This window comes from Veillonella sp. CHU594, assembly GCF_003992265.1.
Classification (GTDB): domain Bacteria; phylum Bacillota; class Negativicutes; order Veillonellales; family Veillonellaceae; genus F0422.
Genome location: NZ_RQVB01000004.1, coordinates 1 through 202,243, shown reverse-complemented (window position 1 = coordinate 202,243; position 202,243 = coordinate 1). Strand labels below are relative to the sequence as shown.

Sequence of the window (202,243 nt, the reverse complement as noted above, 5' to 3'; positions counted from 1 at the left end):
TATGGTGACCCGTGGGGGAATCGAACCCCCGATACCGCCGTGAAAGGGCGGTGTCTTAACCGCTTGACCAACGGGCCATGTTGTAAATGGTGACCCACCCGCGACTCGAACGCGGGACACCCTGATTAAAAGTCAGGTGCTCTGCCAACTGAGCTAGTGGGTCATAAAATGGCAGGGGTGGATGGGATCGAACCATCGCATGTCGGAGTCAAAGTCCGATGCCTTACCGCTTGGCTACACCCCTGTGTTGTGGGGTGAGTAATGGGGATCGAACCCATGCATAACGGAGCCACAATCCGCCGTGTTAACCGCTTCACCATACCCACCACAGGATATTTATTCTGTTTAGCACTGTCGTGCCTTAGAACGATATTTAGTATATCAGTTAATTTTTTTTGTGTCAACCACTTTTTAAAAAACTTTTTTAACTGCTATCATATCTCATCCTCGATACTAAGCAATAAAATTATTGCTCTATCGCTGATGTTTTTAAAGTATATCAAAAAACTTTTTACATGTAAACCCCTTTTTTCATTTTTCTTTCATTTTATAACTAAATAGAGAAAGTTAAGGGTTTCCTAACTTTCTCTATTCTCTACATTCTTTTAAGGTATCATTATCTCTATTAATAGTTTACATCACATATCAGTTGACCTTATTGTGTATACACTATCTGTCTTTTTAAATTAACTTAGCTAGATCATTTAAGTTTTCAGCCATTGTAGGATGTGTAAAGATTTGGTCACGTAAGTATGTATACTTAATATCGTTGTCCATGGCCATTTTAATAATGTTAATTAACTCTTCAGAGTTTTTACCAAATAAGGTAGCTCCCAGGATTAAACCAGTGTCTTTGTTAACTGTTAACTTAAATACACCGCGTGGATCTTGGTTTACTGCATGACGCGGCATATTATTTACTGGTAATGCCACTGTCACCGCACTTGGATATTGTGCTTTCGCTTCTTCTTCATGTAAACCTACATGAGATAGAGCAGGTGTAATAAAAGTAGAATATGGCACGTGTGCACGATTGCCTAACTTATAACTTTCATCTCCGTGCAATACACGATTCACAATGCGGAAGTCATCAAGGGATACATACGTAAATTGTTGTCCTCCGTTCACATCACCTACGGCAAACACATTAGGAATAGATGTCATCAATGTATCATCCGTTACGATGGAGCCATTAGGACGAACTTGAATATCTGTATTCTCTAGGCCAAGCCCTTCTGTATTTGCTTTGCGACCTGTAGCATGTAACAATGCATCGAAGACGAACTCTTCTCCACTTTCAGTCACTACAACTACAGTATCACCAACGTTTTTAATTTCTTTTGTGACAGCGTTAAAGTGGAATCGAACGCCATCTTCTTCTAAATATTGTTGCGCCAACGCAGCTACATCTGCATCTTCACGTTTTAAGATTCTATCGCCACTTTCAAAAGCAGTCACCTCAGCACCTAAACGTGCGTATAAATTAGCGAACTCAATGCCAATGTTACCGCAACCAATGATACCTAATCGTTTTGGCAATGTAGGCAAAGCTTGTAGTTCAGTGCTGTTGTACACAAATTTAGATGTAGATAGACCTGAAATTGGAAGTACTACATTAGTAGCCCCTGTGTTGATGATGATAATTTCAGCTGTCAATGTTTCCACGCCATCTGCTGTTGTTACTTCTACTTCTTTATTGGAAGTAAATTTACCATGACCAGTATACACTGTTACATTTGGATTGGATGTTAACATGTTTAAGTTCTTCGCATTTAACTTTCCTACTACTGTATCACGAGTTGCCTTTGCAGCTTCATAGCTTTTGCCTTTATCCGCACCAACAATCATCGTTTTTGTTGGGATACATCCGATGTTGATACATGTACCACCGTACATAGCTGGATCTTGTTCAATTAAAGCGACTTGTTTTCCTTCTTTGCCAAATGTGGCAGCTAATGTTTTACCTGCTTTCCCAAAGCCGATAACGAGTAAGTCATATTGTTTCATTATAGTCTCCCCTTTTGTTAATTCACATGAATAAAAATATATTATATGTTTCATTGTAAATACAATATTGCTTTTATTGTATACCTATTCACTAGGAATTTCAATACTATATATCACAAATATTTTTCCAGCTCCATAGTTTCAGCAAGTTTTTTAACTAGCTGCACTTAGATACAGTATTTTAATATATCTACTTAGTGACAAAAATATCATGCGTTTACCTATTATTTATGAACTTGCCATGTTCGGTTGTATAACCCATACAAAAAACTAGCACTTTCACAAAGAAAGTGCTAGTTCGTCACTCACTATAGCACTCCTAGGTAAAGAGTTTATTCTGCAATTCGAGCTTGTAAATATTGTTTTACAAATGTTGGCAATACGAATGCAGATTTTTGGATGCCATAGTTATAGTATTTAGTTGTAAAATCTTGGGCACGATTTGGATCCCATTCTAATGGGTCATGTTTCTTAGATCCCATAGTAAAGCAATGCATACCTGTTGGATATAACGGAATGAATGCTGTATATAGGCGAGTCACAGGGAAATGTTTATTTACATAGTAAAATACATCAGATACTAGTTGTTGATGCATTACTGGAGATTCTGTTTGTTGTACAAATAAACCATCTTCCTTCAAGGCACGATATGTATTTTTATAGAATTCTTCTGTAAATAAACCTTCGCCAGGTCCGATTGGGTCAGAGCAATCTACGATAATCACATCATAGAAGTTTTCTTTTTCCGCTACATGACCAATACCGTCACCAATGGTTACCGTCAATTTTGGATCTTGGCGAATCATAGCGTCAGCAATAGATGGCAAATATTGTTTTGCCAATTCCACTACTTTACCATCGATTTCTACCATTGTCACTGTTTCTACACAGCTATGGCGTACACATTCTCTAGCCACGCCACCATCACCGCCACCGATGATCAATACATGCTTAGGATTTGGATGCAGGAATAACGGAATGTGGCTCATCATTTCATGATACACAAATTCTTCTCGTTCCGATGTTTGAAACACTCCATCTAACACAAGCATATTACCGTATTCTAAGCTATGAGCGACTTCTATGGTTTGAAAGTCGGATTTTCCAGAATATAAAATTTCATCCACTTCTGCGCATAACGCAAGATGAGGGGATTGCAGTTCTTTAATCCATTGTGTCATATCTTACTCCTCACATTGTGACTGGATGTATAAAAAGGCTCCACCCAGCAAATTATCTCGTAACCAACGGCGTAGTGAAAACGTTCGTTCCATGCCTTCATCATAGACAACACACCGTGTATCATCGTTGTTGACCTGCATAGACACGATAGGAACCCAATGCCATGTAGATAGGCCTTCTTCCTGTCCACGATGACGATTTAAAAAAGCAACAGGACAGTTCTGTTCCAAACCACGTTGGATAAAGGCTGTAACTTCTTCCACGCTATAAGGGCTTCCTTTCAAAGGGAAAATAGGTAGACGTTGCACCGCATAGGATAGATTGTGATCCTCCATATATTGGTTGACACCTTGTTCCCACCAAGTACTTTTATAGAGTCCACCACCATAGCGAGGGCGCACGTATTCCCATACTTGATTCATGCGTTCCAAGGCTTGATCACCGTCTGCAACAGTCTCAACAGGTAAATATCCATCGCGGAAAAGGACATAGGAAATCACTTGTGTCGCCGTTGTAGGACCACAACCAGCTAAGCGTTTCCACGCATCTTCGTACCACTCTTGGTCATACCCATAGGAAAAATTCCCATCCTTTTTCACTTGTAACCATTCAGGATGTTCTAACCGATAGCGTTTAATGCCTGCCATTAGTCTTCTACTACCTCAACAGTTTGCATGCGGTCACCTTGTTGGATTTTATCTACTACATCCATACCTTCGATAACTTGACCGAACACAGTGTGAACGCCGTCTAAATGAGGTTGTGGTTCGTACACGATAAAAAATTGGCTGCCCCCTGTGTTAGGTCCACGATGTGCCATGGATAAAGCACCACGAACATGTTTATGTGGGTTACCTTTAGTTTCGCATGGAATTGTGTAACCAGGGCCACCTACGCCTGTACCCATTGGGCAACCACCTTGAGCCACAAAACCAGGGATAACACGATGGAATTTCAAAGTATCATAAAATCCTTCTTTGATTAATTTTTCAAAGTTAGCTACTGTACCAGGAGCTTCGTTTTCAAATAATTCGATAACAATGTCACCGTATTCCATATGAATAATTGCTTTTTTCATTACTGTACCTCCAAAAAAGTTCTAATGACATGACCCGCTAAATGCAATCCTGCTACAGAAGGAACAAATCCACAGGAACCTGGACTTCTAGAGTCATCATCACGGTTCGGTGTCATCGGTTGTTCTGTAGAGAATAATACGGTTTGCTTTTTAATGCCACGACGACGCAATTCTTTACGCATAACTTTCGCCAATGGGCATGTATGGGTCTTACTAATATCTGTAATCTTCAATTGATCAGGCCACATTTTATTTCCTGTTCCCATAGAAGATATACAAGGTATATTTCTATTATAACACGTTTCGATGATAGATAGTTTAGCACTTACCATATCAATGGCATCAATGACAAAATCCGGATTAATATCGGCAATGAAAGTAGGATGACTTTCACCAGTATATACCATATCATAAGCCTCAATATGTAGATTAGGATTGATTGCTAAGGCTCTCTCTTTTGCGACCTCTACTTTACGTTGACCTACCGTGCTAGGCAAAGCAATAAGCTGACGATTAATATTGCTCACCGTCACTTTGTCACCATCGACAATAATTATATGCCCTACGCCAGAACGAACCAACGCTTCTAGGGCAAAGGAGCCTACACCACCGCATCCAAAAAGAAGGACTTTTTTACCTTGTAGGGTTTTAATTTTTTCTTCCCCTACCAACCATTGTAAGCGCGTTAACATATGTTCCATATTAATAGGCTCCTGCTGGGATAATTTCAGTCCAATATCCATCTGGATCAGCAATAAAATAAATGCCCATTGCTTCATTCTCATAGACAACGCAGTTCATAGCCTTATGTTTTGCTAACGCTCCTGCATAATCATCTACATAAAATGCCACATGGAATTCATTATCCCCTAAATTATAAGGACGCTCCCAATCACGTAGCCATGTCAATTCTAATCGATGCGGATTGGTACCATCCCCTAAATAGACGATTTTAAAAGATCCATCTTCTCCATCGATATGACCGACTTCTTCTAACCCTAATGCGTCTTTATAAAAGGATAAACTTGTATCCAAATCTTTCACGTTAATATTATTATGAGCAAAGCTAAATTTCATACTTCCTCCTTAATTCCTAGTAAATAACAGTATTATTCTAACATAGGTACTACGGGAATACAATCACTGCACTTGAAAGTAGGCCCTGCTTCCCTCATCCGTTTTTGTCACCACCAAGTGTGCACCAATTTGTTGTTGTAATTCTGGCACATGAGATATGATGCCTACCAATCGTCCTTGGGATTGCAATGCTACTAGTGTTTCCATTGCCACATCTAAGGTATCTGGATCCAAAGTTCCAAACCCTTCATCAATAAACATGGTATCCAAATGAATACCTCCCGCATAAGATTGAATGACATCCGCCAATCCCATAGCTAAACCTAAGGACGCTAAAAAGGTTTCTCCTCCAGACAACGTATTGGCAGGGCGGCTTGCCCCTGTATAGGCATCAAAGACAGCAATATCCAACCCCCGTGCGCCACGACCTCCTTCTTCTACCGATCGTTCCAATCGATAGCGACCACGACTCATATCATGAAGTCGTAGGTTCGCCGCACACAACACTTCTTCCAGGATAGCACCTAGTACATAGCGTTCAAAGCTGACCCCTTTCATACCTGAATCACCGCCATTGGCTAAATCGGCTAAGCCGAAGATAAATGCCCGACGATCCGACAATACTTTAGTGGACTCTTCCAACCCAGTAATTTCTTGTATTGTCTTTTCTTTAGCTAGAACTTGAGATTTCAGGGTACCAATAGTTTCCCCCAATTCTTTTAATTCCTGTTCTATTGTTTCCACAGCACCCTTGGCTATTTCCTCTGGCACTGTAGTATAGTTGGCTAAATCACTTCGCACTTCTTCTAACAGAGAGCTTAGTCGCAATGTTTCGTTGTTATAGACACTAAAGGTTTCTTTCCATGCTGGCAATTTATCAAATGCATGAGATTCCTGTTTAAATGCATCAATGGTAAGAGATTCCGCTGCTAACACTTGCTCGATTTCCTTGTCCAAGAATTCTATATCCTGCGCCATGCGATCCTGTTGTTCTTTAATAGTCCCTATTTCTGTGATGAGCGCCACCTTTTGTTCTTGGCTAGCTTGACGCGCGGCTTCTACCTCTTTACGGTCCGCTTCATACCGTTTCAGAGAATCTGCGAGATCTTTCACCTCAGCCGTATACGTTTCCACCGTAAAAGGAGCTATACTCTTTTCAATACGATGCATTTCTGTTGTCATGTGGTGAACATCTTGTTTAATCGTCTCTATCTGACCAGCTAAAGTAGTCAATTCCAGTTGTTTTGTATGAAAGTTAGCTTCTTCTACTTGTATTGCCTTATGTAATGTTTCTAATCTTTCTTCCAATTCTACTTTAGTGGTTTCAGCAACAACTAACTCATTTTGTATCGTTTTAAACGCTTGGTCTATGGTTTCTATATCTGCAGATACCTTCCACCATTGGAGGCGTTCAGCTACCCTATCTATGTCCTTGACTTGTATAGCCGATTCCAACATATTCCCCAAGTGAATAATAGCTTTTCTTTGCACACCTTCTGTTACATTTGGATAGCTTTCACATAAACGATTCCATTCTTTACTATATCGTTCTACTTCTTCTTCACTGTGGCTTAGCTTGGTTTCTATCGTTGCCACCTGTGTTTGACTAGCTTGGAACTCTCTGCGGAATCTATCTACCGTTTCTCTAACAATGTTTTCCGACGGGGCTTGTGCTAGTTGTGGATGTTCTAAGGAACCACAAACAGGACACGGCGAATCATCTTCCACTTGCAAACTCACTTCATAGGCTTGGTGTTGTCGTAATAATTGCTCATTATGATGATATAGACCTTCACGCGTCTTGCAGACCTGTCGTTCTTCCTCCAACTGTTGACTATGAAGATTTCTAGCATCCCAAGCAGTTTGGAGTTTGTTAACAACCCCCTTTAAGGAATCCCACCAACTCCGCAGTTCACTGGTACATAATTTTTCCTCACCTAAGGAAGCATAATTTTGTAACTCTGTCTTTATACCTTCTAATGTTTTACGATGCAACTCCAGCTCTGCCTGACTTGTAGTTACCTCCTGTTGTAGAGCCTGTTGTTGCTCCACTTGCTGTGCTTTCGAAGCCTCTATATCATTCCTTTTTGTCACAAGTTCGCCATACCACTCCACCTCTTGTTGCAAGGCCTGTAATTGGTGGTATTGCTCTTGTTGCTTTGCATACGTTTCCTCTTGAGCTATTAGCTGTTTCCACTTAGACTCTAAGGTTTGTAAACTTCCTTCCACGGACTGCAACGATGTTTTCAAGGCTTCTAATTTTTCTTTATCCGTTCTGAAAATATCTTGCAATTTCTCATAGTCTTTCATAGACCTCCGAACTTCTTGCAACCGTTCCCAACGTCTAATAGCCTCCCCTAATGCAAGATGCGCCGACTCTCCTTCTTGATGAGTAGCCAAGGCTTGACTGTATTGATCTTTGCGCGATACTAGGTTGGCATAGGTTTCGTACTTAGCATAGGCTGTTTGCAAAACATCGCACTGCTCCTGTTTCTCCTTACGTTCTTTTTCACGAATCCCTAATACAGCACGTTCTTCTTCCGTCAATGCCACTAAGTCCTGTAACGTATCTACTGTGTAGGTACTCAATAAAAACTCAACCTTTTGCAATGTATCTTGAATCCCTACGGTAGATTTAGTCAATTCTTCCTTCAATACATCTTGCATGCGTTTATACACAGAGGTTTTAAAAATCGTATGTAGCAATACTTCCCGTTCTGATGTGGGGGCTACTAACAATTTTCTAAAATCACCTTGCGGTAATAGGACAACTTGCAAAAATTGATCTACACGAAATCCAATGATCTGTTGTACATAGTCACGAATTTCTTGGGCTTTTGTAGCGAGTAATTTCCATTCTTCATCAATCCATTCACTGATAGAAGCAGTTGCTAATACCGTTCTTGTACCAGTGCCTCGTTTTTTCTGTAATTCTTGTTTTGGAGTTCGCTCCATCCTATATCGATGATCACCTACTTGAAACTCAAACACCACTGATGTAGGTGTAGTAGCATCTGCATAATCGCTACGCATATCAGATCCATCACGAAGGCCACCACTGGTTTGACCATATAGGGCATATACAATGGCATCTAATATACTTGTTTTTCCTGCCCCTGTAGGACCTGTAATCAAAAACATGGATTGATTTGCCAATACGGCAAAATCAAGGATTACTTTCTTAGGATACGGGCCAAAGGCAGTCATTTCTAATCGTAAGGGTCTCATGCTTCTTCCTCCCTTAATACACGATGCCACAAACCTTCCATATACTCTAATTCTTCTTGTGAAAGTTCTTCATTACGAGCTTCCTTAGCAAATTGGGCAAATAAATCTTTCTCATTTAATTCCTTGAATCGTTTAGCACCTGTTGTATCTCGCACCACTTCCATACGACCTACTAATTCTAATCGCATACAATATGGAAATACCTTTCGCAAGCGGCGCATTCCGTCCACTACAGGTGCCGTATCTAACAATCGTACTTCCACATAATCATTATGATGCCGTGTATGAAGACTTTCATCTGCTAGCAAATCGTCAAAATATCCCGTCAGGCTCACAAATTGGCGGCGTCCTACAATAGGAATCTCACTGATTGTTGTAGCTCCTTTGCCGTCTATATCAACAATAGTGAAACTTTTACTATACCCTACCTCGTCAAAGGAATAGGTCAACAAAGATCCACTGTAGCGAATATGGTCCACCCCAATCCGTTGTGGTCTATGCAAGTGACCTAAGGCAGTATATGTAAAATCTTTGAATACCGTTGTTGGAACTTGCCCAGAACCTCCTACTAACAGAGGCCGTTCCGACTCACTTTCAGCACCACCTGCCACAAAAGCATGAGCCATACAAAGACTGCGGTGTCCTTTAGAGCAACGCTTCGCATAATATGACCAATGTTCATAGGCATCTGCGATAGTCCAATTATATTTATTTGTATCAACACCTAACGCACATTCCGCAGTACCGACAACAGAAATCTCATCATTACCTTTATACGAAGAGTTGTCTAAATTTACAATATCTTCATTACTTAAAGAGGCAAATAAATCTGCTGATTCGCATTGCGTTCTATGTTTTTTAGATGCCTTAACAGATTCGATATGCTCTGTTATTTCTATCTTTTCATTTCCAACACCTTGCCGATTCAGAGCACTTTGCATATCACGCACCTCTCCGTAGGGCAATGCCCATACATCGAGTTGACCATACGCATCTTGGAAAGAGATGGGATTTATCCCTTGGTGAGCATGGCCTAACAAATGGATACCATGAGTTTCCCAAGCACTGTGACCCATCGCTAAGCGTGGTCCACTATCGTGATTACCTGAAATAGCCACCATAGGAATATTCTCGCTAAAAGCCAATCGATGGAGCACGGAATCCCATAATTCAATGGCCTCAATAGGTGGCACTGAGCGATCAAAGACGTCCCCACTGAGGACCACCAGATCAATCTGTTCTTCTTTCAGTAAAGGGAAAAATTGATGATCCAATATATGGGCTTGGTCCGTTGTTAAATGTTCGTTATAAAATAGTCGTCCTAAATGCCAGTCTGCTGTATGTAGTATGCGCATACTTACACCTCGTTTGCGTAAATCTCCCGTAAGATAGAAATTTCTTTCGCATATCCATCTAGTTCATTTGGCGTTTCTAGATAAAATGGTAAATGACGTAATTTTGGATGGGTAATGAAATTAGCAATGGCCTCAATGCCAATATGGCCTTCCCCAATTTTCTCATGTCGATCTTTATGGGCTCCCCTCGGATTTTTGGAATCGTTCAAATGCACCGCATGGATTCTGTCTAAGCCTACGAAATGGTCAAACTCCTCCAAAACGCCATCTAAATTTTCAATGATGTCGTAACCACCTTCGTGGATATGGCACGTATCTACACAAACTCCGATATATTCTTTATATTTTACGCCGTCAATGATGCGCGCTAGTTCTTCAAAATTACGACCTACTTCTGTTCCTTTTCCCGCCATGGCTTCTAATAAAACTGTCGTCTTCATACCTGGAAAAATCACTTCATTCAACATATCTACGATGTATTCAATGCCTTGGTCTACGCCTTGTTTCACATGGCTACCAGGGTGAAAGTTATATAAATGTCCTGGTAAATATTCTAGTCGCTCCAAATCTTCTCTCATAGAATTTTTCGCAAACTCACGCAAGCCTGGATCCGCCGCACATGCATTCAATGTATACGGTGCATGGCCTAGCAATTTGCCAAATTGATGTTCTTTCAGGAACGCATCTAAGGCTTTCATATCTGCTTCATCAAAGGCACGTGCCTTTCCACCACGTGGATTTCTCGTAAAATATTGAAATGTATTGGCACCAATGGATAATGCTTCCTTTCCCATATGTAAATAGCCTTTGCTGATGGATAAATGACATCCGATTGTTAATTGACTCATGTATAACTCCTTCTCTTGATGATTCACTATCTTACTTGTAAGTATATCATGTTATGACTATCTCTTTACAGGCATAAAAATAGAGGACAATTGTTTATATAAGCAATTATCCTCTATTTCTTTTACATGACTAATTAATGTGAGCTTTTACGCAAACATTCTGGACAAATGCCCTCAAAAGACACATGAAGTCCTGTAATTTCATATTCACTGTGGCGTGCCACTTCTTCTCTTAGACAGTTTACTTGTACATCATGTAAATCATTAATACGATTACACATTGTACAGCGTACATGCGGATGATTTCTTGTATCCCAGTCATAACGGCTACAATCATCGCCCAAGTCTAAGACGCGAACTAAACCAATGCGTTCAAAAATCTCCATCGTTTTATATACAGTCGCCAAGCTCATACTTGGATGGTCTTCCCGCAAACTTTGGTAGATCATTTCCGCAGTGGGATGGTTGTTTTCTGCGTAAAGAACATTATAAATGGCAATACGCTGTGGTGTCACTTTATAACCTTCTTCTCGCAATTTTTGTGCAATATCCATAAAGCACATCCTTTCCACTTGGAAGCTTAACTGTGAGATTAAAATACTATTACTCTATCTATATTATATCAGAAAGTTCATTCCCAAACAATAATCAGAATTGTTTAATTTTAAATATCGTTACTTAACGAAATTATTCTTTAAAATACGGCTTGAAACCGCTACCTTGATGCTTTTGTTGTTTTTGTCCATCACGAGAACGGCGCTCTCCACTATTGGAACGTTGACTACGATCGCGAGAGGAACGTCTTCTATCTGCGTCACGACGATCATCACGACGACGACCATCTCTACGACGATCATCACGGCGACGGCCATCTCGACGTCCACTGTCACGGCGACGACGTATGCGAAGTGGCGCTTCTTCTGTAATGCTAACAGGAGTTGTATCTGGCTCTTTTGTCAACAATTTCAAAGCAGCTGCTAATAATGTAACAGAATCGATATCATTCAATAATTCTTCTGCACTAGAACGATAACTTGCTAATTCTTCACGATTATCTGCTAAAGCAATCAATTTCTCTACGGCAATTTTTTGTTGTCCTTCTAATACTTCTCCCAAGGATGGAGCCTTACGGCGAGCAATTTTGCGTTTTGTCAAACGTTCAATGGCATGTAAATGCTCAATTTCACGTGGAATAACGAATGTCATCGCCACGCCTGCTTTACCAGCACGACCTGTACGACCGACACGGTGTACATAGCTTTCAGGATCTTGTGGCAAATCGTAGTTATACACATGCGTAACGCCACTAATATCTAAACCACGAGCCGCTACGTCTGTAGCTACTAAGATATCGATAGTACCTTCACGGAATTGACGGATGACAGAGTCACGTTTTTGTTGAGACAAGTCACCATGAATACCTTCTGCCATGTAACCACGTTTTTTCAATGCTTCTGTTACTTCGTCTACACGACGTTTTGTACGACCGAACACGATAGCCAATTCTGGCGCTTGGATATCTAGTAAACGGCACAATACATCAAATTTTTGACGATCTTGTACTTCGATATAATATTGTTCGATTAAATCCATTGTTACTTGTGTTGGTTTCATACGGATTAATGTTGGCTCTGTTAAGTATGTTTCTGCCAACTCTTGGATTGCTTTTGGCATTGTAGCAGAGAACAATAATGTTTGACGCTCTTTTGGAACAGCTGTCAAAATTTTATTGATATCATCTACGAAGCCCATGTTTAACATTTCATCCGCTTCATCCAAAATGACAACTTTTACATGGTCAAAAGAAATAGATTTTCGCTCCATGTGATCCATTAAACGACCAGGTGTCGCTACAATCACTTGTGGATGTTTTTTCAACATACGGAATTGACGTCCAATATCTTGTCCACCATAGATTGGTAAGGCTTGAATGTTAGTATGTTGCGCCATTTTATTTAACTCTTCCGCCACTTGAATTGCTAATTCGCGTGTGGGTGAAAGAATCAATACTTGTGGATCTTGGATTGTTGGATCCACTTGCTCTAACGCTGGGATACCGAAGGCAGCTGTTTTACCAGTACCAGTTTGTGCTTGACCAATCATGTCTTGACCGGACTTCGCCGCTGGAATGGCTTCACGTTGAATCGGTGTTGGCTCTTCAAATCCCATGTCGTTTAAAGCTCGTAAAATGGGTTCGCTAATTTGTAAATCTTCAAATTTAATTTGCATATATGAAAGGGTCCTCCTTTAAAATCTTGTTATGTATTATGCGAATTAGTATATTATATCACACTGGGCATCGGTTTGTATATCAAAGTATGATAGAGCACTATATGTTTCAATCCTTCACCATGAGGTTCCCTATTGTACTGACCATTATTTCATGGTATACTTTAACGGTATACATGCGCCTATAGCTCAGGGGATAGAGCGCCGGTCTCCGGAACCGGGTGCGCAGGTTCGATTCCTGCTAGGCGCACCATTGATATAACTGGATTCTCACTATTCTTGAGAATCCATTTTTTGTATTTGAGCCCAATTTTGAGCCCAATTTGAGCCCAATTTGAATTGAGTTTTGAGCCCAATTTTGATTTCCAGCTTCATTTCTTTGGATGCATAATTTTCCAGAATTAAAAGTAGAAAAAATAAGAACAAGTCGAAATATAACTCATCTGAAATTTACATATAATAAAAAGGCTTCTGATTAGAATCCTTTTTATGTATCTTATTTGCTTTTTGCTAATTCTTGTAACTCTTCTTTAGAAAGTGCTTTATCTTTGACTTTATTGTAAATATTACCATCAGATTCTACAATTTTACTTTCTTTAATTTTGTAAAATCCATAGTCAACTTCTAAAACTTCTTCTTTTAATTCGCCTGTATTACTTTTAAATAAATCTGTTTTATTTTTTTTATCATAAAAATATCTATTAACAATAAACGTTTTATTTCCTTTTCTTTCTACAGAAATATATGTATAACCATTATCACTAGCCCACGTTCCAACAAATTCATCAGCTACACTAGATGAACCACAGCCAGTAATAAGTGCGGTAACTGCTAAAATGACAGCTGCTAGTAAAATAGATAATTTTTTCATATCCTTTCTCCTTTTTAAAATGATATTGGATTGATTGTATTAGTAGGCCTTTTTATTTATTCTTTTCATGCAGTTGAAATATCTCTTCCTTAGAAAATACTTTTTTGTCTATTTTTTTAAAATAGGAATTATGTTCATCTATCAGTTTACTATCTTTTAAGTTATAAAATCCATTATTAATGGTTAATGTATTATCCTTTAGCTCTCCAAAATATTTTTTATTTGAATTTACATTGTTATCAAAAAAGAAATAATGATTCATTGTAAATGTTTTATCACCTGTCTTTTCTATGGTAATAAAAAATCCATTGCTATCTTTTTCGGAAGCCCATGTTCCCACAAATTCATCAGCAACACTTGATCCACATCCAGAAATAATTGCTGCCACAACTAAAATAACAGCTGCTAGTAAAATAGATAACTTTTTCATATCCTCTCTCCTTTTTAATAGATAACTCATAATCTCATTATATTAAACACCCTAGATAAAATCAAGGTTTCTAATACGTTAGAGAGCTTATCTAGGGTGTTTTTAAATTCGTTCTTCTTTATGTAAATTTCTTAAAGAGTACATATTTCTGATCTACGTTCATAGACTGTTAGATGTCTTTAGAGTTATCCATCATAGTATCAAGCGCCTGAACTGCACTTCCTTGGTTAGCTAATGTCAAATGTGAATACGTATCTAGTGTCATATCTATACTTGCGTGTCCTAATCGTTCTTGGACTACTTTTGGATTAATGCCAGATAAAAGTAACAATGTGGCATGTGTATGCCTCAAGTCATGAAAACGAATATGTCTTACAATCTGTGCCTTTTTTATTAGTCGTTGGAATTTTCTAGAGCTATAATGTCGTTTGTTATAACCATCACCAAACAAACCACCTATAATCCATCCATAATCTTGGTAAAGATTACCTAGTATCTTTTTATATTCTTGCTGTAATCTTTTATGTTCCAATAATGCTTCTAGTAATGCACTTCCGATTTGTACTTTTCTGCCTTTTCCTGTTTTAGGGCTTGTAACCGCTTGCCCTTTCACATCAGATTTAGAACGTTGAACCGATAAAAATGATGTAGAAACACTTAAATCACTCCACTTCAAAGCCATAATCTCACCCAATCGCATTCCTGTAAATACAGCAATCATAACACCTATGTAAAGATCCTGTGCAGACATGGTTTCTCCGATATTCCCTTTTTCTTTCGCCACTTCTACATCGTTCAATGCAAGCTCTAATACTGCCTTTACCTCTGTCTCAGATAAAGGATAAATTTCCTTTTTTTCAACTTTGGGTGGTAGAGTTAGTTTGACTGGATTTTTATTGGTTAGCCCTAAACGTATAGCCATATCAAAGCATGAAGATAAATATCTACGTTGATTCCTCACAGTGAGTGTCGATAATCCTTGTCCCTGTTGTCCACCATTAAACAACTGTTGTTGAAAAAACTGCTGTAGTGCAATTGGTTCTATTTTGCTAAGCCTAATCCCTGAAAAAGCATTACAGACAGGCGTTAGACAGCTCGTATACTTTTCTAGTGTTGATGGTCTTACAGTGTTTCTCATATACAAGTTTAACCATGTATAAATCCATTCATCAAGAGGTGGATTTATATCCTCACCTTTATTAGTATCTTCATAAAAGTCCAACCATTCACGTGCTTTTTTCTTTGCCTGAGATGCTTTCGGTGCATAAAATGATTTCCTACATGTCTTACCATCTTTATTTTTGTAGGAAACTCTATATTGATACCGATCACTATCTTCTAAATACCGAAGTGATCCTTCGCCATTTCCTTTTGCCATATTATCATTCCTATTATTTACAAAAATAGTTATTTTTTATTTCTTTCCTGATGAGACTTAACAGATTCAACATAAGTAATCTGATCATTGGCATCAAACCAATATTTGCTTTCACCTTTGTAAACACTATGAATTAAGCCCACTTGCTCATTAAGATTTTCTAATTTTGCTGTCATTTTATAATTGTAATAAATCTGAAATGAAAGCATTCCCAAAAGGATACATAAAATAATTTTCTTCCCTAATGACCAAAACTCAAGCGCCTCTTCACCTTTATAAATCGTAGCTTGAACCTCTTTAATACTTTTATCTAGTCGTTCACACAGCCCTTGTCCATATCTCCTACCAAGTTCCTCAGCATTATTAAAAAGGCGTTTAACCTCATACATTATTTGTCCTTCAACTTTATCAGGTATGTCAGATACCGATTCTCCTAATGTACTAATATTTTTATCTACGCTTTGTCTCCACTTCTGTTCAGCACTAGCGTCTGCCTCTAGCCTTTTATTAATTTTATTAACGTCAGTATCAACTTCATGAATATGACTAGCAGCATTTTTTATTCTACCGTCAATATCCCATAATACTTTATATAAATTGAAAGCATCATCCATGTTATTGTTGATACTTTTAGGCATTTTCACTTCATCTACATTCTGTGCCATAGGCGCAGGAGTTTCAACTGGTTTATTCTCTTCACGTTTTTCTTCCATTTGATACTTCCTAGTATATTTTCTTTCATTGCTAGGTTTTTGGTCGATATTATTTATATTCATAATTTACCTCATCATTCCTTTTGTTTTATTGCGTTTAAATCTACTATGAGGAACCTCCCTATCAACATTTATTTGCTTATCTTCTCTTGGCATTCCTCTATATTCATCTAGTAGTGCATTGTTACGATCTCTATTTTTAAAAAAAATCTTTTCCATACTTTCTTTCGATTCTAAATCCGATAGCGTGAAAGTTTTTGCTAAATTACTACCACGAGCTTTCTTTTTAGAATCATTTATATATGAAAATGTCACATGTTTTCTAGTATCTTCCCAACTACATTGAATCCCCCTCTCATTACATCCCGTGATAAAATCGTCCCTCCCTGTAGATTCATGTAACGTCTCAAGAATATCTTTTGCTATTTCTAACTTCCACGATTCTCCTCGCTCTATCAGTTTATACTCTGCAATATTATGTGTAACTACACGTCCTTCTTCTTGAATATGCTCTCCAACTGGTAACACCTGATCAAGGCCTAATTCTTTGCATCTGTTTTGTACTTTTTCCATAATTTCATGCATTCCTTTCCGACCAGCAATCTGCATTTTCTTTCCATCTTCCAGATTTACTGAATTGATTACCATGTGCACATGCAAATGGTCAGTATCATCATGCATACCTAACCACACCTGATAATTAGGAAATGTATTTTTAGCAATATCAACTGCTTTTAAAAATAGCTCTTCTTCCGTATACCTTTGCTCCTCATTCTCTGAAAAAGATAGCACCATATGATGTGCTTCACGTCCATTATGTTTCTGAAATGTCTCTCTTACACATTTAAAATCTTGTATGGCATCTTTATAATATGGACTACATTCAATGCCCTCTGAAAAAACAATTCTTGGCTTAGTGCTTTTCTTTTCAAATTGTACATATTTTATAGATCCCGCTGCGCTATGGGAACCTTTGCCTGCGCTAATAACTGCCATAAGGTTTCTAACTCCTGTTTGTAGGAATCACTCAATATAGGATTAGAATAATTATGTTCAATCATCCAATGACGGATCGTATTATAATGCCTTTGTAAACCTAACAAAGGTTTCAAAAGTGCTTGCGTATCCATTTCATTGATTGTAATTTTACTCTCTAATACCGACTTAATTACATAGGCTGATATTGTCATTCCTGCTCTATAGGCTAGTTCATTGATGATGTACCATTCATCTTCTGTCAGCCTAATATTTAGTCGGTAATTTTTTCTTTGTTTATCCATAGTTAGTTTGCTTCAAGGGGTGCAGGGTTCTCCCGCCCGTCGGAGACGAACCATCCTACTTTACTTACAATGTGGCAGCTTTGTACGTACAAGTAGTATGGTTCGTACCGTAGAAGCTACTCCTCCCATCGTTTCATAGTTTCGTATAACAACGATTCCAATTCTTGAATCGTTGTTATACCATAACGTTCCTCAAGATAAGCACCGATTTTGCTTCTACGGGCTTGGATTCGCTCCTTCTCCATAGAGAGGAGGGAATCCAATTCTTCTTTCCGTTTCTGAATCCTTTCCTGTAATTCTTCATCCGTTAGTCTCTTCATCACTACCTCCGTATAACTCTTTTAATCCACCCAAACAGTCCTCTAAAATAAAGCGATGATTTACTAAATAATCATTAATATCTTTACAAGATATATCAATAGGCTGTACCATACAGTCCCATAAGTTAATGGGCTTTCTCCACCCAATTGTTACGCAGGTATCAATTAAATCCTGCTTCCATTTTTGACCAGCATCATCCAGATCAACGGCTATGATAACATCTAAATCTGTAGTTGCTACTATCCCTTCATAAACGTTTATTAAATTCACAATAGAGCCCAATGAAATCACATTAGGGTATCCAGCTTCTATAATAGATAAAGCATCTATTTCACCTTCTGTAAGAATAATAGGAAACTTTCTATTCATATTATGTGATCTGAAGTAGTCTCGTAATCCTAAAGATTTAATATAGCGGTATGAACTATGCTGTAAATATCTTTGAACATATCCTTCTTTTCCAAATGGAATCACAAGAGCCTTCTTCCCTTCATCATATGTCAATCCATATTCTAAAATAGTTTTTTCTGTTATACCTCGTTCCTTCCAAAACGGAATCCCAGTCATCTGATTGCACTTTGAAAGATATTCTTCCACTTCGTCTACAGTTAATTTTTGTTTACTTTTATTTGCTTCCTTTTCTCTCTCCTCTTCAGTAGTAATATTTTCACCCAATACTTCACATAGTCGATAGTATTGTTCTTTTAATCCCTTCACACCTTCTAATGCAGCTACTAAATCATAAACATCAAATGAAGCTCCACAAGAAAAACATTTAGCTTTTCTAACTCCAGTATTTGGATCATTGTTAAGCCAATACGATTTCAATGATGGGCGTTTTTCATCATGTAGTACACAAAAATATGTATTCTTTTCACGTAATGCTCTACCTTTAATTCTCATATAATCATCAAGATATTTTTTCATTTCTTTAATTTTGCTTGGATGCACTGTTCCATTATTATTTTTCATTCTATAGCTCCTTACCTAATACCTTGTACTTGTACCTGTACTCCTACCTATACCCTTTCCTCTACCGGTCATATAAACCGGTACCTATACCGGTGGGTCAAACTAAGAAAGTAATTAAAAAAGGGTACACCTATCCCATGGACTTTGGCATACCCTAAAAAAGGTATGCAAGAAATTTCTCCTTGCATACCTACATAGCTAGCATATATAATGAATTATGCAAGGAGTTATTATTGTCGGGCAGACAATTATTTCTTGTTAAGCCTATTTCAGCGCCAACTGAAATGGGCTCTTTTTTTATTATAAGGCATACATGGCCTCCATTTTATGAGCATCAATTAAGATCCTACGACCTACTTTAATCGTTGGTAATTGTCCCTCACGTGCTAACCGATATAAGGCAGCTTCTGTAATACGTCCACAGAAAAACTTTTCAGCAGCTTCAGCTACTGTGATATACAAGTTTTCCGTAGAATAATCTGTTTTCTTCATAAAACCATCCTTTCTGTAAAATACATTTAAGTGATATAATATAATAGAATATTTTATTATTAAGACAATATATCTAACAAAGACATTGATCATCAATATGTCGATATTATTCCTTTATAGTAGGAAAGTTAAATTAAATTGTCTAAGACAATTATATACGATATTAAAAATTATTTCAAGAGGAATACAATGAGAGATACAAAATTTTCTATAAACCTGAAAAAATTACGGAAAGACTACAATCTAACTCAAGTAGAGTTAGGTAAAATACTTAACTTAACAAAATCACAAATCTCATTCTATGAAAAAGGTGCCTCCTATCCTAGAATTGATTTAGTGACGAGACTTGCCCAATATTTTAATGTTCCATTAACACAGTTAATCGAATCTTCAGTTCGTGATTACTTTTATTTTAGAGAGGTTGTCACTGGTGAAGAAGTACATATAGAAAACATTCCAACTACTAGTGGTACAGAAAACTTTTTAGGTATTGCTGGACTTATTAAAAACCCTATTTTTCTAAAAAATAAGAAAATAGCAGTAAATAGTAATGAACATCGTGAGTATTCCAACTTTATGTTACTTATTCCTGAAAAAAATAGCGAATTAACAACATTCTTTTACAAACATTTAAATGATTTGCCCATTCAATCTTTAGAAGATATATATAACTATAACACTTGGTGTTTTCCTAAAAATACTGACCAATATTACGATGGTTATCCTTTGTTATATCAATTATTGAAATCTAGCCATAAAGGCGCATGGCTTAACGCCCCTATCGCTAAACCAGCTACTGATCATAATATTCTAGCTTTGGTACTACCAGAGTGTGATGAAATCATTCGTTTATATATCTTGCCTGAAAAAAAAGGCTGTAAGCTGCATGCAGTTCGTAATCCAGATTTACAAAAAGAAATCGAAGAATGGCTTCAAAAAGATCCCAAGGAGCGAAAAAAAATAGGTTGTAGTTATTGTTTAAGTACTAACGATGAAGAAACTGCGTTTGAGGATATGATTGACGATAATTGTACAAACACTGATGAGTACGATTCTAAGTATAATCTAAAACGCTTCCTAAAAAATCGCGGCATTGAAATGGATGAGGATTAATTTTTTACTCAACATTGTTTTTAATATCCTGAAATGAGGTATGTATCATGAACACTCTAAAATCCCCTGTAAAACGTTTTTCAGTAGCCTGTATGGCATTATGTATCACACTACTCTCTTATGCGCAAATTGATGCCTTTGATGCAGTTAAAGAGGCAAAAGCTATTAGCTCTAATCCTGAAAATATCTATACCATGTATGTTGGTATGCCAAAAAGCGAATTAGAACAAAACTTTTCCAATATTAAAGGTTGGGAAATTATGAATGAACCTGAAATTTTTAATATTCAAAGAGAATATTCAGGCTGGGATACTATAAAGGCCGGTTCAACTTTGACTCAAATGGCATTTGTTACATATGATAAAACTCATCATGTTAATGAAGTAACTAGTAGATTTAATGTAGATAGTCTCCGCTACGCAACGGAAATCTACGATACCATGTATAAAACATTAGAAACTAAATATGGAATGCCAGAAAGTTCCCTCTATCAAGCTGCAAACACAAAATCTGCCTCATGGGTATATGGAAATCATGAATACTATTTAAGTTTAGGTACCGTTTTTCATTACAATCATAAAGTCAACTACTATTCAGTGGATTTAATAGTTCATCCTTATAGATCGTTTAAGAATTAATATTTTTTCTTGTAAAATGAGCCCAATTTTAATTCAAAACTACATCAAAAATTATATATCGAAGGATAAGAACCTACTGTAGATTCACTCCATTCAATGGTGCACGCCTAGTAATTATGCGATTTTTATATCTTAATTAACTCTATTAAGACAATAAAAAACGTTTCTAAAACTCCGGAACCGGGTGCGCAGGTTCGATTCCTGCTAGGCGCACCATTGATATAACTGGATTCTCACCGTTGTTGAGAGTCCATTTTTTGCATTTGAGCCCAATTTTGAGCCCAATTTAAGTTTTCATAAAAGTACCACCCCCATGTTATATCTACTTCAGATAACACTGGGGGCTTATTACATTATACTTTTACTTATAATAATTGTTCTTTGATCAACTCTAATAGGGCATCACAGCTACGACTTATATCGTCATAGGTTTCGTCAAAATTTCCCGTATACCAAGGGTCTTTTACATCTCGACTTTCTCCAACAAACATCATAGCCTTATACACCTTATGGTCAACGTCATCATCAATAATGAGGCGCAAGTTTCTTGCATTATTTTCATCCATGATGATGAGGTAATCAAAGTTACGGTAATCATCCATCGTTACTTGGCGGGCCTTGCGACGAGTATAAGGAATATCCATTTCATCTAATTTTTGTTTAGTTCCATAATGGGTATCATTTCCTATCTCCTCACGAGATGTAGCTGCGGACTCAATATAAATAGAATCAGTTAAACCCGCCTTGTTAACGATATGCTTCATATAAAACTCTGCCATCGTAGAGCGACAAATGTTACCGTGACAGATGAATAAGACTTTTACCATACTATCCTCCTTAAATACTAATAGTCCTTACAGCATACGCTATAAGGACTATTAGTACAAGATTTAATTAGAAGTTATACCGTACTCCCGCATCAATACGCCATGTAGTGTCTATAGTAGCACCAAAGTTTTTAGTGAATGTACCATATACATATGTACTTGGACGAACGCTCCAGGAGCCTCCAATTTCAGCATCAAGCCATGTATCTTTCAAATCAAGTTCTGTATGTACTGTTGGATTACCTGGCGCGGAATATGTCGTATTGACCTTACTAGAGAATTCATGAGCCAATGCGAGTTTTGCAAAGATGTTGGATGTTTCTGTTTCTCTACCAATGCCAAGGCCCAATCGACCTACAGCAGAGTTAACAGCGTCAGCTTTCACATGCATAGAGCCACCATTAACAACATTAGCATCATAGGATACGCCGTTCAAACGGCCTACAACAAATTCTACACTAGGATCCATGTAGAAACCATTTTGTTGTTTAATACGTTTACCGTATTCAGCACTTAAAGAGGTACCAAATGTGTGATACTCCCCATTCAATTGATGTCCCCCTAGTGAATGAAGTTTGTAAGTATTGGATAAGCGGTTTCCACGAGCGATGATATCTAAGTAACGTCCATCATCATGTTGTTTTGTACCATATAACCCAATACCAACGGTTTTGCTGTCTCCGTTGCCAACGGCATAGGAGTTACTAGACGTACTGTAATCTAGAGCGCCACCAAAAGTCCAACCATTGGATACCTTATGATCATAACCAACTTGTACACCATTATATGTCATATGAGCATCGGCATCATTTGTCATTTTAGATTTGCCACCAATGTATTTAGCCCATACACCTTGGTTCGTATTAGTCAAACGAAGGTCCCCTAAACGACGTTGTAAATCGTTCGTAGTATTATGCCAAGCTATCGCTGTAGATGTGAGAGCAGATTTCGCACCACTTACCAAGGAAGATTCACTAGCATGTGTTACCGTCGCGGTATCAGCAACAACAAGATTACCTTGTGCATCAAATGCATTTGTACCAAGTTCCGTCATAGCAGCCGGTCTTGTAATACCTTCATTAACTTGAACAGCAGCAGCTAGTTTCTTATCATTCCCAGTATATTGCAATTTAGTGGCTAACGATTTCATTTCTGCACGATAACTTGCATCATCAGTCAAATTCTTAGCACTATCACCTTGTACAGTGATATGACTATAATCAGCAGCATGTTGGATAATAATTTGGCCATTGCCAGCTTCACTCGCTGGCACACCTGTTTTATAATCAGCATCTACAAAACCACTATAGTTTTGAATCGTAATAGGACGAGCATCAATAGGGTGAATTATACCTGCTGCAATTGGATTTGCACCACCTACAAGATTACGAACTTTACTTCCTTTATATAAGTATGCTGCATCATCTCCTGATGGACGTGGTTTTCTTGGTGTAGGTCGTTCCTTACCAATCCATTCATTATTCCAAGTAGCGCCATTTTGTAAATATATATCGGCACCAGAATTATGCGGATTTTTATTACTTTCAGCATATTCATTTAACACAGCGCCAGTAAGATTAGAGCTAGAGGTTGTAAAAGCTAGTCCTATATTTGTTGGCGCTTCATTATGATTTGGATCACGACCATAATCTTTATTAATTAATCCTACATTACCAACAGCTACTAAATCCTTCGTACCTGGGTGTTTACCATCGACACCTGCATTAACATATACATCGCCCTCTTCTGCCACAACAGAATAGGTATCTGACGTTTTGAGAGGATACGTTATAATACGACCACCGCCATCAACAATAATATGACCTCGTTGATTCGCTTGCAATCCTACCCCCACAGCATCAATATCTACATTACCTTTCACACGAATATTGGTATCACCATAATCTCTCTCAGGATTATCCTTACTAAGACGTGGCACCTTACCGCCATAACCAGCATATACAGCACTCATATAATAATGCCCCAATTCTTTTTTATCTGCTGGTGCATCATTTTTTAAGCGTACAATAAGATCTTTATCTATAGTCAATTGAGATCCAAACCCATTATAAATCCCTGTTACATTTTTACTTTTACCGTTCTCCATCAAGCTTTTACCATGTACATTCACGGACAAAGTATCTTCTATATGTTTAACCACAGGCTCCGTTTGAACTGGAGAACCCATCGTTAAACCAGTTAATTCTTCTGCTTTATCACTGGATACAGTAATCTCTGTCGCCATTGCAGAATAAGACATTCCTGTTACTACTAATGCAGCCATTACAGCTGATACATGACGTGTAATTTTCATAAAAGCCTCCATAATCAATAATAGGTATCAATAAACTACCGTCATTATACATTGTTATTTGTACTTCGTACATACTTATATACCTATAATTATGCTATTATGCATACTTTATATATTAAAGCATTATTATACCAATTAGTTATAATTGATAAAATTATCATATGTCTTTTATGCAGATATTATAGGAATATTTAATTCTCACTGCTGTTGATAATCCTTTTTTGCATTTGAGCCTAATTTTGAGCCCAATTTGAATTTTTTCTTGCCAAACTTAAATGAATGGAGTATACTAAACGCAATTATTGAAAGAAAGGAGTCACTACAATGATGAAGCAAACCAATTTAGCTACAACAAATGCAAATACATTTTTTTGGTTCTTTATCCAAACTACGGGTAAAGAACTATTTGAGCTACGCTAATTTAGGTATCATCACTGAGTGGCTTTAAATAGTGGTAAGGGCTACCCGTACTAGGTATAGGCGGGTAGCCCTTTTTATATATCTTCCTATACCACCACTCACAAATACCTATACATATTAAGATTTTAGGAGGACCTTATGATTATTCGATTACACACTACAGCAACAGAAGCACAAATTACAGAACTACGTCAACAGTTAGAAGCCACTGGCGTTTCATTACATCCAGTACATGGAGAACAACAAGATATCATCGGTTTGATCGGCGATACATCCCGTGTCGATTTACGCACCATTGAATCCCTTCCATACGTTGAAAAGGTTATGCGTATCCAAGAGCCTTTCAAAAAGGCAAATCGTAAATTCCATCCTCAAGATACGGTGGTTACTGTAGGAAATGCAAAAATCGGTGGAGGTCACTTTGCTATCATCGCAGGCCCTTGCTCTGTAGAAACACCAGAACAAGTCATCGAAGTAGCAAAGGCTGTGAAAGCAGCTGGTGCTGGCATTCTTCGTGGTGGCGCTTTCAAACCTCGTACTTCTCCATACTCTTTCCAAGGCATGGGCCCAAGTGGTTTAGCCTTATTAGAAGAAGCTAAAAAAGAAACTGGTCTACCTATTGTGTCAGAAGTCATGGATATTTCTCAATTAGAATATTTCGACAATGTAGATATGTTGCAAATCGGTGCCCGCAATATGCAAAACTTCAACCTTTTAAAAGAAGTCGGCAAATTAAGAAAACCAATTTTATTAAAACGTGGGCTATGTGCTACCTACGAAGAATGGTTAATGGCTGCGGAATACATCATGAGCGAAGGTAACGAACAAATCGTTCTTTGCGAACGTGGTATTCGTACATTCGAAACACGCACTCGTAATACTTTAGATGTCACTGCTATTCCGATGATGCACGAGTTATCCCACTTGCCAATCATTATGGACCCAAGCCATGCGGCTGGTATGAGCCGTGTGGTTCCCTCCTTGTCCTTAGCCTCCGTTGGTGGCGGTGCTGATGGTTTAATGATTGAAGTTCACAACAATCCAGAAAAAGCATTATGCGATGGTCCTCAATCCTTACGCCCAGAGCAATTCGCTACTTTGGCAAACCAAGTGTTCACACTTCGTGACGCATTAGGTCATAAATAGGTCACTCCTATGGATACAATTCATATTCAGGCATCCACTTCTTACGATGTGATTATCGAGCGGAATAGCTTGCCTCGCATTGGTAAGTACTTACACGCTATCAAGCCTCCTTGTTCCGTCATGATTGTTACTGATGATAATGTGGGCCCCCTCTATGCTTCCACTGTTTCAGATTCCCTACAACAGGCAGGTTACACCGTTCATACCTATATGTTTCCTCATGGTGAAAGTGAAAAGAACGGCTATCGTCTCATAGATCTAGTAGAAACATTAGGAAATGCAAAATTGACTCGGAAAGACCTCATTATTGCTTTAGGTGGTGGCGTCGTCGGAGACCTAGCTGGATTTGCTGCTGCCACCTACTTACGGGGTATCAATTATGTACAAGTACCTACGTCACTGTTGGCTGCTGTCGATTCCTCCGTAGGCGGTAAAACAGCTGTTAACCTAGAGTGTGGTAAAAATTTATGGGGTGCTTTTAAACAACCTATCCTCGTTCTCTGTGATCCAGAAACACTTTCTACCTTACCTAAAGAGGAATGGATTAATGGATGTGGGGAAATCATCAAATATGGTTTCTTAGACCATCCAGAGTTACTAGATCAACTTCGAGAACGACCGATCTTACAACATCCAGAAGATGTAGATACTATCATCACTCAATGTGTACGTATCAAAGCCCATGTGGTGGAAGTAGATGAAAAGGAAAGCGGCCTTCGTACGACATTGAACTTAGGTCATACCTTTGGACATGGTATCGAGCACGGTAGTGCTTTCGCTATCCCGCACGGCAATTCCGTTGCTTTGGGACTCCTCATCATGGCAAAAGGTGCAGTAGCCAACGAAGAGCTAGATCCTACCATTGTTTCTAGTATTGAACAGTTGCTAATAGCCCATGAATTACCCACCACAACGACGATATCAAAAGATGTAATCTTAGAAGAAGCTAGTCACGATAAAAAAGCCTCTGGCTCTTCCATTACCATCGTAGTTCCTACAGGGTATGGCACGTCGGTGCTAAAAAAAGTTACCTTCTCTGAATTGGCTACCTACTGTAGAATATAACTACCATTTCTATTCTGTATATCTATTACGTATAACAATATTATTTACATGTAAACTAAACAGATTCTATATTTACCTTTTATCAGTATCCTTATACGACTTCCCAGTGGTTATGGTAATGATACCAGAAAGGATTTCTATGCAACATGTTTCCAATGTGCTCTTACGTGGCACAATCCCAGCCATACCGGCTAAGGCCCATGCTCATCGGGCACTTATCTCAGCGGCCCTTGCCACGAGTCCTAGCTCGATTTTAATTTCCCACTCTTCCAAGGACATTGATGCTACCATGGATTCCTTGCGAGCCCTTGGTGCAACGATTACCCATGAAAATGGTGTGGCTCATATTACTCCTGGCCCTTCCCCTTCTATAGGACAGGTATTACCCCACGAATCAGGTACAACCTTACGCTTACTCTTACCTGTGTCCGCCTCGATTTGTGACACTGTGAAAGTAGATGCCAAAGGACGTCTACCAGAACGACCACTAGAACCATTGTTGAGCGAAATGAAAGACCACGGCGTATCGTTTTCACAAGACGCACCGCCTTTCACTATGACAGGTCGTCTGCAAGGTGGTACCTTCACCATGACGGGGACCATAAGTTCTCAATTTTTCTCAGGTCTTCTTCTGGCAGCTCCACAACTGGGGCATACCACCGTTAATTGCACAAGTCCCTTACAATCGAAAGACTATGTGACATTAACCATAGAAACGATGAAAGACTTTGGTGTGCAAGTAATAGAAGGCACTACCGAAGAAGGATATCCAAGTTTTATTATCGAAGAGAACCAACACTTCCACGGTAATGAGAAATATCTGATTGAGGGAGATTGGTCTAATGGTGCCATTTGGCTAGTAGCAGCCGCTATGACAGGACAATCTATTTCTGTCACAGGTTTACGTCCTGATTCTGTACAAGCAGATAAACGGATTCTTTCCATTTTAGAAAGCGCTGGTGTCACTTGTACGTGGAATGGATCTACTATCACGATCACTGGCAAAGCACATAAGCCAATCCATGTAAATTTAGAACAAATGCCAGATTTGTTACCTATTTTATCTAGCTTAGCTTGCTCCATAGAAGGAGAATCTACTTTCATCAATGGAGCTCGCCTTCGATTGAAAGAGTCAGATCGTTTAGCAGCGGTGGCACAACTTGTTCGTGATTCTGGTGGTATCGTGCGCATGGAAAGGGATAACCTGTATATTACAGGAACAGGTACGCTTGATGGTGGCACTGTAGACTGTGTGAATGACCATCGCCTCGTCATGGCTGGTGCCTTAAACGCACTCATCGCTACCTCCCCTATAATCTTGCAAGACAGTGAAGCCATCAGTAAGTCGTATCCTCACTTTTTTGAAGACTGGAAACGATTAGGTGGGCAGACACATACTATATAAATGTATTTAACAAGTAAGGAGTAATTATGGCATCCTATTTCGGTCGCACTGTGAAAGTCTCCACCTTTGGAGCTTCTCACGGTCAAGCTATTGGCGGAGTTGTAGACGGACTTCCTTGTGGGTTTCCAGTTAATCTAGAAACCTTGCAAGCCTTCCTAAAACGACGAGCTCCAGGGCATCATCAATTACAAACACAAAGAAAAGAAGCAGATATCCCTGAGTTTCAATCAGGCCTCGTACAAGGAAGACTGAGCGGTTCTCCTTTGGCTTTCACTATTCAAAATACATCACAACGAAGTGGGGATTATGATAACCTACGAGATGTACCACGCCCATCTCATGCAGATTACACCGCTCGCATGCGCTATGGTGAGTATGTGGATATGCGTGGGGGCGGTCATTTCTCTGCTCGCCTAACAGCCCCTGTTTGCGTAGCTGGTGGCATTGCTATACAACTATTAGAATCTATCGGCATTCATGTGCGTGCACACTTAGCACAAGTTGGCACTGTCCCAGATACATCTATCGATTATACTAACCCACCTATGGACAAGCTCGCTAGTATCAGCACTGAAGCGATTCCTATGTTAGACCCTGTGCAACGTCATACAGCAGAGCAACTTGTATTGGAGTTAAAAACATCTGGCGATTCCACTGGTGGTATCGTAGAAGTCTTCGCCACTGGTTTACCTATTGGCATGGGAAATCCCAATTATGATGGTATTGAAAATCGCTTAGGCGCTACTCTATTCGGCATGCCTGCAGTGAAAGGTATTTCCTTTGGGTCTGGTTTCCCTGGCTGTGCGTCCCGTGGAAGTGAGCAAAACGATCCTTTCATCATCACTGAGGAAAGTGTTCGCACAGAAAAGAATAACAGCGGTGGCATCCAAGGTGGTATTACCAACGGTATGCCCCTTGTCATGCAAGTAGGGATTAAGCCCACACCGTCCATTTATCATGAGCAAAACTCAGTATCCCTCAGTAACCATAGTGCTGAAGTATTACAAATTCAAGGTCGCCATGACCCTTGCGTAGCGCTACGTGCCGTTCCTGTAGTAGAAGCTCTAACGGCTCTTGTCCTCTTAGATTTTGTACTAGAACATGATCCACATGTATTCCGTCATTTCAGTCATCCTGCGTTGGAGGTGTAAATGTTTGGATTATTAGGCCGCACCTTGGGCCACACCTACTCCCCCATGATTCATCAAGCCTTAGGAAATACATCCTATGACATATTTGAAATGGAACCAGACCAACTACAAGATTTTTTTAATCGTTCTGAATTACAAGGCTTAAATATTACCATTCCCTATAAAATCAATGCCTTACAGGCTTGTCATCACATCAGTGATATTGCAAAAGCAATTGGTTGTGTCAACACTATGGTTCGCCAAGCAGATGGTTCTTGGTATGGGACCAATACGGACTATGATGGCTTCCTAGCCACCTTGGATTGGTCTAGCATAGAAGTGACAAATAAGCATTGTTTAATTTTAGGTGATGGAGCCTCGTCCAATACAGTGCATGTGGCATTAGAAAGATTAGGCGCCGCCTCTATTACCCATATCAGCCGTCATCACTTTCCTACATATGAACACATTGCACAATTTTATGAACAGGCACAGGTAATTATCAACTGTACTCCAGTTGGTATGTATCCTCATTGTCCTGACCAAAGCATCCGATTAGCCCCTTTTACTCACTTAGAAGGTGTTATCGACTTGGTGTACAATCCACATCGCACTGCCATTCTAATAGAAGCGGAATCCTTAAATATACTCCATGTGAATGGCCTTGTATTTCTATTAGCCCAAGCCATGGCAGCTAGCGCTTTGTTTTTACATCGCACCTATGATGAAAGTATCCTGTCAGGCCTATACAAACAATTCCGACGAAACCAAGAAAATATTGTTCTCATCGGTATGCCCGGATCTGGTAAAAGTACCATTGGTGAAGCTTTAGCAAAGTTAACGGGACGAACACTAATAGATATAGACAATCGTATTACAGAGGAAGTTGGTGCTATTAGCGATTATATCTTAATCCACGGTGAACCTGCATTCCGCGCCATAGAATCTAGGATTATCACCGATGTGGGTAAACAGACAGGCCTTATCATCTCCACTGGTGGCGGTGCTGTCACCACGCCAGAGAACTTTGCTCCCCTAAGACAAAATGGACGAATCTATGAAATTTATCGTCCCTTAGAAAAGCTAGATACAACGGGACGTGTTCTCTCCTCTGGTGGCATAGAACGATTGCAAGAATTGTACACAGTACGGGCTCCCCTATATGCACGATTCCGTCAAGCACAAGTTCTAAACACTGGTACTCCTGAAAGCGTGGCTCAACGCATCCTAACGGACTTATATAGCAATCTAGTATAACTTGCTATTAAGATATATACTATATCAGTCTTTCTTTTCTTATATCTACTCATCACTATTGGGATTCAAAGTTGCATGTATCAGGTAATTTTCTTATAGATGGATATATGCTACTACAATATATATACAAGCTATTGTCTACATCCTCTAGAAAAAATATATAAAATCATGAAATTATATAAAAGAATGTAATCCATTTTTAAGCATACGCTAAGATATTAAATACACGTAATCGGCTTTCAAAGGTGTTTCTTAGAAACACATGAAAGCCTTTTTACTGTCTAACCATAGTAATTCACTAGCATTAATTGACATTCTATAGAAAATAGTTTACTATTATCAAATATAAAAGTTTATATTGTTTAAGGAGGTTTTACTATGACGGACTCGCAACAAGAGTTAAAGCGTGGTCTTAAAAATCGCCACGTTCAATTATTAGCCATCGGTGGTGCTATCGGTACAGGTTTATTCCTCGGCTCTGGGCGATCTATTAGTTTAGCGGGCCCCTCTATCCTCCTCACGTATCTAATTACAGGTATTATCTGTTTCTTTATGATGCGTGCTTTAGGAGAGTTATTGCTTTCCAATTTGAATCACCATTCTTTCATTGACTTTGTAGAAGAATATTTAGGTGACCGAGCGGCCTTCATTACTGGTTGGACCTATTGGTTCTGTTGGCTTTCACTGGCCATGGCGGACTTAACTGCGGTCGGCTTGTACATGCAGTACTGGATACCGTGGATGCCACAGTGGATACCAGCCCTCATCGTACTAGGCATATTACTAGTTATGAATCTGACAGCGGTCAAACACTTTGGTGAAATGGAGTTTTGGTTCGCTTTAATTAAAGTAATCGCCATCGTATCACTCATCATTATCGGGCTTATCATGATCCTCACTGGATTCACTACCAATGCAGGAGCGGCTGCCTTTGAAAATCTATGGAATTACGGCGGTTGGTTCCCAAATGGAACGATGGGCTTTATCTTATCTTTCCAGATGGTAGTATTTGCTTTCACAGGCATTGAACTAGTTGGCCTCACAGCTGGGGAAACGGAAAATCCAAAAAAAGTGATTCCTATGGCCATCAATAACATTCCATTGCGAATTATTCTATTCTATATTGGATCTCTGGCGATTATCATGAGTATTTACCCATGGATTGCAGTAGACCCAAATTCTAGTCCCTTCGTGGCTGTGTTTAATGCAGTGGGCATCCTGGCTGCTGCGAGCATCGTAAACTTCGTTGTTCTAACATCGGCAGCATCTGCTACCAACTCCGGTATCTTTTCCACTAGCCGTATGATCTACGCATTATCAAAACGTGGCCATGCGCCGAGTCGAATGAAACGATTGACGAACCATGCTGTACCCTATCAGGCAACACTATTCTCCGCTGCGGCCTTACTATTTACCGTAGTCTTGAACTACGTCATGCCTGAAAGCGTATTCATCATGATTACATCTATCTCTACATTCTGCTTTATCTATATTTGGGCCATCATCGTCATATGCCACCTCAAATATCGCAAGCAAAGACCAGAATTAGTGAAGCAATCTACTTTCAAAATGCCACTGTACCCATTCATGAATTACCTGATCCTAGCGTTCTTCCTATTTATCTTGGTGGTACTAGCATTACAAAGTGACACACGCATCGCCCTCATGTTTACACCATTCTGGTTCATCCTACTATGGGCCTTCTACTCCATGTTGGCACCTAGCGATGACGATGAAAGCAATAATAACTAATACAAAAACATAAAAGAAGATCACGATGTACTCCAAATACTATGACTTATCATTTGTGAGGAGAATACCGTGATCTTTTTGATTGTACTATGCTTTGACAAATTCATTTATGTGTATACCATAACAATATCATATGTCGTTCATAGCAACAGAGAGTTATACATAACAATTTTTGTAATTTCTATAAAAATATGGTATACTATATGTAATAAAAAGAAGGGCCACCAACGTGTCGAAGGCGTTAGGCTCATCTCAAAAGTGCTAAAGTAGATACGCCTAACGTATTAAGGTCTAGGAAACCTTATGTCGTTAGGCGTTATCATTAATTATTTGAACAAATCAATGATTTGTACTAGTAAGTCTAAAATTAAAATCATTAAATAGATCTTTTCATACTTCGTCATAGTACCACCTCCTCCTATAGTTAGGAAGAGATGAGCCCAACTCACGTCGGTGACCCTTCTGTATTTTCATTATAGCATAAACTATGCAAAACGTTATCTTTTGAAAGATATTTTTTTAGAAAATAGATAATCTATCCATAAGGAACGCAGCACTAGCGTAGAAGATCCTGCGGCGCCCTTATTGACTAAATCAAACAACACCAAAAACGAGCAACATGTTCCGGAGCAAACCTAACCACTGTATCAGTTTGTGGAGGAATATGTTGCTCGTTTCCTTTGCTATATAAACAAGCACCACAAGATTTCATAACAAAACAAGTGACGCCCACCTGTGGATGAGTTCATTCCGTGTGGTATCAAAATTAATCCACGTAAGAAACGAGCAACAATTCCTTAAGATACACTACCAATGATAGCGTCTCTGTGGCGTTTCTTTATTACCTAAATACAACAAACACAAGAAGAGCACGGTGTGCCCCGAACAAACATTATGAAATACCGTTTGTGAGGGGTATACCGTGCTCTTCCCTTTGCTAGCTTAAATCCCGTACGCCACAGACTTCATAGAGAAACAAGTATCCATTCTCTCCTCGGCGCCCCACCTGTGGATGAGTTCTTTCCATAGGGCATCAAAATCAATCTATGCAAGAAACGAGCAACATATTCCGGAGCAAACCTACCGTAGGATCAGTTTGTGGAGGAATGTGTTGCTCGTTTCCATTATTTCAAACGCCGAAAGAACTCATACACAGCCAAAGCCGCTTTTTTGTTCATTCCCTCAACGCTTTCCAGTTCTTCCAACTCCGCCACTCGCATAGCATCTAAATTCCCAAAGTGCTTATACAGCGCTTTTCTTCGTTTCGGTCCTATCCCCTCGATATGGTCGAGAACGGATTCTAAGTTCCGCTTTCCACGCAATCTACGATGGTAGGTAATAGCAAAGCGATGGGCTTCGTCACGTATTTGTTGGAGCAATTGTAATTCTGGCGTATGGTGTTCTAGAATAATACTTTCTGATTCCCCTTCTACGAATACTTCTTCGATTCGTTTTGCCAAAGATATGACAGGTACATCGGTAACTCCCATAGCACGGATGACTGGTAATGCTGCATTTAACTGACCTTTACCACCATCAATTATAATCAAATCTGGCATAGGCCAATCTTTTTCATTACCGTAGCGCCGTTCCATAATCTCCGCCATGGACGCAAAATCGTCAGGCTTCCCTTGTACTGTTTTTAGCTTGAATCGACGATACTCTCGTTTTGCCGGCTTTCCACCTTCAAAGACCACCATGGATGCCACCGTTTCTGCCCCTTGCATATGAGAAATATCGTAACATTCCATACGCTCTGGCAATCGTGGCAAGTCGAGTACTTCTGCTAATTTTTTCACGGCCCCACCGGATTTATCTATCGTGTATTGCCACTGACGACGACGTTCTGCCAAGAAGTTCTGAGCATTTTCCTCCGCCATCTTGATAAGGTCTTTTTTATAGCCCCGTTGAGGTACAGATACGTCCACTTGTTGACCTTTCATAGAGGAGAACCATTCACTAAACAGTTCACGGTCCACACTATCCATCGGCAATAGCAATTCTTTAGGTATGAACGTAGATCCTCCATAATACTGTTTAATGAACTCCGTCATCACTAAATCTGGACTATCCCCTTCATGTTGGACAAAGTAATTTTCTCGTCCCAATAAACGACCACTACGAATAAAAAACAATTGAATACATGCCATAGGACCATCTATGGCCATACCTAGTACATCCATATCGCCTCGCTGTGTGACCATACGTTGCTTTTCTTGTACCTTTTGGATGCTCAAGAGGTCATCTCGATACTTAGCAGCGAGTTCAAACTCTAAGTCCTCCGAGGCTTGCTCCATCTTGGATGTAATCTCTTGGATGATCTGTACTTGTTTGCCTTCGAAGAGAGCTACAATATCATCGATATATCTTCGATAGGATTCTACCGTCACATAGTTCATGCAAGGTCCTTCGCAATAATGCATATGATATTGCAAACAAGGTCGTTCTACTTTCATACTTTTACAAGTACGCAATGGATAATAGGAACGCAAAATACGCAGTACATGATGTACCGCTGTGACATCTGTGAAAGGTCCAAAATACTTCGCTCCGTCGCGTTCTAAACGACGAGTCATAAAGAGACGTGGAAAGTCCTCTTGCACAGTGATCTTTACATAGGGATATGTCTTGTCATCACGAAGCATAATATTATATTTCGGATGGTGCTCCTTGATTAAAGTCGCCTCGAGAATAAGAGCTTCCATTTCTGTTTTTGTTTGAATCGTTTCCACATCCCAAGCACGGCGCATCATAGCGGTTACTTTCACAGAGCGATTTACATCTTGTTGCACATAGGACCGCACTCGATTGCGCAAGTTGATGGCCTTTCCCACATAGATGATGCGCTGGTACTTATCACGCCATAAGTAAACCCCTGGCGTGGTAGGTAGATGACTGACCTTTTCCAGTATATACGCTTGCTGTTCTAAATCTCCCATCATCATATCTTTCTGACTAGAGGGATTAAAATTCACTTCTTCTGCTTGCAACTGTGGATCTATGGGATTCATAGTATTTCCTCATCAACCAAAGGATGTTGTTCCATATAGTTCCTAGTTTTATCTAACACAGGACCTAAGAATTTACCCGTGTAACTTTCAGGCAAAGCAGCAATCTCCTCAGGTGTACCAGTACCCACAATGGACCCCCCACGGAAACCACCTTCTGGACCTAAATCAATAATATGGTCTGCTGTTTTGATCACATCTAAATTATGCTCGATAACCACCACAGTATCCCCACCATCTGTGAGCTTTTGCAATACCTCTAAAAGCTTGCGGATATCTTCTACATGTAATCCAGTAGTCGGCTCATCCAGAATATATAAGGTTTTCCCTGTACTGCGCCGAGCCAGTTCAGTGGCTAGTTTAACCCGTTGTGCTTCCCCACCAGACAAGGTAGTCGCCGCTTGACCTAAGCGAATATAGCCTAAGCCCACCTCTTGTAAAGTTACCAATTTACGGTGAATTTTTGGGATAGCGCTAAAGAAATCTACCGCTTCATCCACGACCATATCCAATACATCGGCAATACTTTTACCTTTGTACTTCACTTCCATAGTCTCTCGATTATATCGAGCCCCTTTACATACCTCACACGGTACATACACATCTGGCAAGAAATGCATTTCGATTTTGATGATACCATCTCCACGACACGCTTCACAGCGACCGCCTTTGACGTTAAAGCTGAATCGCCCTGCTTTATAGCCACGAATCTTCGCTTCATTAGTTTGGCTGTATAACTCACGGATCGCATCGAAGACCCCTGTATAGGTGGCAGGATTAGAACGTGGTGTTCGACCGATTGGACTTTGGTCAATATTGATGATTTTATCAACATATTCTAAACCACGAATCTCCTTATGGGCTCCTACCTTATGATGACTTCTATAGAGTGCATTGGCGACCCCTTTATATAGAATTTCGTTGATCAATGTAGATTTACCGGATCCACTCACACCAGTCACAACAGTAAATAAACCGATAGGGAATTTCACATTCACTTGTTGTAGGTTGTTCTCTTTGGCTCCACGAATCTCTAAATAAGCTTTTGTTGGTTTTCTCCGTTCTTTTGGTAATGGAATATACTTTTGACCACTTAAATATTGACCAGTAATGGATTCTTTCACAGCCATTACCTCTGGTACTGTACCTTGCGCCACGATTTGACCACCATGTTCACCTGCCGCAGGCCCAATATCTACCAAATAGTCCGCTGCTAGCATCGTATCTTCATCGTGCTCTACCACTAATAAGGTATTCCCTAAATCTCGCAAGCCTTTCAGTGTTTCAATTAAGCGGTCATTATCTCGTTGATGCAAGCCAATGGATGGTTCATCTAGAATGTATAAAACCCCAACAAGTCCCGAACCAATTTGTGTGGCCAAACGAATTCGCTGTGCTTCCCCACCAGATAAGGTGCCGGCACTGCGGTTCATCGTCAAATAATCTAAGCCCACATTGTTCAGAAATCCTAGGCGAGCATTGATTTCTTTCAAAATTTGAGCCCCGATAAAAGCTTCTCGTTCCGTTAACTGTAGATTGCCAAAATAGTCCACCGCTTCACTAATGGTTAGCTGTGTCACTTCATCTATATTTTTATCCCCTACACGGATGGCAAGGGATTCTGGTTTCAAACGAGCACCCTTACAAGCTGTACATGGTTTAATAGACATATAGGATTCGAACTCTTCCCGCATGCTATCCGTAGTAGCCTCTGCATGACGGCGTTTCACCATTGGCAAAATACCTTCATATTCGGTATGGAATGTTTTTACCTCTCCACGCATATTTTCGTAGTCGAAAGTCACTTTCTCAGTACTACCATACATGATTTCTTTTTGTAAGGCTGTAGGTAGTTCTGAAAAACTTGCTTCTAGTGTATATCCATGCGCTTTCAACAAGCCCTCTAATTGACGCATGAACCACGCATTAGGATTCGAACTCAATGGGGCTACTCCCCCATCTATAAAAGGAACCGTTGGATCTGGAATGACACGATCTTCATCTACCTCCATGGTACTGCCTAATCCCAAACAGGATGGACAGGCACCAAAAGGACTGTTGAAAGAAAACATACGAGGTTCAATTTCTGGCAATGAAATGTGACCATTAGGACAGGTGAAATGAACACTGAATTGGTGGGCTGGGCCGTCTACCTCTTGAATGATAACAAAGCCTTCCCCATGATGAATGGCCGTTTCCAAAGAATCCGTTAAGCGGCTTTCTAAGCCTTCCTTAATAACAAGACGGTCCACAACAATTTCAATATTGTGTTTCTTATTTTTATCTAAATTAATTTCGTCCTCAAAGGTATGAATCTCTCCATTGATGCGAACGCGAGCAAATCCATTTTTACGAATTTGTTCCAACACTTTTTCATGGCGACCTTTTTTACCTCGCACCACTGGTGCCATCACCATAATCTTAGTACGTTCCGGCAATTTCATGACTAAGTCTGTTATTTGCTCAATAGTCTGTTGGGCAATCTCTTCTCCACAAGTAGGGCAGTAAGCTCGACCAATGCGAGCAAATAATAATCGCAAATAGTCATAAATTTCTGTCACCGTTCCCACCGTAGATCGAGGATTACGGCTCGTCGTTTTTTGGTCGATGGATATAGCCGGTGAAAGCCCCTCAATGTAATCTACATCAGGTTTATCCATTTGCCCTAAGAACTGGCGAGCATAAGCAGATAAGGACTCTACATATCTCCGTTGGCCTTCTGCATAAATCGTATCAAAGGCTAGGGATGATTTACCAGATCCACTTAATCCTGTTAATACGATGAATTGATTTCTTGGTAGAGCCACGTCAATATTCTTCAAATTATGTTGACGGGCTCCTTTAATAATTAATTGATCTTTCAAAATAACTCCTATTCTTCATTCATGTCTGACCAAATTTGGCGCAATCTGCCCAATTCATCACGCAACTCTGCAGCTCGTTCAAACTCTAATTGTTTCGCCGCTGCTTTCATGAGGCGTGTAGTCTCTTCAATGGCATTGAATACATCTTCTTTCGTTTCGTACTGTATTTTCTGTGAAAGTGGCTCAACCGTTTCTGCCACCACTTCTGTCGGCGCTGTGCTGTCATACACCACAGGCGTTTCTACTTTAGGCTTGCGACCTTTTTTAGGTGCAGCAACTTCACCTTCTACTTTGGTCAACTCAATTAAATCTTTCACTTCCTTGCGCACTGTGCGTGGTGTAATACCATGTTCTGTATTGTAGGACTCTTGCAAGGCACGACGACGTTCTGTTTCATCCATGGCGCGTTGCATAGAGCCTGTAATACGGTCAGCATACATAATAACTTTCCCTTTTTCATTACGAGCCGCACGGCCTATGGTCTGAATCAAGGACGTATCACTGCGCAAGAATCCTTCCTTATCTGCATCTAAAATAGCCACTAAGGATACTTCTGGCATATCTAAGCCTTCCCGAAGTAAGTTAATTCCTACGAGGACATCAAAGACACCGGCTCGCAAATCACGAATAATATCAGCCCGCTCAATGGTGGCAATGTCGGAGTGTAAATAGCGCACTCGAATACCCATTTCTTTTAGATAATTTGTTAAATCCTCTGCCATTTTCTTCGTTAACGTCGTTACCAACACCCGTTCATCCGACTTCGCACGGTCTTTAATTTCTCCTAATAGATCATCCATCTGCCCCTTAATAGGTCGGATTTCAATAATAGGATCTAGCAAACCTGTTGGACGAATAATTTGTTCTGCTACATTGGTCTGTACTTCCATTTCATAGGGCCCTGGTGTAGCAGATACATAGACAATTTGATTGATTCTCTCTACAAACTCTTCAAATTTTAACGGTCGATTATCCGCCGCCGATGGCAAGCGGAATCCGTAGTCGATCAAATTATGTTTCCTAGCTTGGTCACCATTATACATAGCACGAATTTGTGGCAAGGTCACATGGGATTCATCAATGATGATAAGGAAATCATCTGTAAAATAGTCGATAAGGGTCATTGGCGCTTCTCCAGGTTGACGGTTAGACAACAGACGGGAGTAGTTTTCAATCCCCGAGCAATAGCCCATTTCCTGCATCATTTCAATATCATATCGTGTTCGTTGCTCCAATCGTTGCGCTTCTAAGAGACGGCCATTTTCATTAAAGTATGCCAAACGTTCAGCCAATTCTGTCTCGATGCGCCCAATGGCAAGGTCTAACTTTTCCTTCGTCGTTACATAGTGAGAAGCTGGATAGATAGCCACGTGTTTACGCTCTACGATAACATCACCTGTAAGCACATCAATTTCCACTAAACGATCGATTTCATCACCGAACATTTCTACACGAATGGCTCTTTCACTGGTGCCAGCTGGGAAAATTTCCAACGTATCCCCTTGTACTCGGAAAGTACCTCGCACAAAGTTCATATCATTTCGGGTATATTGGATGGATACTAATTTACGAAGAATATCATCCCGGCTATATTCCTGACCTTGTCGCAGGGATACACAAAGCGTGCTATAGTCCTCTGGGTCTCCTAGGCCGTAGATGCAGCTGACAGATGCGACGATAATGACATCTTTCCGCTCAAATAAGTTCATTGTCGCCGAGTGGCGCAATTTATCGATTTCTTCATTGATGGACGCATCTTTTTCAATGTATGTATCTGTAGAGGCAATGTACGCCTCTGGTTGGTAATAATCGTAATAGGATACGAAGTATTCCACTGCATTCTTAGGGAAAAAGCTTTTGAACTCACTGGCCAATTGGGCTGCTAATGTCTTATTGTGGGCAATGATCAAAGTCGGCTTTTGTACGGCTTCGATGAGTTTAGCCATGGTATATGTTTTTCCCGTACCTGTAGCACCTAGTAATACCTGTGCCCATTCCCCTCGTTCAATTCCCTCTGCCAAGGACTGAATGGCCTTTGGTTGGTCACCCATCGGTGAATAGGGGGCCTCTACTTGAAAAGGTATGCCTTCCTCAGGAAAATGATGCAATCCGCTCATAGTCCCTCCTTATATATCTATCTCTATAATCCTGAAAGTTCATTGTTAATTCTATATCTAGTAACTTCTATATTATATCACGAATGGTTATTTTATTGTACTGTATGTTCGATACAAATCAGACACAACGAGTAGACTGTACGCATCCCCTATATACAAAAAGAAAAGCTGAATCTAAGATCCAACTTTTCTCCATTGCTTATATAGTTTATCCTTTGCCACGAATCCGACGCAGTTCTTCTTCTGTGATAGGTGTATCCCCTTGTAAGGTTTGTGTCGCGGTGTCATCCCCCTCTAACATTTCAATGAAGATGGCAATACCACAATCAGATAAATGATGAGTTTCATCACCATGATCATGTTCTAGAGAGTCCTTCATGTTCTCAGCAATACGATGGACAAAATTCCATTGCTCATCCGTATAACTTTCAATACGGCTAGCAATTTCTTTCCAATTACTTAAGAGTAAGCGTGTGAGAGGTCTGTACAAATCACCGCCTACAAATTCCATAATATCTACAGCACATTCAATACTGTCTCTATCGATACCATAACCATTCATCTCATTTTGGTCCACAACGTATTCATATAATTTATTTCTAGTCATGGTCCACTATTCTCCTTTGTCAAAAAGAGCATTAGCAAATTCTTTTGCATTGAAAGGACGCAAGTCATCCATTTGCTCACCCACGCCAATCCAACGCACAGGAACGCCCAACTCTTCTTTGATAGAGATAACTACACCACCTTTTGCGGTACCATCTAATTTGGTTACCACAATCCCTGTGACAGGTACTGCTTCACCGAATAGTTTTGCTTGGCTTACCGCATTTTGACCTGTAGTGCCATCTAATACTAATAAGGTTTGATGCGGTGCACCTGGAATTTGTTTGTCTGCTACACGGCCGATTTTTTTCAATTCTTCCATAAGGTTCACTTTGGTGTGCAAGCGCCCTGCTGTATCTACAATGACTAAGTCTGCTTCTTTAGCAACTGCTGAGGCACAGGCATCAAATACCACTGCTGCTGGATCCGCACCTTCCTTATGTTTTACAATGGATACACCTACGCGATCGGCCCAAATAGATAATTGTTCAGATGCAGCTGCCCGGAATGTATCTCCTGCTGCAATGATTACTTTTTTACCTTGCTCTGCATAGTAATGCGCTAATTTCGCAATAGTTGTCGTTTTACCAACACCATTGACACCCACCACCAAGATCACTTCTGGTTTGTGAAGCTCCAACACTTCCTCTTGAGCTCCTAGCATTTCTGTAATGCGTTCTTCCATAAAAGGCATCACTTCACCAGTATTATTAATAATCCCTTCCGTAACACCTCGGCGGATTTCTTTCATTAAATAGGCCGTTGTTTTAGGTCCTAAATCACCTACTAGCATAGTAGCTTCTAAATCATCTAAAAAATCATCATCAATTTCTGCATAACCGATAACGATGGTTTCTACTTTTTTTACAAAATTATTTTTTGTCTTTTCTAAGCCCGCTTTCACACGGTCAAAAAAACTAAATGCCATAATCACTATTCTCCTTTACTTCATCAAAGGCTACTGTTAATAAACGTGACACCCCTCGTTCCACCATAGTCACCCCTTGTAAGACATGAGCTGATTCCATAGTCCGTTTACGATGGGTCACCACGATAAATTGTGTGGCATCCCCCAAGTTATGCAAATATTGGCTAAATCGTTCCACATTGGCATCATCTAAAGCCGCATCTACTTCGTCAAGTACACAGAATGGAGCTGGTCGATAATCCAGCAATGCAAACAATAATGCAATGACCGTCAACGCTCGCTCCCCACCAGATAATAAGCTCAATTGTTGGCGCTTCTTTCCTGGCGGTTGAATATAAAAATCAATGCCACTTTCTAAAATTGATTCTGGGTTCGATGCCACGATTTGTGCAGTACCGCCTCCAAATAATTGAGCAAATACATGTTGGAATTTCTCTCGAATGTCACTTAAAACACCTTGCAACTGTTCAGACATAGCCCCATCAATTTCAGCAATGACTCCTTCGAGTTGCTCTTTCGCTATCACTAAATCCTCTTTTTGTGCATGATAGAATGCTAGCTTTTCTTCCGCTTCTTCATATTCCGCAATGGCATTAGGATTGATAGCTCCTAAGCTTTCAATCTGCCTTACTAAGTTCGCCTGTTGTTGTTTCCACTCATGTACGGAGCCACCTAACTGTATATTCTGTGCCTCTTGTTTAGTATACCCTAAAGCGCCCAATTGTTCCAATGCTTGTTCGCCTTGTAGTTGATATTTTGTTAACCCTTCTTGTAGGTCCACTAGTTTTTTCTGCACAATTCGTTGACGCTGTTCTTGTTGATTTCGTTCTTCTTGCAATTGACTTAATTGCAATTCCCAAGTGCGTACTTTTTCTTGTCCACCTTTACGAGCTTCTCCAATTGCTGCTACCCGTTTTTCTATTGCTTGTTTTTCTGATTCTAATGCTAAAGCTGGTTCACAACCTAAGCGTATGACATCCTCACCTAATTGGCTTAACCGTCTATCTAAGCTTGCAATATTTATTTCCTTATCTTTGATATATTGTTCTAATTGAGCTAATTCTTTTTTGCTTTGTTCTAACAACAATCTAGATTGTTCCCATCGTAAGCGTACTCCTTGCAATTCTTCATTTTGCTCACGTTCTCGGTCTTGTAAAGTTTGCTCTTGAGCAACTAAGCTAGTGACTTGCTCTTGATGTCCTTCTCGATTCTCTAACTGTAAAAGTTCATCTGCTAGCCTTTTAATGTTCTCCCCTAAAGTTATTTGCTTATCTTGAACCTTTTGTACTTCCTCATGATAGGTCTGCACCATTCCACTTAAGTTAATTTGCTCTCCTTGGGAGCGTTGCTGCTCTTGCTGCAAGCTACGTAACTGCAATTCTTCTTGTTCATAGGTTTGACGTAATCCCTTACCAGACTGTGTTAAAGCTTCTATTTCTTTGTCTAGTCCTTGTAAAGTCTGTTGTAACACCTGTGCTGTATCTCGTAATACATGAATATCTTGCTGTAATGTGTCTTGCTCTTCTTTACGGGACAAGATAGACACTTTTTTTCGTTTTGTAGCACCACCTGTTAGAGCACCACCTGGTTGCAATTGCTCTCCTGTTAAGGTAACAATCCGCAATTGTTGATGATATTCTTTTTGCAATGCTAATCCATGGTCCAAGGTATCTACAATAAGAGTACGCCCTAATAGCTGATTAAATACGCCTGTATATTGTGTATCAAATTGAATGCAGTCTACACCCAGTCCCAATACATAAGGCGAAGTTAAGGCTTTATGATCGAGTCGTTTTCCTCGTACCATATCCATCGGTAAAAACGTAACACGACCACCTTGTGTGCGTTTTAAGTATTGTACTGCTTCAGAAGCAATCTTTGCAGTCTCTGTGATAACTTGATGAATAGCACCACCTAAAGCAGTTTCAATGGCCACTAAGAATTTTTCTTCTACAGTGAATACATCACCAATAGCTCCACGAATATGAGAAGACCAAGTTTCTTTCGCTTGTAATACATGTTTTGTGCCTTCCAAATAACCTTCGTGTAACTCTTCCCAGCTATGTAACAGTTCTAAACGACCTTCTTTAGCTTGCAGTGTTCTTTGTACTTCTACTAATTCCTGATTTTTTTGTCGTCGTGTATCCTCTAACTGTTGTAATAATTTACGTGCTGTAGTCAACGCTTCCTGTGCTTCACTAACAACCTGTTGTTGCGCCTCTAATTGCGCTTGTGTTTCTTCTACAGATTGTTTTATATCTTGTAAAGTAGCCTTCAAACGTTGCGCATCATCTTTCTTTTGTGTTTCTAACTCTTCCGCTCTTGCTAATTGATGGCGAGCTTCTTCCAACTCACGAACAACACGAATATGACGCTCATGAGCATGTTGCTCCGCTATGCGCATACCATCTAAATTAGCCTTCACTTGACTAAGAGAGTCTCGAGTGCTTTGCAAATTAGATTCCGCTTGTTTTACATCTTGTCCAATGGATGTTAAGTTACTTTCTTGGTCTTTCAAAGATGTCAAGTCACAATCATATTGTTGTGCTTTAACTTTCAGTTCTTCCTTCCAAGTTCTTAACTGTTCTTCTCCACCTTTTAACTCTTCTACCATATTGGCTTCTTTTAAGCGAGCTACTTCAATTTGTCCAGTCAGTTCCCCTAATTTACCTTGTAAAGTGGCATATTCATCTTCCATACTTCGGTGGGTTTCACGAAATGATTGAAGCTCATTTTGTGTGGTTTTATAAGTCTCTTGAATTGTATCTAAGCTAGTTTCTAATTCTTCTTGCTCACGAAGGTAGGATAAGTTTTCATTTTCTTGGCGTGTAAATAAACGATCCGCCGTTTTATATTCATGAAAAGCAATAGCTCCATCATAGCTACGCTTATCCTGTGATAATGTATTGTACTCACGTGTTACATTAGCTTTCGCCTCTAATTCTACTAATTGATCTCTTAGCGTACTCATCACATCATCTAATCGTTCCATATTACGATCTGTACTATTGATACGCCGAATAGCATCTTCTTTATTCATTTTAAAGCGAGAGATACCTGCCACATCTTCAAATATTAAGCGACGTTCTTCTGGTTTACTATTCAAGATAGCATCGATACGATTCTGCCCGATGATGGCCATAGAATCTTTACCTAAGCCTGTATCAGCCAATAATAGATGAATATCTTTTAACCGGCAATTTCTCTTATTGATTTGGAATTCACTTTCACCATTGCGATACATACGGCGTGTGATAACAACTTCTGCTAATTCTTTGCCCAAAGTGCCATCACTGTTATCAAAAATTAAGTTTACCTCTGCCGTATTGTGAGGGCGACGAGCTTCTGTGCCAGAAAAAATAATATCTTCTGCTTTTTGTCCACGCAAATGGCGTACATTCGATTCCCCTAAAACCCAGCGAATCGCATCAGTAATATTACTTTTACCACTACCATTAGGGCCTACAATCCCAGTCATGCCTGGAGAAAAAGACACTACCGTTTTATCAGCAAAGGACTTGAATCCTTTCATTTCTAGTCGCAATAATTGCATGACTGCTTCCTTTCTATGTATACATAGGTATGTTTCAAATTTACACAATATAATATATTGTTCATACTATATCCTAACCTGACACCTATTTCCAACCTCTCATCACATACTCTCTCTACAGAATATTAGTTAATCCATTGTTGTATAACCATAACCCACTATTTAAAGAGGCAAGCTATATAGTATATAATCTATCATGACATGCAATACTCCAGTATTATTATTTTCCTGTTTTTCTTGCCAAGTCCATTCTATCTGCTTGTATTCCTGTCCAAAATACTCTATATTTCTGTTCTTCAATCCACGTATCTTTGATGTGAAAGGTCTTGGATATTCTACAATGACCTTATGAATCACACCAAATACTTCTAGGTGTTCTTCTATGGTTTGCTGGATAGCTTGAAGCCATTCATAATTGACTACCAATTCTCCAAAGGCAGGAGCATAGGGTCCTCCTACAATACCACGACCAGCATCAAAATCTTCTGTACTTTGTAATCCTACACGTATGATCTGTGTACCTTTGCCTTCTAAATAGGATTTTAAAAAAGCACTATAGGCTACCGCTTGTTCTATTGTTAATGGTACATAACTACCTTCATGAACACGATCAGCTAGTTCTGTATCTTCAATGACAATCACAGGATAAATGCGACATAAGTCAGCCTGCAATTGACCGGCTTTCACCGCCGTTTTTACTAAAGTAGTCCAGGTTTCGCCAGGTAACCCAGGGAGTAATTGTATACCTAAAGTTATTCCTTCTTCACGTATCATCTTACACGCCTGTTCTACATCTTCTACTGTATGCCCTCGTTTAGCTTCTACTAGCATGGACTCTTCTAATGTTTGTACCCCTAATTCAATGGTTCTTACACCACTAGTAAAGAGCTCTTTCAATCGATCTTCTCTGATAGCATCAGGACGAGTAGACAAACGAATTCCTTGAACTATTCCTTGTTGAAATGCTTCTTTAGCTGGTTCCAATAATGTATCTTGCATTTCTTGTGGTATCGCCGTAAAGCTACCACCAAAGTAAGCTACTTCCCATTGTCCACTATAGCCTTGTTCTGATACGGCTCTTTGTATGGAAGAACGAATGATTTCTGGACTGACCATCTCTTGTTGTCCTGATATACGTGGCTGATTACAAAATACACAAATATATGGGCAGCCAATATGAGGAATAAAAAATGGAAGTAATCTAGTTTTCTCTTTTTTGCTGTTCCTCATAACTGCCTCCTATGTATCATATAGAAAAAGGAGTGGTTCCCCACCCCTCAATCCTTACTATTGTATAAGCTTTTCATAAGCCTCTTTAGCTGCTGCTTGGGCTGCCACTTTTTTATTTCGCCCAGAACCTACACCTGATGGGACTCCATCGATGACTACTTCCATAGTAAAGAATTTATCATGATCCGGTCCCTCTTCATCGATAACATGATACCGTATCACACATTCCCCTTTTTGTTGTACTAACTCTTGGAGCAATGTTTTAAAATCCTTTCCTACTTTCCCGGAAAGTGCCATATTCATATATCCATGCAAATGACTCAAAACAAACTGTTTTCCCACATCATAACCACACTCTAGGTAGATAGCCCCTAAGACAGCCTCAAAAGTATCTGCCAAAATGGAGTTTCTATTGGCTCCACCACAATGCCGCTCGCCTCTACCTAAGCGTAAATATTTTCCTAAGTCTAGAGTACGACTACATTCTGCTAAAGAACCTTCACAGACGGTACATGCTTTTAAACGGGTCAGTTCACCCTCAGTCATTTCTGGATATGTAGTAAATAAATATTCTCCTATAATAAGGTCTAACACTGCATCCCCTAAAAACTCTAATCGTTCATTATGATATTCATGGGATAATTTATGTTCATTCGCATAGGAAGAATGTGTCAAAGCACGATTTAATGTACTTATATTGCGTAAAGGCAAATGTAAATTCGCAATAAGCTCGTGAAGTAATGCTTCACGAGCCTTGCTAGTTACTTTGCTACTTTTAGGAGCATTCACAATTACGCCTCGTAACGACGAACAACGATAGTACCGTTGTGTCCACCAAAACCGAAGGAGTTGGAAAGAGCTACATCAACTTTCATGTCACGAGCTCCATCAGATACATAATCTAAATCCAATTCTGGATCTGGATTATCAAGGTTAATTGTTGGATGCACTTTGCCAGTCTCAATAGCCATTGCCATAACAATTGCTTCAATAGCACCAGCAGCACCTAATAAGTGACCTGTCATAGATTTTGTGGAGTTTACTGCTAATTTACTAGCATGATCTCCAAATAATTGTTTGATTGCCAATGTTTCATTTGCATCATTGATGGATGTAGATGTACCATGGGCATTAATATAATCAACTTCTTCAGGTTTGATACCTGCATCATTCAATGCTAATTCCATGCATTTGCGAGCTTGTGTACCACCTGGTGCTGGAGAAGAAATATGATATGCATCACCATTTGTACCATATCCCACTACTTCTGCGTAGATATGAGCACCACGTGCTTTTGCATGTTCTAATTCTTCTAATACAACGATACCAGAACCTTCGCCCATTACGAATCCATCGCGATCGGCTGCAAATGGACGAGATGCTTTTGTAGGTTCATCATTACGTGTAGACATAGCTTTCATAGATGCGAAACCAGCTACTGCTGCTGGAGAAACTGCCGCCTCTGTACCACCAGCAAACATTACGTCTGCTTGACCATGTGCAATCATGTGGAATGCTTCACCAATCGCATTTGTACCAGAAGTACACGCTGTAACAACAGTTTCTACTGGTCCTTTTAAGCCTAATTGAATAGATACACGACCAGATACCATGTTTGCAATCATCATAGGTACTGCAAATGGACTTACACGACCTGGACCTTTTTCAAATAAAGTCACATATACATCATGGATAGAATCAATACCACCAATACCAGTACCAACTACAGTACCACAACGATCTGCTTCTTCTTTGTCTAAATCTAAATCAGCATCTTTTTGCGCAAGCACTGCCGCTGCAATGGCAAATGCTGCAGAGCGGTCCATACGGCGCGCTTCTTTTTTATCAATTCCAAATTGTGTTGGATCGAAATCTTTAATTTCACCTGCAATACGAGTTGCATAATCACTTGCATCAAATCGAGTAATTGGACCGATACCAGATTCGCCACGTAGCAATGCATTGTAAAAGTCATCTTTACCGATTCCCACTGGTGTCACAGCACCTAAACCAGTAATAACAACACGTCTTTCCATTATTCCACCTCTTTATAATCTCATTTAATCAATGGCTGCTGCCTCTGAAACTAGGCGAGCAAAAATCTCTTTCACAGGTAATATGGAGTCTACTTTACGCATATTATTACCCGAGAACACTAATCCCGTTTCCACGTCACCTTGTTGAGCACGTGAAAGGGCTTTAATAATACAGAATTTGTGAGAACAATGCTTTAAGCATCGATGACACTCTGTAGGTGGCGGTACTGTACCGTCTAATACTGTTTCTGCAAACTTATTACGCAACGCTTGTCCTAGAAGTCCTACTGGACTTTGAATCAAGACAATATCATCTGGAGCATCTGCACGAACGTACATTTTTTTCAATTCATCAGAGGCATTACACTCCACACTAGCAGCAAAACGGCTTCCCATTTGCACTCCACTAGCACCGAGCTTAATCATCTCCACAATATCTGCTCCATCAAGAACCCCACCAGCACCGATGACTGGAATATTTTTCACAGCTACCACTACTTCAGGTACTAATTCACGAGAGGAGCGATCTGTACCTAAGTGACCACCTGCTTCACAACCTTCCACGATCACAGCGGAGGCTCCTAATCCTTCAGAAATACGAGCTAATTTAGGAGTGGATACGATTGGTACAATAGGTGTACCAGATTCACGACCTAAGGCAAACATATCTCTGGAAAATCCAGCGCCAGCTACTACGAGGTCAATACCCTCATCAATGGCCGTTTTTACAAGACCTAAAAATTCTGTAGCGGCTACCATTGCATTTATACCGATAATGCCCGTAGGCGATAATTTTCTTGCTAATTGTATTTCGTATCGTAATTCATCAAAAGGCATGCCAGATGCTGCAATCAGGCCGATACCACCTTCATTTGCAACTGCTGCAGCCAACCGAGCTGTAGACAATCGGATTGCCATTCCACCTTGAATTACCGGTACTTTGGCTACCAATTTCCCTATTTTAAGTTCAGGGAGTTTCACTATTATTCCTCCTATGTGCAAATCCACTCAGGGAGCCGAGGCCCCCTTTGTGGTGCATAAGTGCTTAGACTTATTTTGTAGAATCGATGTAATCAACTGTATCTTTTACAGTTTTGATTTTTTCAGCAACATCATCAGGGATTTCAATATTGAATTCCTCTTCAAATGCCATGATCAATTCAACGATGTCAAGAGAGTCAGCGCCCAAATCATCGATGAAAGTGGAATCGATAGCCACTTCAGATTCGTCAACGCCCAATTGTTCAACAACAATAGCTTTTACTTTGTCAAATGTGCTCATTACGTACACCTCCTTTCATGTAGTCTATGTATAGAATCTTGCGTTTACATCACCATTCCGCCGTCTACATTGAGAACTTGGCCAGTAATATAACTTGCAAAGTCAGACGCTAAAAACGTTACTACACTAGCAATTTCTTCCGGTTGACCCATGCGACCAAACGGCACAGTAGCTGCAATACCTTCTTTAATTTTTTCAGGTAACACATCTGTCATTGCTGTTTCAATAAATCCTGGTGCTACTGCATTTACAGTAATACCACGAGCTGCTAATTCTTTGGCACAAGTTTTGGTAAAGCCAATTACCCCTGCTTTAGCAGCAGCATAATTGGCCTGACCCACATTACCAGTAACACCAGATACAGATGTCATATTGATAATGCGACCAGCACGTTGTTTTACCATAAGCTTAGCAACTGCTTTAGTCACAAGGTATACACCTTTTAAGTTAATGTTTAATACTTCATCCCAATCGGAATCTTTCATGCGAATCAATAATCCGTCACGAGTGATGCCTGCATTATTTACAAGAATATCGATATGACCAAATGTCGCAATTGCTTCATCTACCATGGCTTGTACATCGTCTGCATCGCCTACATTAGCTTTAATTTTGATAGCCTTACGGCCCAATGCTTCAATTTTTTCAACAGTTTCTTGTGCTACTGCTTCATTACCAATAAAGTTTACAACTACATCTGCTCCAGCTTTTGCTAATTCAATAGCAGTGGCTTGTCCGATACCACGGGAAGCACCTGTAACTAAAGCTACTTTACCTGTTAAATTCATTTTATTCTCCTTGTAAGAATGCAATCGCTGCTGCTAAGGATGCTTCATCTTCAACATTGGCTAATTCCATTGCTTTGTTAATTTTTTTAGTGAATCCTGTTAACACTTTACCAGGACCTACTTCTACAAATCTTGTAGCACCAAAGTCTACCATTGTAGCTACACAATCTTCCCAAAGTACTGGTGCTGCCGCTTGTTTTACTAAGGCCGCTTTAATAGCAGCTCCATCTTTTAAGATTTCCCCAGTAATATTCGCTACAACTGGAATTTGAGCATCTTTCACTTCGATATTGTCTAATTCTTCTTGTAAACGTTTTGCTGCTGGTTCCATTAAACGACTGTGGAAAGGAGCGCTTACTGGCAACATAACAGCACGTTTAGCACCAGCTTCTTTCATTTTTTCAGCTGCTACTTCTACGGCTTTTGTAGCACCAGCAATCACGATTTGTCCTGGACAGTTGAAGTTAACCGCTTGCACAGAGCCTACAGTATCGTTTACTTCTCCACAGATGCGAACTACGTCTTCACGAGGTAATGCTAAGATCGCAGCCATTGCGCCTTCACCCAATGGTACAGCTTCTTGCATATATTCTCCACGTTTATGCACTACGTATACAGCATCTTTAAAATCAAGAACACCTGCTGCTACTAAGGCACTATATTCACCAAGGCTATGACCACCTACGATATCAGGTGTAAAGCCTTTTTCTTTTAAAATTTCATAGCACGCCACACTAGCTGTTAAAATCGCAGGTTGTGTGTTTGCTGTTTTTACTAATTCCGTATCTGGACCTTCAAAACATAATTGTGAAATAGAATATCCCAATGCTTCATCTGCTTGTGCAAAACGCTCTCTTACGATAGGATACGCTTCGTACAAGTCTTTCAACATACCCACTTTTTGAGACCCTTGACCAGGGAATACAAATGCTGTTTTCATAAGGTTTCCTCCTGCTTATCGGATAACAGATTTTAAGTTCAACATTACTTCTTCTGCTTCACGAACAATATCTTGAATGATTGTTGCGCAAGGTTTAATGTCAGTCAACATACCTGCAATTTGTCCAATCATAACGGAACCGTTTTTAGTTTCCCCTTCAATGGCAGCTTTTCTAAGTGTACCAGCACCTAGATTTTCAAGAGCTTCTTTTGGTGCGCCACTGAACTCAAGGGATTGATATTTACGAGCTAATAAATTCTCAATGATACGAACTGGATGACCTGTTGTCAAGCCTGTCATCACTGTGGAACGATCTTTTGCTTTCAATACAGCTTCTTTATAGTTTTCATGGGCAATACATTCTTCAGATACTACGAAACGAGAACCCATTTGAACTGCACTAGCGCCCAATGCTAAGGCTGCTGCCATACCGCGACCATCTGCAATACCACCAGCTGCAATAACAGGTACGTCCACAGCATCTACGATTTGAGGGATTAAGCACATAGTTGTAATATCTCCTACGTGACCGCCAGACTCAGTACCTTCTGCAATGACTGCATCGATACCGCCACGAAGTAAACGTTTCGCTAATAATACAGAAGCTACTACAGGAATTACTTTTGTACCGATTTCTTTGAAAGCTGGTACCCATGCGGATGGATTACCTGCTCCAGTTGTGATGACTGGTACGCGTTCTTCTAAAGCAACTTCCATAACTTCATTCACAAATGGAGACATTAACATAATGTTACAACCATATGGCTTGCTTGTGCGTTCTTTTAATTTATGAATTTCTGCACGGAATACATCAGGAGGCATATGTCCTGCACCAATAATTCCCAAACCACCTGCTTCAGATACAGCAGCTGCTAATTCAGCTGTACCTAACCAAGCCATACCACCTTGAAGAACGGGATACTCTATCCCTAACAAATCACAAATATCAGTCTTAATCATCTTTTCCTCCTTAGCACCATTTCATTACTAGACTTGCCCAAGTTAATCCTGCACCAAATCCAGCAACGGCAAGATTATCACCTTTTTGCAATTTTCCTGCACGCACTGCTTCATCTAAAGCAATCGCAATGGATGCTGCTGATGTGTTTCCATACTTAGGTAAATTAATAAATACTTTATCTTCTGTCAGATGCAAACGATCTGCTGCAGATTTGATAATGCGAGTATTCGCTTGATGTGGAATGAAGAAATCTAATTCTTCCACTTTCATATTTGCCATTTCTAGCGCTTTCAATACAGTTTTGCCCATTGTTTTTACAGCAAATTTATATACTTCTTGTCCATTCATATGAATGAAGGTAAGCCCCTCTTCACGACGCTCTGTGGTCGGTGGCAATGCCGTACCTCCAGATGGAATACATAGATGCATTCCGCCACTTCCGTCAGCCCCCATATCCATACCGAGCATACCATAGCCTTCTTCTACTGAAGATACTACAGCGGCTCCAGCACCGTCACCGAAAAGAACACATGTATTGCGATCTTCCCAGTTTACTACACGAGATAATACTTCAACACCTACTACAAGCACATTTTTAAACAATCCAGCATTGATATAAGAACTAGCTGTAATCAAAGAGTATACATATCCTGAGCAAGCTGCAGATAAATCAAAGGCTGCTGCTTTTGTAGCGCCTAAATTAGCTTGGACTAAGCATGCTGTAGATGGAATTGCCATATCGCCTGTTAATGTGGCAACAATGATACAATCGATATCTTCTGCTGTTAACTTAGCAGCTTCTAAGGCTTTTTTTGCCGCTTCTGTAGCCATATCTGAAGCATTTACACCTTCTGGTGCAATTCTACGTTCTTTAATGCCTGTTCTTTCTTGAATCCAAGCATCGCTAGTATCTACCATTTTTTCTAAGTCTGCATTTGTAAGAACTTTTTCTGGCACATAGCTACCGGTACCAATAATTCCGACTGGCTTATTCAGCATTGTCATATGTTAGGGTCCCTTCTTCTTCAATACTTGAGGAAATATGTTCAATCAATTTCCGTTCTACTAGATCTCCAGCAATTTTAATTGCTGTCATAATTTCCTTAGATTTGGAGCTACCATGGCAAATAATAAATACACCATTTACCCCTAATAGAGGTGCTCCGCCATTTTCTGTGTGATCTAGTCGTTTTTTTATTTTCTTAAACACAGGAACAATCAATAAGGCTCCTAGTTTAGAGATAATGCTACTTTGTTTGATGCCTTCTTTTAGAATATCTTGTACCACAGATACAAGACCTTCTGCAAATTTTAGCACCACATTACCTACAAATCCATCACATACTACTACATCTACCGTTCCTTTTGGAATATCACGGCCTTCCACATTTCCTTTAAAAGGGATTGTTTTCAGTTTTTGTAGTAACGGATAGGTTTCTAAGACAACTTCATTTCCTTTAGTGGATTCTTCACCAATATTTAACAAGCCCACAGTTGGGTTAGGTTTACCAAGTAATAACTGCGCATAGTTATATCCCATGATAGCCCCTTGCACTAGATGTTTTGGCTTACTATTCGCATTAGCACCAGAATCTAGCATAATTGTCACGCCATTCGCTGTTGGTAATGGTGTCGCAATACAAGGGCGCTCAATCCCTTTGATTCTTCCCAAACCTAATAGAGCCGATGCTACAGCTGCTCCAGTACTACCTGGTGCAATCACCGCATCACATACCTTTTCACGAACTAAACGTGTAGCCACTGCAATGGACGCATCTTTCTTCTTGCGCAAGGCAATACTGGGATGCTCATGCATTTCTATGACTTCACTAGCATGATGAATGGAGATTCTTGAATTCTCCAGTTCACCTTCTGCTTCCAAAATTTCTTTTATTTTACTTTCATCACCGACAAGCACGATATCCATAGTATCGTATTCGTGCACAGCGGCAATAGAGCCTAAGACTATTTCGAGGGGGGCAAAATCGCCACCCATAGCATCTACTGCAATCTTCATAATTCACCCTTATTCTATCACAGATTCCATAATAAATTTAGCGCGAAACACTTCTTTTATGGTATCTTTGATTGTTACTTTTATAAAGAATTTTTCTCCTCGTTGTCGCACTAATTCAGCTTTTGCTGCTAAATTAACATCGCTTTTAACGAGACTCTTATATTTAATATTTCCAACTCCAGCAATCATTGTAGGAACCCCTACAATAGCTCTTGCCAACGAGTTAGCCTGGGCGTATAAATATTGTGCCTCCACATAGCCTGATCGATCTAGCATCTCTTTTGTAGTGCGAAGAACACTGATGCCGTATTGTCCTACTGCTAAATCAATGACATCTCCTACTACATCTGCCCGATCAATATGCTGTCTGTCATCAGAATGCTCCTGTGCCATTGCCTTAATCCGTTCACGTAATTCAGGAATGCCTAATGCCAAACGATCCAATCGAATGGTCGGAACACTAACTCCAAAATATGTGGCCAATTCCTCATCCGTCGTGAAGGGACTTATATTCAGTTTTTCGCGCAATAACTGTTGTCGTTCTTCCTTCTTTATACGACTCATATAACCACCTTTTATGACCAAGTAATAATACTTCCATACAATTATACTCTAAAATGATAATAGTATGCAAGCTTTTCTTGATTCCTATGCAAAATATGCATACTTATTTGAGAATGGTAAGTTGTCCTCTATTGCTTATCACTCGAATGGGCGCAGTTGTATTTGTTGCATTAGGCCTACGATCTACTATTTTTACATACCCCTGCAATACATCTACTACAATAGGTTCTGTATCTTCTTGGTAAATAATACCTGCCGTTTCTGGCGTATCACCGCCGATTAATGTTTGAATATGACTACCTGTAAAAGTATATCCTTTGCCAGTTGCTAGCAGTAATTCTTCATGTCCACTGCGATGTCGCTTAGCTCCTATCCATCGATTATGCCACGTTGCCTGATTTTTCAATTCTAGTGTAACGCCAGACTGGTGAGGGTTATTTCCACTTTCAGCAAATTCATTTAATGCCGCCCCAGTCCACACGGAGTCCTTCGTCCCTAAATTCATCACAATATACGAACCATGACGTCCAGGATTAGGATTCAATCCATAGTTTTTATTCAATATCCCTACATTGCCTGTTACTTGTACCGTTGCATACTGGGATGGTTTCGGAGTAGATGCAGGGGCTGTACCCGTATAGGTATCAGCCAACCGACTAGTGCCAATACCAATGCTACCTTCTTCGACAATAGCAGCATACACATCTGCTTGCTCAAATGGCACAGTTTCAATTTTCACAGGACCGTCTAACGTAATATAACTATCTTTATTAGCTTGTACCCCATTGCCAACGGCTTGAATCACCGTGGGCCCATGAACGACCACCTTTGTATCATATTTCGGGTCATCAACATGTTTTCGACCAAAGCCGGCATAGATACCGCTCATGTAATAATGTGCCATTTCATCGGCTTGGTCATAAGGGTGAGCATTACTTAGATCTACTTGCAAGCCCTTGTGGACAGTTAACTTAGTACCATCCAATACATAAATACCAGTTACATTATGGTGCTTCTGCTGCACCGTGTCATACCCTACACCATTTACCTTAATATGCAGTCCCTCTGGATAGTTGAGTACCTCGTGGTATTTGCGCATCGCCACAGCTCGCCCCGCTGTGCTTACCTCAATGAGCTCTGGTTGCGTCACAACCTGTTGAAAGCCTACCTCTGCCGACGCTCCATACACAAATGGTACAGTGCTCAAACATGCCATAACAAGTCCTGCTAGTACATTTCGCTTATAATTCATACATACTCCCCTTACGAATCACTTGGACCTCTACTATGAATATCTTTATATCCTCTTTAGTATACCATTGGTAAGAGCCATTGCCTATGGTAGTGCTATTCCAATTGGTCATACAACATCTAGTAGGTAACAAAATGAGACGCCCCTCGTCGGAACGTCTCATTTTACAGATTTCTATATTAGAATTTAAATTTCATGCCTACATTATACGTACGGCCGCCTGTTGCTTCTCTCGCATAGTATTCACGATTAAAGATATTTTGTACTCCGAATTGCAATGTCGCTTCTTTGGATACTTTATAATTTACGGACGCATTAGTCAAGAAGTACGCATCTTCTGACTCTGGCTCGCCACCTGCGGTATCTTTGCTGTTGCGGGAGCTTACGTATTGCATATCCCACAACACATTCCACTTGCCACTATTGTATTCCAAACCACCATGGAATAGGTGCCTTGGAATTTCAAAGTTTTGTTCTTTTCCATCACTTTGATCTGTATTGTCCAAAGCTTTACTTTCTATATATCCCATTTGCCATGTATAGTTTCCAAAGACAGACCATTTGTTAGACAACTTGTGACGAAGTTCTAATTCTACACCACGACGTGTTTCTGATCCTATATTGATATACTTTTTGTAATCCTCAGTACCATCTGTCTTTTTAAATGTAACATATTGAATTTTATCCTTTGTATTCACATAAAAGGCTGCTACGTTTAATTTTGTACTTTCATTCCAAGATTTTTTCAAACCAAGTTCAAAGGTATCGGAATGTTCTGGATCTAACTCTGGATTTGCATGAATAGGAGTTTTAGATGTTTGACCGAAGCGGTACACTTGGTACAAGGTTGGCGGTGCAAAGGAGTGACCATAGGATGCATAGACGTTGGTAGAATCATCAAGGTATCTTTCTACGGACAACTTAGGACTCAACTCTGTGTAAGATCCATCATTATGATGTGCAACATCGTAGGACTTTGTTTTCTTATTGTACTCCCCGTGGGACCCATCGTACTTTTTAAAATGATCTAAACGAAGTCCGGCATAAATAGCCCAATCATCGTTAGGGCGATACGTATCTTGTACAAAAACTGCCATCGTGCGAGATGCCCCTGTATTCGTTTCACTCACACCGTTAGGGAATACCTTAGTATCTTTAGAGTTTTTATCTCGCCAATGTTGCAAAGAAATCTTTTCTTGATCAAACCGCTCTTGTTTCCAATTCAATCCCCCTACAATTTGATGTTTTCCTTCAGGTTTCCATGCTTTTTGCACATCTAGATTGTACGCTTTGCCTGGATAGAAGGAGTGCGTCCCTGGACCTTCATAATCTCCTGAAGTTGCTTTTGTTGGCACAGAATAGCCATCTTTCTTTTTATCTAAATAACCCAAGGAAATCTGTAATTTGTTCGCTTCATTTTTATATTGCAAACTATGAGAATGATATTCTCGCTCTGCATCATGACCTAAGAAACTATTGCCATTAAGAGATACATATTTTTTATCACTAACCTTGATATCCCCTGTAAAAACGGTCTTTCCATTTACTGTAACCGCACTAATTGGATTGTGGTAAGAGTACTTATGGTTCGCATATACATAGCGATAAGTTAGCGTTTCTTTGTCGCCTAGGTTCATCGTAATATAAGCAGACAAATTCTTATTATGCAAAGATTTATCCCCACGATTCCCTACCACATATTTACCACTTGTCAACTGTTTTAATGGCGTGTCAGGAGATACAGCTTTTACATCTTCTTTGATAGCCTTGCTTTTTTCCGTCACAAAAAATCCTGGGAATCCATTTGTGCGACGTTCTTCTGCAGATACACCAATGGCTACCATATCAGACACTCGAGCATCAAATCCTAGTTCGTTGTTCCAAGTACCATAAGTCCCGCCATTGACCTTGCCATGCCAACGAATCCCTTGACGATTTGCCTTCGGTGCGATTTGTTTCGTTGTAATACTCAATACGCCCGCTACCCCTTTACCACCATACAAGGAGGAACTAGCACCACGCACTAATTCAATACGATCGATGGAATGAACAGGAATCGCTTCCCAATCTACTTTATTATTGAAAGAATTATTCATCGGCACACCATCAACGAGTACAGATATATTTTTGGAATCAAACCCACGGATTTGAATGTCCCCCGCAGAGGCTTGGCTCTTATACACCCCTGGCAACAATTGTATAGCATCCGCCACCGTATCCACCTTGCGATTTTCAATATCCTTCGCTGTCACCACAGACACTGAACTAGGCGTTTTGGCAATATCCTGCAACGTTCTCGTAGCCGTTACCGTCACATCCGGCAAGGTCACCGTTTCTTCTATCGTTTGCGCATCATGAGCATACCCTGTATAACTGCCCAACGCTACCGTAACCATAGATAATAATAGTAACCGCGTTGCATTTCGTTTCACTTGTTTCATTCGCACTTCCCTTCTTACTGTAAAACAAACATTAAGTTTTCTATTAGTATAGCATTCATTTTCAACTTTGCAAATCACTTTGTGAAAATATCTTCATATATAACAAAAAAGCGGCCGAAGCCGCTTTTTGTAAATACGTAAAATTATTTACGTAAGCCTAATTTTTCTAAGATCGCACGGTAACGTTCGATGTCTTTACGACGAAGATAGTCAAGCATGTTACGACGTTGACCAACTAATTTTAAAAGACCACGACGGGAATGATGATCTTTTTTGTGCTCTTTTAAATGCTCAGTTAAGTATACAATGCGGTTAGTTAAAATCGCGATTTGTACTTCTGGGGATCCAGTGTCACCTTCGTGAACAGCAAATTCTTTAATAATAGCTGCTTTAGCTTCTGTAGTTAACATATTTCATGTCCTCCTAAAAATTACAATTCCATAGGCCAAAGTAATGGGCGGAGACTCAATTACCTCGCCTAGGTTAATACATCGGTATCTATAATACTATACTTTCATATAAATGTAAAGTATTTACCCCAACATCATGCGGTCACTGAGGGTATTTTCGCTAGCTACTTCAAAGCGCTCTAATAAATCTTGTACCGTTAAGCTAGCCTTCTCTTCTCCTCGTACATCATAGATAACTTTACCATTATCCATCATGATCAAGCGATTGCCGAATCGTAAGGCATCACGCATGTTATGGGTAATCATCAAGGTAGTCAAATGATGTTCTTTTACTAGTTCATCTGTGAGCTGCAATACTTTTTCTGCCGTTTTAGGATCTAAGGCTGCCGTATGTTCATCTAGCAACAACACTTCTGGTTTCAACATAGTGGCCATCAACAAGGTTATGGATTGACGCTGACCACCACTTAATAATCCCATACTGGATGACAAACGATTTTCTAAGCCCAAATCCAAACGAGCTAATTGCTGTTTAAATAATTCTCTTTCATTTTCTTTGAATGCCCAAGACAATCCCATTTGTTTTCCGCGACGCAAGGCAAGAAGCATGTTTTCCTCAATTTGCATATTTCCTGCTGTGCCCAACATAGGATCTTGGAAGACACGACCAATGTATTTGGCCCGTTTGTATTCCGCCATATGAGTGACGTCTACATCATTAATATGCAATGTACCTTCATCGACGGAGAATACCCCAGCGATGGAGTTCAACAACGTACTTTTACCAGCTCCATTACCACCGATAACAGTCACAAAATCTCCATCTTCTAATCGTAAGTCAATACCACGAAGAGCTATTTTTTCATTCACAGTGCCTTTATGGAAGGCTTTCACAATTCCTTTTAATTCCAACATGTGTATACCCTCCTCTTAACTACGACGAAATTTACCTTGCCACGTTGGTAAGGATAGAGCTAAGGCTACTAAGATAGCAGTAAATAATTTTAAATCATTTGGAGGCATACCTAGGTATAGCACAGTAGCAATAACAATACGGTAAATAATGGAACCGAATACGACTGCCACGAGGCTCAATACAAAGGATGAGTTACCGAACAGTTTGCGCACTACCGAGGAAGAAGCAAATAATACTTCTCCAATAATAACTGATGCGAGGCCGATAACGATGGTTCCTACGCCCATACCGATATCCGCAAAGCCTTGAGATTGAGCAATTAACGCACCCGACACAGCTACAAAACCATTTGATAATAGTAATCCAAGAACAATCATGGAATCTGTGTTTACCCCTTGGGCACGAATCATTTGTGGATTTACCCCAGTAGCGCGGATAGATGTGCCTAGTTCAGTACCGAAGAACCAGAATAAGAATAATCCTACTACCACCGTTACCACTACACCAATGATAGTCAATGCTACCGCATTGGAAATACCCATGCTATGAATGGCGGAGTACACCGTATCCATGCGCAATAAGGAGATATTTGCTTTCCCCATAATATGTAAGTTCACAGAATACAAGGCAATCATGGTTAAGATACCAGCTAGTAATGCAGGAATTTTTAATTTGGTGTGTATCCACCCTGTTACAGCTCCGGCAATCATACCACCAATACCTGCAACTATCACTGTGATCCAAGGGTTCACACCCATGGTAATCAATACTGCAGAAATAGCAGCTCCCATAGGGAAACTACCTTCTACTGTTAAATCAGCTACATCTAAAATTCTGAAAGTAATAAACACACCCAATGCCAACAATGCCCACAATAGGCCCTGTGCAATGGTACTAATAATTAAGTTTGTCATATATCCTCCTACTCGGGGTTGCCCCCACTACTATACTACTGTTGTCGCAATGACTCTGGAATCTGGATATGCAAGCGATCCGCTTCGTCTTGATTGAATACAAATTTAATAGGCTCTTGCATCTCGATTGGCATGCTATCCGGTGTGCTTTCACCACGAAGCACACGGGCCGCCATATGTCCAGTTTGAACTCCTAATCTATAAAAGTCTACAGAATAGGCTGCTAGTCCACCTGTTTTTAACCATGTCTCATCAGAGGGAAACACTGGTACGTTAGCGCTACTAAATATAGTGACGATGTTTGCATAGGATGAAGCAATGATATTATCTGTTGGAAAATATACTGCATCAATACCCATAATAGCTAATTGATTCGCCGCTTGCGGCACATCATTCACGTTGGAGACGGTTATTTCTACTAATTCCATACCGTATTTTTGCGCTTCTTTTCGAAAACTCTCTGCTTGTAATTGTGAATTCACTTCACTGGATGAATAAATAGTACCGATTTTTTTCGCATTCGGTAATAATTGATGCACTAATTCCACTCGTTTTTCCATAGGCACCATATCTGTGGTACCCGATACATTACCACCCGGATGTTCATCACTATCCACAAGTCGTGCTGTGGTAAAGCTCGTGACCGCAGTGCCTAATACAGGAATATCCTTCGTAGCATTCGCCATAGCCTGTACCGCTGGGGTCGCAATGGCCACTACTAAATCGGAATTACGCGCCACAAATCGTTGGGCAATGGTGTTTAGATTAGATTGGTCTCCTTGAGCATTTTGGTGGTCAAGAACCACATTATCTACAAATCCCTCTTCCCGTAATCCATCTACGAAACCTTTATTTGCTGCATCTAGTGCGGGATGCTCCGCTAATTGCAAGATACCCACTCGGTACATCTTGCCTCCTCCTGGTGCTTCTAGTGAAGATTCATGCCATAGTAAGAATCCCACCAGACAGACCACCAACAGGGCCAGTCCTTTTTTCCACATAAAAATCTCCTTTCTACTATACTACATGGTAGCCACGCGCCACCGCCTACAGTCTTTCTATGGGAAAGATATAGAGATTATACCACATGTGAAAGTAATAGAAAATATATAAATTAAAATTTCTATAGAATCTAATGTCGTCATGAGACATTATCTTCACAGATAAACAAAACGACTAGATTATTACAATCTAGTCGTTTATCTTTAATTCTACTATTTACGTACTAATGTGATATGCACCATACCGATAAGGAAACCGATAATGGACGGCACAATCCAGCCCATACCGATAGAAGCAAATGGAAGCATTCCGTAATATGGCAACGCCCATTGTACAAATCCAGATTGATTGATAAATGCTGGTGCTGTTGCCATAGCATCACCTAATGCCGCAAATAGGGCAAAGGCTGTTGTCCACGCATACACAGCTTGTCTGCCTTTGAAAATAGGTGCTGCAAAGGATAACAAGATGATTGTAATAGACAATGGATACAAGAACATCAACACAGGGATAGCTAATTCGATGATTTTTGTTAAGCCTACGTTAGCAATTAAGAAACCCACTGCTGTTGTTAAGTATGCATAACCACGGTAACCCAATGTGTTTGGGAACATTTCATCAAAAGTTTCACCACAAGCACCAATCAAACCTACGCAAGTTTTTAAACATGCTAGTGTAACAATGATGGCCAACAAGATAGCCCCTACATTGCCGAAGTAAAATGCATTCATTTGCGCCATGGTAATACCACCATTTTTAGCAAGGCCTAATGTTGTGACACTTGTAGCACCACTGTAGGCTAGGAAACCGTAGATAACAGCCATAATAGAGCATGCCACAAAGCCTGCTTTCACAAGTCCCATAGCAATGTCCTTAGGTTCTGTGACCCCCACACCTTGTAAGGCACGGATAACGATGATACCAAAGGCTAACGATGCCAATACGTCAAGTGTATTATAGCCTTCTGTAAAACCTTTGAAGAACGCATGGGTAGCATATTCCCCTTGTGGCGCTACTGATGTGTAATCTCCCATTGGCATAACCACTACAGTGATTAATAAAATGCTTAGGAATACTAAGAATAATGGCGTTAACACTTTACCAATGTATGTCATCAATTTTCCTGGATTCAAGGAGAACAAGATGGCAATAATAAAGAACACTGCAGAAAATACACCTAAGGCAAGATCAGGATTGACACTGCCAAGGAATGGTTCAAATCCGATTGTATAGGATACTGTACTCGTTCTTGGGATAGCAAATGCTGGCCCAATCGTGATGTACAATAACAAGGTGAAAATTTTACCATAGGTCGGGTGTACACGACTTACCAAGTCTTGTAAGCCATTACTACGAGATACACCCATAGCGACAATACCCAAGAATGGTAGTCCAATAGCTGTCGCTAAAAAGCCCAAAATAGCTGGCCACAACGCTTGACCTGCTTCTTGTCCTAAGTGAACAGGGAAAATTAAGTTTCCTGCTCCGAAGAACATCCCGAATAACATAGTTCCAATAAAGGCTACAGAACCCCAAGATAATGTTTGATTCATCACTATTCCCCCTTACATAATGATTTTTAATACATCTAGTACTTCATTTGGCAACTCATCTTTTGTTCCTTTTAATTTTTCAATGTAATCGTAGCGGAACTCAAATGCTTTGTGCAAAATATGATGGTACTCACGAACTGTAAAATCTGGTTCAAAACCTTCAACTTTTACATATTCTAAGTTTTCATATTTATAGAACGGTTCAAAGTTAAGGCTACCCTCAACCAAACCTTCTAACAAGCCTAATGTTACTTCTTTTGGAATTTTTTTGTCCAAGAAGAAGCCCGTATTCATAATGTAGCAATCTACACCAGATTGAGTGAATAGTTTTTTGTAACTTTCATAATCGGTACGTAAAGAATAGGTACGGAATGGATTAGCATAGGGTTCAATCACCAATGCATTAGGATCTACATTAGCATCCAATTTTTCTGCTGTAGAACGACGTGTTGCCAAAGTAGCTCCCATAGTAGCCGCTAAAATTGGATCATCAACTTTTAAAATTGGTGGCAATGTTTTATCTTTCATCAACCACACGATAGCATTCACAGGGTCTTTTACAAAGTTCACACGATTATCTGTCCAGAATTGTGATTTAATAGCACGACCATTGTTATTACGCACATCTTCTGCTAACACAACTTTGTTACCATCTTCATCTAAAGTAACACCCACATTTTGCAATGTTAATAGGTATTTATTAGCAGGATGTTCCATTGGATAGTCTTGCATTTTATCAAAATATGTTGGTTCTAAGGCAATGGAAGACAAATCGTCTGTATGAATGATATAGGCATCATCATGTAATACAGAAATATCATATCGTCCACCATGCTGTTCATGAGTCAATGTAGATTTACCAGATCCTGATAACCCAAATACGCCAATCGTATAAGAAGAACCATCTTTTAAATTGTATCGTTTCATACCACCATGGCATGCCACATAACCATAACGATTTGCCAAGGACCATCCTAATGTAAGAGTACCTTTTTTATGTTCCCCAAAATAACGCATACCTAAAATCATAGCACAGTTATGAGCAGGGTCAAAAATAGCCAGTCCACCTGGATGTCCTTCTACCACATAATCTGGATCAGAGTAAATAAAAATATCCCCTTCTGGAATCTCTTTACTACCTCTATAGAAGGCTTTTACTTCCTCATTGAAAAATTGGAAATTAATAGCCCAAGAATATAGGATCGATGCATGCTCTTTAGGAATCATCAAGTGCGCACGAGCAGTAAAAGCTTCATCCAAACCTACGATAGCTTGCGCTGAAATCCATTCTTTATGACGGCTATCATATACTGCATCCCGCGCAATATCACATAATTCTACTTCATTAATACCTTCATCGCCAATAATACGGCGAGCTTTTGCATAACGACCTGTTGTTTTACCATTATTTGTAACTAATACTTTGGCATCTTGCGGTAAACCTTGCTCTTCCGCACGGTATACGGGCATATCTAATACAACGACCCCAGGTTCTTTCGTGGCTAACTCATAAGCCTGTGCAATAGACTTCACCGGTGTTACATTATTTCCATAAAAAGCAGTTTCTATGGTACTTCTTAATTTGGAAAAGAGCGGATTCTCTTTAATTTCGGAATGTTTCCATTTTAATCTTGTTGCCATATGTTCCTCATTAATTCTAACTTACTATACTTATGCATATTCTTATATTCTAACATTTAATTAAGTATTTCACAATATGAGACCAATTATATATACTGCATCAGTCTAGCAAATACAGGCCTCTGTGATATGTATCACAATGTATTTTTACTATGCGATGAATAGTTATGAAAAAACGGATATCACAAGGCATTCACCTCACAATATCCGTTGATTCTATACAACTAAGATCTATGATTCATAATATAATCAATATCTAAGTCTTGCAAATACAATTTAAATGCCTCAGCCAACTGTGGATTTCGTAAGCCGTATTCTACAGTCGCTTTTAAATATCCTAATCGATCGCCTATATCATAGCGCACCCCTTCATAAGAGTAAGCTAAAATTCTTGAGGAAAGTCTAGCAATCGCGTCGGTCAATTGAATTTCATTGCCCGCCCCTTGGGGAGTTTTTTCTAATTCATCAAATATATCTGGCGTCAAAATATAACGACCTAATACCGCCAAGTTCGATGGAGCATACTCAAGTGGTGGCTTCTCCACCAAACCTGCTACTTCATACACATTCGGTTCGATTTCACTACCGGACACAATACCATAGGAGCTAACTTTTTCTGGAGCTACAAATTGAGTTCCTAAAATTGTTACACCATCATGGGCATAATGACAATCAATTAATTGCTTCAAGCACGGTCTTTGTGGGTTATAGACCACATCATCCCCTAATAGAACAGCAAATGGCTCATCCCCTATAAAAGACTTCGCACAATAGATAGCATCACCCAATCCACGGGCTGTTTTCTGACGAATGTAATGAACTTTAATATTCGCCAAATTTCTCACCATATCAAGATGTTGTTGCTTACCTTGTTGTTGCAATAATTGCTCTAACTCCACACTAGTATCAAAATGATCTTCAATCGCACGCTTATTGCGTCCCGTAATAATTAGAATATCTTCAATACCTGAATCGATAGCCTCTTGCACAATATATTGTATTGTTGGTGTATCCACAATAGGCAACATCTCTTTCGGCTGTGCCTTAGTGGCTGGTAAAAAGCGTGTACCAAAGCCTGCCGCTGGAATCACTGCTTTTCTAACTTTTTTCATGGTTTCCCCTTAGATTAAAAATCTTTCGCTACCAATGTATATTCCCATTTCTTTTGTTTTGTACGATATGTCAAGGATCCTTCAAAGGAATGTAAATCACGATGCCATGTAAGATCTACATACCGTAACTCATGAGTCTGCATATCTCGTTGTATCTGTACACTAAAGCGATCTAATCGAGTAGCTTGTACACTTAGCCCATAGTATAAATTATACTTCACATCAATTTGATCAAATGGATATGGAGAGTCGGCTGAGACAGATACATTACTTTGACGATATCCAGCCCAAGCTTTCACACGAGGTCCTAGGTTGGTGTTGGCAGCTACACCCCAATATGGCATAGAACGAACCGACGAATTATATCCGTAGTAATCACGTTGGTAACCACCATAGAAGGTAACCTCTGTATTAGGCCCTATATGAACTGGGTCATGAGATACTTCACCATACATCTTAGCATGAGTTCCCTTGATATGACCTTCATACCATTTACCATAGCTAACACCACCACGAATAGTCACAGGAGTGCTACCAAGATGATACGCATGCGTATCCACCGATAATTCAGGCTTCTTCTCGACCCATACTTTTTTCGCATTTAATGTAGCTGACTCGCGACTATACGCTATCTTTGCTTCTCCCCAAGGCAAGAAATGAACATACCCAAAGGATGGTTTAAACCCAATATGAGTTCCCCAAGTATAATGCAAGAAAAGTTCCCCATGTTTAGATACTGGATAGTCAATTTTACCATTTAAACTCAATCCATCAGAAGAATTATATTTCGGTCTTGGTACAAAGGAAAATACGCTCACTTGTCCTTGTTTATCTTGACGCAAAGACACCGTATATTTATTTACAGAAATAATCCGTTTATTTTTAATATAAAAGCTTGCATTATGAATGACTGCTTTATCTCCAGGGAATACCTCTATATAGTCCCCTTCCACACGATAATCAGGTGCCCCTTTAAAAGCAATGGCATGTTTTGTCGTTAACCAACCTTTTTCAATGCGCCCTGTTTTACCATCAAAGTCACCTACTTCTGCTTTTACCCAATAGGGATCGGCATAGCCAAATACATTTTTTGTGTGAGCTGCTCCAGTAGTAGCATTGTAGGTAATGTGAGAACCTTTTAAGTCCTTTGTATCCCCTTTATCTTCTAAAAAATGATAGTCCGATACACTTTCATATTGCTGGGTCTTCGTATTACCTTCTAGTCTTTCTGACAATAGTTGTTGATTGCCCCGTTCTACTTCTACAGCGCCATTGGCCCATACACGACCAGTAGTATCGTTATAATACATTTTATCTGCATCAATACGAACTGGTACAGCCGGTTTTTCTACCACTTGTTTGCCTTTTTTTTCAATTGCTTTAACCTGCAAATTTGGCGCATACTGCGTATCTGTAGATACTGTGGAAATCTTAGGCATTTGCACATACTGAATGTCGGCAACCTTTGGAGTAGCTTCGAATACTGGGGTCGTAGCATCTACTGTTTGGGCATGACCTTGTGTACATGCCAATGCCGTCAAAATAGCAGCGGCTGTTACAGAATATCTTTTCATGCTCATCTCCTAGTCTTTCTCACGTTTTACAATGATGACAGGTTTTTCAGTTAAAGAATCATCTGGTACCACTTGTACAGGTTCTTCTTTTGCTTTTACAGCCGGAGCTGGCGTTGATTCAGCTACTACTTTTGATGCTGCTACTGGTTCAGCTGCTGCTTTTGGTGCGACCACTGGCTCCACAGGAGCTTTTTGCACAGCTCCCGTATCTACACCATGTACTTCCACCCCAGAAATAGTAACAGAGGATTCAGGCTGTACATACACAAGAGTTCCTACTGGTAAATCAATAGATTTACCTTTTACAAAGAAGCCCCCTACAAGGCCTACAGGTCCTAATAAAACAGCCCCTGCTACAGACGCACCAGCCGCTTTTAGTTCTCCTTTTGTTTTAGACTTAGCTTCTTCACCTTGGATGGCTGTGAAAACTGTACCATCAATACCTTGTAATTTATCAAATACAATGTTTAATTTTGCATTACGTCCAAAAGATCTTGCTTTTGTAATTTCCGTAATATGGCCAGTACCTACTGTTCCTTTAGGAATCAACAGAGTTTCCCCATCCATTACATCTTCTGCTACTTTGACATGAACTACATCATCTTTCACATTTTTTTGAGATGTTACTGGTTCTGTTAATTCTAGAGTAAATACTTGATCAGCCCCAATAGTTCCTAGTTTTGTTCGCAATGCTACTTGTGTTCCAAAAATAGATTGCTTTAATTTTTGTACACGACTTTGTAAAGAACCTTTTGCTTCTAGTCCATTCACACTGCGTTCCATTTCGCCAATGCGTTCTACGAGAGAGCCACTATGAACTTCATCATAATACATCCATTCCAAAGCATTGACTTCTTGATGCAATGTTACCTTTGTTCCTTGACCTTCCACAGATGTATACAAAGATTCCACTTGCCCTGTAATACTACCTTGTTGTTTTGTACCATAAATAGTATCTTGTAATTGATGTACTCGATCTGTTAATGCACCTACTTGTACTTTACCATACACAGTACTTTCCAAAGCTTCTGTTTTTTCTAATACTGTGTCTGGTGCAGCCCATACACTTGTTGCTAAAAGAGCAAATACAGCTCCTAATACAGCAGAACGTTTCATAGTATCTCCTCATCTCTACTAACACATAGATAGCACGGGCAAGCCCGTGCTAATCCATTAAATCTTCAAATCTATAATTGCGGATACGCCAACCCCTTGAATGCGATTTGCAGTCGTTGGGTTCGTACTGTCAATCGGTACTAGTCCTTTTACGCGAGCTACGGAATTAAAACTAGCCTCAATTTGTGCTACCGCTTCCACACGTTCCACTTCACTACTAGGTCCTGTTATCTGTGCTGCACCAATATGGCCACCTTTACCAAGACTGACAATAGGAACTACTTTTGTTGAATAGGTAGTACTCAAATTATTTTGCTTTAATAAATTGTTCAAGAAATTATTAATGGAGTCTCCATATTTATCTACTAGAAAGCCCACGCCTCCCACTTTCAAGGCGCCTCCTAATAAACTTCCTAAATTGAACGCCTGAGCTTGTTGCACTCCAACAACACCCACAGTGGCTACTGAGAATGCTACCATAGCAGCTACGATTTGTTTTTTCATCGTAATATCCTCCTTTTCCTTTCCATTGTATCAAAAAATAAATTTTTATTCTATACAAAGTATATGAGATATCCATGATTTTTTCGTGAAATCTTACATTTTTTAGCAAATCCGTGGAACTTGGTCTTCTCCGAGCATATCTAACAAACGAATTCCGCCTACTGCCGTTTGTAAACCTACTTTACCAGCATTACCATTCACTATATCACCAATGATGACAGCATCACAACCTTCTGTAAAAGTCCGCATCATCTGCACTACATCATCTGCCACATCAGCACGTACAATGACAATCATTTTACCTTCATTGGCTAAATACAATGGGTCATACCCTAATACTTGGCATACGGCTTGCACTTCCTCACGGACAGGAATGGCAGACTCTTGCAATCGAATCCCTTTTTGAGCAGAATTTGCAATTTCTTGTAATGTGGTAGCCAATCCACCGCGAGTAGGATCTCTAAAAAAAGCAATATTTTTTCCAAATGTTTCCAATAAGGCATGGGACATAGTATGTAAGGGAGCACAATCTGTCTGAATTGTGTCTGGCAAATCTAATCCATACCGAGTTCCCATAACAGCAATGGCATGGTCACCCAAGGTGCCGGATACAATAACTTTCATACCACTTTCAATATAGGGAGTGCCTAACTGTACATAGTCCGGTACAATACCTACACCGGCTGTATTGATATAGATTCCGTCAACAGAACCCTTTTCTACCACCTTCGTGTCTCCTGTAATGATAGAAACACCTGCTTGTTGTGCCATATCAGACATGGTTTGTAGCACCACTTCTAACGTAGGGATAGGCAAACCTTCCTCTAAAATGAGTCCACAAGACAAATACTGAGGAATAGCACCCATCATGGCTAAGTCATTCACTGTACCACATACAGCTAACTTACCAATGTTACCACCAGGAAATATATGCGGCGTCACTACATAGGAATCTGTGCTCATAGCCATACGCCCATTAGTAACGGGAAATACAGCCCCATCATGTAATTCATTTAATATTGGATTAGAAAAATATTTCACAATATATTTGTCCACTAGTTCGTGGCTAAATTTACCACCATTACCATGGACTAACCGAATCCGTTCCATTTATTCCTCCCAGGTCATTCCACCGCTGGAAAAACCGTATTTATACCAAGCTGAACAACTACCTTCTACGGATACCATACAAGCTCCTACTGGATGCTCTGGCGTACAAAGTTTGCCAAATAAAGGGCATGCATCAGGATGAATCATCCCTTGGATAACAGACCCACATTGGCAACCTTTCGGTCCATCACTAGTGGTAAACGGAGGCAATGGTAATTGTACTAATGCATCATAAGCAGACCATTCACCTCGCAACTTTAATCCTGATGCAGGTAAGGTACCAATACCACGCCAACCATCATCAGACGGCTCATACAAGGTATCCATTAATTGTTGTGCTACTGGATTTCCCGTTTTTGCCACCACAGACCGATATGTATTTCCTACATAAAATTTCTTTTCTTTACGTTGTTCTAAGAGATTTACAATGGCTGCTAAAATTTCCACACCATCAAAGCCAGCAATACAACTTGGCATATGATATTCATCAGCTAAGAATTGATACGGCTGTTCTCCAATGATAACGCTTACATGACCTGGCAATAAGAATCCATCAATTTGATGATCTGGATTACTTAATAAAGCGCGTAATGCAGGAGGCACCAATTTATGAGAAATCAGGAAAAATACATTTTTTAGTCCCTTTGCATGAACCGCCTGTATTGTAGCTGCTATGACAGCTATAGTTGTTTCAAAGCCAATGCCTAAAAAGATAATCTTCTTATCTGGATATTGTTCACTTAAGGAAAGCACTTCCATTGGGCTATAGATAATCTCAATGTGGGCACCCTCTTCTTTAGATTGCCATAAATTACCTGTCGTACCAGGTACTTTTAGCATATCTCCAAAGGTGGCAATCACTACGTCATCTTGAGCTGCATACGCCAAAGCTTGGTCCATGTATTGTTGATCTGTCACACACACAGGACATCCAGGACCACTAATCAGCTCGATGCCTTTTGGTAGCATTTGACGGATGCCTTCACGGAAGATAGCCACGGTATGGGTCCCGCAGACTTCCATAAACCGCACCCTTTCTTCCGGATTATGTAATTCACGAATGCGCTCTAGTAGACTAGCAGCGACCTTCGATTTTTCTGTTAAAGTAATCTTGTTCAAGTTCTTCTAACTCGCGGAATGCCTCAAGGGTCAAACGAGCTTCCTCCTCATCTACAATTTGTACGGCACAGCCCGCATGGACTAATAGCCAATCTCCAATTTTTGCTTCCGGCACCAATAACAGGCTACACTCCCGTTGCACTCCTGTTAATTCTACGGTACCGATGGATTCATTAATATGCACCAACTGTGCAGGTACTGCTAAACACATAGTATCTCCTATCTATTCATATAATTTCCCAACCATAATTGTCCTAAAGCGATACCACCATCATTCAAAGGGCTTTGGTTAGGAATGTGGATATGGTACTCTTCTAATTCCCGTATCACTCCTTCTAGGAGAATGCGATTTTGGAATACTCCTCCACACAAGACAATATGCGAAATTTGTCGCTCCTTACAACATTGTTTCGCCATCTGTCCTATATAATATATCAAAGTTCTGTGAAAGTTTGCTGAGATTTTTGCTACACTTTCACCACATTCTAATTGTTCTATCACAGATCGTACTAAACTCATTGTATCTAATACCGTTCCGTCCAGCTTCATGTCTAGGATAGTGCCCCTCTCTGAAAGCGCCAGTTGTTCTAACTCGATAGCAAGTTGCGCATCATAGAGATGCTCATGGCCTACACCTAACAAAGACGCTACTGTATCGAATAAGCGTCCACCGCTCGAAGATCGTATCATCTGCATATGAGGCATCATTTTCTCTAATAGTTCCCATCCCTTTGGCAGTGTTTTCTTCCACTCTTCTATAACTGTGGGTCCCCCTGATGGATAGGTCTGATTCACATACCATAATGCTTGACGCCACGGTTCTCGTACTGCCACTTCACCACCTGGCAAAGGGGCATAACTCAAATGTGCCATACGTTCCATATGCTCTTGATGACAATATAAAAACTCACCGCCCCATAGAGTGCCATCTGTGCCATATCCTGTCCCATCAAAGCAAATACCTAACACTGGTTCCTGAATATTATACTCTGCCAGTACCGCTGCCACATGGGCATGATGATGCTGCACTTCTATGACAGGTAATTGATATTTCTCTGCATAGATTCTACCACACTGTGATGTGTAGTAATTCGGGTGGGCATCCACGATGACCTCTGTTGGTTGTAATTGAAATAAGTCTTCATAGCGCTTCGTTGTGGACCATAGCAAATCCTGTACTCGCTGATGCTCCATATCTCCCATGTAGGGGCTAAGGATAGCATGAGAACCTCGATTCATCGCAAATGCTGCCTTCATATCTGCACCCATAGCTAGCATAGTTGACCTCTTCTCTAATGCTACTACAGGAATGGATACAGGTACGTATCCTCGGCTACGGCGAATCATGATTGATGTATCATGCACCACTTGTACCACAGAATCGTCTACAGGAGAGATAATCTCCCGATTGTGAGTCAATATATAGTCTGCTATCCCCTGTAATTCTTCCAATGCCTGGGCATCATTATATAATACAGGATCACCACTTCGATTCGCACTAGTCATGACCCATAGAGCATTAAACGGTACTAAACTGTAGTGATACGGAGCATAGGGCAGCAAAATGCCTAAGGTTTCCATACCAGGAGCTACACTTGGTGCCACCGTATTATGCTCTGTTACCTTTCGCAACAACACAATAGGCCTTGCTGGGCTCAACAATAGTTCTTCTTCCTTTTCAGATATGTATACATACTGTTTTGCCGTTTCCAAGGATCCTGCCATGACCGCTAAGGGTTTTCTAGGCCGTCCTTTACGCTGACGCAAGGTTTGTACTGCATTTTCTTGTAACGCATCACAGACCAAATGATAGCCGCCTACACCTTTTAATGCCACAATGGCACCTTGTTGTATGTACTCTTTGGCTTGCTCTATGGCATCCTGTCCAGTAGCCAACACCATCCCATCTGTACCTTGTAATGTAAACATCGGTCCACACTGCTCGCAAGCATTAGGCTCTGCATGATACCGTCGCCCTTCTAGATCCTCATATTCCCCTTGGCACTCCTCGCACATAGGGAATGCTTTCATCGATGTTTTATGACGGTCGTAAGGAGTACTTTCAATAATCGTATACCGAGGACCACAGTTCGTACAATTTGTAAACCCATAGTGAAAGCGTCGATTCTCAGGGTCTTGTATATCTTGCAAGCATGCCTCGCAAGGTGCCATATCGGCGCCAATAAAGGCATTGCCCTTAGCACCTTGGGAAAGGATTATCGTAAACGAGTGCAATGATTGTACTGTGCTTGGTTCTACACGCAAAGTATCAATGCGTCCATGCATAGGTAACTCAGATTGCAATCGTTCTACAAATAGTTGGCAATCTGCATCTACACCTTGTATGTGTATTTCCACACCGCTCGTGTCATTTCTCACTGTCCCCACTAGTCTTAATTCATGGGCTAGTTTAGACACAAAGGGGCGGAATCCTATGCCCTGTACAATGCCTGTTACATGTATGGTGTATGCTTTCATAGAACCCGCCTCCCTTCAGTTATAAAATTTTAGTGATTTTCTTGTCGGATCCCCGCTGCATCCAGTTCAGCTTGGATCATAATAGCACATTCAATACGTTTTTTCTGTAATTTACATCCCATTTCGTATGGTGTGCTAAGATCTCCACCTAATGTTTCATTGTTCGCATGGCAACCGCCGGAGCAGAAGAATTTTGCCCAACAGTTGGCACATGTTTCTTTCGTAAATACGTGAGTATTTCTAAATTGTGTCGGTATGTCATAATTTTTCAAACCATCAAAGACCGTACCAATCACATAGCCATCCTTACCTACGTATTGGTGACATGGGTAAATATCTCCATTTGGTACAACAGCCATATACTCATGACCAGCTCCGCAACCACGTAAGCGTTTCGCCATACATGGTCCACGGTATAAATCCATACGGAAGTGGAAGAAGTTAAATTTCTCACCCCAACCTGCTAGTTGACGTTCTAAATATAAGTCTGCCAATTTTTCATATTCTTTTTCGATGATCGGCATATCCTCAGGACGTAACACATAAGCTCCATCTTCGCCAACCACTGGTTCCATAGACAAATGTTCAAACCCTAAATCTGACATAGCTTCTACATCTTTGCAGAAGTCCAAGTTATTATGTGTATAGGTACCACGTACATAATATTCACGGCCCTCACGCTGTTTAACAGCATTCACTAAGTTCTTCGCTACTGTATTGTAAGTGTCTTTGCCACCAGAACTTGGGCGCATACTATTATGCACATCTTCACGACCATCTAGGGACAGCACCAAACTCATGTTATGCTCATTCACATAATCGATTTTATCCTGTGTCAATAACATGCCGTTAGTGGTCAATGTCAATTTAAAGATTTTTCCATGTTTTTCTTGAATGGATTCAATGTATTCTACGGTTTGTTTCACTACATCCCAGTTCAACAATGGCTCACCACCAAAGAAATCGATTTCACAATGCTGGCGTGGACCACTCATAGAAATCAAGAAATCTACAGCACGTTTCGCCACGTCAAAACTCATTAATTCTCGTTTTACTCCGCCGTAATCACCTTGACTAGCGAAACAATACTTACAAGCTAAGTTGCAATCATGAGCAATGTTTAAGCAAAGAGCTTTTACAATTGGTTTTTCATCTACCACTAGTTTGAACTCTGCAGACATAGGAGCAAAGAGCATTTCCTCTTTGATGAGTTCATCTAACTCATCCATAATTTCATCTAACTCCGCTGCATCCTCTGTAGCATCTAACGCACTATGTACAGCATCACGGTTGGTACCGTTATAGATATCTAATACACGATCAATGAGCTCATCGATCACATGGATAATTCCACTATTTACATCCAATAGAAAGAACTTATCTTTCATTTTAAATTTATGAATCATCGGTTGTAATTCTAACATTCATACCTCCATTAACTTACTAAAGTCTACCGTATATTATATCACTTTATACTCGTAACGTATAGAAAGCTATCAATATAGAGTATACTTTTTCTAAAATTATAGTATGCAAAAAATTGTACTTTTGAAGTACAGATATTATAATTTAGCAAGCTAAAGACATAAAAGGGTTAGCATACAGAATCCCCCTAGATCTGGTACATCTAGGGGGATTTTTGTATGTTTTATAGTAACACTTTTAGTATAATCCTAGAAGTAATATAAAGCAAATAAGCTGCCCACCATATGGTGAACAGCTTATTGCTAATCGAATGATTATTTTTGTTTGCACACTTGGTTACCTACTGTACAGCTAGTTTTGCAAGCAGATTGGCAAGATGTTTGACATTCGCCGCAGCCGCCTGTTTTAGCAGTTTTTTGTAGGGATTCAGTGTTAATTGTACGAATACGTTTAGACATCTTCATTCCTCCTAAGCACAAACTTACTCTATTATATTATCATCTAATACCGTTTCAAGCAAGCAAAAGGCATAGGAATTAGTGAGCTAACGCTTCTTTCAATGTTTTAAGGTTTTCTTCCATGATGTCAAGGTATGTCACATTTTTTTGTGCTTGTTCTTCTGTTAAACCTTCTGCCGGGTTTAATACATACACTTTTACGCCAGTTTCAGCAGCGATAGCATTAGCCAATTTAGGGCTTACCAATTCTTCACTGAAGATTGCTTTTACATTATGTTCTTTGATGAAAGCCACGATATCTGCCATGCGTTCTGGTGTTGGTTCAGCATCTGGAGATACTCCCATAATACCCAATTGTTCAAAACCGTATGCGTTTGCTAAGTAACCAAATGCCATATGGCTAACTACTAAATGTTTGTCGTGTTGTGTTTTACCAAATTCTTCATATTTAGCATGCAAAGCTTGTAATTTTTCTTTGTATGCTTTGCCGTTAGCTTCATAGTATTTTGCATTCGTAGGGTCTGCTTTAGAGAAGGCTTCTACAACAGCATCTACTTCTTTAGCAACATTCATTGGATCTAACCATACATGTGGATCAAACTCGCCATGTTCATGTTCGTGCTCATGTTTATCTTCTTTTTGAGCTTTATTATGGTCATCTTTGTCGTCTTTATGATCTTTGTCATCTTTATGTTCTTTGTCATGGTCATGATCATGTTCGTCTTCATCTTCATCTGGAGCTGGCAACAAAGTAACAGATTTAGACAATTCTACAGGTTGCGCTTTTTGTAGCACATCTTTTTCTAAAATCTTTTCTGTTGGTTCCAAACCTGCACCACTATATAAGAACACTTTAGCAGTACCAATTTCTTTTAAATCTTTTGCAGTTGGATCCCAATCATGTGGTTCTGCTCCTGGAGGCACTAATAAAGTCACATCAACTTTGTCTCCCCCTACTTGTTTCGCTACATCATATACAGGGAACACGGTAGTAACGACCTTCATTTTTTCAGCTGGTGCTGCTTGTTTTGTATCACTGCCACACCCAGCAATACCTACTGCAGTAGCCACCATAGTAGCTCCTAGTACAAAATAGGTTAATCGTTTTTTCCAATTCATGAGTATACTCCTCCTAACACATAAAAAACAAGAAGTGATTAGTTTTTGCTAATTCACTTCTTGATTATATCCGATTTAAAAAATCCGTGCTTGAATGCATGAGCAGTCTATACACTCAATTTCATTATCATTTAAATTTCTTAATCACCGCAATTGCCACTGGTGTTACTACAGCTACCGCTAATAATGCTTCTGGAATACCATGAGACCATACAATACCCATCACCACATTAAATACGGCCTCTTGTGAAATATGTGTAGCTTTTGCAAATTCTACACCATAAATTGTGTAAATACCAGTCATCACAAGGATTGTATTAGTAGCTGTTCCCAAGAATGCAGCTAAGCCGATACGAATGGCTTTCACCTTAATTGGTACATACATATATACCAACGCTGCCACTAAACCGATCAACATTCTTGGCAATACAGAAATAATAGGATTCATAAATGCAAAGGATAAAATATTAGGCGCCATGTAAGCTTGTACCATACTGTACGCACCGAATAAGAAACCTACTGACATACCTACTTTAGGCCCTTCCACAACACCACCTAAGATAGTTGGGATGTGCAAGATAGTAGCACTAATTGGTGGAATTGGCACAAAGCCCCAACCTGTCATACCAAGTACAATGGTAATCCCTGCCAATAAACCAATAATCGTTAATTGACGTACCGTAAATTTTTGCGATGGCTGTGTTTGCAACGCTGTTTCTTTTTCCATGTTTTCCTCCGTTCTTATTCCCTTAGGATATAAGTCGAACCAATAATAAAAAAATGGAACTCAGTTCTGCTCTTCCTGATACAGACTATACAGTTAGTTCCTCGTATAGAGTAGTACAAAACAGCGCTTCTGTCAATCAAAAAATGTAACTTTTCTTACACTACAAGAAAACGAACACCTTATGAGGTGCCTCATACAAGTGTTCGTTCTACCATTACAGCCCCAACAATTTTCTGCCTTCTTCCCAAGCAAAGATAGGTGTTAAGAATGTCATTAAATTTTCTTCTTCAAATGGATAGGCACGCATGCCAATCGCTTCAGCAGCCTGTACATCAGAAGGTTTATCACCCACAAAGTAGATTAATCGTTTTTCCAATTCATGAGTATACTCCTCCTAACACATAAAAAAACAAGAAGTGATCAGTCTTTGCTAATTCACTTCTTGATTATATCCGATTTAAAAAATCCGTACTTGAATGCATGAGCAGTCTATACACTCAATTTCATTATCATTTAAATTTTTTGATGACAGCTAGTGCCACAGGTGTTACAACGGCTACTCCTAATAGTGCTTCTGGAATACCATGAGACCATGCAATACCCATCACCACATCAAATACAGCTTCTTGTGAAATGTGTGTTGCCTTTGCAAATTCTACACCATAGATTGTATAAATACCAGTCAATACAAGGATAGTACTTGTGACTTTTCCTAAGAAAGCGGCTACACCAATACGGATAGCTCTTACCTTAACTGGCAAGTACATATATACCAACGCTGCTACTAAACCAATCAACATTCTTGGTAATATAGAAATGATTGGATTCATAAACACGAAAGATAAAACATTCGGTGACATATACGCTCGTACCATACTGTAAGCACCAAATAAGAACCCTACTGACATCCCCACTTTAGGACCTTCTACGATACCACCTAAAAGGGTTGGAATATGCAAGATGGTCCCACTAATTGGTGGGATTGGCACAAAGCCCCATCCTGTCATGCCAAGTACAATCGTAATCCCTGCCAATAAGCCAATAATCGTTAATTGACGTACCGTAAATTTTTGCGATGGTTGTGTTTGCAACGCTGTTTCTTTTTCCATGTTTTCCTCCGTTCTTATTCCCTTAGGATATAAGTCGAACCAATACTAAAAAATGGAACTCAGTTCTGTTCTTCTTGATACAGACTATACAGTTAGTTCCTCGTATAGAGTAGTACAAATCAGCTATTCCGTCAATCATAAAATGTAACTTTTCTTACACTACAAGAAAACGAACACCTTATGAGGTGCCTCATACAAGTGTTCGTTCTACCATTACAGCCCCAATAGCTTTCTGCCTTCTTCCCAGGCAAAAATAGGCTCTAAGAATGTCATTAAGTTGTCTTCTTCAAATGGGTACGCACGCATGCCAATGGACTCAGCAGCCTGCGCATCAGATGGTTTATCACCGACTAGGAAGCTACCATCCACATCTACATTCCAGTCCTGAATTGCTTTCGTCAACATACCAGGATTTGGTTTGCGGCAATCACAGTCTTTCGTGTACTCTGCCACAGATCCTTCTGGATGATGTGGGCAGTAATAGTAGGCCAATACTTTCACACCTTCTGCCTCTAATCGGCGAGACATTTCTTCGTGTAACTGATGCACATCGTCTTCTGTGTAGTATCCGCGAGCCACTCCGCTTTGGTTTGTCACTACAATGATGTCATACCCACGGCGTTGTGCCTCTTGCATAGCCTCAATAGCACCTGGAATAAATTCCAATTTCGCAGGATCACTTAAATATCCTACATCTACATTAATAACTCCATCACGATCTAAAAATAATACCTGTCTAGTTTCCATTATTTTACATATCCTTCATTAGTCGCTAATAACTCACAATATTCATGAACTGCTTGTTTTAATGGTGTAAATCCTTTGTCATAGCCAGTTGCCAACAACTTCGTTGTATCAGCTTGGGTGTAGCATTGGTATTTACCTTTCAACACCTCTGGGAAGTCAATATAGCGAATAGAGCCTTTTCCCGCATAGGAAATAACTGCTTTCATAAATTCGTTGAACGTATGAGCATGACCCGTACCGCAGTTGAATACACCGCTAATTTCAGGATGTTCCCAGAAATAGAAGTTCACATTCACCACGTCATTCACATAGATGAAATCCCGGGTTTGCTCACCGTCACCATATCCATCGATGCCTTTAAAGAGTGTAATTTCACCAGTTTCCATCAATTTATAATACATTTGACGCACCAAAGATGCCATCTTATCTTTATGTGTTTCATTCGGTCCAAAGACATTAAAATAGCGCAAGCCTACACATTGAGATTGTAATTGGTTTCTAAATTTTGCTACATAGCGGTCAAATAGTAGTTTAGAATACGCATATGGATTTAAAGCTTGTTCGCAAGATGGGTCTTCGCGGAATCCATTAGTCCCATGTCCATAGGTGGATGCAGAAGATGCATAGATGAAAGGAACTCGACGTTCTTGGCAATAATGAAAGAGATTTTTAGATCCTTCATAGTTATTTTTCATCATATATCTACCATCATAATTCATAGTGTCTGCACAAGCACCTTCGTGGAATACCACTTCGATAGGTCCACAATCAAAGATATTTTGTTCTACCGCAGTATCAAAATCTTCATAATCGATATAATCTGCAAAATCCAACATTTCAATGTTGCGGATTTTACGACCATCCGTTAAATCATCAACAATCAAAATATCATTGCGACCTTTATTATTCAACTGTTTTACAATATTGGAGCCGATAAAGCCAGCACCACCAGTAACAATAATCATAGTTTTCCTTCCTCTATTAATCCTTGAATACGTTCAATGATTCCTGTTGTGGAATATCCCTCTTGGAACGGCAAGATTTGTACTTCCTCTACAAACTCCTTGCCAATGACGTCTTCTGGCTTATAATCTCCACCTTTAACCAATATATTTGGTCGCAACTGTGAAAGCACCTCTGCTGGCGTATCTTCTTCAAATAGAACCACACCATCTACAAAGCCTAAAGAGCTCATCAATAAGGCTCTATCTAGTTCATGATTGATAGGACGACTATCCCCTTTTAAACGACGCACAGAGCTATCTGAATTGAGGGCCACCACCAAATGATCACCCAGTGTTGCTGCCTCTTTTAAATAGGTCAAATGACCACGATGTAAAATATCAAAACAACCATTCGTAAAGACAACCACTTCACCACGATCTTGCCACAACCGTATCTTTTGGGCTAATGCATCTACAGAATAGACACTTTCTTTATCTTCTTTTTTTGCTTTCATAGAAGACAATAAATCTAATAATTCCTGACGGTGAATTGGATAGGTACCTACTTTGGATACCACCACACCTGCTGCTGCATTGGCTGCTACTAAAGCGGCTCGGATAGATAAGCCCGCAATTAATGTAGTGAGCATCATGGCCACTACCGTATCGCCGGCACCGCTCACATCGAATACATCTTGCTGTTTCGTTTCTGCATTGTGCCACACATTGCCATCTTTACGAACTAAGGTAATCCCTTTAGCAGAACGCGTAACAATGATAAAGTCTAGCTCCATGTTATCCAAAATATGACGTGCTGCTTTCACAACCGCTTCATCTGTGTTGGGCACTTCATAGCCTACAGCTTCACTGAGTTCCTTCACATTAGGAGTAATACAAGTAGCACCGTTATATTTTGACCAGTCAGAACCTTTCGGATCCACAATAGTCATAATGCCAGCAGCACGAGTTTTACTGAATACTTGACTTAACAAGGATGGTTGGCAAATACCTTTACCATAGTCAGAAATCACAAGGCCTTGCAATCCTTTGTGCAACAACTCATCTAGCCAAGTAAGGATAGCTGTTTCACTGGCACTGGACACAGGCTGATTCACTTCATAATCTAAGCGAATCATTTGCTGTTGTCCACCTAAGATGCGTGTTTTCGTGGTAGTCGGAATAGAATCTTCAGTAAAGACGCCAGTACTTTGGATACCATTATCTTCTAATAATTGGCGTACAATCTTACCATGTGCATCATCGCCAATACGAGATGCCATATGCACTTGGCAATCTAATTGAGCTAAATTATTTGCTACATTGGCAGCACCGCCTAACACTTCCGTTTCACGTTGCACTAAATTCACAGGCACTGGAGATTCTGGAGAGATACGACTTACATCGCCAAAAATATAGCGATCTAACATGCAGTCACCAATAACCCCTACTTGTAATTGTGGTAAATCACGAAGCAAAAACGATTGTAATGTACGATTAGGCATAGTCTTCTTCCACCAATTCACATAAAATATGACCAGCTAAAATATGCATTTCTTGAATACGGGCTGTCACTTTAGATGGCACTGCAAAAGTTAAATCGCATAACTCTGCCATCTTTCCGCCACCTTCACCAGTAAAAGCAAAGGTATGCATACCAATATTACGAGCAGATTCTACGGCTTTTACCACATTTTTACTATTTCCAGATGTAGAAATACCAATCAAAATATCTCCAGACCGGCCTAAGCCATCTACTTGTCGGGCAAATACTTCATCATACCCATAATCATTGCCTACAGCTGTCAAAATAGACGTATCTGTAGTCAATGCAATAGAAGCCAAAGAACGGCGTTCTTTTTGAAACCGTCCCACTAATTCTGCTGCTAAGTGCTGAGAATCTGCGGCGGAACCACCATTACCGCAAAATAAAATTTTATTGCCTGCTGCCAGCGCTGCCTTACAACGCTCCGCCATAGCTTCAATAACACCCATCACTTCATAGGTAGCACTCAATGTGTCTACATGATCTGAAAAGCGGGCACTAATAACTGGATGTAACTCACTCATGTGTTGTATCCTTTCCATGATTGTCCAATAATTCGTGTAATTCTTTTAAAAAACTTTCTACATTATTAAATTGTCGGTAGACAGAGGCAAATCGCACATAGGCAACTTGGTCTACATCTTTCAACAAGGACAATACAATTTCACCAATTCGCTCCGTAGTCACTTCTTGCTCTACTTCCATGCGAATTTGTTTTTCTGTTTCATTTACAATCGATTCCAATTGATCTGTGGAAATGCCTCGTTTACTACAAGATCTCCACAAGCCATTCATCAATTTAGATCGATCAAATAATTCTTTTTTCTGATCTCGTTTAATCACCATGATCGGTAAATCTTCAATGACTTCATAGGTCGTAAAGCGTTTTCCGCAGCTCATACATTCCCGACGGCGACGAATATTATTATCATCCGTAGACCGTGAATCTGTCACTTTAATTTCATCATGATGACAATAAGGACATTTCATACCGTATCCTCCTATTGGTTGCGCAAGAAGGTCTTTCCTTGCTGTTGAACTTCTTCTATAAAAGTATCTAACATTTCATAGCGTTTGCGATACATATTTCGTTTATGTGTTTTCGCTGTTTCGTAGGTTTTCCGTTCCTCTTCTAAAGGAATCACAAAGAATCGAGAGTCTTGTTCCCATACGTGACCGCCTAATTCTTCCCAAAAGTCATCAAATTTCACTAATTTATGACGATTGAAACGAATCAAATGCGTATTCGTATAGAACCCTTCATCGGACACTGCATACAAGGTCTCAATACCTAAGCAAGTGGCTAATTGGCGTAATAGAAAAAACATAAAATTTTTAGGACGATAGCCATGCATTGTTTTCGTTAGCTTCTTCGCCTTATCTAAGCCCTCTTTATATCCTTGTATAGTACCAACCCAAATACATGGTTGTCCCGATGGATCCACACCTAATCGGAAGTTGATATGATAAATTCCATCCCCTTCGTAGGTTAAGAGCAAACTAAGTAAGCCTTCTTTCCGTTGACCAGTCATAAAACGTAAGGTCGCCTCTAAAGCTAATTCTTCAGAATGCCATAATCGAATGCCGCTTTCAGAGGGACTGTACAAGGATCGAATCGCATCGTCTGTCACATATTTCGGTAGCATATCAAAATGTTGTGTAATACAGGTTAATCGTTCTTGGGCTGTAGATTCTTTGTAGAAGAATACACGATTAATAATCTCCCAAATACCCTCTTGATCTTGTAACAAATTTGGATAGCTATGATAGTGTTCAAAATAGGCTTCCAATTGTTTCAACTGAGATTTATTTTTATAGGAACGGGCAGTGAATAAAAAAATACGTCGTTTTTCACGCCAGCTATGGTATCCATATATTCTTTTACCTAATTCCCATTGTTGCTTTGCATATGTAAACACGGTACATCCTCCTTAGGATAGACTATATCAAACTATATTATACTCCATTTCAACAATGAAATTCAATGATATGCAAAAAACTAGAGAGTTCTAAGACTAAGCCTTAAAACTCTCTAGTGAAAGAAATGTGGTTACATTCCTTAGTATATGTTGTTATTTACTGCCTGTGCTACCAATACCACCAGTACGAATACCGCGCGCATCGTCATCATTAGTCAGTAAGTATTTGGAGAAGATACCTTGTGCTACTCGTTCTCCTTTTTCTAAGGCAACGGGAGCGTCTGTAATGTTATACACAGCAATCATAATATGACCTTCGTTATCTTCATTGTTATAGTAATCAGAGTCAATAATCCCTGTACTATTGGTAAGCATCAAACCTCGTTTGATAGCCATGCTTGAGCGAACGTGGATCGCTAAATATTCATCATAATGCATGAACGCTTTCAATCCTGTAGGAATCAATACTGTTTCCTTAGGGCCTACTACAACAGATTCTGCACATTCAATATCATAGCCTGCACTTTCAGAAGTCTTACGCTTCGGTAAATTGATACCTTGTCCTTCAAAGGCAGAAACTACTTCAAATCCACGAATATCCATAGTGCACCTCAATTATTTTAATAGCTCTTTGCGGGACAAATTGATACGACCTTTGTCATCGATTTCGATAACTTTAACCATAATTTCATCGCCTACATTGACTACATCTTCTACTTTTTCTACACGTTCTCTTGCTAATTGAGAAATATGAACTAAGCCTTCTTTACCTGGCAATACTTCTACAAAAGCACCAAAATTCATCAAACGAGTGACTTTACCCATGTACACTTCGCCTGCTTCTACTTCTTTTGTCAAGTTCGTAATGATTTGGATTGCTTTTTCAGCCGCTTCTGCTTCTACTGCAGCAATGGAGATAGTGCCATCATCTTCGATGTCAATTTTAGCACCAGTTTCTTCAATAATGCCACGGATAACTTTGCCACCTGTACCGATAACGTCACGGATTTTGTCTGGATCAATTTTCATCGTTACGATGCGAGGAGCCCATTTAGACATTTCTTCACGTGGTGCTTGGATAGCTTCCATCATTTTACCCATGATGTGCATACGACCTTTGTGAGCTTGCGCTAATGCTTCTTCTAAGATTTCACGAGATAAACCGGAAATTTTAATATCCATTTGGATGGCAGTCACACCTTTTGTAGTACCTGCTACTTTAAAGTCCATATCACCTAAAGCATCTTCCATACCTTGGATATCTGTTAGGATTGTATAATGTTCATCTTGTGTTACAAGACCCATTGCTACCCCAGCTACTGGCGCTGTAATAGGCACCCCTGCATCCATCAAGGATAAAGTGGAACCACATACGCTGGCCATGGAGCTAGAACCATTGGATTCTAATACTTCAGATACTAAACGCATAGCATATGGGAATTCTGCTTCTGTTGGAAGAACTGCTAATAATGCTCTTTCAGCCAACGCACCATGACCAATTTCACGACGTCCAGGACCACGAGAGGAACGAGTTTCCCCTACGGAGAAAGATGGGAAATTGTAATGGTGAATATATCGTTTTTCTGTATCTAAACCAATGCCATCGATGGTTTGTTTTTCAGACAATGGAGCCAAGGTACAAATGTTTAATACTTGTGTTTGACCACGTGTGAACAAGCCAGAACCATGCGTACGTGGCAATGCGTTAACGCGACAAGAAATAGGGCGAACTTCATCTAATTGACGGCCATCTGGACGGATTTTTTCTACCGTAATCATATGACGTACAATTTCTTTCACCATTTTTTCTAATGTAGCGTAAATATCGCCTGCTTGTTCTGGGAATTGTTCCGCAAAATGAGCCAATACTTCTTCAAATACAGCTTGTTGTTGCTCTTCACGTTGCACTTTATCAGCACAGCGTACAGCTGCATCTAATTTGTCATGTGCATAGACACGAACTGCTTCTGCCACTACTGGATCTACTTCTTTAATTGGGAATGTGCGTTTCGCATGTCCAATTTCAGATACCATAGTTTCTTGGAAAGCTACGATGTTTTTGATTTCTTCGTGAGCCGTCATGATCACTTCTAAGATGATATCTTCAGGAATTTCATTCGCTTCCCCTTCTACCATCAAGATCGCATCCTTCGTACCAGCTACTACCATATTTAATGTAGTTGCTTCTAATTGTGCTTTAGTTGGGTTCACCACAATATTGCCATCTACAAGACCCATGCGCACACCAGCGATAGGACCTGCCCATGGAATATCGGAAATAGATAATGCCGCAGAAGCACCAATCAATGCACAGATTTCAGGTGCATGGTCATGATCAACAGATAATACAGTAGCTACTACATGTACTTCATTACGGCTACCCTTATCGAATAAAGGACGGATTGGACGGTCAATCAAACGGCTATTCAAAATAGCAGACTCTGGTGGACGTGCTTCACGTTTAATAAAACCACCTGGGAATCTACCAACAGCATACATTTTTTCTTCGTAATCTACTGTTAATGGGAAAAAGTCAATATCTTTTGCCTCTTTAGATGCCGTTGCTGTAACCAATACAACCGTATCGCCATATTGTACTAATGCAGAACCACTTGCTTGTTTTGCTAACTCGCCAGTTTCGATTGATAACGTGCGACCAGCAAGTTCCATTTGGAATCGATTCATTCCATGCCTCCTGTTTAATTCTTTATCCTTAAAAATCTTTATAGTTGTTATTATACACGAGTGGAGAGGGAAATACAATTTACTGATAATGGTTCGTGAAAGTTTATAAAAAAAAGATTAGACTGTGTAATCCCAGTCTAATCTAGCCTCTCAAATATTCAAACGTATCATTTTCATAAAAAGCATGTTTGGCATTCTTCATACTATAAACATACTATTAATTTAACCTTTATACATGCACAAGTTACATGTGGTTACTCACATAATTAAAAGATTGAGATATTTACAGAATCACACTACTCTCAAACCACACTTTCAGCTAAAGTTTAGAAGCTTACTATATAGCAAAACACGTAAACTTTATATGTATTTAGTTGATACCTTTTGGAAATATATATCAGCTACTGATAGTATATCATATTTTTGAAAAATATTTGATAGTTATTATTAACATTTAATTACTTATAAGTAAAGAGTATGGCTATACCCTAGAGAGTTTAGTTTAAAATATTTACAGAATCACACTACTCTCAAACTTTTTGCGATGCCTACAGGGATGCATTGTTGTTTGAGACATTTACAGAATCACACTACTCTCAAACATGTACACGGTGTACCATATGCACCTCTGCGTTTGAGACATTTACAGAATCATACTACTCTCAAACAACTATGCCAACTCGTGCCAACTCTTCCTCGTTTGAGACATTTACAGAATCACACTACTCTCAAACTAAGGATCCACCAGCATTACCTTTCATCATGTTTGAGACATTTACAGAATCACACTACTCTCAAACTAGCTCTGGCGTGACAATTGGATTATATGAGTTTGAGGCATTTACAGAATCACACTACTCTCAAACCGTCCCTACCGCCAATTTTGATTGCGATGCGTTTGAGGCATTTACAGAATCACACTACTCTCAAACAATATCTTGTAACCCATATGAACCTGAAGATATACATAGAATACATAGCTGTTTCGCTAATATAGTACTAAAAAACAACTGCACCTCCTCTAGGTCTAAATACAAATCTATATTCATAATTACGAATACATCTGGATCTAATAATTCATGAACAATATCGATAGTTGAATCCTGATAAAATAGTTTCACAGGACTATCACTCTTTCTGTTGTATCTAGCACTTCATCAAGTTTTGATTGCTTAGTGATAACTACCGTGCGCCAACTCATAGTGTCTCCTATTTTATTTTAATTTCTTGTTCATATAAGCCTGTGATAGATGTTGTAATAACGCTAAATTGTTCCGTATTAGATATATTAATCCCCAGTGTAGAACGAGAACTAGTCATGCCAATTTTTGTAATATCTCGTTTTGTTTTAAAGTTCGTTAACACATTCAACACTTCCAATAGCACACTAGCTTGGTCCTCTAAAGATAATGCTATGAATGTATCAAAGCCAACTGTTCGAAACTCTTCTAATTTATTTCCTTTCATCTTAGAAAATAGAGGCGTATCAAGTTTTTTTAACAACTCTTGATATAAGGCAATATTTTGTTCTTTACTAACTGTAACTTCTTTATGGTTATAAGATGTTTTTATATTCTCAATACGGAATGTTTTTGAGTTTTCTATCTTTTTAATAGCTACTTTTTCTAGCAATTTAATATATACACTCGATGTTATATCCATTACCACATCAACCGCACTATCGACAGAAACATTAGATCCTGTTTTACCACCCATATAATAAGTAAAACCATTAATATTTACTTTACTACCAATATATAGTCCTCGATATAGTATTTGGATATCTACCACTGATGCAGGTTTTTTACAAGTAGATAAATATGCCTCTTCTATTGCCTTATGAATATCTTTCTTACCTGCTATATAAAGTGGTAAGGAAAATATTTCAATTCGATCTTGGTCCGAAGTATCCCTGATATTCAAAATAATATATTCAGAAATGGTAATCGATGTTCTTCCGCCATATTTTTCCACATCTCTTACACGTTCATCAGATGATTTCAATGGCAGATATACACCACGTTTAGCGATTCCTTTTTTATATATAGTTTCATCAGATAGACCACCTTTTTGAGGTACCGCCCGTTGTGTAACACGTACATCATTACTTTTCATCATCTTTTTCACTATTTCCATATGAATATTAGGATCCCAGATCACCTTCTTAGATTCTTCTGTTAATTTAATTTCATATTCAAACATTTTTGTTAAATTATAGGTACGATGTGTCCCTTTTTGTTTAGCAAAGGATAAAAAGTTTTTTGTAAACTTTTCATGATACACATTGCCTACTACGATATTTAGGTATGCATCTTTTGCATGATGATGGTGATTAATAGAGCGCACTTTTACAAAGCCATAATCACGTCTAAAATCAGATACATTTTCTGCTTTAGAAAATACTACTTCTGTCTCTGGATACAGTTGATGTAATAAAGTAGTAACCGTCTTAACAGACTGATTCGTAGATACCATCTGACGATTTATAAACTGATTGAGTTCCTCATCGGTTAAGTCTGTTGTACGAACTAAACGATCATATTTCTTTTCGGAAATAAATCCCCTATCCCATAATAATTTCCAAAATCCTTTTTGCTTAGATTGAATAGCCGATAAAATGGGAAACCGGTCTGTTTTCTCTGCATTTAATTGTTTTTCCACTAACACAATATTATGCCAACTGTCATCCTTTGTTAAGCTACGCGGATATATATGGTCGATATCATACTTATCTGTAAACAATTCATGAATATCGATTCTACGGCCAGAATACATACAACGTCCCATTTGTATAAAGTATAAGTATAGCTTTTTACTATTCAGAGCAGAATCTTCTTTAGATTCCAATTCTTGTTGCAAAACATGTACATCTTCATCTTTAATTTGTTTATATAACTCTTCCAACAGTGCTTTTCTAGACTGAGTCCGTTTTTTATCCGCTTTATTTGTGCGAGCTACTTCTACAAATATTTTCTTTGGTAGTTCTTTACGTATAGATACGATCTCATCAAGGATGCGCAATGTTTGCCATACGCTACGTTTTACCATCGGCGATAAGGATAAATCTTCTAACATTTCAAATGCTGTCTTTTCTTTCGCCCCCAATACGTTTGTCACATATTCTTGGACCACATCAATGAAAGAATAAGAAGAGCTCAATAGTTGCATCAAATTTTCCTGCCCCTCACGCATATGCTCAATGATAGTACCTGCTTCTGCATCGTCATCATTCTTTTTCATACCCCAAATATCGGACAAGAATTTTTTAGACAATCTACCCCAACCTGTATAGGTAAGTTTCCCTAATTTTTTAATTTGTTCTGTAGTAAGACGATCTCCATAATAGTTTTTCAACACTTGTCGCAACATATCTTTACTTTCACCAAAGATAGTGATATATCGAATGATATCTTCTGCCATGGCATAGTCAAAATGTTCCCCTAGGATACGAGTCATGTCTCTGTGGGATGTTAACTTCGTAGCAATCTGTTGGTCCATGCCTGTGATGATAGGCGGTTGTGACACATAGTTATTATCTACTAAATATTTTGCCACCACTTTTTTCGTAGCTGTTTTACTATCTTGCAAGGATATAAAATGGTCTCGGATAAATGCTTGTTTCACATCTGCAGGTAATGGTTTATCGTTGACACGAATATTGTTCAATTCATTCAGCAACGAAAACTCCGCATAGAGCAAGGAATATTTAGGTAACACATCTTGGTCGATTAAATAGGTACATTTGTTAGTTAAGTTTTCAATGAATTTAACCGCCGATGCTTGGACGTCAACTTTTTGTTCAAAGTTCCATGGCAATACTTGTCCTGCTTCTTTACGGACAACCCAAGCAAAACCACCATTTTCAATGGAGTGTGTTGGATTCAATGGCCCCACATAATACGGGATTTTAAATTCTAAGATAGATATAATTTTATCCGCTACCGTCAATCCATCTTCTACTTCATTTAAAAATGGGAAGTTTAGCTTTGCTTTTTCTAGAATGCGTACTAATTCTTCTTTATGCAGTTGATAAGGTACTACTCCATTTTTACTGATTCGTTGAAGTGGTAAAAATGTTCCTTCTTCTAGTTTCTGCACTATACGCCTTGTATGTTCTGTTTCTGGTAATACGGAGAGTACTTTTCTAACATACTTATAAAACGCTTCTTGTGTTGTAGAGGTATTACCATTCACACCTTGCTTAATATATTTAACGTAATTTGTACCTTTATCTATATCTACAACAAACATGTCATCATATAATTTTTTATCCTCTTTCAGCACAGATTTTAAGAGCCCTAGATCATCTTTATGTTGATCATAGGATTCTATTTTTGCCTCTGACAAAGATTGTCCAGGCTTTATAATAGAGCTAATCACAATGATATCGTGTAAAACCTTACATTGATCAACAATTACAAATCGGTCTCCCCAGGCATCTTCATAAGCATCCCGTACATCCTCATAGATACCTTCATGTAAATTAATAGTCTTAAATTCTTTTTCTTCTGGAAGTATTACTTCTATATCCTCATCTGTAAATAGATTGACCAAATTAGCTTTCAAGCCCATGATGAGATAAGCCCAAGCTTTTAACCTGTTTTTTTCTACACTGGATAATTTTTTTCCTTGTGCAATCAACGGCTCTATCTGCTTTACCTTTTCACTTCGTGCAATACCTCTATCTAGCACTAAATTGGCTATAGACTGGAGCACACTTGCATCCTCCACATAGCTTCCAAAACCTAGTTCTTCTAAAGTAGATCTAAGAACTGAATAAATCTCTCCATCTACAGAAAATTCTTTTTTCCCATACAAAAAGTTTCCCCGATATTTTAAGATATGATGAATCGCCAAAAATAACAAACGAATATCTTTCGTGCCTTCTGTCATCAAATGATGGCGCAAATGATAGATGGTTGGAAATTCCTTGTAGTAATCCACATCTGTGTAATTCTTGTCTATGAATAATGTATATTTTACTAGATTTGTTTTATCTTCTACATGGTATTTTGATTCATGAAGACGCATGAAAAATGTTTCATCTACAGCATTTATTTCTTTAGAAAACAAAGACTCTAGTAAAATCAATCGAAACTTTCGACGTTGCAGGCGACGACGAGCAGACCGTTTCATACGTGTATCAACAGCTGTTTGTGCCTCTGCAAACAGTCTAGATCCCCACATTTTATGAGATTTAAATTTCAATAACTCATACTTCTCATTTGTTACAGCCCAACCAACAGAGTTTGTACCAATATCGAAACCAATAAAATAATTTCCTCTTTTGAAACCTTTATGCGTGCAAATCTGATCCTTGTATTTGTCAAAATCACTCATTGTACTTCTCCTTTTCCATACAACATAACCGGCCTCACACAATACAACTGTAAGTATTCTTTACCATACCTTAAAATGAATATTGCCATATATTATTTAACTTCATTATACTACTAAAAAATCCTTGACTCCATATCTTTTTCTGTATACAATAAAGGTGTCTCAAGGAGTTGAGACATTTACAGAATCACACTACAAGTTCAAATACGAATTTATTTTCATCGCCCTTGGGGCACCCTCTGTGGGTACTTAACTCAATTCATTAAGAATTGAGTTTTTTATTATCCTTCTTTTAAAGCACGATACCATACATAGATTATATTACGTTATACTAACGACTAAACAAAGTATCATAAGACCGAAAAAAGGAACGTTGATCAAACAGTATCAACGTTCCTTTTTATATATTTACTCGTATATTAAGATCATAGATTGTCCTAGTAAATACCTCACTGTCTCAAACAGTGAGATACGCCAATCCTACAAATAGAAGGAGGCATCATTTTATATTACCGCTGTTTAGCCCACCGTTGGTATCCTTTCCACAACAGGAAATAGATAACCGTAGCAACGAGCACCACTACTGCCAATCGTCCTAGATTATCTTGTAACAGCACCGTATCGTGACCCACAACCACTTCTAGCGCGGTAGATGGAAACTTACCAATCAAGTTCGCAATGATGTAATCCCGTAAGGAGATTTGACTAATGGCTCCTAAGGCTGTGATGATTCCACTTGGAAAATATGGAATAGATCTAGCAAAGAGCATCATAACTAAACCATTTTTACCACTAAAGTCATCTACTTTCAGTAAAAACTCGCTCTTTTCAATGACCTTATGTGCCGTATCTCGCAAAATGTAGCGCATAATCATAAAACTAAGCACCACACCTACAGTCTCTGCTAACCAAGAAATAATAATCCCCGGCACCACACCAAATAACAAGCCATTGGCTGTAGAAAAGAAGATGGATGGTAAAAATCCCAATGCATTGATGAGCACATCCAGAGCAAAGCTTATCACCATGGCCCATGGCCCATAGGATTGTAATACCTCTGCCATGCGTTGTACATCACCAGAAAGGATTAATTCCCACATATCATCATAGAAACCTGGAACAAGGACGTACACTAGAAGACCCAGTGCTACTAATCCGCTTAACAACCCTAGTTGTATATACCGTTCCTTTTTCTTATCATTCATTCCTATACCTTCTTTTCTAATTGTTACTTAACCTCTGCCGTCTAAAATTAATTTATCGTGAATAGCTCGTACAGCTGTTTTAATATGTTCCTCTCCGATAAGGCAGGAAATACTGATTTCAGATGTACTGATAATCTCGATATTCACACCTTCATCAGATAAAATACCAAACATTTTTGCTGCTACACCTGGTTGTCCCAACATACCAGCACCGATGATGGAAACTTTTGCCATATTTTCATTAATTACACATTCTTCGATAGACATGGATTGACCAAGCTCTTCAAGTACTTGCTTCGCTAAATTCACATCATCACGTATAATGGTAAACACGATATCCGTGCGCTTGTCATCTGTAGTGCGAATACTTTGTACGATCATGTCTACATCAATGCTCTTATTTGCCAACGCTTGGAATACTTGATGCGCCACACCCGGTACATTTTCTACACCTACAAGACTTACTTTTGCTACATTTGTATCATCTGCAACGCCTGTAATAGCGTATTGATTTGCTTTCATTGTATACTCCTCTCGAATTATCGTGCCTTCTTCATCACTGAAAGTAGATCGTACATGAATTGGCACCCCATACCGATGTCCCATTTCGACCGCTCTTGGTTGCATAACCCCTGCTCCTAAGCGGGCCATTTCTAGCATTTCACCATAGGTGATTTCTTTCAATTTCACGGCTCCTGGTGCCACTCGTGGATCTGTGGAGTATACCCCATCTACATCTGTAAAGATTTCACATACATCGGCTTTCATAGCGCCTGCTAATGCTACGGCTGTTGTATCAGAACCGCCACGACCCAATGTAGTAATGTCCCCAGCTTCCGTCATGCCTTGGAAACCCGCCACAACCACAATGTTACCGGCTTCTAAAGCATCTAGCACACGTTTCGGTTCAATATCTAAAATACGTGCTTTACCAAAGGTATCGCTAGTCGCAATCCCAGCTTGCTCACCTGTCATAGACACCGCTGCATGACCTTTTGCTTGGAATGCTAATGCCATCAATGCAATCGTCACTTGCTCACCGGTGGACAAAAGACGGTCCATTTCACGGCCATACGGCATAGATGTGACTTCTTTCGCCAAGCTCACCAAGTCATCTGTTGTATCGCCCATAGCTGAAACAACAACCACAACACGATCATCTGGTTGTTTGTCGCGCAACACGCGATTTACAATGTTAAATATTTTTTCAGGTGTCGCTACAGAGCTACCACCAAATTTTTTCACAATTAATGCCACTGCAATCCCTCATTTATAAGATACAAAGTATAAAATAATATCTATATTAATCTACCATACTACGCTACTAAAGTAAAGGATTTTTGTAATATTTTACTATTTTTATCATACATTTGTCTTTTTAAGGTAGATATTTCTATATATATTTTTACTATATTATACAACAGTCTATGCCTATACAAATTCTATACGTAATAATAAAGGACTGTCATCCCTTACTAGGGGTAACAGTCCTTATCATAATCAATTCAGTTAGATGTCTAATCCAAAATTAGCCTTCTACTACGATATCTTTTTCAGATTCCCATAAGCCGTGGATGTTGCAGTAAGAAGTTGCAATCAAACGACCAGATTTTTTGAAAGATGCAGTAACAACACCTGCTGCTTCCGCATGTACAGGACCTTCGTTAGCACCTGTAGGAGCTTCACCATGTACATTGAACTCAAGACGAGCTACTTCGTAAGGAAGTTGTGTACCTTCTTCTACATAGTACAATTTGATCCAAGAAATATGATGTTCTACAGTGTTAGGATGAGCAATTTCTTTACCCACTTCTAATTCGATTACAACGCGTTCGCCAACTTTAACAGTGTCAGGTGCTGTGATTACTGGAACGTGTTTTTCTGTTGCAAATTCAGCTGTTTTTACATAATTTGTGATAGCCATAGGTATAACCCCCTTGAATTAATATCATATCCAAACATGGAAACCTTTCCATGTAAAGCACTAAATTAGTACACTATTATTGTACTTGTTTTTCTTCACTTACGCAAGAACTATTTTTAAGATTTTCGATGTGGTTTTTGCATACCCCTTTTATTTTATGCAACATCCAGTAGTCAATCATACACTTAGATTACCAAAGTTAAAATTCTATGCCACGCTTTGCTTTAATCCCTTGTTGATAGGCATGTTTGATAACTTTCATTTCCGTTACCGTATGCGCCAATTCAATAATCTCTGGGCGTGCATTTCGACCTGTTAAAATCATGTCTAAGTTCTCTGGTTTTGTTTTGAGTAAATTCACTACTGTCTCTACATCTACTAAGCCATAATGAATAGCATAATTGATTTCATCAAGGATAATCAAATCCCATTGACCAGACTTCACTTCTGTTTCCACCATAGCCCACGCTTCTTTTGCTGCTTGTTGATGTTCCTTCATTTTTTCTTCTGATTCATCTTGCTTATGAAAGATGAACCCTTTTCCCATGGATCGAATCTCTACAGTTGGTAGTAATGCAATGCCTGCTAATTCACCATAATTAGCACCACTTTTGATAAATTGTAAAATAAGTACCCTTCTGCCACATCCAGCTGAGCGTAGTGCTACACCTAAAGCTGCTGTTGTCTTGCCTTTTCCATCTCCTGTATTGACTAAGATTAAACCTTCACCCATCTGTCTCTCCACCTTTCTTAGGATATATGGAAATCCCATGCCAAAGCACAGGATTCCTAATGATTGTATTGTATTATTGTTAGAATGGATTACGTATATGATACGCTAGTTTGCCAAGTACATGGTCCACTGGTACGAATCCGATGAACCGACTATCTGAAGAATGATTACGATTGTCTCCCATGACAAATACATGTCCTTCGGGAACAGTAATTGGTAAGGAGCGTTCAAACTTCATAGTCTCTTTTTTAGTATACGGCTCATTTAGCTTGGTACCATTTCTCCAAACATGTCCTTCTTTAAATTCTAATGTATCACCAGGGCGACCAATTACTCGTTTTACCCATACATCATGACCTTGCAAAGATGGTACTACCACACTGGCGTAATTCATCAAAGGTTCCATCACATCATCTTTCCAAGAACGCTCTCGTTGCACGCGACTATCAATGATAACGATATCTTCATAGTTTGGTACATCTCGCATTACATGAGACCATTTACTAATTAATAGGAAATCCCCATTATGTAAAGTATCCTCCATGGATTCGCCGGACACTCTCGTGGGCTGCACAATAAAGATATGCGTTAACATGGCTACAATAAGAGCTACAACAATGGCTTGTAACCACTCACGAACTTCTTTCAAAATTTGACTTCCTATGGCTGTATCTTTTTCCATAGACCCTCCTATTCTAAGGATACGCAATGATACGTATCTTACAATTATCTATTAATGAATTGATTTTTTACCAAATTGACCACCAAATACATCATGTACATCATTGATGGTGATAAAAGCATTCTCATCCACTTCGTAAATAATATCTTTCAATTTTGTTAATTCCAATCGCGTCACAACACAATAAATAATACGCTTTGGAGTCTTAGTATAGGCCCCTTCACCGTACAATAAAGTAACACCACGACCTAAGCGATGCATCACTACATCAGCGACTTCTTCCGATTTATCAGTAATGACCATAACTCCTTTAGATTCTTCCACCCCAGTAATAACTAGGTCCATCATTTTGTAAGCTACAAAATAGGCAATCAAGGAATACATGGCACTATTCCAATCATATACAAATCCCGCTGCTCCTAAAATAAAGAAGTTCAGGAACATAACGATTTCACCTACGGAAAAGGAACTCTTTTTATCAAAAATGATAGCTACAATTTCAGAGCCATCTAAGGACCCACCATTTCGTATAATAATACCTACTCCAAGCCCCAGAATAATACCGCCGAAGACTGAGGCCAACAAGGGATCATGTACAATAGGAGGTACTTGATGCATGAAAGCAGAAAATACGGAAATACACGCTATAGCAAATAGGGTTGATATGGTAAAACTTTTACCAATTTGCATATACCCTACATATAAAAATGGTAGATTAATTAACATCACAAGCACACTAAATGATATACCAGATAACTTACTAGCCATCAAGGCAATACCTACAACGCCACCATCGATAAGGTGATTTGGCACTAAAAATACATCTAGTCCATAGGTATAAATGGCCGCTCCAATAATCATCATAAAGTATCGCATAACCATATCGATTATCTTTCGTTTTCTGCTTTTATGTTCTTTCATCCTTTGGATACTCACTCCTCATTAACTAATAACCAACGTTCTCCAATAATCCATGCCGTAATATCATCGACCGGAACTGGAGGATATAACATGCCTTTAGGCACTAATTTTTTCCACCCTGTCGGTGGATGCACCTCAAAATAACGGCGCCTTGCCTCTTCTGTGGTATGCTTTTCATTCATGAATGCAAATGCTCTTTCTTGTGATATTGCAAGTGTTTTAACTATGGATCCCACCACTTTGTGATTCGTTCCATTACCACAAACCATATAGGTTATTGTTGGATACATAGCCAGCAAAGTTTCTAATTCCTTTTGAACTGATGCAGTAGACACAATATCCATCATCACTAATTGAGCTGTTTTTGTTAGAATGGCAACGCCTGTTTTATCACGCCCTGGATCAACTGCCAATACGTAGGGTTCCAATACCATAGTCCACTCCTCACTGATTCACTGGAATGACGCGTAACATAATTTGTACAGGTCCACTAGTGAAAGTATCTTCTCTTGTGACTGCCTCTAATCGTACGGGGCCACGTTGATTTTCTATTTTACGAATAGTAATAAATAACTCATTTCCCGGTAAAGAACCGACTTCACCTGTAATAGGATCTGGTAATATACCGTGTTTTTTCGCTTCCCCATTGACTTCTTTTAAAAATGCCAACACTTGGTCTTGCGCACTTTTACCACCATCTATCAGAGATGACCAAAGGACTGTATCTTTTTTGAAAACCATATCATGAGGATATGCATGAATTTCTGCTAGCGCCGGTTCTCCATAAATAATATTTGCTGAAGCAGTAACGCGAATCATCAATGGTTTATCCGTAGAGGCTACTACTTTTGCTACTTCATTTAAGTTATCCCGGCTCACATAAATGACTGTCTTTTCTTCTTCCATTTGGAATCGATTTAAAATAAGACGATTCGTGTCTTTCAAGAAGCTTGTTAAAGCAGCCATGCTTTCTACTTCTCCTAAGCCAGGTCGAATCACAGCTTGAGATAAAACTTCTCCATTACGGAATACCACGTTCCCTTCACGCACATGATTGATACCATCTTCTAATTGTTTCGTAGTTAATTGTAGATCTTGTACATGGCTTTCCAATTGTGTACGTACCTGTTCTAACCGTCCTACTTCTGCATTTGAGTTAACAAGTTTTTGTTCCGCTTCTGCATAGGCATCTTGAATCGATACTAATTGGTCTCCCATGCTAGATAAAGCGCTGCGAGTTTCTTCTAACTCTTGCTCCGTTGCTTGTACATCACTTTGTACCTTTTGCAATTGTTTATTTTTTTGATTCAATTCATCATTACTTTGTTGTAATGCCTTCGTTTTTTGATCTATATCTGCTGAAAGTTGCGCCATTTCAGCTTTCAATTTATCCATACCAAATAAAGCGGTCCGTACATTGTTTGAAGCAATACTCAACACGCCTATCGTAGCAGCAGAAATGAATATCCCCGTTACAATAGTCACAATAATAGATGTATGTTTAGGACGCAACCCAAACAAACTCATCCTCCGTTTCCCTACTTTAGTGCCGATTTTATCGCCTAAAAATGCAATTAATCCCCCCATAATGGTAATAATAAGGAGAATCCGTAGTCCTACTAACATGGTCATATACCTCAATGTAAAATACTAGTCCTATATCTTTACTTAGTATATCAAAATCCCTAGTACACTACAATGGTTATACAATAAAAGGTCTCCATATACTCATCTGCAATCAAGATATAAAAGAGTAGCATTACTTACTAGATTAGTAATGCTACCCTTGTTAAATCTTATTATTTAGATACTCTCCAGTTTAAATATAAACCAGCTAATACACCTAACGTATTAGGAATCCACGCTGCCAATACTGGTGGTAACGCCCCTCCTTTACCTAGGGCTCCAGACAATGTCATTACCCCATAATAAATAAAGATAACTAACACAGAAATGCCAAATCCAATAGAAGAGCTAGACCGTTGTTTTTGTAAACCTAATGGTGCTCCTACCAAGGCAAAAATAAAGCTTGCTACAGGAATAGTAAAGCGTTGATACATTTCCATTTGCCATTCTGTAATTTTACCACCAGTAGCCTCCATCGCTTTGATTTGCTGTCTAATCTCTTTGATGGTCATCTCTTCTGGCTTACGTTGAGATCGACTAATTTTATCTGGATCTTGCGTAATTGGCAATACTTGTTCTTCAAACTTCATAGTTCGATCGATACCCTCACCAGATGCATTAATATCATAAATAGTACCATCGTGCATAATCCAGTATTGACCGTTCCAATTCGCAGTTTTAGCACGTTCAATTTGTGTCACTTGTCCATCCGTAAATTGTTGCACTGTAATATCGGACAACAGTTTAGTAGAGCTATCATATTTACCTGCATACATTAAAGTGTTAATCTTTTTGTCCGCTAATGTTTTTAATACAATATGTTCCTGTGTTTGTGGGGTAGCACGTTTCATAATCTCCTCACGGATAATCGTTTGATACGCGTGGTTTGCTGCTGGCACTACATATTCATTAAAAGCAATAGAGCAAAGAGAAATAAGAAATGCCATGATATATACAGGTGTGGCCAAACGTAAAAAGTTTTGTCCCCCCGCACGCATCACGATAATTTCACTACTACCACTTAATCGACCAAATGTCATAAGCGATCCTAGTAGGACAGACATAGGAAAGGTTAATATTACAATATTCGGTAATGCCAATAAAAAGGCTCTAGTCACAGACCATAAACTAGCCCCATATTCTGTAATATACTGGGCAATACGAAATAGCGTGCCTGTACCAATAAAAATACTAGTAAAGGCAAAAATCCCAAACAGAAATGGCCCTATGAAAGCTTTCAATATATATTTATCTAAAATTCTCATACCCACTCCTACATTCGGAAATCATCACCTAAATAAAACTTACGAGCCACATCGCTCGTAGCTACTTCATCGGCTGTACCTTCTAATAAAATCGTACCACTATTTAAAATGTAAGCTTTATCTACAATCCCTAATGTTTCACGTACATTATGGTCTGTAATCAGCACTCCAATCCCTCGGTCTTTCAAATGACGAATAATAGATTGAATATCTGCTACCGCAATAGGGTCAACCCCTGCAAAAGGTTCATCCAGTAATATAAACTTAGGATTTAAAGCAATAGCTCTAGCAATTTCTACACGACGTCGCTCACCACCGGACAACTGAATGCCCAAGCGGTCACGTACATGGGTAATATGAAATTCTTCTAATAAAGACTCCATGGTTGCCTTTTGTTCTACTTTAGAAAGATCAGTAGTTTCTAACATAGCTAAAATATTATCTTCAACGGTTAGATTACGAAAAATAGAGGCTTCCTGTGGCAAATATCCAATACCATAGGCAGATCGTTTATACATCGGCATATGGGTCACATCCACATCACCGATGCAGATACTTCCTGAACTAGGTTTTTCTACACCTACAATCATATAAAAAGTAGTTGTCTTGCCTGCTCCATTGGGGCCTAACAATCCCACAATTTCGCCTTCTTCCACACGAACACTCACTTTATCCACTACATTTCTTGATTTATAGGTTTTTACTAAATCCTTGGTTTGTATAAACATAAATTCTCCTTACTTTGGAGTAATGATTAAGGTACTGCGCCCACCAAGCGTTTCTGCACTATTATCACTAAGTTGAATTTTTAATTCTGGCGCTTCTAAGACATTACCATTTTGTACAGCTCTTGCATTACCTTTTAAATAAGCCACTCCATCATTTTGATTTGGAGTCTGCGTATATACAGCTTCATCTGCTGTGGCATTTACATTACGACTTGTACTAGATACGGTTACATTCCCTTTTGCTGTGGCAGAGATTTCATTTGTAAATGCTGTAATATGTTCTCCAGTCAAGATGTTATCAGCCACCATTAACTGTCCATTACCAATAATTTCACCATAACCAGTTTCCGTATTATAGTTTACATGATCACCGTATAATTGACGATCATCTTTTTGTAAATGCACATTACCTGTAGCATCAAATTGATGATTATGTAATACATGCACTTCTGATGCTGCCATTGACATATTAGTGCCTATCATACTCACTCCACCAGTTAAATATCCTTCTTGTGTATTCGTATTATACCAACCTATAGCACCAGTCATAGTCTTATCATCTTTGGTAATAACTACACTACCTTTTACCTCAGCACGACCACTAACTCCATCATATGTCAACTGATCAGCAGTAATCATGATACTGCCATTGCCTGCCGGAGTGGTATCTGTTGTTGCTGCCCATACGGGAATCATCATGACACCACCCATAAGAGCTGCCATGAGTAAACGTTGTAGTTTCATGAATTTCCTTCCTACTTGCGAATCAACTTAGCATGACCTTTTGCAGTCACTTGTTGCAAAATCATATCGCCTTCTAGCACATCACCTTCTAATGTTGTGTCAACATCGGTGTAAATAAATTTAGAAGTTGATTTAAATAACTGTTCTTTACTTGTATACTCTAGCCCTTCTGTGCGAAGCGTTGCACCCGTACTAGAGGTAGCCTCAATGCCACCAGATAATGTAATCTGTCCATGGTCTTTAGATACCACGCCTTTTGGTGCTTTCACTGTAAGTATTTTTCCATCCTTATGAAACGCCCCTGTTACATTTTCTAAGGTAACTACTTTTGTGACCTGATCAACACTTATCTTTTCTGCTTTCACAGACCAAATCAGTTGTCCATTTTTTTCTTCTTTTAATTCTGTTCCATTAAAGCTAATCGAGTTACCCAATGGGCCCGTAGTCGTGGTATCCACACCACCATACAAGAAATACCCTACGCCAATAAGAATTAAAATACCTACTACCACAGTAAGGAGTAGTTTTTTATTGTTCTTCATGGACAGCCTCCCGCACTTGTAGTTTATGTTCGATATCTGTGATTTCATGAATTTTTGTGTTCCAACGATGCTGGAACCACAACCATTCATCAGGATGTTCTCTAATAAACGCTTCTGTTATCTTCACAGTTTCTTCCGTAAGACGGAACATATCTTTCTCCACATCACCAGTATCTTTATAATGAAGTGCTGGCAATATATGGACAATGTGACCATTCTCTTTACGAGATGCAAAGACTGGCACAACAGGAGCTTTAAACTTTTTCGCAAAGGATGCTGGTCCCGTCACCGCTGATGAATCTTGTCCTAAGAACATCACTGGCAAACCAGTGTACCATCCATCTTGATCCGCTAAGAAACCCAATAATTTCTTTGCTTTCATCGCTTGTGCAGCGCCTCTCATTTCAGAACCACCGCGAGCAAATACTTCTAATCCTACCATTTCTCGGTATTCATTTAGCAATCTTGTGAATTGAGCATTCGGTTGTTTTTTGACAATCGTTGTGGACGGATACCCATGAGCCGCCAAGGCTGCGCCCATCCACTCCCAATTGCCTACATGGGCCGTCAAGATAACAACACCTTTATCTTCTGCCATGGCTGCATCTAGATGCTCTAACCCACGCATTTCGATATGTTCTTTAATGAACTCCGGTGTCAAATTCGGCATATATAATGTTTCCATCACAGAACGTCCCAAGTTTTGAAAGAGTCGTCCTAATATGGCATCTGCTTCTTTTTCATCTATGGAAAGGCCAATCATTAGATTATGTAATCCTCGTTTGACCTGTTTTTTTCCTACTAATCTATATAAAGGTCCTAGAGTTGCTCCAATGGATAAGATTGTAGAATAAGGTAATGTACAAACTAACTTACTAAGCGTTTTTAAGGCTGTATATTGCCATTCTCCTGCCATGAAAGCCTCCTTTCTACTGACCTGCTTGGTAGGATTCCTCACGATATGACCGTACTGCATCCTCCCAAAGTCCTGCTTGTTTCAAAATATACTCCACTGCTTCACGCACCGCTCCTTGTCCACCGTTAGCTTGGCAGATATAGTGAGCTACTTGTTTCACTTCTGGTACACCATCTTGTGGTGTCATCGCTAATCCCACCTTAGACATAATGCCTAAGTCATTGAGGTCATCGCCCATATAGGCAACTTCGTGAGCCTCTAACTCTAATGTTTTCAAGAGTTCCTGTAATCCAGCGCTCTTATTATGGCTCCCCATTTGAATATGAGAAATTTTTAATTCTTTCGCTCGTCGCTCTACAATAGGGGATGTACGGCCCGTAATGATTGCCGTTTGTAATCCCATACGCTGTGCTAGAGCCAATCCTAATCCATCTTTTGCATGAAAAGCTTTAATTTCTTCTCCACTAGATGTATACGTAATCTCACCCTTTGTCAGCACTCCATCCACATCTAAGATTAAACAACGTATTGCCATTATACAATACCCCTTCGTAACAAATCTGTAATATGTACTAACCCAAGGCTAGTTCCATCATGACCAACAACAGGAAGTACTGTAATTGGCCGTGGCTGATTCTTCTCCATCATGTGAAGTGCTTCCGCCGCTAGTTTATCTTTAGTAATCGTACGCGGTGATTTCGTCATCATATCTTCCACAGACCATACTAGGAAATTGCATCCAGAATCTAGACCACGTCGAATATCTCCATCTGTTACTAAACCAATTAATTTACCTTCTTCATCTACTACATTAGCTGCTCCCAGGCCTTTGTTGGTCATCACAAATAATGCATCTTGCACAGTGGCGCCTTTATAAATAATAGGATTGTCATCTCCACTATGCATAATATTTTCTACTGTGAGCAATAATTTACGACCTAGGGAACCACCTGGATGGAATACTGCAAAATTTTCTGGTGTAAATTGATGTTGATCTAATAAACACACCGCCAATGCATCACCTAAGGCTAATGCAGCTGTGGTACTACTAGTGGGAGCTAGCCCTAAAGGACATGCTTCTTTATCTACACAAACGACCAAAACTATATCAGAATTTTTTCCTAATGTAGAGCTTGGATTCCCTACTACAGAAATTAATTTAGCCCCTATGCGACGTAAGGATGGTAATAAACTGATAACCTCCCCAGTTTCTCCACTATTAGAAAAGGCCAATACTACATCATCAGAGGTAACCATACCTAAATCGCCATGTACCCCTTCACCAGGGTGTAAAAATAATGCAGGTGTACCTGTACTCGCTAATGTAGCCGAAATTTTTCGTGCAATATGTCCAGATTTTCCCATACCTGTACAGACCACACGTCCTTTAGAGGCTAAGATTAACTCTACTGCTGCTTCAAACCGATGGTCTAATGTTTCAATTAAGTCTAACACTGCTTTTGATTCTTCTTGGAGCACCTGTGCTGCTCGTTCAAGTATCTTCATAGTTCACCTGCATCCTTTACATCTGTACTATTTTTTTACGATTTTGTCGATAGCTACTAAATCAGTTAATAATTCTTCTAGAGAATCTAAATATAACATATTTGGCCCATCTGAAAGTGCTTCTTCTGGATTATCATGAACTTCAAAGAACAATCCATCCACACCACTGGCAACAGCGCCACGTGCTAAGTTAGCCACAAATTCACGTTGGCCAGAAGATGCTGTGCCTGCTCCACCTGGTAATTGTACAGAATGTGTGGCATCGAAGATAACTGGATATTCAAAAGAACGCATAATTGGGAAGGATCTCATGTCTACCACTAAATTATTATAGCCAAAACTAAATCCACGTTCCGTCAACATTAAGTTCTGATTGCCAGATTCTTCCATTTTTTTCAACACATTGCTCATATCTTTAGGAGCCATGAATTGACCTTTTTTCACATTCACGCATTTTCCAGTGGCCGCAGCTCCGTATACCAAATCAGTTTGACGGCACAAGAATGCTGGAATTTGAAGGATATCCAACACTTCAGCAGCTGGTTCAATTTGAGTAATATCATGAATATCACTTACCACTGGTACCTGCAACTCTTCTTTAATAGCTTTCAAAATTTCTAAACCTTCTACGAGGCCTGGGCCACGGAAGGAAGAATAGCTAGAGCGATTGGCTTTATCAAAGGAAGCTTTGAATACGTAAGGAATACCCACTTTATCACAAATTGCTTTCGCACGACGACCAATCTCCAATGTACGTTCATAGCCCTCAATCACGCATGGGCCCGCTAATAAAAATAAGCCTTTACCTCCACCAAGTGTAAGGTTGCCTACTTGTACTGTTTTCATAGTATCTCCTTTCTAAACGAAATTGTTTATGCTTCTAATTGGTGAAATATTTCATTCACTCGTTCTAAATCTTCTGGTGTATCTACGCCCACAAAGCGTTGGTCCGTAGTAATGACCCGAATGGTATATCCATTTTCTAAGGCCCGTAACTGCTCTAAGGATTCAGTTAATTCTGCCGGTGTTGGTTCCATCTTTGCATAGGCTAGTAGGAATTGACGATTATATCCATACATGCCTACATGCTTGAAAGGGGGAACCACGAATGCATGTCTAGGATGGGGAATTAAAGACCGAGAAAAATACATAGCGTTCCCCAATCGATTCACAATCACTTTCACAGCACTAGGCTCATTGTATTCTGATTCTAACAAAGGACAGCCTACTGTACCCATTTGTAAGGTTGAATCTTCTTTGAACTGACGAGCTAATTCATCAATGACAGACGCATCAATGAGTGGCTCATCCCCTTGTACATTAATAATTACATCAATATCTGTTCTTGTAGCTGCTACTTCTGCCAATCGGTCAGTGCCAGTCAAATGGTCGGCTCTCGTCATCATCACTTGCCCACCAAATGCAGTAACCGCATCATACACACGTTCATCATCTGTAGCCACGATGACCTCATGAATTTCAGTGGCTTTTGATACTTGTTCATAGACCCGTTGAATCATTGGTTTATTACCAATCATCGCTAAGGGTTTACCCGGCAATCGTGTCGATCCATAGCGCGCTGGAATAATACAAGCTATACGCATATTACTTCCCCTTTGCTATTTGCAAAACATAGGATTTAAAATCTTCTTCACCTTTGGTAAATGCAATACCAATTACTAATACATAGACAGGAATCTGTAAGTCTCGTATGGCTCGTACTTGTGATAACTTGACCGCATCCTTTTCTGTGGTGATGATCCCTTGGATACCAGTTTTAAAACAACGTTCCCATAATTTCACAACATCTTCCTCAGAATAATCATGATGGTCTCCAAAACTCATCATATCCTGTACAGTGAATCCATAACTTTTTAAATTAGAAATGAACGAACTCGGTTGACCGATTCCACTAATAGCTAGTAAAGGAGTCCCGTCATAGTCACTTATACCATGAATCGATCCATTATGACTCCATTCTTCCATCGTTTGAAAGCCCACCGTTTGATGAATCGTTTCAGCTACCGGAACAAGTGGTGCCAACGCATGAATGTCTTCGCGCAATATCTTCAATTGTTCTGGATCGATTTGATTCGTTTTCGTTAACACAATGTACGTGGCACGTTTCAAATTCTCCAAAGGCTCACGTAAGAGACCTCTCGGCAATACTGCGCCATAGCCAAATGGGTGACTGGCATCAATTAAGACGATATCCGCCTCACGACCTAATGCTCGATGTTGAAATCCATCATCTAACACAAGTACATCAGATTGTAGTTCATCCACTGCAATCTTAGCAGACTCTACTCGTTTTGACCCAATGATGACATTCGCATTCGGCAATGTTTTGGCTAATAACCACGCCTCATCACCACTAATGAAAGAGGACACATCCACCGTACCTTGTCTAGAAACAATGATAGGCTTTTTATTATTGTCCGCTTTGTAGCCACGGCTCAACACGCTTACGTTGTGATGTGCTGTATCCAATGTTTCACATACATAGCGTACCATAGGAGTTTTACCAGTACCACCCACTGTAATATTTCCTATGCTAATAACTGGCACTGCTACCCATTGTACATGCTTGGGATGATTGTAGCGCTCATTACGATATTCTATGACTCTTTCATAGACCTTACTAGCCTTTTCCAAACCATTGCGCAGAGCATCTCCCAAGGAGCCTTCCATCTGTCCACTAATGATATGCTTAAAGAGTTGTTCTCCTTTCATGAGTAAACCTCCTCCATATCCCTCTAGTATAGCCTAGGATATTAAAACTAATATGAACCAATTACGGTACAATGTGAAAGCGTTCAAAGAGTCGACGCAGTTCCTCTGTATTCCGTTGTGTAGCCCCACGATTTTCACGGACTACTTCCAAACAATGGCAACTCATCTCATCTCGCATCTCTTGGTTCGCACACAAGGTTTGTAACACTTCTAACAATTCTCTTTCATCATGTACCATTGTACAAGCACCACGGGATCTCAACAAACTATAGATTTCCTTAAAGTTAAACATATGTGGTCCTACAATAATTGGCTTACCATGAGCAGCTGGTTCCAATATATTATGACCTCCAGTTTTTACTAAAGATCCACCTACAAAAATAATATCCCCCAAACTATATAGCCGACCTAATTCACCGATGGTATCTAAAATCACCACTGGAATTTCTTCATGTACAGGTTCTGTCATAGCACTACGACAAATCGCTTTCAACCCATATTTTTGAGATAATGCTTTTACATCATTACCACGCATAATTTCGCGAGGTGCAATCAGTAATCGCGCATTGGGATAAGATTGTAAAATTTCTTTAAACGCTTGAAACAACTTATCCTCTTCCCCTTTATGGGTACTACCTGCCACGATAATAGGATGATTGTGTCCAAATCCAAACTCATGTTGCAATTGTTCTTTTTCTTCATCTGTTACCGTTGCATAGGTTTGATCATATTTCGTATTCCCTGTAACGGTTACCTCTTGTACATTTGCCCCTAATACAGTGATATATTCCGCATCTAATTTAGATTGCATACAGAATCGATCTATGGACCCCAACATATCATGCATAAAAGATTTAATATGCATATACCGTGACATAGAACGATCACTGATACGACCATTGACCATCATAACTGGAATCTGTTCAGCTTTGGCAATACGAAGAAAGTTTGGCCAAATTTCAGTTTCAACCAATAAAATTGCAATGGGCTTAATCGTTGTCAAAATTCTTCGTGTCAAAAATGGCAAGTCTAAGGGGAAGAAAATAATCCCTTCTGCTTCCGGAATGATGCGGCGTGCCATGGCATGTCCAGTAGCGGTTACCACAGATACAACTACAACTGCATCAGGAAAGCTTTTTTTGATGTCTTTCACCAATGGGCTGGTAGCTACAATTTCGCCTACAGAAGCCGCATGCAACCAAATAGCCCGTTTACCTTCAATTTTTTTCATCAATGTGCTAGGCATGAATCCTGCACTTTGTTTGATCCGCTCGTAGAATCCTTCTTCAAAGGCCAAACGGTAGAGAATCACCGGTATCAAGCCAATCCAATAGATAATGAGAAGTATATTGTATATCCAATACATAGTTTATCCTTTTCTGGCAAATTGAACAGAATATAAATGGCTATATAAGCCATTCAACGCTAATAATTCATCATGTGTGCCTTCTTCTACAACACAACCTTGCTGTAAGACCACAATATGATCGGCATGTTTAATAGTACTCAATCTATGAGCAATGACTAGAGCCGTTCTATTTTTCATTAGTCGTTCTAACGCTTCCTGTACAATCTTTTCACTTTCAGTATCTAAGGCTGAGGTAGCCTCATCAAGAATTAAAATGCTCGGATTTTTCAAGATAGCTCGTGCAATAGCAATACGTTGACGCTGACCACCCGATAAAGAGTTACCTCGCTCTCCCACAATCGTATCAAATCCATTCGGTAATTTTTCAATAAACTCATAGGCATTCGCTGCTTTAGCCGCCTCAATGATTTCTTGTTCAGTAGCATCTAAGCGACCATATAAAATATTTTCACGTACTGATGCATTGAATAACATCGTATCTTGTGGCACTAAACCAATATTTTCTCGTAAGGATGTAAATGTGACATCTCGCACATCTACACCATCAATGCGAATAGCGCCACCTGTTACATCATAAAAACGTGGTAACAAGTTCGCTATCGTTGATTTACCAGCTCCAGAAGGACCAACAATCGCCACGGTTTGCCCTTGTTTCACCGTTAAGTTGACGCCTTTTAAAGCTAAATTATCTTCATCATAAGCAAATTGTACATTGTCGAATTCTACAGTTCCTTGTACATCTGTTAACGCTTTTGCCGTTGGTGATTCTTTCACATGTGGTTCTGTTTCTAAAATGTCGATAACACGATCTCCTGCTGCCATTGCTTTTTGTAAGTTACCATAGACTTGAGTTAAGCGTTTCACAGGGTTAGATAAGTTAATAGCATAAATTAAGAATGCAATCAAGGAACCTGCTGTAATATAACCTTGCACTACAGAATATCCGCCATACCATAAAATAATCACCACTGCAATGGCAGCTGCAAATTCCACCATAGGCCCCATGACAGCTGTTAATTTTGTAGCTTTCATAGCTGCATCAAAGTTATTTTGGTTCTCTTGTTCAAATCGCTTAAATTCATATGTTTCACGAGCAAAAGAACGAATCACGCGCACCCCTGAAATAACTTCTTGTAAAAACGCCGTAATATCCGCTGTTCTACCTTGTACCTCATGACCTGCAGAGCGCAATTTTTTACCAAATATATTCGTTAATCCTAATACAACAGGCACAATAATCAACGTTAAAAGGGATAGTTTCCAATCCAAGTAAAACATGAAGACTAAGGACCCTACTAAGGTAACTCCTTCTGTCATAAACGATATAAGGTTATCTACAATAGCTTGTTGTAACGCCCCTACATCACTAGTCACATTACTCATGATAACCCCTGTTTTACGACGGTCAAAATAAGCTTGATCTAACTTTTGTAAATGCTTAAATAAGGTTTCACGAATATCTATAACCACGCGCTGTCCTACATAAGCCATCATATAGTTTTGCCCATAGGTAGCAAATCCACGAAGCAAGAAAATTACTAAAATAGCAATCACAATTAATGTTAATAAGCCTAAATCTTTATCTTGCAATACTCCATCCACTACATTTCGGATTAACCATGGTACCACTAAATACCCCATGGCAGCTGCAATCATACAAAATATCCCTAATATGAGTCGCATCCTATATGGCACAATAAATGCCAATAGTTGTTTATAACGATTCATTTACGCCTCCTTCATTGCGACTGATGCAATGACATCAGCTACACGTTGCACCGCTCCCGGTGCCCCTAATTCTACTTTCACTTGCGCTAAATCGGCTTTCATCTGCGTATATACCGCTTCATGATCTAAGATATTAGCTAGTTCTCGTTCTACATTTTCTGGCGTTACATCCCCCTGTAATAACTCAGGAATAATGCGACGCTTCGCCATAATATTAGGCAATCCAATATGATCTATTTTTACCAGTAACTTACCAATTCCATACGTAACAGGTGCCACTTTATAAATCAATACAGTAGGTACATTCATCAAGGCTGTTTCTAAGGTAGCTGTCCCTGAAGCCGCAATACATGCGGTACAAATCTGCATTAAATCATAGTTATGACCTTCTGTGACAGTTACTGGTACAGAATAACTTTGTAAAATTCTGTCAATATCTTCTCTAGGTATTGTATGTGCCCGTGGTAAGAAGAACTTCAAATCTGTATGATTTTTATATAACCGTTCTGCTGCTGCCAGCATTGTTGGTAATAACCCTTCTACTTCTTGTTTACGACTACCTGGCATCAAAAGAATATTGCGACTCCTTGTATCTGCACCGAAATGAGAAAGTGCTGCTTCGACGGACATGGTAGGATGTACAATATCTACCAAAGGATTCCCTACAAATTCCACATCTACACCAAATTCACGGTATGCCTCTGCTTCAAAAGGAAAAATAGAAGCTACTTTTGTCACCGTTTTAGCGATATCCTTGCCTCGTCCTTTATTCCAAGCCCAAATGGTAGGGGCAATGTAATACACCACAGGTATATGTAATTCTTTTGCCACCTTCGCTAACTTCATATTAAAACCTGGATAGTCAATACACACCAACACATCTGGCTTTTCTCGTAGCATAGCTTCTTTTAAGAAGCTGCGAAGTTTAAAAAATGTGGGCAAATGTTTTATTATTTCAACAATACCGATGAACCCTAGTTGCTGAATATCGTAGATAATATTCACACCAGCTTGTTTCATCAAGTCTCCGCCCATGCCAAATAGTTGTGCTTCTGGATATGCATCCAATAAAGCCTTTGCCACACTGGCACCATGCGTATCTCCTGATGCTTCACCAGCAGAAAACATAATCTTCATGCTTACTCCTCATCCGGCCCTTCTACGGCACAGATTACGATACCTAATTCGTTTGCTTTTTGCAAAACTGCTTCTTGCTCAACAAAAATCGTCCGCTTCGCCTCCATAGCTAGGACCTTGCAGTTACCGGTAATCATAGATTCTAACGTCTTCATACCTACCGCTGGAACATCAAAACGTACGTCCTGATTAGGTTTTGCAGTTTTTACCACCACAGCCCCTTCACGCCCCAAGGCACCACCTCGCTTGATACACTCATCGGTTCCTTCAATGGCTTCTATAGCCATCGCCGCTTGTTCTTTCACTACTACGGTTTGTCCAATGTCAAGTGCACCCATTTGTTTCGCTAAGGTAAAACCAAACTCAATATCTAATTGCTCCACCTCTGTTGGTTTTCTCATTGTCATGACACCTACTGGTGGCATAAGAGGTCTCATATATTTTGTTTGATCCGCTACCGCTAGTCCTTCTTTTTCTAATTCCTCTACGATAGCTAGCATGATCGTATCATCTTTACGATTGCGCAAACGATTCAACAATTTGATCGTACGCATATCTGGTATGGTTGTTATCTTTTTATACAGATGTTCTTTTGTTACTTTTCCTAACATAGTCACATCTGTGACGCCCTCTTTAAGGAACGTTTTAATCACTGTATCTGATTTAAAGACGCTGATTTGGTAGTATGCATCGGCCTCTGCTTGTAATTCAGGAGCTCCCTCTGTTACAACAGAAATGACCACAACTTCATAGCCTTCATGTTGAGCAGCTCGCATAAATTCAACTGGCAGATTACCAATTCCTGCAATCAATCCTACTTTCGCCATAACGCCTCCCACTAACTTTTAATTATAAAAATTCTAATCTATATTATACCATATAAAGGGCATAAATGGCATGAAAGTTCACAATAAAAAATACATGGAAAAGCATACATTGTATGCTCTTCCATGTATTATAATTCCATTATTAATCTCTGCGTACGCGCATGATACCACGATCTGCATTGCGTAAGAAACGTAGCATGTGTTCAATCTCAACAGAAGATATTAAATTCAATTCCATTTCTTCAATTGCTTTAGACAGACTATAGCCACTGCGATATAGAATACGAAATGCCTTCTTCAACTCACGACGCACTTCTTCAGATACTCCAGCGCGAGCTAACCCTACAGAGTTCAACCCAATTACATGCGCTGGCTGTCCATCCGCAATGACATAGGGAGGGATGTCTTGTACGACTTTCGCCATACCACCAACCATAGCATTACGGCCAATTTTTACAAACTGATGGACCCCTGCAATACCTCCAATAACCACGCGATCTTCTACAATTACGTGACCTGCAAGGCCTGCACAGTTACTCATGATAACATTATTGCCTACGATACAGTTATGCGCCACATGTGTGCACGCTTGGAACAAACAATTGTTACCAACTCGTGTCTCTTCCCCTTCACCAGTAGCACGACTGATAGTTACGAATTCACGAACTACTGTATTATCGCCAATAATGCAATAACTTTTTTCACCTTTAAATTTTAAATCTTGTGGTTCCAAACCGATAGCACAACCCGGAAAAAATTCATTATTTTTACCAATCGTTGTCCAGCCACCAATAACTACATTAGCGCCAATTTTAGTACCATCTCCGATTTCAACATGTTCTCCAATGACTGCACCAGGACCAATAATAACATTTTTACCAATTTTTGCATCTGGATGTATGACTGCAGTACTATGAATTTCAGATGTTGCATTTTCCATGCCAACTACGATCATCTGTGTCACTCCTTACATTTTGAAAGTTATTCTGGCTTCACTAAGGCGAACATGTACTCACCACTTGCCACCAATTTATCACCTACATACGCACGACCTTCTACTTTACCCATACGACCTTTGATTTTTACTACATCAGCCTCGATGCGTACTTGATCACCAGGTTTAACTGGATGACGGAAACGTACTTTATCTATACCTGTAAACATTGGTGTTAAGCCACGATTTTCTTCAGGATACAAGAGTGCAATACCACCTACTTGAGCAATTGCTTCTGTAATCAATACACCTGGCATCACAGGGTTACCTGGAAAGTGACCCATGAAATGTGGTTCATTGAAAGTACAATTTTTAAGACCTACCGCACGTTTCATTGGTTCCATTTCAATAATACGATCTACCAATAAGAATGGATAACGGTGTGGTAGAATTTCCATAATTTCTTCAATTGTAAGAATCATGTTATGCCTCCTCTTGCATTTCTTTTAAAATTTCTCGACTTAATCGCGAGTTTAAATTATGACTCGATTTCACAGCAATAATATGGCCTTTTAGATGGCCCACCAAGAATAAATCGCCTAATATATCTAAAATTTTATGACGCACCAATTCATCTGGAAAATTAAGTTCCGATAAACAAGTTGTATCATCATAGACAATCACGTTTTCCGTGGATCCGCCTTTAGCTAATCCCATCGCTTGCAATTGTTCGATTTCTTTTGTAAAACCAATCGTTCTTGCTGGTGCAATTTCTGTAGCAAATACATCGGGATTAATCTCATAATCTGCATGTTGCGTACCTAGCATAGGATGACTATTAATACTTGTAAAAGTGACACGGAATCCATCGTAAGGACGAATAATGATAAATTTATCTTCTTCATAGATACCATGAGATTTTTTCACCACATAAACTTGACGGTCTGCCTCTTGTTCGATAATTCCTGCCTCTTTGATAAGCTGCACAAATGTGGCTGATCCACCATCAGCTATAGGAGGTTCCGGTGAGTTCAATTCAATAATACAGTTATCAATCGCCATACCATAAAAAGCTGCTAAAATATGTTCAACTGTAAATACTTTTGCCTCACCCTCTTCTAATGTGGTAGCACGCATCGTATTTGTTACATTACGAATATCCGCTTTCACAGAAGGAGTGCCCGGCAAATCTGTACGTACAAAGGTAATCCCTGTATTGGGCTCACTAGGAAGGATACGCATTTGCACAGGTAAACCGCTGTGTAATCCAGCCCCTTCATAGCTTATTGCTTTACTAATTGTTTGTTGTTTCATAAGGGCCTCCTTTCTACAGTTTTTGGTTCATCACATCTGGTGGTACTTCTATGGTATCACCATAAAAGCGACGTGTCCATTTCCATCTATTATGAAGCCAGAACCAATCTTCTGGATATCTTCGAATATAATCTTCCACCCATTCATTGAGCATCGTCAATGTAAGGGCAATATCACGTTTCCGCTCTTCTGTTTTTTCAGCGTATACAGGTGGATGTACAGTAATTTCGTATTTCTCAGTATATTCATTAAAACGTATTGTTATAGGAATAATCGGCACATCCTGCATACGAGCCATTGCCGCAGGTCCTACGGGAGTCAATGTTTCATAGCCAAAAAACGGAACCAACTGACCTTTATCTCCTGGATCCTGGTCCATAATAAGACCTATAAAAGAACCTTGTTGCAGTTCTTTTACCATTTCACGAACACCTGTTTTATAAGTGACGTGTTGTTTCATAAGCGCACGATATTCATTGATAAATTTGTCCGCATCACCTTGTTGCTGCATCGCTACTGAAATCAAAGGATATCCTTCAGATGCTAAAATACCTCCTAGTAATTCCCAGTTTCCACTATGGAGAGCAATAATAATAGCACCTTTTCCATCTTCTTTGGCATCTTCTAGATATTCTCTACCTTCCATAGTGAACATCTCTTTGTATTTGCCATCTTTAATTTCAGGATATCGAAGCACATCCACAATCATACGACCAAATCTTGTCACACTGGCTTTGGCAATTCGTTTTGCCTCTACAGGATCATCTGTAATGCGACAAAATAATATTTGTCCAATGGCCAATCGTTTTCGATTGCTTGGTGTAAAAATCCATCCTAATTGCCCTAATAGATACCCAATAGCATATTGCATTCGATACGGCAAAGCACATAGGATAGCACTTAACACTTTCATACAGGTATATAACATATCTACACCTATTTATCTTCTAATTTAGCTTGTAATACAGCTACTTCTTTTTCTAATGCTTTTAACTGTTTTACCATATCTGGCAAACGGCTTTCGTAGGCAGCTAATTTTAACCATTCTTTATGTGGTCGCATTGGGAACCCTGCATAAAGTCCATTCGATGGCACATTACCTGTAATGCCTGTTTTTCCTGCAAAAGTAACATTATCACCAATTGTAATATGTCCTGTGCAACCAGTTTGCCCAGCAAAGATAACATGGTTACCACATTTTGTACTACCTGCGATACCGACTTGGGCAATTAAGAAACAATCTTCTCCAATTTCTACATTATGGCCTAGGTGAACTAAATTATCTATTTTAGTGCCACGACGAACTAAGGTAGATCCCATAGTAGCATTGTCTATACAAGAACAGGAGCCTACTTCCACATCATCTTCTAAGATAACATTACCTACTTGTGGAATATGTGTGTGCTTACCATTTTCAGTAGCAAAGCCGAAACCTTCTCCACCTACAACAGCATTCGCACGTAAGACAACTCGTTTTCCTAAAATACAGTTCTCATGCACAATGGAACTTGCATAAATCGTTGTACCTTCACCAATGCGCACATTATGTCCAATATATACATAGGCGTGTAATGTAACATTATCTCCAATAATAGCATTATCATAAACTACACAATAAGGTCCAATTTTTACATTGTTTCCGATTGTTACATTCTTGCCAATAATTGCTGTTTCATGAATCCCCTCTGGGAATACCACCGGAGGGTGAAATACTTCTAGCAATTTGGCAAAAGCTGCTTTAGCATTAGACACCACAATTTGAGGAGTTTCACACCCTTCAATTTTAGTATCTACTAACAAAGCTCCTGCTTTACTATCTTTAGCAAACTCTCTATAATCACCGATAGCAAAACTGATAGCATGAGCTGCACCTTGATCTAAACTACGGGCTTCTTCAATATTAATGGAACCATCGCCATATACAGTGCCCTCAACCAATTTGGCTAGGTCTTCTACTGAAAACTTCACTATGAAGCCTCCTTACTTTTTACTCTCTTATTATTTACTAGTTTCTCCGGAGGAAGCACTTTCATTCATTTTTTTAAGCACATCTTCTGTAATATCAACTCCACCACTTACAACGGCTTGATCATTTGCTACTACAGTCAATTCTTTTTCTTTTGCTACAGCTTGGATATTGGATTCCACATAGGCTTTAAACTCTTTACCTTTTGCTTGTCCATAAATTTGCAATTCCTGTTGTGCATTTAATTGTGTTTGTTGGAATTGCTCTTCAGTTTGTGTACCTTGCACTTGAGCTAAACGGTCTGTAACTTCCTTTTGTTTAGCTTCCATTTCTTTATTAATATCCTTAGCTTTTTGGCTTTCTTGCACTAACTTTTCAGTGTTTACCACACCTACTTTTTCACTTGATCCACAACCAGCTACTAAGCCTAATGCACATACCATCATGGCACCTGTAGCCATACGTTTCCACATTGATTTCATCACTTTACTCCTTTATTGTCCATACGATTGAATGATTTCTTCTGTTAAATCCATACCCGTACGATCTGTAATATGATCTACCAGCACTAAATCTAACTGTTTAGCTCTAGCCAACACTCCTACACGAACTCGAATATCTTCTAAAATGGCATCATGTAGGGCTTGTACTTCATCCCGTTTTTGTGCCAATCGTTGTTCCCATTCTGCATCCCACAAAGTGGTGCCCTCACGGTGAACCTTAGCCAACACTTCTTGTTGCGAATCCACCAGACCTTTCATAGATTGATCTCGCTGTGCCCCTAAGGCTTTTGCCTGCTCAGTAGCATAGGCACTTAACTTCTGCTGTGCTTCTGTCTGGGCAGGTACCATCGCCTCAGCCACTTTGGCTTCTAGATCTTTCCATTGTTGAGATCCGTTGATACGATGACTCCGTTGTGCTAACAAATCAGATAATCGTTGTTCCTTCTCAGCTTTTAGAGTGTCCCAACGTTTTCGTTGCTCTTCATCAATCGGCTTTACTTTCATTTCAGTTGTTAACCACAATTGTAAATTTACAATTTCTATATCTGCTTCACTAGGTTCTACTTTGTAATTTTTACGATATTGTTCAATCAATTCACGTTGCTTAGCCGCTAACTCTTGATTTAACTCAGCTTCACGTAATGCAATTTTTGTTTGTAGCTCCTGATTCAAACTTTCAGTTAAATTTGATTCTAACTGTTTTAGATGTTCTTCAGATTTTCCCACTTCAGTACCCAATTTAGATTTGAGAAGTTCATCCTCTCTGTCCCGTTGAGCCTCCAGTCGTAACAATTCTTTCTTTTGTTCATCATAACTATGAAAGTTTGGATGCTTTTCTACTACCTCTTGCAAACGTACAACCCCAATCCGTGGTCCTTGCAAAGCCACAGGCTGATGATGTACATAATAACTACCAATACTAGCAGCACATACAAGTATACCTAATAAAGCGAAGATAGGTCCTTTTCCCATTTGGATGTTACCTTATTTAGTTTCTGCTAGCTTCTTGCTCACTTGGTCTGTAATATCAGTACCACCAAACAATACAGATTCACGGCTCAATACCACGCTAAGGCCTTTGCCATCAGCTACTGTTTTAGAAGCTTCATCTACACGTTTTTTTAGATTTTCTTGAATTGTTTGTTGTTTTTCTTGCATCTTTTGACGAAGTTCATTAGATAATTTAGCCTTACCTTCTTCATCTAAATTAGCAGATTTTTCATTAAATTCTTTTTGTAGTTCTTCATTATAGGCAGCATATTCTTGTTGTGCATCTTGCACTAAGTTTGGATTGCTTTCTACAATTCGCTGCATATCAATAACACCGATATTGCTCACTGCATTGGAACCACCATGTCCCGCCATCTGTGTATAGGCCAAAGCCCCCACACTGATGACAAAAAGAATGCCTACAATGATAGACACTGTTTTTACATTCTTTTTATTATTCAATAAACGCATCATAGTGTATCTACCTTCTTTCCTTATATTCGTCCTATTAGGCGTAACCAACGATCCTGGTCACCCCAGACATATTCTAATCGTAAATATTCATGTACATCATAGGAAAGAGCAAATTCATTAGCTTTCGCAGTTATATCTCTTTCATATCTTGCATTCCAACGTGTACCAATATTTTGGTATACAAAACCATGATGGTGATGATTCGGCAGGCTGTATTGATAACCTACCTTTGTATCTTTACTGAATTGATACCCATACGATGGCGCAAAAGACCATTTCAAACGATTGGGTAAAAACTCTGTTTCTAAATACCAATCATGGGGACCTCGATGAACCCCCGTATACACTCGTAATCCTACAGAATCCACACCACGCCCCATATCCAAATACCCTTCGCCTCGAAGGATATACTTAGAGGAATCCACGTGAATGTCTAATCTTGTGTCCGTACCTACCTGAAGTTCTGGAGTCATGGTCACACCAAATTGCGTAACACCCCGACTTGTATTAAGTTCTTCTTGTATCTCCGATTCTATCATCAACTGATGACGTCGCACAAACGACACAGGTAGTCCCTCTAATTGTTGTAACTTTTTTTCATAATATTGACGCATATTATAAAAAAGAGCACTCGGTAAAGTATTAGAGTGAATAGCCACATCTGTACGATGTACGCTATTACCATGAGGTACTAAATATACGGTAGCCTTTGCTAATTCTCCACCTACAATATCAATTTGTGGTGTAAATTCAGGAAGAGTTCCTTCTAATTCACTTCGAATTGATTTTTGTGCTAATGGTGTAATCCAACCTAAGGACTCCAGGGATGCTCCCAAAAGAATTTGCTCTAACCGGGGCTTTACATTTCCTATATCTCTATGTATGAGAGATTGTCCATAAGGAGATATATTCCCATAGTTAAACTTAGTTTCTATAGATTGTACCACATTTCCATAGGGTTCTAATGTAAGGCGCATATACATAGATTCACCAATATCCATAGATATAGATTTTACCGTATATCCATATAGAATGCGATCCACTACATCTATTGTAGCCTTTTCATAGGCCTGCATAGATTCCTTGATATAAGAATCCTCTTTACCTTTGTATATATAGGAAGCTGCACCTTGAATACTAGCTACCATACGTGTTTTTAAGGCTGCTGGAATCGTTCCTGTTGTACTGTGTAGGTCCACATCCACAGTCTGAACAGGCGCTCCATAGACGGAGGGAATCCCTAATGTAACCATTAGGAAAGCCCCTCCTATCCATTGTTGTATAGTCATCAATTAGAATTGTCCACCAAAGCTAAAGTGGAATTTCTTTTGATCTTTACTAATACCATAGTCGATACGTACTGGACCAATTGGTGTTGTCACACGCACGCCGGCACCTACAGAAACATTAAATGTTTTAGAATGTTTGAACCAAGGTACATTTGGTGCATCCCATGCATCACCTAAATCTGTAAATAATGCACCGCTTACTTTATTCCAAATTGGGAAGCGATATTCTGCCGTAAAGTTGTACATTTTTTTACCACGGTATTGATCATCCTCATAAGCACGAAGAGAATCAGAACCACCGATTGTATATAATTGACTATATGGTAAATCACCCATTGCCCAACCTAATCGTGCACGGAAGGCAAGCACTTGTTTATTACCTACTTTTTTATACGTTCTAGCTTCGCCAGTGAATTTATAGAAGTTAAAGTCACCACCTAAGCCATGACCACCCCATTGTAATGTACTGGATAAACGTTTACCACGTGTTGGTTCGTATACATTATCACGGGAGTCAAATACTTTTTGCCAGCTAATGCTGTTTGTTGTGCCAAAGTTATGTTTAATATATCCTGTGCTAGCAAACTTATAGCCCTCATTATTCCAACGATATCCTGATCCAGGACCGCCATTTACATCTGTATCATACCGGAAACCACTGGAATCTTTATTATCCCAAACATAAGTATCTTTACGATGCTCTAATGTGACATAATCACGAGTAAACTCACCCGTTTGACGTCCTAAAGAAATATTAAAGCCATTAGATTTTCTGTCATAGGTAGCTTTCGATTGTCCTTTTTCGTTGTAATCTGTATATTCGTTTAATTGATTGTAGTAGGTTACCCCTAAAGATGTGCCTTTTCTATCAATCCATGGACGCAAGTAGGAAACAGAGTAGTTTTTATAACCTGCTGTGCCTCCAAACTCCCAGTGAACTTTCACTTTATCACCAGTACCGCGTAAGTTTTCTTCACCCACTTCTACAATACCTACAAAGCCATCAGCATCAGAATAACCTGCACCTAATGTAATCGTACCTGTTTTATGTTCTAGTACGTCCACTTCAATGTTCACCATTTCTTCTGTGGAGCCTTGTGTTAAACGTACATTTACATCATCAAAGAAACCTAAGTTATATACTTTCTCTACAGATCGACGTACTAAGAATTTATTAAATGGTTGTCCCACTTTTTGGTTAAATTCACGAGTAATCACACGATCTTTAGTCTTTTTATTACCATGTGGAGTAATACGTTCTACAATACCTTCTACTACAGATACGTGTAATACACCATTGTCATCTACAGCCATATCTTTTACATGAGCTAAAATATATCCATCACGTTGGTACGCTGCGTTGATACCTTGTACTTTTTCACCAACTGCAATAGTATTTAACACAGTGTTAGGTTGTACACCTAAATAGTTCAATAATACATCTGTTTTGTATACCGTATTACCCTCTACAGACACACCTTTAATCACTGGGTTTAAGGTTACATGATATGCTACTTTTACACCTTCTGGTACTTCTGTAAATACTGGTGTAATTTCTGAAAGAACACCGGAACCACCTAGGTTAGCAATCTCTTTAGAGATTCCTTCTACTGTAACAGCATCACCAATTTTACCTTGTAATAAAGAAAGGAAAGCCGGTTGATTTGCTTGGTCAAGACCTTCAATAGAAATATGAGTGATCGTTTTGCCTACATATTTTTGTAACTCCGCTTCAGTTAGGGATGTGAAATAACGAGCTTGTACTTGAGGAATCGCTGTTTCCACACCTGCCGCCTGTGCTTCTTCTAATTTATCACCACCAGCTTTTGTGATAACTTTAACTTCTTTGTCATTAGTAGCTAAGGAAGAGTTATCAACACGTTTACGTTGTTCTTCAATAGCATCACGTTGTGCAGCCTCAGACAAACCTTCACGAGCTGCTGCAATCGCTGCCTCTGTAGCCGTATCACCAGAGGCTACTGTTTCTTGGCGTGTAGTATTTTGCTTTCCTAAATCCTCCATGGATAATTTAGCAATTGTTTTGCCACTTTCAGTCGTAGTAGCAGTATCAGCAAATACTGGAGTTGTACTGATTGCCGCTAGGACAGCAAAGGTTAAAAATTTCTTACAAGGTGGGTTTCCCTTCATATATGTTCCTCCTTAGAATATAAAAGGTGCTAATCTCGCAAAATACGTCCACCAGTTTGCACTGCATGTACCATGTCTTTCGAGCTAATAGTAGGATCTTTTCTAGGTTCTACATTGGGCTGTGTTGTTACAACATGATTGGTTTCTATCACCGTCTCTACGGGCTTAGGTTCAGCCTGTTCTATGGTTGGTGATTCTTTCACTACCACTGTGGAAGACACAGGTGCAGGTTTCACCTCTACCTTTGTTTCTATGACAGGAGTATGTGTTACGTTCCCTGCTTCATGTTGTGATAGCCACCAATGTGTTACCCCTATGACTCCTACTAATGCAATAGTTAACATAGCTCGTTGTGCGTAGGACACAATAGAGGGTCTACCCTCATTCATTTGCTTCATCTCTGCTTGAGCCAAGAATAAATGAAAGTTCCCCTTCACACTTCCCTTTGTAGCATAGGACTTAGCTGCTGCATCTAACCAAGCACGAACCATGCGAATGCGTTTTTCCATAGGTGTTGTTACAGGTTTCATACATTCCTCCTTTCATAACTATATAATCGTAGTTAGAAAGAAAAAAGTGAACCTATTTCTTACTATCTTTACTATTATACCAATGAACCGCTATTTTGCCTATTTTTTTCTGCTAACTTTCTTTATACTACTCTATTTTTTTAATATTTTAATGAAGAATCTATTTCAATTTCATTCCATTTGACCACAGTTCGCCATATATCCTAATCTATGCTATACTTATTCATAGCATATAAGGAGGTTCCTTATGGACATACTGATTAATATGGGCCTATCATTTCTAGTAGGTGTAGCAGCCCTCTTTCTTTTACTTGCGCTAGAACCACACAGTCATGGCGTATTAAATTCATCAGGTCGGATGAATCGATTTCAATTTATCATTGGCATACTATTTTTATCTGCTACTATGCATATTTTTAATATGTTTATCCAACAACTATTAGATGTAGTTGTCATATTGCCGGCTTATTTTGGCATCAAAGCATTAGCTTACGCAGGATATATCATATTGCTCCCTCTATACTATACCCTATACATACGACGATTCAATGACATCGGATTACCAGGTCGTCTCCTTGGTATACTATTGGGTATGTATATTATTTGTACAAATTTATATCTACCATTAAAGAATATTTATATTCTGCACACTATTATTGTAGTAATTATACACGGATTCTTATCTTGTTTCCCTGGTTCTACTGGAAACAATCGCTACGGACCTCCTAGTCCTTGGCCAAGCAAACGTAAGAAAGGATAGTGATTATGGGACTCTTCGATTGGTTCACGCAAACTCCAGACCATATCATAAGCTATGCCCCTGGCGGTCATACATTGCAAGTTAAAATTACTTACAACACAAAAACAGGTCTATTTACGTATCGTGGTCGCTATGGTACACGTGCTAAGTTTTATGATACAGATATCGATCATATCGACAACAAAGAGGTGAGTCGCACCCATCGAGTCTTGCTCATTCAAGGTCGAGATACCTGTCTTGCCACATTAGATGTGTTGACTAATTTAGTAAATGAAAATTTACAAGCATGGATTGAATCTCGTGGCACTGTAGCCTACGATTATGATCAACAACAACGTGGCTTATGGGTTAATACAGCTGCTGTGAAAGCCGCCATCGATGCAGGTCCTCCAGTGGAAACTGCTACCATTGAAGTAGAGGATACATCAGAGAATACTACCACATCTGATGTAGTACCAGCCTTGGATGATCCCATTCTTCGTATCAAACAGTTAAAAGAACTCCTTGATATAGGGGCCATTACTGACGAAGAATTTCAACAGAAAAAAGAAGAATTACTCAATAAAATCTAAACACTAAAAGGACTGTTGCCAGTGTCTCTTTCACTGGAACAGTCCTTTTCTGTATTGTATTCAAAGTTCTCTTCTTTAGGGCTTTCCCTGTATCGATATATTTCCTGATAACCACTCTGATTTTAGATGTATTGCTGACACTATAAACCTATTACAGGAGATATACATTTTCTCTTATTAAGGCATAATAATGCCACCAACTAAGTTCGATACATGATCGATGTGTTGGCTTTCACAATAAGCGCTCATTTCACTAGCGATGATGCCAATAGCTCGTGGATCTATCAACGTTGCCGTCCCCACAGACACGATGTCAGCTCCTACTAGCATAAATTCTAAGGCATCTTCACCAGTCATGATGCCGCCACCCCCCATAATTGGGATTTCAATAGCTTGTGCCACTTGATGTGTTAAACGCAATGCCACTGGTTTCACAGCTGGACCAGATAAACCACCATAGATATTCCCCAATAATGGTTTACGAGTCCGTAGGTCTACAGACATCCCTAATAGGGTATTAATCATACTGATACCATCTGCACCTGCCGCTTCTACAGCACGAGCAATCTCTACGATATCTGTTACATTGGGTGATAATTTCATAATCACTGGCAAATCTGTATGCCCTTTTACCGCTTTACATACAGCAGCCGCACTCTCCGCCTGCACACCAAATGCCATCCCTCCGCATTTTACATTAGGACAACTAATGTTGACCTCTAAGGCTGCTACACCTTCGACGGTCAATGTTTTTGCCATATATTCGTACTCTTCCAGTGTATTACCAGAGATATTAGCAAAAATTGGCACATCATATTGTTTTAAATTTGGCAATATATCTGCTATGAACGCTTCTGCTCCTGGATTTTCTAATCCGATACAGTTCAACACCCCAGATGGTGTTTCAGCGATACGTACACCAGCATTACCCGGTCGAGGAGTAGGTGTTAAACCTTTTACAGAAATCGCCCCTACCTCTGTATCAAGGTCTAAATATCCATCATATTCCAATCCGAACCCAAAAGTGCCCGATGCTGCTACGATAGGATTTTTCATGGAAATACCACAGAACTCTACTGCTAATTTAGGATCTACAGTAGCCATTAGAAAAACACCTCCTCAGCAAGGAATACAGGACCATCTTTACACACTTTATATCGTGTGCCACTTTTACCTTGGCATGCACAGCCTACACAACCACCGGTACCACAACCCATGCGTTCCTCTAAGGACACTTGGCAAGGCACTCCCATTTGTTGAGCTACAGCGGCTACCCCTTTCATCATTGGTGTAGGACCACATGTCAAGACCGCATCAAACTGCTCTTCTTTCATCAGCGTTTCCATCACAGACGTAGGATATCCTTTAGTACCCAGTGAGCCATCATCTGTGGTGATGTGTACAGTCACAGGACTATCTTTAAATAAATCAGCCCAAAACGATTCACTTGCATTGCGGAATCCTAATATCACATGAGCCTCTTGACCTGGTTGTAACCGATCAGCGATACATAGCATGGGTGCAATTCCAACACCACCACCCACTAATAACATGCGGTCTGCAGTGGTAAAAGCTTGACCTAATGGTCCCAAGCAATCTAAGGTATCCCCTTCTCGTAGCTGAGTCATAATCTCTGTACCTTTACCTACCACACGATATAATAAGTCGATGGTACCTGCTTCGGCATCAAAGCCGGCATAACTGATAGGTCTGCGCAACAAGGGAGCTGTGCCCCCTGTGACGCGAACATTGCAAAACTGTCCTAGTTGTGCCTCTTTTGCTTGTTTGGGTGCATATACGGATAGTCTCCATACATCACTGCCTATTTGGGTGTTATGAATCACTCGACCCATTTCTACATATCCACTCATTTATGATTACTCCATTTCATAATCTTGCACTGCATCCACTGTAATAGCATCACCTGCGGTAGCTCGACTAGCTACGACATGTAACACTTCACGAGCTGTATCCAAAGATGTTAAGCATGGTACGCCCATTTCTACAGCTAAACGACGCAATTGGAATCCCTCTCGTTCTGGTTGTTTACCATAGGTTAGGGTATTTAGCATCAAATCTACTTTACCTTCACGAATAGCATCTGCACAGTTTGGACTACCTTCAGATAGCTTATTCACTATAGTGCAATCTACACCGTGTTCTGTGAAATAACAACCAGTACCACCTGTAGCTTGAATGTGGTACCCCAATTCGATAAAACCTTTTGCCAAACAGGTTGCTTCTTCTTTATCACGATCGGCTACGGTCATCAAAATATTGCCTTTATCTGGAATGCGCATATTGGCTCCGTGAATCGCTTTGAACAAGGCATCTGCATAAGTACGGCCAATCCCCATTACTTCTCCAGTAGATTTCATTTCTGGTCCAAGTGCAATTTCTACCAACCCCATTTTTGAGAAGGAGAATACTGGTGCTTTTACAGCCACATGTGGACGGGCTGGCACTAATCCAGTTGGTAATCCCAAGCTTTCCAAGGTTTCTCCTAAAGCAATTCGTGTTGCATACTCCACCATGTTGATACCAGTTACTTTACTAATGAAAGGCACTGTACGGCTAGAACGAGGGTTCACTTCGATAACATGTAACTCATCATTAACCACAATATATTGGATATTGAGTACCCCTTTTACCTGCAACCCTTGAGCAATGCGACGAGTATAATCTACGATTTGATTCGTCAACTCTTCCGACAAATGTTGTGCTGGATATACCGCAATAGAATCTCCAGAGTGTACCCCTGCTCGTTCCACTTGTTCCATAATACCCGGAATGCATACATCGATACCATCAGAAATCGCATCTACTTCTACTTCCATGCCTACCATGTAGCGGTCGATTAACACTGGGTGATCTTTCGATGCTACTACAGCTTCTTTCATATAACGATCTAATTCTTGGTCATTATATACAATTTCCATAGCACGACCACCTAGTACATAAGACGGACGGACAATCAATGGATATTGTAGGCGTTTTGCTGCTTCTAAGGCTTCTTCGTCACTAGTTACCAAAGCGCCTACTGGACGAGGAATTTCCAATTTTGCCAACAATTCATCGAAACGTTCACGGTCTTCTGCCATATCGATGCTGTCTACAGATGTACCTAGAATATTTACACCTCTTGCAGCCAACGGTCCTGCTAAGTTAATGGCTGTTTGTCCACCGAACTGAGCGATAACCCCTACTGGATTCTCCTTGCGGATAATTTCCATCACATCATCTACTGTCAACGGTTCAAAGTACAAGCTATCAGATGTATCAAAATCTGTACTTACTGTCTCTGGGTTGTTGTTAATAATGATAGATTTCATACCAGCTTTACGTAATGCCCATGAGGAATGAACAGAGCAATAATCGAACTCTACCCCTTGTCCGATACGAATTGGACCGGAACCAAGAACGATAACGCTGTTTTCACCACGTGGTACTACTTCATCTTCTGTGGCATAGGCACTGTAATAATATGGCGTGTGCGCTTCAAATTCTGCGGCACAGGTATCTACGTATTTATAGGTTGGATGAATATTCCATTCATTGCGTTTTGCCAACACTTCTTCAGCACTACAATTTGCATATCTAGCAATGACTTGGTCTGGGAAAGAGTAACGCTTCGCAGTTTTTAAATTTGCTTTTGTTACACCATTAGTAGCCAAATCTTTTTCTACTAATACAATATTTTTAATTTTATTGATGAAGAAAGAGTTAATTTTTGTAATGTAGCAAATTTTTTCTACACTAATACCCACACGAAGAGCTTGAGCGATGACATAGAGACGTTCATCATCCACTAATTGTAATCGTTCAATCAGTTGCTCAGGCGTTTCATGAGCAATCTTTTTAAGTTCAATATGATCTAATCCAATTTCTAGAGAACGAATGGCTTTTAATAGAGAACCTTCTAAGGTTCTGTCGATAGCCATAACTTCGCCAGTGGCTTTCATTTGTGTTCCCAACGTACGATCCGCCAAATTAAATTTTTCAAATGGCCAACGAGGAAATTTTGTTACCACATAGTCCAAGGATGGTTCAAAGCACGCTTTTGTTTCTCCTGTAACAGCATTTGTAATTTCATCTAAGGTCATGCCGATAGCAACCTTCGCCGCTACCTTAGCAATGGGATATCCCGTTGCTTTAGAGGCTAATGCAGAAGAGCGAGACACACGTGGATTTACTTCGATTACATAATATTGATTGCTATATGGATCTAAGGCATATTGCACATTGCAACCGCCTTCAATTTTAAGATAGCGAATGATATCCACAGAGGCAGTGCGCAACATTTGGTACTGTGTATCATTCAAGGTTTGAGATGGTGCTACTACCACCGAATCACCTGTATGAACCCCTACTGGGTCAATGTTTTCCATATTACATACAATGATACAGTTATCTGCGCGGTCACGCATCACTTCGTATTCGATTTCTTTCCAACCAGCTACAGATCGTTCTACAAGAATTTGATGGATTGGACTAAGCTTGATGCCACGAAGAGCAATCATGTACATTTCTTCTTCGTTATGAGCAATACCGCCGCCTGTGCCACCTAGTGTATAGGCAGGACGGATGATGATAGGGTATCCAATACGATTGGCAAAATCCACTGCCTCCGCCACATCACTGAAAATATCAGATTCTGGCACAGGTTGATTGATACGCTTCATCGCTTCTTTAAACAGTTCACGGTCTTCCGCTTGTTTGATAGCCTCTAAAGTAGTACCTAGTAATTTTACATTATACTCCTTAAGGACTCCTGCCTCTGACAGTTCTACCGCCATATTGAGACCAACTTGTCCACCTAATGTAGCCAACACCCCATATGGGCGTTCTTTACGGATAATCTCTGTAACAAACTCCAAAGAAATCGGCTCAATATAAACGCTGTCCGCAATATCACGGTCTGTCATGATAGTAGCCGGATTAGAGTTCACTAATACAACTTCATAACCTTCTTCACGAAGAGATTGACAAGCCTGTGTGCCTGCATAATCAAACTCAGCTGCCTGCCCGATAATAATTGGACCAGAACCAATTACAAGAACTTTTTTCTTTTCCATCATTAACCTCTTCTCATCAATGTTTTAAAACGTTCAAACAAATATACATTATCAGTTGGCCCCGGAGATGCTTCTGGGTGATATTGTACCGACATAATCGGCAATTCATTATGCACTAATCCTTCTACAGTACCATCATTCACACTGCGATGGGATACGCGCAATCCAGAACCCTCTAGGCTTGCTTCATCAACTGCATAACCATGATTTTGAGAGGTAATATGAACACGATTCGTATCTAAATCTTTTACTGGATGGTTAGATCCACGATGACCAAAACGCAACTTATACGTTTCACCACCAAATGCACGAGCAATCAATTGATGTCCCATGCAAATACCAAAAATAGGTTTTTGGCCTACTAATTTTTTTATTTCTTCAACAACTTCAGGTACGTCTTTCGGGTCTCCCGGTCCATTGGACAAGAAGATTCCGTCAGGATTGCAAGCCATCACTGTTTCAGCTTTTGTATGAGCTGGGAAAATTGTCAATCGACACCCTTCGTTTTCCAAGGATTGAAGAATATTTTCTTTCACACCAAAATCGTACACAGCTACATGAAACTCAGCTGTATCTTGACCACGGCGACCTTCCCATTTTGTGGTAACACGCATAATGTGATCTGTCGCTAGTGGTTGCGCTAATAAAGCATCGATTTTCTCTTGTGGTGTATCTGTTGGGCAAATAACCCCTTTCATCACGCCATGGCTGCGGATAGCACGTGTAATTGCACGTGTATCCACATTGTATAAACATGGAATACCATGGCTTCTCATATATTCCTCAAATGTCCCCTCATTTTGCCAATTACTAGGGAACGTACACAATTCTCCTACAATCATTGCCTTGCAATAGGGCTTAGAAGATTGATCTACCTCACGTGTGACACCATAATTGCCTACTAATGGGTAAGTTAAAGTAATAATTTGATCTGCATATGACGGATCTGTTAAAATCTCTTGATATCCCGTCATCCCTGTATTAAACACTACTTCGCCAACGATTGGCATGCCCCCCAGCAATGTGCCCTCAAAGATAGTTCCATTTTCTAATACCAGTTTTCCTGTCACCCGATTACAACCCCGTCTTTCATTACAACTTTTCCATCTACTACTGTTAATTTTGCTTTACCAGTGACTGTCATACCATCAAATGGACATGATTTACCACGAGTGTAGAATTTATTTCTATCTACAGTCCAAGTTTCATCTAAAGAAAGGACTGAGATATCCGCAGGTTTTTCTACTTCAAGTACGCCTCCGTCTACTCCGATTAATTGAGCTGGTTTAGTACTCATTAAATTGATGATTTCATCAATTGTGAGGATACCTGTTTTTAATACATGTGTAATTACTGCCGCAAAGGATGTTTCCAATCCTGTGAAACCATTCGCTGCACAGCAGAATTCCACATCTTTTTCTTCGTACGCATGTGGTGCATGGTCCGTAATTATTGCATCAATTGTGCCATCTTGTAATGCTTCTAACAACGCTTGGCGATGATCTTCAGAACGAATTGGTGGAGCCATTTTAAAGTCTGGATTATAATCTCGTAAATATTCATCTGTGAACACTAAATGTTGGCTTGTTACTTCACAAGTTACTTTGATTCCTTTTGCTTTCGCACGGCGTACTTGATCAACAGCTTCTTTTGTACTCACATGTGCAATATGGATATGTCCACCAGTCATTTCTGCTAGCATAATATCACGAGCTACCGCTAAATCTTCTGCCACAGCTGGGCGACCTTTTACACCCATTTCATAGGAAACGATACCTTCATGCATGTGACCTTCACAAGTTAAGCTACATTCTTCCGCATGGTCTACAACCATTTTTCCAAACATGGATGAATATTCTAAAGCACGACGCATGAAAGCAGCACTTTCTACATAATGTCCGTCATCGGAGAAACCTACTACACCAGCTTCTGCCATATCACCCATTTCTGCAAGTTCTTTTCCTTGCAAGCCTTTAGACACAGCGCCCATAAAATCTACTTTTACAACCCCTGTCAATTCCGCTTGTTTACGCAATCCACGTACTAGTGGAGCGTTATCCACAACAGGGTTTGTATTTGCCATAGTTACAACACGTGTAAATCCACCTGCTGCTGCCGCTTGTGTACCACTGTGAAAGTCTTCTTTTGCTTCTTGACCTGGTTCACGTAAATGCGTGTGAATATCAATTAATCCAGGAGCTACGATAAGACCTGTTGCATCGTATACCTCTGCTTGATTCGCTTGTAAATTTTGTCCAATTGCTGCAATTACACCATTTTCTACAAGAATATCTGCTACTTCATGTTGTCCTTTTGCCGGGTTAACTACCGTACCATTTTTAATCAGCAAGCTCACTACCGTCACCTCCGATAATTGTTAAGTATAAAATCGCCATACGGATGGCTACACCATTACGCACCTGTTCTTGGATTACTGATGCATCACCATACGCCACATCTGGCGCAATTTCAAGACCTCTATTCATTGGTCCTGGATGCAATACTAATACATCATCTTTTGCGTTTTCTAACACAGATTTATTAATACCAAAGATACGTGCATATTCACGATTACTTGGGTATAAGGCGGAGTGAATCCGTTCTAATTGGATACGCAATACGTTTACCACATCTGCATCTTTCACAGCTTCACGTACATCATGATGAACTGTAACACCCAATTTTTCTAGTTCTGGGTATACTAACGTACGTGGACCAGCTAGATGCACGTCAGCACCCATTGTTTTTAATCCATAAATATTGGAGCGCGCTACACGGCTGTGCATGATATCGCCTATGATAACTACTTTTAAACCTTCTAATGTAGGTTTATGTTCTAGGATAGAGTACATATCTAATAAGGCTTGTGTTGGATGCTCATGAGCTCCATCACCAGCATTGATAATAATTGGATCCACACATTTTGTGGCATATAAAGGAGCTCCTTCTTCACTAGAGCGCATTACGATGGCGTCTGTTCCCATATAAGACATCGTTAATAATGTGTCACGGAAACTTTCCCCTTTTGCCATAGAGCTACCGCTCTTGGAAATGTTGATGACATCAGCCCCTAAATATTTACCTGCTAACTCAAAAGAACTTCTTGTACGTGTACTATTCTCCATAAACAAGTTAATAATAGATTTGCCTTTTAATAATGGATGTTTCTTATTGTCCGATAAAACAATTTTTTTCATTTTTTTAGCTACACGTAAAATGAGTTCAATTTCTTCTTTTGACCGACCTTGCAGTCCTAATAGGTGCTTACCTTTTAAGCTGATTTCTCCCATCATAGCCTCCTTTGTAGTACTTCTATTACACGCAAAAAGACCCCTTGCCGTAAGGCAAGAGGTCGCATAGTTATAGTGATTCTATTATAGAGTACACCTATAGATATAGGTAAAGACTCCTACTACGTTCCCTTACTAGCCTCACAGGACTAATTTAAAAGGTTCAAATTACGCTCTTCGGTCTCTCGTACCGATTCATTAAGCTTATAAGTATTATAAAGCAAGGACGCTTATACGTCAAGATATTTCTGTTACTTTTACTATGCTAACAGGAAAATACAAAATGATTAATTAATTTACAAAATAGTATTTTTGATCTCAAAAAATCAAAATAATTTAAAAATACTATGCACAGATATTACTGCAATATAGGCTGTAATTAAAACAACAACCCAACCTAGATAATATAAGACTTTTGGATGTAAATAGTCTCCGACTATATCCTTTCTACGAGTAGCAATCAACATAACAGATAATGTGATTGGTAAGATAAATCCATTTACTGTACCTGCTACAATCATTAATGATACTGGCTTTCCTATAAAAATTAAAATAAACGTTGAGATCGCAATAAAGAGCATAATAACACTTTTTTCATATTTATTTATTATAGGAAATAGGGTTTTACAAAAAGAAATAGAAGTATATGCAGCGCCTAAAATAGAAGTCAAAGATGCGCATAAAAATATAATTCCAAAAATCATGTACCCAAATGAACCTGCAGCTATTAAAAATGTGCTTCCTATTGGATCCTTAGGATCTAATATCGCGCCTGATGTCACCACTCCTAAAACAGCTAAAAACAATAAAACTCTAACAAAAGCATCTATTAGTATTCCCCAGAAGGCAGATTGGCGTACATGATGTAAATTTTCTTTTCCTGTAATATTAGCATCTATAAGTCGATGTCCGCCGGAAAAAGTAATATATCCACCAACCGTTCCACCAATCAATGTCAAGGTAGCTAACCAAGGAATATAGTCTGGCATAATCGTATGTGTAATAGCCAATTTTACCGGTGGATGCGTAGAGTACGCAATAAATCCAATCAGAGCTATCATTACCATACCCAGCATTTTAGAAGTTCCATCAAGAATATTCTCGGCTTTAGGCAATATAAAGAGAAGCATAGTAATAATTCCACTTATAGCTGCACCTATATTAATGTCAATTCCAGCTACAATATGGAGTGCCATCGATGCTCCGCCAATATTTCCTATATTAAAAACTAATCCACCTAAGGCTACCAAGAATGCAACTACATAGCCAAGTCCTGGTAATATTTGATTAGCAATGTCTTGTCCTCGCTTATCTGATACACTAATAATTGTCCACACATTAAGCTGAGCAATAATAGAAAAAATAATCGATAATACAATTGCAAAGCCAAATTCCGCTTTAAGTTCAGCTGTGAATGCTGCTGTCTGCAACATAAATCCTGGTCCGATAGATGAAGTTGCCATAAGAAATGCTGCACCTAGTAAAATTGATGTTCTCTTATTCTGTTTAATTAACTTCATATATCCACCTTATGCTCAAGCTCCGAATTATCATACTTGCATATACATCTATTGCCATAATAATCATTAAATGTAATTATTTAAAAAATAAATGTGGGATTATGCTCATATGCATAAATCCTCACATTCATTTTAAAAGTTTTATTACTTATAACTAATCATGTGGAATTACATAATCCACAGGATCTATTATTTCATATCTTTTTCCACTGCAAATTGTATTGACCATAGATTGTAACCCTTCTACAACAATATTTTTAGCCATACTTGGTTGACCCGGCTTAGTTACTACTTGTTCTGGCAAATATGGTATATGTACAAATCCACAACGAATATTCGTATTGGCAACTTCATGTGCTACACCATAAAAAATATGATTGCAAACAAAGGTACCTGCGGTATTTGAAATACTAGCTGGAATTCCTTGATGTTGTAAACCACTAACCATATCTTTAATCGGCAATGTGGCAAAATAAGCTGGAGCTCCACCTTCTACAATAAATTCATCTTTAGGTTGGTTACCTTTATTATCTGCAATGCGGAAGTCATCTATATTAATAGCAATTCTTTCTACCGTAATATCTGGTCTTCCACCAGCTTGACCTACTAACATAATTGCTTCTGGATGATGCTCTTCAACAGCTTGTTTTACAGCATTTACACTATCATATCGAACTGTTGGCACCATTTTTGTAACAACTTTATAGTCGTTTACCATATATCCTTCTAATTCTTTAACAGCTTCCCAAGCTGGGTTTATAGCTTCTCCACCAAATGGATCAAACCCTGTTACTAAGATTGTTTTCATTATTAACCGCCTCTTAATATGACTATACAGGTATTTATTTTTATTATATTACTTTAGAATACCATGAAATAATACATAAGTAATATGTTAAATACTAATAAAGATACTGCTACAGGCCATTGCGCCTTAATAACCCCATATTGGTCCTTCATTTCTAATAAAGCCGTTGGCACAATATTAAAATTTGCTGCCATTGGTGTCAATAATGTTCCACAATACCCTGCAAGCATAGCAATTGGCCCTATCATTGCAGGATTTGCATTATGCATATTAATTAACATAGGTATTCCAATACCCGTTGTCATCATTGCAAAAGCCGCAAATGCATTTCCCATAACAATTGTAAATAGTGCCATACCAAGGCAATATGTAGCCACGACCGCAAAAACATTATCAACTGGGATTACACTTGATATTCCTGTAGCAATAACCTTGCCTACGCCAGCAATACCAAAAACATAACCCAATGCTGCTAGCAATTGTGATAAAATAGCTGTCCACCCAATTGCATCTATCAGGCGACGACCTTCATTAAATCCTTGATGTACTGATACTCGTGTTAAAAACACTGCTACAAATAGAGCAACCATCGCAGCAATACCAAGTCCTACTAAAGCACCTAGTTTAGTAAAGATTCCAACTAAAAATGTAACAACACCGACTAACAATGCTGGCACAAAAATGGCATTGCCAATTCTTTTAGACTCAGACAGCTTCATTTCTGTAGAAGATTCATTATAAAAACCTTTCCCCAACTGCTTAGTAGCCACTATAGCTGCCATAAAAATTACCATCCATCCATTAATTTCATCTGGTATATACTTTCCAAACATAAAACTAATAGCATAGGTTAACCAAAATAATCCTGTTCCTACACGTTTTGTATTTTCTTTATCATTAAAGGATTGTATAGCAACAATAGTTAACACTATTCCTGTTAATATATAAACAATTTCTAATGCAGGTAATCCAAACAACTCCATACATACACCCCCTCTATATACTTAACGTATCTTTAGCAATTAAATCTTTAACTTTTTTATCAAAAAGGATATATCTAATACTCGCTAGAATATATGCAGTAATGGCTGTTGGAATACAATATAAAATCATTTCTGCTAAATTGATTGTAATACCAGCCTGTTCCATAACTCCTTTTATCAATAATATTCCTCCTGCCGCAATAAAAATATTTTGGCCAAAAAAGTTTCCAATATTATCAGCAGAAGCCGCCATTGCTCTGATTTTATCAATTGTCTCTTGTGAAACTTCTTGTCCATGTAATGCAGCGGCTTCAGCCATTGGAGCAATAAGAGGTCTAACAAACGCAGGCATTCCTGCTAAGGAAATACCAAATGCTACCGTTACTTGTCTTATTAACATATAAAGCATGCATATTCTTCCCGCAGTTGCTGCATTAATTTTACCGATTAAATATCCCGCACGTTCTCTTAAGCCATGACGTTCCATAATCCCTACTACTGGTAAAATCAGTATAAATAAAGACATATATCGATTAGTTACAAATGCTTTTCCTATAGCAGCTATTGTTTCTCGAAATCCTACACCACCAACTAGACCTGTGACAATACCTGCTAGCAAAATGACAAGCAGTGCATTGAATCGAAATGCTAACCCCAAAATCATAATAACTATTCCCGACAAAACTAGCATAAAGATCCCCCTTTCAAAGGAATAATAAAACATATCTTAATTATACAAAATTTCCCGCTTTTTTTATAGGTCTATCATATCACTTATAGTTAAAAGCATTGCTTACTAACAGGAAAATCTTATTCAGAATAATCATAAAAAATTCTAGTCCATACTCCATATCAGAGCTTATCGCCTCGAATGAAAAAGACCGCCATTTCTGGCAGTCTTTTTCGGAGTGTTATTATATTGCAACCTATTACATAGGTAGAAAACTTATAATTTAGCAATAACTTCTTCAACAAATGCTTTTGCATTAGCTAAGTCGTTTTCGTCTGGATGAGATGCAGCTTGTGCATGACGTGCATCACGTTCAGGGCTTTTACCATGGTTATGGCCTTCTGGGAACATTTTGTACATCATTTCGATTACTTTCGGATCTACTTTACCTTGGCATTTGAAGTAACCTACTGGTGTTTGATCATTTGGTAACAATTTCGCAGCTGCTTCTACAGTTTCTTGTGCATGAGGAGATACTGGAGGAACCCCTAAAGTACAGAATAAAGCTACTTTTTCATTTGTGATTTCTTTAAGTACTGCTTGTGCCGCTTTATCAGCGTTACCTTGGTCTGCCCAGAAACCCATAAATACTACATCGTAAGATGCTAAATCAGCTGGAACTTCTTTCACAGATACACATGGTGTACCAGCAGGCAAAGCACTTGCCATAGCTTCTGCTACTAATTTTGTATTGCCTGTACGGCTTGAGTAAACTACGATTGCTTTCATTCATTTTCCACACTTCTAGGAAGTGCGCTCCTTTTACATAACATATAAATACTATAAATAGTATATCATTATTTTTGTATCTAACATTGTAGCCTAAGGCACAATGTTCATTTATCAGATATACATCCGCAGGCATTGCCTGCGGATACTGCACTCTTATTACTGAAGTGATTTTAAACGTACTATAGTATGATGCAGCCTACCAACTTTGACCTGGTATACCTGATTCCACTCTATGAGTGGCTATAGAACTATTACAGGAAACTATATTGTTTGGTTTGGTAAGGTGTGTAGGAGTTCACCTGTAATAGATACTACCTAAATATTTTTCTTAAATGGACTATGTCCTACTGTGCCATGAGCACGTGTAGTTTCCATATCTGTAGGATGCCCTTTTGGAATGCCCGCTGGATGTCCGCCTGCACCATGTGGGTGTTTAGGCACGCCTGCTGGGTGTCCTCCCATCGGTACTCCTTCCGGATGTCCTTTCGGAATACCCGCTGGATGACCACCTGCTCCGTGTGGATGTTTCGCCACGCCCGCTGGATGTCCTCCCATTGGTACTCCTTCTGGATGTCCTTTTGGAACACCTGCTGGATGACCGCCTGCTCCCTGTGGATGTTTCGCCACACCTTCAGGATGACCACCACCTACATGTGGATGATCTTTTGGTCTACCACCATGGTTTTGAGCCGCAATATTTTCATGTAACAATGTGCTTTCACCCGTTAAGATGTACTGAACACATTCAATAACGGTTTGTGTAATATTGACATTCCAGAATCCACCAGCCGTTGTTAAGCGATATAATACGCCATTATATTCCATCAAACCACGAGTTACCCAAGTATCAAGCAACCAACGTAAGTCCTCTAATTTTGAATCCATTTCGATCAAAGTGTCTAGATTTAAAACACCTCGTTCCAAGGAACTGATTACATAATTAGAGAAGTCTTGTAGTTCAGATTGTTTCATAAGAACCATAAATGGTTTCTTACCTTCTTCTACAAGGGCTTCATATGGAGGCAATACACGGTGTAACATTGTCATGTATCCACCTAAATTACCCCCGGCACCACAACCAAATGGATACATTGGGTATCCGGCTTTCGCCATAGTGTTGTACATTGAGCGTTCACGCGGTGCACGGCTCCAATGAGCTGCACTTAAACGTGTAAAATCACGTTTCATCAAGTATTTTACAGCTGCCTCATACATTAATGCTTGTTCTTTAGTGGTAGCTGCTGGGCTTACTTTACCGCGTTCAATTAAGCTTTGTAAATCACTATTTTCAAACACATTTAATTGATATAAGTCCATACCATCTGCTGCGGATTGTTCAAGAAGTTTTAAGTCTTCCATCCACACATCCATCGTTTGATCTGGTAAACCATAGATTAAATCCACAATTACAGAACATTGTTGGTATGCTTTTAATTGTTCTAATCGAGACAACACTGTATCTTGATCATCTAAACGTCCCAATTGACGTCGTACGTGAGTATGGAAAGACTGTACCCCTAAGGACATACGGTTGACACCATGGCTCATCCATACATCCATTTTTTCAGGCACCAAGTCGTGAATACGACCTTCTAATGTCAACTCATAGTCATTGGCCAACGGGAAATATTCTTGGATGGCAGACAACATGCGTTTTGCATTATTAGCAGATAATGATGTTGGCGTACCACCACCAATAAAGATAGTGTGAATCAAACCATCACGGAACCGTGGTTGATCGGCAGCCATTTGCATTTCTTTCAATAACATATCTACATATTTATCTTCTGCATCTTGATTCGTAGCATGTTGATAGAATCCGCAGTACGTACATTTAGTTTGACAGAATGGAATATGAATATATGCCGTTTGCATTTGCCCTGGAACAGGTGGTTGTTGCATTAATTCATTCCATACACGTTGTGCCTCATCCTTTTCTAAAGGACGCCCACTTAGACCAGCATGTACTGCACGTTTGCTTGTAAAAGCATGTGTCAACGGCGTTGCTGTATCAAAACCAAGTTGAATATTACGTTGTTCCTCCGACATGGAGTCAAATAAACTTTTTAAATCCATAATTCCTCCTGAATTATTTCTTGTGCCTTTGCACTAGTCACCATTCAAAGTGTAGTACACTGTGAATGTATTTGATACTGATGAGCCACTACCATTTGGATAATTGCCTATGCCATAGACAACATCTTGGGTATGACTGTTTAAAATACCAGGTCCTCCACCTGCCGAAACAGAGGCTATATTACCGCTCGCATCAATGGTTACGCTAACTGTAACACTACCTTGTAAGTTACGTTTTACTGCCATTGCAGGGTACGTACCTTGTGCTTGGGCTTGTACAGTAGCCACAAATCCTGCCCAGTCAAACGGTGCATTACCAGATGTAGTACCTACACCATCTCCATTACCTCCGCCACTGCCAGAGCCAAATCCACCACCGCTACCAGATCCGTTACCGCTACCATCGCCAGTACCGTTTCCTGTTCCGTTACCGCCACCAGATCCACCACCAGTACCTTGGTTTGTAGATGTTCCATCACTTGCACCTGTAGCTGCGTTGGTAGATGTTGGCACATTCACAGCATCATCAACTGGCACTGGAGATGATAAACTTTGTTGCGCTGCTTGTACTTTGGCTTGTACAACTTCTTGTGAAAGTGGTTGAGGGAAAGATACCCCGCCGCCACCGCCACCGCCACCTGCGGATGCTTTTAAATCGTCGGAAATAGACATGTCAATTTCAAAAGCATTTTCGGTTTGTTTATGCTCTACTACGGATACTAAAGCAATACCTAACACAACAGCTAGGACAATGTGGATTACAACAGAGATTATGTAGGATTTTTTCCAGGAAATATATTGTTCCATGTGTCATCCTTTCTAGCTAGCAGCAATTGAGAACTTCTTAACCCCAATCGTTTTTAGCATATCCATAATGGCAACCACGAATCCATGTTGCGTATTTTTATCTGCTTGTAATAGTACCGCTGTATTTGGATTTTCTCCAATTTTGCTTGTAATATAGTTACGAGCTTCATCGATACTATATGGTTTAGAGTCAATCAAGATATGTCCTTCTTTATCCAATGTAAGAATGATAGGACTTTGTTTGACTTGTGTTGCTGATTGTGCTTGCGGTAATTGTACACCCAAGGACTTTTGTGCCACCGTTTCAATACTGTTCATCATGAAGAAAACCAGTAAGAAGAAAATGATATCGATCATTGGCACAATCATGAACTCAGGTTTCATTTTTAATCGACTATTTTGAAACATGAGAATCACTCCATTGTTCTTTCATACCATTTAATAACACTACAGATAAAGTTTCTGTATCATTGATAATTGCATCCATACGATGACTGAAGTATGTGTACACACAGAATGATAAGATAGCCACTAACAAACCAGTTGCTGTGGCAATCAAGGCTTCACCAACGCCGCCAGAAATAGCGGATGCACCAGCACCATTATCCAATACACTGAACGTGCCAATCATACCAGATACTGTACCTAATAAACCTAATAATGGAGAAATTGTTACGATAGCGCTTAAGTAGTCCAAATGAATTTTTAAATGAGAGGCTTCAATCATCATTTGTTCGGAAAACGCATTTTTCATACTTGTTTCGTTTTTGGAGTATGTTAATCCTGCATGTAAGATACGACCAGTTGCCGTTTGATTTGCCTCACATAACTCTTTCGCTTTCTTCCAATCATTATCTTTTATTGCAAAATACACATCATGACTAAATTCCTTTAGCAATGCAGTATTAGCTTTGAAATACGTATAACGCTCAATTCCAATTGCGATCACAATGATTGACAAAATAACCAATGGATACATTACTAATCCACCGCTGTTAAATAAATGTACAATGTATAAAAGGCTGTCCATATTATTACCTCCATTAAAAAAATATGATAATTTTTATCAGCTTATACTTATAATATCAAATTTAATAATTTCAAATCTACTCTAAATAGCTTCTACTTAATCCATTCCGACATTTTATTTATTTTCCTATATTCACTAGGTTTATGTCCCATAATAACCCGAAATGCTTCTGCAAACTTACTAGCATTTTCATAGCCATATCGGTTAGCTATGCTGAGAATACTATCATCTGTATTAGTTAAATCCTTTGCCGCCTCCTTTATCCGCATGTGCTTAATATATTGATGAATGCTACTACCATAAATCCCTTTGAAACATTTTTTCAATGCTGTCGGTGCTAATCTATATGTTTTTGCCAACTCTTCAATAGTCAGTTTTTTGTGCAAATTTTTCATCAAAAATTCGTGCATACGTTTCACACTTTCCACATGTTTTCGTTCAAAATATGGCATACAGCAATCATCATCTGATGCGATGGTGCTTAATAACAATATGATTTCCATACATTTCAATTGAAATAACTGTGGCATCACTTCATCGGGAAGATCATATAAACTTTTAAAAATGTCACTAAGTTTAGATTCTCTACGACATACAAACCCAAATTTAAAATCCTGACAAAAGCGATTACATATGTCACGAAGATCAATCCGATCATGTCCTACGAACTTATTCACCATCTCTTGGGCCTTGGGGATATAAATAGATAAATTGATACCTTTATAATAAGAGGTAGGAAACTTTGTAGAGTGCACATAGCTAGGTGACTCTTTCCACCCTACAGAAATATCGTTTTCATCCATATATAATACTTTTCCATTATCAAAGGCGCACTCAATACGCCCTTCTTTGCAATAATGGATTTCAAACATACCATCTAAGGGTTTTGCACGGTGACGGATTTCTTTCATGGTCACCTCTTGGAACGTCAATTCTACTCCACCGAATACAGGATAACTATACATCTTGGCCTTACCTCGAGGCGTATTCATCTCATAAATGGTGCCATGTTCCACCTCGGTGGCAGACAACATGTCTATATCCATTACTTTAGGTTTGAACTTTTCTATTTTTTTCATACAATTTTGATTCATGCTCCTCCTTTCAAAAAAGCCCATTTGCTGTCTCATACGACTAACAAATGGGCCTCTTTGCCGAATTACATCGCCTACTTTAATCTGAGTATCATTTCTAACACTCATTATATTTATAAATAGCAATGATTGTCAATATAAACTTTGTCTATCTAGATTATTTTAAATTAAACAGCGAAATTTCAATTTGCATAGTTTCGCATATTAATAGGAATAATTGTTCATATAAAATAATTTATATTTAGTTTAATTCAAGATATCTTTTTAGATTATTTATATAAAAACTTGATTATTTTCCCAAAATTTTATGTACTAAATTAGTCACATATTGCGATCTACTACCATCTGTATTCTCATGTTCCGAAATTTGTGGAATCAACAAAAATCTAACAGGCAAATTCGACGCCCCTGGTGACATGTATTCTAATAGTAAATCTTCTGGTCTATCAAATACATCTAATAGCTGTGTGTCATAAATAGTTTCATGTCCCAAATACGGACCTTTTACAGGCACATCATAGGTGCGTACACCTTTAGAAGATGTAATCCTGAATGTGCCACTAAAAGCACCACCTAATGGATTAAAATACAAGGCATAGGGAGTGTTTCCTTCTGTGCGTAACACATATACATTAGAAATACCATAATTACCTTTGTTTTTCACCAGCTTATTGTTACTAGTCTCATCAACACCACTAATAAAGGCATCTTCTCGATCATTTGCAATTTCAAAACTAGCTGGACCTGCCTCACTATTAAAATGCGGTTCCACCACATGGAATCGACGCATTCCTTCATAAGTACCCCGTAACTCTACTTCATCTATAGGATGAATTGGCAATAAAGGCAAGCCATACGTAACTGTTGACTTAGGTTCCATCACCGCCACAGATGCATATACTGGTTCCGTAGTAGAAAAATCGATAATACCACTGAATAAATCATCTTGCTTCATCAGTACTTTTTCCAACTCAGTAAAAATAGGTCGTACTTCCCCAGGGCGTAATACAAATTCTGTACCACTAGTATTGTGTGATAATAATGAAATAGTTCTTGATGTAGTATCCTTTTTAATTGCCTCTTCAATTTTTTTTGCCTTTAATTTCTTCGATTGTGCAAGACTCTCTTTTTGTTTTTTGATTTCTTGTTGCACTGCTTTAGAGCGAACTGGGATAGTTACGCCTTCATTAGCCCAAGCACCTAAGTCTAATGCAGTACTATTCAGTTCTTTTTTCGAAAGCTCTCGTCCCACTTTAAAATAGTCTGGGCTTGGTTTTGCATAAATAGATCGTTCTATTTCTACAAAAGCTGGAACATTCCCCTTATTTTCCAACAAAATACCTACTTTCATAGGTTCTGTTCGTTCGTTCACATGATAAAAGTAAATACGGCTATTTCCTCTCAGTGTACCTGCCGCTACAATCCCCGGCTCTTTTACATATTCTGGACTATCGGACAATAATAAAGTATCTATCTCTTTAACAGTTTTTACCTCTAAGGGTGTAAATGTATACTCATCAATATTTACCGTTCTCGGTGCTTGTCCATACGTAGTGCCTAGCCCAAGTACTGTTAAAATGCCCCCTAATAACCATTGTTTCCATTGTATTCGATTCATTAATTTCATACTACCTCTATTCTATCGTAAGCCCCTCTGGCTCCCACTGTAAGGCGAGGGCTTCTAATTTACGTAAACGATGTCCAATACCAGATTTTGTCAATTCTCGTTTGTACTTTGTTTCATACGCATCTACCAATTCTTGCAAACTACCATCCGGAAATTCTTGACGTAATATAGCTACCTCATAAAGACGAACTGGCAAGGAGTCGAGACCTTGATGTTTATCAATAATACGTATCGCATCTAATTGACGAACTGCTGCATTCACCGTTTTTTGTAAATTTGCTGTTTCACAGTTTACTTGACGATTAATGGTATTACGTACATCTTTCATAATTCGTACATTTTCAAAATTCATCAGGGCTGATTGAGCTCCCATAATTTGTAAACAGGAGGTCACCGCATCCCCTTCTTTTAAATATACTACAAACTCCTCTTTGCGCTCTACCTTTCGAGCATGCAATCGGAACATCTTTAAGACACGAATAATTTGATCTGCAAAGTTTTCCTTTGTAGTCATAAACTCTAAATGATAGTCACTTTGCGGCTTATTCACGGACCCACATCCCAAAAAAGCGCCTCGCAAAAAAGCCCTTCGTGATTCCATGTCCTTTAACCATTCATCTGGAATCATAGCATCCACAGGCCATAATTGTAACTCCTCTAGAGCAAGACGACTCTGTTCTGTAGGCTCTACCGTCAACGTATACATGTTCTTTTTGCGTAGATTTAGCCCTTTACGCACTAGCACAGAAGTAGGCAAATCATACTGTTCTTTAATAATTCCTAGCACTCGTCTAGCTACTGCATTATTGGCCGTCACCAAACGTACCCCTACGCGTCCTTGCATACCTAGTAAAATGGACCCACCCATCCGTAATAAACAAGAGGCCTCTACTTTGGATGCCCACGCATCTTCTGTTTTAAATTGGCACAATTCATTTTTTACATCTTCTGCAAATGACATAGCCTCTCCTTTACTATTTCTACTAGAAAATAGAGCCTCTAGAGGCTCTACTTTCATACTTAATGATCTTCTCGCTGTAAGTAATATTCTAAAATGTGCGGTTCAATATCCGTCTGCAAAGCATAGACAACATCCATGACCACTTTCGCTAACCGATCAGAATTGTGGACCGCTTTATCTTGACTATCTACAAGATTTGCACGAACTGTCCGAATCCCCATCGATTGCAACACGTCCATATCTACGTCTACTGGTTCTTGCCCCGCTTGTTTATAGTGTTCTAATGTGGCATCTTGGATTCTGTTATCATTCACAAGAACTGTATCGATAATTCCCACCTCACTATGTGCTTCAATAGCTTTCACATGGTCAGACACAGTATACCCATCTGTTTCACCTGGCTGCGTCATCACATTGCAAATATAAATCTTAGCCGCTTTAGAGTTAGCAATGTGATCCGCTACCTTATCAATTAATAGGTTCGGCATTACCGAAGTATATAAACTGCCCGGGCCTAAAATGATGGCATCGGCTTCATCAATAGCTTGCAAGGCAGCTCCTACAGGAGATGGTCTATGTGGCTCAGTATAGACCTTCGCAATTGGCTTACCCGCATTAGGGATATTACTTTCCCCTTCTACGATGGTACCATCCGTCAATTTAGCAATCAGTTTGATTTCTTCTGTAGATGATGGAATAACACGTCCCCGAACTCGCAAGATCTTGCTAGAGGCTTCTAAGGCTTTTTCCACATCATCTTTCAGCACTTGAGTCATTGCTGTTAAGAATAAATTCCCAAAACTATGGCCCGATAATTCTGCTCCTTTAGTAAATCGATACTGGAATAGTTCTTCCATAAGTCCTTCTTTTTCCGCTAATGCTACTAAACAGTTGCGTAAATCTCCAGGAGCAATCATTTGAAAATCTTCTCGTAACCGACCAGAAGAACCTCCATCGTCTGCTACTGTAACAATAGCGGTTAAATTCGTGGTTTTACTTTTTAGCCCTCGCAATAGCATAGACAATCCTGTACCACCACCAATCACTACGATTTTTGGTCCTTGTCCTAAGCGAATTTTTTCAAAAATATAATCACTCACACCATCTTCTGTATTAGGCAAAATCGCATTCACAATGGTCTGAATGAGCTTACGTATCCCCCACAACATAGCTACCATACCCGCCACAATACCTGCTAAACCAAGACTGGCTATGACCGTATAGTTATAGGAGCCTGTAAGATGGAATAAAAATTCTAAGAAAATATCTTCAAAGTTGCTAATCCACTGGTAGTTCATCATCATAAGGACACCCACTACCAGCCAAATCGTGCCTAAAGAAAATAGGAATAGCCACCGCTTAATATTAATGCCTGGCGCAAACCAGCGCATCCAATTATTATATTTCATAGGCTTGAGAGACGAAAGAATCGTCCCACTCCTTTCTTTATAGGTCTAATCTAGAACGTGGATTCACATCTTCTTCTACATGATTACGCATCATATCACGATGTTCCACAGAAACATTACAGCCTTTTTCTTTCAAATGTGCATATAATGCCTCTGCCATTGCTACGCTACGATGCATACCGCCTGTACAGCCTACAGCTACCACAAATTGGCTTTTTCCCTCTTGTTCATAGTTTGGCACAAGGAAATCTAGTGTAGTAAAGAAATGCTTTTTAAATTCATCAGTCACTTCAAAGGAGTGAATATACTCTTTTACCACAGGTACGCGCCCCGATTTATGACGATATTCGGGAATGTAGTATGGGTTCGGCAAAAATCGCACATCCCATACCATATCCGCATCATTAGGCATGCCAAATTTAAATCCAAAACTTACCACTGTAATAGCCATGCCATCTGTTTGTTCTTTCACGTGACTAAAAGTACGGCGCATAAATGATTTCAAGGCAGATGTTTTCATGTTTGTGGTGTCGATAATATGATCCGCCTTGCTACGTACATCCGCCAAGAGTGCCCGTTCTTGTGACAGTCCTGTACTAATACGACCTGATGGTGCCAAGGGGTGACTACGACGTGTTTCTTTATACCGGCGAATCAAAGTATCATCGCTAGCTTCCATGAACACAATTTCATAAGGCACACTCATAGCCGTCAAATCATCTAAGGCACTGTTTAAATCATCAAAAAATTCACGACTGCGGATATCTACCACTAAGGCTACTCGACTCACTTTAGTGCCTGCACTTTGACGACAAATTTCACTAAACTTAGGAATCAACACAGGAGGAATATTGTCGATACAGAAATATCCCATATCTTCCAAGACTTGCATCACTTGTGTTTTACCTGCTCCGGACATACCGGTCACAATGATTAAACGAAACCCTTCCATGAGGCCCTCCTACAAAATTTTATAATACATTCGCTTCAATCCATTTAGCGACGCCATCTTTTTCATTTGTGTCGCATACTTCTTTGGCAATTGTCTTCACATGTTCCTCTGCATTCCCTACTGCCACGGAATGACCTGTTACTTGTAACATAGAAATATCATTTTCTGAATTACCAAAGGATACCATATCTTCTAAACCGATGCCCAATCGCTCGCCCATGAAAGCCAAAGCTTCCCCTTTGGACACGTGAGGTGCCACGATTTCTAAGAAATTCACCTTGGATCGAACTAACTCAACCATGTGGCCAACTTCTTTAGAAAGTATAGCAATCACCTCTGTCATACGTTCAGGATCTTCCACCACTAATAGTTTGTTCGTTCCCTTTTGAGGGGCATAGATAGCATCTCCTACGTACACAGCCTTGGCACCTGTAATCTCTTCATAGAGACGAGAAAACTCTGTTTCACTGTGCACTAATAATTCGTCATCAATATAGGACTGAATATAGATATTATGCTCTTTCGTGATGGCTAATACTTTGCGCGCTACCTCCGGTGGTATAGCTCGTTCCCAAATGAGTTCTTTACTTTCTACACGTTGGATGACACCGCCAGAATACAGTACCATCGGTACATCACCTAAGCCTAAACGATGTGCTACCGGATATGCCGTTTGGTACATACGGCCTGTTGCAATAAGTACCTCAATTCCCTTGTCCTGTGCTTTTTTTAGCACTGCTTTTGTATAATCAGACACGGTGTTATCATCACGTAACAGCGTATCATCTAAATCTATGGCTAACAATTTCATGACATCACTCCTTCATCATATCTTTCATTATACCATATAACCACACATAACTACTGCATTACTATCACTAAGATACAAACAGTTCTATCTAACATGAAACAAAAGATGACGCAACCATAGATATTAGCCACAACTTTTAGATGAGCGCCACCACATTGGAGAAAATAAAAACACGACAGGTTACACAATCCAGTGTGGTACTAGTATGCAAACCTGTCGCAATTGTATTTCTTTATAGTTTAATGCCCTATTGATGTATTAGGAAAACAGATGATCTATGCCATCCATATCTAGAATCGTACCAATTGTAAATGGTCCAAAGATACCAAAGCGAGCACTTACTTCATCAAATCGCATTTCATTGACGATTTTTTTAAACTGAATTGGATCATCACTCATCAATGTAATACCCCATTCCCAATCATCCATACCAAAAGCACCCGTCGTAAACTCTTTGATAGTGTCCTCATATTTTTTACCAATTTGACCATGAGAACGCATCATACTACCACGACTTTGACGATCTAGCATATACCAATTATCTGTCAAATTACGTTGCTTAGCCATAGGGTAAAAACACATGCAAGCCAATCTAGGAATTTTAGGGTATAACCGGGCTTGCACTTTTGGATGGTCCTTCGGAGATTTTACATAATTGCTTACTTCAATAACAGATACGAAAGAAGATTCTGGCTGTAATACACTAAAGATTGGTAATTTTTTTAGTGTCAATTCTACTTCGTTCAACTCTTGCAAGCTTGGTTGTAAGAACCAAAACATAATATCTCCCTTATGACCATTGATTTGGTACATAGCATAGCTACTTGTATGGGCCTCATGAGCTGCTTCTAAATTTCCAATAAACGCCTTGAAAGATTGCAATGCTTCACTTTGTTGCTCACCGGACCAGCTTCTCCATTTTTCAAAATTAATGGAATAATTAGCGTGTAAGCTAAACCAACCTTCGTATGTTTCAGGTACTTTTTCTAGTCCTGTAGTATGTCCATGCATAGGTATTGCGCCTGCATGAACAGATTCTGTATGTGTATCCATAGGAACTACCTCCTTTGTTTCTTCTTTCCATACTGTTACCAATTCATAGGCTTGTTTGATGCCATCTGGCATGCCGACCCCTTTAAATGGAGTTCCAATTAATGCCAATCCTGGATAGTGTTCTTGGACATGGCCCATGAGGGTTGCCACTCGGTCTTTATGTCCCACTTCGTATTGGGGCATACTTTTTTGTAACCGTACCACTTCCATCCATTCTGGATTTCCTGTAAACTTCAATATATTTCGTATTTCTGAAAGCGCCAATTCACACAGTTCTTCTTCACTGTGCGTATCTACCGTAGAGTCTGTAGGCTTCCCTAAAAAGACGCGTAGTACCACCTTGTCTTGTGGTGTCGTTTGTGGCCACTTACTAGAAATGTAAGTACATGCCGTCAATGGTGTCTCTGTGCTGCGAGTGATGACAAAGCCTGTGCCTTGCAATGGTTTTGTAAAAGCTGACTTCGGCAAACTCATAATGACAATGGCACAAGAAGATTGTTCCATATGCCGCAAGTCTTCAAATTTTTTATCTCCCACAAAAAATTTTTCATAGGCTTTAGGTGGCGTAGTGATCACAAGACGATCGTAGGAGTCTGTACCGTTTTGTGTTTGCACTGTATAGAGCTTATCTGTGTATGATGCCTCTAGCACCTCAGTCGATGTGTGCAAAGAAACGTTCTTTGGCATTTGTTCCACAAGAGCATCTACTAATGATTCTAAACCTCCCGTTAATTGGGCAAATTGTCCTTCAGTAACCGCCCCAGATTGTTTGCGCATACCTTGCATAGCCATCATACCTTTGACCAAGTTTCCATGCTTTTGTTCTAATTGACGAAATTCTGGAAAGGTTCCCAGTAAACTTAAGCGTTTTAAGTCTCCACCGTAGATACCTGATAAGAGAGGTTCAATTAATAAATTGACTAGTTCGTCCCCTAAATGATACCGAAAAAAGGCATCGATACTCATATCCTCGTTTCCTGGATATGGTTTCTTAAAAATATCTAATCCAGCTCGTAATTTACCAGACCAACTCAATAAGCTAGACATAGCAAAAGGAAGAAATTCTGTAGGGATGCCAATGATGGATCCTCCAGGGATAGGCTTCATTTGACCTTGATGATAAATATAGGATTCTCCCGTAGCATTACGTACCAAGGTATCACCTAATCCCAATTCCTGTACCAAATCTGTCATAGATGTTTTTCTGGCTAAATACGAATCAGGCCCCACTTCTACCACATAGCCATCGCGACGTTTTGTTTGTACCTTTCCACCCCAACGATTCGAAGATTCTAGGACATGAATGTCCCAGTTAGGAAATGCTTTGCCCATATAATACGCTGCAGATAAGCCCGTTAGACCACCACCAATAATTGCTACTTTCATATTATCCCTCCTTCAAGAGAGCTGTTAATACACCATGCGCCATGGCTTTCACAAAGAGAGTGTCACGATCTGGCATAGGCACTCGCACATAAGATATACCTAAGTGATCACATTGTTCACGACGTTCCACATCTAAATCATAAGATACTTCCATATGAGTGCAAGTAAAGCCGATAGGCATATATACCACATGGGTATGCCCTTCTGCGCCCGCTTGTTCCGTAACCATTTCTACCGTAGGTGTTAGCCATTCCCCACGAGTGCCTGCACTTTGCCAAGCTAGGGTAGCATTGGGCAACACCAATTGATCTGCTATAGATTGCATCACCCGTTGTAAGCTATGCACATATCCATCATAGGAAATTCCTTGCATCAGTGGCACACTATGGCCAGTAAAGACATACAGCGGTTTCGCCGTAATAGGCAATGTACGCATAGTCTTCTGTACTCGGTCTGTCCAAGATTGCACTAATGTCGGTATATCTGCCCAATGTTGTACTACCTTCCATCGGTCATTCATAAACGGTTTCAGTGGCTCTAGATAGGATGCATTTAATATGTCTGTTCCATAAGGATTCATCATAAGTACCACTACTGTATCATAGTGGCCCAATTCCTTCGCTACATCCCCGATGAGTGGTTCTATATATTTATGTGCTTGTACCACCGTTACCTTTGCAAAGGGCAGTTCGTTTTGTAACTCTTCTTGTAACCGCTCTACTTGCCATGCGGTAGACTCCATTAACTGAGATTGTCCACCAATGCGTTCATACTTATGTCGCAATCCTTGTAATTCTTTGTCACTTGGCCCGTGACCTCTCCGTATGCGGGTATAATATGTTTTCACATCTTCTAAGGAGCGGGGAGAGCCATAATCTAATACCAATACACAAACTTGTTGTATCTCTTTATCCTCTGTCATGTACATACTCCACTATGTTTCGCAATACTTTAGGATTCGCATCTGGCACAACACCGTGGCCTAAATTAAAAATATGCTTTCCATGAGCAGCACCTTCTGCCAAAATACGATCAATTTCACCTTGAATTGTCTTCCAATCTGCAAATAAATAGGCAGGGTCCAAATTCCCTTGTAATGTTTGCTTGATGCCCATCGCACTTGCTTCTGCAATGGAGCATCTCCAATCGCAACCGATTACATCTAATGGTAATTCTTTCCACACTGGGAATAAATGCTTAGTACCTACGCCGAACATAGTGATAGGAATATGAGGATATCGTTCTTTAATAGTCCCAATAATATGTTTCATATACGGAAATACACCATTTTCATATTGTTCCATGGAAAGGGCTCCAATCCATGAATCAAAAATTTGAATTGCATTCACACCCGCCTGAATTTGACCTTCCATATAAGTAATGGACATAGCAGTCAATCGCTCCATCAAAGCATGCCAAATCTCAGGCGTTGCCACTAAACATTGACGAGTTTTCTGGTAATTCTTAGAAGGGCCACCTTCAATCATATAGCTAGCCAATGTGAAAGGAGCTCCTGCAAAGCCAATTAAGGGAACTGTGAGCATTTCTTTCGTCAACATTTGGATCGTTTTCACCATAAAGTCCAATGATTCTTCTACTACAATATCCCGTAGCTTTTCCACATCATCTTTGGACCGAATAGGATTGGAAATCACTGGCCCTATACCAGATTTTATGTTCACATCTACGCCCATAGGCACCAAAGGCGTCATAATATCCTTGTACAAAATAGCCGCATCCACATCATACTCATGAACGGGAAGAGCTGTTACTTTTGCACATAATTCCGGTTGATGAGTAATCTCAAATAGGCTATATCGCTCTTTAATCTTGCGATACGCCGCTTGACTTCGTCCCGCTTGACGCATAAACCAAACTGGTCTACGGGACACCGACTCACCTGCAATCATTTGCAAATAATCCTGTCGTTTTTCCATATATAATTACACCTTACCTTTTATCAAACCAAACTTGGATTCTATATTCTATTGTAGCATATGGCGCATGTATTTACCTATATATTCTGTCACTTCTAAATGACTATATATTGATTTATATCTATAAGTTCTGCCCCTAACATATGAGCAATTTCTTTGGCGCGGTTCATGCGAACAAAACTGGTATCTGTATCGATGACCGTCGTTTGTATTCCCTGATTCGCAAGCCATCTACCGATGTCGTCTAGTCCCTGCAGTGCTTGTGAGGTGACCTTCCCATCTGTAATAATTACGACCTTTGCCTGTACATGCCCCATTTGAGACATGTCATTGCCTATCTGTTTGACCGCTTCCTCAATACCTTTTACAAAGGGCGTTCTGCCCCCAATACGAGCTTCTCCCAATGCTTTGGGGATGGTCTCAATTCGCTGTGTCAGCGGCACCACACATTGCGCCCCATGCTTTTGAAAGGTGATGAGCGATACATACTGTCGTTTTACATACATCATCTGTACCAATTGCGAAAGTAACTTCTCTGCCCCCTGTAATCGTTGTCTCTGCCCCATAGATCCACTTGTATCAACTACTAAATAGATGGCTTCTTTTGGTATTTCCTGATACATAGCATATCTGATATCTTCTATAGTTAGCCGAATCGGTACTTTCCGACTGCGTACAATCCCTTGTACTATCGTTGGTATCCATGCAATGGTTCTCCCCATAGTTCCTTGACGATGTACCTTAGGGCCTCGACCGTCATCACTGATGTCTATGTGTTTCTTTGCCAGCCCAGATTGCAACATCCCATATAAATGTAACACCTGCGTTTCCACTGCTTCTGAAAGTGCAAAGGACTCCTCTACCTTATCTCTATGGGATGTACTGAGACCTTCTTTATCTGTATCATTTCCCAGTGGTCCATCTAACTCCATATAGCCAGAACCATTTTCTTTCTCTGCCTGATTTGTATCTTGATTAATGTCCTCTTCTACTTCTTTTTGCATCTCATAAGATCTATCACCATCTGATCTCATTCCCTGAGGACTTCTTTCCTCTTGCCCATCCTGCAACTGGCCATTGCCAGCCTTCTGCGGAGAACTGTTCTCTTCCCCTCGGTTTGAACTGGTCCCTTTTCTTTCCTCTTGTTCCCTTCTTGTCTCATCGGATGGACTTCGGCCAGATGAATCCTGTGCCTCTCCCTCTTGCTGTGTCCGAGGGCTCACTAGGTTCTTCATTTTCTGTGGTAATGTCCATGGAAGTACTGTTTCTACATCAGCTGGCTCCACAAATTGATGGCCTTTTTCTCTAGCTAGACCTATGGCCGCTTTTAGTAAAATATATTCCATGCCCATAAAGGAAATGTTGAATCTCTCTACTAAACTGGAAATATATGTATATATGCTATCATGCACGTTTGGGATTCCAGGTGCATCCATTAATTTCCCCTTAGAACAAATCGACTCTTCTCCATGAGTTCCATATACATCTACTGATATTCCCTCCCTGTGGTAACTTTCACAAGTCGTACCGTTCTCATATATATCTGCATGGTCTCTATCTGCTAGGATCCGCACTCTAGTATCCACATCCGGTGATTCTATGGGTATCCACAAATCCATATCATAGACCCATTCTGAAAGCCCTTCTGCTCCCGTATAGGTCCCAATGATTTGTAGCGGCCTTCCCTCTTCGTACCGACGATTTTGCTCGTAAAGAATCCGTAACCACATGGACCGGTCAAAGTGATCCAATCCTTCGCAGATAAGCAAGTCATACACGTCCCAAGGATGTGCTTGTTTTACAATTTGAGCTGTTTCTAAGGTCCTTTGTATATCCACTGCTTCCTGCATAGCACTCACATCTGTGTGGGATGTAATCGTCGTATAGGTTCGGCCCCTATCAAGCAATGCTTGTAACAGAGCATAAGTTTTTCCCGTTCCCACTTCACCTGAAATCAGTAATGTCCGCAACAAAGGTTCTTGCAAAAAGAGGTGAATGCCTGTATTCAGTTGTACGCTCATACCATTCACCTCCTTTAACAAAATCTTTGATGATTCTACTACTTCTGTATCCCTTCATAGGTAGCCCATAGATTGTCCAGCATAGTTTCATCAAATTCACGTTGCTCAAAAGGTTTCCGCTTCATCCGATGAGATACCACAAGCGGTGTCAACTGTTTCAGATGATCCGTGGTCACATGGGGCTCCCCTTGTAAGGCCGCCAAAGCACGGCTACTATTGAGCAAGGTAATATCTGAACGATGTCCCTCTACGCCTAGGGTAATAGATATATTGGCAATCAATTCTAATAGATTTGCATCTACCCCAATGGTAGGCAACGCTTTACGCGCTGTTTCAATGGTTTTACGCAACGCTTCATCGTCCTTCCTGTAGGACTCAATAAATGCTTGTGGAGTATCTTCAAAAGCCAATCGACGACGCAATACTTCCATCCGCAATGCTACATCTGTTTCTGCTTTCACAGTCACCGATAGACCAAAGCGATCCAACAATTGCGGACGAATAGCCCCCTCTTCGGGGTTCATGGTGCCCACCAAAATAAATCGTGATGGATGACTATGGCTAATGCCCTCACGTTCAACCCGATTCACACCCATCGCCGCCACATCTAGCAATGTATCCACTAAGTAGTCCTCTAGTAAATTGACTTCATCCACATAGAGAATATTTTCGTGAGCCTCAAATAAAATGCCTGGAGAAAACTTTTGCTTCCCCTCTTGCAGCATCCGCTCAATATCCAAGGTTCCCACCAATCTGTCTTCCGTGCAATGCAATGGAAGGTCAACCACTTTCATCGGTGTGCCATCACGATGCATAGGCAGCACCTTGGCTAAGCCTCGTACCGCCGTCGATTTTGCCGTTCCCTTATCACCCTGTATCAACACACCACCTACCCGTGGGTCTACCGCATTGAGGAGTAAGGCCATTTTCATTTGATCTTGTCCTACTAAGGCTGTAAAAGGATATATAGTACTCATGTTAGTCTCCTTACGTTTCATCATAATACCCCTCTAGGTCCTCTTCTAAGGACATTGCCACATCACGCAATCCTTCTCTGCGTTCCTCACTGGCCTTCCAAAGTCCTCGTTGTTCTGCTTCTAATAAAGTATGACAAATGGCCCCTAATGCCCAAGGGTTGGCTTGGCGCATCCAGTCCTGTACATCCTGATTCATGACATATTCGTCTGTATAGGCATCATACATCCAATCTTGAATCATATCACTAGTGGCATCCCATTCATAGGTATGTTGCACATAGGATGCCATATCAGCTGCTCCCTTGTAACCGTGTTTCATCATGCCCTCTATAAAAATAGGGTTCATTGGTTCACTACGGAACTGACGCTGAATTTCATCTTCTAAGGACCGCACCAAAATATCTTTGCGGTACGTGGTATCTCCTATAAATGATTTCGGCTTAGTACCTTTCACCGCCTCCACAGCAGCGATCATCCCACCATGATAGGCATTGAAATCATCTGTACTTAACAAACTCACCTCTCGGTTATCTTCATTTTTCACAGTCACTTCGATGGAACCTAATCGCTTGCGAAACTGTTGATGGCTTGGAATAATTTCCCCTTGCTCATCATATCCATAGCCACCCCAGGTGACATAGGCATTGGCTAAATCTTCACGAGTAGACCAGTTGCTTTGTTCTAGAATTTGATTCACTCCTGCCCCATAGGCACCTGGTGCATCCCCAAAGACACGAATTGTAGCTGCTTTGATAGCTTCTTCATAGTCCATACCGTCTTCTACTAATGCAGCTGTATCCAGATCTATATGTTTTTTTACGTAATTCACACTATGATCTTCATCAAGGGCGTTTATCATTTGCACCGCTTTTGCAATCCACATGACACCAGAAGGCATCATATCTCGGAATAGTCCACTAATACGGCTTGTTACATCGATGCGTGGTCGCCCTAATTCCTCGAGAGGTATAACTTCTAAATCGGACATACGACTTCCTATATAAACTGGTCGTACACCCAATAAATAGAATACTTCACCAATACATTGTCCATGCGAGCGTTGCGTGTTGTCTGCCCACAAGACAATACCAATTTCCTCTGGATATCGCTGTTCTTCTCGAATATATTCATTGAGCAATGCATCGCCTAGTTCACAACCGATGGCATAGGCAGGCACGGTCGGCAAGGTCCGTTCATCAACGCCATAAAAATTGCGCCCCATCGGTAGCACATCGATACCACCATTAGTAACAGCGCCACCGATGTTAGGTGGAATATAGTTTCCTTCTAAACCTCGTAACAATTGGCACATTTCTTCTGTGGTTTGGCGCAACCCTGCGAGGTAGGTCTCACACAGCGTTTCTTTCTGTGCATCGTCTGGCACACTATGCATGTCTATGAAAGTATCTATATACCCGTCCTCTTCCTCTGTGGTTGGATTTTGCCCTAAAATATGCAAGCCACAACGAATATGACGATTTTGGATGTCCATCAAATAATTATGAATATCCCCTAATAGTTCTTCTGCCTCGTCTACATGAATGGAGTCAGCTAAGGCACGCCACTCTTCTTCACTGACAGTTCTATCTACCACAAAGTGTACCTGCCCGCCCTCTTGGTACCAGTCGAAGGCTTCGCACAAGTGCTCTAAATGACACTCTTTCACGGATGATAATATATACCCTAGTACCACTTGCTCTTGGTTTGTTTCCTGCGCTTTCATATGGTCATATTCGTCCAAATATCGTTCTAGCGTTTCATAGTCACCATACAGACCAGACCGCTTCATAGGTGGTGACAAATAGCTAAGTAAAACAGCATGGCTACGCCGTTTTGCTTGGATACCTTCACCGACAATAGTCGTCCAATACGGGTATAGATTCGGAATATCCTCAATCCCTAATTGGGGATAACAATATTCGCTTAAGGCGGTACCCTTACCAGGTAGCCATTCTAAATTGCCATGTGTCCCCATATGAATCGCCACATCGGCTTGAAATACAGTACGCACCCAATGATATACTCCCTCATAGTGATGCGTAGGCGGAATGTCCGGCGAATGGTACAAAGCATCTGGATTATCACTAAATCCACGTGGCGGTTGTACTAATACCCACACATTGCCAAAGGCCACACCGGGAATAATAAGCTCATCCTCTTCTACAAATATCTCCCCTATGGGCTGTCCCCAATATTGTAGTAGTGATTCTTGGGTAGCACTATCTAGCTTTGAAAACCACGTCGTATACACTTCTTTCGGTAGTTTCGGGGCTTTCTCTACGGCTGAATCGGTCAAGCACTCTACATCATTCGTAGCATGTTTGGTCAACATTATCATTAGATCTTCACTCGTTTGAGGGATACCATCCACTGTATATCCATTCTGTTGTAATTCTTGCAACAACCGTAGTACAGATTCTGGCGTGTCTAGCCCACAGGCATTGCCAATATGTGAATTTTTGGGAGGATAATTATGAAGGAATAGAGCAACCTTTACTTCTGACCTATGTTTCTGTTGCAATGCAATCCATCGTTTGGCTTGGTCTACTAACTTTTGAATCCCCTTAGGATATGATTTGAAATAGTAGCCTCTTTCCTCTGAGTACGTTCTGGTCCCTACAATATGACCGTTTAAAATGCCATCTATTTCCGGCAATGACAAGGAAAAGGATATATCCATAGGCTCTAGCCCTTGTGAACGTGTTTGCCAGCTTTCAAGAGTAGTATAGGTAACAAAGCCCTGCAAGATAGGGATCCCTAAATCCGTCAGTTCATCACGACTCGCCCCCTGCAAGCCAATGATGGAGAACTTACATGTATTAATGATGAGAGATATTGTCTCTTTCACTTGATGATCAAACAACATGTGCCAACAATCGTACCACCGTAATTGCCCACCAGATTTACTGCTATATTGACCAAATACTAATACCGGGGATAATCCTTGTTCTAATACACGATCATACAGTGCATAGGGATAGTCTAATTGACCTTGCACCCATTCATCTCGATAAAAGAAAATACCTACCACTGGACCGCCATGATCATAGTCCTTACGATATTCCTCATAGGATGGATACACTTCCCCTTGTCTGCCTAAAATACCTTGGTATGGTAGTTCTTTCACCGGTTCTACTGGCCCTGTATAACCTTGTAAGGATAGCATATATTGGCACAGTCCATAAAAGTTTTCTGTTCCACCTTGGTGCAAATAAGCCTTAATTTGATCAATGTCCTCATCTGCAATACCATATCGCTGTACATCCGACGCTGAATCATGGAATAGTAATACATAAGGAACTTGTTTCTGTGTAATATATTTGTGAATCCCTTTTACCAAAGGAGTATCTAAGGTACTTCCTACATGAGTAAATAGTACTATATCCGTACCATCAATCTCCCTCTGAACATCTTCTAACTCTATATTTTCAGATGACAGAAAGACTATGCCCAAGGACATAGTCTCATCTGTATACTTCTGTTCTATTTCTTTAGCCCATTGCCAATGCTTCGTCATAGACGTAATGAGTAATATAGAATATTTCATATCGTACTCACCACAATACGTAATGCCTTCCCTTTCATCATTACTGCCTCCTAACTGTAGCACTTAGCTACTAACCGCTTGTGTCCACATGCCCATTGTAGAACACAGTCTGTTACCTTTTTAAGTAAAGGATTTGACTATACAATTGCTCATACACATTCATTGCGTGAAAGAATATACTTTTAGTTTATCATACTATAGGTTTCATGTGATAGTAAAATAAATTTTATTTAATAACTATCATAGTGTAACAAAAAAGCACCACCACAAAGGAAGGTGCTTTTCTATCCACTCACTATGGTGATCGTTATTCCTTTACAGATAGCATTTCTCTAAGAGCCTCGTATCCATAGGTCACCATTGGTATATCTTGTATTAAATTTTGTTCTGTTATGTCCTCTTCCGACTCCATTACGACACAGATGTCATTAGCCCCCGCTAGTCGTAGTAGGCGAACACTTTCACCAATCTGAGACGCATCTAATGCATCATTCATAACCACAACGCCTACTACATTGCGATTAAAAGCTCCTGCCGTAGCTGGTGGATAGGGATTGAATGGTTCCCCTAAGCGGTAGCCCAGTACCACGGTATCCACATCGTATGATGACACTAAAAGAGCAGAAAAATACCAAGGATTTTCAATGTACTCTCCGGGAGTTAGCACACAATTGCCTTCACGATACACCGCCATTGGCCGTGGCAACGTCTTCTTTCCGCCTAAAAGACATTGTACCACAGTTTCCACATGACTATAGGTGCTACCAACCCACAAAGTACTACGCAAGGTATCCACGGTTAGCTCCTTGTAAGAGGAACTACGCTAAACTGTAGCAATTCCGAGAATCCCTGTAATACACTAGAGAGTGATACCTCTACGCTTGAAACATCTCCTGATATTAACACAGCCCCTGAAAATCGATCGATAAATTCGATATGTACATTGGCTGCTTTAGAGGCCATATCTCCTGCAATGATAGCCGCTTCCCCTGGGGTAATCGTCAAAATACCTACAGCACTACGACCTTCGCTATCTAGACCTAGTTTACTGTATAAGTCCCTTTTTGGATTCGCTAATACATGAGCTAATGTGACTTGTTTTCCTGGTACTGACTCTTGAATGATACGTTGTTTATCTAGCATAGGATATAACCTCCTTTCCAATTATAAATGTAAAGCTACATGTAGCCAGTTAAATGCACCCACTGCTAATAGTGCCCCAATCGTTGGTCCTACAATTGGTACCCAAGCATAACCCATATTCGCAGTTCCTTTGTTAGGAAGTGGTAAAATCGCATAGGCCAAACGTGGAGTAAAGTCACGAGCAGGATTCAATGCAAAGCCTGTAGTTCCACCAAAAGAGAAACCGATACTTGCTACAAGGAAACCAATAATAAGTGGTGCTAAACCATCGGCCATAGGTCCCAAGAAAAGTACACAAAAGATGAATAAAAAAGTAGCAATCACTTCAGATAGTAAGTTCCAAACTCGTTCATCACAAGCTGGACCTGTAGCAAAAATACCTACACAGTTTCCTTCATCTGGACCAGTAATCTTGAAGTGAGGATAGTAATGTAGCATCGTAATGCCTGCGCCTACAAAGCCACCTAATAATTGAGCGATAACGGCTCCCAATACTAACTCAGGAGGGAATAATCCACCTGCTGCAAAAGCAATCGTTAATGCTGGGTTCAAGTGTCCTACGCCACCTAAGTGAACGGCCACATAGACTGCAAATGTAACTGCAAATCCCCAACCAAACATCAATCCAATCCAGTTTGTTTTAATAGCGCTTGTGATTGTATTTTTAAGTAATAATCCAGCGTTACAACTACTACCGAAAGCCATTAAAATAGCTGTTCCGATAAATTCACTAACATACACTTGTGTAGCATCCATATGTGTTACCTCATATAATACATGTTAATATACGTGTTAAATCTTCTTTTGTGGCCGCGTATGGATTCCCTGGGTAGGTACGATCCACCATAGCCTGTTGCACTAATGTAGGAAAGGAATCCTTAAAGGAAACTTCATCAATACCAAACTCTTTCATTGTTATAATGCAACCCACTCGACGTGCTAAAGATTGTGCACATCGTACTAAAGCAGCAATTTGTGCACTTTCATCATCAGATTCGGTGGTTAAGGAGAGTTTTTGTGCAATCGAAATGTATTTTAATTTAGCCTCATTAGAGTTGGCTGCATTATACATAATGACATAGGGCAATAGCATCGCATTGGCTAATCCATGCGGCACATGGAATTGACCGCCCAATTGATGTGCTAAGGCATGGGTAATGCCTAGACCAGCTTGATTGAAAGCTAGCCCTGCCATGCAGGATGCTTCATGCATCGCTGCTCGTGCTACTTCGTCAGTTCCACGCTCTACACATGTTGGTAAATTCTTAATAACTAATTCTATTGCTTTTTCAGCTAATGCATCGGTAAAATGATTGGCCTCTGTAGCCACCAAGGCTTCCATGGCATGTACAAGTACATCCATGCCGCTATAAGCGGTTACTTTTGGCGGTGCCGATTTCACAAAGAATGTTGTTAAAATCGCTTCATCTGGCAATAAGCTGTCATCTGCCAACGGATACTTTATACCTGTTTTAGTATCTGTAATAACAGCAAAGGATGTCACTTCAGATCCAGTTCCGCTAGTTGTTGGTATGGCAATAAATTTTTTAACGCAGATGCCATAAATTGTTTTACAGAAATAGTTAATACCTTTCGCTGTATCAATGGCAGATCCTCCGCCAATGACGATCAGTACTGTGGCTTTTTCTTTCTGTAATACCTCTACCCCTTTGACAATGGAATCAATAGGTGGATCTGGTACTACATTAGAATATACAACATAGGTATTGCTTGTATTCACCAAGTCAATCACTGTCTGTAATGCTGGTGTTCCTTCTAAAAATGGGTCACAGATGATAAAAATACGTTCTCCTTCTAATAAGCGAAGTCTTTCTAAAGCATCTGTTTTAGTACCATTGGCAGAGTGTTCTGTTTGTCCTGTAAAAATTTGCGTTTTAAATGACCATGATTCCATGATTACGCCCCTTGTATATATGACTGAAAAGCTCGTAGCCCTGCATTCACTATGAGCACATCTTCTTTTACAGTGCCGCCACTAATACCTAGACCACCGATTAGATGATTCTCTAACATTAGTGGCTCACCACCGCCAAATAAGACTATGGGTCTTTTGACCATCGTCTCAATACCATAAAGAGGAGTCCCTGGCTGCACTACGGCTCCTAACTTTTCTGTTCCGCACCGAAAAGCTACTGCTGTATAGGCCTTATTAGGGGCTAGTTCTATGCTTACACCAAGAGCTCGTTCCATACGCCGTTGATACACTAACGATCCGCTCGCATCCACAATAGCAATCACAACAGGAATTCCCAATCGTTTCGCCTCTTGTTCGCAAGCTTCAACGACAGTATCTACCACAGATTCAACGGTAATTCCTGTATATCTAGACCACTGTGCTGCTCGTCCAATGGGGGCAATTCCCTCTTGTGTAGTGGATGGCACGCGCTCTATGTTTGCAATAATATTTCGGACTGAATCATAAATATCCATGTCCATCCTCCTTACTAAAGGCTATTCTACTATTTAGTCAACAATGTTTCTACATCGTGATGTGGGCGAGGAATTACGTGAGTAGATACAACTTGGCCTACGTTACCAGCTGCTACTGCACCCGCCTCTACGGCTGCTTTAACAGCACCAACATCACCACGAACCATCACAGTTACTAAACCAGAACCAATTTTTTCATAGCCAGTTAATTCTACATTGGATGCTTTCACCATTGCATCTGCTGCTTCAATAGCTGCTACTAAACCTTTTGTTTCTACCATACCTAATGCGTTATTCATGATAAACCTCCTTATTTTTTAGAACTACTTTTCTTTTTAGCTTTAGTCGTTTTAGCTGATTTTTTAGCACCTGTAGCTTTCGGTGCTACTTCTGTTGTTGATGGTGTAGATTCTTCACCAATCACAATATTTGTCAGTTCAGCAATGGCTTCAGCCATTACTGTATCTGTTTCTTGTACTGTTTTTTCCGGCTCTGCCCCGACAGTTTCCACCACAGTTTCCACCACAGGTTCTGCTATAGGTTCTTCTTTCACAGCTGCCGGTTCTTCTTGTAAGAAGACATCGATAACAGTTTGCGATACTCTTGGAATCACTTTAGAGCTTACAAAACAACCCATCTCTTTTGCCACCATAGCGCCTGCTTCAACAGCTGATTGCACAGCTCCCACATCGCCTACTACTTCCACAGTAAACCAACCAAAACCATTAGCTTTGTCAATATTTACTACGTGCACATTAGATGCTTTTACCATTACATCGGACATGGTAACTGCGCCTAACAAGCCTTTTACTTCTAATAGTCCTAACGATTGATTCATATAAGCCTCACTTATCTTAAGCTAAATGCTTCACTTAATACACAACGACGAATGCGACAGAACGATCTTGCACATGTAATACCTTCTCCTGTTGGGCCTGCAATGGTAAAGGTAGTATGCCCTTCACCACCTACACCAATACCTGCATAGGATGGAGCATTTTTTACGAAAATTGTAGTTTCTAACAATCTCGCCATTTTAGATAATTTTTCTAAATTTTGAGAGTGCATCATCGCTGTGTGACGATTTCCCAATTCTGCGCGGTATGCACATTCTATAGCAATATCTACATTTGGAACCGCTACGATTGGTAAAATTGGCATCATCATTTCTTCTGTTACTAGGTGATGATGTTCTGATGTACGAGCAATGATTAATCGAATACTGTCATCTACCACAATGCCTACTAATGCTAATAAATCTTTTGCAGATTTACCTACAAAATCTGGATTTGGTTTACCATCTTTTTTAGTTACTTTTTCAACTAATGTATCTAGAATAGACATATCAGTAATTTCATAAGCACCATTCTTTTTCATATGGTATACCAATTGATCTGCCACAGATTCCACAACAAATACTTCTTTTTCAGCAATACATGGAACGTTATTATCAAAACTTGCACCACTGACGATATCTTTGGCTGCTTGTTCAATATGTGCTGTTTCATCTACGACTACTGGAGGGTTACCAGCGCCGGCGCCAATCGCTTTTTTACCAGAGGATAAGACTTGGTTTACAATTCCAGGTCCACCTGTAGCAACTAACAATCTTACTTTTGGATGACTCATCATGCATTGTGTACTTTCAATCGATGGTTCACGCACCATCGTTACCAAGTTGTTCGGAGCACCTGCCGCTTCTAGTGCTTTATTAATCATTTGCACTAAAATAGTAGATACTTTTTTAGCTCTTGGATGTGGGCTAAATACCACCGTATTACCGCCAACAATCATGGAGATAGAATTATTGATAATTGTTTCTGTTGGATTTGTTGTTGGTGTTATGGCACCAATCACGCCAAATGGACAAAATTCTTCAATTGTCAATCCATCATGACCAGTCATAGCACGCGTTTCCAACACTTCTTTACCTGGTGTTTTCACAGCAGCTACTCGGTTTTTAATCAATTTATCACTATATCTACCAATGCCTGTTTCTTCAACTGCCATGAGTGAAATCATTTCTAAATGATCTTTTTGTAACACAGTTTCACGGATGGCATCCACAAATGCATTACGATCTTGTAATGAAAAAGCTAACAACTCTCTTTGTGCCACTTCACTCGCATCAATCGCAGCCTCCATGGTATCAAACACGCCATATTCATAACGAGTTGTTTCCATACCTACGCCTTCTTGTTGTAAATCTTTCACTACTTGTTTCACTATACTTTCAATCATTTCTAAGTTCATTCGTATCTCCTCTATGATTTCGATACAATTCCAATATCATTGTTTTTAATCCGTCCTGCATTCGCTTCATCTACATCGATATGCATTTCTAAAGCAAACTTCGGCGATACTCGAATAATTACATTGGAAAATGTCAGCTCGCGTTCTCCATGTACAGTCACTGTCACTCGCTCTTTATCGATCACGCCCATACGTTTTGCATCATCAGGATGCATATGGATATGTCGATGCGCTACGATCACACCTTGAGAAATCGTTAATTTCCCTTTCGGTCCTAGTAACGTTATACCTGGAGTTTCCCGTAAATCACCAGATTCACGTATCACGCCTGGTACTCCCAACGTAAATGAATCTGTTAGAGAGATTTCCACTTGTGTATCATTCCTAAAAGGTCCCAAAATACGTACTTTTTCAATACTGCCTTTCGGTCCTACTAGAGTTACTGTTTCATTTGCAGCATATTGTCCTGGTTGTTTCAAGTCTACTTTTTTTGTCAGTTCATCTTGTCCAAATAAAACGGTATATGCTTCTTTTGACACATGAACATGACGATTTGAAACACCAATTGGTACGCTACATCTATTTAATTCTTGTAACTTTGCTATGACGCGCTCCGTTACTAAATGTAAATACTCAGATTGTTTCATAGGTTTCCACCAATCCATTAATGACTTGATCTCGATATTGTGAGATTGTTTTATGTTCATGTTTTTTGAAAATTTTACAAAAATAGCTCACATCACTATATCCCAATATGTTAGCAATATAGGATCCGCTCTTTTCCGTTCCAAGTATATATTCCTTCGCTAAATTTATTTTTTTCTTGTGTATATACTGCATAATTGTCATATTTAACTTATGTTTGAATATACGACTAATGTAGCCTTGGCTTACATTACAAGAAACAACTATATCTTTTAAAGAAATATCTTCTTGTATATGTGTATGAATATAGTAGAGAACAGTATGTAAAATTTCTTGTTTCCCTTGATATAGTTTCATAAACAGGAAATCAACAATTTTAAATGTCCATATACCGAGTCCTTCTGCGTATTTTGTATGTACAGGTTCCAACTGTATCTTTGACACCATCGTATGTAACTTCAATACATGCGTGTCTAAGACCTTGTGTTGTACCTGGTCTACCAGTTCATATAGTTCACTGGCAATTGACTGGCTATCACTATGTTCATATGTATACTGACATACTTGGTATAATCTGTCATAGGCTACCTCAAAATCACCTTGCTGAAAACCTTGTACAATTCCGTCCAACAGATCTAGGGATTTCCCTGTGACCTCTTTTTCTTTAATCATCCCCTTTGCTGGAATCCATTTATAAAAATCATCCCAGCTAAAAGGTTTATATAAATATCCAATTCCGGAATATTTCATAGTCATTTGGTTAACAGCTTGCGTTTCTTTATTCAACATCATCACAATCCGGCAGGTTGGATAGGTGTAATACATATGTCGAATAATGTCACCTGCTTTTTGATGGCTAATATCCATTGCTATATAAGCGACAGAAATTATTTCTTCCTTCGGTAAGGAAAGTACTTCTTGATATGTACTAATGCAGATGACCTCCGCTTGCATATGGAGTGCAATTCGTTTTTGTAGTGCTTTCATATGCAACTTATCGGTATCTACCAAAAGTATCTTCATCACAAAATACCTCCTTGTCTTATTCTACTGGATAGGATAGCATCACCTGTATCCCATCCTTTGGCAATGGATAACAATGTACTTTAGCAGAATTGCCATGGTATTCTATAAACGTTTGGTGTAATTTTAAAATAGCTTGACTTGTCGTAGATAAGGTTGACTCTATGGTATCTCCATGTATTAACCGCGTCACATCTTGTAGTAATTTGTGTAGTACAAGTACTTCATCAGATTGAATCTGCAATGTATCATCCTCTATAACAATACATACTTGATCACCTTGGAGCTCTGCATGTAGTTTCATAGAAATCTTTGCATGCCCCTCTTGTTGTGCTCTTTCTACCACTTGATATACATATTGCCATACACTATAGGATGGTAACATGTAGTGCCACAGGCTCTCATCTACATCCATATGCCAGCCTATATGGCAATCTTCACGATAGTTTAAGAGAGCTACTGTAGATTCGATGCGCGAACATTCCTCTTTAATACTTGTTTCAAATAGACTATCATGATGAAGTGCTAATACATGAATATAATCCAGAATCGCTGCTTCCGTTTTTTCTGCTTCTTCTACTACAGATAAGCTATCTACTACGCTAAGCAATTTACAGTTACGTACCATATCTACATAGCGCTTATACTTTTCTAGCTCACTTTGTAAGCAGCAAATCTTATCTTCTGCTTCTAATACTTCTTTTTCTAATGCTTCTATACGATTTAAATTCTTTTGTTTATTTCTATTCGATACAATTTCATGATTTGTAAGTTGATTAATAATAAACTCCACTAGTTTTGCAATGGAAAGCACTTCATTATAGCTATATCGCTTAATATCTGCTAACTCTTCCGGATTCGTAGTTTCGATATCTTGATTCACTAATTGTGCTCCACCAGGTACCATATTTTTACTCAACCGGACTATTGTATCTGGTACATCATCACATAGAATCTGTCCTCCAATAAATCCGCCTAAATAATGACCATCCACGATAATCGGTATAGCAATTTCTAAAAGTCCGCAAGGACAAATATAAATGCTCACCTCTTTATTAGTGGCAGCAATAATCGCACCTGATGCATCGGATAACTTACACAATAATGACGATGTAGGGTTATCTCTTATTTTCTTACAATAGTTGCAAAACCGTGTTGCTTCTGTTAATACATCACCTTTATAATCTACTGTCACAAAAGCTATTCCTGTCACGTTGGCAACCGCTTCTTGGATCCCTTCCAATAAATCATGACCTATGACAGTCATAATATCCAGTCCTGATTCTTCGTTTCGATTGTCTTCCAAAGTATTTCGTGGCATTCCTTTTTATTACCTTTCCTATACAATACGTAAAATATCTCTACTTATAGTATACGACAGTAATTGCAAAAACCATGTCAAAAAGTATGATTTTTGTCATGAAATTTAATCATAGTTATTATGTATAAGAACATAGCGTTTCTACATACACACATCTTCTGCGACGGACTAAATCTTTCGCCGTTATGGCTCCTTCACCAGTGACATTGGCAATCGTGAAAGATGTGGCTCCTACGCCACAGATACCAATTCCATCTAAGGAACATCCATTTTTGACAAAGATTGTAGTTCGGAAAGCTTTTGCTGCTTGCCGTAAACGCTCCGTATCGCGAGAATGAATGCCTGCTGTATGGTGATAACCTTGTTCTGCATCAACAGCAATTTGTAGGGCACTTTCAAAATTACTAGCTTTCACCACTGTAATCAATGGAGCTAATATTTCCTGTGTCACAAATGGATGGATTTTAACTGTTTCTACAGCAATCAAATCATAGGAACGATCCGTATGAATTCCTGCATCTTTTAAAATCTCATCTGCCGATTTACCGCCATATTGACGATTTACTTCCATATCTTCAGTCAAGAGAATTTTTGATAATTGCAACATTTCTCCCACTGAATCCACATAATACACATTGAGTCTTTCTAAGGCCGACCGAAATGCAGGTACTACAGATTCTACAATAATGACATTTTTCTCCGATGTACAGGTAATGTTATGATCGAAGGATGCGCCTTTGTGAATGCAATACGCTGCTCGATCGATATCAGCCGTTTCATCTACCACAAATGTAGGGTTCGCTGGACCTGCTGAAATAACCTTCTTACCACAGGCTAATGCGCTCCTAGCTGCATCTGACCCACCAGTAGATAAAATCAATTCTACATCAGGATGATTCATTATTTCATTAAGATATGTTAAGGAACAAGTATCTGGTGTGGTGATTAAGTTACATATGCCAAATTTATCTAAGATAATTTTATTCATCACTTTCGTAATATATTTAGATACTTCCATGGCTCTTGGATGTGGACAATGAATCACTACATTTCCTGCTGACAACAAACTAATTGTATTGTTGATCAACGTTTCACAAGGATTGGTACTTGGATGTATAGCACATACAACACCATATGGAAATGGTTCTGTTAAGACAATTCCATTTTCTCCCTGCGTTGTTCCTGTAATTAAATCTTCTGGGCCCGGCGTTTCTTCCAAAGCAAGTTTAATCTTAATGGCCTTATCTTCCGCTTTACCCATACCAGTTTCTTCACAAGCAAGCGCGGCAAATTCTAGACAATAGCTTCGTAATCCTTCACGGATAGCCTGAATCAACTGCTTCCGTTCCCGTAGGCTCAACTTTTGATAGATGTGAAATGCTTGTTTTGATGCATGCACAACCTGTGTTACTGAGGAAAATATCCCACCTTGGGTTCCCATATTTGCCTCCTTACTAAATAACAACAGAGTCTACAATACCAATGATTGCTAAATCTATGGTAGCCCCTTTTCGGTTCTCTTCCACTCGTACTGAAGACCCCGTTCCAACTAGCACATATTCACCTACACCAGCTCCTACAAAATCAGCTGCTACTTGTTCTCTATGAGCTGGCGAAAGCGATGCATCGACAGGCTGTATAATCATCAACTTATATCCTAATAGGGTATCACTTTTCTTCGTTGCTACAACATTACCAATCACTTTTGCTAAATACATGCTTACTCCTATCTCATAGGACTCAATTCATATGACGAATATGGTCTATGTATCGTATCCCTAACTCAAATATTGTTTGATAGTACCCTTGCACCATCTGTTGGTAGGGACCTGGTTCTTTTCCTGATAAAGGCTCTATGGATGTTGGCAGTACATAGATACTAGCACCTGCTGTAAAAGCTTTCTTTACCACTTCCGACAGATCCGATTGACTATAGCCTAAGGCAATATGAATGACATCATTTCTTCCTATATAAGGTAATACTATGCAATCGTGTTCTGTAAAAGCGGGTTCCTCTCCATAGGGATATTGCATAAGAAAAGGATGAATTTCTTTCACTCGACGTTCCATTTCTGGATCACCGTTCTTGGGAACAATGGCATGAACTTGTGTGAAGTCACATGTAGTCAATTGATTCGCCAACGCATAATTTTCATGATGCCACTGTTCATCAAAGACAACATATAATTTTCTTACACTTTGTTCATGAGATTGTTCTGCTAAAATACGTGCCACCATGTCTTCTAGGAGCCTAGATAGGTCTCTATCTTTCATAGTGCCTCCTCTAAAGTAGTGGCATATAAGGACGATGCCTCATATGCCACGCTACATTACGCTTTAAGAGTTGGAATAATACGTTCTGTATCGATGTGAGGACGAGGGATAACGTGTAAGGATACAACTTCGCCTACTGCACGAGCTGCTACTGCACCAGCTTCAACAGCTGCTTTTACTGCACCAACATCACCACGAACCATAACTGTTACTAATCCAGAACCAATTTTTTCATAGCCTACTAAGTTTACGTTAGCAGCTTTTACCATAGCATCTGCTGCTTCAATCGCACTTACTAAACCTTTTGTTTCTACCATTCCTAATGCATCTGAAACCATAATATCCTCCTATGTTTCTATACTAACCTATTAAATGTATGGTGTTGTACTCGATGTAGGTGTGTCACCTAAAGCACCAAGCAATTTAATACCCACTTCACGAGCTGCTTTCACAGCTTGACGAACAGCACCAGAGTCTCCAGAGAATGTTAAGATTACTTCGTTAGAGAAACTTGTACCAGATTTTGGTGATGCGTACGAAACAACTTCTACATTGGCAGATTTTACTGCTGTATCCGCAAGTACTGCACCAATCGCTGCTGGGCCTGCACATACCATACCAAAAGATCTACCTAATGGAGTGTTGAATACGGCTTCTAAACAATAGCTTGCACGTGCTGTGTATTGGAATTCCAAGTGACCTGCATCATTAGCGTATACATCTCCAAAGTATTTTGGAACAGCTTCCAATGCAATTTCAACAGCTCGACGAGCATCGGATACATCATGAGCACCGATATAGATCAAGGAACCATGACCTGCGCCACCTTTAGTATCACGAGGCAACTCTACTGTAATAATTTCAGTATTCGTTGCTTTGATTGCATCATCCACAGCCATAATTTGTGGGCCTGCGCCTACACGACCGCCGATAATACCGATGGATTTGAATTTTCCTAATCCCATTGTTTCTGTTAATAACGGATCCACACTGGCAATCACAAGACCAATTGTATCGCCCATTGCAGTACCTACAAATTCAGTAACTCCGATGGATCCTGCTGTTGTGCCTTGCGGCTTTTTAATGCCAAGTTCTTCTGATACTTGACCCATCACTTTTTCTAATAATGCTGTATCCATAGTACCTCCTAACCACCAATAATACAGTTTAAACCATATGATTCTACTATTTTTTTATACGTTTCCATTTCTTCTTCTGGAATCTTTGGTGTATTTTCTAATTCATATTCACGTCCCAATAGTTCATATTTCCCCTGCCCATAATTGTGATATGGCAACAAGTGTATGTCATGAACATTAGGCATATTTTCCTTCACAAACTCCGCTATACCACGAATATCTTCTTCGCTCGCATTAAACCCAGGAATCGTAGGAACACGCACTGTTGTATTTGCGATAGACTGTATGACTTTAGCCGACTCTTTGATCCTTGCGTTATCGACACCAGTGAACTTTTTATGTTGCTCTGGATTAACACTTTTGATATCTAGTAGAACTAAGTCGATGTACGGCATAATCTCTTCTACAATCTTTGTGTCATAATACCCTTCTGTTTCTATTGCGGTATGCCATCCTTGTGCTTTACAAGCTTTAAAGATTTCTTTAGCAAACTTTGGTTGTGTCAATGCCTCTCCACCAGATAAGGTGATGCCGCCATTGGACCGAAAGTACTGTGTGGCATCTTTTTTTAGTTCTCGTACTACCTGCTCGACACTCATCAACTTACCTTTCATAGAAAGTGCACTGGTAGGACAGACCATGGTACACTCTGAACAGTTGTCACAGAGTGTACGGTCAATCCAGTATGGGTTGCTATCAGCAATGGCCTGTTTAGGGCAAACTGCCTGACAAGCTTTACAACCAATACAGAGTTGTTTTCGATACACTACTTCAGGATAATATTGTTGTGATTCTGGATTAGAACACCATTTACATCGTAATGGACAGCCCTTCAAAAATACGATTGTCCGGATTCCTGGTCCATCGTGAATGGAAAAGCGTTGAATATCAAATACAGTGCCTTGTACACTATAATCTACTGATTCCATACGAACTTATCCTTTATATTATGTACCTACATTTCATGTTCTGTACGATTAATGATATCGTCTTGTACTTCTTTAGCCAATGTTACGAAGTGAGCACTGTAACCTGCTACACGAACGATCAAGTCTTGGTTATCTTCTGGATGTTCTTGTGCATCTAACAATGTTTGTTTATCTACAACGTTGAATTGAACATGGCTACCTTTTTTATCGAAGAAGCTCTTAATAATAGATACGAAGTTTTTCAAACCTTGTTCTCCACCTACCGCAGCTGGTGTGAATTTTTGGTTGTACAATGTACCATTCGATGCTTGCGCATGGTCTAATTTTGCAACGGAGTTGGAAGCCGCTGTAGGACCGTTTACGTCGTTACCTTGGCGAGGGGATACACCGTCAGCCAATGGTTCAGTTGCTAAACGTCCATCTGGTAATGCAGCTACGTCTTTACCGAACAATACGTTAGCGGATACTGGGTAAATACCAGCTTGGAATTGACCGCCACGAGGGTTCATGTATTTATCCACTTCATTACAGTAGATTTTACCGCAACGATATGCGAATTGGTCTACCTCTTCAATATCATTACCGAAGGAATCAGTGTTTTTCAAGATATTACGGATAGTTGCATATTTGCTTGGATCAGCTTGTGATTTGCATCCACAGCTTGTACCTGTGCCAGTACCTTGTTTCAAATGAGATTCCAATGTAGCAATGTCGATAGATCCTGTGGAGGATAAGATTTTCTTAACTGCTTCATAGATTTGAGCTTCATCTAATGTAGATTCTGGAATAGATGGAGTGCAAATTGGAGCTGCGCTATCGCTATAACCGAAGTTAGCTTCTAATGCTTCACGCAATTCAGCTAATGTAAAGCGTTTGTCTTCGAAAATATTTTTTTGGATTGCATATAAGGAGTCACCTGCGTCAGCAACACCGAATGCTTGAGGTCCTGTGAAGTTGTAGATCGCGCCGCCTTCTTGGCAAGATTTACCGCGTTTGATACAATCATCAACCATCGCAGACATGAATGGCAATGGAGCGCGTTCCATGTGAGCGTAGTCAACAGCGTTGTCAGCTTTTGCTAAGTGACGAACGAAGTATTCCATTTGTTGTTGGTATGCTGCCAACAATTTATCCATAGTATCTAATTCTTCTAATTCGCCAGTTTTAGGTCCCAATTGTTTGCCATTACAACGTCCGTTGTTAAGAGTAATTTCAAGAACTTTTGCGATATTGAAGAATGCTGCATCATGCCAACCTTCAGTACGATGGCCCGCTTGTGGTTCAACACAACCGATGATACAGTAGTCACGAGCGTCTTTTAATGCTACGCCACGAGATACAAGAGCCAAGATGATTACTTCGTCATTGTAGAATGCTGGAACACCATAGCCTAAACGGGATACTTCACAAGCGCGATATAAGAATTCCATTGGGGCATTTTGATGTACACGTACAGAGAAGGATGGAGCTGGTAAACGAACGTGCGCTACTGCTTCCATACACATGTAAGATACTTCATTTGTTGCATCTTTACCTTCAGAGTCTTGACCGCCTACGCAAAGGTTTTGGAATACTGCATAACCAGCGAATGCTTGTGCAGAGACTTCATCACGAGTTTTATTGATGTCGTTCAATTTAACCCAGATACAATCTACTAATTCTTGTGCTTTTACGCGATCAATTGGATCATCTTTTAAGTATGGATACATGTATTGGTCAAAACGGCCTGGGGAGATGGAGTGACCATTGGACTCAATTTGAACCATGATTTGTAAGAACCAGAAAGATTGACATGCTTCCCAGAAGTTACGAGCACCGAATTCAGGTACGCGATCACAGTTAGCGGCGATTTGTTGTAATTCTGCTTTACGAGTTGGACAAGATGTTTGACTTGCCAATTCACGAGCTTTTTCAGCATAGCGATGTGCGAATCGGATAGCTGCATTGTAGGAAATAATAACTGCGTTGTAGAATTGTTTTTTCTTAATGCTGCTAGGATCATCTTCGTCTAATGCATGTAATGCTGTAATTGTTTCTTCTAATACACCGCGGAAACCTTTTTCTAAGATTTTACCGTAGTCTACATTTACGTGTCCTACACCACCGAAGAAATAGTTACCTACTGTGAATACACCATTAGCGATACAATCTTTTGTATCTGGTTCCATATAGGAATCTGCTAAGGAGTGAGTTGTTTTGCCTTCCCAATATTTGAAAGCTTCATGTAATTCATGTTGTACTTTTTCAGAAATTTCAAATGGATCTGCCATACGTTTATGCATAGTATGGAATTCTTTTTCTACCCAATCATAGGAGAACTCTGGGCAAATTTCTGTGGATCGTGGGTTGATTGTGATTGAACCAACTACCAATTCATTGTCACGGATTGTAATCGGCAACTCGTTAAAGATTTTTTCAACAGCTTTAGCACGGCGGATAATCGTAGGCTGACCTTCGGTTTCCTTATAGGATTCTGTAATTAAGACTGCACGTTCTGATTCGACCTGTGGTACAGCATCAATAATTACTTTTCTCAACTTTTCAATTCGTTCTGTTGGTTTACTAAATCCTCGTTCTAGCATGTGTTAACCTCCTTACAACGTATAAATATAATTCATGCCTCTGTTCCATTCATGCGTAAATAGAATACTGTGCATGCTTCTTAAGAAAATGGTATCACATTTCAGGGTAGAACTGATAAAAATTTACAATCCAAATTTTGTAAAATACAAACCTTTATGTAATTGAAAAGTTAGATTAATTATCATCTCCTATTTCAAAATCTGCATGTAGTATATGTGTTTTCAGTATGCCTTGGTAATATTCAAACCTAACTACGGTAGTAAATACACCTCTTCTTTCTTCTCTATTGCTCTACATTATATTTCTCTTTATACTGAAAGTAATTATACGCAGGAGGTAATTACGATGGCATCAAATACGGCTATATGTCTTTGGGAAACCAATCGTATCGCATCTGGATTTGCTCTTTTAGATCAGTTATTAAAAGACTACCCTATCTCTTTTGTCAAACATTACCGCATATGTCCTGGCAAAGCGTTCTTCATACTCATTGCAGATACAGATGTAGTACAGCAAATTGAACAAATCCTAAGGGATACGAAGCAGATTCAATACAAAACAATTACTGGCGTACATCCCGATGTACTTTCAGTATTTCAACAAAAACAAAAAATACCTACTGTCTCACACCTAGGTATCTATGAATGTTCCACAACAGTGGCTGTATTTCATTTAGCTAATCATCTAGCTTGGCATCACCAAGTTCATTTATTAAGTCTACAAATTGGAATTGGTCTCTGTGGCAAAAGCATTCTCACTATCGCTGGTTCCTATAGTGATTTAAAAACCATTGAAATAGAATTATCAGAACATTATCCTAAAGACATTGTGAGCTTTGCCAATATTTCAGAACCGTCAACAGAATTACTTACCTTATTATAGGAGGTTCTATGGAATCCATTCAGTCTTTACTAAAACAAGCACACACACTTTGGCGACAAGGCAATGAACAAGGTATGATAGACTATTTAGAAAAAGCCATTCACCTGTGCCGGACCCAAAAGAATGACAAAAAACTGATTGAAATATTAAATGAGTATAGTGGGTCTCTACGTAATGTAGGGCGCTATGATGATGCCATCACCGCCATTGATGAATCCCTACGTCTCTACGAAAAAAGTGATACTTACACACCACAAACATATGCTACTATTTTAATTAATCTAGGCAATACATATCGTGAAAAGAAATCCTATTACGAAGCGGAAACACATCTGTTGAAAGCAAAAGAAATCTTTCAATCCGTAGGTGATACATCCTATGCTTATATTGGTCTGTTGAACAATTTATCACTTCTCTATCGTGATACGAACAACTACGAAACAGCTCATGAATTGCAATTAGAAGCAGTCCGCCTATTGGAGCCTACAGAATACCAAGTTCCACTAGCTATTAGCTACAATAATTTATATGAAATCAGCAAACACGTTAAAGGAAAACAAGAGCTTTCTCCTCAAGTCTATCTAGATAAGGCTACCTACATTTTACGTCGTGAGGTAGGTACAGAACACCCTATGTATGCAGCGGTGTTAAATAATCGAGCCGACTTTGAAATGGAACAACATCACTACGATGTGGCACTAAATTTATATAGAGAAGCCCTTCCCATTGTGAAACATAATTATGGTGTGGAAAGTCAAGCCTATCAATCTGTATTGCACAATCTTGAATATGTAAAAGACCTTATTAAAACGCTGCAACAAGAGGTGCCCTGTCATCGCCAAACTGGCTTAGAGCTAGGCAGAGAACTCGCTCACCAAGTAGCACAAGACATAGAGCTCAATCTACCTGACCTAGCTCCCTATATGTGCTTAGCTTTGGTCGGCACAGGATCAGAATGTTTAGGCTTTGATGATGCCATCTCTGAAGACCACGACTTTACCAAGCGCTGTCAGCTCTTCTTACCAGCTGATATCTATGAAACTAATAAAGAACGCCTTCAGTCCTACTTTAAGAACTATGCCTATGGCACAGTACAAGTTGAATGTATATCTGAATTTTACCAGCGCTATACACTTTATCCTGAAGGGCCTCAGTGTGAAAAAGAGTTTCGCCGTGTCCCACAAGACTTGTTGTGCACCGCCACAAATGGTGAAGTCTTCCTAGATAATTTTGGATCTTTTACACATATTCGTCAGCGATTATTGGCCTACTATCCAGAAGATATTCGCCTTCGTAAAATTGCCTATGAATTAAACCAATTGGCTCAATCTGGGCAGTATAACTTACCTCGTATGTTACAACGAGACGACACAATTGCTGCAAGTTTAGCATTGCATCAATTTGTCCATCATTACATGCTACTCGTGCATCTATTCAACAAATCCTATGCGCCATTCTACAAATGGCTCTATCGCCATAGTTGTACTCTTCCTATCTTAGGAAACACGGTCAAACATGGGATTGTAGAATTACTAGATGCACCTATTACAGATACAAAATCTCACATTGATCGCTTATGTAGTGCTATTATTCAAGAGTTACAACGCAACGGCTTAAGCACAAGTCCTATTGATTTCTTAACCTATCAAGCTAAAGAAGTCATTCAACGCATTCAAGATCCACTTCTCCGTAAAGAAGATTCTTGGGTAGAATAGGAGTTTTATTATGAAAGACGATTTAATTATTTCTATCATTCAACAAGAATGGCCTCTCTTCACTAGTACGCAAAATGTAGACCATCGCTCACCTTGCCAAGACCAAATGGCTAACTTCATTGTGTCACGCCATGCCTATTGGTCTATGTACTCTACACCGGTTTTACAATCCTATTTGCACGATTTAGAAGTGGCACGCATGAAAGGACATAACTTGGTAACTTTCAAATACGGATATATGATGGAAGCCACTCATCCTGATGAATTTTTAGCCATAAAGGATAAATTGCCATCTATTTCTAACGTAAAATTGTCTTTAGTGACTGCCATTATGGCCTTGTATATGAAGTGGGAATTAGATATCCAATTAGAAATACCTGGCTATGACACACACCATCGTCCCATCCAAGCAAAAGATAATTCCCTGACTCATACATCTGTGGAAACCTATATGACTGGAGAATTACAGTCCTATTCAGAAAACACTTTAGAATGTATATTAGCTCATTTTTTACAGTGTAGTAAAAATAATATAAACCCTGTACAAGAATATCTGAAAGCCCTACAAGCTGGAGCAAAGCGATAAGTACAATAAACACAAAAAAGCCGTCACTATTGTGACGGCTTTTACTATGTATAAGACTATCTAATTAGTCAATATGGATACCATGGATTTCTTCAGCTAGACGTTTTAACGCTTCTACTGTACGAACGCCTGGTGTAATTTCAGACAATTTTACGCGGATGAAATGATTTTCTTGTACCGCTTTAATTGTTTGTAATTGAGGGTCAGCTTTAATTTTAGCTACTTTTTCTTGGAAATCATCATCGTTGCGGATGGAATTACCATAGTCAGGAATTATGATGTAATCAGGATTTTGTTGAACTACAGTTTCCCAAGAACCTTTCGCCCAAGTTTTATCTACCCCTAAACCACTCATTACGTTATCAGCACCGATTAAACGCAATACGTTAGTTGTGTAACCTTCGAATACTGTGAAAGGTTGTCCATCTTGGGAGTCATATACGAATACACGTTTATGTGGAAGGTCTTTCAATTTAGCTTGTACTTTTTCTAGCAAAGCACGTTGACCTTTTACCCATTCTTCTGCTTTTGCTTTCACGCCGAAGATTTCACCTAATTTAATCATATCTTTGAAATTAGTTTCTAAGTCAGCTTGTGTAGATAAAGCAGACTCTGGAATCCAAATGTTTACTTTTTGAGCAATCATTTTATCTGCAGGGATACCTTCTTTACTGAAAGAATCTTCCCAACCTGTAGCGAAATCAGGTTTTACAGACATAAACACTTCATAAGAAGGCCATTTTTCAGCTAATACTTTTACTTTGCCATAGGCTTCTTGTAATGGTGGATAGATTTCTTCTTCTTGGAAAGCTGTACCCGCCATTTTATCTTCCAAGCCTAATTGTAACATCATTTCTGTTGTAAACTGAGACATGGATACGGCATGTTTAGGAGATTCTTTCACAGCAAATTCTGTTTGTTTGCCTTCAAATGTTTGATTCCAAGTCACTTCTGTGCCAGTTTTTGCTTGTTCTTTTTCAGAACCACAGCCTGCTACTGCCAAAGCACCACAATACTAAAGCTGTTAATACAAAGCCTTTAGATTGTTTCCAATTACTTAACATAATCTTCCCTTTCTTACCTTAATTAGTAATACAAATGATATACGCCCTCTTCCATAGACACATGGAAAGGCACTTCAAAAATAGGCTCCAGCAACTCTGGGGTTAACACCTCTTGTGGGGCCCCCGTTTTTAGCACTTTGCCATCTTTCATCAACACGATGTGATCGCAATAGCGCGCCGCTAGATTTAGGTCATGGAGAACAACAATACTTGTACCCGAAAAGTTTTGCAATTCTTTCATGAGCGCTACCTTGTATTTCATGTCTAGATGATTTGTTGGTTCATCTAACAATAATACCTCTGTTTGTTGTGTCAATGCTTTTGCAATGAACACACGTTGCCGTTCACCACCCGACAAATGTCCCATTTCCTCTTCTGCCAAGTGGGATACCCCCACTTGATCCATATAGGACTGGGTAATGGCAACATCTTCCGCTGTATAATTTCCAAAATGACTTTTATAAGGATATCGTCCCATAAGTACAATATCTTTCACTAAAAAATCATCGATCATAGCATCATGCATTTGTGCTAGCACTGCCACCTTCCGTGAAAAGGTAGGGCCATCAATGGTTTGTAAAGGCACACCATCCAATGTAATCGCATCAGTGGGATGCAATTGGCTCAAATGTCCAAGAAGTGTCGATTTACCACAACCATTAGGTCCAATGATAGCCGTCATTTTATGTTTAGGAAAGCTGAGCTTCACATCATCTAAAATTTGTCGTTTTCCATAGGAAAAGGACAAAGAATTTACCTCGTACATAGTCCCTCCTATTGTCTAACCTTGATGACGGTATCTCGTCATAATAATCCAAATAAATAGTGGTGCCCCTAGTAAGGACGTCAATACACCGATAGGAATCTCTTCGGGACTATACATAGCTCGTGAAAGTACATCCGCCCAGATCATCACAATACTACCAATGAGTGGCGCAAAAATCAGTAATCGTCCATGTTTAGGGCCCCCAACCATGCGTGCCAAGTGCGGAATAATAAGGCCCATAAAGCCTACTACACCTACTTTTGCTACTAAGGTAGCGATAGCCACAGAGGATACGATGACCATAGATAATTGCAAGGATTTCACCGATAAGCCCATTTGCTTCGCTTCTTGTTGCCCTAATAAGAGGACGTCAAAATCCTGTTTATACATGTACATATAGAACATCAACAAACCAATGATAATGGCTGTTAATGGTAAGTCTCTCCACTGAATGCCTGCAAAACTACCGAGCAACCAGAACATAGCACTTCGTACTTGTGCTTCGTGCTTCGCTCCATAAATAATCATCATCGTAATGGATGAGAAAATACCTGTCATACCCATACCAATTAAAATTAATTTTACTGGACTTTGGCTACGTCCCACACAGAGTAACACCAACAAGATGGAAATACCTGCTCCCAAAGCCGCAAAGAATGGCACATTATAAGATGCCAAGAATGGTAATCCTCCCATAATGATGGCAAAGACCGCTCCTGTACTAGCACCTGACGAGACACCTAAAACATAAGGATCGGCTAGTGCATTGCGTGTTACTGTTTGCATCAGAACCCCTACTAAAGATAATCCAATCCCTGTCAGTACCGAATACAACAACCGCGGCAAGCGAATATCTTGCACAATGGTGCTCAACATTTTCATCTCATCTGTTGGCACTGGACTGGTAAATGCCTGGTACATATCCCACACCGGTATGAAAGAAGCCCCAAATTGAGGGGCTACTACGAGTGAAATCACCAGTAAGATCAATAATCCTACGATTTTTAATTTCATGTTATACGCCCTTTAACTATACCCAATATACGCTTAGGAGTTTCCCTCACGAAATTCGTGCCTCCTACAGTAAAAAAAGAGCAACCTTTTATGGGCGCTCTTTTGTCTATATATAGTATACTATAATTTTCGATATAGTGTAAAGGTGTTTACTTGATTTTTAACACGTCACAATTCCCATGACATATTACTGTAACATATAATTTCAGTCACATATTATTTCAACAGACCTTTCCCTAACAATATGTGTCGTATCGTCATGATTGGATGTATCCATAACATACGAGGACCACTATAGCGCATAACTTCTTTAATTCGTTCTCGATAGGTCGGTGCATAACAATGTGTTTTGCACATAGCGCAAAATGTTTTTTCTTCCATATGTGGGCATCGCTCTACCCTTGCTTCTGCATAATGCATCAATTCTGCACAACTTTCACAGAGGTCACCAGACTTACGTCGGTGCTGTCCTTTGCAGTAGATTTCTATCATCTTGCGCACCGTTTTTAATTCTTTTAATCGCTTATCTTCGATAGACTGCTGTTTCTCACGTTCTTTCATCACTAGCTCCTCACTATTTAATGTTCAGTAGTTATGAATGTTGTACTCACGTTTCCTCTATACTGTAAGGGATATCTATAGTCCCCCTAAAATTTACAGTGTAATCGGCAAGAATGTCATGAGCATTGCTATAAATATTGCTGGTAGCAAGTTAGCCACACGAATCTTGTTGGGCCACAATACATTAATTCCCACACAGAAAATTAAGATGGAGCCCACATAGGATAAATTATCAATCGCCTCTGGAGTCATAAGCGGTGCCGCTAAATGAGCTAAACCCGTAATCATCCCTTGGGTAATCCCTACTGGTAAAAAGGAGAACAAAGCCCCTTTTCCCATGGAAGATGCCATGACCATTACGATAATGCCGTCTAGAATACTTTTAACAACCATCGTACTATAATCGCCAGTCAAACCATCTTGAATAGAACCGATGACCCCCATAGCTCCTACGGTAAATGTCATGGATGCCGTAATAAAAGCATTGGTAAACTGTGGGTCCCGACTGTTACCTGTTTTCAACTTCAACCATTCTCCAATGGCTGTAATACGACGATCAAAATCAATCAATTCCCCTATAATCGCCCCTAGTACCATAGAGATAATCATCATCATAGGTCCTGTTGTATGCAAACTGTCGCTAACAATAACTAGCATATATTGCATAGTGCCACTCATACCTAATAGAAGGATAATGATCCCACACACCATCATGAGCGTTTCTTTTAAATTTTCTTTCATACGATGTCGAATAAAGAGTCCTAATAAGCTACCACAAATAATCAACACCACATTAAGGATGGTTCCCATACCATGCATTGGTTGTTCCTCATCTTTCTAAAAAATCACTACACTATCATCCCCATCCACTTCGTGCACACGAACTTGCACCGTTTCCAAGTGGGACGTAGGAATATTTTTCCCTACATAGTCAGCTCGTATAGGTAGTTCCCGATGGCCTCGATCCACTAATACAGCTAATTGGATGGCACTCGGTCTACCTGCATCCATAAGGGCATTCAATGCAGATCGAATCGTACGACCTGTAAATAATACATCATCTACAAGAATCACAATTTTACCCGTCGTATCCATCGTAAACGGAGGCCCTTCCTTCGGTTGATTGCTCCGATCATCTCGATACAAGGAGACATCCATTGTTGCCACATCTACTTGAATCCCTTCAATGGCTTCAATTTGAGCTTGTAATCGTTTTGCTATATATACACCACGGCGTTCGATGCCGATGATTAAGGCATTGGATAACCCTTTATTGCGCTCCAAAATTTCGTGCCCAATACGACGAATGGCACGCATCATACCAGCTTCATCAATTAAGATACGTTCTTCCATAGTATCACTCCTTATCGATTATGCTCTTTCGCATACTCAATACATGCCAAAAAATCTTCCGGCAATGGCGCTTCAAAATGTAACGCTTCCCCTGTGATAGGATGTTTCACAGATAGTGTTTTAGAATGTAAGGCCTGCCCTACAATAGGAAAATCCATTTTACGGAATCCATAGAACGGATCATTCACCACAGGATGTCCAATATACGCTAAATGTACACGAATTTGGTGAGTTCTGCCCGTTTCTAGTTGGCATTCTATTAATGTGTGCTTGCCATATCGTTCTAGTACACGGAAATGGGTCACTGCATCTTTACTATTTTCAAAGACCACCGCCATTTTCATACGATCTTTAGGGTGGCGCCCAATAGGAGCCTTGATAGTCCCTTTTTCTTCTGCAATATTGCCTTGTACTAATGCATAATAGGTTCTTGTAGCACTATGTTCTTTCACTTGCTCTGCTAAACCCAAATGGGATTCATCATGTTTGGCTGCCATCATCACACCAGATGTATCCTTGTCTAATCGATGCACAATGCCAGGGCGAATTTCTCCATTGATGCCAGATAAATCTTTACAATGGTATAACAAAGCATTAACCAGTGTCCCTGAATGATTGCCTACCGCTGGATGTACCACCATACCACGAGCTTTATTAATGACAATCATATGCGAATCTTCAAATAGAATATCCAGTGGAATGTTCTCTGGTTCTACTTCTACTTCGTGTACTTCAGGAATAGTAACGCTGATTTCACTCTCCTTTGAAAGTTTCAAATTTGATTTTCCTGTTTTGCCATTCACTTGTACATTTCCCTCTTTCACTAGGGATTGCACATAGCTACGTGACTGACCAAGCTCTCTCGTGAGGTACACATCTAATCGTGTACCCTCATCTTGAGCCTCTACTATATATTGTTTTGTTTCCATTATTTACCTCACTGTTTTTGGCTTTCATAGGACCAAAAATATAGAATCAACAAAGGTACACCAATGCAAATACCAATATCCGCAATATTAAAGATAGGCCATACTCGGAAATCAAAGAAATCCACTACACCACCTAAGTACAAACGATCCCAGGCATTGCCCAAGGCACCACCTAAGAGCGTGCCTGTCCCAATTCGTGCATATAATGGTGCCATAGCTAATTTCTTACGACCTACGTACATAGCGCCTAACAAAAGCACCACTACCAACAACAATATCCATCGTTGGTGCATCAACATACCAAAGGCTGCTCCATGATTCACAATATAGGTCCAATGAAAAACATCAGGTACAACTGGCACAGATTCACCTAACCGAAAGTGGCTACGTACATACCATTTTGCTACTTGATCCAATAGGAAGGTCAAGATACTTATGATATAGATCATCGTTTACGTCCTCCACGGTCAGCCCATTGTTGTAATAAAGCGCCTAAGTCCTGCTCTTTTTCTTGCCCTTTTCCACGATTGTTTCTATCTCGCATAGGATTACCTGAGCCACTTCTTATATCCTTAACATTGTTAGAGTTTCGACCCTGTTGTCTTTCGCCTTTTGGTTGTTGACCATCCTTACGTGGTGTATCTCGACGGGGATTTCCATCGCCATTGCGTCTATGACCTTGACGGTTTGGATCTTTTGGTTTTTCTCGTTTCATGGATAAACCAATGCGGTTCCGTTTTGCATCGACAGAAATAATCTCTACTTCGATAATATCTCCTACTGCTAATACATCAGATGGATGTTCATGATAGGCACAAAACTCGCTTTTATGCAGCAGTCCATTGATTTTCACACCAAAGTCTACAAAGGCACCAAAGTCCACCACATTATGAACTGTTCCTTTTACCACGGTACCGACTTGAATATCTTCCAAACTCATAATTTGTTTCCGAGTCATCGGTGCTGGTAAATCTTCCCGTGGGTCACGACCTGGTTTTTGCAAGGCTTCTACAATATCTCGCACCGTCGGTACACCTGCATCTAGCTGTTTCGCCAACTCTTCCACATTCACCGTTTGCAGTTTCGCTTTGGCCGTTTCCAGTGTCGCTTTATTACGTAAATCGTCTAAGGACATCCCCAACTGTGTTAGCACTCCTTGGGCAATCTCATAAGACTCTGGATGAACTGGCGTCGCATCTAAAGGGTTCTCCCCTTTACCGATGCGCAAGAAACCGGCACATTGTGTAAAGGCGGCAGGACCTAAACGTGCTACTTTCAACAATTGCTTACGACTAGTAAAAGCACCATGTTCCTTGCGGTAAGCAATAATATTATTCGCCACGGTGCTAGAAATACCAGACACATGCTTCAATATCGCTGGAGACGCTGTATTGAGCTCTACCCCTACATGGTTTACCACCGTTTCTACTACTTGATCTAAGGTGGCGCCCAATTGTTTTTGATTCACATCATGTTGGTATTGACCAACACCGATTGATTTTGGATCAATCTTCACAGATTCCGCCAATGGGTCTTGTACACGGCGCGCAATAGATACGGCACCACGGATAGATACATCTAAATCTGGCAATTCTTCAATAGCTAACTTAGAAGCGGAGTATACAGAGGCACCTGCTTCATTAGTAATAATATAATGACAATCTAAGCCTTCTTCAGCAATCATAGCAGATGTAAATTGCTCTGTTTCATAAGAAGCAGTACCATTGCCGATAGAAATCAAAGTAACACCATATTGACGGATTTTCTTAGCCAATTCTTGTTTGGCACGCTCTGCTTGTTTATCACTCATCGTAAGATAGTAAGCCCCATAATCTAGGACATTACCTTCCCTGTCAATGATGGCCATTTTACAACCTGTACGATATCCTGGGTCTAAGCCCATAATAACATGTCCAGATAAAGGTGCTTGGAGCAACAAATTGCGCAAGTTCGTACCAAATACTTTGATGGCCTGCTCTTCTGCTTGCTCTGTCATTGCATTTCGTGTTTCACGCTCTAACGATGGATACAATAGTCGTTTATATCCATCAGCAATAGCCTCAGCAATATACGAATGCTCTACCCTTGCAGTACCTTGCACAGTGTCTACCATATATTGGATAAATGTTTCATCCGGTACCACAAAGCTAACTTTTAAAGCGCCCAAGCTTTCCCCACGGTTCATCGCTAATACACGATGGGATGGGACTTGGCGAATGGGTTCTTTGTATTCTTCATTGTACTGTAAGAATCCTTGGTTTACTTCTTCTTCGCCTACTAGCTCCGTTTTCATATGACCAGTTTCCCACATAGCTTTACGCAAATATTGGCGAATATCTGCTCGTTCACTCGCTTCTTCTGCTACAATATCCATCGCCCCTTGTAAGGCATCTTCCACAGTAGGCACTTCTTCATTAAGGTACTCTGCTCCCATTTGGCGTAACTCTTCTTCTGTAGCCGTTGTGAACAATGCCTGTGCCAACGGTTCCAAACCACGGTCTCTGGCCATGGACGCACGAGTACGTTTTTTCGGACGGAATGGCAAATACAAGTCTTCTAATTCTTGCAATTTCATCGCTTTCGTAATCGCTGCGGATAGTTCGTCCGTCAATTTGCCTTGTTCTTCAATAGACTTAGTGACTTCTTCTTTTCTTTGTAACAAGTTGCGCAAATATTTCATCCGCTCTTCGATGTCACGCAATTGCTCATCTTTTAACTCACCAGTCACTTCTTTTCGATACCGTGCAATAAATGGTACTGTATTACCCTCATCTAATAAAGTAATGGCTGCTTCTACTTGATGTGGCTTTACCCCTAACTCTTGGGCTATCACTACATGTATTTCCATTCTATTTCCACCTTTCATAGGTTACAAAATCATAAGACAACTCATCTTGCCCTGCGCCGGGTATACGCTCTATCTCCATCCATTCTGGCTTGGTATGCTCAGTAAATGTCACATCCCCTGTGAAAGCTCGGTGTAACTCCGTCACATACAAACGATCTGCATAAGGTGCCATGCTTGCATACACCTGGGCGCCGCCAATGCAATACGCTAACTCTATGTCTTGCGCCGCTTGTGCCGCTTCCTCTGGACTATGGAATACTTTCACTCCTTCATAGGGTGGTATGTAATCCAATTGTGATGTAATGACCCAATGTTCACGATTAGGTAACAAAAACGGCAAAGACTCCAATGTCTTTCGCCCCATTATGATGACATGCCCAGTAGTGCGCTGTTTAAAATACGTTAAATCTTCTGGAATGCGCCAAATCAGTTGATTATCCTTGCCTATAACGCCATTCTCAGCTACTGCTACAATCATTGCTAACATAGATAACTCCTTATACAGCTACTGTCATAGATAGTTTCCCTAAATGCTCATAGCCTTCTAGAGTTATATCTTCTGGCGTAAAATCATAGAAATTTTTAATCTCAGGGTTTAATCGTAACACCGGAGCCTCTAAGGCTTCATGTTTACGTTCTAATTGAGTACGTAAAGCTTCTACATGGTTCTCATAAATATGAGCATTATTGATGACATGCGTGAATTGTCCCGCCTGCAATCCAGATACTTGGGCAATCATATGAACCAATGCTGCATATTGAGCCGTATTAAAAGGCACGCCTAATCCCATATCCCCACTACGTTGGATAAGCATACAATTTAAACGACCATCGGTAACATCCCATAATGTTTCATAGGCGCATGGTTGCAACGCCATATCTGGCAAGTCCTCAATATTCCACAAGGTCACAATCATACGACGGCTTTGAGGGTCCTTTTGTAGCATATCCAATAAATTATCCAACTGTTTATATTTGGCAATTTGGTATCCATAGGCCTTACCAATCGTACCATCTTCACGCATCCATTCATCCCAAACTTTTACATTCATGGCCTGCAACTGACGTACATCATTAGATTGCAATTGCCAAATCCAAAGCAATTCTTTAATGGCCGTTTTGAAAGCCACAAATTTCGTGGTTAAAATAGGAAATTCTTCTGCTAAATTGAATTGCATCACTTGATGCGGTAATTTATAGGTCGCAATGCCTGTACGATTGTTGGCATAATACCCATGATCTAATATATTCTCTATAATCTGTAAATATTGCGTATCTGCTAAACTCATCTATGCCTCCTTGTATACGAAACTATGCTAAACTGTATCAGCATATAGTATGTATATCTGTATGTATATCTGTATGTATATCTGTATTTGTATCAATATCTGTGTCTAAATGTATTTGTATATCTACATTTAGATATCAAGTTGTCCCTCTATCGCTATATGTTACCCTTAAACCCGGCTATGACCTTCAAAAATTCATTGCCATATTTGCGCAGCTTCATATCTCCTACGCCTTTCACATTCGCCATATCTCCTAAGGTCAATGGTTCTTTTGCTACCATGTCCAATAAAGTAGCGTCTGAAAAAATCATGAACGGTTTTACCCCTTCTGTTTTTGAAAGTTCCAAACGATGCACACGCAGAGCCTCAAATAAGGAGTTATTCTTAGTGGCTTTTGCTAGCCCTGAAGCATTTGATTTAGAACGGCCCTGCATAGGACGATGTTCCCCTACCTCAATAGGCACATCTTTCACAGTGACCCGTCCCGCTAATACTTCATGACCTTGTTCCGTAACGGATAAAATAGGATATTGTCCTCCCGAAGACGTCACATACCCCATCGCCATTAAGCGCTTAATAAAGCCTTTTACATCTTTATCTGCCCAACGATTTAATTTACCAAATACGGATAATCGGTGTAAGCGAAACTTCTCAATACGCTCCGTCCGATTCCCACATAGGATATCCGCAATCATAGTCACACCATATCGTTCTTCTGTATTCCAAATCGTCTGCAATACGGCGCTCGCATCGGCTGTTACATCCACCGCCACTCGTGGTTCATCACAAGTACTGCAATGATGACATTGATCCCAAGGCACTTGTTCACCAAAATAAGACAACATGAATTTACGTAGGCACATAGGTGTATGACAATAATCGATCATGGCTTGTAGCATATTCCGCTCAATCCGTTGTCGTTCTGGTGGCAAGTCACTTTGACTTAGAATATATTGATGTACTGCCACATCTTGCCCATTGTAGAGCAAAATACAATCTGCCGGTGCTCCATCTCGTCCAGCACGGCCTGCCTCTTGGTAATAACTTTCCATATTTCGTGGCATTTGGTAATGGATTACATAGCGCACATTACTTTTATCGATGCCCATTCCAAATGCATTGGTAGCTACCATAACTTGTACTTCATCAAAGGCGTAACGATTCTGTTGGTACTTACGCTCTTCATCAGATAAACCACCATGGTAGTAACCTACTTTCACGCCGTACCGTAAAAGCTCACGATATACTTTTTCCACATTCGCCCTAGTAGCGCAATAAATAATCCCCACATCATTTGGGTTGTGTAGCACATAATCCCGTACATATTCCATACGCTTACTTTCGTGGATCACAGAAAACGCTAAATTAGGACGATCAAATCCCGTAATATGCACACGGGCATTCTCCAATCCTAAGAGTTGTTTCATATCACGTTCTACTTCTTCCGTAGCACTGGCTGTGAAAGCCCCTACCACAGGTCTATGGGGCAAGCTCTTAATAAAGGGTCCTATAGCCGTGAAAGAAGGCCTAAAATCATGCCCCCATTGTGACACACAATGGGCTTCATCAATAATCACTTGGCTAATTGGCAGTCCTCTTAAAAACTCACAAAACCCTTCGGACTCTAATTTTTCTGGTGCCAAGTATAATAGTTTAATACGCCCTTCCCGTAAATAGTACAAAATTTTATTCTGCTCTTCTCGACTGAGGGTGCTATTCATATACGCCGCTGGCATACCTTGCTCTTTCAAGGTATCCACTTGATCTTGCATCAAGGAAATCAACGGAGAAAATACAATGGTAATGCCCGCCTTTAGCATAGCAGGAATTTGAAAGCAAATCGATTTACCTGCCCCAGTAGGCATAATCCCTAGCACATCTTGGTTCTCTAATAAAGCTGTAACAGGTACCTCTTGAGCGGGGCGAAAACTGGAATATCCATAAAAATGTTGCAATGCTCGTAGGGCTCTAGCATCCATATGTCTTTCCTCCTTTCTAACTGTACATTTATCGAATCGTATCTATATATTATACCATTTTTATAGGCCAGTATAAACCGTTTGCACTAGAACTACACTATCCTTTCCATAATCTACACATCTTCTACAAAAAAATGTTGGCACTATCCCAAAGGAGTAGTCCCAACATTTCGTTTACTATGTGTATGTAATTATAAAATATGCATTTGTTCTGATGCATCGAACTCCGCTTGGATTTCTTTACTTGGCTCATGATCCAACAAGCTTACTACAAAGATAGCAATGGCGGATAAGATAAAACCTGGTACGATTTCATACAAGCCGAACCAACCAAATTGTTTCCACACAAGAACGGTAATACCACCTACTAAGATACCAGCGATACAACCTTTCAGAGTCATACGTTTCCAAGTCAACGAGATCAAGATAGCTGGACCAAAGGCAGCGCCAAATCCTGCCCATGCATAGGCCACCATCGTCAAGATATAACTTTGTGGATTGACTGCCATCACGATGGCAATAGCAGATACGATCAATACGGTAGCACGGCTAACCATAACTAGTTCACGGTCTCCTGCATCACGGGCAAACACATTGCGGTACAAATCTTGAGACACAGAAGATGCAGTTACTAACAATTGTGCAGAGGCTGTACTCATGATAGCTGCCAATACAGCGGACCAAATCAAACCTGCCACAAATGGGTTAAATAAATGCTCGCTCATCACAAGGAACACTGTTTCTGCATCAGCATCTACTAGAGGTGTTGTTAAATATACTTTACCAACTAGACCTACTGCCACTGCCGCCAACAAGGAAATAACCACCCAAATCATGGCAATATTTGTAGCTTTTTTTAATTCTTTCGCATCGGAAATCGCCATGAAACGCACTAAGATGTGAGGTTGACCAAAGTAACCAAGCCCCCATCCTAGGCTAGAAATGATACCTACCACCAAGGTGAAAGTATCTTGTTCCGGTCCCCAAATGGACAAGCCTGCTGGGAACTCCGTAGCAATTAATTGAGATGTTTCTACAGGACCACCTAAATACATGGCTGCCGTCACCGGCACCAATAAGATGGCGAAAAACATCATCATACCTTGGATACAGTCTGTCCAACTTACAGCTAGGAAACCACCTAGGAAGGTGTAGAAAATAACTACCCCTGCTGTAATAAAGAGAGATGTCATGTAATCTAGTCCAAAGATAGTATTAAATAATTTACCACCTGCCACAAATCCGGAGGACGTGTAAATTAAAAAGAAAATAACGATGAAGATAGCAGACACCACCGGCACAATTCTTGATGTATCATGAAAACGGTTTTTCAAATAATCCGGTATAGTCAAACTATTATTCGCTACCTCTGTATAATTGCGCAATCGTTTCGATACGAACACCCAGTTCAGCCACGTTCCCAAAGCTAAACCAATGGCAATCCATAAGGCCGATATCCCTGTTGAGTAGGCAAATCCAGGTAAACCCATCAACATCCATCCACTCATATCTGATGCTTCCGCACTCATGGACGTGATCCAGGGGCCTAGCTGGCGACCTCCTAAAATATAGTCGTCTAAGCTATTAGACTTGCGGTAATAATATACCCCGATGTACATCATGAGGCCTAAATACAATGCAAATGCCCCAATCACTTCAAAATTGTTGTACACCCTACTCCTCCTTTCCTAATCCTTTCACCTTTACTTAAAATTCTATAGAATGCATTCAGCATTAATCTTTTCCATTATATCATAGATTATATATATCGTCTTTCATGGATTTTATACAAAAAAATAAACACCTTGTATAAAACAAGGTGAGTGCTATCATTGATCTATGTAAGTAGACAATGAAAACACCTAACGCATGAGGACTACCACTCCTCAACACGTTAGGTGTCATCAAGCTTTATTAACTCCTAGATGAGCCTAACGCCGAACGCACGTTGATGGCTCTCCTTTTCTTATTTATATTATATCACAAACTACTACCTAGTCAATTTATATTCCATATATTATTTTATGTTGCATAATGCAATACAACAGTTTATAATTTACTTAACATAGTAACCAGAAAGGAGACCCTCATGAAATCTGCTAGTGTTAATGTCCGAATTAATGAAAATATAAAACAACATGCTGAATCTATTTTAGAAGACCTTGGGATAAGTCGCGCTGTCGCTATTGATTTATTTTATCGACAAATTATCCTACATAAAGGACTACCTTTTGATCTAAAGTTAAATACACCGCCCCTTAGTACATCTGACTTTAGCCCTTCAGAATTAGAAGATATTTTATCTCGTGGAGTCGAAGAATCAAATAACGGTAATGGACGTTCTGCTAAAGAATTTTTCGCTACTTTATTAGAAGAATAATTATAGCTTGTTTCTACAGGAACTTCCCGCAGTATACGGAAAGTACATATAGGTTTTATACAAAAAGGACCCCGCAGGGTCCTTTTTCATTTTCACATATTCTTATCGTTTGATGTTATAAAACACATCGCTACCACGGTATTGAGCCGTTTCTGCCAACATGTCTTCAATACGAAGTAATTGGTTGTATTTTGCTACGCGTTCGGAACGAGCTGGAGCACCAGTTTTGATTTGTCCAGCGTTTACTGCTACAGCGATATCAGCAATTGTGGAATCTTCTGTTTCACCTGAACGGTGAGAAATTACAGCTGTATAGCCTGCACGTTTTGCCATTTCAATAGCATCGAATGTTTCTGTCAACGTACCGATTTGGTTCACTTTGATCAAGATCGCATTCGCAGTATCTTCTTTGATACCACGGGACAAGCGTTCTGTGTTCGTTACGAATAAATCGTCACCTACTAATTGAACAGTTTTACCTAGGCGCTCTGTCAATAATTTCCAGCCTTCCCAATCTTCTTCTGCTAAACCATCTTCGATGGAGTAGATTGGATATTTTTCACAAAGTTCTGCATAGTATTCTACCATCTCAGCAGCTGTTTTTACTTTGCCTTCACCAGCTAAGTGGTACTTGCCATCTTTGTAGAACTCAGAAGATGCTGCATCAATAGCAAATACAATATCTTTACCCACTACAAGACCTGCTTTTTCGATAGCTTCTGTAATCACTTGTAATGCTTCTTCATTGGAACCTAAGTTCGGAGCAAAGCCCCCTTCATCACCTACACCTGTGGCCAAGCCTTTTGCTTTCAATACACCTTTCAATGTATGGTATACTTCTGCACAATAACGCAATGCTTCCATAAAGCTAGATGCACCGATTGGCATAATCATGAACTCTTGGATATCCACATTGTTATCTGCATGAGCTCCACCATTTAAAATATTCATCATTGGTACTGGCAATTCTTTTGCATTCGTGCCACCAAGGTATTGGAACAATGGTAAATCATAGGATTCAGCAGCTGCACGAGCTACTGCCATGGATACACCTAAGATCGCATTAGCACCTAATTTTGCTTTGTTAGGAGTGCCATCTAGCTCAATCATCACCCCATCAATAGCCACTTGCTCAGATGCATCAAACCCTAAAATAGCAGGTCCAATGATGTCATTTACGTTTGCTACCGCTTGTAATACACCTTTACCTAAGTAACGAGGAGACTCGCTATCGCGCAATTCCACCGCTTCAAATTGACCAGTAGACGCTCCAGATGGAACCGCTGCACGACCAATCGTACCGTCTTCTAAATATACTTCTACTTCTACTGTTGGATTGCCACGGGAATCCATAATCTCTCTTGCGTATACATCAGTAATTACTGCCATTGTTACTTCTCCTTATTGTACTAACAAACTTTCACCACTCATCGCTTCAGGCTGCTTAATACCGCCTAAAGCCAGCATAGTTGGTGCTAAATCACATAGCCGACCTGGTCGCAAGGTGACACCCTCTGGGGCTCCCACTAAAATGAGTGGTACCGGATTCGTCGTATGCGCCGTGTGCGGAATTTCTGTGGTATGGTCCACCATGACCTCAGAATTTCCATGGTCCGCTGTAATTAATAATTGACCATTCCTATCTTGAATGGCTTTCACAATCTCTGAAAGCCCCGCATCTACGGCTAAAATAGCTCGTTTTGCTGCTTCAAAATCACCCGTATGGCCTACCATATCTGGGTTCGCATAGTTCAAGATAATCATATCATACTCGCCACTGCGAATGGCGGCAACTACCTTTTCTGTTACCTCTGGAGCACTCATCTCTGGTTGTAAATCATAAGTAGCCACCTTAGGAGATGGCACTAAGATTCTATCTTCTCCAGGGAATACATCTTCCTTACCACCATTGAAGAAATACGTCACATGAGCATATTTCTCTGTTTCTGCAATTCGCAGTTGACGATAACCACCCTTGGATAACACTTCTCCTAAGGTATCTGTTAGCAGTTCTTTATCATACACCACAGGCACTGGTAAGTCCGCTTCGTACCGAGTCATACTCGCCACATAGGAACCTTGCAATACATGTTTTCGTTCAAATCCAGTGAAATCAGGATCTACCACAGCACGCACTAATTGACGAGCCCGATCAGGACGGAAGTTAAAGAATAAGATCGCATCTCCATCCTGCATACCTGTATACCCTTCCACCACCGATGGAATGACAAATTCATCCGTCGTTTCATCAGAATAACTGTGTTCTACCGCTTCATGAGCACAACCTACTTCTGTGCCACTACCACATACCATGGCATTATACGCCAGTTGCACTCGTTCCCATCGTTGATCACGGTCCATACCATAATAACGACCGCCTACTGTCGCAATGGAGCCTAAGCCCAATTCCTTACAGTATGCCGCGATATCATCAATATAGGCCAATGCACTTTGTGGTGGCACATCTCTACCATCCAAGAAGGCGTGGATATAGACTTTTCCTACACCAGCCTCTTTAGCGCCACGAAGTATTGCCTTCAAGTGATCAATATGCGAGTGGACACCGCCATCCGACAACAAACCCACTAGATGCAAGGCTTGTTTAGCCCCTTCTTCATAGGCTTTCACCAAGGTAGGACGAGTAAATAAGGTCCCTTCCTCTGCCTCTTTCGTAATGCGCGTCAATTCTTGGTACACAATACGTCCGGCACCAATATTCAAATGCCCCACTTCAGAGTTTCCCATCTGTCCATCTGGCAAGCCTACGGCCATACCAGATGCATCCAATAGAGTGTGAGGGCACTTATCCCATAATTCTAAAAATGTTCGGGGGTTCGCTTGTACCACCGCATTGGTTGGGTCTTGACCATCCCCAATACCGAATCCATCAAGGATTGTTAGCATCACTGGTCCTTTTAATTTTGCCATACGCTACCTCAAACCTATGTTAACAGGCATTAATAATTCCCGTAAAAGTCTCTGCTTCCAAGGAAGCACCACCCACCAAAGCACCATCCACGTGGGCTTGGGCTAAAATATCTTTTGCATTCTCCGGCTTTACACTGCCACCATATAGAATGCGTACTTGTTCTGCAATGTCAGGTGTGTACATAGCGGCGATTTTCTCACGAATGCTTTGGCATACTTCCCCAGCTTGTTCTGCTGTGGCTGTACGACCTGTGCCAATGGCCCAAATCGGTTCGTAAGCAATCACCACTTCTGTCATTTCTTCTGCAGGCACTCCATGCAATCCCATTTCTAATTGGGAATGAATGAACGCCACCGTTTCCCCACTTTCACGTTGATTTAAACTTTCACCTACGCACAGGATAGGGCTCATGCCATGTTGTAAAACAATGCGCACACGCTTATTCACACAACGATCTGCTTCTTTAAAGATAGAACGTCGTTCAGAGTGCCCCACAATTACGTAGGACACGCCTAAGTCCGTCAACATCGAAGGAGATACTTCCCCTGTATAGGCACCAGATTCTTCATGGAACACGTTTTGCGCCCCTACACGAACCTTGGTGTCTTCCGCTAAATCAGCTACAGTGCTGATAGCTGTAAACGGAGGACATACCACCACTTCACAGCTAGCATCCGCCACTAATGTTTTCAATTGTTCTACGAATACAGTAGCTTCCGTATTCGTCATATGCATTTTCCAGTTCCCTGCAATGATCGGTTGTCGCATGATAACCTCCTATGCCTCTTGTAAGGCTGCAATACCTGGTAACACTTTGCCTTCTAAATACTCTAAGGACGCACCGCCACCAGTGGAAATATGAGAAATTTTGTGACTTAATCCACTTTTTTCAATAGCTGCTACAGAATCGCCACCGCCTACAATTGTGGTTGCATTCGCCTCTGCCACCGCTTTCGCTACCGCATTGGTACCAGCTGCGAACACTTCCATTTCAAATACGCCCATAGGACCATTCCAAACGATCATTTTCATCGGTGCCAAAGCCTCTGCAAATAGCTCACAACTCTTCGGACCAATGTCTAAGGCCATCCAGCCCGCTTCAATAGCCGTTGCATCTACTACTTTATGATTTGCAGTTTCACTGAAAGCATCGGCTACAACGAAATCTACTGGTAATAATAAGTTAGTGTTGGTTTCTTTCGCACGAGCGATTAATTCACGAGCTAGTTCAAATTTGTCAGCTTCCACTAAGGAAGTACCCACATTATGACCTTGGGCTGCTATGAAAGTATTTGCCATACCCCCGCCGATGATCAACACGTCTACTTTTGGTAATAAGTTAGAAATGACTTCAATTTTGTCGCTTACTTTAGCGCCACCGATGATGGCTGCAAATGGGTGTTCAGGATGCTCTACAGCACCGCCTACATAGCGAATTTCTTTTTCTAACAAGAAACCAGCTCCCATTGGTAAGTATTTCGTAATCCCTTCCACAGAGGCATGAGCCCGGTGAGATACACCGAAGGCATCATTCACGCCTACTTCCGCTAAATCCGCTAAGGCTTTGGCAAAAGTAGGATCATTTTTTTCTTCTTCTTTGTAGAAACGAAGATTTTCTAATACCACCACATCACCGGACTTCATTTCAGACACGGCTTGCGCTGGGATCTTACCAATGCAATCTTCTACAAAACGAACTGGTTGTTCTAATAATTCACTCAATCGTTTGGCACAAGGAGCTAAGGTAAACTCTGGTTTACGCTCTCCTTTAGGGCGACCTAAATGAGAGGCAATCACTACCTTCGCACCTTGGTCAATCAAATGACGCAAGGTAGGTAATGTGGCACGGATACGAGTGTCATCAGTGATAACACCGTCTTTCAAAGGTACATTAAAATCAACTCGTACAAATACAGTTTTATTTGCTACATTCATATTTGCTAGTGAAAGTTTCATACTATCTCCTATGTATATACAATAAACATGCCAAAAAGGGACTACCCTCGTAGTCCCCGGCAGAGATTATAAGCCTCGTTTGCTCATGTACACAGCTAGGTCAACAATACGAGAGGAATAGCCCCACTCATTGTCATACCAAGCTACTACTTTTGCCATATTGCCTTCCATCACCATTGTCAAGTCTGCATCTACGATAGAGCTACGAGCATCACCATTGAAGTCTTTGGATACTAATGGCAAATCAGATACGCCAAGAATACCTTTTAACTCACCTTCAGCTGCTTTGCGGAATGCCGCATTGATGCTTTCTTTAGTTGCTTCTTTTTCAAGTTCTACTACTAAGTCTGTTACAGACACATTTGGAGTAGGTACACGAAGAGCAAAGCCATTTAATTTACCTTTTAATTCAGGTAATACTAATGCCACTGCTTTTGCTGCACCTGTTGTAGTAGGAATAATGGACATCGCTGCTGCACGAGCACGACGTAAGTCTTTGTGTGGTGCATCCAATACACGTTGGTCATTTGTGTAAGAGTGCACTGTTGTCATCATACCACGTTTGATACCAAATTCTTGATGCAATACTTTTGCAAATGGAGCTAAACAGTTTGTAGTACAACTTGCATTAGATACTACATGATGTGTAGCTGGATCATATTCACTTTCATTGACACCCATTACGATGGTTTTATCTTCATCTTTACCTGGTGCGGAAATGATTACTTTTTTAACAGTGCCCCCTAAATGAGCTGCTGCCTTTTCACGAGAACGGAACACTCCCGTACATTCGATAACCACTTCTACCCCTTCGGAGGACCAGTCTAATTTTGCTGGATCACGGTCACAGAATACACGTGTTTTTTTGCCGTCTACTACTAAATATTCGCCTTCTACAGACACGTCACAGCTTAAGTTGCCATGAATTGAGTCATGTTTAAACAGTAAAGCGGAACCTTCAATATCACCAGTATCATTAATGGCTACTACTTCCACATCTGGGTTGTTAAGAGCCGCGCGCATGACGCATTTACCAATACGACCAAAGCCATTAATACCAATCTTCACTGCCATAATCAATTCCTCCTAATAATTCTTGTACTATATAAGTTGTTATAACTCTATTTTACAAGAATAGAGGGGTTGGTGCAAGTTTTTTGTACCTGTAAGTAGACGACAAAAAACCGGAGCAATACAGAGTATCGCTCCGGTAAAATTATATAATTTATTATCTTGTAGTATTTATATTACACAATCCAGTGATTCAGTTAATATTCAGCATAAATCAATAAATCACCTTGTTACTGACTCAGATAAGATTGACATTCCTCAACAGTAAATGTACAATTAAAATACAAATTGGGCTATGAATCCCAAAACTGACTTCATATTATCCTTTGGGATAAAAAGAAAAGCGTTCCTTATTGGAGCGCTTTTTTGTTGTTATACAACGATATATTTATTGTAACAAAGGTTGATCTTCTTTTTCTATTTTTCCACAAACATTTTTTACCATCTTATATACCATTACTTTTTGCGAATCTTTTCAATATTTCCTCATCACTTTTATGATCTTCTGGATTTCTAGAAAAGCAAAAACTTATCGATTCATCATCTTTAAATTTCTCATACAGCGACGCTCGAAGAAGCCTTATTTTATCTGAATTATAATTACTTCTTTTCTTTCCAACTGCATTTCTTTTAACATTTTTACAGTATATTTTTTCTGGATCCTCTGCATCATTTAAGCTTAATGCTTTTATCATAGCATCTATTTCTAACTTAGATATTACTTCTCGTACATTGATAGGGACACATTGTCCAAAATAGTTTATAAAAGCACTCAAGATAGTTCCAAGATTGACAGAATATTCTATTCCAAAATATTTCCTCATAGTTTTGACATCTATAAATAACTGTTTACTATTAGCCTCACATATCAAATTATCAGACAAATCATCTGCTCGCATAAATTGAAGTTCAACCAGTGCATATAAGTGTTTCTTTTCTTCTTTTGTAAGAAATCTCTTTACTAAAACAACATATTCTACATGCTTATAACAAAAAGTGAAACTAGTGATTGTCCAGCCAAGTTTTTCCATGTCTGCTTTTAATTTTTTTAGATTTTCGAGCATGCTTAGACCTCATTATCTATTATATTATTGCTAGTTTATCCATATACTATACTTTATCAAACTAATGCTATTATTATTCAACATTGATGATCCAGTTGCCTATTAAATATCAAATAGAAAGCTAAGGTTTTATTTTTTGTAAAGTTCCTTTTCAGCTGCATTCATAATATCATCAGCAAACTTACTTATTAAAGAAACTATTTCAGTATGAAATCCTATATAATCTGAAGGCGTAGTAATACCGTATAGTTGGTCAATTCGTTCACCATGAGCTACTTTATTTCTGTTTTTAAGTAACCGTTCATCTATCAATATTTTTTTTAAATCATAAGAGCCACCTTCTATACCTATTGTAGTCATAATTTGTTGAAATGTTTCCATTTTTAGATTACTATTTGTTGTTATAACGTTCTTATACGGAATATCTGATGACTCATTTTTCTTTGCAAATATTTCATCAATCATCTGTCCATAAAGCGTTGCTTTTTTTGTTTTCATTAATTTCGCTAATAAAGATTTTATTTCTATTGCTAAAAAATTGGATTTTAGTTCATTATGCTTTAAATGCAAATTAGATACATATATAAGATAATATTCTGCCAATGTTTTAATTGAACCTTCCCAATGTGCATATAAAAAAGTTATACCGGCGCGAATAGCACGTGATTGCTCACTATCACTTTTCGTCATAGATGATTCAACATCAAGTTTTATTGCTGTTAATTCTTTTTTTCTCCATGCTAAATCTTCATCAATTCTTTCTTTTAACTCTAATAAGCTTTTAACGTTCATATCGAAAGAACTCTTTTCCAAAAATTGTTAATTCTTTAAACCTCGGTACTGCTCTTACACCTTTCCCCATACATTCTTCATATTTTTTTTGCTCATAAAAGCTTCTAATCTTATTTTTTAGAATCTCATTATCATAATTAAGCAAATCATCTATATTATGATATATACCAACTGCAATTCCTTGGAAAGCACCTACTAAAAACGCACCTTTATGTTTATTATCAGTATATTTTTTAAACGAATCTTCTCCTAATAAACTATTTAACAGTTTAAATGTTTTATTAAAATTATCTCGAATAGTATCATACTGTTGTTCGTTCAACCGCTCAATAAATTTCAACGTTTCTTTATCCAATAATTCCTTTAAATCATCATATACAGGGATATTAGCAAAATCCATTTTTACTGATATTAAAAGTCTTAAAATTAATTCTAACTTAAACTGTTCATCTTCCTTTCTATCAGTTATAGCTACACACTGATTAAAATCTTCATTTCTAGCTAAATCTTCTAAAAACATATAAAATTTTCTGTTAGTCATAATCATTAAACAGTTCCTTACCTCTTGATCAGATAATTTAGAACCTCCCGTATTAATTCTCTGAAACAATTCATATTTTGTATTAGGATCACTTTCTTTACAATAATAATATCTATTCTTGCCCGCTTAAATGCAAGTTGTTGTTCCTTAGTAAACGACTTCTCTTCATTCTCTTGATTATTCCACATCATCCCTTCAAACGATGGTAAATAATCTGTTTTCTTCAAAACCAAAGATGGAACTTTATTACCATCATCATCTTTAAATATTCCAACAAATTGGAAAATTGTAGACAATCGTTGAACCCCATCAATTATATCCCATACTCCCTCATCATTTTGACTTACAAAAATCGATGGTATTGGTATATTTAACATAATAGATTCTATTAGTTTAGTCTTTTGGTGCTCACTCCACCTAAATACCCTTTGAAATTCTGGGTGTATATCCATTTCACCATCTTTATATATATTAATTAGTTCACCTATTGACATTTGATATGCATCACGAAAAATTTTACTTGATCGTTCACTTATTTCATCTTGTAAACTCATTTTAACCTCCATTTGCTAATATCAAAATTTTTAATATCATTTACTGTTATTCGTATAGAGCTTCCACTAATTTGTATTCCTACATTTTTAACATATTTCAAAAATTCCTCACTTTCTAAAATTTCTTTTGCTTTACTTAAATCTATATTAGATTTAGGTACAATATAAATTCCAGAGTAGGGAACAGTTTCCTTACCAAGTTCATAAATAGCTACTTTTTTCGTTATAATAGATGACATCAGTAGCTTCTCTCTATTTATATGATTTAAAGCTTGTGTTCTACCATATTCAAACCAATTGGCAGTATTATCTAAGTTCCTTTTTTCTAACTTCTTTTTATAATTTAGAAGGTGTTTTATTACGCCAGGATACTCTTTTGCAATAAGTTCATTATCAAACCGTTTTATAACGCCCTCTTGATAAGCATACGGAAAAATTATCATCTCTTCCTTCCCTTTTCCTAATGACCTAGGGCTAGCAGCTGGTTTTATGAGTTCTTTTTCTATAGATATATTATTAACTACATAAAAATCTTTTATTTTTTGATATTCTTTTATAACAAATGCTTCATTCAATAATGTAGCTACACTAGATGCTGCTATAAAAAACTCAGAAAATAAAATTCCTTTCCCTTTATTGTTGGCACCAAATATCCATTTATCACCTAAATTCTTTTTATTAATATTTGTACTATCATTATTTTTTACATTACAATAATTAATAAAATTGGTTTTATT

General features: G+C 39.6%; 184 protein-coding genes, 5 tRNA genes, 1 pseudogene and 1 CRISPR repeat array. Of the genes and pseudogenes, 15 read left to right on the top strand and 175 right to left on the bottom strand.

Features of this window, described 5'->3' with window-relative positions:
• Positions 1 to 2: 2 nt before the first annotated feature.
• The 15 genes from EO111_RS04075 to EO111_RS04005 all read right to left on the bottom strand — a co-directional run bounded on the left by EO111_RS04075 (position 3) and on the right by EO111_RS04005 (position 13,004).
• A tRNA-Glu gene (locus EO111_RS04075) sits at positions 3 to 77 on the bottom strand.
• Between the two features lie 10 nt (positions 78 to 87).
• Positions 88 to 163: transfer RNA gene (locus tag EO111_RS04070), tRNA-Lys, on the bottom strand.
• A gap of 6 nt (positions 164 to 169) precedes the next feature.
• Positions 170 to 244: transfer RNA gene (locus EO111_RS04065), tRNA-Gln, on the bottom strand.
• A 6-nt stretch (positions 245 to 250) separates the two neighbouring features.
• A tRNA-His gene (locus EO111_RS04060) sits at positions 251 to 326 on the bottom strand.
• A gap of 355 nt (positions 327 to 681) precedes the next feature.
• The gene (locus EO111_RS04055) at positions 682 to 2,007 is read right to left on the bottom strand and encodes an FAD-containing oxidoreductase (RefSeq protein WP_127010801.1); all 1,326 of its coding nucleotides are present in this window, start codon (positions 2,005 to 2,007) and stop codon (positions 682 to 684) included.
• Between the two features lie 332 nt (positions 2,008 to 2,339).
• Positions 2,340 to 3,188 (bottom strand): polyamine aminopropyltransferase, encoded by an 849-nt coding sequence (speE, locus tag EO111_RS04050; RefSeq protein ID WP_126941329.1) that lies wholly within the window; start codon positions 3,186 to 3,188, stop codon positions 2,340 to 2,342.
• Between the two features lie 3 nt (positions 3,189 to 3,191).
• On the bottom strand, positions 3,192 to 3,836 hold the full coding sequence (locus tag EO111_RS04045) for a hypothetical protein (RefSeq protein ID WP_127010800.1): 645 nt from the start codon (positions 3,834 to 3,836) through the stop codon (positions 3,192 to 3,194).
• The gene (locus EO111_RS04040; protein ID WP_009353500.1) at positions 3,836 to 4,267 is read right to left on the bottom strand and encodes a peptidylprolyl isomerase; all 432 of its coding nucleotides are present in this window, start codon (positions 4,265 to 4,267) and stop codon (positions 3,836 to 3,838) included. Before EO111_RS04040 ends, EO111_RS04045 begins: the two co-directional genes overlap by 1 nt.
• Positions 4,267 to 4,968, bottom strand: coding sequence for a ThiF family adenylyltransferase (locus EO111_RS04035; protein WP_127010799.1), 702 nt, complete (start codon positions 4,966 to 4,968; stop codon positions 4,267 to 4,269). Before EO111_RS04035 ends, EO111_RS04040 begins: the two co-directional genes overlap by 1 nt.
• A gap of 1 nt (position 4,969) precedes the next feature.
• Positions 4,970 to 5,344, bottom strand: a complete 375-nt coding sequence (locus EO111_RS04030; protein WP_009353501.1) for a VOC family protein — start codon at positions 5,342 to 5,344, stop codon at positions 4,970 to 4,972.
• Between the two features lie 63 nt (positions 5,345 to 5,407).
• A complete protein-coding gene (locus EO111_RS04025; protein WP_127010798.1) occupies positions 5,408 to 8,572 on the bottom strand; it encodes an AAA family ATPase in 3,165 nt (1,054 codons plus the stop codon).
• Positions 8,569 to 9,927 carry an exonuclease SbcCD subunit D gene (locus EO111_RS04020; RefSeq protein ID WP_127010797.1) on the bottom strand — a complete coding sequence of 453 codons (1,359 nt, stop codon included), beginning with the start codon at positions 9,925 to 9,927 and terminating at the stop codon, positions 8,569 to 8,571. The genes EO111_RS04025 and EO111_RS04020 overlap by 4 nt, the downstream gene beginning before the upstream one ends.
• 2 nt (positions 9,928 to 9,929) lie before the next feature.
• Positions 9,930 to 10,775 carry a deoxyribonuclease IV gene (locus EO111_RS04015; RefSeq protein WP_127010796.1) on the bottom strand — a complete coding sequence of 282 codons (846 nt, stop codon included), beginning with the start codon at positions 10,773 to 10,775 and terminating at the stop codon, positions 9,930 to 9,932.
• 134 nt (positions 10,776 to 10,909) lie between these two features.
• Entirely contained in the window at positions 10,910 to 11,329 is a 420-nt protein-coding gene (locus EO111_RS04010; protein WP_009353504.1) for a Fur family transcriptional regulator, read from the bottom strand.
• 133 nt (positions 11,330 to 11,462) lie between these two features.
• Positions 11,463 to 13,004, bottom strand: coding sequence for a DEAD/DEAH box helicase (locus EO111_RS04005; protein WP_127010795.1), 1,542 nt, complete (start codon positions 13,002 to 13,004; stop codon positions 11,463 to 11,465).
• A 178-nt stretch (positions 13,005 to 13,182) separates the two neighbouring features.
• Between EO111_RS04005 and EO111_RS04000 the strand changes: the two genes are divergently transcribed.
• Positions 13,183 to 13,257 (top strand) — tRNA-Arg (locus EO111_RS04000).
• Between the two features lie 243 nt (positions 13,258 to 13,500).
• Here EO111_RS04000 and EO111_RS03995 read toward each other — a convergent pair.
• The 9 genes from EO111_RS03995 to EO111_RS03955 all read right to left on the bottom strand — a co-directional run bounded on the left by EO111_RS03995 (position 13,501) and on the right by EO111_RS03955 (position 19,461).
• Positions 13,501 to 13,875: a hypothetical protein gene (locus EO111_RS03995; protein ID WP_126941313.1), complete on the bottom strand. Its 375-nt coding sequence runs from the start codon at positions 13,873 to 13,875 to the stop codon at positions 13,501 to 13,503.
• 52 nt (positions 13,876 to 13,927) lie between these two features.
• On the bottom strand, positions 13,928 to 14,305 hold the full coding sequence (locus EO111_RS03990) for a hypothetical protein (RefSeq protein ID WP_126940848.1): 378 nt from the start codon (positions 14,303 to 14,305) through the stop codon (positions 13,928 to 13,930).
• A 169-nt stretch (positions 14,306 to 14,474) separates the two neighbouring features.
• A complete protein-coding gene (gene xerC / locus EO111_RS03985; protein WP_126940849.1) occupies positions 14,475 to 15,683 on the bottom strand; it encodes a tyrosine recombinase XerC in 1,209 nt (402 codons plus the stop codon).
• A gap of 29 nt (positions 15,684 to 15,712) precedes the next feature.
• Positions 15,713 to 16,396 (bottom strand): hypothetical protein, encoded by a 684-nt coding sequence (locus tag EO111_RS03980; RefSeq protein ID WP_127010794.1) that lies wholly within the window; start codon positions 16,394 to 16,396, stop codon positions 15,713 to 15,715.
• A 66-nt stretch (positions 16,397 to 16,462) separates the two neighbouring features.
• Entirely contained in the window at positions 16,463 to 17,392 is a 930-nt protein-coding gene (locus EO111_RS03975) for a relaxase/mobilization nuclease domain-containing protein (protein WP_126940851.1), read from the bottom strand.
• The gene (locus EO111_RS03970; RefSeq protein WP_127010793.1) at positions 17,341 to 17,676 is read right to left on the bottom strand and encodes a hypothetical protein; all 336 of its coding nucleotides are present in this window, start codon (positions 17,674 to 17,676) and stop codon (positions 17,341 to 17,343) included. Before EO111_RS03970 ends, EO111_RS03975 begins: the two co-directional genes overlap by 52 nt.
• Positions 17,677 to 17,792: 116 nt before the next feature.
• The gene (locus tag EO111_RS03965) at positions 17,793 to 17,996 is read right to left on the bottom strand and encodes a hypothetical protein (RefSeq protein WP_127010792.1); all 204 of its coding nucleotides are present in this window, start codon (positions 17,994 to 17,996) and stop codon (positions 17,793 to 17,795) included.
• The gene (locus EO111_RS03960) at positions 17,977 to 18,969 is read right to left on the bottom strand and encodes a toprim domain-containing protein (protein ID WP_127010791.1); all 993 of its coding nucleotides are present in this window, start codon (positions 18,967 to 18,969) and stop codon (positions 17,977 to 17,979) included. Before EO111_RS03960 ends, EO111_RS03965 begins: the two co-directional genes overlap by 20 nt.
• A 300-nt stretch (positions 18,970 to 19,269) precedes the next feature.
• Entirely contained in the window at positions 19,270 to 19,461 is a 192-nt protein-coding gene (locus EO111_RS03955) for a helix-turn-helix domain-containing protein (RefSeq protein WP_126940855.1), read from the bottom strand.
• 189 nt (positions 19,462 to 19,650) lie between these two features.
• Here EO111_RS03955 and EO111_RS03950 point away from each other — a divergent pair, with 189 nt between their 5' ends.
• Both EO111_RS03950 and EO111_RS03945 read left to right on the top strand, forming a co-directional pair.
• Positions 19,651 to 20,574 (top strand): helix-turn-helix domain-containing protein, encoded by a 924-nt coding sequence (locus EO111_RS03950; protein ID WP_126940856.1) that lies wholly within the window; start codon positions 19,651 to 19,653, stop codon positions 20,572 to 20,574.
• A 47-nt stretch (positions 20,575 to 20,621) separates the two neighbouring features.
• Positions 20,622 to 21,212, top strand: coding sequence for a hypothetical protein (locus EO111_RS03945; protein ID WP_126940857.1), 591 nt, complete (start codon positions 20,622 to 20,624; stop codon positions 21,210 to 21,212).
• Positions 21,213 to 21,577: 365 nt separating this feature from the next.
• Here EO111_RS03945 and EO111_RS03940 read toward each other — a convergent pair whose 3' ends face one another.
• Both EO111_RS03940 and EO111_RS03935 read right to left on the bottom strand, forming a co-directional pair.
• Positions 21,578 to 22,039, bottom strand: coding sequence for a low molecular weight protein-tyrosine-phosphatase (locus EO111_RS03940; RefSeq protein ID WP_009353146.1), 462 nt, complete (start codon positions 22,037 to 22,039; stop codon positions 21,578 to 21,580).
• A gap of 67 nt (positions 22,040 to 22,106) precedes the next feature.
• Positions 22,107 to 24,353: an autotransporter outer membrane beta-barrel domain-containing protein gene (locus tag EO111_RS03935; protein ID WP_127010790.1), complete on the bottom strand. Its 2,247-nt coding sequence runs from the start codon at positions 24,351 to 24,353 to the stop codon at positions 22,107 to 22,109.
• A gap of 558 nt (positions 24,354 to 24,911) precedes the next feature.
• Here EO111_RS03935 and aroF point away from each other — a divergent pair.
• The 6 genes from aroF to EO111_RS03905 all read left to right on the top strand — a co-directional run bounded on the left by aroF (position 24,912) and on the right by EO111_RS03905 (position 32,528).
• Positions 24,912 to 25,919, top strand: a complete 1,008-nt coding sequence (aroF, locus tag EO111_RS03930; RefSeq protein WP_127010789.1) for a 3-deoxy-7-phosphoheptulonate synthase — start codon at positions 24,912 to 24,914, stop codon at positions 25,917 to 25,919.
• Between the two features lie 9 nt (positions 25,920 to 25,928).
• A complete protein-coding gene (gene aroB / locus EO111_RS03925; RefSeq protein ID WP_127010788.1) occupies positions 25,929 to 26,984 on the top strand; it encodes a 3-dehydroquinate synthase in 1,056 nt (351 codons plus the stop codon).
• A 139-nt stretch (positions 26,985 to 27,123) separates the two neighbouring features.
• Positions 27,124 to 28,389, top strand: coding sequence for a 3-phosphoshikimate 1-carboxyvinyltransferase (aroA, locus tag EO111_RS03920; protein WP_126940862.1), 1,266 nt, complete (start codon positions 27,124 to 27,126; stop codon positions 28,387 to 28,389).
• 26 nt (positions 28,390 to 28,415) lie between these two features.
• Positions 28,416 to 29,540: a chorismate synthase gene (gene aroC / locus EO111_RS03915; RefSeq protein ID WP_126940863.1), complete on the top strand. Its 1,125-nt coding sequence runs from the start codon at positions 28,416 to 28,418 to the stop codon at positions 29,538 to 29,540.
• Positions 29,541 to 30,776, top strand: a complete 1,236-nt coding sequence (locus EO111_RS03910; RefSeq protein ID WP_127010787.1) for a shikimate kinase — start codon at positions 29,541 to 29,543, stop codon at positions 30,774 to 30,776. It abuts the gene before it with no gap.
• 378 nt (positions 30,777 to 31,154) lie between these two features.
• Positions 31,155 to 32,528, top strand: a complete 1,374-nt coding sequence (locus EO111_RS03905; protein WP_127010786.1) for an amino acid permease — start codon at positions 31,155 to 31,157, stop codon at positions 32,526 to 32,528.
• A 1,124-nt stretch (positions 32,529 to 33,652) separates the two neighbouring features.
• Here the strand turns inward: EO111_RS03905 and uvrC are convergent.
• From uvrC to EO111_RS03500, 81 genes are all read right to left on the bottom strand, one after another.
• On the bottom strand, positions 33,653 to 35,467 hold the full coding sequence (uvrC, locus tag EO111_RS03900) for an excinuclease ABC subunit UvrC (protein ID WP_127010803.1): 1,815 nt from the start codon (positions 35,465 to 35,467) through the stop codon (positions 33,653 to 33,655).
• Positions 35,468 to 35,535: 68 nt separating this feature from the next.
• The gene (gene uvrA, locus EO111_RS03895) at positions 35,536 to 38,400 is read right to left on the bottom strand and encodes an excinuclease ABC subunit UvrA (RefSeq protein WP_127010785.1); all 2,865 of its coding nucleotides are present in this window, start codon (positions 38,398 to 38,400) and stop codon (positions 35,536 to 35,538) included.
• An 8-nt stretch (positions 38,401 to 38,408) separates the two neighbouring features.
• A complete protein-coding gene (gene uvrB, locus EO111_RS03890; protein ID WP_127010784.1) occupies positions 38,409 to 40,517 on the bottom strand; it encodes an excinuclease ABC subunit UvrB in 2,109 nt (702 codons plus the stop codon).
• Between the two features lie 208 nt (positions 40,518 to 40,725).
• Entirely contained in the window at positions 40,726 to 41,124 is a 399-nt protein-coding gene (locus EO111_RS03885; RefSeq protein WP_009353142.1) for a hypothetical protein, read from the bottom strand.
• A gap of 6 nt (positions 41,125 to 41,130) precedes the next feature.
• Positions 41,131 to 42,051: a signal recognition particle-docking protein FtsY gene (ftsY, locus tag EO111_RS03880; RefSeq protein ID WP_009353136.1), complete on the bottom strand. Its 921-nt coding sequence runs from the start codon at positions 42,049 to 42,051 to the stop codon at positions 41,131 to 41,133.
• A complete protein-coding gene (gene smc / locus EO111_RS03875) occupies positions 42,041 to 45,604 on the bottom strand; it encodes a chromosome segregation protein SMC (protein ID WP_127010783.1) in 3,564 nt (1,187 codons plus the stop codon). Before smc ends, ftsY begins: the two co-directional genes overlap by 11 nt.
• A gap of 162 nt (positions 45,605 to 45,766) precedes the next feature.
• Complete coding sequence (locus EO111_RS03870; protein WP_127010782.1) at positions 45,767 to 46,834, bottom strand: elongator complex protein 3; 1,068 nt, start codon at positions 46,832 to 46,834, stop codon at positions 45,767 to 45,769.
• 57 nt (positions 46,835 to 46,891) lie between these two features.
• On the bottom strand, positions 46,892 to 47,623 hold the full coding sequence (gene rnc / locus EO111_RS03865) for a ribonuclease III (protein ID WP_009353573.1): 732 nt from the start codon (positions 47,621 to 47,623) through the stop codon (positions 46,892 to 46,894).
• A gap of 2 nt (positions 47,624 to 47,625) precedes the next feature.
• A complete protein-coding gene (gene fabF, locus EO111_RS03860) occupies positions 47,626 to 48,870 on the bottom strand; it encodes a beta-ketoacyl-ACP synthase II (protein ID WP_127010781.1) in 1,245 nt (414 codons plus the stop codon).
• A 24-nt stretch (positions 48,871 to 48,894) separates the two neighbouring features.
• Entirely contained in the window at positions 48,895 to 49,851 is a 957-nt protein-coding gene (locus EO111_RS03855) for a nitronate monooxygenase family protein (protein ID WP_062401828.1), read from the bottom strand.
• 70 nt (positions 49,852 to 49,921) lie between these two features.
• Positions 49,922 to 50,152: an acyl carrier protein gene (locus tag EO111_RS03850; protein WP_009353552.1), complete on the bottom strand. Its 231-nt coding sequence runs from the start codon at positions 50,150 to 50,152 to the stop codon at positions 49,922 to 49,924.
• 44 nt (positions 50,153 to 50,196) lie between these two features.
• Entirely contained in the window at positions 50,197 to 50,940 is a 744-nt protein-coding gene (gene fabG, locus EO111_RS03845) for a 3-oxoacyl-[acyl-carrier-protein] reductase (protein WP_009353560.1), read from the bottom strand.
• A 1-nt stretch (position 50,941) separates the two neighbouring features.
• Positions 50,942 to 51,880, bottom strand: coding sequence for an ACP S-malonyltransferase (gene fabD / locus EO111_RS03840; protein WP_062401831.1), 939 nt, complete (start codon positions 51,878 to 51,880; stop codon positions 50,942 to 50,944).
• Positions 51,881 to 51,895: 15 nt separating this feature from the next.
• Complete coding sequence (fabK, locus tag EO111_RS03835) at positions 51,896 to 52,840, bottom strand: enoyl-[acyl-carrier-protein] reductase FabK (RefSeq protein WP_009353568.1); 945 nt, start codon at positions 52,838 to 52,840, stop codon at positions 51,896 to 51,898.
• Between the two features lie 10 nt (positions 52,841 to 52,850).
• Positions 52,851 to 53,846 carry a beta-ketoacyl-ACP synthase III gene (locus tag EO111_RS03830; RefSeq protein WP_009353551.1) on the bottom strand — a complete coding sequence of 332 codons (996 nt, stop codon included), beginning with the start codon at positions 53,844 to 53,846 and terminating at the stop codon, positions 52,851 to 52,853.
• Positions 53,830 to 54,858 carry a phosphate acyltransferase PlsX gene (gene plsX / locus EO111_RS03825; RefSeq protein WP_127010780.1) on the bottom strand — a complete coding sequence of 343 codons (1,029 nt, stop codon included), beginning with the start codon at positions 54,856 to 54,858 and terminating at the stop codon, positions 53,830 to 53,832. Before plsX ends, EO111_RS03830 begins: the two co-directional genes overlap by 17 nt.
• 9 nt (positions 54,859 to 54,867) lie before the next feature.
• Positions 54,868 to 55,422 carry a transcription factor FapR gene (fapR, locus tag EO111_RS03820; RefSeq protein WP_009353554.1) on the bottom strand — a complete coding sequence of 185 codons (555 nt, stop codon included), beginning with the start codon at positions 55,420 to 55,422 and terminating at the stop codon, positions 54,868 to 54,870.
• A 103-nt stretch (positions 55,423 to 55,525) separates the two neighbouring features.
• A complete protein-coding gene (locus EO111_RS03815) occupies positions 55,526 to 56,674 on the bottom strand; it encodes a hypothetical protein (RefSeq protein WP_127010779.1) in 1,149 nt (382 codons plus the stop codon).
• A 179-nt stretch (positions 56,675 to 56,853) separates the two neighbouring features.
• Positions 56,854 to 59,115 (bottom strand): TonB-dependent receptor, encoded by a 2,262-nt coding sequence (locus tag EO111_RS03810; protein ID WP_127010778.1) that lies wholly within the window; start codon positions 59,113 to 59,115, stop codon positions 56,854 to 56,856.
• A gap of 143 nt (positions 59,116 to 59,258) precedes the next feature.
• Positions 59,259 to 59,525, bottom strand: a complete 267-nt coding sequence (gene rpsO, locus EO111_RS03805) for a 30S ribosomal protein S15 (RefSeq protein ID WP_009353572.1) — start codon at positions 59,523 to 59,525, stop codon at positions 59,259 to 59,261.
• Positions 59,526 to 59,648: 123 nt separating this feature from the next.
• A complete protein-coding gene (locus EO111_RS03800) occupies positions 59,649 to 60,440 on the bottom strand; it encodes an ABC transporter ATP-binding protein (protein WP_126940878.1) in 792 nt (263 codons plus the stop codon).
• A 15-nt stretch (positions 60,441 to 60,455) separates the two neighbouring features.
• Positions 60,456 to 61,355: an ABC transporter permease gene (locus tag EO111_RS03795; protein WP_009353558.1), complete on the bottom strand. Its 900-nt coding sequence runs from the start codon at positions 61,353 to 61,355 to the stop codon at positions 60,456 to 60,458.
• A gap of 35 nt (positions 61,356 to 61,390) precedes the next feature.
• Entirely contained in the window at positions 61,391 to 62,356 is a 966-nt protein-coding gene (locus EO111_RS03790; RefSeq protein ID WP_127010777.1) for an ABC transporter substrate-binding protein, read from the bottom strand.
• Between the two features lie 213 nt (positions 62,357 to 62,569).
• Positions 62,570 to 63,910, bottom strand: coding sequence for a branched-chain amino acid transport system II carrier protein (gene brnQ / locus EO111_RS03785; RefSeq protein ID WP_127010776.1), 1,341 nt, complete (start codon positions 63,908 to 63,910; stop codon positions 62,570 to 62,572).
• A 12-nt stretch (positions 63,911 to 63,922) separates the two neighbouring features.
• A complete protein-coding gene (locus EO111_RS03780; protein ID WP_126940881.1) occupies positions 63,923 to 65,551 on the bottom strand; it encodes a phosphoenolpyruvate carboxykinase (ATP) in 1,629 nt (542 codons plus the stop codon).
• Positions 65,552 to 65,775: 224 nt separating this feature from the next.
• Complete coding sequence (galU, locus tag EO111_RS03775; protein ID WP_009353569.1) at positions 65,776 to 66,663, bottom strand: UTP--glucose-1-phosphate uridylyltransferase GalU; 888 nt, start codon at positions 66,661 to 66,663, stop codon at positions 65,776 to 65,778.
• A gap of 14 nt (positions 66,664 to 66,677) precedes the next feature.
• A complete protein-coding gene (locus tag EO111_RS03770) occupies positions 66,678 to 68,237 on the bottom strand; it encodes an LptA/OstA family protein (RefSeq protein WP_126940882.1) in 1,560 nt (519 codons plus the stop codon).
• A 9-nt stretch (positions 68,238 to 68,246) separates the two neighbouring features.
• Positions 68,247 to 69,353, bottom strand: coding sequence for a hypothetical protein (locus EO111_RS03765; RefSeq protein ID WP_127010775.1), 1,107 nt, complete (start codon positions 69,351 to 69,353; stop codon positions 68,247 to 68,249).
• Between the two features lie 57 nt (positions 69,354 to 69,410).
• Positions 69,411 to 69,857: a hypothetical protein gene (locus EO111_RS03760; protein ID WP_062401864.1), complete on the bottom strand. Its 447-nt coding sequence runs from the start codon at positions 69,855 to 69,857 to the stop codon at positions 69,411 to 69,413.
• Positions 69,858 to 69,959: 102 nt separating this feature from the next.
• Positions 69,960 to 70,967: a hydrogenase expression/formation protein HypE gene (gene hypE / locus EO111_RS03755; RefSeq protein ID WP_126940884.1), complete on the bottom strand. Its 1,008-nt coding sequence runs from the start codon at positions 70,965 to 70,967 to the stop codon at positions 69,960 to 69,962.
• Positions 70,968 to 72,086, bottom strand: coding sequence for a hydrogenase formation protein HypD (hypD, locus tag EO111_RS03750; protein ID WP_009353561.1), 1,119 nt, complete (start codon positions 72,084 to 72,086; stop codon positions 70,968 to 70,970). It lies immediately after the preceding gene.
• Positions 72,043 to 72,297, bottom strand: a complete 255-nt coding sequence (locus EO111_RS03745; protein ID WP_009353557.1) for a HypC/HybG/HupF family hydrogenase formation chaperone — start codon at positions 72,295 to 72,297, stop codon at positions 72,043 to 72,045. Before EO111_RS03745 ends, hypD begins: the two co-directional genes overlap by 44 nt.
• Before the next feature lie 8 nt (positions 72,298 to 72,305).
• Positions 72,306 to 74,564: a carbamoyltransferase HypF gene (gene hypF, locus EO111_RS03740; protein ID WP_127010774.1), complete on the bottom strand. Its 2,259-nt coding sequence runs from the start codon at positions 74,562 to 74,564 to the stop codon at positions 72,306 to 72,308.
• Positions 74,565 to 74,593: 29 nt separating this feature from the next.
• Complete coding sequence (scfB, locus tag EO111_RS03735) at positions 74,594 to 75,988, bottom strand: thioether cross-link-forming SCIFF peptide maturase (RefSeq protein ID WP_126940888.1); 1,395 nt, start codon at positions 75,986 to 75,988, stop codon at positions 74,594 to 74,596.
• Between the two features lie 315 nt (positions 75,989 to 76,303).
• Entirely contained in the window at positions 76,304 to 76,447 is a 144-nt protein-coding gene (gene scfA, locus EO111_RS03730; RefSeq protein WP_009353042.1) for a six-cysteine ranthipeptide SCIFF, read from the bottom strand.
• 78 nt (positions 76,448 to 76,525) lie between these two features.
• Positions 76,526 to 77,566, bottom strand: a complete 1,041-nt coding sequence (locus EO111_RS03725; RefSeq protein WP_127010773.1) for a metal ABC transporter solute-binding protein, Zn/Mn family — start codon at positions 77,564 to 77,566, stop codon at positions 76,526 to 76,528.
• Between the two features lie 127 nt (positions 77,567 to 77,693).
• Entirely contained in the window at positions 77,694 to 78,293 is a 600-nt protein-coding gene (locus EO111_RS03720) for an ECF transporter S component (protein ID WP_009353027.1), read from the bottom strand.
• A gap of 214 nt (positions 78,294 to 78,507) precedes the next feature.
• The gene (locus EO111_RS03715) at positions 78,508 to 78,669 is read right to left on the bottom strand and encodes a hypothetical protein (protein WP_009353045.1); all 162 of its coding nucleotides are present in this window, start codon (positions 78,667 to 78,669) and stop codon (positions 78,508 to 78,510) included.
• Between the two features lie 133 nt (positions 78,670 to 78,802).
• Entirely contained in the window at positions 78,803 to 79,402 is a 600-nt protein-coding gene (locus EO111_RS03710; RefSeq protein ID WP_062401874.1) for an ECF transporter S component, read from the bottom strand.
• A 213-nt stretch (positions 79,403 to 79,615) separates the two neighbouring features.
• A complete protein-coding gene (gmhB, locus tag EO111_RS03705; protein ID WP_127010772.1) occupies positions 79,616 to 80,149 on the bottom strand; it encodes a D-glycero-beta-D-manno-heptose 1,7-bisphosphate 7-phosphatase in 534 nt (177 codons plus the stop codon).
• Complete coding sequence (gene rfaD / locus EO111_RS03700; RefSeq protein ID WP_127010771.1) at positions 80,149 to 81,114, bottom strand: ADP-glyceromanno-heptose 6-epimerase; 966 nt, start codon at positions 81,112 to 81,114, stop codon at positions 80,149 to 80,151. The genes gmhB and rfaD overlap by 1 nt, the downstream gene beginning before the upstream one ends.
• On the bottom strand, positions 81,111 to 82,595 hold the full coding sequence (locus EO111_RS03695) for a PfkB family carbohydrate kinase (RefSeq protein ID WP_127010770.1): 1,485 nt from the start codon (positions 82,593 to 82,595) through the stop codon (positions 81,111 to 81,113). Before EO111_RS03695 ends, rfaD begins: the two co-directional genes overlap by 4 nt.
• Complete coding sequence (gene gmhA / locus EO111_RS03690; protein WP_127010769.1) at positions 82,588 to 83,160, bottom strand: D-sedoheptulose 7-phosphate isomerase; 573 nt, start codon at positions 83,158 to 83,160, stop codon at positions 82,588 to 82,590. The genes EO111_RS03695 and gmhA overlap by 8 nt, the downstream gene beginning before the upstream one ends.
• Entirely contained in the window at positions 83,153 to 83,626 is a 474-nt protein-coding gene (nrdR, locus tag EO111_RS03685; RefSeq protein WP_062401889.1) for a transcriptional regulator NrdR, read from the bottom strand. Before nrdR ends, gmhA begins: the two co-directional genes overlap by 8 nt.
• Positions 83,627 to 83,637: 11 nt before the next feature.
• Entirely contained in the window at positions 83,638 to 84,555 is a 918-nt protein-coding gene (locus EO111_RS03680) for a DUF535 family protein (RefSeq protein WP_127010768.1), read from the bottom strand.
• A gap of 153 nt (positions 84,556 to 84,708) precedes the next feature.
• Complete coding sequence (locus EO111_RS03675; RefSeq protein WP_009353037.1) at positions 84,709 to 85,158, bottom strand: deoxyuridine 5'-triphosphate nucleotidohydrolase; 450 nt, start codon at positions 85,156 to 85,158, stop codon at positions 84,709 to 84,711.
• Between the two features lie 12 nt (positions 85,159 to 85,170).
• Positions 85,171 to 87,240: a polyribonucleotide nucleotidyltransferase gene (locus EO111_RS03670; RefSeq protein WP_127010767.1), complete on the bottom strand. Its 2,070-nt coding sequence runs from the start codon at positions 87,238 to 87,240 to the stop codon at positions 85,171 to 85,173.
• A 508-nt stretch (positions 87,241 to 87,748) separates the two neighbouring features.
• Positions 87,749 to 88,172: direct repeats of the CRISPR family, unit length 28 nt; unit sequence CATTTACAGAATCACACTACTCTCAAAC.
• A gap of 277 nt (positions 88,173 to 88,449) precedes the next feature.
• Positions 88,450 to 92,580, bottom strand: coding sequence for a type II CRISPR RNA-guided endonuclease Cas9 (cas9, locus tag EO111_RS03665; RefSeq protein ID WP_127010766.1), 4,131 nt, complete (start codon positions 92,578 to 92,580; stop codon positions 88,450 to 88,452).
• Between the two features lie 509 nt (positions 92,581 to 93,089).
• Positions 93,090 to 93,785: a TVP38/TMEM64 family protein gene (locus tag EO111_RS03660; RefSeq protein WP_126940601.1), complete on the bottom strand. Its 696-nt coding sequence runs from the start codon at positions 93,783 to 93,785 to the stop codon at positions 93,090 to 93,092.
• 27 nt (positions 93,786 to 93,812) lie between these two features.
• The gene (locus EO111_RS03655) at positions 93,813 to 95,042 is read right to left on the bottom strand and encodes an aspartate kinase (RefSeq protein ID WP_127010765.1); all 1,230 of its coding nucleotides are present in this window, start codon (positions 95,040 to 95,042) and stop codon (positions 93,813 to 93,815) included.
• Positions 95,043 to 95,313: 271 nt separating this feature from the next.
• Positions 95,314 to 95,709, bottom strand: coding sequence for a class II SORL domain-containing protein (locus tag EO111_RS03650; RefSeq protein WP_062401911.1), 396 nt, complete (start codon positions 95,707 to 95,709; stop codon positions 95,314 to 95,316).
• Positions 95,710 to 95,908: 199 nt separating this feature from the next.
• Positions 95,909 to 96,442, bottom strand: coding sequence for a cob(I)yrinic acid a,c-diamide adenosyltransferase (cobO, locus tag EO111_RS03645; protein ID WP_062401913.1), 534 nt, complete (start codon positions 96,440 to 96,442; stop codon positions 95,909 to 95,911).
• Positions 96,443 to 96,521: 79 nt separating this feature from the next.
• Positions 96,522 to 97,124 (bottom strand): signal peptidase I, encoded by a 603-nt coding sequence (gene lepB / locus EO111_RS03640; protein ID WP_009353044.1) that lies wholly within the window; start codon positions 97,122 to 97,124, stop codon positions 96,522 to 96,524.
• Between the two features lie 51 nt (positions 97,125 to 97,175).
• On the bottom strand, positions 97,176 to 98,045 hold the full coding sequence (locus tag EO111_RS03635) for a YitT family protein (protein WP_126940605.1): 870 nt from the start codon (positions 98,043 to 98,045) through the stop codon (positions 97,176 to 97,178).
• 11 nt (positions 98,046 to 98,056) lie between these two features.
• Positions 98,057 to 98,479 carry a hypothetical protein gene (locus EO111_RS03630; protein ID WP_126940607.1) on the bottom strand — a complete coding sequence of 141 codons (423 nt, stop codon included), beginning with the start codon at positions 98,477 to 98,479 and terminating at the stop codon, positions 98,057 to 98,059.
• Positions 98,480 to 98,489: 10 nt separating this feature from the next.
• On the bottom strand, positions 98,490 to 99,671 hold the full coding sequence (locus EO111_RS03625; RefSeq protein WP_009353051.1) for a DUF3084 domain-containing protein: 1,182 nt from the start codon (positions 99,669 to 99,671) through the stop codon (positions 98,490 to 98,492).
• 173 nt (positions 99,672 to 99,844) lie between these two features.
• Complete coding sequence (locus EO111_RS03620; RefSeq protein ID WP_009353054.1) at positions 99,845 to 100,936, bottom strand: LptF/LptG family permease; 1,092 nt, start codon at positions 100,934 to 100,936, stop codon at positions 99,845 to 99,847.
• A gap of 8 nt (positions 100,937 to 100,944) precedes the next feature.
• On the bottom strand, positions 100,945 to 101,664 hold the full coding sequence (gene lptB, locus EO111_RS03615; protein WP_062401918.1) for an LPS export ABC transporter ATP-binding protein: 720 nt from the start codon (positions 101,662 to 101,664) through the stop codon (positions 100,945 to 100,947).
• A gap of 9 nt (positions 101,665 to 101,673) precedes the next feature.
• Positions 101,674 to 102,408 carry an LptA/OstA family protein gene (locus EO111_RS03610; protein ID WP_127010764.1) on the bottom strand — a complete coding sequence of 245 codons (735 nt, stop codon included), beginning with the start codon at positions 102,406 to 102,408 and terminating at the stop codon, positions 101,674 to 101,676.
• Between the two features lie 11 nt (positions 102,409 to 102,419).
• On the bottom strand, positions 102,420 to 102,950 hold the full coding sequence (gene lptC, locus EO111_RS03605; protein ID WP_164725668.1) for an LPS export ABC transporter periplasmic protein LptC: 531 nt from the start codon (positions 102,948 to 102,950) through the stop codon (positions 102,420 to 102,422).
• Positions 102,937 to 103,866 (bottom strand): lysophospholipid acyltransferase family protein, encoded by a 930-nt coding sequence (locus tag EO111_RS03600; RefSeq protein ID WP_126940616.1) that lies wholly within the window; start codon positions 103,864 to 103,866, stop codon positions 102,937 to 102,939. The genes lptC and EO111_RS03600 overlap by 14 nt, the downstream gene beginning before the upstream one ends.
• A 13-nt stretch (positions 103,867 to 103,879) precedes the next feature.
• The gene (locus tag EO111_RS03595) at positions 103,880 to 104,401 is read right to left on the bottom strand and encodes an HAD family hydrolase (protein ID WP_127010763.1); all 522 of its coding nucleotides are present in this window, start codon (positions 104,399 to 104,401) and stop codon (positions 103,880 to 103,882) included.
• Positions 104,401 to 105,372: an SIS domain-containing protein gene (locus tag EO111_RS03590; RefSeq protein ID WP_126940620.1), complete on the bottom strand. Its 972-nt coding sequence runs from the start codon at positions 105,370 to 105,372 to the stop codon at positions 104,401 to 104,403. The genes EO111_RS03595 and EO111_RS03590 overlap by 1 nt, the downstream gene beginning before the upstream one ends.
• A gap of 27 nt (positions 105,373 to 105,399) precedes the next feature.
• A complete protein-coding gene (kdsA, locus tag EO111_RS03585; RefSeq protein WP_126940622.1) occupies positions 105,400 to 106,218 on the bottom strand; it encodes a 3-deoxy-8-phosphooctulonate synthase in 819 nt (272 codons plus the stop codon).
• A gap of 26 nt (positions 106,219 to 106,244) precedes the next feature.
• The gene (kdsB, locus tag EO111_RS03580) at positions 106,245 to 106,976 is read right to left on the bottom strand and encodes a 3-deoxy-manno-octulosonate cytidylyltransferase (RefSeq protein ID WP_127010762.1); all 732 of its coding nucleotides are present in this window, start codon (positions 106,974 to 106,976) and stop codon (positions 106,245 to 106,247) included.
• Between the two features lies 1 nt (position 106,977).
• Positions 106,978 to 108,105: a tetraacyldisaccharide 4'-kinase gene (gene lpxK / locus EO111_RS03575; RefSeq protein WP_127010761.1), complete on the bottom strand. Its 1,128-nt coding sequence runs from the start codon at positions 108,103 to 108,105 to the stop codon at positions 106,978 to 106,980.
• A gap of 61 nt (positions 108,106 to 108,166) precedes the next feature.
• On the bottom strand, positions 108,167 to 109,471 hold the full coding sequence (locus tag EO111_RS03570) for a 3-deoxy-D-manno-octulosonic acid transferase (protein ID WP_127010760.1): 1,305 nt from the start codon (positions 109,469 to 109,471) through the stop codon (positions 108,167 to 108,169).
• Positions 109,472 to 109,474: 3 nt separating this feature from the next.
• A complete protein-coding gene (msbA, locus tag EO111_RS03565) occupies positions 109,475 to 111,202 on the bottom strand; it encodes a lipid A export permease/ATP-binding protein MsbA (protein WP_127010759.1) in 1,728 nt (575 codons plus the stop codon).
• Positions 111,203 to 112,339 carry a lipid-A-disaccharide synthase gene (gene lpxB, locus EO111_RS03560; RefSeq protein ID WP_127010758.1) on the bottom strand — a complete coding sequence of 379 codons (1,137 nt, stop codon included), beginning with the start codon at positions 112,337 to 112,339 and terminating at the stop codon, positions 111,203 to 111,205.
• A 2-nt stretch (positions 112,340 to 112,341) separates the two neighbouring features.
• Entirely contained in the window at positions 112,342 to 113,166 is an 825-nt protein-coding gene (locus EO111_RS03555; protein ID WP_127010757.1) for an LpxI family protein, read from the bottom strand.
• A 142-nt stretch (positions 113,167 to 113,308) separates the two neighbouring features.
• Positions 113,309 to 114,121: an acyl-ACP--UDP-N-acetylglucosamine O-acyltransferase gene (lpxA, locus tag EO111_RS03550; RefSeq protein ID WP_009353663.1), complete on the bottom strand. Its 813-nt coding sequence runs from the start codon at positions 114,119 to 114,121 to the stop codon at positions 113,309 to 113,311.
• A gap of 26 nt (positions 114,122 to 114,147) precedes the next feature.
• Entirely contained in the window at positions 114,148 to 114,582 is a 435-nt protein-coding gene (gene fabZ, locus EO111_RS03545) for a 3-hydroxyacyl-ACP dehydratase FabZ (RefSeq protein ID WP_009353694.1), read from the bottom strand.
• Position 114,583: 1 nt separating this feature from the next.
• Positions 114,584 to 115,414 (bottom strand): UDP-3-O-acyl-N-acetylglucosamine deacetylase, encoded by an 831-nt coding sequence (gene lpxC / locus EO111_RS03540; protein WP_062401956.1) that lies wholly within the window; start codon positions 115,412 to 115,414, stop codon positions 114,584 to 114,586.
• 13 nt (positions 115,415 to 115,427) lie between these two features.
• Complete coding sequence (locus EO111_RS03535; RefSeq protein WP_240642234.1) at positions 115,428 to 116,342, bottom strand: lysophospholipid acyltransferase family protein; 915 nt, start codon at positions 116,340 to 116,342, stop codon at positions 115,428 to 115,430.
• A gap of 8 nt (positions 116,343 to 116,350) precedes the next feature.
• Positions 116,351 to 117,382, bottom strand: a complete 1,032-nt coding sequence (gene lpxD, locus EO111_RS03530; protein WP_127010755.1) for a UDP-3-O-(3-hydroxymyristoyl)glucosamine N-acyltransferase — start codon at positions 117,380 to 117,382, stop codon at positions 116,351 to 116,353.
• A 30-nt stretch (positions 117,383 to 117,412) separates the two neighbouring features.
• Positions 117,413 to 117,862 carry an OmpH family outer membrane protein gene (locus EO111_RS03525; RefSeq protein ID WP_127010754.1) on the bottom strand — a complete coding sequence of 150 codons (450 nt, stop codon included), beginning with the start codon at positions 117,860 to 117,862 and terminating at the stop codon, positions 117,413 to 117,415.
• 12 nt (positions 117,863 to 117,874) lie between these two features.
• Positions 117,875 to 118,855, bottom strand: a complete 981-nt coding sequence (locus tag EO111_RS03520; RefSeq protein WP_127010753.1) for a hypothetical protein — start codon at positions 118,853 to 118,855, stop codon at positions 117,875 to 117,877.
• Positions 118,856 to 118,867: 12 nt separating this feature from the next.
• Complete coding sequence (locus EO111_RS03515; RefSeq protein WP_009353684.1) at positions 118,868 to 119,347, bottom strand: OmpH family outer membrane protein; 480 nt, start codon at positions 119,345 to 119,347, stop codon at positions 118,868 to 118,870.
• Between the two features lie 20 nt (positions 119,348 to 119,367).
• Positions 119,368 to 120,600 (bottom strand): hypothetical protein, encoded by a 1,233-nt coding sequence (locus EO111_RS03510; RefSeq protein ID WP_126940633.1) that lies wholly within the window; start codon positions 120,598 to 120,600, stop codon positions 119,368 to 119,370.
• A 39-nt stretch (positions 120,601 to 120,639) separates the two neighbouring features.
• Positions 120,640 to 122,784 (bottom strand): outer membrane protein assembly factor, encoded by a 2,145-nt coding sequence (locus EO111_RS03505; protein ID WP_127010752.1) that lies wholly within the window; start codon positions 122,782 to 122,784, stop codon positions 120,640 to 120,642.
• 29 nt (positions 122,785 to 122,813) lie between these two features.
• Entirely contained in the window at positions 122,814 to 123,314 is a 501-nt protein-coding gene (locus EO111_RS03500; protein ID WP_009353650.1) for a hypothetical protein, read from the bottom strand.
• A gap of 247 nt (positions 123,315 to 123,561) precedes the next feature.
• On the opposite strand from EO111_RS03500, the gene EO111_RS03495 reads away from it, so the two are divergent.
• Entirely contained in the window at positions 123,562 to 124,074 is a 513-nt protein-coding gene (locus EO111_RS03495; protein WP_009353721.1) for a DUF805 domain-containing protein, read from the top strand.
• A gap of 5 nt (positions 124,075 to 124,079) precedes the next feature.
• Positions 124,080 to 124,646, top strand: coding sequence for an SHOCT domain-containing protein (locus EO111_RS03490; protein WP_127010751.1), 567 nt, complete (start codon positions 124,080 to 124,082; stop codon positions 124,644 to 124,646).
• Between the two features lie 177 nt (positions 124,647 to 124,823).
• On the opposite strand, the gene EO111_RS03485 is transcribed toward EO111_RS03490, so the two are convergent.
• From EO111_RS03485 to EO111_RS03260, 45 genes are all read right to left on the bottom strand, one after another.
• A complete protein-coding gene (locus tag EO111_RS03485; protein ID WP_127010750.1) occupies positions 124,824 to 125,750 on the bottom strand; it encodes a dihydroorotate dehydrogenase in 927 nt (308 codons plus the stop codon).
• Positions 125,750 to 126,517 carry a dihydroorotate dehydrogenase electron transfer subunit gene (locus tag EO111_RS03480; RefSeq protein WP_127010749.1) on the bottom strand — a complete coding sequence of 256 codons (768 nt, stop codon included), beginning with the start codon at positions 126,515 to 126,517 and terminating at the stop codon, positions 125,750 to 125,752. The genes EO111_RS03485 and EO111_RS03480 overlap by 1 nt, the downstream gene beginning before the upstream one ends.
• 6 nt (positions 126,518 to 126,523) lie before the next feature.
• A complete protein-coding gene (carB, locus tag EO111_RS03475) occupies positions 126,524 to 129,721 on the bottom strand; it encodes a carbamoyl-phosphate synthase large subunit (protein ID WP_371413122.1) in 3,198 nt (1,065 codons plus the stop codon).
• Positions 129,722 to 129,723: 2 nt separating this feature from the next.
• Positions 129,724 to 130,791 (bottom strand): glutamine-hydrolyzing carbamoyl-phosphate synthase small subunit, encoded by a 1,068-nt coding sequence (gene carA / locus EO111_RS03470; protein WP_127010747.1) that lies wholly within the window; start codon positions 130,789 to 130,791, stop codon positions 129,724 to 129,726.
• Positions 130,788 to 132,077, bottom strand: a complete 1,290-nt coding sequence (locus EO111_RS03465; protein WP_127010746.1) for a dihydroorotase — start codon at positions 132,075 to 132,077, stop codon at positions 130,788 to 130,790. The genes carA and EO111_RS03465 overlap by 4 nt, the downstream gene beginning before the upstream one ends.
• Positions 132,061 to 133,011: an aspartate carbamoyltransferase catalytic subunit gene (locus EO111_RS03460; protein ID WP_009353673.1), complete on the bottom strand. Its 951-nt coding sequence runs from the start codon at positions 133,009 to 133,011 to the stop codon at positions 132,061 to 132,063. The genes EO111_RS03465 and EO111_RS03460 overlap by 17 nt, the downstream gene beginning before the upstream one ends.
• A 326-nt stretch (positions 133,012 to 133,337) precedes the next feature.
• On the bottom strand, positions 133,338 to 134,531 hold the full coding sequence (locus EO111_RS03455; protein WP_126940644.1) for an NRAMP family divalent metal transporter: 1,194 nt from the start codon (positions 134,529 to 134,531) through the stop codon (positions 133,338 to 133,340).
• Positions 134,532 to 134,685: 154 nt separating this feature from the next.
• Positions 134,686 to 135,339, bottom strand: coding sequence for a pyroglutamyl-peptidase I (gene pcp, locus EO111_RS03450; protein ID WP_126940646.1), 654 nt, complete (start codon positions 135,337 to 135,339; stop codon positions 134,686 to 134,688).
• Positions 135,340 to 135,392: 53 nt separating this feature from the next.
• On the bottom strand, positions 135,393 to 136,322 hold the full coding sequence (locus tag EO111_RS03445) for a DUF979 domain-containing protein (protein WP_126940648.1): 930 nt from the start codon (positions 136,320 to 136,322) through the stop codon (positions 135,393 to 135,395).
• A 13-nt stretch (positions 136,323 to 136,335) separates the two neighbouring features.
• Positions 136,336 to 137,013, bottom strand: a complete 678-nt coding sequence (locus EO111_RS03440) for a DUF969 domain-containing protein (RefSeq protein WP_038144755.1) — start codon at positions 137,011 to 137,013, stop codon at positions 136,336 to 136,338.
• Positions 137,014 to 137,268: 255 nt separating this feature from the next.
• Positions 137,269 to 137,781, bottom strand: a complete 513-nt coding sequence (locus EO111_RS03435; RefSeq protein WP_126940650.1) for a flavodoxin family protein — start codon at positions 137,779 to 137,781, stop codon at positions 137,269 to 137,271.
• A gap of 318 nt (positions 137,782 to 138,099) precedes the next feature.
• Positions 138,100 to 139,860: a heme anaerobic degradation radical SAM methyltransferase ChuW/HutW gene (gene hutW, locus EO111_RS03430; RefSeq protein ID WP_127010745.1), complete on the bottom strand. Its 1,761-nt coding sequence runs from the start codon at positions 139,858 to 139,860 to the stop codon at positions 138,100 to 138,102.
• Between the two features lie 33 nt (positions 139,861 to 139,893).
• Entirely contained in the window at positions 139,894 to 140,667 is a 774-nt protein-coding gene (locus EO111_RS03425; protein ID WP_127010744.1) for an energy transducer TonB, read from the bottom strand.
• A 12-nt stretch (positions 140,668 to 140,679) separates the two neighbouring features.
• Positions 140,680 to 141,075 (bottom strand): biopolymer transporter ExbD, encoded by a 396-nt coding sequence (locus EO111_RS03420; protein ID WP_009353705.1) that lies wholly within the window; start codon positions 141,073 to 141,075, stop codon positions 140,680 to 140,682.
• Positions 141,062 to 141,697 carry a MotA/TolQ/ExbB proton channel family protein gene (locus EO111_RS03415; RefSeq protein WP_127010743.1) on the bottom strand — a complete coding sequence of 212 codons (636 nt, stop codon included), beginning with the start codon at positions 141,695 to 141,697 and terminating at the stop codon, positions 141,062 to 141,064. Before EO111_RS03415 ends, EO111_RS03420 begins: the two co-directional genes overlap by 14 nt.
• Before the next feature lie 92 nt (positions 141,698 to 141,789).
• Positions 141,790 to 142,791: an AraC family transcriptional regulator gene (locus tag EO111_RS03410; protein WP_164727604.1), complete on the bottom strand. Its 1,002-nt coding sequence runs from the start codon at positions 142,789 to 142,791 to the stop codon at positions 141,790 to 141,792.
• 289 nt (positions 142,792 to 143,080) lie between these two features.
• Positions 143,081 to 144,418: a hypothetical protein gene (locus EO111_RS03405; protein WP_127010741.1), complete on the bottom strand. Its 1,338-nt coding sequence runs from the start codon at positions 144,416 to 144,418 to the stop codon at positions 143,081 to 143,083.
• A gap of 7 nt (positions 144,419 to 144,425) precedes the next feature.
• The gene (whiA, locus tag EO111_RS03400) at positions 144,426 to 145,379 is read right to left on the bottom strand and encodes a DNA-binding protein WhiA (RefSeq protein ID WP_127010740.1); all 954 of its coding nucleotides are present in this window, start codon (positions 145,377 to 145,379) and stop codon (positions 144,426 to 144,428) included.
• Positions 145,380 to 145,438: 59 nt separating this feature from the next.
• Positions 145,439 to 146,788 carry a gluconeogenesis factor YvcK family protein gene (yvcK, locus tag EO111_RS03395; protein ID WP_164723738.1) on the bottom strand — a complete coding sequence of 450 codons (1,350 nt, stop codon included), beginning with the start codon at positions 146,786 to 146,788 and terminating at the stop codon, positions 145,439 to 145,441.
• A gap of 37 nt (positions 146,789 to 146,825) precedes the next feature.
• Positions 146,826 to 147,740 (bottom strand): RNase adapter RapZ, encoded by a 915-nt coding sequence (rapZ, locus tag EO111_RS03390; protein WP_009353656.1) that lies wholly within the window; start codon positions 147,738 to 147,740, stop codon positions 146,826 to 146,828.
• 19 nt (positions 147,741 to 147,759) lie between these two features.
• A complete protein-coding gene (locus tag EO111_RS03385; protein WP_127010739.1) occupies positions 147,760 to 148,551 on the bottom strand; it encodes a Cof-type HAD-IIB family hydrolase in 792 nt (263 codons plus the stop codon).
• A gap of 258 nt (positions 148,552 to 148,809) precedes the next feature.
• Positions 148,810 to 150,990: a protoporphyrinogen oxidase gene (gene hemG, locus EO111_RS08380; RefSeq protein ID WP_240626883.1), complete on the bottom strand. Its 2,181-nt coding sequence runs from the start codon at positions 150,988 to 150,990 to the stop codon at positions 148,810 to 148,812.
• 1 nt (position 150,991) lies between these two features.
• Positions 150,992 to 151,912 (bottom strand): ferrochelatase, encoded by a 921-nt coding sequence (gene hemH / locus EO111_RS03370; RefSeq protein WP_164723739.1) that lies wholly within the window; start codon positions 151,910 to 151,912, stop codon positions 150,992 to 150,994.
• The gene (hemE, locus tag EO111_RS03365) at positions 151,899 to 152,927 is read right to left on the bottom strand and encodes a uroporphyrinogen decarboxylase (protein WP_126940664.1); all 1,029 of its coding nucleotides are present in this window, start codon (positions 152,925 to 152,927) and stop codon (positions 151,899 to 151,901) included. The genes hemH and hemE overlap by 14 nt, the downstream gene beginning before the upstream one ends.
• A 95-nt stretch (positions 152,928 to 153,022) precedes the next feature.
• Positions 153,023 to 154,948 carry a VWA domain-containing protein gene (locus tag EO111_RS03360; RefSeq protein ID WP_127010737.1) on the bottom strand — a complete coding sequence of 642 codons (1,926 nt, stop codon included), beginning with the start codon at positions 154,946 to 154,948 and terminating at the stop codon, positions 153,023 to 153,025.
• Positions 154,949 to 154,986: 38 nt separating this feature from the next.
• Entirely contained in the window at positions 154,987 to 155,925 is a 939-nt protein-coding gene (locus EO111_RS03355; protein ID WP_127010736.1) for an ATP-binding protein, read from the bottom strand.
• 10 nt (positions 155,926 to 155,935) lie between these two features.
• Positions 155,936 to 159,472, bottom strand: a complete 3,537-nt coding sequence (locus tag EO111_RS03350) for a cobaltochelatase subunit CobN (protein WP_127010735.1) — start codon at positions 159,470 to 159,472, stop codon at positions 155,936 to 155,938.
• A gap of 307 nt (positions 159,473 to 159,779) precedes the next feature.
• Positions 159,780 to 160,268, bottom strand: a complete 489-nt coding sequence (locus EO111_RS03345; RefSeq protein ID WP_009353680.1) for an ethanolamine utilization - propanediol utilization — start codon at positions 160,266 to 160,268, stop codon at positions 159,780 to 159,782.
• 2 nt (positions 160,269 to 160,270) lie between these two features.
• A complete protein-coding gene (gene eutS, locus EO111_RS03340) occupies positions 160,271 to 160,615 on the bottom strand; it encodes an ethanolamine utilization microcompartment protein EutS (protein WP_009353658.1) in 345 nt (114 codons plus the stop codon).
• A gap of 21 nt (positions 160,616 to 160,636) precedes the next feature.
• Positions 160,637 to 161,371, bottom strand: coding sequence for an MIP/aquaporin family protein (locus EO111_RS03335; protein WP_127010734.1), 735 nt, complete (start codon positions 161,369 to 161,371; stop codon positions 160,637 to 160,639).
• 10 nt (positions 161,372 to 161,381) lie between these two features.
• Positions 161,382 to 162,530, bottom strand: a complete 1,149-nt coding sequence (locus EO111_RS03330) for a 1-propanol dehydrogenase PduQ (RefSeq protein ID WP_009353704.1) — start codon at positions 162,528 to 162,530, stop codon at positions 161,382 to 161,384.
• 2 nt (positions 162,531 to 162,532) lie between these two features.
• Entirely contained in the window at positions 162,533 to 163,066 is a 534-nt protein-coding gene (locus tag EO111_RS03325; RefSeq protein ID WP_009353670.1) for a heme-binding protein, read from the bottom strand.
• Positions 163,067 to 163,095: 29 nt separating this feature from the next.
• Positions 163,096 to 163,368 (bottom strand): BMC domain-containing protein, encoded by a 273-nt coding sequence (locus EO111_RS03320; RefSeq protein ID WP_303733696.1) that lies wholly within the window; start codon positions 163,366 to 163,368, stop codon positions 163,096 to 163,098.
• A gap of 8 nt (positions 163,369 to 163,376) precedes the next feature.
• The gene (locus tag EO111_RS03315; protein WP_127010733.1) at positions 163,377 to 163,904 is read right to left on the bottom strand and encodes a BMC domain-containing protein; all 528 of its coding nucleotides are present in this window, start codon (positions 163,902 to 163,904) and stop codon (positions 163,377 to 163,379) included.
• Between the two features lie 11 nt (positions 163,905 to 163,915).
• Positions 163,916 to 165,319: an aldehyde dehydrogenase family protein gene (locus EO111_RS03310; protein ID WP_009353657.1), complete on the bottom strand. Its 1,404-nt coding sequence runs from the start codon at positions 165,317 to 165,319 to the stop codon at positions 163,916 to 163,918.
• An 11-nt stretch (positions 165,320 to 165,330) separates the two neighbouring features.
• Positions 165,331 to 165,966: a phosphate propanoyltransferase gene (locus tag EO111_RS03305; RefSeq protein WP_126937829.1), complete on the bottom strand. Its 636-nt coding sequence runs from the start codon at positions 165,964 to 165,966 to the stop codon at positions 165,331 to 165,333.
• Entirely contained in the window at positions 165,953 to 166,987 is a 1,035-nt protein-coding gene (locus EO111_RS03300) for an AraC family transcriptional regulator (RefSeq protein ID WP_127010732.1), read from the bottom strand. The genes EO111_RS03305 and EO111_RS03300 overlap by 14 nt, the downstream gene beginning before the upstream one ends.
• A gap of 19 nt (positions 166,988 to 167,006) precedes the next feature.
• A complete protein-coding gene (locus EO111_RS03295; RefSeq protein WP_127010731.1) occupies positions 167,007 to 168,308 on the bottom strand; it encodes a PocR ligand-binding domain-containing protein in 1,302 nt (433 codons plus the stop codon).
• Between the two features lie 118 nt (positions 168,309 to 168,426).
• Entirely contained in the window at positions 168,427 to 169,749 is a 1,323-nt protein-coding gene (locus EO111_RS03290) for an aldehyde dehydrogenase (protein ID WP_127010730.1), read from the bottom strand.
• Between the two features lie 13 nt (positions 169,750 to 169,762).
• Positions 169,763 to 170,026 carry a EutN/CcmL family microcompartment protein gene (locus EO111_RS03285; protein WP_009353718.1) on the bottom strand — a complete coding sequence of 88 codons (264 nt, stop codon included), beginning with the start codon at positions 170,024 to 170,026 and terminating at the stop codon, positions 169,763 to 169,765.
• Positions 170,027 to 170,048: 22 nt separating this feature from the next.
• A complete protein-coding gene (locus tag EO111_RS03280; protein WP_009353648.1) occupies positions 170,049 to 170,582 on the bottom strand; it encodes a hypothetical protein in 534 nt (177 codons plus the stop codon).
• A gap of 56 nt (positions 170,583 to 170,638) precedes the next feature.
• Positions 170,639 to 170,920 carry a BMC domain-containing protein gene (locus EO111_RS03275; protein WP_009353643.1) on the bottom strand — a complete coding sequence of 94 codons (282 nt, stop codon included), beginning with the start codon at positions 170,918 to 170,920 and terminating at the stop codon, positions 170,639 to 170,641.
• 30 nt (positions 170,921 to 170,950) lie between these two features.
• On the bottom strand, positions 170,951 to 171,721 hold the full coding sequence (pduB, locus tag EO111_RS03270; RefSeq protein WP_009353719.1) for a propanediol utilization microcompartment protein PduB: 771 nt from the start codon (positions 171,719 to 171,721) through the stop codon (positions 170,951 to 170,953).
• 8 nt (positions 171,722 to 171,729) lie between these two features.
• Positions 171,730 to 172,650: a glycyl-radical enzyme activating protein gene (locus EO111_RS03265; protein WP_009353686.1), complete on the bottom strand. Its 921-nt coding sequence runs from the start codon at positions 172,648 to 172,650 to the stop codon at positions 171,730 to 171,732.
• 26 nt (positions 172,651 to 172,676) lie between these two features.
• The gene (locus EO111_RS03260; RefSeq protein ID WP_009353679.1) at positions 172,677 to 175,232 is read right to left on the bottom strand and encodes a glycyl radical protein; all 2,556 of its coding nucleotides are present in this window, start codon (positions 175,230 to 175,232) and stop codon (positions 172,677 to 172,679) included.
• 346 nt (positions 175,233 to 175,578) lie between these two features.
• Between EO111_RS03260 and EO111_RS03255 the strand changes: the two genes are divergently transcribed.
• Genes EO111_RS03255 through EO111_RS03245 form a run of 3 tightly spaced genes read left to right on the top strand, consistent with a single transcriptional unit; the run spans position 175,579 to position 178,416 of the window.
• The gene (locus tag EO111_RS03255) at positions 175,579 to 176,115 is read left to right on the top strand and encodes a hypothetical protein (RefSeq protein ID WP_127010729.1); all 537 of its coding nucleotides are present in this window, start codon (positions 175,579 to 175,581) and stop codon (positions 176,113 to 176,115) included.
• Between the two features lie 8 nt (positions 176,116 to 176,123).
• On the top strand, positions 176,124 to 177,830 hold the full coding sequence (locus tag EO111_RS03250) for a DUF4037 domain-containing protein (protein ID WP_126940673.1): 1,707 nt from the start codon (positions 176,124 to 176,126) through the stop codon (positions 177,828 to 177,830).
• A 10-nt stretch (positions 177,831 to 177,840) separates the two neighbouring features.
• Positions 177,841 to 178,416, top strand: a complete 576-nt coding sequence (locus EO111_RS03245) for a DUF4125 family protein (protein ID WP_009353659.1) — start codon at positions 177,841 to 177,843, stop codon at positions 178,414 to 178,416.
• A gap of 64 nt (positions 178,417 to 178,480) precedes the next feature.
• On the opposite strand, the gene EO111_RS03240 is transcribed toward EO111_RS03245, so the two are convergent.
• The 13 genes from EO111_RS03240 to putP form a co-directional block, all read right to left on the bottom strand.
• A complete protein-coding gene (locus EO111_RS03240) occupies positions 178,481 to 179,419 on the bottom strand; it encodes an ABC transporter substrate-binding protein (RefSeq protein ID WP_127010728.1) in 939 nt (312 codons plus the stop codon).
• An 83-nt stretch (positions 179,420 to 179,502) separates the two neighbouring features.
• Positions 179,503 to 180,246: an ABC transporter ATP-binding protein gene (locus EO111_RS03235; RefSeq protein ID WP_127010727.1), complete on the bottom strand. Its 744-nt coding sequence runs from the start codon at positions 180,244 to 180,246 to the stop codon at positions 179,503 to 179,505.
• A gap of 15 nt (positions 180,247 to 180,261) precedes the next feature.
• Entirely contained in the window at positions 180,262 to 181,260 is a 999-nt protein-coding gene (locus EO111_RS03230) for an iron ABC transporter permease (RefSeq protein WP_126940676.1), read from the bottom strand.
• Between the two features lie 216 nt (positions 181,261 to 181,476).
• Positions 181,477 to 181,821 (bottom strand): nitrous oxide-stimulated promoter family protein, encoded by a 345-nt coding sequence (locus EO111_RS03225; protein WP_127010726.1) that lies wholly within the window; start codon positions 181,819 to 181,821, stop codon positions 181,477 to 181,479.
• Positions 181,822 to 181,914: 93 nt separating this feature from the next.
• On the bottom strand, positions 181,915 to 182,640 hold the full coding sequence (locus EO111_RS03220; protein ID WP_127010725.1) for a DUF554 domain-containing protein: 726 nt from the start codon (positions 182,638 to 182,640) through the stop codon (positions 181,915 to 181,917).
• An 18-nt stretch (positions 182,641 to 182,658) separates the two neighbouring features.
• Positions 182,659 to 183,174: a bifunctional pyr operon transcriptional regulator/uracil phosphoribosyltransferase PyrR gene (gene pyrR / locus EO111_RS03215; RefSeq protein WP_009353692.1), complete on the bottom strand. Its 516-nt coding sequence runs from the start codon at positions 183,172 to 183,174 to the stop codon at positions 182,659 to 182,661.
• An 11-nt stretch (positions 183,175 to 183,185) separates the two neighbouring features.
• On the bottom strand, positions 183,186 to 184,103 hold the full coding sequence (locus tag EO111_RS03210; protein WP_127010724.1) for an RluA family pseudouridine synthase: 918 nt from the start codon (positions 184,101 to 184,103) through the stop codon (positions 183,186 to 183,188).
• Positions 184,104 to 184,111: 8 nt separating this feature from the next.
• Complete coding sequence (gene lspA, locus EO111_RS03205) at positions 184,112 to 184,552, bottom strand: signal peptidase II (protein WP_009353699.1); 441 nt, start codon at positions 184,550 to 184,552, stop codon at positions 184,112 to 184,114.
• The gene (locus EO111_RS03200; protein WP_127010723.1) at positions 184,549 to 186,951 is read right to left on the bottom strand and encodes a Tex family protein; all 2,403 of its coding nucleotides are present in this window, start codon (positions 186,949 to 186,951) and stop codon (positions 184,549 to 184,551) included. The genes lspA and EO111_RS03200 overlap by 4 nt, the downstream gene beginning before the upstream one ends.
• Position 186,952: 1 nt before the next feature.
• On the bottom strand, positions 186,953 to 187,438 hold the full coding sequence (locus EO111_RS03195) for a dihydrofolate reductase (protein WP_127010722.1): 486 nt from the start codon (positions 187,436 to 187,438) through the stop codon (positions 186,953 to 186,955).
• Between the two features lie 10 nt (positions 187,439 to 187,448).
• Complete coding sequence (locus EO111_RS03190) at positions 187,449 to 188,240, bottom strand: thymidylate synthase (protein WP_126940681.1); 792 nt, start codon at positions 188,238 to 188,240, stop codon at positions 187,449 to 187,451.
• A 155-nt stretch (positions 188,241 to 188,395) separates the two neighbouring features.
• A complete protein-coding gene (recQ, locus tag EO111_RS03185) occupies positions 188,396 to 190,219 on the bottom strand; it encodes a DNA helicase RecQ (protein ID WP_127010721.1) in 1,824 nt (607 codons plus the stop codon).
• A 191-nt stretch (positions 190,220 to 190,410) separates the two neighbouring features.
• Entirely contained in the window at positions 190,411 to 191,841 is a 1,431-nt protein-coding gene (putP, locus tag EO111_RS03180; RefSeq protein ID WP_240629049.1) for a sodium/proline symporter PutP, read from the bottom strand.
• Between the two features lie 467 nt (positions 191,842 to 192,308).
• Between putP and EO111_RS03175 the strand changes: the two genes are divergently transcribed.
• Positions 192,309 to 192,599 (top strand): type II toxin-antitoxin system RelB/DinJ family antitoxin, encoded by a 291-nt coding sequence (locus tag EO111_RS03175; RefSeq protein ID WP_127010719.1) that lies wholly within the window; start codon positions 192,309 to 192,311, stop codon positions 192,597 to 192,599.
• Between the two features lie 102 nt (positions 192,600 to 192,701).
• Here the strand turns inward: EO111_RS03175 and eno are convergent, their stop codons facing one another.
• The 10 genes and pseudogenes from eno to EO111_RS08310 form a co-directional block, all read right to left on the bottom strand.
• Positions 192,702 to 193,988 (bottom strand): phosphopyruvate hydratase, encoded by a 1,287-nt coding sequence (gene eno, locus EO111_RS03170; RefSeq protein WP_127010718.1) that lies wholly within the window; start codon positions 193,986 to 193,988, stop codon positions 192,702 to 192,704.
• Positions 193,989 to 194,000: 12 nt separating this feature from the next.
• Entirely contained in the window at positions 194,001 to 195,527 is a 1,527-nt protein-coding gene (gpmI, locus tag EO111_RS03165; protein ID WP_127010717.1) for a 2,3-bisphosphoglycerate-independent phosphoglycerate mutase, read from the bottom strand.
• Positions 195,528 to 195,546: 19 nt separating this feature from the next.
• Entirely contained in the window at positions 195,547 to 196,299 is a 753-nt protein-coding gene (tpiA, locus tag EO111_RS03160) for a triose-phosphate isomerase (RefSeq protein ID WP_231723409.1), read from the bottom strand.
• 6 nt (positions 196,300 to 196,305) lie between these two features.
• Positions 196,306 to 197,484 carry a phosphoglycerate kinase gene (gene pgk / locus EO111_RS03155; protein ID WP_127010716.1) on the bottom strand — a complete coding sequence of 393 codons (1,179 nt, stop codon included), beginning with the start codon at positions 197,482 to 197,484 and terminating at the stop codon, positions 196,306 to 196,308.
• Between the two features lie 66 nt (positions 197,485 to 197,550).
• Positions 197,551 to 198,558 (bottom strand): type I glyceraldehyde-3-phosphate dehydrogenase, encoded by a 1,008-nt coding sequence (gene gap / locus EO111_RS03150; protein ID WP_062402066.1) that lies wholly within the window; start codon positions 198,556 to 198,558, stop codon positions 197,551 to 197,553.
• Positions 198,559 to 199,001: 443 nt separating this feature from the next.
• Positions 199,002 to 199,619 (bottom strand): DUF6037 family protein, encoded by a 618-nt coding sequence (locus tag EO111_RS03145; RefSeq protein WP_127010715.1) that lies wholly within the window; start codon positions 199,617 to 199,619, stop codon positions 199,002 to 199,004.
• A gap of 129 nt (positions 199,620 to 199,748) precedes the next feature.
• Positions 199,749 to 200,411: an MAE_28990/MAE_18760 family HEPN-like nuclease gene (locus EO111_RS03140; protein ID WP_127010714.1), complete on the bottom strand. Its 663-nt coding sequence runs from the start codon at positions 200,409 to 200,411 to the stop codon at positions 199,749 to 199,751.
• Positions 200,401 to 200,958, bottom strand: coding sequence for a hypothetical protein (locus EO111_RS08350; RefSeq protein ID WP_206168937.1), 558 nt, complete (start codon positions 200,956 to 200,958; stop codon positions 200,401 to 200,403). The genes EO111_RS03140 and EO111_RS08350 overlap by 11 nt, the downstream gene beginning before the upstream one ends.
• An 11-nt stretch (positions 200,959 to 200,969) precedes the next feature.
• Complete coding sequence (locus tag EO111_RS08345; protein WP_206168936.1) at positions 200,970 to 201,506, bottom strand: DUF262 domain-containing protein; 537 nt, start codon at positions 201,504 to 201,506, stop codon at positions 200,970 to 200,972.
• Positions 201,503 to 202,243, bottom strand: a pseudogene (locus EO111_RS08310) (SAM-dependent methyltransferase); the annotation flags it as partial. The gene EO111_RS08345 and the pseudogene EO111_RS08310, both read right to left, overlap by 4 nt.

Bases quoted from the DNA above. Each gene is read 5' to 3' on its own strand.
- EO111_RS04055 (WP_127010801.1), bottom strand. From the start codon at position 2,007: ATGAAACAATATGACTTACTCGTTATCGGCTTTGGGAAAGCAGGTAAA.
- speE (WP_126941329.1), bottom strand. From the start codon at position 3,188: ATGACACAATGGATTAAAGAACTGCAATCCCCTCATCTTGCGTTATGC.
- EO111_RS04045 (WP_127010800.1), bottom strand. From the start codon at position 3,836: ATGGCAGGCATTAAACGCTATCGGTTAGAACATCCTGAATGGTTACAA.
- EO111_RS04040 (WP_009353500.1), bottom strand. From the start codon at position 4,267: ATGAAAAAAGCAATTATTCATATGGAATACGGTGACATTGTTATCGAA.
- EO111_RS04035 (WP_127010799.1), bottom strand. From the start codon at position 4,968: ATGGAACATATGTTAACGCGCTTACAATGGTTGGTAGGGGAAGAAAAA.
- EO111_RS04030 (WP_009353501.1), bottom strand. From the start codon at position 5,344: ATGAAATTTAGCTTTGCTCATAATAATATTAACGTGAAAGATTTGGAT.
- EO111_RS04025 (WP_127010798.1), bottom strand. From the start codon at position 8,572: ATGAGACCCTTACGATTAGAAATGACTGCCTTTGGCCCGTATCCTAAG.
- EO111_RS04020 (WP_127010797.1), bottom strand. From the start codon at position 9,927: ATGCGCATACTACATACAGCAGACTGGCATTTAGGACGACTATTTTAT.
- EO111_RS04015 (WP_127010796.1), bottom strand. From the start codon at position 10,775: ATGAGTCAATTAACAATCGGATGTCATTTATCCATCAGCAAAGGCTAT.
- EO111_RS04010 (WP_009353504.1), bottom strand. From the start codon at position 11,329: ATGGATATTGCACAAAAATTGCGAGAAGAAGGTTATAAAGTGACACCA.
- EO111_RS04005 (WP_127010795.1), bottom strand. From the start codon at position 13,004: ATGCAAATTAAATTTGAAGATTTACAAATTAGCGAACCCATTTTACGA.
- EO111_RS03995 (WP_126941313.1), bottom strand. From the start codon at position 13,875: ATGAAAAAATTATCTATTTTACTAGCAGCTGTCATTTTAGCAGTTACC.
- EO111_RS03990 (WP_126940848.1), bottom strand. From the start codon at position 14,305: ATGAAAAAGTTATCTATTTTACTAGCAGCTGTTATTTTAGTTGTGGCA.
- xerC (WP_126940849.1), bottom strand. From the start codon at position 15,683: ATGGCAAAAGGAAATGGCGAAGGATCACTTCGGTATTTAGAAGATAGT.
- EO111_RS03980 (WP_127010794.1), bottom strand. From the start codon at position 16,396: ATGGAAGAAAAACGTGAAGAGAATAAACCAGTTGAAACTCCTGCGCCT.
- EO111_RS03975 (WP_126940851.1), bottom strand. From the start codon at position 17,392: ATGGCAGTTATTAGCGCAGGCAAAGGTTCCCATAGCGCAGCGGGATCT.
- EO111_RS03970 (WP_127010793.1), bottom strand. From the start codon at position 17,676: ATGGATAAACAAAGAAAAAATTACCGACTAAATATTAGGCTGACAGAA.
- EO111_RS03965 (WP_127010792.1), bottom strand. From the start codon at position 17,996: ATGAAGAGACTAACGGATGAAGAATTACAGGAAAGGATTCAGAAACGG.
- EO111_RS03960 (WP_127010791.1), bottom strand. From the start codon at position 18,969: ATGAAAAATAATAATGGAACAGTGCATCCAAGCAAAATTAAAGAAATG.
- EO111_RS03955 (WP_126940855.1), bottom strand. From the start codon at position 19,461: ATGAAGAAAACAGATTATTCTACGGAAAACTTGTATATCACAGTAGCT.
- EO111_RS03950 (WP_126940856.1), top strand. From the start codon at position 19,651: ATGAGAGATACAAAATTTTCTATAAACCTGAAAAAATTACGGAAAGAC.
- EO111_RS03945 (WP_126940857.1), top strand. From the start codon at position 20,622: ATGAACACTCTAAAATCCCCTGTAAAACGTTTTTCAGTAGCCTGTATG.
- EO111_RS03940 (WP_009353146.1), bottom strand. From the start codon at position 22,039: ATGGTAAAAGTCTTATTCATCTGTCACGGTAACATTTGTCGCTCTACG.
- EO111_RS03935 (WP_127010790.1), bottom strand. From the start codon at position 24,353: ATGAAAATTACACGTCATGTATCAGCTGTAATGGCTGCATTAGTAGTA.
- aroF (WP_127010789.1), top strand. From the start codon at position 24,912: ATGATTATTCGATTACACACTACAGCAACAGAAGCACAAATTACAGAA.
- aroB (WP_127010788.1), top strand. From the start codon at position 25,929: ATGGATACAATTCATATTCAGGCATCCACTTCTTACGATGTGATTATC.
- aroA (WP_126940862.1), top strand. From the start codon at position 27,124: ATGCAACATGTTTCCAATGTGCTCTTACGTGGCACAATCCCAGCCATA.
- aroC (WP_126940863.1), top strand. From the start codon at position 28,416: ATGGCATCCTATTTCGGTCGCACTGTGAAAGTCTCCACCTTTGGAGCT.
- EO111_RS03910 (WP_127010787.1), top strand. From the start codon at position 29,541: ATGTTTGGATTATTAGGCCGCACCTTGGGCCACACCTACTCCCCCATG.
- EO111_RS03905 (WP_127010786.1), top strand. From the start codon at position 31,155: ATGACGGACTCGCAACAAGAGTTAAAGCGTGGTCTTAAAAATCGCCAC.
- uvrC (WP_127010803.1), bottom strand. From the start codon at position 35,467: ATGGGAGATTTAGAACAGCAAGCGTATATACTGGAAAAGGTCAGTCAT.
- uvrB (WP_127010784.1), bottom strand. From the start codon at position 40,517: ATGAGCGGATTGCATCATTTTCCTGAGGAAGGCATACCTTTTCAAGTA.
- EO111_RS03885 (WP_009353142.1), bottom strand. From the start codon at position 41,124: ATGACTAGAAATAAATTATATGAATACGTTGTGGACCAAAATGAGATG.
- ftsY (WP_009353136.1), bottom strand. From the start codon at position 42,051: ATGGCATTTAGTTTTTTTGACCGTGTGAAAGCGGGCTTAGAAAAGACA.
- smc (WP_127010783.1), bottom strand. From the start codon at position 45,604: ATGCAATTATTGCGACTAGAAATGAAAGGATTCAAGTCCTTTGCTGAT.
- EO111_RS03870 (WP_127010782.1), bottom strand. From the start codon at position 46,834: ATGAGGAACAGCAAAAAAGAGAAAACTAGATTACTTCCATTTTTTATT.
- fabF (WP_127010781.1), bottom strand. From the start codon at position 48,870: ATGGAAAGACGTGTTGTTATTACTGGTTTAGGTGCTGTGACACCAGTG.
- EO111_RS03850 (WP_009353552.1), bottom strand. From the start codon at position 50,152: ATGAGCACATTTGACAAAGTAAAAGCTATTGTTGTTGAACAATTGGGC.
- fabG (WP_009353560.1), bottom strand. From the start codon at position 50,940: ATGAATTTAACAGGTAAAGTAGCTTTAGTTACAGGTGCTTCCCGTGGT.
- fabD (WP_062401831.1), bottom strand. From the start codon at position 51,880: ATGAAAACAGCATTTGTATTCCCTGGTCAAGGGTCTCAAAAAGTGGGT.
- fabK (WP_009353568.1), bottom strand. From the start codon at position 52,840: ATGATTAAGACTGATATTTGTGATTTGTTAGGGATAGAGTATCCCGTT.
- EO111_RS03830 (WP_009353551.1), bottom strand. From the start codon at position 53,846: ATGACAATGCTGAATAAGCCAGTCGGAATTATTGGTACCGGTAGCTAT.
- plsX (WP_127010780.1), bottom strand. From the start codon at position 54,858: ATGAAGATTGCAGTAGATGCTATGGGTGGCGATTTTGCCCCCCTCGAA.
- fapR (WP_009353554.1), bottom strand. From the start codon at position 55,422: ATGAGTCGTATAAAGAAGGAAGAACGACAACAGTTATTGCGCGAAAAA.
- EO111_RS03815 (WP_127010779.1), bottom strand. From the start codon at position 56,674: ATGAATTATAAGCGAAATGTACTAGCAGGACTTGTTATGGCATGTTTG.
- EO111_RS03810 (WP_127010778.1), bottom strand. From the start codon at position 59,115: ATGAAACAAGTGAAACGAAATGCAACGCGGTTACTATTATTATCTATG.
- rpsO (WP_009353572.1), bottom strand. From the start codon at position 59,525: ATGTTAACTACAGAAGCTAAAGCAGCTATTATTAAAGAATTTGCTGTT.
- EO111_RS03800 (WP_126940878.1), bottom strand. From the start codon at position 60,440: ATGTTGGAATTAAAAGGAATTGTGAAAGCCTTCCATAAAGGCACTGTG.
- EO111_RS03795 (WP_009353558.1), bottom strand. From the start codon at position 61,355: ATGACAAACTTAATTATTAGTACCATTGCACAGGGCCTATTGTGGGCA.
- EO111_RS03790 (WP_127010777.1), bottom strand. From the start codon at position 62,356: ATGTGGAAAAAAGGACTGGCCCTGTTGGTGGTCTGTCTGGTGGGATTC.
- brnQ (WP_127010776.1), bottom strand. From the start codon at position 63,910: ATGAATCAAACATTATCTTGGGGTTCTGTAGCCTTTATTGGAACTATG.
- EO111_RS03780 (WP_126940881.1), bottom strand. From the start codon at position 65,551: ATGGCAACAAGATTAAAATGGAAACATTCCGAAATTAAAGAGAATCCG.
- galU (WP_009353569.1), bottom strand. From the start codon at position 66,663: ATGAAAAAAGTTAGAAAAGCAGTGATTCCAGCGGCAGGCTTTGGTACA.
- EO111_RS03770 (WP_126940882.1), bottom strand. From the start codon at position 68,237: ATGAAAAGATATTCTGTAACAGCCGCTGCTATTTTGACGGCATTGGCA.
- EO111_RS03765 (WP_127010775.1), bottom strand. From the start codon at position 69,353: ATGAAACGTTCTGCTGTATTAGGAGCTGTATTTGCTCTTTTAGCAACA.
- EO111_RS03760 (WP_062401864.1), bottom strand. From the start codon at position 69,857: ATGAAAAAACAAATCGTAGCTGCTATGGTAGCATTCTCAGTAGCCACT.
- hypE (WP_126940884.1), bottom strand. From the start codon at position 70,967: ATGGAACGGATTCGGTTAGTCCATGGTAATGGTGGTAAATTTAGCCAC.
- EO111_RS03745 (WP_009353557.1), bottom strand. From the start codon at position 72,297: ATGTGTTTAGCAGTACCTGCACAGTTGGTGCATATTAATGAATCCATC.
- hypF (WP_127010774.1), bottom strand. From the start codon at position 74,564: ATGAAAGCATACACCATACATGTAACAGGCATTGTACAGGGCATAGGA.
- scfB (WP_126940888.1), bottom strand. From the start codon at position 75,988: ATGTTAGAATTACAACCGATGATTCATAAATTTAAAATGAAAGATAAG.
- scfA (WP_009353042.1), bottom strand. From the start codon at position 76,447: ATGTCTAAACGTATTCGTACAATTAACACTGAATCCCTACAAAAAACT.
- EO111_RS03725 (WP_127010773.1), bottom strand. From the start codon at position 77,566: ATGAATTGGAAAAAACGATTAACCTATTTTGTACTAGGAGCTACTATG.
- EO111_RS03720 (WP_009353027.1), bottom strand. From the start codon at position 78,293: ATGGAAAAAGAAACAGCGTTGCAAACACAGCCATCGCAAAAATTTACG.
- EO111_RS03710 (WP_062401874.1), bottom strand. From the start codon at position 79,402: ATGGAAAAAGAAACAGCGTTGCAAACACAACCATCGCAAAAATTTACG.
- gmhB (WP_127010772.1), bottom strand. From the start codon at position 80,149: ATGGAAACTAGACAGGTATTATTTTTAGATCGTGATGGAGTTATTAAT.
- rfaD (WP_127010771.1), bottom strand. From the start codon at position 81,114: ATGATTATTGTTACTGGTGGTGCTGGCTTTATCGGCTCCAATATTGTA.
- EO111_RS03695 (WP_127010770.1), bottom strand. From the start codon at position 82,595: ATGCCTAATCGTACATTACAATCGTTTTTGCTTCGTGATTTACCACAA.
- gmhA (WP_127010769.1), bottom strand. From the start codon at position 83,160: ATGAGTGAGTTACATCCAGTTATTAGTGCCCGCTTTTCAGATCATGTA.
- nrdR (WP_062401889.1), bottom strand. From the start codon at position 83,626: ATGAAATGTCCTTATTGTCATCATGATGAAATTAAAGTGACAGATTCA.
- EO111_RS03675 (WP_009353037.1), bottom strand. From the start codon at position 85,158: ATGGATATTCGTGGATTTGAAGTAGTTTCTGCCTTTGAAGGACAAGGT.
- EO111_RS03670 (WP_127010767.1), bottom strand. From the start codon at position 87,240: ATGAATCGATTCCAAATGGAACTTGCTGGTCGCACGTTATCAATCGAA.
- cas9 (WP_127010766.1), bottom strand. From the start codon at position 92,580: ATGAGTGATTTTGACAAATACAAGGATCAGATTTGCACGCATAAAGGT.
- EO111_RS03660 (WP_126940601.1), bottom strand. From the start codon at position 93,785: ATGAATGATAAGAAAAAGGAACGGTATATACAACTAGGGTTGTTAAGC.
- EO111_RS03650 (WP_062401911.1), bottom strand. From the start codon at position 95,709: ATGGCTATCACAAATTATGTAAAAACAGCTGAATTTGCAACAGAAAAA.
- cobO (WP_062401913.1), bottom strand. From the start codon at position 96,442: ATGGGTGAAGGTTTAATCTTAGTCAATACAGGAGATGGAAAAGGCAAG.
- lepB (WP_009353044.1), bottom strand. From the start codon at position 97,124: ATGGAAAAAGATACAGCCATAGGAAGTCAAATTTTGAAAGAAGTTCGT.
- EO111_RS03635 (WP_126940605.1), bottom strand. From the start codon at position 98,045: ATGAAAGAACATAAAAGCAGAAAACGAAAGATAATCGATATGGTTATG.
- EO111_RS03630 (WP_126940607.1), bottom strand. From the start codon at position 98,479: ATGGTATTGGAACCCTACGTATTGGCAGTTGATCCAGGGCGTGATAAA.
- EO111_RS03625 (WP_009353051.1), bottom strand. From the start codon at position 99,671: ATGTTAGTAGGACTACGGATTCTCCTTATTATTACCATTATGGGGGGA.
- EO111_RS03620 (WP_009353054.1), bottom strand. From the start codon at position 100,936: ATGAGAATTTTAGATAAATATATATTGAAAGCTTTCATAGGGCCATTT.
- lptB (WP_062401918.1), bottom strand. From the start codon at position 101,664: ATGTTTATACAAACCAAGGATTTAGTAAAAACCTATAAATCAAGAAAT.
- EO111_RS03610 (WP_127010764.1), bottom strand. From the start codon at position 102,408: ATGAAACTACAACGTTTACTCATGGCAGCTCTTATGGGTGGTGTCATG.
- lptC (WP_164725668.1), bottom strand. From the start codon at position 102,950: ATGAAGAACAATAAAAAACTACTCCTTACTGTGGTAGTAGGTATTTTA.
- EO111_RS03600 (WP_126940616.1), bottom strand. From the start codon at position 103,866: ATGGCAGGAGAATGGCAATATACAGCCTTAAAAACGCTTAGTAAGTTA.
- EO111_RS03595 (WP_127010763.1), bottom strand. From the start codon at position 104,401: ATGGCAATACGTTGTTTAATCTTAGATGTGGATGGAGTGCTGACAAAG.
- EO111_RS03590 (WP_126940620.1), bottom strand. From the start codon at position 105,372: ATGAAGATACTTGAACGAGCAGCACAGGTGCTCCAAGAAGAATCAAAA.
- kdsA (WP_126940622.1), bottom strand. From the start codon at position 106,218: ATGAAAACAGTACAAGTAGGCAACCTTACACTTGGTGGAGGTAAAGGC.
- kdsB (WP_127010762.1), bottom strand. From the start codon at position 106,976: ATGCGTATAGCTTGTATTATTCCAGCGCGCTATGGATCGACACGATTG.
- lpxK (WP_127010761.1), bottom strand. From the start codon at position 108,105: ATGAAAGGAGAACAACTCTTTAAGCATATCATTAGTGGACAGATGGAA.
- EO111_RS03570 (WP_127010760.1), bottom strand. From the start codon at position 109,471: ATGTATTGGATATACAATATACTTCTCATTATCTATTGGATTGGCTTG.
- msbA (WP_127010759.1), bottom strand. From the start codon at position 111,202: ATGAATCGTTATAAACAACTATTGGCATTTATTGTGCCATATAGGATG.
- lpxB (WP_127010758.1), bottom strand. From the start codon at position 112,339: ATGAAGATTATGTTTTCTGCTGGTGAAGCATCAGGAGATACGCATGGT.
- EO111_RS03555 (WP_127010757.1), bottom strand. From the start codon at position 113,166: ATGGCGAAAGTAGGATTGATTGCAGGAATTGGTAATCTGCCAGTTGAA.
- lpxA (WP_009353663.1), bottom strand. From the start codon at position 114,121: ATGATCGTAGTTGGCATGGAAAATGCAACATCTGAAATTCATAGTACT.
- fabZ (WP_009353694.1), bottom strand. From the start codon at position 114,582: ATGATTCTTACAATTGAAGAAATTATGGAAATTCTACCACACCGTTAT.
- lpxC (WP_062401956.1), bottom strand. From the start codon at position 115,414: ATGAAACAACAAACAATTAGTAAAGCAATAAGCTATGAAGGGGCTGGA.
- EO111_RS03535 (WP_240642234.1), bottom strand. From the start codon at position 116,342: ATGTTATATACCTGTATGAAAGTGTTAAGTGCTATCCTATGTGCTTTG.
- EO111_RS03525 (WP_127010754.1), bottom strand. From the start codon at position 117,862: ATGAAATCAATGTGGAAACGTATGGCTACAGGTGCCATGATGGTATGT.
- EO111_RS03520 (WP_127010753.1), bottom strand. From the start codon at position 118,855: ATGGGAAAAGGACCTATCTTCGCTTTATTAGGTATACTTGTATGTGCT.
- EO111_RS03515 (WP_009353684.1), bottom strand. From the start codon at position 119,347: ATGATGCGTTTATTGAATAATAAAAAGAATGTAAAAACAGTGTCTATC.
- EO111_RS03510 (WP_126940633.1), bottom strand. From the start codon at position 120,600: ATGGTTACATTAGGGATTCCCTCCGTCTATGGAGCGCCTGTTCAGACT.
- EO111_RS03505 (WP_127010752.1), bottom strand. From the start codon at position 122,784: ATGAAGGGAAACCCACCTTGTAAGAAATTTTTAACCTTTGCTGTCCTA.
- EO111_RS03500 (WP_009353650.1), bottom strand. From the start codon at position 123,314: ATGAAACCTGTAACAACACCTATGGAAAAACGCATTCGCATGGTTCGT.
- EO111_RS03495 (WP_009353721.1), top strand. From the start codon at position 123,562: ATGGACATACTGATTAATATGGGCCTATCATTTCTAGTAGGTGTAGCA.
- EO111_RS03490 (WP_127010751.1), top strand. From the start codon at position 124,080: ATGGGACTCTTCGATTGGTTCACGCAAACTCCAGACCATATCATAAGC.
- EO111_RS03485 (WP_127010750.1), bottom strand. From the start codon at position 125,750: ATGGCTACTGTAGATCCTAAATTAGCAGTAGAGTTCTGTGGTATTTCC.
- EO111_RS03480 (WP_127010749.1), bottom strand. From the start codon at position 126,517: ATGAGTGGATATGTAGAAATGGGTCGAGTGATTCATAACACCCAAATA.
- carB (WP_371413122.1), bottom strand. From the start codon at position 129,721: ATGGAAAAGAAAAAAGTTCTTGTAATTGGTTCTGGTCCAATTATTATC.
- EO111_RS03460 (WP_009353673.1), bottom strand. From the start codon at position 133,011: ATGGGAGAAATCAGCTTAAAAGGTAAGCACCTATTAGGACTGCAAGGT.
- EO111_RS03455 (WP_126940644.1), bottom strand. From the start codon at position 134,531: ATGAAGTTAATTAAACAGAATAAGAGAACATCAATTTTACTAGGTGCA.
- pcp (WP_126940646.1), bottom strand. From the start codon at position 135,339: ATGAAAACAATCTTAGTAACAGGGTTTGATCCATTTGGTGGAGAAGCT.
- EO111_RS03445 (WP_126940648.1), bottom strand. From the start codon at position 136,322: ATGGAGTTGTTTGGATTACCTGCATTAGAAATTGTTTATATATTAACA.
- EO111_RS03440 (WP_038144755.1), bottom strand. From the start codon at position 137,013: ATGCTAGTTTTGTCGGGAATAGTTATTATGATTTTGGGGTTAGCATTT.
- EO111_RS03435 (WP_126940650.1), bottom strand. From the start codon at position 137,781: ATGAAAGCAATCGTAGTTTACTCAAGCCGTACAGGCAATACAAAATTA.
- hutW (WP_127010745.1), bottom strand. From the start codon at position 139,860: ATGGATTTAAAAAGTTTATTTGACTCCATGTCGGAGGAACAACGTAAT.
- EO111_RS03425 (WP_127010744.1), bottom strand. From the start codon at position 140,667: ATGGAACAATATATTTCCTGGAAAAAATCCTACATAATCTCTGTTGTA.
- EO111_RS03420 (WP_009353705.1), bottom strand. From the start codon at position 141,075: ATGTTTCAAAATAGTCGATTAAAAATGAAACCTGAGTTCATGATTGTG.
- EO111_RS03415 (WP_127010743.1), bottom strand. From the start codon at position 141,697: ATGGACAGCCTTTTATACATTGTACATTTATTTAACAGCGGTGGATTA.
- EO111_RS03410 (WP_164727604.1), bottom strand. From the start codon at position 142,791: ATGAATCAAAATTGTATGAAAAAAATAGAAAAGTTCAAACCTAAAGTA.
- EO111_RS03405 (WP_127010741.1), bottom strand. From the start codon at position 144,418: ATGAAATTAATGAATCGAATACAATGGAAACAATGGTTATTAGGGGGC.
- whiA (WP_127010740.1), bottom strand. From the start codon at position 145,379: ATGTCATTTGCAGAAGATGTAAAAAATGAATTGTGCCAATTTAAAACA.
- yvcK (WP_164723738.1), bottom strand. From the start codon at position 146,788: ATGAAATATAATAATTGGATGCGCTGGTTTGCGCCAGGCATTAATATT.
- rapZ (WP_009353656.1), bottom strand. From the start codon at position 147,740: ATGGAAGGGTTTCGTTTAATCATTGTGACCGGTATGTCCGGAGCAGGT.
- EO111_RS03385 (WP_127010739.1), bottom strand. From the start codon at position 148,551: ATGAAATTGTTAGCCATAGATTTAGATGATACGCTGTTACGTGATGAT.
- hemG (WP_240626883.1), bottom strand. From the start codon at position 150,990: ATGAAAGTAGCAATTATTGGTGGTGGTCTAACGGGCTTATCTGCAGCG.
- hemH (WP_164723739.1), bottom strand. From the start codon at position 151,912: ATGACAGAGGATAAAGAGATACAACAAGTTTGTGTATTGGTATTAGAT.
- hemE (WP_126940664.1), bottom strand. From the start codon at position 152,927: ATGGAAAAACGACAGGATTATTTGCAAATGATTGCAGGTGAGTCGGTG.
- EO111_RS03360 (WP_127010737.1), bottom strand. From the start codon at position 154,948: ATGAGCGTACAACTGAATACAGGCATTCACCTCTTTTTGCAAGAACCT.
- EO111_RS03355 (WP_127010736.1), bottom strand. From the start codon at position 155,925: ATGAGTACTATATATCCTTTTACAGCCTTAGTAGGACAAGATCAAATG.
- EO111_RS03350 (WP_127010735.1), bottom strand. From the start codon at position 159,472: ATGAAATATTCTATATTACTCATTACGTCTATGACGAAGCATTGGCAA.
- eutS (WP_009353658.1), bottom strand. From the start codon at position 160,615: ATGCTAGATAAACAACGTATCATTCAAGAGTCAGTACCAGGAAAACAA.
- EO111_RS03335 (WP_127010734.1), bottom strand. From the start codon at position 161,371: ATGGATGCTACACAAGTGTATGTTAGTGAATTTATCGGAACAGCTATT.
- EO111_RS03330 (WP_009353704.1), bottom strand. From the start codon at position 162,530: ATGGAATCATGGTCATTTAAAACGCAAATTTTTACAGGACAAACAGAA.
- EO111_RS03325 (WP_009353670.1), bottom strand. From the start codon at position 163,066: ATGGATATTTATGATTCAGTCCGAAATATTATTGCAAACATAGAGCGC.
- EO111_RS03315 (WP_127010733.1), bottom strand. From the start codon at position 163,904: ATGAATCAATCGTTAGGACTATTAGAAGTAAAAGGCTTGTTAGGCGCA.
- EO111_RS03310 (WP_009353657.1), bottom strand. From the start codon at position 165,319: ATGAACTTAGAAATGATTGAAAGTATAGTGAAACAAGTAGTGAAAGAT.
- EO111_RS03305 (WP_126937829.1), bottom strand. From the start codon at position 165,966: ATGAAACAATCTGAGTATTTACATTTAGTAACGGAGCGCGTCATAGCA.
- EO111_RS03300 (WP_127010732.1), bottom strand. From the start codon at position 166,987: ATGAAGATACTTTTGGTAGATACCGATAAGTTGCATATGAAAGCACTA.
- EO111_RS03295 (WP_127010731.1), bottom strand. From the start codon at position 168,308: ATGCCACGAAATACTTTGGAAGACAATCGAAACGAAGAATCAGGACTG.
- EO111_RS03290 (WP_127010730.1), bottom strand. From the start codon at position 169,749: ATGGGAACCCAAGGTGGGATATTTTCCTCAGTAACACAGGTTGTGCAT.
- EO111_RS03285 (WP_009353718.1), bottom strand. From the start codon at position 170,026: ATGTATTTAGCAAAAGTGATTGGTAATGTTGTAGCAACGAAGAAAAGT.
- EO111_RS03280 (WP_009353648.1), bottom strand. From the start codon at position 170,582: ATGAAAGATAGAGACCTATCTAGGCTCCTAGAAGACATGGTGGCACGT.
- EO111_RS03275 (WP_009353643.1), bottom strand. From the start codon at position 170,920: ATGGTTTCAGATGCATTAGGAATGGTAGAAACAAAAGGTTTAGTAAGT.
- pduB (WP_009353719.1), bottom strand. From the start codon at position 171,721: ATGGATACAGCATTATTAGAAAAAGTGATGGGTCAAGTATCAGAAGAA.
- EO111_RS03265 (WP_009353686.1), bottom strand. From the start codon at position 172,650: ATGGAATCAGTAGATTATAGTGTACAAGGCACTGTATTTGATATTCAA.
- EO111_RS03260 (WP_009353679.1), bottom strand. From the start codon at position 175,232: ATGCTAGAACGAGGATTTAGTAAACCAACAGAACGAATTGAAAAGTTG.
- EO111_RS03255 (WP_127010729.1), top strand. From the start codon at position 175,579: ATGGCATCAAATACGGCTATATGTCTTTGGGAAACCAATCGTATCGCA.
- EO111_RS03250 (WP_126940673.1), top strand. From the start codon at position 176,124: ATGGAATCCATTCAGTCTTTACTAAAACAAGCACACACACTTTGGCGA.
- EO111_RS03245 (WP_009353659.1), top strand. From the start codon at position 177,841: ATGAAAGACGATTTAATTATTTCTATCATTCAACAAGAATGGCCTCTC.
- EO111_RS03235 (WP_127010727.1), bottom strand. From the start codon at position 180,246: ATGTACGAGGTAAATTCTTTGTCCTTTTCCTATGGAAAACGACAAATT.
- EO111_RS03230 (WP_126940676.1), bottom strand. From the start codon at position 181,260: ATGAAATTAAAAATCGTAGGATTATTGATCTTACTGGTGATTTCACTC.
- EO111_RS03225 (WP_127010726.1), bottom strand. From the start codon at position 181,821: ATGAAAGAACGTGAGAAACAGCAGTCTATCGAAGATAAGCGATTAAAA.
- EO111_RS03220 (WP_127010725.1), bottom strand. From the start codon at position 182,640: ATGCATGGTATGGGAACCATCCTTAATGTGGTGTTGATTATTTGTGGT.
- pyrR (WP_009353692.1), bottom strand. From the start codon at position 183,174: ATGGAAGAACGTATCTTAATTGATGAAGCTGGTATGATGCGTGCCATT.
- EO111_RS03210 (WP_127010724.1), bottom strand. From the start codon at position 184,103: ATGGAAACAAAACAATATATAGTAGAGGCTCAAGATGAGGGTACACGA.
- lspA (WP_009353699.1), bottom strand. From the start codon at position 184,552: ATGATCTATATCATAAGTATCTTGACCTTCCTATTGGATCAAGTAGCA.
- EO111_RS03200 (WP_127010723.1), bottom strand. From the start codon at position 186,951: ATGGAAATACATGTAGTGATAGCCCAAGAGTTAGGGGTAAAGCCACAT.
- EO111_RS03195 (WP_127010722.1), bottom strand. From the start codon at position 187,438: ATGTTAGCAATGATTGTAGCAGTAGCTGAGAATGGCGTTATAGGCAAG.
- EO111_RS03190 (WP_126940681.1), bottom strand. From the start codon at position 188,240: ATGAGTTTAGCAGATACGCAATATTTACAGATTATAGAGAATATATTA.
- recQ (WP_127010721.1), bottom strand. From the start codon at position 190,219: ATGGATGCTAGAGCCCTACGAGCATTGCAACATTTTTATGGATATTCC.
- putP (WP_240629049.1), bottom strand. From the start codon at position 191,841: ATGATGTACATCGGGGTATATTATTACCGCAAGTCTAATAGCTTAGAC.
- EO111_RS03175 (WP_127010719.1), top strand. From the start codon at position 192,309: ATGAAATCTGCTAGTGTTAATGTCCGAATTAATGAAAATATAAAACAA.
- eno (WP_127010718.1), bottom strand. From the start codon at position 193,988: ATGGCAGTAATTACTGATGTATACGCAAGAGAGATTATGGATTCCCGT.
- gpmI (WP_127010717.1), bottom strand. From the start codon at position 195,527: ATGGCAAAATTAAAAGGACCAGTGATGCTAACAATCCTTGATGGATTC.
- pgk (WP_127010716.1), bottom strand. From the start codon at position 197,484: ATGAAACTTTCACTAGCAAATATGAATGTAGCAAATAAAACTGTATTT.
- gap (WP_062402066.1), bottom strand. From the start codon at position 198,558: ATGGCAGTGAAGATTGGTATTAATGGCTTTGGTCGTATTGGTAAATGC.
- EO111_RS03145 (WP_127010715.1), bottom strand. From the start codon at position 199,619: ATGCTCGAAAATCTAAAAAAATTAAAAGCAGACATGGAAAAACTTGGC.
- EO111_RS03140 (WP_127010714.1), bottom strand. From the start codon at position 200,411: ATGAACGTTAAAAGCTTATTAGAGTTAAAAGAAAGAATTGATGAAGAT.
- EO111_RS08350 (WP_206168937.1), bottom strand. From the start codon at position 200,958: ATGATTATGACTAACAGAAAATTTTATATGTTTTTAGAAGATTTAGCT.
- EO111_RS08345 (WP_206168936.1), bottom strand. From the start codon at position 201,506: ATGAGTTTACAAGATGAAATAAGTGAACGATCAAGTAAAATTTTTCGT.